The sequence below is a fragment of the Mycobacterium sp. 852014-52450_SCH5900713 genome, assembly GCF_001667075.1.
Classification (GTDB): Bacteria; Actinomycetota; Actinomycetes; order Mycobacteriales; family Mycobacteriaceae; genus Mycobacterium.
This window is the reverse complement of record NZ_LZIL01000042.1, coordinates 1-179,071: the sequence shown is the minus strand read 5'-3', so window position 1 is coordinate 179,071 and position 179,071 is coordinate 1. Positions and strand designations below refer to the sequence as shown.

The window sequence follows — 179,071 nt, the reverse complement described above, 5'->3', positions numbered from 1 at the left end:
TGGCGAGCGGAGGGCGGCGGTGGGGGCGGGGGCGCCGGGACGCCGGCATAGCCACCGATCTCCGTCGGCTTGGGGAACGATTCACTGGAGGTGCCCTTCAAGGCGCCGTCCATGGTGGACTTCCAGATGTCCGATGGCAGCCCCGAGCCGTAAACCGGTGCGCCCGAGGCGGTTACGAGTGGTACGTCGCCTTTCGCGGTGCCCACCCACACGGCCGTAGACAGCGACGGCGTGTATCCGACCATCCAGGCGTCCTTGTCGGCGGTGGTGTCACCCAGCTGCGTGGTGCCCGTCTTGGCCGCTGACGGCCTGCCGCCGGACAAGGAGTGGCCGCGCGAATAGCTCGCGATCGGCTCCATGGCCGCGGTGACGTTGTCGGCCACGGCCTTGGGGATGCGCTGCTCGCCATTGTTGTCGGACTTGCTCGCGTCGAAGAGCACCTGGCCCTCGGAGTTGACGACCTTCTGCACGAAATGCGGCCGGTGGTAGATGCCCGAGGCGGCCAGCGTGGCGTATGCCGAGGCCATGTCGATCACCCGGGTCTGGTACTGCCCCAGCACAATTCCGTTGTTGGGCGGCCCGCCTTTGCCGTCCTCGGACAGCGTGTGGTCCACGCCGGGGAAGCTGGTAGCGATGCCGGCCTGGTGCGCGGCGTCCGCGACGGCCTGCGGGCCGCCCTTGAGCTTGAGCATCAGCCGGTAGTAAGAGGTGTTCAGCGATTGCTTGAGCGCCTGAGCGATATTGCACGTTCCGCAGCCCTCGCCCTCGACGTTCGTGATCTTGATGCCGTCGACGGTCAGCGGCGAACTGTCGACCTGGTAACCCAGACCGATCCCCTGCTCGAGCGCGGCCACGAGTGCGAACACCTTGAACGACGAACCGGTCTGCAGCCCGGCCTGCGCGAAGTCGAAACCGTTGGCGTCCGTACCGCCGTAGTACGCGCGTATCGCGCCGTCGTGCGGGTCGATCGACACCACGGCCGACCGCATGTCGGGGTCTTGCCCGTCAAGGTATTTCGATACCGCCTTCTCGGCGGCCTGCTGGGCTTTCGGGTCGATGGTAGTGGTGACCTGGAGGCCCTGGGTGTTCAGAGTCCGCTCGTCGATGTTGAAGAGCTCCATCAACTCTTTGGTCACCTGGCGCTCGATCAGCCCGTCGGGTCCCGTCGTCTGGTTCTCCGCGCGGGCTTGGTCGGGCGGCACCGTCTGCGGGAACTCCTGCGCGGCACGGTCACCGGGCGACAGCGCCTTGGTCTCCACCATGCCGTCGAGCACCCAGCTCCAGCGAGCCCGGGCGCCCTGCGGATCGACGGCCGGGTCCAGCGACGACGGCCGCCGGATCAGCGCCGCCAGCAACGCTCCCTCCGAGACGGTCAACTGGTCGACGGGCTTGTTGAAGTAAGCCTTGGCGGCGGCGGAGATGCCGTAGGCACCCCGGCCGAAGTAGATGATGTTCAGGTAGGCCTGCAGCACATCGTCTTTCGACCACTCCCCCGACATCTTGGTGGCGATCACCAGTTCCTTGGCCTTGCGCATCAGGCCGCTGACGCCGTGTTGAGCCGAGCCGACCAGCGCGTTCTTCACGTATTGCTGGGTGATGGTCGACCCGCCCTGCAGGTCACCGTTGCCGAAGAGGTTGTTGTTCACCGCCCGGGCGAAGCCGCTGAAGTCGAACCCCGGGTTCGAGTAGAAATTGCGGTCTTCGGCGGCGATCACCGCCTGGCGCACGTGAACCGGCACCTGGTTGATGTTGACGTCAACCCGATTGCCTTCGGGCGGAATGATTTTGGCGATCTCTGACCCGTCGCTGGCCAGGATGGTGGAGACCTGGTTGGTGCGCAAATCGCCCGGCTTCGGGATATCGACGATGAAATACGCCATGGTGAACGTGACGATCGGCAACAGCACGAGCACCGCCGCCGACAGGTAGGCCGCTCGCCGCACCCACAACCAGTTGATCTGCTGGGTCCAGTGGACGTCACGCGGCGGCCGGGGCCCGAAGCCGTCCGGGCCACCGCGGCGACCCCCCGGCCCGGGCGGCGGTGGCGGCCCTTCCGGCGGACGGCCTCCCGCCTTCGGCCGGTCCCGGCGCGGCGACGTTCGGCTGTCCAGCGCCGCCTTGACCTCCTCGAGCGCATCACGCTGCATGGGAGTAGACGAAGGGCTGTCCAGCGCGGCTTTGACTTCCTCGATGCGGGGATCGGGCCGCCGGGGCGACCGGTCATCGACAACCGGCGGAAGAATCGTGGTCAGCCGGTCATCGGGCGGAACGCCACGGCGTTGGCCGGCCGCCGACGGCGCGCCACGCGGGCGCTCGCCGCTTCCATGTTTTCCCACCCGCTCAGTCGCCGACCCATCCGCGTCGCCGGACGACTGGTTGTGGGGTCCGTCGTTATTCAATGGCCGTGCGCGCGCCGTTTCGCGCCGTCCGCGTACCGCGGGTGCCCTTGGGTGGGCGCGCCGCTCCGAGCACGTACGACTTGACCAGATGATTCCACTCGCAGGTCCGGCATACCTCCACCACGTGGACAGCGAACTCCTCGAAGCGACTCGCCAGCAAAACCAACTCTTCGGCCGTACGTGCCGAGCCCGATACCGGGCCGAGGTGTTCGCCGAACACCCACGACACCAGTGTCAGCTGCTCCTTACGGCAGATCGGGCACATGACCTGACTCGGTTTCCCGTGAAACTTGGCGGCGCGCAGCAGATAAGGGTTCGCGTCACACACTTCGGACACGCCCGTGCGGCCCGAGTACACCTCGGCCAGCAGTGCTCGCCGCCGGAGCGCGTAGTCCACCACTTGTCGCTGCAGTCGCACGCCCACCAGAGTACGTCGCCATCCGGACCACCGATACGCAACCAAAGCTGTGGCGGCCCGAGCCGAGTAAAGGCGGGCGCATTCTGTGCCGGACCAGGCCCGGACTCTACGATCATCCCCGTGGCGAGATGGCTCGGGACGTCGCTGGGCGGCGGGGTGGCGGCAAGCACCCGCGCCAAAGACATCAATCGGCAGGACGCCTGCAGGATTCTCGACAACGCCCTGACCGACGGCGAGCTCTCCATGGAGGAGCATCGGGAACGGGTCAGCGCGGCCACCAACGCGGTCACGCTCGGCGATCTGCAGGCCCTGGTGACCGACCTGCAAACCGACAGCAGCGCGCTTCCGACGCCTGTCGCCAAGGCCCGGCCGGTGCCGCCGAAGCTCCGCGGTTGGGGGACGCTCGCCGCCGCATTGGTCGTCTCGGTGCTATTTGGCGTCGGCATCGGGTGGGGCATCTACGGCAACACCAAATCGCCGCTGGACTTCACCACCGACCCCGGAGCCAAGCCCGACGGCGTCGGCCCCGTGGTGCTGACACCGCCCACCCAACTGCATTCGGTGGGCGGGCTGACCGGCCTGATCGAGCAAACACGCAAACGGTTCGGCGACGCCGTGGGATATCGACTCGTGATCTACCCGACCTACGCGGTCCTCGACCGGCCGGACCCCTCAGACGATCGCCGGGTGCTGGCCTACACCTACCGCGGGGGCTGGGGCGACCCGAGCAGCTCGGCCAAAAGCTCCGCGGATGCTCCCCTTGCGGTTGACCTGAGCAAGTTCGACGTCACGGCGACCGTGGGCATCATGCGCGGCGCCCCGCAGACCCTCCACATGAAGCCGTCGGACGTCAAAACCGAGTACCTGAACATCGAACCGGCGACGGACCCGACGACCCCGGGCGCGCTCTCGCTATCGCTGTATGTCTCCAGCGACTACGGTGGTGGCTACATCGTCTTCGCAGGTGACGGCACCGTCAAGCAGCTCAGCTTGCCGTCGTAGCCGGGCGCGATTCGATTCGGCGCACCCGAACAAATAGCGGACGAACATTCGGTGGTGTTGTGGCGAATATATCGAGACGATACGATTACGCGAGGCGTCGAACCGTCGTAACCAACCATGCAAAGGGGGTGATTCGATGCTCGAGCTCGCCATCCTGGGTCTTCTCATCGAATCGCCGATGCATGGTTACGAGTTGCGCAAACGGCTGACCGGCCTCCTCGGCGCGTTTCGTGCGTTCTCGTACGGTTCGCTGTACCCCGCCCTCCGGCGGATGCAGGCCGAAGGGTTGATCGCCGAGGACGCCGCCCCGACCGGAACGCCGGTTCGGCGTGCCCGGCGCGTCTACCAGCTAACTGACGAGGGCCGTCGGCGCTTCGGTGAGCTGGTGGCCGACACCGGCCCGCACAACTACACCGACGACGGCTTCGGGGTGCATTTGGCGTTCTTCAACCGGACTCCGGCGGAGGCGCGCATGCGCATCCTGGAAGGTCGCCGCCGTCAGGTCGAGGAGCGGCGGGAAGGCCTGCGCGAAGCCGTGGCGCGGGCCAGTAACTCGTTCGACCGCTACACCCGCCAACTTCACCAACTGGGGCTCGAGTCCAGTGAGCGGGAAGTGAAGTGGCTCAACGAGCTCATTGCTGCGGAGCGGGCGATGCCCGGCCTCTCCGAGCAGACGTAAAACCCCTGCACGAATTCGATCAGCTGCGACACAAGTTATGGAGTTAGGAGAACGCCCAATGAGTGACCAGAACGCGCCACAGGCGTCGACCGAGGTACGAGTCGCCATTGTCGGCGTCGGTAACTGCGCGTCTTCCCTGGTACAGGGCGTCGAGTACTACCAGAACGCCGACGAGAACAGCACCGTGCCCGGCCTGATGCACGTGAAGTTCGGCCAGTACCACGTGCGCGACGTCAAGTTCGTCGCGGCCTTCGACGTGGACGCCAAGAAGGTCGGCTTCGACCTGTCCGACGCGATCTTCGCCTCGGAGAACAACACGATCAAGATCGCCGACGTGCCGCCGACCAACGTGACGGTGCAGCGGGGCCCGACACTCGACGGCATCGGCAAGTACTACGCCGACACCATCGAGGTGTCCGACGCCGAGCCGGTCGACGTGGTCAAGGCGCTCAAGGAGAACAACGTCGACGTGCTGGTGTCCTACCTGCCGGTGGGCTCCGAGGAGGCCGACAAGTTCTACGCCCAGTGCGCCATCGACGCCGGCGTGGCGTTCGTCAACGCGCTGCCGGTGTTCATCGCCTCGGACCCGGTGTGGGCCAAGAAGTTCGCCGACGCGGGTGTGCCGATCGTGGGCGACGACATCAAGAGCCAGGTCGGCGCCACCATCACCCACCGGGTGATGGCCAAGCTGTTCGAGGACCGCGGTGTGCAACTGGACCGCACCATGCAGCTCAACGTCGGCGGCAACATGGACTTCCTCAACATGCTCGAGCGCGAGCGGCTGGAGTCCAAGAAGATCTCCAAGACGCAGGCCGTCACCTCCAACCTGCAACGCGAGTTCAAGACCAAAGACGTGCACATCGGCCCCTCCGACCACGTCGGCTGGCTCGACGACCGCAAGTGGGCGTACGTGCGACTGGAGGGCCGCGCCTTCGGCGACGTGCCGCTGAACCTGGAGTACAAGCTCGAGGTGTGGGACTCGCCGAACTCGGCGGGTGTCATCATCGACGCGGTGCGGGCGGCCAAGATCGCCAAGGACCGCGGCATTGGCGGTCCGGTGATCCCGGCGTCGGCCTACCTGATGAAGAGCCCGCCGCAACAGCTGCCCGACGACGTAGCGCGTACGCAGCTCGAAGAGTTCATCGAGGGCTGACCCCCTTCCACAGATCGTGCGGTGAGGTCGCTCCGGTGACCTCACCGCACATTCGTGCCTGCGGGTCTCGTTGTCACCCCAGCGTGACGCTCGGCGACCGCAGCCACGCTGGCGTGACGGTCGGTGCCGTGGCCGCTAGAGCGAATTCATCCCCGCGGCGCTGTGCGAGTGCTTAGCATCATCTCTCGATGACCGTGCAACCCGCCGCGTTCCTACGCACCACCCTCCCCCTGGACCTGTCCCGGCTGAAGGAGTTGGACAGCGGCCGGTACCACTCGATCTGGCTGCCCGACCACATGGTCAGCTTCTGGCCCGATTCCATCTGGACCCCCGAGTTCACCGACCTGGCCACCGCCTCCCCGTCGCCGCACCGCCACCTGGACGGCCTGGCGGTAGCCGCCGCGGCCGCCGTCCTGACGGAGAAGGTCCCGCTCGTCAGCGCAGTCGTCGACACCGTGCGCCGCCACCCCAGCATGCTGGCCCAGACGGCGCTCACGATCGACCACCTCGCCAAGGGGCGTTTCATCCTCGGCCTTGGCAGCGGCGAGAGCGAGAACACCCTGCCCTACGGCTTCGATTTCTCCCGGCCGGTCAGCCGCTTCGAGGAAGCCCTTAGGGTGATCCGGCTGCTCTGGGAGAGCGACGGCCCGGTCGATTTCGACGGACAGTTCTACTCGCTGCGCCATGCCCGGCTGGACACCGAACCCTACGCAGGCCGGCCACCGCAGATCTGGATCGGCGCAAGCGGCCCACGGATGCTGGATATCGCTGGCCGGCACGCGGACGGGTGGTGGCCGGCCGGCGCCTGGACACCGGAGCAATACGCCGAAATGCTCGCCGCGGTAAGGGAATCCGCCGAACGCGCCAGCCGCGATCCACAGTCGATCACACCATGCTTCATCCAGGTGTGTCTGATCGGCGCGGACGAGGACGCCCTCGCCGAGATCCTGCAAGCACCGCTGGTGAAGGCGTTCCTGCTGCAGGTATCGGCGGATACGTTGCGCGGCTTCGGATTCGAACACCCGATGGGTGATCGGTGGCGCGGATTCCAAGACATCGACCCCGCGGTGCTCACCCGCGAAAGGATTCTGGACTTCCTCGACAAGGCGCGGCCGGAGATGGTGCTCGCCGCCGTCCCGCACGGGACGCCGACGCAGGTTGCCAAGATCGTGAAGACATACGTCGACGCGGGACTGCGCGTCCCCAAGATCCTGGACTACGGCGCGATGGCCGGCCTGAGCCACGCCGCGGCTTCGGCCGCCAACGTGCGCGCCGCCGAAGACGAGCTGATGCGGCTGTGCGGGGAGCGGTCGTGACGGCGCCCCTGGACGCCGCCAGGCTGCTCGCCGACGCGGAGGCCGAAACCGGACTGTGCGACTACGGCGATCCCACCTTGCCGCAACGCTTCACCGTCGCGGTCGACCATCTCAACGGCCTCGGCATGAACACCGAGGGCCACCGCCAGGCGGCGCAGGTGTGTCGATGGTTGCTGACGTCGCGGCTGGAGTTCATCGAAGACCGCAACCGCTACCCGATCGCCGACGAGGTGATCGTCGGTCCGATGTTCGTCACAGGCGAACCCCGGTCGGGCACAACGCTCATGCACGCGCTGATGTCCGTTGATCCGCGTGCTCGGGCGCTGCGCTTCTGGGAGGTGATGTATCCGTCACCGCCGCCGGGTCTGGCAGATCCCGATGACGACCGCAGAGAGTGGGCCGACGCGGACTGGCGCGAGATCAACGCGAAGATGCCCAAGTGGCTGCACAGCCACCCGTACAACGACATGCTGGGCGACGGTCTGCCTGAGGACGAGCGCACCTGGGCGTTCGACTTCCGGGTGATGACGCCCACCGCCTGGTGGCGCGTGCCGATGCAGTCTCTGGTCGGCGGCCTGGCCACCGATCCCGCGGCGCAATACCGGCTGCACAAGGCCATGCTGCAGCAGCTGCAATATTGCCGTCCCCGAAAGTACTGGGTGCTTAAGGGATTTCACGGTTTCCGCCTCAAGGAACTCTTCGACACCTATCCCGACGCGCACCTGGTGTGGCTGCACCGCGACCCCGTCCAAGTCGCCGCGTCGCGCACCATGATGATGGCCGACATCGCCGAAGGCATCGTCGGTCCGGTCGACCTGCACGCCGAAGCGAAGAAGCACCTCGAGATGACCCGCGCCAGCATCGCCAACACGATGAGCAATCCGTTGGTCGACGATCCCCGTATCCTGCACGTGCGCTACGCCGACTTCGTCGCCGACCACATCGGCACCGTCCGGCGCTACTACGAGTTCTGCGGTCGCGAACTGTCGGACGACGCCGCATCGGCGATGCGCGCGTACCTGGCCAACAATCGTGGCGACCGCTACGGCAAATTCACCTACTCCACCCAACTGCTGACCGACATCGGCGAGGACCTGGATGCGCTGCACGCGGAATTCCGGCCATTCCGAGAACGATTCGGTGTCGCCATCGAGAACCGCGCCTGACATGACCGGCCCACACCAGCGTCTGTCGGTGCACAACGTCACCTTCCAAGGTGAGTCGCTGGCCGAACTGGAAGCTCATTGGGCAGCGCTCGGGGTCTCCCGGCTGAGCATCCTGGACAGCCAACTTCTCGAGCCGTGCTTCCCAATGCTGTTGCACGGCAACGCTTATTCTGTGGAGGCCGTCTACCACCTGTTCGCCGGCGGCAGGCTGTCCAGCGACCCGCACGCCGCCCGCGAAGCGCTGTCCACCGTGATCGACGCCTCCGCCGCCGTCGGAGCCCGCACCGTTTACTTGTTGACCGGCGGGCGCGGTGACCTCGCCTGGGCGCAGGCCGCGGACCGATTCTGCACGATGATCGCTCCCTGCGCGGCGCAGGCCAAGGCGGCCGGGGTGGCGCTGGCCGTCGAGAACGCATCCAGCCTGTACGCCGACATCCACCTGGCCCACACCCTGCGCGACGCGGTCGTGCTGGCCGAGATGGGCGACCTCAGTCTGTGCATCGACGTGTTTCACTGTTGGGCGGAGGGGGATTTGGAGGCGATGGTGCAGCGGGCGCTACCGAGGACCGCGCTGATCCAGCTCAGCGACTATGTGCTCGGCGACCGGGCGCTGCCGGCCAGGGCGGTGCCCGGCGACGGCACGATCCCGCTCGAAAGCTTCGTCGCCCAAGCGCTCGCCGGCGGCTACCGCCACGGTTTCGACCTGGAACTGATCGGTCTCCGCATCGACCGGGAGGGACACCTGGAAGCCGCCCAGCGCGCATGTGACGTCGTCAGCGCGATGCTCGACAGGCTCGGTGCGTGAGCATGGCCTTCGGCGACGGGCCCGACGACGCGGCGCTGCAGCAGGCCTGGACGGACTTCTGTGAGCGACTGCAGCAAGCGGGCGAACAGGCCTTCAAGCAGGCCAACCCGGCGTCGGGCGTCCATCGGGTCGACGCCTACCGGTTCCTGACCCAAAACCTCGGCCAGGCCTTCGATCTCGCGCTCGAGACTCGCAACACCCGCTACCCGGCGCTGCACACCTTCTGTGGTCCGACCCGCAAGCTGGGCGGCGACTGTGCCGACTTCACCTACCAGCAGGCCTGGATCGACGGACAGTCGACGTATCGGCTCACCGGGACACGCGGCACCGCAAGGTTTTTCAACGTCACGGTGCAGGGTCCACGTACGCCGGGCCCGGGCGTGCTGCACGAACCGTTCGGGGACACACCGGAGACCAACCTGCTCGGTCATCAGCTCCAGGTCGGCGATGACGGGGAATTCGAGCTCTACATCGGCGGGCCCGAGCGCGGGCCCAATTGGCTGCCCACCACCACGGGGTCACGGAAGCTGTTCATCCGCCAGGGTTTCGACCGCTGGGAGGAGCTGCCCGCGCAGCTTCGCATCGAACGAATCGACATGGAATCCCCGAAACCGTTGCCCTCGCCTCCCGAGATGGTCGAGGCGATGCGCTGGGCCGGTGAGTTCGTCACGGGCCTGATGGCCGACTGGCCCGAGTTCCCCTTCACCTACGGCGGCGTCGACGCCAACCACCCCAACGCGTTCCCCCAAGTCGACGCGACCGACGCCGACGCCAGGCGCGGCCGGGCCGCCGCCAACATGTACTGGGAACTCGCGGACGACGAGGCGCTGATCGTCGAATTCGGCGCCCACGACGGGTTGTGGATGCTGACCAATATGGGCGTCTTTTTCAACAGCATGGATTACCTGTACCGGCCGGTGAGCTACACGCCGAGCCGCACCAAGACCGACGCCGACGGCCGCGTTCGTCTCGTCATGGCTCATCGTGATCCGGGCGTGCACAACTGGCTCGACACCCAGGGCTTTGCCTGCGGCAACCTGACCTATCGGCACATGCTCGAGGGCGAACCCGCCGCGCTGAGCACCCAGGTCGTCAAGCATGGCGAACTGCTCGCCGCCCTACCGGAGGACACAGCCATTGTGAGCCCCGCCGAGCGCACCGCCGCGATGTGGGAACGATTCCACGGCATTCGCCGTCGCTACGTCCTCTAGTCATGGCGACGACGCTGGTTCTAGGGCGGCGCCGCTAGTGTCTAGACCGTGGCCGATATCTCCGAAGACGCATTCGACGGGCTGAACGAGTTCTCGCTGCTATCCGAGAATGCCGAGCAAGCCGGCGTCACTGGCCCGCTGCCGGACGTGCGACGCGTGGAGGCGGGCGCCGGCGAGGCCAAGATCAGCGCCCTGCGCTGGGGCGGCACTCCCCCGCGGATCGTTTTTCTGCACGGCGGCGGGCAGAACGCGCACACCTGGGACACCGTCATCGTCGGCCTCGGCGAGCCCGCGCTGGCGGTGGACCTCCCCGGGCACGGCCATTCGGCATGGCGCGAGGACGGCGACTATTCGCCGCAGATCAACGCCGACGCCCTGTTGCCGGCGGTACGTGAGCACGCAGCGAGCGCCGATCTCGTCGTGGGCATGTCGCTGGGCGGGCTGACCGCGTTACGGCTGGCCGCCGTGGCGCCCGAACTCGTCAACGAACTCGTCTTGATCGACGTCACCCCGTCGGCGCTGCAGCGGCACTCGGAGATGACCAAGGAACAGCAGGGCACGGTCGCGTTGATGCACGGGGAACGCGAATTCCCCAGCTTCCAGGCCATGCTGGACCTGACGATCGCGGCGGCGCCACACCGCGAGGTAAAGGCGCTCCGCCGCGGCGTGTTTCACAACTCGCGCAGGCTGGACAACGGCAACTGGACGTGGCGCTACGACGCCATCCGCAAGTTCCCCGACTTCGACGTCCTGTGGGAGGACGTGGACCGGCTGTCCGCGCCGATCACCCTTATCCGCGGCGGCAAGTCGGGTTTCGTCAGCGACGACGACGCGGCCGAACTCAGCCGTCGCACAAAGCATTTCCGCGCGGCGCACGTCGTCGAGGATTCCGGCCATTCCGTGCAAAGCGACCAGCCCCTCGCCCTGATCGATCTGCTGCGCGGGGTGCTCGACGCGGGCTGAGCCTACGGTGGTCTCATGACCCCTGATCTCCCCATCCGCATCGGCGTGCAACTGCAGCCTCAGCACGCGCCGCAGTATCGCCAAATCCGGGACGCCGTGCGTCGCTGCGAGGACGTCGGCGTCGACATCGCCTTCAACTGGGACCACTTCTTCCCCCTCTACGGTGATCCCGACGGTGCGCATTTCGAATGCTGGACAATGCTCGGGGCGTGGGCCGAGCAGACATCGCGCATCCAGATCGGCGCGCTGGTCACGTGTAACTCGTACCGGAATCCCGAGCTGCTGGCCGACATGGCCCGCACGGTCGATCACATTTCCGGCGGCCGGCTCGTGCTCGGGATCGGCTCGGGGTGGAAGCAGAAGGACTACGACGAGTACGGCTACGAGTTCGGCACCGCAGGCAGCCGCCTCGACGACCTCGCGGGCGCGCTCCCCCGGATCAAGGCGCGACTGGCGAAACTGAACCCCTCGCCGACCCGCGACATCCCGGTCCTGATCGGCGGGGGCGGTGAGCGCAAGACGCTGCGGCTGGTTGCCGAATACGCCGACCTATGGCACAGCTTCACCTCCGCCGACGAGTTCCCGGCCAAGGCGGACGTCCTGGCCCGGCATTGCGCCGACGTCGGCCGCGACCCGGCGAGCATCGAACGCTCGGCCGCCGTGCAGGACCGCGGCGGCCTGATCGACAATGCCGAAAAACTCTTCGGCCTCGGAGTCACGCTGCTGACCGTCGCGTGCGACGGACCGGAGTACAACCTGGGCGCCGCGGAAGCGCTGTGCCGGTGGCGGGATAGTCGTTAAACCCGTCCCCGACCATTTATTGGTGAAACACCGGAAAATACGAGCCCACTCGTGAGAAACTTCTCGCGCTGATGGCCGCACCGGGTTTGAAAGAGACTCAAGGACGAAATGCCGAAGAAATACGGGGTCAAAGAAAAGGACCTGGTTGTTTCGCACATCCTTCACCTCTTGCTCACGGGGAAGTTGCGCACCGGCGACCGCGTCGATCGCAATGAGATCGCGCTGGGACTGGGTGTAAGCCGCGTCCCAATTCAAGAGGCGCTGGTGCAACTCGAACACGACGGCATCGTCTCCACCCGCTATCACCGCGGCGCGTTCGTGGAGCGGTTCGACGAAGCTACCGTCCTCGAGCATCATGAGCTCGAGGGTCTGCTCAACGGCATCGCGTCCGCGCGCGCGGCCACCAGTCCGACGCCGCGGATCCTGGGGCAACTCGACGCCTTCATGCGATCGCTACGCACCGCGAAGGATTCGCGGGCCTTCTGCGACATCGCCGCCGAGTACCGGCGCACCATCAACGACGAATACGCCGGGCCGCGCCTGCACGCGACGATCCGCGCCTCGCAAAACCTGGTTCCCCGGGTGTTCTGGCTGATTTATCAGGGCAGCCGCGAAGAGATGCTTCCGTTCTACGAAGACGAGACTTCCGCGATCAACCGGCGCGACCCCGAGGCCGCACGGGCCGCGTGCGTGGGCCGCTCCTACCTGATGGCCCAGACCATGCTGGCCGAACTTTCCCGGCGCAGGGTGTTCACCGCTCCCGACGACGTGAGCCCGGTCGTGCCCGCACCGCTCGAGGTGCTCGTCGACGCCGAAGCCGTGGGCGTCGAGCCGTCGCTGGCGCTGTAGGGCACGCTCACCCCACGAAGCCGCCGCCCTGTCGATACGGTGGCAGGGATGAATGCGCGCGTGGACCGGCGCACCCAGCGCCGCGCAAGGCTGTTCGGACTGGCCGCGACGACGGTGCTGGTGTGCGGCATGGCATTAGGCGGGCCGGCCGCGCCCGCGGCCGCCGACTGGAATCAATGCGCGCCGGCCGGCTTGGAGAGCGCAAGGGCCCTGCCTAAGGATCTGACCGAGAGCCAGCCCACCCCCCAGGAAGATCGGGACACGACACCATCGGTCGAACCGCTCACCGCGGTTGACGTCGGAGCGCTCGGGCTCGGCACGCCGGGTGTGCTGACGGTGGGCACGCTGTCGGACGCCCCGCCCAACATCTGCATCAATCCCACCGGCGAATTCAGCGGCTTCGACAACCTCCTGCTGCGCGCCATCGCCGACAAGCTGCACCTGCAGTTGCGCTTCGTCAGCACCGACTTCTCCGCGTTGCTGGCCCAGGTGGCGTCCCGGCGCTTCGACGTCGGATCGGCGTCGGTGAAAGCCACCGACCAACGCCGTCACACCGTCGCTTTCACCAACGGCTACGACTTCGGCTTCTACTCTTTGGTGGTGCCGCCCGGCTCGCCGATCCACAAGTTCGGCGACCTGGCCGCCGGTCAGCGCATCGGCGTAGTCCAGGGCACTGTCGAGGAGTCGTACGTCGTCGACACCCTGCATCTGCAGCCGGTGAAGTATCCCGGCTTCGCCACCCTGTACGCCAGCCTCAAGACCCGCCAGATTGATGCGTGGGTGGCGCCCGGAACGCTTGCCTCGACCGTCGTTCGGCCGGGTGATCCCGCGGTGACCGTCGCGAACACTTTCAGCCCAGGCAATTTCGTGGCTTACGCCGTCGCCAAGGAGAACAAGCCGCTAATCGATGCGCTGAATTCCGGGCTGGACGCGGTGATCGCCGACGGCACGTGGGCCAAGCTGTACTGCGACTGGGTACCGCGCACGCTCCCACCCGGATGGAAGCCTGGATCGAAAGCGGCGCCGGCCCCGAGCCTGCCGGATTTCGCCGCGATGGTCGCAAGCCAGCACCGCGCGCCGACAGGCCCGGCCGCGCCCAAATCGGCGCTGGCCCAGTTGCGCGATTCGTTCTTTGACTGGGACATGTACCGCCGAGCCATCCCCGTTCTGTTCACGACGGGGCTGCCGAACACCTTGATCCTGACCAACTGCGCCATCGTGATCGGGTTGGCGTTGGGGATGGTGCTGGCAATGGCGGGCATCTCACATCGGCGCTGGCTGCGCTGGCCGGCACGGGTATACACCGATATCTTCCGCGGCCTGCCCGAAGTGGTGATCATCCTGCTGATCGGAATGGGCGTCGGTCCATTGGTCGGCGGACTGACGAACAAGAACCCTTACCCCTTGGGAATTGCAGCGCTTGGGTTGATGGCCGCCGCCTACATCGGCGAAATCCTGCGCTCCGGAATACAAAGCGTGGACCCCGGCCAGTTGGAGGCCTCCCGCGCGCTGGGCTTCAGCTACACGACCGCGATGCGACTGGTGGTGGTGCCGCAGGGAATACGGCGGGTATTGCCGGCACTGGTCAACCAGTTCATCGGGTTGTTGAAGGCATCCGCGTTGGTGTACTTCCTCGGCCTGATCGCCGATCAACGGGAGCTCTTTCAGGTGGGCCGGGATTTGAATGCCCAGACCGGAAGCCTCTCACCGTTGGTGGCCGCCGGCCTCTTCTATCTGATACTGACCATCCCGTTAACGCATTTGGTGAATTACATCGACGCGCGCCTGCGCCGCGGCCGGGGCGCCCCCGACCTCGACGACAATGCGGAGATGCTGGCCACGAAGTTCGGCCAGGAGATCACGTGAGTGTCCCGAGCCGTCGGTCGGTTTCTTTGGCCGCCAAGGATCTTCACCAGACCCTGGGCGGGAACAAGGTGCTGCGTGGCGTCGATTTCGAGGCTCCGGCGGGCACCACCATCGCCGTCATCGGACCGTCCGGCTCGGGCAAGTCGACGCTGCTGCGCACCTTGAACCGGTTGTACGAACCCGATAGCGGCGACATCCTGCTGGACGGTCGATCGGTGTTACGCGACGATCCCAACGAGCTACGACAGCGCATCGGCATGGTGTTTCAGCATTTCAACCTCTTCCCCCATCTGAGCGTGCTGAAGAACGTTGCGATGGCCCCGCGCAAGTTGCGCCACCTGCCGCCCGGCGAGGCCCGCGACCTGGCGCTGAACCAATTGGAGCGAGTTGGCCTGAAGCACAAGGCCGATGCCCGGCCCGGCATGCTGTCCGGAGGGCAACAACAACGGGTCGCCATCGCCCGCGCGCTGGCCATGGCTCCCCAGGTGATGTTCTTCGACGAGGCGACTTCGGCGCTGGATCCGGAAACGGTCAAAGGGATTCTGCAACTCATCGCCGACCTCGGCGCCGACGGCATGACGATGATCGTCGTCACCCATGAAATGGGCTTCGCCCGCTCGGCATCCAACGCCGTTGTGTTCATGGATCGCGGCAAGGTGGTGGAATCCGGGCCTCCGGAGCAGATTTTCGAAGCCGCGCAGACCGAACGGCTACAGCGATTCCTGTCCCAAGTACTTTGACTACCCCACTGCTACTAATTACTCGGCTTAGCTAGCTTGTACGTGCCTGATATAGCGTTAGACTCCCCGTTTATGGCGGACAGCGAATCCCCCGCGGCCGACGTCACCGAGCTTGCGGAAGGTTTGCACCGTGCGCTGTCCAAATTGTTTTCGATTCTGCGGCGCGGGGACCCGAGCGGCACCGCGGCCGCGGGCGAATTAACGTTGGCGCAACTGTCGATTCTGGTCACCTTGCTGGATCAGGGGCCGATTCGGATGACCGACCTGGCTGCCCATGAGCGGGTCCGCACTCCCACCACCACCGTGGCGATCCGCCGGCTGGAAAAGCTGGGGCTGGTGAAACGCTCGCGCGACCCGTCCGACCTGCGTGCCGTGCTGGTCGACATCACCCCGCGCGGGCGTGCCGTCCACGGCGAGTCCCTGGCCAACCGGCGCGCCTCGCTGGCCGCGATGCTCAGTCAGCTGCCCGCGTCCGACCTCGGCACCCTGATGCAGGCGCTGGCTCCGCTCGAGCGGCTGGCCTGCGGCGAACCGGCGCCCGCGCCCGCGGGTGCGCCGCCCGCCCGTAAAGAGGCTTGAAAATAACTGCCTTTCAACGAGTTTGGCGGTGCCCGTAGACTACGGTGCATGCCAACTGCACTCATCACCGGCGCCGGCGGCGGCATCGGTTCCGCGATCGCCACCGCGCTGGCCCCCACCCACACTCTGCTGCTGGCCGGTCGGCCCTCCGACCGGCTCGACGCCGTTGCCCGGAGGCTGGACGCGACGACGTTCCCAGTGGACCTCACCGACACCGCGGAGATCGAGGCCGCCTGCGAGATCGTGGACGAACTCGATGTGCTGGTGCACAACGCCGGGGTGTCGATCCCCGGTCATGTCGCGGATTCCGACGTCGATGAGTGGCGCGCCACCTTCGCCGTCAATGTGCTTGGACCGGTGGGACTTACACTGGCGCTGCTACCGGCGCTGCGGCGTGCCCGAGGGCAGGTGGTCTTCATCAACTCCGGTGCGGGGCGCAACGTTTCGCCCGGCATGGCCTCCTACTCGGCCAGTAAGTTCGCGTTGCGCGCCTTCGCGGACTCGCTCCGCGCCGACGAACCGCAGCTGCGGGTGACGACGGTCTACCCGGGCCGCACCGACACTGAAATGCAGCGCGAACTCGTCGCATTCGAGGGCGGGACGTACGACGCGGCGAAGTTTCTCAAGCCGGAAACCGTCGCGGCAGCGGTCGCCAACGTGCTGGCGACGCCGCCCGACGGCCACGTCCACGAGGTGGTGCTGCGGCCCGCGGGCCGGTGACTCGCGACCCGCTAGACGACCAGGTTCACCAGCCGGCCGGGGACCACGATCACCTTGCGGGGATTGGCGCCCGCCAAGAATGCCTGGACCTTCTCGTCCGACAATGCCGCGGCCTTCAGGGTGTCCTGATCAGCGTCGGCGGCCACCACCACCCGTCCACGCACCTTGCCGTTGACCTGGACCGGGTATTCGACGCTGTCGTCAACCAGGTAGGCCGGATCGGCCTGCGGGAACGGGCCGTGCGCCAGCGACGTGGAGTGGCCCAGCCGCAGCCATAGCTCCTCAGCCATATGGGGAGCCAGCGGCGCCAACATCAGCACCAGCGGCTCGACCGCGGCCCGGGGAACGGCGTCGCGGTGCTCCTTGGTGAGGTGGTTGGTGTACTCGATCAGCTTGGCCGCTGCGGTGTTATTCCTCAGTGCGGCATAGTCTTCCGATACCCCCGCGACGGTGCGGTGCAGCGCTCGCAGGGTGTCGGAGTCGAGCTCCTGTTGTCCGGCCACGTCGAGCACCCGGGTCCGGCCGGTCTGTTCGTCGACCACCAGCCGCCACACACGCTGCAAAAAGCGGTGCGCCCCGACGACATCCTTGGTGGCCCACGGGCGGGAGGCCTCCAGCGGGCCCATCGACATCTCGTACACCCGCAGAGTGTCCGCACCGTACTCGTCGCAGATCTCGTCGGGTGAAATCGAATTCTTCAGGCTCTTACCGATTTTGCCGAATTCCTGGAAGACCTCGATCTCACCGCCCGGGCCCGGATAGAAGAATCCGCCACCGCGCTCCACCACCTCGTCGGCCGGGACATACGACCCGCGCGAGTCGGTGTAGGCGAAAGCCTGGATGTAGCCCTGGTTGACCAAGCGGCGGTACGGCTCCCGGGAACTCACGTGGCCCAGGTCGTACAACACCTTGTGCCAGAACCGGGCATACAACAGGTGCAGCACCGCGTGTTCGGCGCCGCCGACATACAGGTCGACACCGCCGGGGTCCTGCGGGCCGTGCTCGGCCGGCCGCGGCCCCATCCAATAGGCCTCGTTCTCCTTGGCGCACAACCTTTCCGAATTGTGCGGATCGGTGTATCGCAGTTCATACCAGGAGCTACCGGCCCACTGCGGCATCACGTTGGTGTCGCGGGTGTAGGGCTGCAGACCGTCGCCCAAGTCAAGTTCGACGTGCACCCACTCGGTCGCCTTCGCCAATGGTGGCGAAGGCTCGCTGTCGGCATCGTCGGGGTCGAACAGCACCGGTGAATAGTCGGGCACATCGGGCAGCTCGACAGGCAGCGCGGCCTCGTCGAGAGCATGGGCGCGCCCGTCGCTGTCGTAGACGATCGGGAACGGCTCGCCCCAGTAGCGCTGCCGGGCGAAAAGCCAGTCCCGCAGCTTGAATTCGATCCGCGCCCAGCCGCGGCCGTCCGCCTCCAAGCGGGCAGTGATCGCTTCCTTGGCGGCCGGCACATTCATTCCGTCCAGGTAGCCGGAGTTCACCAGCACGCCGTCGCCGGGGTAAGCGGCCTCCGAAATATCGCCCCCGGCAATGACTTCCACGATGGGAAGGCCGAACTCATGGGCGAAATCCCAGTCGCGCTGGTCGTGGCCGGGAACCGCCATGATGGCGCCTGTGCCGTATCCGGCCAGTACGTAGTCGGCGATGAAGATCGGCACCGGCTTGCCGTTGGCGGGATTGGTCGCGTAGCTGCCCAGGAAGACGCCCGTCTTCTCCCTGCTCTCCTGGCGCTCGAGGTCCGACTTCGCCGCGATCGTCTGCCGGTACGCGGCGACGGCCTCCCCCGGCGTTGCGGCGCCGTAAGTCCAACGGGCGTCGGTCCCCTCGGGCCAGCTCGTTGCGACCAGCCCGTCGACCAGGTCGTGCTCCGGGGCGAGCACCAGGTAGGTGGCACCGAACATGGTGTCCGGCCGGGTGGTGAACACCTCGATGTCGACCGTCTCGCCGCCGGCGTTGTTCGCCGAGAACAGCGCCCGGGTGCCGGTGGAACGGCCAATCCAGTTGCGCTGCATGGTTTTGACCGGCTCCGGCCAATCCAGCAACTCCAGGTCGTCGAGAAGCCGGTCGGCGTAGGCGGTGATCCGCATCATCCACTGCCGCAAGCGTTTCCGGAATACCGGGAAGTTGCCGCGATCACTGCGACCGTCGGCGGTCACCTCTTCGTTGGCCAGCACCGTGCCCAGACCCGGACACCAGTTGACCATCGAGTCGGCGCGGTAGACCAATCGATGGCCGTCGATCACGTCGGCCCGCTCCCCCGCCGACAGCGCAGACCAATCACGGCCGTCTTCGAGCTGCCTTGCGCCGGAATCGAATTCCGCGATCAGCTCGGCGATCGGGCGGGCCTTGCGGGCCGCGGTGTCGAACCAGGCGTTATAGATCTGCAGGAAGATCCACTGCGTCCACTTGTAGAACTCGACGTCGGTGGTGGAAAAGCTGCGCCGGCTGTCATGGCCGAGACCCAACCGGCCAAGCTGACGGCGGAAGTTCACGACGTTGGCCTCGGTGCGGGTGCGCGGGTGAGTGCCGGTTTGCACGGCGTATTGCTCGGCGGGCAGCCCGAAGGAATCGAACCCCAACGCGTGCAGGACGTTATGTCCGGTCATCCGGAAGTAGCGGGCGTAGACGTCGGTGGCGATGTAGCCCAGCGGATGACCGACGTGCAGCCCCTCGCCCGACGGGTAGGGAAACATGTCCTGCACGAACAACTTGTCAGCGGGGACCGGGCTGCCATCCGTCGGGGCCAACGAGCCGACCGGGTTGGGCACGTTGAACGTCCCGAGCTTCGCCCAGTTCTCCTGCCAGGTGCTCTCGATACGGCCCGCCAGCGCCGCGGTGTAGCGATACGTCGGCGCATCGGGGTCCGTCTGAACGGCACCGGAGTTGCTCTCGGCGGTGGTCGGGGATTCGGTCACCTGAACAGGGTATAAGGGTCACGTCGGGCCTAGCGCCGGCCACAGGATGATCTCGGTTCCGTTGCGCACGGATCAGGGGTTCATCCCAGCTGTATTTCGAGCCTATCCATGGCCTTTGACCTGTAGTTACAGTCGGCCTCTGATGACCTGGCAGTGCGCCATTGGAAGGACCGAGGCAGATGATTGAGATCGTCCCCGCCCGCCGTGCGCTCCTCGGGGGTATGGTCGCCGGCCTGATCGGCATGGCGGTTGTCTCGAGCGCCCAGGCATTGGCGGACCCCTTACTTCCCGCGCCAGCACCCGCTCCTGCCATCCCGGGGCCGCAGAACGTCGCGGCCGCGCCCGGACAGGCGCCCGCCAACCGGTTCCTCGCCGCCCCCCCGGCGGCGAATCCGGTCGCATCGCCGACGACCCCGGGTGCAACGGTGCCGGCGGCGGCCGCCCCCCCCCCGCCGGTCGCCCCGGCGGTCACTCCAGCCCCGGCCACTTCCGGGACGATCCGTGAGTACCTCCAGTCGAAGGGCGTCAAGCTTGAGGCGCAAAAACCCCAGGGCCTCAAGGCACTTGACATCACTTTGCCGGTGCCGGCCCGCTGGACTCAGGTGCCCGATCCCAACGTTCCCGACGCGTTCGCGGTGATCGCCGACCGGCAGGGCAGCAGCATCTACTCCTCGAATGCACAGGTGGTGGTGTACAAGCTCGTCGGTGATTTCGACCCCCGCGAGGCCATCAGCCACGGCTACGTCGACAGCCAGAAGCTGCTGGCCTGGCAGCCCACCAACGCCTCGATGGCCGATTTCGGCGGCTTCCCGTCGTCGATCGTCGAAGGCACGTACCGCGACGGCGACATGACGCTGAACACCTCGCGGCGCCACGTCATCGCCACCTCGGGGCGCGACAAGTACCTGGTGTCGCTCGCGGTGACCACCGATCGTGCGGTGGCCGTCGCCGACGCACCCGCCACCGACGCCATCGTCAACGGCTTCCGCGTTACCGTTCCCGGGTCCCCGGCGCCCGCGCCGGTCCAGACCCCGGCCGCCTCGCCGGTCGGGCTGACCCCGGCCCAGGCTCCCGCCCCGCAGGTTCCTGCCGCGGCTCCCGTGCCGCAGGTTCCTGCCGCTGCTCCGGTCCCCCAAGTGCCTGCCGCGGCTCCCGTCGGGCAGATACCGGCCACCGCTCCGGTCGGGCAGGCGCCCGCCACAGCTCCGGTCGCCCAGGCTCCCGCCGTGGCTCCGCTCCGGCAAACCTCGGCCACCGCTCCCCCGGTGGGCTTGCCCCCGGCGCCGATGCCCAGCCGTCAGCCCACGCCGAACCTGTTAGCCCTGGTCCCCGGCCTCCCGCCGCTGCCCAATTTCTCGTTCCTGCAGCACTGAGCGGTGCCGCGGCTCCTCCGGAGCCCGCTGAGCGGACCGGTGTCCGGGCTCGTATTGTGAGGCCATGCTTATTGCCGGTGTGCTGTGCATGTGTGCGGCGGTGGCCTCCGCCGGGTTCGGAACTTGGTCGTTGGCGCGCACCCAGACCGTCGACCCCACCGCGCTCGCGCTGCGGTCCATGGCTCCGGCGCAACTGGCGGCGGCAATCATGCTGGCCGCCGGCGGTGTGGTGGCGCTGGCAGCCTCCCCGCACACCGCGCTGGTGGTATTGATCGTCTGTGTGGCCGGCGCCTTCGGAACGGTGGCCGCCGGGTCATGGCAGAGTGCGCGCTTCGCGCTACAGCAAGAAGCGGCGGCGCCCGGCTGCGGGGGGACCTGCGCCGGCTGCACGCAGTCTTGCCACTGAAGCCCGAGCGGACCCGGGGGAGTGCCCCTAGTTGCGGCTCAAATCTATCGGGTGGGTAGCAAGCAACGACAAGGGCAACGGCTGGCGGCGCAGCACGTGCGCCCACAGGTCGGACCTCGACCCCGCCAAGACGTCAGATGGCAACGCGGACAAGACGATCCAGTCGTCGCGTTCGATTTCACCTTCCAGCTGGCCAATGGTCCAGCCTGAGTAGCCCGCGAAAATGCGCACTCCCTCCACCAGGGGAGCGATCGTGTCGGGGTCGGCGTCGAGATCGACCATCACCACCCGGCCATCCACATGCCGCAGCCCGGCCACCCCCTGCGGATCGGCGCCAACGCGCAATGCCGCCAGGCATAGCGCCGCGTCCCGCTTCACCGGGCCGCCGATGAACATCGTCTTCGGCTTGGCCGCCAACTTGGTCCACTGCGGCAGCACGTTGTAAACCGCGGTCTCGCTGGCCCGGTTCAGCACGACCCCCAACGTGCCGCCGTCGTTGTGCTCGACGATGTAGATCACGCTGCGCCGAAACGTCGGTTCGAAAAGATCGGTGTTGGCAAGCAGCAACGTCCCCGCGCGCACCCGCTGCGCGGCCGGCGCGACATAGTCCTCTGGGTCCTCGGGCGGCGGCACCCAACCATCATCGCATCCGGTGCCTGGGACCCGGGGGAATCAAGCGCGGGGCGTGAAGATTTGTACTGTTGGTAAGTCGGCTCGGACGGTGACGAGCTTGCTAGCCCCAACTTTGGAAGTCGGTTTAGTGATCCAATCCCGGATGCACTCAAGCGCACCCGTCGAAATATGGCGGTCGGTGCGCAGTTTGCCAGACTTCTGGCGCCTGCTGCAGGTGCGCATGGCAAGTCAATTCGGTGACGGGCTGTTCCAGGCCGGTCTGGCCGGAGCGTTGCTGTTCAATCCGGACCGGGCCGCCGATCCGATGGCAATCGCCCGGGCGTTCACCGTGCTGTTCCTGCCGTACTCGCTGCTGGGGCCGTTCGCCGGCGCGCTGATGGACCGCTGGGACCGGCGGCTGGTGCTCGTCGGCGCCAACGTCGGCCGCCTCATCCTGATCGCCGCGATCGGCACGATCCTCGCCGTCAGAGCCGGCGACCTGCCGCTGTTGTTGGGCGCGCTCTTCGCCAACGGCTTAGCCCGGTTCGTCGCGTCCGGGCTGTCGGCGTCGCTGCCGCACGTCGTGCCCCGCGAACAGGTCGTGACCATGAACGCGTTGGCCAATGCGTCCGGGGCCATCGCCGCCTTCATCGGTGCCAACTTCATGCTCGTTCCGCGGTTCCTGGTCGGCGCGGGCGACAAGGGCGCCTCGGCGATCATCTTCCTCACCGCGGCACCCGTGTCGATCGCATTGCTGCTGTCGCTACGGTTCGGGTCCCGCGTGCTGGGCCCCGACGACACCAAGCGGGCGATCCACGGACCGGTCCTCTACGCCGTGGTCACCGGCTGGCTGCACGGTGCACGTACCGTGGCGCAACGGCCGACGGTCGCCGCCACGCTGTCGGGCCTGGCCGCGCACCGGATGGTGATCGGCATCAACTCCCTGCTGGTCTTGTTGCTGGTGCACCACCTGACCGACCCCGCAGTCGGGGGACTGGGCACAGCTCTGGTGTTTTTCGGCGCCGCCGGCCTGGGCGCGTTTCTGGCCAACGTGCTGACGCCGCCGGCGGTTCGTCGCTGGGGGCGCTACGCGACGGTCAACGGTGCGCTCGCGGCCTCGGCGATCATCGAGGTCGCCGGAGCGGGGTTGCTGCTACCGGTCATGGTGGGGTGCGGCTTTTTCCTCGGTGTGACCGGGCAGATGGTCAAGCTGTGCGCCGACTCGGCAATGCAGATGGACGTCGACGACGCCCTTCGCGGACACGTGTTCGCCGTCCAAGACGCGCTGTTCTGGGTGGCGTTCATCGCCGCGATCACGGCGGCCGCGGCGTTGATTCCCGCGGATGGGCATGCGCCCGCAGTCGTCCTGGTCGCTTCCGGGCTCTACCTGGCCGGCCTGGCCATGCACGGCATCCTGGGCCGGCGCGGCGACCAGGCGAATAATCGCTACCCGGCGGGCGCAACCGACGATCGGAGGCAATGATGGCGGGTCTGGAACCGATTGTGGCCGACCTACGCGCCGAAAGCGACGAGCTTGACGCCCTGGTAGCGCCGCTGCCAGCCGAACGCTGGGCCGAACCGACGCCCGCGCCGGGTTGGACCATCGCGCATCAGATCGGGCACCTGCTGTGGACCGACCGTGTCGCGCTGACCTCGGTCACCGACGAGGCCGGCTTCGCCGAACAGCTCAAGGCCGCCGCCGCGAACCCGACGGGCTTCGTCGACGCGGGCGCCGAAGAATTGGCGGCTATAGCGCCGGCCGAGCTGCTCGCCGACTGGCGCTCGACCCGTTCCCGGTTGCACGAAGAGCTGCTGATGGTTCCCGCCGGGCGCAAGCTCCCGTGGTTCGGGCCGCCGATGAGTGCGGCGTCGATGGCCACCGCGCGGTTGATGGAGACCTGGGCGCATGGCTTGGACGTCGCCGATGCGCTGGGCGTGAAACGGGTGGCCACCGACCGGCTGCGCTCGATCGCCCACTTGGGGGTGCGTACGCGCGACTACGCCTTTTTCGTCAACAATCTCCCGGCTCCGGCCGAGCCGTTCCTGGTCGAGCTGCGCGGACCCGGTGGTGACACCTGGAGCTGGGGATCGCCGGACGCGGCGCAACGGGTCACCGGTTCCGCCGAAGACTTCTGCTTTCTGGTCACCCAGCGGCGGCCGCTCAGCGCCCTCGACATCACCGCCGATGGGCCCGACGCGCAGCGCTGGCTGGAGATTGCGCAAGCCTTCGCCGGCCCTCCCGGCGCCGGTCGATGAGCGCGCGAGCGCGCGAAGAGAGCCGGCGCCCATCCGACGCACGCGCCGGTCGATGAGCGCGCGGTTACTGCAGCGGGCCGCCGTAACTTGCCCGGTTCTCGGCTTCCGCCTCCTCGCGCAGCGCTGAGATCGCGAGGTTCAGCCTGTCGGCAAGCTCGCCGTGGGCGTATCCGGTCATCACGCCGGGGTGCAGAGTCAGCTTGAGCAATCGGCCATCGGAATTCGCCACGGCATAGATGTCACCGAGGTCGACGCTGTAGGTGACGGCCTCGGCCTGGGCCACCAGGGCTTCCCACTTGTCGGCCGCCTCGCTCAGTTCGCGGAGAACTGATTCGACGAGATTCTTGTCGCTGAGATCCGCGCGACCGCCCGAATCCGACACGATCACAGTATCGTCGCCCCCTCCAACCAGCGTCAATTCAAACTCGCGGGTGACCGGTGCACCCCATGGCGGCTACGGGGCGGGCGCCTCGGTGGCGAGTTTCTGGTACCAGGCGAGGTGATAGTTCGCCGATACCGTGTCTCCGCTCGCGATGCCTTCGGTGGCGGCCATCAACAGACACTTGAGCAGGAGAGCCGGGTTCACGGTCGGGTACTGGACCAAAAGTTGGTAGCGCGCCGTATCGAGGTGCACGCGCAGCACGTCGACCTCTTGGTCGATGACAACCGCTTCCGCGGCGGCCGCGTCCGCCAGCCTCTGCACGATGCGGGGGAGTCCGTCAAACCGGCGCGTGGTCTCACTCAGCACCCTGGCCAGATCGCTTATGGGCGGCAGCTCGCGCGGTTCCAGCGACGATTTCGTGGCGGTGAAGTCGGGCGAGCGGCGCAGCGAATCACCAGGAGCGTAGGTCACGACGCGCGCCGCGTCGCCGATCAAGGCGGACACCCGGCCGGTACGTCGCTCGGGTTCCAGCAACCGAACGCCAGCTGGGAGATTGATCCCTGCCGGTATCCAGCCGTGCGCGAGGTCGGTGACCAGGACGGTCGTGCCGTCCAAAAGGTCGCCGACCGCCCAGTTGAGCCGCGACTCTTGGCGGACCACGAATTCGAGGAGCCGATTCAGCCGGTCCGTGTCGAAACTCGTTGCGGCGATGTCCTTTTGCCGGAGGGGCCGAGCGGCGGGCTCCTGCGGTGCATCCGGCTCGTCCTGGCTCGCCGGGCCCTCGGCCGGCTCGTCAACCACGGGGGCGGGCTCCGTGATGACGGGGATGACCTGTGTCTCCTCCATCGAAGCCACCGAGTCCTCGGCGGGTTCTGGCTGCTGTGCCGGCTGTTGCGCCTCGTCCTGGGCCGGTGCCGGCTCTTCGGGCACGGCGTGGTGACGACCGTTGGCGACGGCTTCGTCGACGACGGGTTCCGCCTCGGTGATGGCGGGAATGACCTGCGTCGCCTCCATCGAGGTCGCCGGGATGTCGTCCTCGGCGATCTGGTGGCTGTCCGGCTCGTCAACCACCGCCTCGGGCTCGGTGATCGCGGGGATGACCTGCGTCTCCTCCATCGGCGCCCCCGCGACACCGTCCGCGGCATCGATGTCGGACCCCCATTCGGGCTGGTCCTGCTCGGTTGCCGGCTCCTCCACCTCCAGGTGGTGACGGCCGTTGGCGACGGGCCCCCAATCGGGCTCGGCATTCGCGGTTGGCTCGACGACGGGCTCCAGCTCCGTGACAAAGGGAATGACCTGCGTCTCCTCCATATCCGGCGCCGCGGCCTTCTTTTCGACGGCGGTGTCATGGACAGGTGCCTCGGCCTCGTCCCCGCCTTGCGGCATGGAAGGGGCCGGCTTGTCCGCAACCCGCCAGCGCGGCCGGCGCACGTCCCTGGTGGGCGCTTCGGAAGGTCGCGAGTTCGGGACAGCAGGGATGACCTGGGTCTGGTCCATGTCCGATGACTGCGGCTCGGTGGCCTCCGGGCGGAGATATCCAGCAATCACCCCGGCCTTCGCCGCGTGCAGCTGGCGAATCGTCGATTCGACTCGGCGGACGGCGCGGCCCCGCGCCTCGTCGATGACCCGGGCCTCCTGCGCCTGACGCGCAAGATCGGCCAGACCCGCCCGCTTGACCATTTTCAGCTGCTCGTTGGCGCTGTCGGCGATCCGCTGCAGGTCCGTCTTTAGATAGTCTGCGAGCGTGGCATTTTCGGCGGTGATCGTTGACAGCTCGGCAGGCCAAAGCCCACCGACCACCCACGGGGTGCAATCGATGGGAGAGCTGAAGGCCGGCATCGCCAGTGATTCCCGGGTAGCTCTCCGGAGGCGCTGACGCGCCGTCATCCGACCGAAGATCGCCACCGGCTCAGCGTACCGGCATCTGCCGGATGGCTTATTCGATCAGTGAATTGTGCAGCTTTGACGGCCTGAGTACCGTGCAGATATGGCTGAATCTGCCCTGCAGCAGCAACTCGATGAGGTGCGTGCCTTACTCGCCCGCGCACGAGAGTTGTTCGGCCCCAACCCCGTAGAGCCGCCCACCGACATCGCTCCAGATCCCGAGGCGGCCAAGACCTGGCTGTTGTAGGCCGCTAGATGGCGCTGTGACGGCGGCGCAGTTTGTGCGCGAGTAACTTCTCGATCGCCGCATCGAGGTCTCGCGGGGTTGGAACCTCGGCCGAGGGGGTGTGACCGGCCGCCACGATCTCGTCGCGAATCTCGAGCAATGCCTTCAGGCAAGACACGTCGGCGGTCAGCAAAATGCCTCGTGCCAGCGTCTGGGCGTCGGTCTCCATCGCCTCTTCGCTCAGCGCAACGCTGTGCATATACCCGCCGCGGCAGGAGCGTACCAGGATGTGCCCACTCGGGTGAACGGTGTCAAAAGCGGGATTCGCGTCCGTCATCGACCGCGGTCAGCGATGCCGCCGAGGCTGCGCGCCGCATCCTGCTCGTGCTGTTCCCACATCGTCGCCGACGCCGCCAATTTGTCTGCCAGGTCGGCGTGGTCCGCCGCTTGCTGCTCGTAGCACTGTCGTCTGAGCTCAAGCAGTTCCCGCCCGGCGTCGCGAAGTTCACCGAAGATCGGGCCCAGCGAATCCAGGCTTTCCTGGATCGCCTCGTGCGACGACGGGACCGTGCGCAAGTAATCGGAGGTTTCCTGGTGGCGCGCAGCGGCTTGACGCAAGTGCGCGGGGACCACATGGATCGAATCTGCCATCCGCTGTCTCCTGTTCACGGCCGCCGGCCAGACCGGCGAGATAACTATTGTCAGGTGGTCGACGAGGTCGCCGGCCGCGTGGGTGTCGGTGTGTCGGGCGTCGCCGGCGCGGTCGCGGCTGCGGCCGGCGGATGTTCCCAGCCTAGAAAGCTTGGGCCGCTCACGGTGGCGATGTCTTGAATTTGGCCATCGAGTAGGGCTTTTCCTGCGCCGAGGGCAAGCGCGTGCCGGTCGATGAACATTCCGATATCGGCCGGAGCGACGTGCGAGGCGTCGATCGGGTTGGTCACCGCGGTGCCCGGCGGTGGGATCGTTATTCCCTGCTGTTGGAAGGCATCTGGTATCGCCACTCCGCCGACCGCGGCTTTGATTGCCGCCGCCAGCTGGGGGCTGGCCGCCGTAAACGTTTCCCCGTCGGGCAAAGTCACCGTGGTCGGGCCCGCCGGTGGTGATTCGCCCTCGAGCGTCGCAGCGTCCCCGTCGGTGTCGCCGGGTTGATCGGATGAAGCCTCGGTCTTCGGATCCGAATCGTCCTCGGAGTCCGGCACTCCTTCGTCGTCGAGGCCCTGCAGCGCCGGATCCGCTGTGTCGTCGCCCTGCAGGTTGGGAAGTGGCAGCCCGGCCGGCGTCGCGCCGAAGCTCGGCAGTCCCGAACCAAAGTTGGGCATGGGCGGCAGCACAGGAGCCATGGGCGCCGCCGGAGCGCTCGCTACCTCCGGCACAGCACCTCCCGACAGATCATCGGTTGCGGCGCCCGGATCGTCGGCGAACAACGAATCGAGCAACGGATCCCACTCGGAATCCTCTGTCGTAGCCGCGTCGGCGCCGACCGTCTGTGCCGACGGCCGTTCATCGGGACTGCTCGGTTCTCCCTTGGATGCGTCATATAGCGATGTCCAGGCGGCCATCAGCGCCGACTTCGACGTGTCGTCGAGGCTCGCGTTGAGGACCACCGCACGAATGTCTCTGAGCTTGCCGATCAGAAATCGCTGGAAGTCGCGCGCTCCGGCCGGAGTGTCCAGGTCCGATCGTGTTCGCACCGCGGCTTCGGTGTCTTGCTGCAACTTGCTCAGCGCTTGACTGCCTTCGACGGCGTTGAGGTGGGCGTTCAAGATAGCCGTGATCACCTGCATGTCTAGCTGAGAACTCGCCGAATTCTGGTGTGACAGAGCAACTTCGGCGTGCGCAATCGCTTCCGCCGCCTCGCCCTGCTCACGATCCGGTGCGGCCGCATCTCGTTGGCGGATCTTGCCCGCGATCGCCTGCAGCTGTTCGGGGCGCGTCGTCGGGGTGATCACTGCGGCCAGCTCACCGGGCGACAGACCCGCCACCCACGCGTTTGGGTCACCGGTGCGGTCTCGGACATATTTCACCGCGGCAAGCAGCTCCTCGTGCGCCGACATCAGCTACGCACGTCCTTGCGGGATGCGTTGCGACCCCTCCATGCCCGGCGACAGTACCCAGGCCGGTCCCCGCCATCAATTCACCGTGCCGGGCCGGTGTGGATGACACCGAAATCGCCGCCTTGCTAGGCATTGCCGGCGGCGTACCGGTCCCGGAGGCCTTCCAGCACAGCCTTTTTCGCTCGGCTGAGTTCGCGGGCGCCCTCGACGACCGCGGTGATCTCGCGCTGTTTGGCCAGCAGGAATCGCTGAAACTCGCGGGCCCCCATGGGCGTATCGACCGCGAGGTTCGCTTGGTGCACGGTGGCGTGGTCGATCTGCTCGGCGATGGCATCCAGACGCCTGGCGCCCTCTCGCATCGCGGCATGCGCGCTGGTGAGCACCTCTGCCAGCACGCGGTCGGCGTCGGCCGCCGTGCCGTGCTGGCCGGCCAGAGCCGACTGCCGCGCCTGCATGGCGGCTACCGAAGGTCCTGCTTGTTCCGTCATCGGCTCACCCTGTTTGTCATAGCGGTCGGCGGATCGCAACGTTGGGGCCTAGTGGGCTGATCCGCACCGAAGCGCCCGAGTAGGGCGCCTCGACTACCAGATTGTTCCCGATGGCCAGCTGGACATGCCCGGCGTGCGGGAAGACGAGGTCGCCCGGCCGGACTTGCGAACGGGGCACCGGGATCCCGTCGTTGATCTGCTGATAAGTGGTGCGGTCCAAGCGAATTCCCGCTTGCGCATAACTCCACTGGACGAGCCCCGAACAATCGAACTGGTCGGGCCCCGTCGCGCCCCACACGTAGGGTCGGCCCAGACGCGACAGTGCGGCGCGCACCGCGATTGCGGCGCGCCCGTTCAATCCGGCGGGACGGTGGCGCAGGAGTTGGTAGCGCAGCGCCCGCAGTTCGGCGAGGCGTCGACGCGCCCGGAAACGGGCTGACAGGACGTGCGCGCGCTGGGCCCGCAGTCGCGCCGCCCGACGACGCATCGCCTCGCGCTGCGCCATCGGTGTCGCCGGAACCTCCGCGGCGTCGGCACGGGCTTCATCAAGAACGCCGCCAGTCAGGTCGCGAGCCTCGGCCCGATCGCGATGGGCACGGGCGATGACGCCCGCCGCGGCGGCGTCCGTGGCGGCGGCGGCCGCAAGCCGTTGCCGGCTGTGGTCCACCGCGAGCCGATAGCCGCCGCGTGCCACTCCATCGTTCAGCCCGGCCGTCCTCTGCAGCAGATTGCGGTAATGCCCGGTGCCCGCGTCCACCGAAGACGGGCGGATGCCACCGGCGAACATGTCATGAGCACGGCTGAGCACCTCGATCTCGCTCTGGGTCACGGCGCCCCCTCGCCCAGCTGGCTTCCCGACTCCACGGCGTCGGTGAAGGCGCGCACGCGGGGGAGTGCCCCCGGGGGGATCACCCCCCGGTTGCGGATGTCCCAGAGTTCCTCGACGTCGACACCCACCAATGCAGCGATCACGGTCTCGGGCAGCGACGACTGCGCACATGCCCCGTCGAAGCGGGCGCTCAAGCTGGTTGGCAGTCGTTTCAGCAGGGCCGTGCGCGTCGCCTCGAGGGCTTGGAGGTGCGTCATCAGCCGGTCCGTCGAGTCCGCGCCAGCGTTCACGGCGACCCGCCAGGAGCCGGCGGCCAGCATCTCTGCCTTCACGCACTGAGCGATCACAGACAGAATATACGTCTCATATTCGTTTGATGTTGTCGCAGGCAAGCGATCGATGACGGATTTGAGGGCTTCCAGTTGGGCTTCGGCATATCCTTCCAGCACTTCTGTGTCGCTGTGACGGTCCACGACGACGGGCCCGGTGCGCCGGGCGGGGACGGCGGCAGGCGGTTGCGCGGCCATCAGCCGGGCCAGTTCCGCGTCCGGATCGGCCGCCACCAACAACCGAGAATAGGTGCCCGGCGGGAGGCCTAGGCCATTCTCGACCTTCTGAACTGTGCTTTTGTGCGGCTTACGGGCCCCGCGTTCCAGAAAGCTCAGGCCCATGATGCTGACACCGGTCGCGGCCGCGAGGTCGGCTAGCGACCAGTCGCGCGACTCTCGCAGAGCGCGGATTGCCGCACCTGCCGATTCACGGCTCACCGCAGGCTCCGGCCATAGGCCGGATAGTACACAGGCCGCAGCGTATCCCTATGTATATACGTTTTCGTCTCGTTTCTCTTGCGCTCGGGCGCCATGTCTGTATACGCTTTTGCCTACGTTTCAAGCTCGACAAGGAGACCGACATGGGACACCCCTGCGCTACCAACCCGGAACTGTGGTTCGGCTACCCCGACGACGACGGTGGCGACGGCGCGGCGAAGGCCCGTGCGTACGAGCGGTCGGCCGTCGAGGCGCGCATTCAGTGCCTGCGGCGCTGCCCGCTCGCGCAGCAGCGTCGGTGCGCCCAACATGCCATCGCGCACCGCGAGGAGTACGGCGTGTGGGCCGGCGTCAAACTTCCCGGGGGTCAATACCGCAAGCGCGAGCAGCTTGCCCAGGCCCACGACGTCCTGCGGCGCATCGCGTCCGGCGAGATCAACTCACGCCAGCTACCGGAGAATGCGGCCCTGCTCGCCAACCACGAGCATGAGGCCGTTCCGGTGACCGCGGTGGTTTTGCACCTGCCCCTGGCGCAAGTGGGGCCTCGTTCCGCGGCCTGACGCTCCGTCCTGGGTATGGCCGTTTGCTAACTCACCCAACGGGGTAGAGCTTCGGCACGAACGAGTCAGTCGACCCAGAGGCGGGATCCATGACGTTCGACCTGACCCCGACGGCGGCGCAGCACGACCTCGCCCGGCGGACGCACGAGTTCGCCGAAGAAGTGATCCGCCCGGTGGCGCTCCACTACGACCAACGGCAGGAGTTTCCGTGGCCGGTCCTGGAGGAGGCGGCCGAGCGCGGCTTTTACAGCCCCTTGTTCTACCGCGACCTGATCGGCGATCCCACCGGCCTCTCGTTGCCGATGTTCATGGAGGAGCTGTTTTGGGGCTGCGCGGGGATCGGGTTGGCGATCGTGATGCCAGCGCTGGCCCTTTCGGCGATCGGGCAGGCAGCATCTCCGGAGCAGATGTTGGAATGGGCGCCCGAATGCTTCGGCACCCCGGGCGATCTCAAGCTTGCCGCCCTGGCGATCTCGGAACCCGAGGGCGGCAGCGACGTACGAAATCTGCGCACTCACGCGCGCCGCGACGGTGACGACTGGATCATCGACGGCCACAAGATGTGGATCGGCAACGGCGGGATCGCCAACGTGCACGTGGTCAACGCGGTGGTCGACGAGGAACTAGGCCATCGTGGTCAGGCATTGTTTGTGGTGCCCGGTGGCACGCCCGGGCTCAAGCTCGTGCGCAAGCTGGACAAGCTCGGCTGCCGTGCGTCACACACCGCGGAGTTGTTGTTCGAAGGCGTCCGCGTACCGGGCGCCAATTTGCTTGGGGGACAGGACAAACTAGAGCACAAACTCGCCAAAGCCCGCGAGGTGGTTGCGGGCGCCCAGCGATCGGGCTCAGCGACGTTGGGCACGTTCGAGCAGACGCGGCCGATGGTCGCCGCGCAGGCCATCGGGATCGCGCGCGCGGCGCTCGAGTACGCGACGGCGTACGCCACGGAGCGCGAGGCGTTCGGCGGACCGATCATCGACAACCAGGGCATCGCCTTCCCGCTGGCGGAGTTGGCCACCCAGATCGACGCGGCGCGGCTCTTGACCTGGCGGGCGTCGTGGATGGCAGCCAACAACGTTCCCTTCGAGCGCGGGGAAGGCTCGATGTCGAAGATGGCCGCCAGCGAGGTCGCCGTCAAAGCCACCGAGCGCGCCATTCAAACCATGGGCGGCTGGGGCTACATCACCGATCACCCCGTGGAGAAGTGGTATCGGGATGCCAAGCTATACACTATTTTTGAGGGCACGAGCGAGATTCAGCGGATGGTGATCGCGAACGCGCTGGGTGCCGCCGTCGGCACGCCGCCACTGCATGTGGTGCTCGAGCCGTCCGGCGGCCCGCTGAACCGGGTTTTCGGTCGCGGCACCCCGCTACGCTCCCGTGTCGCCGATACAGCGCTTTCCATGCAGGACCGGGTGCCCGAACCCGTCATGCGGCTGGCCATGAAGGTGCTCCGACCGCCAAGCAAGTAACGGGGTCTGGGTACGGTCGAGTGGACCATGAGCAACCTTGAGTCGACACCCGTCGAACTCGCCGGCGCTACCTCGCCAGGCGTGGGCACCGAGGTGCTGGCGCCCAGGGAGGTCCCACTGGGCGGCCCGCGGGCCATGCGGGTGCAGCGCACGCTTCCGCAACGGAACCGTTCGCTGATCGGGGCATGGTGTTTCATCGACCATTACGGCCCGACGTCGGCGCGCATGGACGTTCCACCTCATCCGCACACCGGATTACAAACGGTCAGTTGGTTGTTCAGTGGGGAAGTGGAGCACAACGACAGCGCCGGGGTGCATGCGGCAGTGCGGCCAGGCGAGCTCAACCTCATGACTGCGGGTGCCGGTATCGGTCATTCCGAGGTGTCGGTGACGTCGCCGTCAGCCTTGCACGGTGTCCAGCTCTGGGTGGCGCTTCCCGATTCCGATCGCGACACCGGCCGCGATTTCGCCCACTACGTGCCCGAGCCGGTGTCGTTGGCCGGCGCGACGGCGCGGGTGTTCCTCGGCGGACTGGCCGGCAGCCGGTCGCCGGTGCATACCTTCACACCGGTACTGGGCGCGCAGATCGATCTCGACGCCGGCGCTCGCCTCGACATCGGTGTCGACCCGGCATACGAGCACGGTGTGCTCTGCGATCTGGGCGCCGTGCGTGTGGAGGAGACCCCGCTGGCGGTTGCCGAGCTCGCCTACCTGAGCCCCGGCGCTTCGTCGCTGCACCTGCGCAACGTGGGGGATCGGCCCGCCCGGGTACTCCTGCTCGGCGGCACACCGTTCACTGAAGACATAGTGATGTGGTGGAACTTCGTCGGGCGAAGCCACGACGACATCGTGGGTTACCGCGAACTATGGGAGGACGGCGACGAACGATTCGGCGCCGTCCACGGCTATCGGGGTTCGCTCACCCGATTGCCCGCCCCGCCGCTGCCGACCACTCGGCTGCGGCCTCGACAAGGACCGCAACGAAAGGAAAGCAACCATGACCGCCGATAAGACCGGAGCAGAAGCGACCGTCAGCCTCGAGGAGGGCCGGTACACCATTGCCGTGGAAGGCAAGCAGGTCGGCCTCGCCGACTTCGCCGACCGCGGCGACCAGCGCGTCTTCTACCACACCGAAATCGACCCAGCGTATGGCGGACGCGGCCTGGCGACCATCCTCGTCGAGGAGGCGCTCAACGAGGCTCGCGGCGAAGGCAAGCGGATCGTCCCCGTGTGCTCGATGATCGGCACGGTCCTCAAGAAGCATCCCGAATTCGACGACATCACCGACGCCGTTACGCCGGAGATTCAGCGGTGGGTGCGGTCGTCGTAGCCGAGGTTTTGTCAGTTTTGGCTCGGGGGACCGAACAACCTGGTTGCGCGTAGCTGTGCAAGCGCGTTGAGCTCCTCGCAAGCGCGAGCGGCTTGTTCGTCTACGAATAGGTTTTCGACCCGGCCTATGTTGTCGCGCACCCATGCCACTGTCGCCTCCAGGGGGACAAGCTTCGTTGAGTCGTAGTGATCGAGGTGCTGGCGAATGAGCGCTGCGTCGAACCACTTATCGGGCGACTCTGCTCCCTGAGTTGGTGCGACAGCTATCGTAATTGTGCCTCGGTCATTGGCTACATCCCAGCTAAGGATGGGGCCCCGGAGCGTAAGGCTTGCATTGATCGTTGAAACGCCTGACGTCGCTGAGTCTGTGATGCGGTAGCGAGAATCCGCATATAAGAACTCAAAGTGCATTATAAAGATCTCTAATAAGGTCTTCATTCGGCTTCCTTGGGTCTGCCAACCTTGTATCTGGGCCGAGCTCAGTTAAGTCCTTGTTGTTTCCGCCACGTTGACCAGTAGGTGTTCGCATTGCTGCGGCGCAGCACCTTTATGTCATCACAGATAGCTTCCAGATTAGAAGCATCCGAAAAGAGTTGTTCGACGCGGTCGCCATTCTCGCGCATCCAGTGCGATTCGTCCGGAGCCGGCAGATATCGAATTTCCGCTTCCTTGTCAAGATATTGCTTGATAAGCGACACCCAGAACCAATTTCGAGGCGTCAAGAGATGTGTCGGTGCAACCGCAATTTGCATTTGCCCGCGCTCATTGGTCAACGCCCATGTGAGCGTGGGTCCAGTCAGGGTCAATGAAGCATTGGCTCCGTCCGCCGCGGTCTCAGAATCGGTGATTCGGTAGCGTGGGTCGAGATACAGGAAGTCGAAGTACACCAAGAAAAATTCCAGCAGGGCCCTCATCAGCGACCTCCTGATCGTGGTGGAACAAACGTAAAGTCGTCGATCTGCTGATAGCCGTGAGATTCGAGATATCGGAGCTCAGCACCAGTAAACGTAGTTGGTCTGATCTCGTCGAAGGGAACCGATAACCTGATCGTGTCCCGATTAGCGATAGCCACGTCGAGTACATGCTGATTTGCTGCCAGTTGCTCGGTTGGCGTCAAGGAGTTCCACACTGGGCCCAGGTCGAAGTAGCTGGCTCCACGTTGCTGCGCGACATCAATGTAGGAGAGGCCTCCGTCCGGTGGTCTAAATGGGCCGAGGACGGTTTCGCCGCTTCCGGTCAAGTGTTGCTCCGACAACGTTCGCAGCTCTGGCGTCATGTAGCTCAGCGGGTTGTCCAGGATGAACTCTGGATGCGCTGGGTCGATCACAACAGGCGGCGGGGGGATGTCCGGCGCCACAGGTACATGCGGACCCGCGGGGGCATGTTCGGCGGGAACCTCACCACCACCCGGGTGCGGCGCATGCTCGACGACAGGTGGCGGACCGGGGTGGGCGGCGCCCGGCACGGGCTGCCCGCCGACGTCCGGGATTGGCGACCCATGCGGGGGAAGGTCCGCTTCGGCAATTGCCGCGCGGATCTCGGCCGCGCTTAGTGCCCGGGGGAGGACGTTGTCGGCGGAAAGGCCCTGCAGCGCTTCACGACTGAAGAGTGTCTTCAGGCCCTGCCAGGCCACCTCTCCGCCGGCCTTGAGTTCAGGCCCGCCGACGGCCAGCGTGATGGCGCTCCACAGCGGCTCGGGGGTGGCTTCCACCTTCCCGGGATCCGGTGTGCGCATGCCGGTCAACTTGCCGCCGCTGAACGCATAGGACGTGCCGGTCGCTTGATCGAAGAATTCGCCCGTGCCGTCCTTGAGCTGGCCGAAAACCTGCACAGGCTGGCCGTCGACTTTGTAGGTGAACATGAAATGGCCGTCGGGAGTGGTGCTCACCGACGCCGGATCGATGCTGTTGTAGTTGGGGATCTTTCCCAGGTCGTCGAGGGCTTTGGCCAGATCGGCCTTGAGCTTGGGAAGTCGGGCACTGGCTGCTTCTCCTTCCGGAGAGCCGGGCCCGTGCGTGTAGAGGTCAGCCATAGCCTTGTCCAGGGCAGTCTGCGCGGCACGCACCTTGCCCATCTGATCCACCACCGCCTGGTCGGTGATCTGCCGAATGTTGGCGAGCGCATTGCGCTGTTCCTCCGACGGCGGGGCTACGCCGTCACTATCGAGGCCATGCAGCGGGGCCCCGTCGTAGCCATCGGTGTGCAATCCATCCAGAGATTTCTGCAGAGAATTGGAGTAGCCGTTGCGGATCGACAACATCTGAGCGAGAGCGGCTTTCGTGTCCCGCAAGGCATCTTCTTCACAGGTTCTGATGAAGGCGTGCAGGGCATCCACGTCCGCAGCGCTGAGGTGTTTGTCTTGCAACATCGCGGCGGCTTGGCACAGCAAGTTGGAGATCCCCTGCAGCTCGGAGTCCAACTTGGCGATCTGTGCGGCGCCGGCTTGTTGCGCTTCGGCCAGGGCGGCGGCGATGTTCTCCAGGTCGGCACCGATCTTGGGTAATTGAAGGGACTGCGCTCCCAAGGTTTTCGTCACCCGCTGCACTTCGGCGGTGTCGTTGATCGGGTGGTCGCCGGTCTGATGGTTCCAGGCGGCGTCGAAACGGTTGCGGGCTTGCTCGAACGCGTGGTCTGCCTCTGCAGTGCAACGACCGGCCTCGCGAAAGGCCGCGGCCAGATTGGAGATCTGCAATGGATCGCCGGCCTGCAGGCTGCGGTTGATCGCCCATGGGTCACCGCCGGCCTCAGCGATCAGCGCATCAATGTCTATGTACGGCAGGCCCATAGCACCGCCCGTGGCAGCGCGGCGTTATGCCGATCTCGCCTCGTGGGCCGCGAAGCCTGAGAGTGCGCCGAACCCGAGCGTATAGCCGCGACAACCATTGCCACCCCTCCTGAGCTGGCAATTACGCTACTAACGGGAACGGGGCCGTCAATTCACTACGCCGGCGCGGGTTTAGGGGGCCAAAGAGATATGGCGCTGTTGTTGCTCGTCCTCAAGTTGCGTTGATCGCCTTCATCGTCGTAGGAACCGGAGCTCTGATCGCCCGCGCGATTAGGCGTTCCCGGGAGAACAGATCGGATCCGCGGTGGAAGGGGGGCGGCGCCCAACCCGGCTACGAGGCCTCGGCGCACGGCGCTATGCCGAATACACCGCTTCCCGAGTGGGCCTACCGGGACGATGAGGGCGACGACGAACACGGCGACGGCCGGCTGCGCTGAGGACGTGGTTGCGCCCTGAAGAACACGGTCCGGAAAGCACAAAGGCCACGAGCCCCTTGCGGAGCCCGTGACCTCAACGCATGCGGCTCGGGGGAGCCGCTCAAATGTGGGCGAAGGGGGACTTGAACCCCCACGTCCCGAAGGACACTGGCACCTGAAGCCAGCGCGTCTGCCATTCCGCCACTCGCCCGGAAAACAACCGGTGGACCATACCACTCTAATAGCCGCATTCCCCAACCCGCCTGGTCGGGCCTGGGCGCCGTGGGGCGCTGGGGGACAACGCGTCTGAACAGGGCCGACGCAGTTCTCAGAGTTTCGACGGTGCCGCTGTATCGCGCTGTCCCGATACCATGCTGGAGTGGGAACGCACCGCGTGAATCGTTTGCCGCGCGCCAGCGACATGCCGTGGCAAGTGCGGGCGAACGCCAGCGCATGAGTAGCCAACGGGGGCTGGCGGCGCGGATCGAGCGCAAGCTCGAGGCGACCGTCGACAACGCGTTCGCCCGGGTTTTCGGCGGCTCGATCGTTCCGCAGGAGGTCGAGGCCCTGCTGCGCCGCGAAGCCCGCGACGGTGTTCAGACGCTGCAGGGCAATCGCCTTTTGGCCCCCAACGAATACATCATTACCCTCGGTAGGCACGACTTCGAGAAGGTGGGCGCCGACCCCGATCTCACGTCGGGCGCTTTCGCTAGGTACTTGGCCGACTACATCCATGAACAGGGGTGGCAAACGTATGGTGAGGTGGTCGTCCGGTTCGAGCAGTCGTCGAACCTGCGAACCGGCCAGTACCGCGCCCGTGGTGCTGTCAACCCCGATGTGCAGCCCCGCCCGACGGTCAACGATCCCGTCCGGCCACAATCAAATAGTGCGTTCGGCGCAGAACGAGGAGTAGCACCAATGACTGACGATTCGAGCTACCGCGGGGCTCAGGGGCCGGGGCGGCCCAGCGATGAGTATTACGACGACCGCTACGGGCGTCCGCAAGAGGGTGGCCCGGAACCGCAGGGGGGACCTGATCCGCGTGGTGGGTATCCGCCCGAGCAGGGCGGCTATCCGCCGCAGCAGGGCTATCCGCCACCCCGCCACCCCGAGCAGGGCGGCTACCCCGAGCAGCAGGGCGGCTACCCCGAGCAAGGTGGTTACCCAGGCCCTGGCGGCGGCGGCTACCCCGAGCAACGCGGCTACCAGGGCGGCCAAGGCGGCTACCCCGAACAGCGCGGCTATCAAGGCGGTCAAGGCGGCTACCCCGAGCAGGGCCAGGGCGGTTACCCGCCCCAGTACGAGCAGCGTCCTCCTGCGCCCGGCGGGTACGGCGGCCAAGGGTACGACCAGGGCTACCGCCAGGGCGGTGGGTACCCACCTCCTGCCGGCGGTCAGCCTGGCGGCGGCCAGCAGGGCTACGGCGGGTACGGCGAATACGGGCGCGGACCGGCCCGCCCCGAGGAGGGTGGTTACGCTCCGCCCGAGCAGCGGCCGGCCTACCCCGAGCAGGGGGCCGGGTATGAGCAGGGCGGCGGCTACGAGCAGGGTGGCGGCTACGAGCAGGGCGCCGGTTACGAGCAGGGCTACCAGCAGGGCGGCGGATACGGCCGGCAGGACTACGGCCCCGGGGATTACACGCAGTACGCCGAGAACGTGCCGGGCGGGGGATACCCCGGTCAAGGTGGATACGCCGAGCCCGCCCAACGCGACTACGAATATGGCCCGCAGGCCGAGTACGCCCAGCCGAGTGAGTATGGCCAGCCGGCCGACTACGGGCAGCCGGCCGGTGGCTACGGCGGTTACGGCGGCGGCTATGGCGCGGCCGGAACGACGGTCACCCTCCAGCTCGACGACGGCAGCGGCCGGACCTATCAGCTGCGTGAGGGCTCCAACATCGTCGGCCGTGGACAAGACGCGCAATTCCGGTTGCCCGACACCGGGGTGTCACGGCGTCACCTCGAGGTCCGCTGGGACGGGCAGGTCGCCCTCCTTTCGGACCTGAACTCGACCAACGGCACCACGGTGAACAACGCCCCGGTGCAGGAGTGGCAGTTGGCGGACGGCGACGTCATCCGTCTGGGCCACTCGGAGATCATCGTCCGGATCCACTAAACGCGCTGGGCTCAACGCTGCCGTGCTTCGCCCCGCGTCGACCGCCGTCCAAGTATCGTGACGTTGCCGATGTACTCGGGGTCACGGGCGCCAGGGGGACGACGCAGGACGGAAAGGACGCCAGATGCAGGGACTCGTACTGCAGCTGACGCGTGCCGGATTTTTAATGTTGTTGTGGGTATTCATCTGGTCCGTGCTGCGGATCTTGCGGACCGATATCTACGCGCCCACCGGTGCCGTCATGGTGCGCCGCGGGTTGGCGCTGCGCAGCACCCTGCTGCCTTCGCGGCAGCGGCGCCATGCCGCGCGCTACCTGGTGGTGACCGAGGGGGCGTTGGCGGGCGCGCGCATCACACTCAGCGGGCAGCCGGTGTTGATCGGAAGAGCCGACGACTCAACCCTGGTGCTCACCGACGACTACGCCTCGACGCGGCACGCCCGGCTATCTCAGCGCGGTTCGGAATGGTATGTCGAGGATCTAGGATCGACCAACGGCACTTACCTTGACAGGGCAAAGGTGACCACTGCGGTACGAGTTCCAATAGGAACGCCGATTCGAATCGGCAAAACGGCGATCGAGTTGCGCCCGTGACCCTGGTTCTGCGATATGCCGCGCGCAGCGATCGCGGCCTGGTGCGCGCGAATAACGAAGACTCCGTCTACGCCGGCGCGCGGCTGCTCGCCCTGGCTGACGGCATGGGCGGTCACGCCGCCGGCGAAGTGGCCTCTCAGCTGGTGATCGCCGCGCTGGCCCATCTCGACGACGACGAACCCGGCGGCGACCTGCTCGCCAAGCTCGACACCGCGGTGCGCTCGGGTAACGCGGCCATCGCCGCGCAGGTGGAGGCCGAGCCCGAGCTCGAGGGGATGGGCACGACGCTCACCGCAATCCTGTTCGCGGGCGACCGAATTGGCTTGGTACACATCGGCGACTCGCGCGGGTATCTGCTGCGCGACGGTGAACTCACCCAGATCACCAAGGACGACACGTTCGTCCAGACCCTCGTTGACGAGGGCCGAATCACCCGCGAAGAGGCACACAGCCACCCGCAGCGGTCGCTGATCATGCGCGCGCTGACCGGACATGAGGTCGAGCCGACCCTGACCATGCGCGAGGCGCGCGCCGGTGATCGCTACCTACTCTGCTCCGATGGGCTCAGCGATCCGGTGAGTGACGAAACCATCCTCGAGGCGCTGCAGATCCCCGACGTGGCCGAAGCCGCCTACCGCCTCATCGAGCTGGCGTTGCGCGGCGGCGGCCCGGACAACGTGACGGTGGTGGTCGCCGACGTCGTCGACTACGACTACGGCCAAACCCAACCGATTCTGGCAGGCGCGGTTTCTGGCGACGACGACCAGATGACGTTGCCCAACACCTCCGCGGGCCGCGCCTCCGCCATCAGGCCCCGTGAAGAGGCCGCCAAACGTGTTGCGCCACAACCGGAAACACCCGCCCGACCGCGATGGCCCAGGCGGCGGATGTTCTTCGTCGTGACACTGGCGTTGTTGGTTGTTCTCTCGGGCATGGCCATCGGATGGTGGGTCATCCAGCGCAATTATTACGTCGCCGAATACGACGGCAAGGTATCGGTCGTCCGCGGCATTCAGGGGTCGCTGTTGGGCGTGCCCCTGCAGCAGCCGTACCTGGTGGCCTGCCTGAGCGCGCGCAACGAACTCTCCCTGATCGGTTACGGCGAATCCGGTCATCCGAACTGTCAGCCGATGACGCTGCGCGACCTTCGCCGGCCCGGACAGGTTCAGGTTCAGACCGGGCTGCCCGGTGGAAGCCTGGACCAGGCCGAGTCCCAGTTACGACAGTTGCTGGCCGAATACCTGCTTCCTACTTGTCCATCGCCGCGCGCGACTTCGCCGCCGGGCGCCCCGCCCACCGGGAGCGGCACCCCCGAATCAAGTGTCGCGGCATCGCCAGCACCCACCACCGCACCGACCACCGCTTCTTCCGGCCCCACCAGCACCACAGCCGGCCCCGCGACCACGTCGCCGGTGGGCCCCACGACCACTTCCCAAACGGTCACCGCGCTTCCAGCGCCTCCACCGCAACCGGGCATTGACTGCCGGACGGTGGCATGACGACCCAACTCCAACCGCCCGTCGCGGTCACACCTCCGCTGCCCACCCGTCGCAACGCCGAGCTGCTGCTGCTGTGCTTCGCCGCAGCGATCACCGTCGCCGCGTTGCTGATCGTGGAGGCGAACCAGGACCGCGAATTGCGTTGGAACGTAATCAGCTACGGGCTGGTGTTCATGCTCGTGTTCGGGTCGGCGCACCTGGCCATCAGGCGATTCGCCCCCTATACCGATCCGCTGCTGTTGCCAATTGTGGCGTTGCTCAACGGACTTGGCCTGGTGATGATCCATCGGCTCGACCTGGTCGACAACCAGCTCAGCGGCCGCCACCACCCCAGCGCCACCCAGCAGATGCTGTGGACCCTGGTCGGGGTCGTCACGTTCGCACTTGTGGTCACGTTTCTCAAAGACCATCGGCAGCTGGCGCGGTACGGCTACATCTGCGGAATCACCGGCCTGGTGCTGTTGGTGATTCCCGCGCTGCTGCCGGCATCGCTGTCCGAACAGAACGGCGCGAAAATCTGGATTCGCTTCCCGGGGTTCTCGATTCAGCCCGCAGAATTCTCCAAGATCTTGTTGCTCATCTTCTTCTCCGCCGTGCTGATCGCCAAGCGGGGCCTGTTCACCAGCGTCGGCAAGCATTTCATGGGCCTGACCCTGCCGCGCCCGCGCGACCTCGCACCCCTGCTGGCCGCCTGGGTGACCTCGATCGGCGTGATGGTCTTCGAAAAGGACCTCGGTACCTCGCTGCTGCTGTATGCGTCCTTTCTGGTGGTGGTTTACCTTGCGACACAACGCTTTAGCTGGGTGGTGATCGGCCTGGTGCTGTTCGCGGTGGGCAGCGTCATCGCGTATTTCGTCTTCGCGCATGTGCGGGTCCGGGTGCAGATGTGGTGGGACCCGTTCTCCGACCCCGACGGCAGCGGCTACCAGATCGTCCAGTCCCTGTTCAGTTTCGCCACCGGCGGCATCTTCGGCACCGGGCTGGGAAACGGGCAACCCGACACCGTGCCTGCCGCGTCGACGGACTTCATCATCGCCGCGTTCGGTGAAGAACTCGGGCTCGTCGGGCTCGCCAGCATCTTGATGCTCTACACCATCGTCATCGTGCGCGGCATGCGGACCGCGATCGCGACGCGGGACAGCTTCGGCAAGCTGCTGGCCGCGGGCCTGGCCTCCACCCTGGCGATCCAGCTGTTCATCGTCGTGGGCGGCGTCACGCAACTCATCCCGCTGACCGGTCTGACCACCCCGTGGATGTCCTACGGCGGATCGTCGTTGCTGGCGAATTATGTGTTGCTGGCCATCCTCGCGCGCATCTCCAACAGCGCCCGGCATCCCTTACGCGGCCGTGAGCGCAAGGACTCGCCGATCGCGGCGGCCAAGACCGAGGTAATCGAGAAGGTATGAACACCTCTCTGCGCCGCATCTCGATCACCGTCATGGCGCTGATCGTGCTCTTGCTGCTCAACGCCACGATGACGCAGGTGTTCGCCGCCGACTCGCTGCGCGCCGACCCGCGCAATCAGCGTGTCCTGCTCGACGAGTACTCGCGTCAACGCGGCCAGATCGTTGCCGGCGGCCAGTTGCTGGCTTATTCGGTGGCCACCGACAGCCGCTTCCGCTTTCTGCGGGTTTACCCGAACCCGGCCGTCTACGCGCCGCTCACCGGCTTCTACTCGCTGCGCTATTCCAGCACGGGCCTGGAGCGCGCCGAGGACCCATTGTTGAACGGTTCCGACGAGCGGCTGTTCGGGCGCCGGCTGGCCGATTTCTTCACCGGTCGCGATCCGCGCGGCGGCAACGTCGACACCACCATCAGACCGCGGGTCCAGCAGGCCGGCTGGGACGCGATGCAGCAGGGGTGCGGTGGACCCTGCAAGGGCGCCGTCGTCGCTCTCGAGCCCTCCACCGGCAAGATCTTGGCCATGGTGTCATCGCCGTCCTATGACCCCAATCTGCTGGCGTCGCACGATCCCCAGGTGCAGGCGCAAGCATGGCAGCGGCTTCGCGACGACCCCGACAATCCGCTGACCAACCGCGCCATCTCGGAGACCTACCCGCCCGGGTCCACGTTCAAGGTGATCACCACCGCGGCCGCACTCCAGGCCGGGGCGACCGACGCCGAGCAGTTGACCGCGGCGTCCTCCATCGTGCTGCCCGACAGCACCGCGACGTTGGAGAACTACGGCGGCCAGCCCTGTGGCAACGAGCCCACGGTGTCGCTCAAGCAAGCGTTCGCCCTGTCGTGCAACACCGCGTTCGTCCAGCTCGGCATGCACACCGGATCGGACGCGCTGCGCAGCATGGCGCGCGCGTTCGGCCTGGACACCACCCCCAACGTCATCCCGCTACAGGTGGCCGAGTCAACCGTCGGGATCATTCCCGACGCCGCGGCGCTGGGCATGACCAGCATCGGCCAGAAGGACGTCGCGCTGACACCGCTGGAGAACGCCCAGGTCGCGGCGACCATCGCGAACGACGGCGTCACGATGCAGCCCTACCTGATCGACAGCCTCAAGGGCCCGGACCTGGCCAACATCAGCACCACGGTCCCCTATCAGCAGCGCCGCGCGGTGTCACCCCAGGTCGCCGCTAAGCTGACAGAGCTGATGGTCGGCGCCGAGAAGGTCGCACAGCAGAAAGGGGCCATTCCCGGCGTGCAGATCGCATCCAAGACGGGTACCGCAGAGCATGGCACCGATCCGCGTAATACGCCGCCGCACGCGTGGTACATCGCCTTCGCGCCCGCGCAGACGCCAAGAGTCGCCGTGGCAGTGTTGGTAGAGAATGGCGGCGACCGCCTGTCCGCGACGGGAGGTGCACTCGCCGCGCCGATCGGACGGGCTGTGATCCAAGCCGCGCTACAGGGAGGACCATGAGCCCGCGAGTTGGTGTGACGCTGTCTGGCAGATACCGCCTGCAGCGCCTGATCGCCACCGGCGGCATGGGCCAGGTCTGGGAGGCGGTGGACAGCCGGCTTGGCCGGCGCGTCGCGGTCAAGGTGCTCAAACAGGAGTTCTCCCAGGACCCGGAGTTCATCGAGCGGTTCCGCGCCGAGGCCCGCACCACCGCGATGCTCAATCACCCCGGCATCGCCCAGGTCCACGACTACGGCGAGAGCCAGCTGGACGGGGAGGGCCGCACCGCCTACCTGGTGATGGAGTTGGTGAACGGCGAGCCGCTGAACTCGGTGCTCAAGCGCACGGGCCGGCTGTCGCTGCGGCATGCCCTGGACATGCTCGAGCAGACCGGCCGGGCCCTGCAGGTCGCGCACGCCGCCGGCTTGGTGCACCGCGACGTCAAGCCGGGCAACATCCTGATCACCCCGACCGGCCAGGTGAAGATCACCGACTTCGGTATCGCCAAGGCGGTCGACGCCGCGCCCGTCACCCAGACGGGGATGGTGATGGGCACCGCCCAGTACATCGCCCCCGAACAGGCCCTCGGCCACGACGCGACCCCCTCCAGCGACGTGTACTCCCTCGGCGTCGTCGGCTACGAGGTGGTGTCGGGCAAGCGGCCGTTCACCGGTGACGGCGCCTTGACCGTGGCGATGAAGCACATCAAGGAGCCCCCGCCGCCGCTGCCCGCGGAGCTGCCGCCCAACGTGCGGGAACTCATCGAGATCACGCTGGTCAAGAATCCCGCGATGCGCTACCGCAGCGGCGGCCCGTTCGCCGACGCCGTGGCGGCGGTGCGCGCCGGCCGCCGTCCGCCGCGACCCAGCCAGTCACCGCCCCCCGGTAGGGCATCGCCGGCGGCGATTCCGTCCAGCCCGACGACCCGGGCGGCCGCCGTGCCGAGCACCCGGAGCGCGGCGCCGCGCCGATCCCGGCCGGCCACCGGCGGTCATCGGCCGCCCCCGGCGCGGCGCACCTTCTCGTCGGGTCAGCGGGCATTGCTGTGGGCCGCCGGGGTGCTCGGAACGCTGGCCATCATCATCGCGGTGCTCATCGTCATCAACTCCCGCGCGGACACCCAGCAGCAACCCCCGCCGCCGACGGTCACCGACACCGGCAGTCCGCCCCCGCCGCCGGCGAGCAATACCCCGAGCGGCTCCGCACCACGGCTCAATTGGACGGATCGCGGGACGATAAGTAATTCTGGACTGCAACGAGGGCCGGCCGAGTACGGGCGGGGTGAACCACCGACGCTCAGCGCATCACCGGCCCGACACGAGATGCCACGATGACCACCCCTCAACACCTGTCTGACCGCTATGAACTGGGCGAAATCCTCGGATTCGGGGGTATGTCCGAGGTTCACCTGGCCCGCGACGTCCGGTTGCACCGCGATGTCGCGGTCAAAGTGCTGCGCGCCGACCTGGCCCGCGATCCGAGCTTCTATCTGCGGTTCCGCCGCGAGGCGCAAAACGCCGCCGCCCTCAATCACCCCTCGATCGTCGCGGTCTACGACACCGGCGAGGCGGAGACAGCGACGGGCCCCCTGCCGTACATCGTCATGGAGTACGTCGACGGTGTCACGCTGCGCGACATCGTCCATACCGACGGGCCGCTACCCCCGCGACGGGCCATCGAGATCATTGCCGACGCGTGCCAGGCGCTGAACTTCAGTCACCAGAACGGCATCATCCACCGCGACGTCAAGCCGGCGAACATCATGATCAGCAACACCAATGCGGTCAAGGTGATGGACTTCGGCATCGCGCGCGCGATCGCCGACAGCGGCAACAGCGTCACCCAAACCGCGGCGGTGATCGGGACGGCCCAGTATCTGTCGCCCGAGCAGGCCCGCGGCGATACCGTGGACGCCCGGTCCGACGTCTACTCGCTGGGTTGCGTACTCTACGAAATCCTTACGGGCGAACCGCCTTTCACCGGCGACTCGCCGGTCGCCGTCGCCTACCAGCACGTGCGGGAAGACCCGATTCCGCCGTCGCACCGGCACGAGGGCATCTCCGCCGACCTCGACGCCGTCGTGCTCAAGGCGCTGGCCAAGAACCCGGACAACCGCTATCAGACCGCCGCGGAGATGCGCGCCGATCTGGTGCGGGTGCACAACGGCGAACCGCCCGAGGCGCCCAAGGTCCTCACCGACGCCGACCGGAGCTCGCTACTGGCGACGGGCGGAAACCTGCCCGGCCCGCGCACCGACGCGCTGCCCCGGCAACCCCTGCGTCGCATCGACGACCGCAACGGCGGTTCGGTCGGGCGCTGGATCGTCGCGGTCGCCGCGCTGGCGGTGTTGACGATCGTCGTCGTCATCGCCTTCAACACCCTCGGCGGCACCACCCGCGATGTGCAGGTGCCCGACGTGCGGGGCCAGGTCTCCGCCGATGCCATTGCCGCGCTGCAGAACCGCGGCTTCAAGACGCGCACCCTGCAAAAGCCCGATTCGACGATCCCGCCCGACCACGTCATCAGCACCGACCCCGGGGCCAACGCCTCGGTGAGCGCGGGCGACGAGGTCACCATCAACGTCTCGACCGGTCCCGAGCAACGCGAAGTGCCCGACGTGTCCTCGTTGGGTTACTCCGACGCGGTCAGCAAGCTCAAGGCCGCCGGCTTCAGCAAGTTCAAGCAGGCCAATTCACCGTCGAGCCCGGAGCTGCTTGGCAAGGTCATCGGCACCAACCCGCCGGCCAACCAGACGTCGGCGATCACCAACGTCATCACCGTCATCGTCGGCTCGGGGCCGGAGACCAAGCAGGTGCCCGACGTAGCGGGTCAGACCGTCGACGTCGCGCAGAAGAATCTCACCGTCTACGGCTTCACCAAGGTCACCCAGGCACAGGTGGACAGCAACCGGCCGGCCGGTGAGGTGATCGGCACCAATCCGCCTAAGGGCCAGGTGGTTCCGGTGGATTCGGTGATCGAGCTACAGGTGTCCAAAGGCAACCAGTTCGTGATGCCCGACCTGAGCGGCATGTTCTGGGCGGACGCCGAGCCGCGGTTACGGGCGCTGGGTTGGACGGGGGTGCTGGACAAGGGGCCCGACGTGGACGCGGGTGGCTCGCAGTCCCACCGGGTGGTGTATCAGAACCCGCCGGCCGGCACCGGGTGCAACCGCGACGGGATCATCACGCTGAAGTTCGGCCAGTAGCCGCCGGTTCGGCCGGGAAATAGGGCTGCACCGCGGCCCGCACCTCGTTCTCGAGCCGGCGGACCAGTGTGTCGTTGCGGGCCCACCCGCAGTAGGCGAGCCAGTTCGCCAGCATCCGGTGGCCGCCCTCGGTCAGGATCGACTCCGGATGGAACTGGACACCGTGAATTGGCAACTCGCTGTGCCGCACCCCCATGATGACGCCGCCGCGGGTGCGCGCCGTCACCTCCAGCACCGGGGGCAGCGACTCCGGCAGGATGGTCAGCGAGTGGTAGCGCGTTGCCGTGAACGGATCCGGAAGCCCTTCCAGCACACCGGTATTGGTGTGGAAGACGTTGCTGGTCTTGCCGTGCAGCAGCTCGGGCGCGCGGTCCACGGTGGCGCCGAAGGCGACGCCGATGGCTTGGTGTCCGAGGCAGACCCCAAGCAGCGGGGTGCGCTCGGCGGCACACGCGCCCACCAGGCCGATCGAAGCGCCCGCACGTTCCGGGGTGCCCGGACCGGGGCTGAGCAGCACACCATCGAACCGCTTGGCGACGGCTGCCTCGTCGGTAAGCCGGGGGTCGTCGTTGCGCCACACCTCGGCCTCGACGCCCAGCTGGCCGAGGTACTGCACCAGGTTGAACACGAAGCTGTCGTAGTTGTCGACGACCAGGATCCGCACCGTGCCAGGTTACCGTCCGCTGGAAATCAGTAGCCGATGGTTCCCATGGGCTGCGCGAAATGCAGCCGGTCCGGCTCGGTGTGGCCGACGACCTGCACGTCGGGCTTGACCTCTTCGCGGTAGCCGAGCCCGAATCGGACCACGTACTGGCGGTACAGGGTGACCAGGGGAGCGGCGGCCAGGGCGGCTTGCATGGCGGCCGCGTTGCCGATCGCGGTGATCGTGTAGGGCGGGCTGTAGGTGCGCCCGTTGAGCAGCAGCGTGTTGCCGACGCAGCGGGGCACGGACGTGGCGATGATGCGCTGGTCCTGCATCTGGATCGCCTCCGCGCCGGCGCTCCACAACGCGTTGAGGACGGCCTCGATGTCTTGCTGGTGCACCACCAGGTCGTCGGGCGACGCATCCCGCGGGAAGCGGCCGTTGGCGTCCCGTGGCGCGTCGTCCAACGTGACAGCGAGGCCTGGGCCGTGGACCGGGTTCATGTCCGCCTCGGCGGCCAGCTCGGCGGAGCGGCGCAGCATCGCCGCCAACGCCAGATCCGAGGACCGTCCGTGCGCGGCATCGATCTTGCCGGCCAGCGAGTCGCGTTGGGCGTTGAGATGGTTCACCGAAGCTTGGGCCTCGCGAACCAGATCGACCAGCCGGGGGGCGTCACTGCGACGGATCTCGGCGCCGCCGGACACCCCGTGGGTGGCCGCAAGGAGCAATCCCGCCGACAGGCACACCACCGGGACGCCGAAGCGCCATGGTGACCGGCGTCCGTCGCTCATTCGGCTCTCCAATTTCCTGGTCGGCGTGCCGGGTGAGTTAGTCTCGTAGCCAAGCTGTGCGTGCAGCTGCGGTCTTTATCGTTGCACCCGTCCCACTCACCGTCTTGTTGAGGTAATCATGCCCAAGTCCAAGGTCCGCAAGAAGAACGACTTCGCCGTCGGCGCGGTCAGCCGCACGCCGGTGAAGGTGAAGGTGGGACCGTCCAGCGTCTGGTTCGTTGCCTTGTTCGTCGGCCTGATGCTGATCGGGCTCGTCTGGTTGATGGTGTTTCAGCTGGCCGCCGTGGGCAGCCAGGCGCCGACCGCCCTCAACTGGATGGCGCAACTCGGTCCATGGAACTACGCCATCGCGTTCGCTTTCATGATCACGGGTTTGTTGCTGACGATGCGCTGGCACTGAGCGACATCAGCCGCGGAATGAATTCATTTTCGGGTTGCTCCGTTACCGCGCCAGCAACATTCCCACCCCCCAATCACACGCGTGTGATTTATCCCCACTGTTGATAGCGTCTGTGGATAACTCCATAGGCCGTGGTGGGAGGGGCTGAACGGCGCATGCAGCAAACACAGTGGGAGCCGCGCACGCCTGGAATCGCTGGTTGTGGGGCCGCCGGTGTTCTGATGGCTATCGCCAGTGTGACCGTGGTCACAGACGCGCCGGGGCGGATTCTCACGGGGATTGCCGCGGTGGGTCTGATCTTGTTTGCGGGCGCGACGTGGCGCGCGCGGCCGAAGCTGGCAATTACCGCCGACGGCTTGTTGCTCCGGGGATGGTTCCGGACGCAGGTATTACGACCCGACGACATCAAGATCATCCGAATCACCGAGTTCCGGCGCTACGGACGCAAAAACCGGCTACTTGAGGTCGAGACCGCCGACGGCGGGCTGGTTCTGTTCTCTCGCTGGGACCTCGGGACGGACCCGCTCGAGGTGCTCGACGCGCTGACCGCCGCCGGTTACGCGGGCCGTCACCCGCACTGATCGAAAGCGGCCGGTGGCCCGGCTTACGTGATGGTGATCGACTCGATGACCACCGGCTCGGTCGGGCGGTCGTTGGCGTCGGTGGACGTCGTCGCGATCGCCTCGACCACTCGCTGCGATTCCGGGTCCGTCACTTCGCCGAAGATGGTGTGCCGCCGGTTCAGGTGGGGTGTCTTGCCGACCGTGATGAAGAATTGCGAGCCGTTGGTGCCCGGGCCCGCATTCGCCATCGCCAGCAGGTACGGCTTGTCGAATTGAAGTTCGGGGTGGAACTCGTCGGCGAACTTGTAGCCGGGGCCGCCGCGACCGGTGCCGGTCGGGTCGCCGCCCTGGATCATGAAGCCCTGGATCACCCGGTGGAAGACCGCGCCATCGTAGAACGGACCGGAGGACCCGCCCGATGCGTTCTGGGTCGAGTACTCCTTGGTGCCCTGCGCCAGGCCAACGAAGTTGGCGACGGTCTTGGGCGCGTGGTTGCCGAACAGGGCGACTTTGATGTCGCCGCGGTTGGTGTGGAGCGTGGCGGTAGCGGTCTGATGGGGGCTGTTGGTCACGGCATGAGAGTCTGCCATTACGCGCGGGGCATGCCCACACCCGGTGTCGCTCAAGCCGAGCCGCCGCCGAAACTGCGTCGCGCGCACAACGGTTCCGCCGACGTCCCTATGCTGGCAGTCTGTTCAGCACGCACAGAAAGGCGGCAGATGAGCGCAAAGGCGGAATCCCGGCTGAGCCCGCGTGAGCGACTGGCTCGCGGGCTGACTTACTCGACAGTGGGACCAGTGGACGTCACCAGGGGAGTCGTCGGCCTGAGCGTCCAGTCTGCTCAGTCGACCGCAGCGCAGCTCCGTCGCAAATACCAAGAGGGGCGCCTGGCCAAGGAACTCGCCGCGGCCCAAGAGACGCTCGCCCAAGAGTTGGCCGCCGCGCAGGAGGTGGTTTCGAACCTGCCTCAGGCGCTGCAGGACGCGCGGCGGGCGCAGCGCCGGAGCAGGCGTCCGTTGGTGTTCGCGGGCGCGGCCGTCGTGATCCTCGCCGGCGGCGCGGTCGCGTTCAGCCTGGTGCGGCGATCGGTTCGTGCGAAACCCCAGGAGCCGCAGTCACGGCCGCCGAGTGTCGAGGTGCAGCCGCGCCCCTGACGACGGCCGGCCCTATGGCATCGCCTCGGCCCAGTCGGTGTGTCCTTCGAAGCCAAGCGTTCTCGCCATGTCGCGGTAGCGATCTCTGAGCCGCGAGTAGGCCTCCATATCGCCCCGCGCCCGCGCCAGAAGGGCGCGCAGCCGCTGCAGCCAAATTTCACGTATCGCCAGGCCCTCATCGGCCGGTGCGTCCGCCAACCGCTCGATTGCGGCCCCGGCTTCGGCAACGTCACATTCGGTCCCGCGGTCTAGCAAGGTCTCCACCAGAACCGACGTCGCCGGAATTCCCCAAGACAGGAGTTGGCCGCCACGGGCGAGATGGTCGACCGCGGCGCGCATCTGCGGTATCGCTTGATCGCGATCCCCTCGGCGGGCCGTCTCACGGGCCACATACGCGTCGAGCAGCTGTAGATCGCACAGGAAGTGGCCCCCGCGCAGGAAAACCTCGTGGACCTCCGCCAGCAACTTCTGCCCGCGATCACGCTCGGCATCCGTGTGGCGGTGCACCAGCGCAAGGCCCAGGGTCAACCAGGCGAAACCCAACTGGAGGTTGTCGCCGGATCGTTCGGCGATGGTTAACGCATCCTCGATCTCCCGCACCGTGGATTCGTCGGGCCGCAGCGCGCCGGCCGGTATCCCCGCGGAGTACACATAGCTCACGAGGGTGACGTAGGACAGGGAGTCGGCGCCCTGCGCCACGGTCAGCCCGCGCCGCAGGTCCTCTCGCCATCCCGGGCGACCCAGTGCGTAACGGGCGATGGCCCGTTGCGCGTAGGCGAGGGCCAGGGGAGACCCGAAAAGCAGGTTGCCCTTGGCGGGGTCACCGGCGGCCAGGTCGATGACCCGCTGGGACAGCCGGAGCATCTCCGACCACTCGCCGCTTGCCATCTTGGCGCGGATCGGCGTGAAGGACAGCGCTACCGTCAGCGTGGGATCGCCGATGGACTCGACCAGGGTCACGGCCTCCGAAGCTAGCTGCGAAGCCTCGACAACGCGGTCCTGGTGCGTGTGATCAGCCACCAGCGCTGCCATAGCGATCGCCAGTGACGCCTTGTCCCCAGCGGCGGTGCACAACCTCCGCAGTTCATCAAAACGCTCACCGGCCACGCTCATCCGGACGCGCCAGGCGGTCGCGCACAGCATGGTGCGCGGGGCGATCCGCATGGCTGCTCGGTGCGGGTCCTCGGCGGGCAATGCGTCGGCGATCCTTCTTGCAGATTCCCAACCCAGACGTGCCGCGGCGATATCGCGGTAAGTCGCCCACGTTGCGGCGCGCATATGCCACCCGTAAGCATCCTGAAGGTCACCTGCGGCTTCGAGATGTTCGGCGATCAGCGCCGCGTTCTGGTCGGCGGATTCCGGCCCGCGGGCCTCGATAGCAGCTGCCAGGCGCCGGTGCATCTGGGCGCGGTCGGATTTCAGTTGCGATTCATAGGCGACCGCCCGGATCAGCGGGTGGCGGAACGCGAACTCGGCCCCCGGTGTGAAACGGACCTGATCGATCAGCGCGGCGCTGAGGAGCCCGTCCAGGGCAGGGGCGTTGCCCACCGCGGCGAGCAACTCGGGCGTGAAGCGCGAGCCAATTACCGCGGCGGCGTTCAACGTCTGCTTGGCATCGGGATCCAGGCGGTCGATGCGCGCGGAGATGGTGGCCTGCAGGCTCGCCGGAACGGTGACGTCGGCCAGGTCTGTCGTGCAGGTGAAACCGCCACGGTCGCCCTCGAGCACACCGCGCTCGGCGAGCTCACGCGCCATCTCCTGTGCGAAAAACGGGTTACCGCCCGCCCGTTCGGCAACAAGCGACTTGATCCCGGCGACCGACGGATCGGTGCCCAACAACTCGTCAAGCAGCGTCGCGGTTTCCGACTCACTCAGCGGCGTCAACGAGATCGCCTGTGCACCAAGGACATTAGACAGTACGCCGCGGTATTCGGGCCGGTATGTGATCAGCACCATCGACGGCGTTCGGGGGATGATGGTGAGTAATTCGGCCAGCAGCGACTCACTGACCTCGTCGATCCAATGCACGTCCTCGACGACGTAGAGAACCGGTTGGGTGCGCGTCAACGAGATTGAGTTGATCAGTGCGGTCAACCGCCGGCGCCGCGCATCGGGACGGATCGTGGGGGGTAGGGTCTCGGGTTCTCTAATGCCCATCAAGTCATACAGCAGCAGCAAATCCTCATCGGACGCATCGGGGACGCTGGCGCGCACCTGTGTGCGCGCCGCCTCGTCGTCGAGCTCGGTTATTCGGGCGGCTTCGCGAAGTAGCCGTGCCGCCACGACAAAGGGGACGTCGCTGGTGTGCGACTCACAGAAGACTGCTGACACCTCGAAACCGCGCCCCCGCGCCATCGCGATGGCCTCATCAGCGAGGCGCGTCTTGCCGATGCCCGGTGGTCCAGCAACGCAGATAACGCAACCCCGCCCGCTCAAGGACCGATCCAGGAGGCCCGCGACCGTCGCAACTTCGAGTTCTCGTCCTACCAGGGCGCCCTGCAGGGACCGGCTTCGTTGCCAACCACCGGTCATGCCGAGCAGGCGACGGGACAGCACCGGGGCATCGCTGCCCTTGATGTGCACCTCCTCGGCGGCGCCCAACACGGCGGCTTCCTGAACGAGACGTGCGGTGGATTCGCTCAACATCACCTCACCCGGGGGCGCCACAGATTCCATCCGTTGGGCCATCCCGACTTGCTCACCGATCGCGGTGTAGCGGAACGGCCCGGAACCGATTTCGCCCGCTATTACCTGGCCGGAGTTCAGGCCTACCCGCAACTGCAGGTCCACACGGTCGCGCTGTCGGACGTCGCTCGCGAGCCGCTTGATCTCCTCCTGAACTCCCAAGGCCGTCAGGCAGGCGCGAACCGCGTGGTCCTCCATTGCTACGGGCGCGCCGAACACCGCCATGATCCCGTCGCCGGTGAACTTGTCCACCGTGCCCCCGTAGCGGTGCACCACGTCGGTGCAGCGGTCGACCAGTTCGGCCATGATTTCGCGCAGCCGCTCCGCGCCGACGGCCGCGGCTATGTCCATGGAATGCACAACGTCGGCGAACAGCACCGACACCTGCTTGTACTCCGCGTGGGCCGTGGGTTGGGCAACTGGTGAGCCGCATCCGTGACAGAACCGCGCATTCTCGAAAAGCTCGGTGCCGCATGCCTGGCACGTTGCTACGGCCGCCATCCGACCTCCGCCAATCCCGGCCCCCGCGTTTGCTGTTCAAAGAATAGGCCGTTGTGCACCGGGCGAGGGAGTATTGGCTTCACACGGCGTGACGCCGGCATGAAGTCTCGAGACGAGGCGGATCAATTCTTGGCGAAGCTGAACAACCGGTAGGAAGCCTCGCCGTTTTCCAGGCGCCGGTAGATCAACGAACCGCGCCCCCCTGCATAGTCCTCGGCGATGCCACGTAGGAATCCGATGTTGGGCAGACGCCGAGTGATTTGGTCGAACAGGCGATTTTGCTCCAACCCGCGCATGACCTGTGCGTTGATCGCCGTCTCTGAGATCCGGCGCAGGGAGATGCCGGCCAGGTCCGCTTCCCAGGTGGCGATTTCGTCGGCATAGCGGATATCCGCGTACAGGAAATGCCCGCCCGGCCGCAGCACGCGTTCCACTTCAGCGAAGAACCGGCGGACGTTGCGGTAATTAATCGCGGCTTCGACGTTGATCACCGCGTCGAAGGACGCGTCGGGGAAGGGCAGGCTTTCCGCGTTACCCTGCACGAACTGCAGGCCGGGCAGATCGTGCCTCTTTCGGCAGAAGTCTATTCCGACCGTATTGAGATCCAACCCCGTGTAAGAGGCGGGGTGCAGCGTTCGCACCAGATACGAGGCACCACCGCCGTGGCCGCAACTGACTTCCAGCACATCCTTGCCGGCGAGATCCACCTGGGTCGCCGTGCGGTGATAGAGCTGGATGGGAAACCGATCGCGCTCGTCGTCCGCCGCCAGCGACAGGGCCAGCGGCGGATCCTCCTCATATCCGTAATTGAGGAATAAGACGTCGTCCCTCGTGAGGAGGCGGCTGAGAAACCGATAGCCGTATTTGAAGCGCAAATCCAATAGCGCCACCAAGATTGGCGCGGAGTTCAGCCGGCTGATCACGTTCTCTATCGGCGTACGTTGCAGCCGCCCATCGTGTCCGGCGCAAAACCGACGCGGTGATAATGGCCGGGGTAGCCTGACGCCCATGCTTAAGTGTCCCATTCCGACACTGCTGCGCGAACGCGCCAGCCTGCAGCCCAACCGGACGGCGTTCACGTTCATGGATTACGAGCTGGATCGCAACGGAATCGCCGAAAGCGTGACATGGTCGCAGCTGTACCGGCGAGTGCTTAACCTCGCACCGCAGTTGGGGATTCACGGGCGGCCGGGGGAGCGCGCAGTGATACTGGCGCCGCACGGGCTGGACTACATCGCCGCCTTCCTTGCCGCATTACAGGCTGGGCTGATTGCGGTTCCACTCGGTGGGGCCAGCGACGAACGTGTCGGTGCGGTACTGAAAGACACCTCGCCCTCCGTCCTCCTCACGACATCGTCGATCGCGGACGACGTCGCCCGGTATGTCGAGGCGGGGGCCGGGGACTCCGTTCCGTCGATCGTCGCGGTTGATTCGCCGGCCCCGGGCTCGACGAACGCGCCGCGCGCGCGGGTCGACAGCTCAATCGACACCATCTATTTGCAATACACGTCCGGGTCGACGCGCACCCCCGCCGGAGTGATGGTCTCCGACAGGAACATCATGGCCAATTTCGGGCAGATCAATGCCGCCTTCTTCGGCGACCACGGCGGCGTGGCCCCACCGGACACCACTGTGGTGTCGTGGCTGCCCTTCTACCACGACATGGGGTTGCATCTCGGAATCATCTTTCCGGTGCTGACGGGGTTCCACACCGTGCTCACGACTCCGGTGGCGTTCCTGCAGCGGCCGGCCCGGTGGATGCAGTTGCTGGCCTGCAACAGTCACGCACTATCGGCGGGGCCTAATTTCGCCTTCGAATTGGCCGCAAGAAAGACCTCGGACGACGACCTGGCCGGCCTCGATCTGGGAAACGTGCTCAGCATCCTCAACGGCAGCGAGCGAGTCCAGCCCGCGACGCTGCGACGCTTCACCGAGCGCTTCGCCTCCTTCAACCTCCCGGAGCGGGTGTTGCGGCCCTCGTATGGAATGGCGGAGGCAACGCTGTACGTCGCGACCCGCGAAGCGGGTCAACCACCACAAGTCGTGCACTTCGACTCCGAAGAATTGACCGCTGGCCTCGCGAAGCGGTGTGCGAGCGGGGGCGGTACCGCACTGGTCAGTTACGGCGCGCCACGCTCACCGATGGTGCGCATCGTCAATCCGGAGACACGTATCGAATGTCCGGCGGGAACGACCGGTGAAATCTGGGTGCATGGGCACAACGTCGCGTCCGGCTACTGGCAGAAACGACCAGAGTCTGAAGAGAAATTCGGCGCAACGCTTGTCGATGCGACGGCCGGCACTCCCGAGGGGCCCTGGCTGCGGACCGGAGATATGGGGTTCATCGCCGACGGCGAACTGTTCATCATCGGCCGTATCAAGGATCTATTGATCGTCTACGGCCGCAACCACTCTCCCGACGACCTCGAGGCAACGATCCAGAGCATCGCGCCGGGGCGGTGCGCAGCAATCTCGGTTCCGGCCGAGGGCACCGAAAAAGTCGTCGCGATCATCGAGTTCAAGAATCGCGCCGACGCCAGCGAAGCGGGTTTCGATGCCGTCAAGCGCAAAGTCACTTCCGCGATATCCACCGTGCACGGACTGAGCATTGCCGATCTCGTTGTGGTAGCGCCCGGTTCGATCCCCATCACCACCAGCGGCAAGGTCCGAAGAGCGGCCTGCGTCGAGCGCTATCAACAGAATCAGTTCGCGCGGTTGGATGCCTAGCGCTGGCGGCTGGCCGCTTCACGTCGACTGAGCACTCACCGGAGGCCACGGGGTCGCGATGAAGATTTCGGATTCGCTTCGCACCGAAGCAGAGCGCGCGTCAGCCGCGGCGCGTTATCGGCTGGGCGGCAACGCCTTCCGATTCCTGTGCGAAACCCACCTAGAGCTTCCGCCGCATCCGCCGCCCGGCCGCCGTACGCTTGCGTTGTTTGCCCACTTCGATCCCCAGGGCGTCGTCGACCCGTACGTCGCCTATTACCTGAAGGCGTTGCGGGAGCAGGGCGCGACCATTGTCTTCGTCTCCGGCTCGCCCACTCTCACACCGGAGTCCGTGGCTTCCATCCGCTCTCTGTGTGCCGGCATCTACACCCGCCGCACACTCTCTTACGATTTCGGATCGTGGCACCTCGCGTGGTGCGTTCTCACGCACCGCGGGTGGTCGCTCGATCAGTTCGACCGGTTTCTGGTCGCCAATGACAGCGTGTTCGGTCCGCTCTTTTCCCTCGAAAACATGTTGAGCTCGTTTCACGGTGCCGACATGTACGGCGCGGTCGAGAACACCCAGTTGGTTCCCCATCTCCAATCTTTCTTTCTGGCTTGGGATCTCAATCCGCGCACACGTCCGTTTCTCGAGGATTTCTGGAACGGCTTCCAGTACGTGGTCCACAAACAGACGGTCATCTGGCGCTACGAGATCGGCATATCTGCGCGGGCTCGCAAGGCGGGCCTCAGCCTCAACCCGTTCGTCTCCGCCGCCGCCATCGAACTCGCCTATGGCCGCTCATCAGCCCATCCGTGGGCGAATAAACGCTCCGGCCGCAATAACGGGACCCTGCACTTTTGGGACGGACTCATCAAGGACTTCCGGTTCCCTTTCCTCAAGACCAACCTGGCGCGATACGACATGCCGTGGCACGCGTCCATGGCGAACGTGCGCGATGTCATCGAGCGACACACCGACTACCCGTTCGAGCTCATCCAGGCGCACGTGGACCGGCTGGGCCGGAGAGCGCCCTCCTTGGTTAGCGGCTACGCCCGGCCGACGGCTGGGTGGACCTACGCTGGGCGCACCGAAGCTCCCCGCCGGAGGCTGCCCCGTTCGAAATGAACGACGCTGGCGGTTCAGAGGCTGCTGACACCCGCGGCCAACAGCATGATCCCAGCGAGAGCGGGTGCCGCGATCAGAAGCCGTCGACGGTGAGTGGCGAACCACCTTTGCAGCTGGACCATCGCCTGCTGCGTCTGCGCCGGTGCGACAAGATAACTGACGAGGGGGACCTCGACGAGAGCGAGCACCACGACGATGAATATCACGACTGCGCCGAGTTGAGCGCCGATGGCTGCTCTCGAGGAGGCGATGATGATGAGGACCACGAGATAATCGGCGAGTGGCACGGTCGTCATCAGTCCGATCCCGAACGCCACCCACGGATTTCCGCCCTGCAACGCGCGCCGGATGCGCGCCGTGAGCCGGGCGGCCGCGGTCGGTCGGGGCAATTGCTGGCCTGAGGACGACGGGGCGCCGCGGTACGCCCACACTCCTGTCGCGATCGCCAGCGCAAGCACGCCGACCGCGATCTGGAAGTAGGCGCCCGTGAAGCGCATGACCGTAGTCTTCGCATCTTCCATAACCGTCGGTGGGGAATTCCGCAGAAGTACGAAGGCGCCGACGGCCGGGCCCAGGCCCGCTGTCATGCCGCCCCACCAGTAGGCAAGGAGGTTGTGTCGGGGCCGGGGGCGTGACATCAAGATTCCGCCGACGACCAGACGCGTCGGGTCGAGCGACAGCCAAAGAGCGATCGGCAGCACCGTTCCCCACATCATCGAACACGCTCCCCGCGGGCGACCGCCTCCACGAGATCGGCTGCCGCGCTGATGCTTTCGGCAGGCTTGGTCATGCGACCGGCGAAATCGCGAGCCCGGGCCGTGTATTGCGGCGCAAGGATTTCACGGAGGTGTCTCACGAGCGATTCCACGGTGGTGCTCACCAGGCGCTGGGATCGGCCAACTCGCATCCGGGTGACCTGCGCGGCCCACAGCGGCTGCTCGGCCACGTCCCAGAGGATCAGCATGGGAATTCCGGCTCGCAGACCGGCGGCCGTGGTGCCCCCGCCACCGTGGTGAACAATCGCGCGGCAGAGCGGAAGGGTGACGGTGTAATTCAGCGGGCCCACCAGTCGTATTCGGTCGGAATGCGGCGTGCAGTGTGGGCTGGTCGCGCCCGAATACACCAAGGCCCGTTCGCCGAGGTCCGCGCAGGCCGCGGCGATCATGGCGATCGCGTCGGCGGGCGACCGGACCGGTGTGCTGCCAAACCCGAAGTAGATGGGGGGCGTTCCCGCGGTAGCCCACGAAGCCACCTCACCGTCGTCATGCGTCGGTAATTCCATCGTGAGCGCGCCGACGAACGGCCGGCGGCCGTTCCATTCCTTCGACAGGCCCGGAAAACACGCTCCGTCGTAGGCCTGGATTTCGAGCGATCCGCGTTGCGCCATCCGTTTCGCCGCGGGGGCCGTTGCCCGCGGTAGGCCCAGTTGACGGCGTTGCGCGTCATCGACCTCCTGGGTGATAAGCCAGTACAGCCACCACGCCGTCCTCAACGTAGCGCGGACCAGGGGAGCCGGCGATGGTATCGACGGAAGAGCCAGCTGGCCATTGACGCAGATCGGCATGTGGTGAAGCGCAGCCACTGGAATGTCGTAGTACTCCGCCACATTGGCGACGACCCCGTGGTACGTCTGGCCGGTTACCAGTACGTCGGCCCCGTCCGCCACCGAAGTCAGCGTCGAACTCATCTGCGCCCAACCCTCGATGAAAAGCTCCTTGCCCGCGCGGACCAAGTTGATCGGGTTTTGCGGCTTGAAGGCGTGGTGGTGGAAATCCGCGAGCGCCTTGACCTGCTCCTGCGAATCCGGCCCGTACCCGACCGCAACAAGCCCGGCCGACTCCACAAAGCCAATCAGGTCGGGCGGCGCCGCCACGCGTACTTCGTGCCCTCGCCGCATCAGCTCAAGGCCGACAGCGGCGCAGGGCTCGACATCGCCGCGCGTTCCGTGGGCCGCCAAGACAACTTTCATCGACGCAACCGGCCCCGTCAATCGTCGTCCGCGTAGGCAAGATCCGTGACCTCGGTCCTTGCCGCACTCGAACCGTCGTCCGCCAAGACGCGCTTGAATACCGCTGTCAGCGCGTTCAGAAATCGGGTCACGGAGTCCCTCGCCACCGGATTGTTCGGGAAATTCACCCAAATCGACACCTCGTCGAAGAGCCGGATCACCGAAATATACAAGTGAGCCGGATCCCTTGGGTCGCAATAGATTTTGACGTTCGCGTTCTTCATCTGGGAAGCGACGGTGGCGGAAAAGGGCGGCAGGCCGGCATCCATGTAATTGACCATGGTGCAATTCGGTCCCCACTCCCTGAGCCAGGGCGCCAACTTCAGCACGTCGTTGAACGACACATTCGCGAGATCCAGATTCGAGTCGAAGGACGCCTGCGCGGCGCGCGCGGTCTCTGCAAAAGATGCCGGGTCGACGGGGACGGTGAACGGAACCACGCCGGTGAACCATCCCATGGTCGAGAATTCCGCGAGGGTCCTGCGTTTGTCGATCGGCGCGAGCCCGTAATACGTCGTCGCGCCGGTCAACTCGTACTGCGCGAGAGCCACACAGGCGAACAGGCCCCCGCTGATGCGCGCGGCCGCTCGGATGCAGAGTGATTCGAATGCGGCGGTCTGTTCCTGACCCATCAGGCGCTGGACGACGAGGTCGCCACCGGAAGGCACGGACAAGTCGCCGAGCGGCAGGGGGAAGTCCGGTAGCGTTCCGCCGTTCCGTTCGGCGAATTCGATCCACCTCCGCACCTCGGGGGAAGACGCCGCCAGGCTGGCCAGGTGTTGCTTCTCTCGCATGCAGAAATCGTCGTGACTGGCGGGCGATGGTGACGAACCGAGCGCGCCCCCGGTGATCAGGCTGCGGTAGTTCATCAAGATTTCCGTGTACAACCCCGAGATGATCGTCGGGTCACAGTGCACGTGATCGACGATCGCGAAGAAGGTGAAGTGGTCCGCGCGCTGGATGATGCCGAACCTGAAGCAGTCCCATTGCACCGGGTCGGGGGTGGACAGCACGAACTGACGCCACTCGGTCGGTGTCATCGTGTCACGCCGGGTCGGAACGAACTCGATATCGGCGGGATCATCGATGGTATGCCGCACAATGCATTCCGCGTCTTGGTATGCGAACCAACTGTGATACGTCTTGTGTCGGCGCAGGTGTGCATTGATGACGTAGCTCATGGCACGGACGTCGCACCGGCCGGGTTCGTCGCCGCACCCGATGACCAGCCGGGCATAGTCGAGCCCGCGGGCCGCGTAGCGGGAAAAGCCGCGCAGGTGGGCTTCCTGCATGGCGCTCAGCGGCACATCGCTTATCGGCGCCTGCCGGGCCTTCTCGAGGGAGGACGGTGAGGCTTCCCAGGACACGATCCTGCCCGACTCGGGCACCCAGTCATGAACCGTTCCCACGAACAACCCGCGCGCCGGCCCCGCACCTACGAACACTCTTCCTCCTTCTGTCCGCTTGCGCCGGAACCGCGGTCGGCAGTTGCAGAAAGGGTTTCACACAGTAGCCCGGCCAGACCCCGAATGGTGGTGATGTCGTTGGTGGTGACGCGCACCCCTGTTTCCGCCTCGATACGGGTGCGCAGCTCAAGGTTGCCCATCGAGTCGAGGCCATACTCGGAGAGCGGGTGATCCGGGTCGATGGTGCGCCGCAGAATCAGGCTCACGGCGTCGGAGACCATGCGGCGGAGCCGAACGGGCCGGTCTTCCGGCGACAGGGCCTTCAACTCGCCCAGCAATTCGCTTGCGTCCGTCGAGCTTTGGCCCCTGGAGCGGAACAATTCAGCGAACCTGCTGCGTTGCGCGTAGGCGGCGAACCACGGGGTGCCCGTCAGCTTTGCATACCCGGCGTACGCGCGGTCGTGGCGCAGGAGTGCTTGAAACGCGTAGGCGCCCTCGTCGGCGGTGAAAGCCGTGTCGCGCCAGTGCGCGATCGCGGTGCCTTCGCCGTCCTGCCCGGGGGCCACGTCTTCGCCGGTCGCGGACCTGAGCTCGGCGGCGCGGCCGACCTCGGCCCATAGCGCCCACCCGATCGCGGTGGCGGGAAGGCCGCGGGCTCGGCGCCACCGCGCGAACGCGTCCAGCCAGCTGTTCGCGGCGGCGTACGCCGATTGTCCGGGCGAGCCCACCAGACCTACCGCCGAGGAGAACAAGCAGAACCAGTCCAGGGCGAGAGCGGCCGTCGCCCGGTGTAAGTTCCACGCCCCGAATACCTTCGGAGCCCAGTTGCGGTCGATCAGCTCGTCGCTCGTGGTGGCGAGCATCGCGTTCTCGAATACCGCGGCGGCGTGCAACACCCCCCGCAACGGCAGGCCGGTGGCAGTCGCCGTCGCCACCAAGCGCGTCGCCGTGCCGGCTTCGGCGATGTCGCCGCAGTCCACCTCGATGTCGGTGCCCATCGCGCGGATGAGTTCGATCGTCTCCAACGCCCTGGCATTCGGTTGCGATCGCGAGCTCAACACGATGCGGCCACAGCCGGCCGCGGCCATCTTTTCGGCAAGGAAGAGCCCGATCCCGCCCAGGCCGCCGGTGATGATGTATGAGCCGTCGTTGCGGAAAGTCGGGCTCTGACCGGGCGGTACCACGACGTTGGTGTGACCGGTCTTGGGCATATCGAGTAGAACCCTGCCCGTGTGCTCCGCCTCGCTTTTCACGCGTAGAGCCGCGGTGGCATCTCCGAGCGCGTAGTGAGTGATGTCCGGCAACGGCAGCTCATGCTCTGCGACAAGGCGATACACCGTGCTAAGCAATCCGCCCACCCGCTCCGGGTGGCTCTGCGACATCAACGTCAGATCGACGTAGTGGAAGGTGAGGTTGCGATGGAATGGGAAAAGCTCCAGTCGGGTGTTCGCACAAACGTCCTGCTTGCCGATTTCCACAAATCGGCCACCGGCGGCCAACGCCTCGAGGCCCGCGCGTTGCGCGGCCCCCGACAGCGAGTTGAGCACGATGTCGACACCATATCCGCCGGTGTCGCGGCGGATCTGCTCCGTGAACTCGATGCGACGGGAGTCATAGACATGCTGGATCCCCATGTTGCGCAACAGCTCACGCCGCTGCTCACTGCCGGCCGTGGCGAAGACTTCGGCTCCCGCGGCGTGGGCGATCGCGATCGCCGCGCGTCCCACGCTGCCGGCTGCGGAATGGATCAACACCCGGTCACCGGTGGCGATCCTGGCCTGATCGTGTAACGCGTGCCAGGCCACGGCGTGCGGAGTGGTCACCGCAGCCGCCTGGTCAGCGGTGAGACCCGGTGGCAGCGTCGCGGCCAGCCGGGCGTCACAGGTGACAAACGTTGCCCAGCAACCGGTTGCAGAGAAACCGCCGACAAGATCACCCACCCGATGGGTGGAGACTTCGGGACCAACCGCGGTGACGACTCCGGCGAAGTCCCTGCCCAACTGTCGTGCATCCCCATCGTCACCAGGGTGCTGGCCGGCGGCGATCAGGATGTCGGAGAAGTTGACGCTCGATGCGGTGACCGCAACCTCGATCTCCCCCCGACCCGGCGGAACTCGTTGAAAAGCGGCCAGTTCCAGCGTTTCCAGATCGCCAGGCGTCCGGATCTGCATGCGCATCCCGTCGTGGGGGTGATCCGCCACGGCGGTTCTCCGGTCCTCAGGCCGCAGCGGCCCAGGAGTCACGCGCGCGGTGTGCCACTGGCCGTTCCGCCAAGCCGTCTCGTCCTCGTCCGAAGGCCCCAACAGTTGTCTGGCCAGTTGCTCGGCGTCCGTGTCTTCGTCCATGTCGATCTGGCTCGCGCGCAGGTGTGGATATTCAGTGTTGATGGCTCGCACCAGGCCACGGAGCCCGGCCTGCTCCAGGTTGTTCACGTCCCCAGGCACGACGGCCTGGGCGTTGCGCGTTACGACGTACAGACGCGGCGGCTCGCGGTCGATCTCCGTGATCTGCCGGGCAATTCGCACCAGATGCCGCACATAGTCCCCGCCACGGCCAGCGCACTCCTCCTCGGGGTTGCCGTTTTTCGGGCCGGTGAGGATGACCACCCCGCCGACCCCGCGGGCACCAAGATGCGCACCCAGCGATTCCGAGTTGGCCCGGTGATCGCAGTGCTGCGGCCAGGTCATGGTGATGCAGTCGGTTCCCCCGGATTTCAACGCATCGGCCAGGCTGGTCGCCGTCACGTCCGCGGTGGCGGAAGTGCTGATCAGCAAGCATGATTCCCGGCTGACGTGCTCCACGTCGGGCAGCGCTCGCGGTGTCCACTCGATGGTCAGGAGTCGCTCGTTCAGCACGCGATCGCGATGGGCGCCCTCGGCGGCCCCTGTGCTGACTTGCAGTCCGCTCACGGCCAGCAGCACTGTCCCGTGTTCGTCAAGCACGTCGAGGTCGGCCTCGAGGCCGGCCCCGTCGGCCGTGGAGACCTTCGTGTAGCAGTAGCGCGCGCCGCGGGTAGGGGCGTAGAGCCGAACACCGCGTACGCCAAGCGGCAGCAGCAGACCGGCGCTACCCGCAACCCGGGCCGCGGGGTGCGCCGCAACCGATTGAAAGCAGGCATCAAGTAAGGCGGGGTGGATGCCGTAGGCGCTGTGTTGCGAGCGGATGGCGCCGGGCAGCGCGACCTCCGCCAGCACCGTCCCGCCGCCCTCGCCCGCGGTGTAGGCCGTGGCCAGTCCGGCGAAGGCCGCGCCATACTGCAAACCATGGTCGTCGAACTGCTGCCGTAATACGGCGCCATCCAGCCGGCACGAGTGGGTCGCGAGCAGGGCCGCAATGTCGTAGGCGGCTGGACGGTCCTCCCGTCCTCGCGCCCGCAGCACCCCCGTCGCCCGCCGGACCGGCTTGCGCTCCTGAAAGCTCTGCACCACGAAATCGGCGATGCCGGGCGCGTTCACCGACGCGTCCGCGGAGACCGGAGTCTCGGCGTCCAAGAGCAGCGTCGCCTCGAAAGTGATATCGCGGACCTCCGACTTTTCGCCGAAGATCGTGCGCGCCGCGGCCAATGCCATCTCGCAGTACGCCGCCCCCGGGAGAACCGCGACGTTGTGTATGCGGTGGTCGCCCAGCCACGGCTGCGTCGCGGTTCCGACCTCGCCTTGCCAGACGTGGCGCTCGGGTTCCTCGGGTAATCGCACGTGCGGCCCCATTAGTGGATGCACCGGAACGGTCCAGGCGCCTCGTGCCCGCGAATCCTGACCGCCGCGATTCAGCAGCAGTGGGCGGCGGCTCCAGGACGGGAGCGGAACGTCCACCAGCCGCCCCTCGGGGTAGAGGACCGAGAAGTCGACGGCCGCGCCCGCACTGTGCAGATCCGCCAGCAAGCCGCGCAGCCCGTGCCGAGGCTCCTGCTCGCGGCGCATGGCAGCGAGGGCGGCCAGCGGCATACCGAGGCTGCCCGCAGTCTGTTCGACCGCATGGGTGAGTAGCGGATGTGGGGCCAACTCCGCGAATACCCGGTAGCCGTCCTCCAACGCCGCCTGCACAGCGGCGGCGAAACGCACCATGTGGCGCAGATTGTCCGACCAGTACCAGGCGTCACACACTGGCTGCTCGCGCGGGTCGAAGGCGGTCGAGGAGTAGAAGGGCACGTCGGGTGTCCTGGGGTCGAGCCCTGCCAGGACGTCGGACAGTTCGTCGAGGATCGGATCAACCTGGGGGGAGTGCGAGGCCACGTCGACGGCGATTTCGCGCGCCGCCACGTCGCGCTGCTCCCACCCGGCGACCAGATCTCGCACGGCCTGCGCGGCGCCGCCGACCACCGTGGACTGCGGCGAGGCCACCACTGCCAGCACGACGTCGTCGACGCCGCGAGCCATGAGTTCCAGGAGCACCTGCTCGGCCGGCAGTTCCACCGACGCCATCGCACCGGAGCCGGCGATCGTCGCCATCAGCCGCGAGCGGCGGCAGATCACGCGTACGCCGTCCTCCAGCACCAACGCCCCCGCCACAACCGCGGCCGCGACCTCACCCATCGAGTGGCCGATCACGGCCCCCGGCCGCACGCCGTAGGCCCTCATCGTGGCCGCCAGCGCGACCTGCATCGTGAACAGCGCGGGCTGGATGCGATCGATCCCGGTAACCGTTGCGGGCACCGAAATCGCTTGGGTGACGGAGAATCCCGATTCCCGGGCGATCAGCGGCTCCACCGTGGCGACCGTCGCCGCGAACACCGGCTCGGTCGCGAGCAGCTCGGCGCCCATCGACGCCCACTGCGAGCCCTGGCCGGAGAACAGCCAGACCGGACCCCGGTCGTCCTGCCCGACCGCCGGCTGATACGGGAACTCGCCGGCGGCGACCCCGCGCAGACCTTCGGTCAGCTCGCCGAGGGTGCCGGCGATGACCGCCGTGCGCACCGTCCGATGCGCCCTCCGCCGCGCGAGCGTGTACGCCACGTCCGATGCCGCAAGCTCCGGCGCGTGTTTGTCGACCCAGTCCGCGAGCCTCCTCGCGGTTTGCCGCAGCCCGTCGGGCGATGTGGCGGACAGCGGGAAAAGCAGCGCGCCGTCGATCACGGGGATGGGCGGGGCATCGCCCGGTGCGGGCGTCAGGGGCGCCTGCTCGACGATGGCGTGCACATTGGTTCCCGAGAACCCGTACGACGAGACCGCCGCTCGACGTGGTCCGCGCTGACCGTTGCTGGGCCACGGTGTATTAGCCTGCGGCACAAAAAGGTTGGTCTTGATCTCGGCCATCTGGTCGGGCAGGCGCGTGAAGTGCAGGTTGCGCGGGATCACGCCGTGCTGCAGCGCCAGCACGGCCTTCATCAGCCCGAGCGCTCCGGCCGCCGATTGGGTGTGCCCGAAGTTCGTCTTGACCGACGCGAGGGCGCACGGCCCGTCGACGCCGTACACCTCCGCCAAGCTGGCGTATTCGACGGGATCCCCCACGGGGGTGCCGGGACCGTGTGCTTCCACCAGTCCGACGGTGCGGGCGTCCACATCCGCCGCCGACAACGCCGCCCGATAGGCCTCGACCTGCGCGGCCCGTGACGGCGTCACGATGTTCACCGTGTGGCCGTCCTGGTTGGCGGCGGTGCCGCGGAGTACCGCCAAGATTCGGTCACCGGCGCGCAAGGCGTCCGGCAGCCGCTTGAGCAACAGCACGACGCAGCCCTCGCCGGCCACGAACCCGTCGGCGGCGATATCGAACGGCCGGCAGTGCCCCGTCGCAGAAAGCATTCCGATGGCAGAACCCGAGCATGATTTGCGCGGCTCGAACGACACCGAGGCGCCGCCCGCGAGTGCCATGTCGCTTTCGCCGTCGTGCAAGCTGCGACACGCGATATGCACCGCTGCAAGGCCGGACGAGCAGGCGGTATCCACTGTCATCGCGGGACCGCGCAGCCCCATCGTGTACGCAACGCGCCCGGAACCCATGGCGAAGCTATTGCCCATGTAGCCGTACGGGCCCTCCAGGGCGTCGGCCTCGGCGTGCACGAATTGGTAGTCGTCGTGCATCAGTCCCATGAAGACGCCGGTGCGCGAGCCGGCCAGCGTCTTGCGGGTCAGACCGCCGTGCTCCATGGCCTCCCACGAGGTTTCCAGCAGCAGTCGGTGCTGCGGGTCCATCGCGGTCGCCTCGTTGTCGGTGATGCCGAAGAACTCCGGGTCGAAGCCGGCCACGTCATCGAGGAACGCGCCCCATTTGCAGACGGACCGACCGGGCACACCGGGTTGGGGATCGTAGAACTCGTCGGCGTCCCACCGGTCCGGTGGGATTTCGGTGACAAGGTCGTCGCCGCGCAGCAACGCCTCCCAAAACTGTTCTGGAGATTCGATGCCTCCGGGCAGGCGGCACGCCATCCCGATGACCGCGACAGGCGTGGCTATCGGGTGGGAAGACACAGCCCGCCCCGCGCACGCACCCTTGATATTGACCCGAACAAAGCCGTTTCCTCCTCACAGCAAAGGCGGAGTCGCGCTGTCGGCTGCCTTATCGCTGGATAGCGACCTGTTGGGTTGTCGGGCTGCCTACTGCGGCGTCGATATTCAGGGTGTGGGGTTTGACGGGGTTTCCTCGCAGGTCAACCGCCTTTCGGCGGATGCGACTTTATTAGGCACACGATCAGTGCTTACACATTAGCGGGATCGCTATCGATCCGGGACGCAAAACCCCGCCTGAATTGAACTGGCCCGCGAGTTACGTCAACGGTTTCCGTTGGCCTTTCCTGGCGGCGGACGCATGTCGGTCCGCCCACGATCTGTGGAGCCTAGGGGAATCGAACCCCTGACACCCGCCTTGCAAAGGCGAATCCAGCGGCAGGTCATGGACTCTCAGCCTGGCTCAAGTGCGAAAGCGCACAACTGTGGTTAACAGTAGTTATCTGTAACTGTGGTCAGATTGTGGTCACGGCGTGGCCACAGCAAGTCGCACCAGGGGGTTGCGGCTCGGTTAGTACTGTCTCGGGTCTTTGCAGGCGGTGAATTCGGCGCCGCTAAGGGAAGTGGACCAGAGCTGCTTACCCGGAATACGCAAGCGGCTGGTGTTGCTCCATCCCGCGACTTCGATGTGAGCCTTCCCGAGGTCGAGCGCCATCTCCAGGGCCGGCACTAAATCCGTATCTCGTGAAGCCAAGATCAGTGTGTCGGTGTTAGTAGTGAGGGCGCACCGCGCGAAGTCGATCGCCAGCTTTACGTCAACACCTTTCTCTTTGGCCTTATCGGTAGGCCAGTTTTGGGGATACCGGAGCGCGCGCGTAGCCACTTTGACCCGTCGGTCACGTTCCCATTCGGCTTTCTGGGCTTTGTTGCGGGCCGCCTGGCGGGGCTCTTTCGCCGAGCTGGGTTGCCCGCGATACACATAGATGTTCTGGACCGTTCCACCGCGGCCATATATCTGGCGGCGCTTCATGAGAACATCGGCGAACTTCGCGGGGTGAATCAAGTAGGTATGGGGCGGCATACCGGGAACGACAAAGGCCTCGCCGGCGGACAGGTGGAGATTCTGGTAGTCGATGAAGACGTCCACCGTTGGATTTGTCATCGGTCATTACCTTATGCAGATATAAAAAGCCCCGCCAGGCCCGGAGGACGGCGGGGAGCTACACATGCGAAGGTAAGAACCGTTCGCGTCTCTGTCAACAACGCGACACGCCCGGGCATTCCCGCTGCTGACCTGCATAAACAGCCCTCAATGCCGACGTAGGAGGCACTGAGGCGCCGGGCACCGTCTACCCCCTCCGCGCATAAATTAGTCGCTCAGCGAGGCTTCTGGGCCAACGAGACGGTGTCCTATATGCGGCTGGATGCCTTGCGCTAGTAATTACAGGGCTGAAAGTCAATAATGTGATGTAGATCACAGTGCTCGAACAGGCAGAACAGTCAATTTACGAGCAAGCGGTGACATCCAATCGTACCTAGTTCTCGTCGTCGAGCTTGCTCTCGATGAACCCTTCCAGCGCACCGTGGATGCTCACCGCTTGCGAGTCCGGCACCGACGTCCACGACGTGAGCACCCAACCACCGGGTATGGGGCATCTCGTCGACACCAGCACACCCACGATCGCTGAGTCCACGGGATAGCGTTGGACCGCCTGCTTCAGCAGCGTCTGTTGCTCCTCGGTGAGCCGGCCCCACCACTCCTCGAGCTGATCCTCATCAGCAGCCATGAAACCCCCTAGAACGTCAGCTAGTTGAAGATGCGGTCCCGAAGCTCCCGGTAGAAGGCGTCAGACCGGACCCGCTGATCACCATGCAAACCCTGCTGACTGGGCAGGTCGAACAATTCCGTATGCCCTCGAAAACGCAGCCGCGCCAGCGATACGAACCAACCGTCCAGCAGAACCTGGCTGACCGCTTCGATCTCCAAGCCGGAAACATCAGACATCGGCCGCACCCACGCTGCCACCACCTTCAACTGCGGCGGCTTCTCGCGGTATTGCCCCTGAAGGCTTTCCGCCTCCGATGTGTACAACTCGGCATCGAAGAGGACCTCCACGTAAGCGATTGACGTGTGAGTCAGGATCCAAGTCCGCCACGTCGTAGTCGATTGAGCTGGAACGTAATCGGAATGACCGGTCACGATCTCGTCAGGCGAGACCAGCGACGAAACCAGTGCGAAAACAACCTTCGGTGCCTGCTCGACCCCTGGGCCCTGCCGGAAGTCGGCGCTCAGGTAAGACCTCAGCCTTTCCCAGTCTTGCTCCCCAATGAACATTCCACCGAGCTTATCGAAGCGCACCGCCTTGTCTCAGCGTCCAACGGATGCCCGGCCCGGGGGCCCCGGCACCGGGCACCCGGACACCGACAAGGTACTGGCGCTCGGAGTTTCTACGAGTCTGGGACTTTTTAGGTCTCCAGACCGTACAAGTCAGAATCATCAGTGCCTATCCGGCGTCCGGCCTGGGGCGGAGGGGGCTTTGATGGCCCCGTATCAGCCGATCAGTGCCGGCTGGTCGTGTGGCGGTTGGTCGATTGCGTGTCCGCGGTAGGTGTGTCGGTCGATGGTCACGGTTGAGGTCTGCGCCCATGATTGGAGCCTCTGTTTTTCTCGTGACCATTCGGCGGCGAGGCGCCGCAGGTCGTCGGGAGCGTCGGTCCAGTACAGGCGTGGCGTGGCGGTGAATTTGGTTGCGGTGTCGTCGGTTACGGCTTGCTCGTAGAGGTCCGCGAGATGTGCCTGATTTGTGAGTGGGATTGTTTCGGTGGCTGTCCAGTAGCCGAAGACCATGAACGCAATTGGGCTGGGTGGGAAGAAGACACCAAAGCGGTTGAAGCCCTTTATGGTTGCTGTTCCTCGCGGGCTGTGGGCGGTGATGCGGCGGCGTGACTTTCGGTAGCGTAGGAAAGGGCACGCGGCTGCTGAGTAGAGCACACATGAGTGATGTGCCGGCCCGAAGGCTTGCGAGAACAGGTGGCCATAGAGGTCATTCCGGTCTGTTTCGGTGCTGACCACGTAACCCGGAGATGCGAGTGGATAGCCGCACAGCCAGCAGCGGCCCCGGATAGCGAGTATTCGCACCTTGCGCGCGTCGACGCTGAAGATGGGCTTGCCGTCCACCCAATGGGATGCGGCGTGGGAGGGCAGCCCGTGGAATGCCTTGGCGCGCTGGTGATGCAAGGCGGGTAGGTCGGCCATCCAGGGTGGCGCAGGTGGCAAGTGCACGGTGGTCTCCTGGTGGTGTGGCGGCGGCAGGGCGCAGGACTTCGCTGGGCCGATGGCAGATATCGGTCGTCTTGGCGAAACCTTGCGGGGAAAGGAGCACGCGATGTCTGGTGCGCTTGAAAGCCCGTTTGACGCCCGTGCCGCCGCCGGTCTTGTTATTCGACGACGGTTGCCCAACCGTGGCGTTGCCAGTGCTCGGCGACACCCGTAGGGACACCGGTCAGTGTGCCGCCGCGTTGCTCGCCGTCGTGGAAGACGAGGTGCGGCTCGTTGACGTTGACGGTGACGGTGGTGCCGTCGTTGTCTGGTGTGCGTCGCTGGCGCTTCGTTGTCATGGTCATCAGGTGGTCGCAATCTTGACGATCGCGGCGGGGTTGGGGAAGCCGAAGCCGGCCCTTAGGATCGCCCGCACGGCAACGCGATCCGAAGTGAAGAACACGGAGCGGTCCGATTCGACCACGGCGTCCTGGCGGAGGATGAAGTACCCGAAGGTCTTCGGTATGCCCCACACCACGTTGTTAGTGGTGGTGACGTACGGCGATGTGAGCAGCGGGATTCCGAGAATCTGGCGTTGACCCGGCATCGTTGGATCTGCACCCAGCAGCGGGACGTTGGAGTCGGCCGAGGTGTATTGCTTGACCTTCGCCAGGGCTTGCGCGGTCGCGGGATTGGTGACCCACGCGGTGATCTCGCCGTTGTGTTGCGCTGAGGTGTAGATCGCGTCGCTGAACGGGTCCACGTTGGTGTAGGCGCTGGCCGGGCCGCTGACGGAGGTGACCCCCGAGACGCCGGGCAGGCCGCCTGGTCCGTTTGTCGTCGTGGCGGTGAACAACGCTTGGTCGACCTTGCGGGTGAGGTCGCGGACGATGCCGTCGCCGACGGCTTGTGCTGCGGCCGGTGTGCTGTCGTTGGCGAGCTCGGTTGAGATCACCGACAGGGCGGCGAGTTTCGACGGGGTGATTTCCAGCTCGTCGAGCGTCGCATCGCTAGCGGTGATTTCGGCGCCTTCGGCCGTCCAGCTCGCGGCCGGGTCGGCGGTCACCAGCGGCACCCGATACGAGTGCGTCGTGATGGGAATGGTGGTGAGCACCTGGCCGGCGACGGATTGCTGGATCAGGGGTTGGATGACGAGTTCGCCGACCTGCGATGGGGTGAGGATCGGAGCGAACGTCGATGTCGTTGAAGCCATGCGTAAGCCTCCAAGGCGATAAATGCGCGGTTGCGCAACGGATTCGATGTGATCCGGTCACTCGCCTGGAGTTCTCCGGCTGGGCGCCTGGCCCTCGCGGTGACGTTTCGGCCCGGTCCTGCCGACGCTCCGAACGTCACCTGCGATTCTAGCTGCCCAGGACGTCAGACCAGGCGGCGCCACGCTGCGGTGGCGGCGGCGCGAACTGGCCGAAGTTCTGCCAACGTTGCCCCGCTGGGCGCGGCTTGCCCAGTCGGGGGCGCTCCTCGAGGAGTGCACCGGCGGCGGCACGCAGTTCGCCTTCGTTGAGGGTGCCGTCGTCGTTGTAGAAGTCGCTCGCCTGCACTTGGCCGATGTCGAACAGGTCGGCAGGGACGTCGAGGAGGTCGGCGACCATGGCCTCCACTTCGCGGCGCTGGTGACCCTGCAGGCGCTCGGCGAGCCCGTCGCGTTCGGCCTCGACTTCGCGGAGCTGGCGGCGGTACCGCGCGGCCTCCGCATTCGGCGAGCTGTCGTGGGGTTCGGAGTCTATGCCTTCGGCGTCGTCGGTTGGTCCGGTCTCTGGCTGGTCGGCGTGCTGGTCGTCGCCCCCTGGGTTAGGTGGGGCGGTTGGGCTGTTCTCACTCATGTTTCACTCCTCGGTGTAGTTCCACTGTTGACGGTTGTGGTCGAACGCGGCGCGTAGCACTGTGCCTGCCGCATATTCGGTGGCTACGTCCGCGGTGGCGGTGGCCATCTGACCAGCCACTGCCTCGGCGTTACCCGCCCCGAATTCATCTGCCCAACCCGCGGCTTGCAGGTAGCCCGAGCACGCGGTAACTAAGTCGTCGAAATCGATGTCGATTTCTCGGACCATGAGCGTGGTTGATGCTCGATGGGAGTTGAGTCCGATATGGGAGCGGTCGCAGCCACAGTCGGGCCGGTCGCAGACAAGCGTTGTGGGGACTGCGATCTCTCCGTCGATGCCCCAGCAGAAATCGTGAGGGCGGCCGGGCGGGGCTGCGTGAATCGTCAGCATCTTCACGGCGTTACGGTCTCCAACTGGGGCCAGCGGCGACGGCGCACCAGCCCCGAGGGGAACGACACCTTGGTGATGAGGTCGTCAGGCACGGTGTAGCCCAACATGGTCAGCAAGGTCTTTTCGGTGTCGGTGGCCGGTCGCTCGAAGTAATCGCACTGATAGCCGGTCGCTTCGTCCCACTCGTACCGCCATGTGACGCCTTCGGCGCAGAAATCGGCCAGCTGGGTGCTGTCCTCGGCTCGCTGCAGCTCGTCGGGCAGCGGCGCGGAGAACGCGAGCCAGCCGCGCGGATCAGGCTGCGGCACTTGGGCAGGGAGGTCAGCCATCTGCCTCTCCCGTCTGACGTCGGGTCGACTCAAGCCAGATCGCTAGGCGGTCTTCGACGTCGACATCGAAGTGTTTGAGGGTCGTGAAGAGGAACCCGCACAGCTGCAGCGCGACGCTGTAGGGGTCGCAGTTGCCGAGAAGGACCGCGGTGGCTGCTGTGTCATCGCGGTAGAACGACTGGGCGAGGAGCACCGCGTCGAGCGGGGCGCGGCGGGTGAGTGGATTGTCGGGGTGTCCAAGTGGATTATTCATGCTTCTGTCCTCTCTGGGGGGTGGATCGGCTGGCTGAAATCGCGGGGGGCGTATGGCCGGCCGTCACCGCTGCCGATGCTGGCTGCAGTCCGGGCTACGCACGGCACCCTCCGGACGCGGCCATCTGTTCGCGTACACCAGTGGCCCTTCTGCGCACCACAGTTGGTGCAAGTCGTGGACAGCGCGTCGGTGTCGGAGTATGCCGCCCAAATCGCTCCGCGCATCAGCTCGCCCCTTCCCCTACAGCGGAGTTTGCTGAGCAGGTTGGGTTATGGCCCATGGTCGGGATGTGCCAGCCGCATTCGCGGCAGCGGCTGGCGCCGGGGGGCGGCTGGAAGTTGGTGCGGTGGTGGTGGCTGTGGACGGCCGTCAAGTGTCGGTGCCGCGGCATGGACGCAGGGGTGGGCACAAGCCCGTTTGGAGGGCTCGAATCGGTGGGTTCCGAAGGTGGCAAATGTCCCGAAGGTGGCGAAGGTGGCAGGCTAAGTGGCATGCCTCCTTGGGTGCCACCTTCGCCACCTTCGGCGGTTTTTGTGCCACCTTCGGGCGGTGTGCCACCTTCATGGTTGATGGCCCAGACCCACCCCTCGCTGAGTCCGCGGGCCTTGCGGCTTTCGATGCGAGGGTGCCGATGGCGCCGGCGTGCGTCCTTGAGCTCCTGGTCGCTGAACCCTGCGGAGCGCCCGGCTTTGAGGACATCGGCGGCTTTGGCTTCGCCGCCTTCGCGGGTGAGGTAATCGAGCAGGAATATCTTTGCTGGGTTGCCGCCGGGTTCTTCGCCGAACTCGGCGTTGGCAGCCAGGTGCTCGCGGGCGGTGCGGTCAGACGTGCCGGCGTAGACGAGAAGTGGAACGGTGCCGTCGTGCTCCTCAGACGGTGGGAAGTATTGCACCGGCTTGATGGTGAATCTGGACGCCGGAATCGGAGCTGCGCTGTTGGCCTTCTCCGGGCCGACGAGCAGCTGGCCGTCGTCGTCGGTCTGGGCGTAGAGCGTCATGCGGGCTTTCTTGCGGAGTTCGCCCGTGGCGCCGTAGCGGTCGCGGGGGTTGCCGGAGACGATGCGGTTGGTGTGGGTCACCAGCATCACGGCCGAGTCGGTGAAGGTCGCCAAGTCTTTCCACGGGTGCAGCGCCTGGCGGGCCTGCTGGGGATCGCGGACAGACAACATCGCGGGCACGGTGTCGAGCCAGGCGTCGACGACGACTAGGGCAGGAGAGGGCACGGCTTCGGCGATGAGGTGAATATCCCGCGGGAAGATGGGCGCGCCGCTGCCGTCGTGGTCGGTGCAGATGACGCTGATGCGGTCCAGGTCTGCGCCGGCCACCGTCAGGCGTGGGAGGACGGTGTCGGACCAGCCGTCTTCGGTGCAGATGATCATCACGTCGGCTGGGTCGCGGGCTGGGATGCCGAACTCGGGCAGGGCTTCCCCGGTGGTGATCGGTGCGGCGAACCATACCCAGGTGAGACTTTTGCCGATGCCTTCGTCTCCGACGAGCAGGCTGACGGCGGCCGTAGGGATCCGATTTCTTGCCAGCCAGCGGGGTTGGACGGCGGGTTTGAGCTCGCTGGCCCGCCAGACCCGCGGCATCTCGATCGGCGGCGTCGTTTCCGAATCCATTAGGCCACCTCGCGAGGGATGTAGATCCCGTTGCGCTGACGGCTGCTTGACGCGAAACCTGACCAGTCGACCGCGGCCGAAATGTCCTGTCCCGCTCCGACAAGCGCAGCCTGCGCGGCGTCAACACGCAAGGCGTGATGCTGCGCCGCGTCGTAGATGGCGGCGATTTTCGCCGGGTGGTCTTCAGCGAGGTTCTGCCAAGTGAGGGTGCCGGCCATTGGCCAGCACCCCACCTCCGTCAGAAGTGGCTGTACGAACTGGTGAACGAGCCACCAATCCACTTGGCGCGAGTCGATCACCGATCCTCCCCGCTGTAGATGCTGGCGATGCGCCGAGGGGAGAGGTTTGTGCCGTTGCATGCGGTTCGGATTGCGTTTCCAAGCTCGTTGTAGAGCATGGTCGCTTCGTCGATCCGCAGTTCATAGTCGGCGTCAGTCTGATCGACGCCACCGTGAATATGAACGACCACCTTGGGGGCCGGGTCAAGATCCTCGTTGTACCGGACGCCGATACCCAAAACGGTCACAAACTCAGAGGTGAGCATCCGGTCGTAACCCTTCAAGCACCTCAGCGAATCGGCCGTAGCCGGGACATAACTCGGCGTGTTGAAGTGTTCCCATCGCTGGGCCTCGTGGGCGTCCATGTCGTTTTCACACCAGCTGAACTGGCAGCCATGGTTGGCTTCGCGCGCGGCCTCCCTGGTGTCGTGAGTCTGTGGCATGATGAGGTTCTCCTGTTCTTGTGTGAATGGGTTGGAGCGGTCCCCGCTCGGTGCGCGAACACCGAGGATCCCGGGGGCCGCTTCGCTGTAAGTGGCGGACATCAAGCTGCGTCCCCACCGATTCGGTTGTCCGCCAAGAACTTCAAGACGTCCGCTCTCAGATACCGGACGCGACCGCCGATCTTCACATGGGGAATGCCGCGCCGGCGGTAGCGATCTTGAGCGAGGGCGTCGACCGTCGTTTGTACGACCTCGGCGACCTGTGCGGCCGTCGCAATCGGCGGTAAATCATCGGGAGTGAGCACCGCCGCTCTGTCCGCTAGATCCGACATTGTCATCTCCTGTCACTGTGCTGCCATACTTTGACAACAGTCAGAGTAGACCACCTCCGGTTATCCGCTGTCAAGGTTGGCTCGCAGATTGACAAAGTGTGTCAATATGGACGAGTGGCGGGAAGAGAACCCGAAATCGGGCCGACAGCTAAGACGGTGGCCGCGAACGTACAGCGGCTGCGAACGAACCAGAACATGAATTACACGCAGCTCTCCGAGCGTTTGCAGGACCTAGCAGGTTGGTCCATAAATGCCGTCGGGATTCGGCGCATAGAGTCCGGGGAGCGACGAGTGACCCCGGATGACCTGATGGCTCTAGCGCGCGCGCTCGGAGTTTGGCCGATAACCCTGTTGATGCCCGATGCAGAAAGTGGCCAAGATGCCGTCACTGCTACCGGCTTACCGAAATCCGTCACGGCAGAGGAGCTTTGGAGCTGGCTGACCGCATCCGACGGCCTCTATGACCACGGGGGCAACGAGTGGGTCGAAACGATGCACGCGGGGCATCCGGGCTGGAAGGTTCGAGGGTATTACCAATCCGCCTACCAGCAGGCAGTTGAGGATGCCCGCAAGGAGGGCATAGACCTCGACGCGTTGGCAGACAAGTTGGAGGCACGCGAACGTGGCGACGATTGAGAAGTACGAAACGTCGATTGGCACGACGCGTTACCGCGTGCGGTACCGCACTCCCGACCATCGTCAGACGACGAAACGGGGGTTTCCGACGAAACGGGATGCCCAGGCGTGGGCGGAGCAGCTCGAGGTCGACAAGCGCCGCGGCGCGTACGTCGCGCCGGCCGCGGGTCGGGTGAAGCTGGGTGAGTATGCGCAGGCGTGGCTGGACTCGAAACACAAGCTGACGCCATCGACGCGCGCTCGCTATCAAGCGGTGCTGGACACTGCCCTGGCCAAGTATTCGGATGTGGCGCTGGCGGATATCAGCCGCCGCTTCGTGCGCAAATGGGTCGCCGATCTCAGCGTGGATCTGGCACCGGCATCCGTCCACAAGACAATCGGCGTCCTGCGCCAGGTGCTCGCGATGGCGGTCGACGACAACCGGCTTGTGCTGAACCCGGTCGACGGGATCGAACTGCCCCATGTGCGCGCGATAGAGCAGCGTTTCCTGACGCTTGAACAACTGCATGCCCTAGCCGACGGATCCGGCGCCAATCGCCCGCTGGTGTACGTGCTGGGGACGTGCGGACTGCGCTTCGGGGAGGCCGCCGAACTCCGTTGGCGGGATCTCGACTTGGAGAACCTGCGGGTACGGATCGCGCGGTCGGTGACGCTGGTCGATGGCACATTTGTAGTCGGGTCACCAAAGAACGGGAAGGGACGCTCCGTCAGCTTGCCAGCGTTCGTTGCCCGTCTTCTTGAACCCGGCGACTCAGACGGCCTGGTGTTTCCAGACTCAGCCGGCGGCTACATGAGAGGCAGCAATGTACGACGCCGATGGTGGTCGCAGGCGGTGACAACGGCAAAGTTGTTCCCGCAGACGGTGACGGATGCGGACGGGAAGCAGACCGTGGTGTATGACTTCAAGCTTCACGAGTTGCGGCACACCGCGGCGTCGCTTGCGATCCAGGCGGGCGCGAACATCAAGGCGCTGCAGAACATGCTCGGACACGAGTCCGCGGGCCTGACATTGGACCGCTATGGCCACCTGTATGGGTCGGACGTCGAGGCTGTGGGGGTGGCCATCAACGCGCTATTAACTCGCAATTGTGGTCAAAATGTGGTCAGCGCGACCGATTCGGCATCGAGCCTGCTACAGAGAAACACGGCCTGAGATGCAGTTTCATTCTGTGGAGCCTAGGGGAATCGAACCCCTGACACCCGCCTTGCAAAGGCGGTGCTCTACCAACTGAGCTAAGGCCCCTCGACGGGATCGGGTGGCTGACCTGTTGCGTCGTCCACCGCCACGTGCCAGACCTCGACCCCGCGTCGGGAGCGCACCACCACCGCCGCCACCACAGCGATCAGTGTGATTGGCAGGGCGAGTCTTACGCAACGTCTTGACGGGCACATGGTTGTGGGCCTAGGAGGACTCGAACCTCCGACCTCTTCGTTATCAGCGAAGCGCTCTAACCGCCTGAGCTATAGGCCCGTACACGGGTACGGCCGAGCGACGAGATTACCGCAATCGTCGCCCCACCCCCAAAACGCTAGTCGCGGTCCGCCAGCGTCACTTCGATACCGCCGATCAGATCGGTGGTCAGGTTGTAGACGAAGGCGGCGATGGTGGCCATCGCGGTCAACAACACGATGTTCACCAAGCCGATCAACACGGCGCCGCCGAAGATGGTGCCGCTGGAGACGAGCTCGCCGGTGCTGCCGCTGGTGTTGTTCAGCAGGTCGCCGACGTTGCTGTTCAGCTTCGACCACACCCCCATGCCGCCGAGCACCAGGTAGAGGAACGCGACGGCGATCATCCAGACGAAGAAGAGTGCAACCGAGAGCAGCAGGGAGACCTTGAGCGTGCTCCACGGATCGATCCGGCGGATCTGCATGCTGGCCCGTACCGGGCCGCGCGGTCGCCGGGTCACCTGGGTGTGGCTTTCACGGCCTTCGCGGCCCTCCCGGCTTTCGGCGGCCGACGAACGGCCCGACCCGGAGGGGCTCGCCGCCTCCGGCGTGCGGTCGGGCGGCGTCTTGCGCTGCGGGCCGCGCGGCGTCGGGCCGGACAGGTCCGGCAATTCGCTGGCGTATGCCTCCGCCGGCGGCCCGTCGCCGCGGCCCGACGGGGCGTCGGCCTCGTGCGGCGGGTTCTTCGGCGGCGGGGGCGCGCCGGCGCCCGGCGCCGCGGTGCCGGAGATGAACCGGTTCAGTCGGGCCTCGACGCCGGTGGGCGGGCCCGACGGCCGCGCCTCGGTCGGGGGCTCACCTTGGCGCTGCGGCGCTTGCGGGGGCCTGGGCCCACCACGCTGCCACGGTGGCGACTCCCCGGCGTCCGGAGCGCGGCCGGGCTGGGCGGGCGGCGTCGCGCGGTGTACGCCGGCGCGCTCGGCCGAGCCGTCCCCATTGAGGCCATCGCCCTTTTTGGGGGCGCCCGGCTCGTTCGGTGAGCTCACCCCGACTCCTTTGATCTCCTGCCACGCCCCCGGGGGCGATGGCAGTCACATTTTGTCTGGTCGGGCCGAGTCTAATTGCCCGGCCGTTCCTCGGACCCCCGGGATTGGCACCGACTAGCCGTCGGACTCCGCGGCGCCTTCCGCTTCCTCGACGACTTCGTCCGCGTTTTCCTCGGCGTTGCGCGCGATCGCCAGCAGCGTGTTGTCCTCGCCCAGGTTCATCAGGCGCACGCCCTTGGTCTGTCGTCCCGCCTTGCGGACCTGGCGTGCGTCGGTGCGGATCACGCCGCCCCCGGAGGTGATCGCGTACAGCTCGCTGTCGTCGTCGACGATCAGCGCACCCACCAGCTTGCCGCGCCGCCGGTCGAACATCACCGTAAGCACGCCCTTGCCGCCGCGGCCCTGCACCGGATACTCCTCGATCGCGGTGCGCTTGGCGTAGCCGCCGGACGTCGCCACCAGCAGGTAAGTGCCCTCGCGAACCACGTTGAGCGACAACAGGTAATCGTCCGTATTGAACCGCATGCCCTGCACGCCGGAGGTGGCGCGTCCCATCGGCCGCAGCGCCTCGTCGGTCGCCGAGAACCGGATGGACTGGCCGTTGGCCGAAACCAGCAGCAGGTCGTCCTCCGACGAGCACAGCACCGCGCCGACCAACTCGTCGTTGTCGCGCAGGTTGATCGCCACGATTCCACCGGACCGGTTGGAGTCGAAGTCGGTCAGCTTGGTCTTCTTCACCAGGCCGTTGCGGGTGGCCAGCACCAGGTATGGGGCGTCCTCGTAGCCACGGATCTGAATGACCTGGGCGATGCGCTCCTCGGGCTGGAAGGCCAGCAGGTTGGCGACGTGCTGGCCGCGGGCAATTCGGGACGCCTCGGGCAGTTCGTAGGCCTTGGCGCGATAGACCCGGCCCTGCGTGGTGAAGAACAGGATCCAGTCGTGCGTCGAGCTGACGAAGAAGTGCTTGACGATGTCGTCTTGCTTGAGGCCGGCGCCCTGGACGCCCTTGCCGCCGCGTTTCTGGCTGCGGTACAGGTCGGTCTTGGTGCGTTTGGCGTAACCGGTCTCGGTGATGGTGACGACGACGTCCTCGCGGGCGATCAGGTCCTCGTCGCTGACCTCGCCGTCGGCCGCGACGATCCGGGTGCGGCGGTCGTCGCCGTGCTTCTCGACGATCTCGGCGAGCTCGTCGCGCACGATGCCGCGCTGGCGCTCCGGCTTGGCCAAAATGTCTTCCAGGTCGGCGATCTCGGCCTCGATCTTGGCCAGGTCGTCGACGATGCGCTGGCGCTCCAGGGCGGCCAGGCGACGCAGCTGCATGTCCAGGATCGCCTGGGCCTGGATCTCGTCGATGTCCAGCAACTCGATCAGCCCGGCCCGGGCGATGTCGACCGTCTCCGACGCCCGGATTAGGGCGATGACCTCGTCCAGCGCGTCGAGTGCCTTGACCAGACCGCGCAGGATGTGGGCGCGTTCGTTGGCTTTGCGCAGCCGATAGGTGGTGCGGCGGACGATGACGTCGAGCTGGTGCGCGACGTAATGGCGGATCATCTGGTCGAGCCGCAGGGTGCGCGGAACCCCGTCGACGATGGACAACATGTTGGCGCCGAAGCTGGTCTGCAGCTGGGTGTGCTTGTAGAGGTTGTTCAGCACCACCTTGGCCACCGCGTCGCGCTTGATCTCGACGACGATGCGCAGCCCCACCCGATCGCTGCTCTGGTCTTCGATGTTGGCGATGCCCGCGAGTCGGCCGTCGCGCACCTGCTCGGCGATCGAGGTGATGAAGTTGTCGTGGTTGACCTGATACGGCAACTCGGTGATCACCAGCGAAGTTCGGCCGCGCGAATCTTCTTCCACTTCCACGACTCCGCGCATCCTGATGGAGCCGCGGCCGGTCTTGTAGGCGTCGGAGATCCCCTGGTTGCCCACGATCAATCCGTAGGTGGGGAAGTCGGGGCCCTTGACCCGCTCCATCACCGCGGCCAGCGTGGCTTCCTCGTCGGCCTCGTGATTCTCCAGGCACCAGAACACGGCCTCGGCGAGTTCGCGCAGGTTGTGCGGTGGGATGTTGGTCGCCATGCCGACCGCGATGCCGCCGGAGCCGTTGGCCAGCAGGTTGGGGAACCGGCTGGGCAGCACCGTCGGTTCCTGCACCCGGCCGTCATAGTTTGGGATGAAATCGACTGTCTCCTCGTCGATTTCGCGCAGCATCTCCATGGCCAGCGGGGTCAACCGCGCCTCGGTGTACCGCATCGCCGCCGGCGGGTCGTTGCCCGGTGAGCCGAAGTTGCCCTGGCCGTCGACGAGTGGGTACCGCAGCGACCATGGCTGCGCCATCCGGACCAGAGTGTCGTAGATCGACGCGTCGCCGTGGGGGTGGTAGTTCCCCATCGTCTCGGCGACCGACCGGGCCGACTTGGCGTGGCTGCGGTCCGGGCGGAATCCGGAGTCGTACATCGCGTACAGCACGCGGCGGTGAACCGGCTTGAGACCGTCGCGTACCTCCGGCAGGGCGCGCCCCACGATCACGCTCATCGCGTAATCGATGTAGCTGCGCTGCATCTCCTGCTGAATGTCGACCGGTTCGATGCGGTCGCCCGCCTCGTCGCCGGGTGGCAGCGTGGTGTCAGTCATCTATTCCCCTTTGTGGGTTGGCGTGCCTGACTCGGCAGCTAGGAAGGTCAGACATCCAGGAAGCGAACGTCTTTGGCGTTGCGGGTGATAAAGCTGCGGCGCGCGTCGACGTCTTCGCCCATCAGGATCGAGAACAGCTCGTCGGCCGCCGCGGCGTCGTCGAGGGTGACTTGGCGCAACACCCGCACCGACGGGTCCATTGTGGTTTCCCACAACTCCTTCGCGTCCATTTCACCGAGACCCTTGTACCGCTGGATGCCGTCCTCTTTGTTGATCTTCTTGCCGGACTTCAGTCCCGCCTCCAGCAGGCCATCGCGCTCACGGTCGGAGTAGGCGAACTCGGGATCGGTGCGCTGCCACTTCAACTTGTAGAGCGGCGGCTGCGCCAGGAACACGTGCCCGTTCTCGATGAGCGGCCGCATGAACCGGAACAGCAGCGTCAGCAGCAGGGTCGAGATGTGCTGGCCGTCCACGTCGGCGTCGGCCATCAGCACGATCTTGTGGTAGCGCAGCTTGGTGAGGTCGAACTCGTCGTGAATCCCGGTACCCAGCGCGGTGATGATCGCCTGGACTTCGGTGTTCTTCAGCACCCGGTCGATGCGTGCCTTTTCGACGTTGATGATCTTGCCGCGCAACGGAAGGATCGCCTGGAACATCGAGTCGCGACCGCTCTTCGCCGAGCCGCCGGCCGAATCACCCTCCACCACATAAAGTTCCGACTTGCGCGGATCGGTGGAGCGGCAGTCGGCGAGCTTGCCGGGCAGTCCGCCGAGGTCGGTGGCGCTCTTGCGGCGCACCAGCTCTCGTGCCTTACGTGCCGCGATACGCGCCTGCGCCGACGACACCGCCTTGTTCACAACGGTTTTGGCCTCCGAGGGGTTGGCCTCGAACCAGTGCGTCAGCTGCTCGTTGCACACCCTCTGCACGAACGACTTGACCTCGGTGTTGCCCAGTTTCGTCTTGGTCTGGCCCTCGAACTGGGGCTCGGCCACCTTGACCGAGATGACCGCCGCTAAGCCTTCCCGGATGTCGTCGCCGGTGAGGTTGGGGTCCTTTTCCTTGAGCAGCTTCTTGTCTTTCGCGTATTTGTTCACCACCGAGGTCAAGGCGCTCCGGAATCCTTCTTCGTGGGTTCCGCCCTCGTGGGTGTTGATGGTGTTGGCGAAGGTGTGCACCGACTCCGAGTAGCCGCCGTTCCACTGCATGGCGATTTCGACTTCGTGGCCGGGGCCTTTTCCGTCGAAGTCGATCACGCTCTGCTGGATCGGGCTTTTGGTGCGGTTGATGTGCTTGACGAAGTCGACCAGCCCACCCGGGTAGTGGAACGTGCGGTGCTTGACCTTGTGCGGCGCAGTCGATTCCGCCGCCTTCTCCTCCGCGGACTTGGGCGCCTCGGCGGTGTCGCTGACCACTTCGTCGACGACCTCGTCCTGCTCTACTCGTTCGTCGGTGAGATTGATCGTGAGACCCTTGTTGAGGAAGGCCATCTCCTGGAGGCGCCGCGCCACGGTCTCGAAGTCGTACTGCGTGGTCTCGAAGATCTCGGGATCGGCCCAGAACCTGATGGTGGTGCCGGTCTTCTTGGTGGCCTCGCCTTGCTTGAGGGTGCCTGGCACGGCCCGGTCGTAGTACTGGAACCACTCGTGCCCGTCGCGTTTGATGCTGACTTCCAGGCGGGTGGACAGCGCGTTGACCACCGAGACGCCGACGCCGTGCAGCCCACCGCTGACGGTGTAGCCACTGTTCTCGCCACCGAACTTGCCGCCGGCGTGCAGCTGGGTCATCACCACGTCAACAGTGGGGGCCCCGGTGGCGTGCATGGCCACCGGAATGCCGCGCCCGTCGTCGACCACCTCCACGCTGCCGTCGTCGAGCAGCCGCACGTCGACCTTGCTCGCGTAACCGGCCATCGCCTCGTCGACCGAGTTGTCGACCACCTCCCAGATGAGGTGGTGCAGCCCGCGCTCACCGGTGGACCCGATGTACATGCCGGGGCGTTTGCGGACGGCCTCCAGCCCTTCGAGCACGGTGATCGCTGAAGCGCCGTATTCGTCTTGCGCCTTCTTCTTCTGGGCAGCCACGGTCGGAATGCTCTCCTTGGGGTTTCATGCGGGCGGTTCCAGTCACCGCATCAGTCGCATGCCGCCAGTCTACCGTGATGGGCCGTCCGCACCGATTCTCTGGGCGCGTTTCTACCCAGCTAACCGCGCCGTGCGGACGATTTCTCTATTCCCGCCGCGTCCCGACGTGCGTCAAGGCAGTTAACGTCGTCCTAGCGGCTTTGAGCGCCCTGTTGATAAAGCGGTGTGTGGGGATCGTCGGCGCCGGTCGAGGCGCTACCCGTAGGTGTCGCGCGGACCTCTCCCGGCGATGTGGCGGGGCCCCTTGCGCCACGACGGCGCGGCGGGGCCGGTGATCTTCAGTGACGTCACGACCCCGTTGCCGACCGCCGCGGCGATCTTGGCCAACAGCTGCGACTGAATCATCCGCAGCTGGGTGGCCCACGCCGTGGATTCGGCGGTCACGCTGAGCACGCCGTCATTCAACGCCGTCGGCGTGGCATGGTCGGCGATCTGGTGGCCCACCACCGACGACCAGTTGCCCAGCACAGTGCCCTCGGCGACCTGCGTCGACCAACCGCGCTTCTTAGCCAAGTCGCGCGCCACCCTGCCCAGCGGTTGGGGATCCCGAACATCGGGTCCGGGGCCAGACCAGCTTCGTCGCTGCCCCGCGACCCGTCGGTTCACCGGCGGTGTCGACCGTCCCCGCCCGGCGTCCTTGCCTTGCGCGCGCGCCGCGGCGCGGGCTTCTTCGAGGGTGCGCCTGACCAAGTCGATACCCCGCAGCGGGCCGGGTGGTGCGTCGCCGGAATTTGGTTCGTCGCTGTCGGTCATGACCGCACCGCCGAAACCCGACCGAGGTCGTCGTCGCGCAAGTCGATGTACACCTGCGTGGCGTCCCAGTCCGCCGGAATGTCTTCCAGCACCGCGGCGGTCACCAGTACCTGCTCCGCCGATTCCGCCACCGTCGCCAATGCTCGGCGGCGGGCCGCGTCGAGTTCGGCGAACACGTCGTCGAGCAGCAACACCGGTTCACTCCCGTCGGCTCGCAGCAATTCGTATGACGCCAACCGCAGCGCCACCGCGAAAGACCACGATTCCCCATGACTGGCAAAGCCTTTCGCCGGTTGATCACCCAGCCAGAGCTCCAGATCGTCGCGATGCGGCCCCACCAGACACATCCCGCGATCCAACTCCGCATCACGGCGTTCGGCCAACGCGGCCAACAGGGCCGCCTCCAGAAACTCGCGGTCGCTACCGCCGCCGCCCGCCGCCGCGTGTGCGCCGAGGCTGGTGCGATACGCGATCGCCGCCGGCCGCGACGCCGGGGCCAGCAACTGATAAGCCTTCTCCACCTCCGGCGCCAACTGGTTGACCAGGTCGATGCGCGCTGCCATCAACTCCGCGCCGTGCTCCGCCAACCGGCTGTCCCACACGTCGAGGGTGTCCAGGGCGCCGCGGTCACCCCGGTGCCGGATTCCGCCAGCGGACTTCAGCAATGCGGTGCGCTGGCGCAGCGCCTTCTCGTAATCCGCGCGCACCGCCGCCACCGCCGGCCGTCGCACCGTCGCCAGGTCATCCAGGTAGCGGCGCCGCTCCGCGGGATCCCCACGCACCAAAGCCAAGTCTTCGGGAGCAAAAAGCACAGCGCGCAAAACTCCGATCACCTCGCGCGTGCTGCGCACCGGTGACCGATTCAACCGCGCCTTGTTGGCCCGCCCTGCCGCGATCTCCAGGTCGATCGCGCATTCCCTGCCCTCGTTGACCACGATTGTCGACACCACCGCTCGGTCGGCACCCGCCCGGATCAGCGGTGTATCGGTGCCCACGCGATGTGAACCCAATGTTGTCGAAAACCAAAGTGCCTCAATGAGATTCGTCTTACCGAAGCCATTGGACCCGATGAACACCGTCCGGCCCGGCTCCAGTTCGAGGTCGGCGTGCGCCCAGGACCGGAAATCACGCAGTCCCAAATGCCGGACGTACACCTATCCGGGCAACCGAACTGGCATCAACAGGTAGACATAATCCGTCGGGAACGCCCCGAAGGGCCCGTTGCCGGCGGGCGGACTGTCGTCGGCCGAAGCCGGCCGCAGCAACGCCGGCTTACCCGGCGTCGTGAAACCGAACGAGACCCGCTCCGAATGAACGGCCGCGAGACCATCGGTGAGATACGTCGGGTTGAACGCAATCGTCAACGGCTCGCCGACGAAATCGACCGCAAGATCCTCCTCGGCCCGGCCGACATCGTCGGCGCCCGCGGACAGCCGCAGCGAGCCTTCCGAGAATTCCATCCGCACCTGGGCGCCCCGATCGGCCACCAACGCAACCAGCTTGATCGCCTCGGTCAACTCGGCCACGTTGATGGTGGCCACCGCCGTGTGCTCGGCCGGCAACAGCTGGCGGAACTTCGGGAACTCCGCATCGAGCAGCCGCGTAGTACTGCGCTTGCCGTTCCCGCTGATGCCCAGCAGACCGTCTTTGCCGACCCCGCTGCCTGCGCCCAGCGACAAACGCACCTCGGAACCGTCCGCGCCGGCCCTTGCCGCCTCGGCCAACGTTTTCGCCGGTACCAGGACGGCGGCTTCGATGTCGGGCGACGACGCGGACCAGGTCAGCTCGCGCACCGCCAGCCGGAACCGATCGGTGGCCGCCAAAACCACCGTGTTACCTGAAATCTCGACCCGGATCCCGGTCAGCATCGGCAGCGTGTCGTCGCGGCCGGCCGCAATGGCCACCTGACTGATCGCCTCCGCGAAGAGCTCAGCGGGCAGCGTCCCGGTCTCTTCCGGCAAGCCCGGCAGCGTCGGGTAATCCTCGACCGCCATGGTCGGCAGCGAGAATCGCGCGCTGCCGCAGTTCAGCGCGACGCGATTACCGTCGACGTAAAAGTCGACAGGCTTGTTCGGCAACGCCCGAGTGATGTCTGACAACAATCGGCCGGACACCAAAACGCTTCCGGGAGAAGCGATTTCCGCTGCAACCTGCGCTTCTGCGGAAACTTCGTAGTCGAATCCGGAGATGGTCAAGCCCTCATCGGAGCCCGATAACAACACTCCCGACAGCACCGGCACCGCCGGCCGGGTCGGCAGGTTCTTCGCCACCCACGACACCGCGTCGGCGAAGGACTCCCGCACCAAACGAAACTTCAAGTCGCTGAGGCCAGCTCTTGTCGTCGCCGCGTCCATAGCGTCCCTTCACCTGCCGAGCGTTTAAAAGTCAGTGGCTAGCCTCTCCCCGCTAGCTTGGGGCTCCGCGACGGACGCCACCGACATGTCATGCCACCGGCGACCGCAACGGCAGTCGAAGAACAACCGTAGATCGTCCGCGGCCATCTTGAAAGCTAATCGCGAAGCCCGACAAGCCGGGTTACCGACGGATCCTCGACAGGGATTCGATCGCTCGTCCCCAACGCTGTATTTCAAAGAAGAAACGACGAAGAGATCTCAGTACTAGTAATAAGGCCTGTGCAGATTGGGGACAGCGGCGGCTTGATGCAGCTAGGGCGGCGGATCGGGCTGTGGATCACCGCGTGGACGACTGTGTGTCGAGTGTTGGGCCGCTGGGGAGGAAGGACGCCTGTGCACGCGGCGCCTCTTAGTACACGGGTGTTTGATTGCGTTGTGCACAGTCCTGCGCACAACTTCCGCGTGTGGCGGGTGTGACAGACGTGCGAGAAGTTTTTTGGAATTAATTCCGCGGTCTCAGGGCGCAGAGCGGCCCGGCGTCAGCGCTTGGAGCGTTGCCGGATGCGAGTGGTGAGCTCTTTGACGTGATCGAAGACCTCACGCCGCTCGGCCATCTCGGACAAGATCTTGCGCTGCGCGTACATCACCGTGGTGTGGTCACGACCGAATGCCTGGCCGATCTTGGGCAGCGACAGGTCGGTCAGCTCGCGGCACAGGTACATCGCGATCTGGCGTGACTGCGCCAGCGCGCGGGTCTTGCCTGGGCCGCGTAGTTCTTCCACGGTGGTGTCGAAGTATTCGGCCGTGGCCGCCATGATCGTCGCCGCGCTGATCTGCATCGTGCTGGCATCGGCGATGAGGTCGCGCAGCACGATCTCGGCCAGTGCCTTATCGATCGGCGTCTTGTTCAACGACGCGAACGCGGTAACGCGGATGAGGGCGCCCTCGAGTTCGCGGATGTTGCGTTCGATGCTGCTGGCGATGAGCTCAAGGACGTCGTCGGGGACCGCGAGCCGCTCCATCTGTGCCTTCTTACGCAAGATCGCGATGCGGGTCTCGAGTTCGGGCGGCTGGACGTCGGTGATCAAGCCCCACTCGAACCGGGTGCGTAAGCGGTCTTCGAGGGTGGCGAGTTGTTTGGGTGGGCGGTCCGAGGAGATGACGATCTGCTTGTTGGCGTTGTGCAGGGTGTTGAAGGTATGGAAGAACTCTTCCTGGATACCTTCCTTGCCCTCGATGAACTGGATGTCATCGACGAGCAGCACGTCGACGTCGCGGTAGCTGCGCTTGAATGCCACCTTGCGGTCGTCGCGCAGCGAGTTGATGAAGTCGTTGGTGAATTCCTCGGTGGACACGTACTTGACCCGCATCCCGGGAAACAGCCGTTGGGCGTAGTTGCCGGCGGCGTGCAGCAGGTGCGTCTTACCCAGACCGGATTCGCCCCAAATGAAGAGCGGGTTGTAAGCGCGCGCCGGTGCCTCGGCGATCGCCAGAGCCGCGGCGTGCGCGAAGCGATTGGAGGCTCCGATGACGAAGGTGTCGAAGGTGTAGCGGCGGTTCAGGCTCGTACCGCCGGCTACCGCCGGATCGGCGTGGTGCGGACGCTCGGTGAAGTAGTTCGGCCAACTCTGCGGCGCACCCTCGGCCCCGTCGCCGTTCTCGTCTGCCTCGTCGGCGTCGATCGCGTCCTCTTCCGCGAACGGCGCTTCGGTTTGGGGAAATGATTCACCCTGCGGAATCACAACATCGTCGGCGTCGTCATCGGGCGGCGCGATGCGCACCCCGAGCTGGATCTGCTGTCCGAGCCGGCGGCTGAGGGCGTCGGTGATGGGGGCGCGCAGATGACGTTCGATCTCGTTCTGGACGAAACTGCTCGGCACCGACAGCAGCGCGAATCCCTCGACGATGGTCAACGGCTGCACCAGGTTCAGCCAGGCCCGTTGCTGTGGTGTCAGGGGAGTGATGAGCGTGGTGCGGTTAGCGACTACCCCGTCGGGGGTGGATTCGCCGTTGAGTTCGGAAACAACCGCGTTCCACACGGTCGTGAACCCTGAACCGGGGTCATCGGTCAACGACGCATCCCCCTGGTTCTCGAGCATCCCGGGTCAAGCTACAACCACGCTTGGTGAACAAAGCGACTGTCCACATAGTTATACACAGGTGTGGACAGGATGAGCGTATGCGAACCCGCACCTACCGGCGACGGCTCGCGATCTCCGTGCTGGAAGAAAACCGTTGACGGCTGTCTAGGCAGCTAGTCGACCCACCATCCTCGCTTCGTTGTGGAGCGCCGTTGCAGTCTAAAACGACACTGGCAGAAGCTAACAGTTTTCCGTGCGGCTGCCAACCGTTCTGCTGCATTCCAATCGGGTTGTTTAGGGTTCCTTGGGCCCGGTGCGACTCGCGACCGGGGGCTGCGTTGGGGCAGGCCAGGTTTGACCAGGCGAAGCGTGGTCAGTACCCTCAAACAGTCGCCCGAAAGTCGGCGATGCGGCTGCGACCCAGGTCTGCCTGGGGACCGCGCCGGCCAGCAGCAAGATTACCTCCGACCGACCCGCAGACGAACCTGAGCGAGACGTCTGGCCGGCCGGCTGGAAATGCGAGACACAACGAGGAGAACGTCGTGGCCAAGGGCAAGCGGACCTTCCAGCCGAACAACCGGCGCCGAGCCCGCGTGCATGGCTTCCGGTTGCGCATGCGAACCCGCGCCGGACGCTCGATTGTGTCGAGCCGGCGCCGTAAGGGGCGCCGCGCGCTATCTGCCTGATCGCAACGTCGGGTTTTTCGGCGGTGCTTTCCGCACGCAACCGCATGAGGCGGTCAACGGAGTTTGACGCGACGGTGAAGCAGGGCGTCCGCGCCTGGCAACCCGACATCGTGGTCCACATCCGGCGGGCGAGCGATCACGATGTCGCGACGGCTCCGCGGGTCGGATTGATTGTCGGCAAGTCGGTGGGCTCGGCCGTGGAACGCCATCGGGTGTCGCGGCGGCTGCGACATGTGGCGCGATCCATCTTGGGGCAGCTCGAAGATTCCGATCAGTTGGTGATCCGGGCGTTGCCCGGCAGTCGGACCGCGTCGTCGGAGCGATTGGCACAGGAGTTGCGCCGAGGTTTGCGGCGGGCGCTCGAGTCGGCGGGACGGCAAGAGTGACCGCGCCGGCACGCGGCGCCATCCATCCGTTGGGCGCGGCGACCGTGCGGGGCCTGATTTCTCTGATCCAGCTGTACCGGCACATGGTTTCGCCGCTGCGGCCGGCGACATGTCGCTTCGTGCCGACGTGCAGCCAGTATGCGGTCGACGCGCTGACCGAGTACGGCTTGATGCGGGGGAGTTGGTTGGCTGTGGTCAGGCTTGCCAAGTGCGGACCATGGCATCGGGGCGGATGGGATCCGATCCCGGAGCGCTCGGGATGTCACGTGAACTTCGAAGATGCCAGCGACGCTTGGGCCCGCCCGGCGGCGCGAGGGGAGAGTGGAACTCTTGTTTGATTTCTTTAGCCTCGACTTCGTCTACTACCCGGTGTCGTGGATCATGTGGGCTTGGTACAAGCTGTTCGCCTCGATGCTGGGACCGTCGAACTTCTTCGCGTGGGCGCTGTCGGTGATGTTCCTGGTGTTCACCCTGAGAGCGCTGCTGTACAAGCCCTTCGTGCGGCAGATCCGCACCACCCGTCAGATGCAGGAACTGCAACCGCAGATCAAGGCGCTGCAGAAGAAGTACGGGAAAGACCGCCAGCGGATGGCGCTGGAGATGCAGAAGCTGCAACGCGAGCACGGGTTCAACCCCATCCTCGGGTGCTTGCCGATGCTCGCGCAGATCCCGGTGTTCATTGGCCTGTATCACGTGTTGCGGTCGTTCAACCGGACCACCGGGGGCTTCGGTCAGCCGCACCTGTCGGTGGTGCAGAACCGCCTCACCGGAAACTATGTCTTCACTCCGACGGATGTCGGGCACTTCCTGGATGCCAACTTGTTCGGCGCACCGATCGGCGCGTTCATGACGCAGCGGACGGGGCTGGACGCGTTCACCTTCTTCAGCCGGCCGGCGGTCATCGCGGTCGGCGCCCCGGTGATGATCCTGGCCGGCATCGCGACCTACTTCAACAGCCGGGCATCGGTGGCGCGGCAGAGCGCAGAAGCCGCAGCCAATCCGCAGACGGCGATGATGAACAAGCTTGCGCTGTATGTGTTTCCGCTCGGCGTGGTCGTCGGCGGTCCGTTCCTGCCGCTCGCGATCATCCTGTACTGGTTCGCGAACAACATCTGGACATTCGGTCAGCAGCACTACGTGTTCAGCATGATCGAAAAAGAGGACGAGGCCAAGAAGCAAGAAGCGCTGGAGCGCCGGGCGGCCAACGCGCCGGCGCCCGGGGTGAAACCGAAGCGCAACCCGAAGCCGGGACAGCCGGTGGGCAACGGGTCGTCGACGGCCGCCGAGGGGGAGGCGGACTCCGAGGCCGCCGCCGGCGAAGTCCCATCGGCGAAGCCCGAGGCGGACAATCCGAATCCGAGTGGACAAAACGGTGGCACGCCCAACCGCACTCCGCGACCGGGCGCACGACCCAAGAAACGCAAACGCTGACAAGGGAGACATCGCCATACCGGGCTGCCCTGGCAGGGCGACCCATTGGCAGGGACCCGTGGATGAGGGAGAGAAAGACATGACCGACGCAGACACCACCACCGACGAACGGGACGTGGATACCGAACTCGAAGCCGAGCGGCCGGCCGAGGAGGGCGCCGAGGACTTCGACGACCAGGAGGAGCGATTGGTCGCCGAGGGCGAGATAGCCGGCGACTACTTGGAAGAGTTGTTGGACCTGTTGGACTTCGACGGGGACATCGATCTGGACGTCGAAGGCAACCGGGCGATCGTGAGCATCGACGGTAGTGACGACTTGAACAAGTTGGTGGGCCGCGGCGGCGAGGTGCTCGACGCGCTGCAGGAGCTCACCCGGCTGGCCGTGCACCAGAAGACGGGCGTCCGTAGCCGGTTGATGCTCGACATCGCCAGTTGGCGCCGGCGGCGCCGCGAGGAGTTGGCGGCCCTGGGCGACAAGGTGGCGCGGCGCGTGCTGGAATCCGGCGAACGTGAAGAGCTCGCGCCCATGACGCCGTTCGAGCGCAAGATCGTCCACGATGCCGTCGCGGCGGTGCCGGGCGTGCACAGCGAGAGCGAGGGCGTGGAGCCCGCACGGAGAGTTGTCGTCCTGCACGACTAGCCGAGTTACAGCCGTGTAGTTCCGGCGGTGCGCCCCGATTCCGCGCCAGGCAAAGCAGAGGATGTTTCACGTGAAACATGTCGGCCCGGTCGAACCCGACGGGGACCAACTCGCCCCGCCGGAGCCGGACGTCGCGGCGTCGATCTTCGGTGCGCGGCTCGATTTGGCGCGGCGGTACGCGGAGGTGCTGGCCGGCGCCGGAGTGGAACGGGGGCTGCTCGGCCCGCGCGAAGTGGAGCGCATCTGGGAACGCCATGTCCTCAACAGCGCCGCGGTCGCGGAGTTGCTCGAGCCGGGGGAGCGGGTCATCGACATCGGCAGCGGCGCGGGATTGCCCGGAATCCCGCTGGCGCTCGCACGTCCGGATCTGGACGTGGTGCTGCTCGAGCCGCTGTTGCGCCGTAGCGAATTTCTCAGCGAGGTCGTCGACCAACTAGGGTTAGCCGTCGAAGTGGTCCGCGGCCGTGCCGAGGAACTGTGGGTACGCCACCAGTTCGGGGAAAGGGATGCGGCGGTGTCACGAGCGGTTGCGTCGTTGGACAAGCTGGCGAAGTGGAGCATGCCGTTGCTGCGGCCGGGCGGTCGGATGCTCGCGATCAAGGGCGAGCGCGGACGCGACGAAGTTGAACAGTACCGGCGTGTGATGGCAGCATCGGGCGCTCTTGATGCCAGGGTGGTGACATGTGGCGCGACCTATTTGCGTCCCCCCGCAACCGTAGTGATAGCCCGACGCGGAACGCAGCCGCGCCATCAGCCGGCACGGACGGGGAAGGCCGGAAACCGATGAATAATCCGGGAGAATCGCCAAGCGCCGCGCACGTCCAGGCACCCGAGGCGGCCGTAGCGCCGGAGGCTGTCGGGGATCCCGCGGCGAATGTTTCACGTGAAACAGCGGACGAATTCGATACGCCGATAGGCGCCGCCGCCGAGCGGGCGATGCGGGTCCTGCACACAACGTATCCGCCGCTGCGCCGGCCGGGTCACCGCCGCGTCCTGACCGTTGCCAACCAGAAAGGTGGTGTCGGCAAGACCACCACGGCGGTGAACCTCGCTGCGGCGCTCGCGCTGCAGGGGCTCAAGACGTTGGTCATCGACCTCGACCCACAGGGCAACGCAAGCACCGCGCTCGGTATCACCGACCGGCAATCGGGCACGCCCTCGTCGTACGAGGTGCTCATCGGTGAGGTCGACGTCAAGGACGCGCTGCGACGCAGCCCGCATAACGATCGACTCTTCTGCGTCCCCGCCACCATCGACTTGGCGGGCGCCGAGATCGAATTGGTCAGCATGGTGGCGCGCGAGAACCGGCTGCGGACTGCCCTGGCGCAACTGGACGACCTCGACTTCGACTACGTCTTCATCGACTGCCCGCCATCATTGGGACTGCTGACCATCAACGCGCTCGTCGCAGCGCCGGAGGTGATGATCCCGATCCAGTGCGAGTACTACGCGCTCGAGGGTGTGTCGCAGCTGATGCGCAACATCGAGATGGTGAAGGCCCACCTCAACCCGCGGCTCGACGTGAGCACCGTGGTGCTCACCATGTACGACGGGCGCACCAAGCTCGCCGACCAGGTCGCCGAAGAGGTGCGCCGGTACTTCGGCACCAAGGTGCTGCGCACGGTGATCCCGCGCAGCGTCAAAGTCTCGGAGGCGCCCGGTTACAGCATGACCATCATCGACTACGACCCCGGTTCGCGCGGGGCGATGAGCTATCTCGACGCGAGCCGTGAACTCGCCGAACGCGATTGACCACCATCCGTGAAGGGACGACCATGACGCAGCCGTTACGCAAGAAGGGCGGCCTCGGCCGCGGCCTGGCTTCGCTGATCCCGACCGGTCCCGCCGAAGGTGACTCCGGCCCCGCGACCCTCGGTCCGCGGATGGGGGACGCGGCGGCGGACGTGCTGATCGGCGGTCCGGGCCCGGAGCTGGCGCCAGCGGGCGCGGTGTATCGCGAAATCGCACCCGCCGACATCGAACCCAATCCACGTCAGCCGCGGCAGGTGTTCGACGACGAGGCGCTCTCCGAGCTGGTGCACTCCATCCGCGAGTTCGGTCTGCTGCAGCCCATCGTGGTGCGGGCGGTGCCCGGAGCCAAGACGGGCCCGCGGTATCAGATCGTGATGGGGGAGCGGCGCTGGCGGGCCGCGCAAGAGGCCGGGCTCGCCACCATCCCCACCATCGTGCGCGAGACGGGCGATGACAATCTGCTCCGCGACGCCCTTCTGGAGAACATCCACCGGGTGCAGCTAAACCCCTTGGAAGAGGCGGCGGCATACCAGCAGCTGCTCGACGAATTCGGCGTCACCCACGATGAACTCGCCTCGCGCATCGGCCGTTCGCGGCCACTGATCACCAACATGATCCGGTTGCTCAAGCTGCCGATTCCGGTGCAACGGCGGGTGGCCGCGGGCGTGCTGTCGGCCGGCCACGCCCGCGCTCTGCTATCGCTGGAGGCCGGGCCCGAGGCGCAGGAGGAACTGGCCAGCCGGATCGTCGCGGAGGGGTTGTCGGTGCGGGCGACCGAGGAGGCGGTGACGCTCGCAAATCGGAGCGGCGCGAGCGCGCCGTCTCCCCAGCGGCGGAAGCCGATCCAGATGCCGGGCCTCCAGGAAGTCGCCGATCGGCTGTCGAACGCCTTCGATACCCGGGTGACGGTCAGCCTGGGCAAACGCAAAGGGAAGATCGTCGTGGAATTCGGCTCCGTGGACGATCTGCAACGAATCATCGACATGATGACCACCGCCAAGGCCTGACCCGCCATACCCTGTAATTACGTCACTGTGACACCGGAGCGGTTACGGATAGGCAACAGCCCCCGCCGTGTTACGAAACCGCATGAGTTTCAACGATTTTCGATAACGAACCGGTCTGGACGGTAACGCATCGAGCGTTCCGGCGCCGTGATCGGCGCCTCGACGACAAAGCTGGCCGGATTGCGACCTCCTCTCTTATCCTGGAGGGGTTGCCGGTGCCATTGGCTGCAGTACCGCACAGGAGCCAGGAGGCTAGTGTCCGCTCGAATCACCCCGCTGCGCCTCGAGGCCTTCGAACAGCTTCCCAAGCATGCGCGTCGCTGCGTGTATTGGGAGGTCGACCCGGCGACCCTCGGTAATCAGGACCACCTCGCCGATCCGGAATTCGAGAAGGAAGCCTGGCTGTCGATGGTCATGCTGGAGTGGGGGTCGTGCGGTCAGGTCGCGACGGCCGCCGTCGACGACCGGAGCCAAAGCGAACCGCCGTGCCTGGGCTACGTGTTCTACGCGCCGCCGCGGGCGGTGCCGCGGGCACAGCGGTTTCCCACCGCGCCGGTCTCAGCGGACGCGGTGCTGCTGACTTCGATGGGTACCGAGCCCGGGCAGGCCGCCGACGATGTGCTGCACGGGCTGCTTGCCCGGGTGATCGACGAACTGGTTCGACGCGGAGTGCGGGCGCTGGAAGCCTTCGGCCGCACGCCGGCGGCGTCGGAGCTGCAGGACCCGCTGGCGGTGGGGCCTGATGTGCGGCCGGTGCTGGAGGCCGTCGGTGACTGCTCGGTGGACCACTGCGTCATCGATGCGGAGTTTCTGCAGGACGCGGGTTTCGTCGTGGTGGCGCCACACCCGTACTTTCCGCGGCTGCGCCTCGAGCTGGACAAGGGTCTCGGGTGGAAGGCCGAAGTCGAGGCGGCACTGGAGCGCCTGCTGGAAGCCGCACAACTGCAAGAGCCGGTGGGGGCCGGGTCTGCGTCAGGAAATGCGTTGCAGGGCGCCGAAATCGGCTAGGAGCCGCCGAGCCGGCTGGTGCGTTCCACGGACAGTTCGTGGGCCAGCAGTTCGGCGAAGGTGAATGTGCCGGTGGGCCGGTCATTCTTGCCCAGGAGGTAGAGCCGCTTGACCGCGGCGAGGATACCTTCGGCGATGGCGTCGCGGGTCTGCGTCGAGATCAGCATTGCGCGATCCTGTGGATTGGTGATGTAGCCGACGTCCACCTGCACCGTGGGCATCCGGGTCAGGCGCAGCAGATCCCATGTGCGGCCATGGGTTCGGCAATCCCGTAACCCGGTGCGGGCCACAACTTCTCGTTGAATGAAGTCGGCGAGATTGCGCCCGATCGTGGACACCGAGCCGTGCGAGTTTCCGAAATGAAAGGAAGCCACACCGTTGGCCGCGGGGCTGGGCTGGCTTTCACAGCGCAGGCTGATCATCAGGTCCGCCCCGACGTTGTTGGCCGTGGCAGCGCGTTCGGCGTCGGACGGACTGCGGTTGACCGGCCGTGACAAGAAGGTTTCCATGCCGATGGCGGTCATCCGCCCCTCGAGGCGGCTTGCCAAGTCCCACAACACATCCGCTTCGCTGACCGGTCCCGACGGACCCTGCATGAGCTCGCCGTGATCCGTGCCGCCGCGGCCCGGATCGATGATGATCCGCTTGCCCGACAGCTTGGGTCCGGATCGGCGGACCAGCTCCTCCTCGCGAATTGCGTGCGGTGAGCCGCCCGTGACGCGGGAGCTCAGAAAGTACAAGGAGCGCAATGTCTCTGGACCACAGATGCCGTCGGCGGCGAGCCCGTACTCACGCTGGTAAGACATCAACGCGTTGTGCGTCTGCAACCCGAAGTGGCCATCGACCAGGCCGGTGTAGAAACCGAGGTCCTGGAGGCGAGCCTGCAGGGTGGCGACGTCGTCACCGTAGAGCGGGGCACCGAATTGGTGGTACAGCGTGCGCGCGCCGAGCCGGTAGGACGCCTCTTTCAGCGCCCTATAGGTGGCCTCGCCGACGATGCCGTCCACCAGCAGGCCGCGGTGCTGCTGGAAAGCGCGTACCGCCTGGTCGAGTTCGATATCGAACAGCTCGGGGGGCACATGCCCGCCGGTGGTGAGATCATCTTCGGCGCCGTCCAGCAGCCCTAGCGCTGCCAACGTAGCCCGGATCTCGGTCACAGCTGCGCTGCGGTCACCACAGCGCAGCGCATCGCCGTATTCACGGCGCGGACTCGACATACCAAAGGCCCTCCGGGACACACTGACAGGCTCGCATCTGAGCAACAGCTAACAGCAATTGTCGCAGATGCTTCGCATATTCGGGAAAACCCCAGGCTGAACGCCGGGGCGTGGTGCGGCGAACTTAAATCGCGATCAGCTGAGGTTGGGAACCGCGTCCGAGAGCTCCCGCAGCAGCGCTGCCTTGCCTTTGGCGCCCACGATCCGCTTCACCGGCTGGCCGTCTTTGAACAGAATCATGGTGGGGATGGAGACGACTTGGAAGTCGCGCGCGGTCTCCGGATTGGCATCCACATCGAGCTTGGCGATGGTGAGCTGCTCGGCGCGCTCGCTCGCGATTTCCTCGAGCACCGGCGCGACCATCTTGCACGGCCCGCACCACGTCGCCCAAAAATCAACCAGCACAGGCTTATTGCTGGACAACACCTCCGTGGAGAACGATGCGTCAGAGACTTCGATTGTGGCCCCGGCTTTTTCGGCGGTCATTGAGGTGCTCCAATCATCTCGGTACTGCCCGGAAATTCGGTGGCGTCGCTTTGAGCGGCAGAGCTTGATTCGACATGGTCGGCCAGCCAGCGCTCGGCGTCGATGGCCGCTGAGCAGCCGCTGCCGGCGGCGGTAATCGCCTGGCGGTACGTGCGATCCACCAGGTCCCCGGCGGCGAACACCCCCTCGATCGAGGTGGCCGTGGTGCGGCCCTGAACCAGCACGTAGCCCTCGGGGTCGGTGTCGAGAACATCGCGCACCAACTCCGAGCGCGGGTCGTGACCGATCGCCACGAACACACCCGTCACGGGCAGAGTGGATTCCTCCCCGGTGAGGGTGTCGCGCACCCGCAAACCCGTGACCGTCTGATCGCCTTCGACGCCCAGCACGGCCTTGTTGGTCGCGAAGGTGATCTTGTCGTTGGCCCGGGCGCGTTCGAGCATGATGCGCGAGGCGCGGAATTCGTCGCGGCGGTGCACCAGGGTGACGCTGCGCGCGAACCGGGTCAAGAACGTGGCCTCCTCCATCGCCGAGTCCCCGCCACCGATGACCGCGATGTCTTGGTCTCTGAAGAAGAACCCGTCACAGGTCGCGCACGAACTCACCCCGCGGCCCAGCAGCTCCTGCTCACCGGGCACCCCCAGATACCGCGCCGCCGCGCCCATGGCCAAGATGACCGCCCGGGCGCGGACGGTCTCGCCCTCGGCGGTCGTCACCGACTTGACCGGGCCGTCCAGCGAAACCGATTCGACGTCTTCCATCCGCAGGTCGGCTCCGAAACGCAGGGCCTGTTCACGCATCTGGTCCATCAACTCGGGACCTGTGATGCCGTCACGAAAACCCGGGAAATTCTCCACCTCGGTGGTGGTCATCAACGCGCCACCAAACGACGTCCCTTCGAACACCACCGGCGCCAGCTGCGCCCGCGCCGTGTACAACGCCGCCGTGTACCCAGCAGGACCCGAACCAACGATGATGACGTCGTGCACAGTGTCGGCGGTCATAGAACCCTTTCAAACGATCGTCCCTGGATTCGTACAAACGCCAGCGTAGGCACGGCTGTTCCCGGGTGTCGGACCACCCATGTCACCACACTAGGGGCGGGGGATTTCGGTGTTGGCCAACAAGCCGGTGTCGGCGGCGCTGCAGTTCAGCGCGACGGCGTAGACCGCCAGGCTGTGAGGAGTGTCGCCCGCCACCACCAGGACGACCCCGGGGCGGGCGTTGATCTCGACGCGGCGCGCCCCCAGCACCTGCGTGGACGCCGGATAGCCGAGGCCGGTGAGGCAGGAAGCGCGCCGCGCCGGGTCACCGAGGGGGCCGTAATCCGGGCTCTGGTTGAGCAGGCCGAGTAGTTCGTCCTGCGACAGCGGCACCACCATCGGCGGGGTCGACACGGTGATGTGCTCGGCGGTGACCGGGGTGCTGGGGGCAGGCTCCGGAGCGGTGACCAGAGCCGCGGTGCCCACGCCGACCGCCGCGAGCAGCGCGCCCACCCCCACTACTACGGCGACCACCCGCGCGGGCCGGATCCGGGGCCGGGCCGAGTGCGCGACCGGCTGGTCTGTCTCAGCCGAGGCCAGCGCCGCCGAGATCCGGGTGGTGACCTCGGGCGGGACGTCGGGTGCCGGGCCGGCTCCCAGCGTGGCGACGTCACAGCGTGCCCGGTTGAGGGCGCGCAGAACCTGCTCGGCCTGCGGGTCATCCCGGACCCGTCGCCGCACGCGGGCCGCGGCTTCGTCGTCCAGCAGGCCGGCTTGCAGGTCGGCGAGAAGCTCGACCGTCAGGGGCGGCTCGTCGGCTTCGTCGTCGGCTTCACTCATCCGCCCCAGTGTCCGTCATGCGCCGCCTGACGGCCATGGGTGGGCCCAGGTCGGGCGCGGCTTTGAGATAGCCGAGAAGCTCGGCGAGGCGAATCCGCGCCCGGGCGCACCGGCTCTTGACGGTGCCCTCGGCGATGCCCAGTAACGCCGCGGTGTCGGCCACCGAGTACCCCTGCATGTCGACGGCGACCACCGCGGCCCGTTGCTCGACGGGAAGCCGCATCAGCGCGCGCTGCACCAGCATCGCGGTCTCGACCTGGGCCGTGCGATCGGGCACCGGGTAGACGTCTTCGAGCGGGATCGTCGGGTGGGACTTGGTGCGCCGCAGCCGGTCCAGGCAGGCGTTGACGACGATGCGGTGCAGCCAACTGCCGACCGCGGCGTCATGCCGAAACGCGCCGGCGCCGCGGTGCGCCGAGAGCATGGCGTCCTGCAACGCGTCCTCGGCGTCCTCGGCTGTGCGCGTGGTGAGGCGGGCCAGCCGATGCAGCTGTCGCTGGTGGCGCAGGAACAACTCGCCGAAGGCGTGCCGGTCGCCGGCGACGTGGGCTGCCAGCAGCTCGGCATCACTGCGTTCGCGCTGGATGTCTCCCCGGGAACCCACGGCCGGACACTAACCAATCGGCTGCGGGGCGGCACTTCACCACGGCGGGGGCGCTGTGAGCGCGGTCAGGAAGCGGCCTGGACCGTGATCTCGAAGAAGCCGGCCTGGCTCTTGCCGTTGGTGGTTCCCAGCGTCGAGATCCACACCAGCAGATTCGACGTCGCCGAACCCGCCCGGACCGGGATGACGTTGTGACCCGGCTTGAGCGTGAAGGCGGGCGCCAGCACGGTGGTGTCGTTCAGCGACGCTGGGGAGGCCGTGGCCGACGACCGAATCTCGACCTTGGTCCCGCTGCTCGGCGTGTCGATGGTGACCTGCCCGATGACGGTGGCGCTGGGCAGCTGCAGCATCAGGCCTTCACCCTGCTTGAAGCTGGGGAACGGAACCGCGTCGGTGTAGACCTCGGTCGCCCAGGCGGTCGAGGGATCACCGTCGATCGCCTGCCCGGCCGTGCCCGCGTTGTCGGCATCGCCGTCGGGGGAGTAGACCGTCGCTTTGGTCGGCTTGACGACGCTGCCGGCGGCCGCGGAGCTGGGGGCCGACGACGAGGTGGAGGAGGAGGGGCCGTTCAGCCCGAGTTCGTCCTTGTTGAGGCCGCCGCCGACGTTGCCGAAGATCTTGCTCACCACCGACGCCAGGACCAACAGCGCCACCACGATGACGACAAGGCCCGCGCCCACGCCGATCAAGACGTTGCGGCGGCGGCGCGCCAGCGCCGCGTCGTCCTGCCCCGCGGCCGCACGCGCGGTGGCGGGCGCCGGCGAATCGTCGATCGGACCCAGCACCTCGGTCCGGTCGGCCACCGCAGTCGCTTGTTGCAGCAGGTTCAAAAGCGTTGACGCGCTGCGTATCCCGCCATCTTCCTGAACCGCGCGGACCGCGACGGCCGAAATCTGGAAGGGGATGCCACGGTCGACAACCATCGGCTCCACCGGCTGGCCCGTCGAATCGCGTTCGGCCGGGGCGAGCCCACTGCGCACGGTGGACTCCGCGAGTGGCCACCGATTGACCAGCAGGGCATACAGCGCTGCGCCGATGCCGCGGATGTCGCCCTGCGGGTTGGCCTCGGGCATGGTCGCCGGGTACGCCAGCACGACGTCGCCCTCGATGCTGACGCGCACCCGGCTCGGGTGGTCGATCGATAACGCGACACCGGCGCGGTGGGCCGCGTCCGCGGCCGCCGCCAACGATTGCATGGCTCGGACGGCACCGACGGGCGACGGCGCGGTGTCGGCCACCTCCTGCAGCGAACCGCCCCGCACCCACTCCGAGACGACCAGGCCGCCGTGGCCGGTATGGACCACATCGAGCACCCGGGCGATGCCGGGCTTGTCGATGCGGCTGAGCCGCAGGGTGCGGGACAGGATTTCCTGCAGCACCTCGTCGGGCAACGCCCCGTCAGGGTCGACGAAGGTCAGCGCCACCTGGCGGTCCAGCGCGGTGTCGAGCGCCTGCCAGAACTGCAGGGGTGGCGCGCCGCCGTGGAAGACCAGCAGGCGATACCGGCCGCCGGCGATGCGCGCGCCGGGAACCAAATGGACGTCGTCACCTGCCGGGTCCCCGCCGCGGTCGCGGGGCGCATCAAACGGGGCCGGACCGCCGCGCGACTCGGGCGCAACGTCGCCGTTGCGCTGGTCGGACGGGCGCGGCGCCGCCGGCTCGGACGGGCGGTCGGCGGGGTCGGCGGGGATGTCGGGTTGGAAGTCGTCGGCAACCGGTCGTGGCAGCTCGGCACCCGACGCGGCACTCTCGACAGGGCGGTCGGTCACCTCCGGTCCTTTCGCTAGCCGGGCTGGGATTGCCCGCTCCGGAGGTCTGCGCCGGATCGGCTCCTGGACCACATTTACCCCAGGCGGGGACGAATTCCTCTGCTCAGGGTACGTGACCGGGGACCGGCCGGACGATCCATCCGGGGTCATCGATTTGCGGGACAGCACAGCATGGCCCCCGAAGCGGCGTCTGACGGCGTCCAGTGCGGCCTGCGCCTCCGGGACACGCGCGCGGAGCATCACCGTCGCCATGATCGGCAGCATGATGACGGCCAGGATGAGCAGGCGCAGCAAGGAACCCGCGCCGCCGCCGTGCGCGGTCAGCCGGTCCAGTCCCGCCAACCGGTCGGCCACATGGGCCACCAGACCGGCCAGCATCGAGGCGGTGAGCGTGACCAGGATGGTGCGCAGCTCACCTCTGCCGATCAGGTGGCCGCCCGCCGGCAGCAGGGTGCGCCGCAGCAGGAGGTAACCGATGACCGCGCCGGCAAGAAAACCGATCCCGTTCGCCAGCCCCAGATAACCGGCTACTAGCTTGGGGTCGCCGGTGAGGTGCGGCGCCAGCACGGATCCGACGATCTTGACCGCCGTGATGACAAGAATGATGACGATCGGCGTCCAGGGCTGTTCGCGCGCGTAGAAGACGCGCAGCTGCAGCAGCACCAGCCCGTAGGGGATCAGCGTGAACGCCGACAGGGCGATCGCGGCGCCCAGATATCCGGCGTCGACTCCGCCGAAGTGGCCGTAGGCGAACAGCGCGCTGCCGATCGCTGGACCGCCGACCGTCATGAACGCGACGATCGGGATCAGCGTGATCAACGTCAGGCGGGTGGCCAGCGACAGGTCGGCGAGCACGGCCTTGGTGTCGTCGGCGGCGGCGTTGCGGCTCAGCCGCGGCATCACCACGGTCAGCACGGTCACGCCGATCATGCCGAACGGCAGCATCAGGACCAGCCAGGTGTAGTTGTAAATCGCGGGCCCCGAGGCGGCCGCCGTGCTGGCGATCTGGTTGCCGACCACCAGGCCGAGCTGGCTGATCAGCACGTAGAGCACCATCGCGGCGGCCATCGTGCCGAATCGCTTGAGGCGCTCGTCGACTCCCCATAGGGGGCGCAGGTCGACCCGCTGGCGCCGCAGCGCCGCCAGCAGCACCGCGGTCTGCGCGAAGACGCCCAGCGTGGTACCGATGCCGAGGACCAACAGCTTGGTGTTGCCCATCCGCACGGGGTCGACCGACAGTTCGCCCGGCATCGCCGCGTACACCGCCAAGGTCGCGAGCGCGACGACGTTGTTGACCACCGGCGCCCACGCCGTCGGCCCGAACACGTTGCGGGTGTTGAGGATCGCCATGAACACCGACGTCAGGCCGTAGGCGAGCACCTGGGGGAGCAAGAGGTAGGCGAACGCGGTGGTCAGCGGCTCGTTGACCTGCGGGGTGCGGCCGAGCATCAGCCGCACCAGCAGCGGAGCGGCAAGCACCGACAGCACGGTCGCCAGGACCAGCAGCGCGGTTGTCAATGTGACCAGGCGCCGCACGAACGCGGCTCCGCCGTCGGGGTCGCTCTGCTCGGCGCGAGCCAGCACCGGCACGAAAATGGCGGTGAAGGTCGCCTCGAGCACCAGCGCCGCCACCAGGTTCGGCAGCTGATTGGCCACCGAGAACGCGCTGGATAGCGCGGCGCCCAAGATGGCCGCCAGGAGCACGACCCGGGCGAAGCCGGTCAGCCGGCTGACCAGCGTGGCGAACGCCATCGCCCATGACCGCGATACCAGCGCGGCGTCGGAAAGTTCGGGTCGCCGGCGATCGATCCCCGCTGGGACGGGCGGCAGCGGACCCGTCGGTGGCGAGCCCGTGCTTCGGGGGCGCCGCGGCGGCTGTGCCGGGCGGGGATGTTGCGGTGCGGCCTGCCGGTGGGCGGGTTTCATACTCGATGCTCTTGCTCGACCCGATCGTCGGTGTGGTCGTCCGCGTGCGCGGATCTGGCTCCGGGCGGGTCCGGCCGGTCCAGGTCGGCGCGGTCGGGTTGGCCGCGGAAGCGGTGCCACAGGCGCCGGCCGGCCAGCAACATCAGCACGGCGGCAGCGGTCATGGTGATGGCGAACAGCACCTTGCCGTAGGCGTTGGAATGCACCGACAGGCGAACCGGCTCACCCAGCCGCAAGCCCTCCGGGGTTCGCAGCGTCACGTCGATGGCGACCCGCTGGGTGAAGTTCACTTCGATCGGCACCCGCAGCGGCAGGTATCCGGGCGGCAATTCGATCTGGCCAACGTCGGTGACTGTCATCCCCGGTGGGGCGTCGACCTGCAGCCGCACCCGGATGGGGACGGCCAGGCCGTTGTGCAGCGCGAGCGGTAGGGGGCTGTGCTCGGTGGCCAGGGTGTAGGAACCGCCAGGGTTGACGATCGTGACCGCGCCGAACAGGTCGTTGATCGTCTTGCCGACGACGGCCAAACGCTGCTGGGCCATTCCGTTGCGGGTGTCGGGCGGTTCGGACTGGCTGAGCGCGCGCAGCATGTCTTCGCGCAGCGGCGCGGTGTACTGGATGCCGGTCAGCCCGGTGCGCTCGTCGGTGCTCAGCGCCGACGTCAGACCCCACAGCCGGCCGACCTGGCCGGCCACGGCGGCGGTCACGTCGTCGCCGAATCGGCCGCGCACGGAGGTGTATGCCCCGGCCGGCTCGGACTGCTCCGTACCGGCTTGTCCAGCCTGGTTGGCCTCGGCAACCACCGCCGGCAGCGGCCGCGGTACCGCGAGACCGGACCGGATGGTGGTGGTGAGCGCGGTCAAGATCACGTGGGCGTCGTCGGCCTGCAAATTCCACGTCGCCGGCGGGACCAGGATCTGGGTGCGGGGCGCGTCATCGTGGCGCAAGGCGTGCCAGAACATGGAGCCCAATGCGTCCTGGCGGCGTGCGGTCGCCGAGTCATGCGCGAGCCGGACCGTCAGCGACGAGTCCAGGTAGGTTGGGGCGGCGGGAGAGTTTCCCGCCCCGGCCAGCGCGGCCCCAACCGCCGGGTCGAACGGCGCGACCACCACTTGCGGGGACAGCCGCCGCGGTGCGGTGTCGACGGTGGCATCGGAGGATCCCTGCGCATCGGAGGCGGACAGGTCGGCGGCGGCAACGGCGACGGTGGCTTCGTTGGCGCCGAGCAGGTTGACCGCGCGGTTGGTCAGCGGGCCATCGGGCAGCAGAGTGGCGCCGCGCACGGACGGCACGTCCAGGATGCGGTCGACGATGCTGTTGACGTCAGTGGTCGCCGCGGCGCTCAGCCCGCGGTCGTTGACGCGTTGCAGGGCGTCCAGGTCGGCCTGCGCGTAGGGGAACGGCGCGACACAGGTGCGGCGGGCCAGGGCACGCAGCCGGTTGAGCCATTCGGTCGCTGCGGCCTGTCCGGCACCCGGGTGGGTCAGAGTGCCCGGAAGCTGACCGGGGCCCTCGGGCGGATCGGTCACCACATAGCCGGCGGTCATCGCGTTGACGGTGACGAGCAGGTCGGGGTCGACGGCCAAACACAACGCCCGGCCGACCGCGCCGTCCGGGTCGACGTCGTGGCTGGTGGCTACTTCGGCCGCGGACAGCAAGATGTCGAGCCGGCCGCCGCTGGCCAGAGAGGTGGCCAGGTCGTCGTCGACCAGGCGCACGGGAATGGTGCCGCCGGGCACGCCGGGGGCCAGCCGGGGCCGGTCGGCCAATGGCCACAACATGGTGATCCACACGGGTTTGGAGGTGTCGGGCGCGACGGCGGAGCCCAGATCACCGCCCTGGTCAGGGGGTACACCGACCACCGGCAACAGGAAGCGCGCGTTGTCGAGCCTGGCGGGGGCGCCGTAATCGGGTGTGCCATTGACGTTGACCAGGACCGGGTAGATGCCGGGCTTCTCGACACCCAGGGACTGTTTAGTCAACGAGCGCAGCGGCGCCGACAGCGTGAAGCCGGCTTCTTGGCCGCGTTGCAGTTCTGGAGCGACCGTCAGGAAATCGGCGGCCGGCTGATACCCGTCGGTCTCGCCGTCCAAGGTGGTCCGCAATCCCGTGGACGCGGTGACCGCCCCGGCGTGTTCGAGGCGGACCATGACGTCGCGGACGGGGCGGTCGCCGATGTTGGTCACCATGCCGCTGACGGTGACGATGGGTTGGCTGGACGTGGTGACCACATCCGGGGTGACTTGGTCGATGCGGACGCGGACGAACGGTGTCACGCCCGGCTCGCCTGCGCCCGCGCGCGGCATGACGGGCGCGGTGAGCATCGCGAACCCGGCCACGATGCCGATCACCGCCGCGAGGCGTAACAAGCAGAGTCGGGGCGCCGTCACGGCCCTGGCCCGTGGCCGTTCTTCCGGCTGGTCGCCGGCTTGTCGGCATGCCGGGTGCGCGAGTGCGTCTGGGGGCGGCGTCGGGGAGAGGTGGGTGGCAGCGGTGGCAGGGCGGCGGGGCCGTGGTTTTGGAGCTTGTCGATCAGCTCGTGGGCCACTCGGGCAAGTCGACGTTCGTCGGCGTAGGCCAGCTTCGACGGCAGCTCGTGCATCGGCACCCAGGCCACCTCAGCCACTTCGAGGTCCTCGTCGGACAGCTCGCCGCCGGAGAAGCGCATCAAATAGTGGTGCACGGTCTTGTGGACCCGGCGGCCGTCGGTGACGAACCAGTAGTCGATGCGTCCGAGCGCGGCCAGCACGCTGCCGCGGATGCCGGTCTCTTCGGCGACTTCCCTTATAGCGGTCTGCTCTGCGGTCTCACCGAGTTCGATGTGGCCCTTGGGCAACGACCAAAGCATTCGTCCCCTGCGATCGATGCGGCCGATGAGTGCCGCGACCTGAGAGTCGCGGGGCCCGTCGAGCCCGTCGATGACCAGTCCTCCGGCGGAGGTTTCGTGCACGGTCCGCAGCCGGTCCGGTCCGCGGCGAGGCGAACGGGATCGGCGCGATTTCGTCGGCGTCGAGTCGGCGGGGGCTTGGCCGTTCGTCTGGTTCTCGGTAGAACTCGCAGCGCCACGACCGCGCCGCCGCCCCCGGCGCCTGCGTGGCTTGCCTTGTTCGCCGTCCGACACCCAAGCGATAGTAGCTGGCACGCCATCCGCTCCCAGGACATACTCGCCGCTAGCGGGGCGCGCGATGCCTCAGGTCCGAGTGTGTCTGGTCAGATCGGGCCGATTGCCGCGGCGATAACAAAAGCGGGAATGAAGATCACCAGCGAGAGTGGCCCCGACAGGCTGCCGATCATCATTCCGCGGCCGATCTGACCGCATCTGCCCGATGTCCGCGCGATGAGGGCGCTGACGCCGATGTATGCCAGCGTCACCGGCAGAACGACAATCACCAAGGGCCACATGGGCAAAACAAAGAGCCAGGTGACGAAATCCACCACGAAGACGTGGGCTATCGCTACTGCGAAAGTCAGGGCCCCATAGCGATTGACTAGAGGTCGGTCGGTCATCGGTGGCCTTTCAGCGCAGGACAAGATAAGCGAAAGCCGTTCCGCCCGCGAGCACGACGGCCGAACAGCTCAAGATGCTGATGCCAAGACCACGATTACGTGGTGACGTCGACCTCAGGAACGCGGCGCCGATAAGTAGCGACACCAACGTCGTCAGGACGGTGGAAGTCAGCATCCATGCGCGCTCACCGGCATACGCACCACGTGTGTCGAACGGCCACTTACCCAGCAGCCACATCGCGACGAGCAACATTGCCAGTATCAGTTGAACGACAAAGGGTGCCGACCATGTCGCCGTGCGCCAAGCGCGGGCGTCGAAGAAATTCATTGGCTCAGAACTCGGCATATTTGCTGCTTTCGGATCCTTCCCGTGGCGCGTGACGCTACTACCGCACGTCGGCCGGTCAATTCACCTTGGGCGCGTGCCGGTGATGGCGCGAGCCCGTGCGAGCCTCCTCACACGGGCTTTTCGGCCCCGGCCGACTACGCTGATCGAACGTGTCCGAAGCCGATGTCGAGCTGCTTGCCGCCGCCGCGGTCGCCCTGAATCAACAGGCGCCCATGTTGCGCGAGCTGGGCTCGGCGTTCGACGCGGCGGGGCACGAGTTGTACCTCGTCGGCGGCTCGGTGCGAGATGCCGTGCTGGGCAGGCTCAGTCCCGACTTGGACTTCACCACCGACGCCCGCCCGGAGCAGATCCAAGAGATCTTGCGGCGGTGGGCCGATAACTTGTGGGACACCGGCATCGATTTCGGCACCGTGGGTGTGGGCAAGGGCGAGCATCGCTTGGAAATCACCACGTTCCGCGCCGACGCCTACGACCAGGTCTCGCGGAAACCTGCGGTGCAGTATGGCGAACGCCTCGAAGACGATTTGGTGCGCCGCGATTTCACGACAAACGCGATGGCCGTGCGCATCACGCCCGACGGGCCGGGTGAATTCCTCGATCCCCTCGGCGGTTTGGCGGCGCTGCGCGAGCGGGTGCTGGACACCCCGGCGGCTCCGTCGGTGTCGTTCGGCGACGATCCGCTGCGGATGCTGCGCGCGGCGCGGTTCGTCTCGCAGCTCGGCTTCGCCGTCGCCCCGCGGGTGCGCGAGGCGATCGAGGAGATGGCTCCTGAGCTGGCCCGGATCAGCGCCGAGCGGGTGGCCGCCGAGCTGGACAAGTTGCTTCTCGGCGACGACCCCGTCTCCGGCATCGACCTGCTGGTGCAGTCCGGCATGGGTGGGGTGGTGCTGCCCGAGGTCGGCGGGATGCAGATGGCCATCGACGAACACCATCAGCACAAGGACGTCTACCAGCATTCGCTGACGGTGCTGCGGCAGGCGATCGCCCTCGAGGATGACGGGCCGGATCTGGTGCTGCGCTGGGCCGCGCTGCTCCACGACATCGGCAAGCCGGCCACCAGGCGGCACGAAGCCAACGGCGGCGTGAGTTTCCACCACCACGAGGTCGTCGGCGCCAAGATGGCCCGAAAGCGATTGCGGGCGTTGAAGTATTCCAAACAGATGGTCGACGACGTCTCCCAGCTGGTGTATCTGCACCTGCGGTTCCACGGCTACGGCGAGGGGAAGTGGACCGATTCCGCGGTGCGCCGCTACGTCACCGATGCCGGGCCGCTGCTGCCGCGACTGCACAAGCTGGTGCGCGCCGACTGCACGACGCGTAACAAGCGCCGGGCCGCGCGGCTGCAGGCCAGCTATGACCGGCTGGAGGCGCGGATCGCCGAGCTGGCCGCCCAAGAGGATCTGGCCCGCGTCCGCCCGGACCTGGACGGCAACCAGATCATGAAGCTGCTCGACATTCCCGCCGGCCCGCAGGTCGGCGAGGCATGGCGCTTCCTCAAAGAGCTGCGCCTGGAGCGCGGGCCGTTGACGACCGAAGAGGCGACCGCGGAACTGCTGAGCTGGTGGCAATCGCGCGGGAACCCGTAACGGTGATCTCGCGTCCCATGTTTCGTGGACTACTGCTTAAGTGGCGACGACGGCACGGCGGATATCTGGCACCGCGACCTCGACCTTGACCTCGACGGCGACGGCCGGCTCGACGCTTTCGGGCTGGACTTCGACGGCGATGGATTGCACGACGACGCGCTCGCGGACCTCGATGGCGATGGCATCGCCGATCACGCGGCGCTCGACCTCGACAACGACGGCACTCCCGAGGCGTACTTCACCGACGACGGGTCCGGGACGTGGGGGATACCCACGGACCACGGACGCCAGCTTCGGTGGTTCGGGCTTGACGGCGTCGAGCACACCGGCGGACCGCTAGTGGACTTCGACGGCCAGGGCCGCGCCGACGATCAGCTCTTCGATATCGACGGCGACGGACTGGCCGACCGGGTGCTGTGCGCCGATGCGGACGGTGTCACCGGCTACGTCGATACCGATGGCGATGGTAAGTGGAATGTGCGGCTGAGCGATTCGGACGGTGACGGCCTCGCCGACGGCGCTAGCACGCTGTGAGGGCGGCAGCGGCAAGGGTGAATTGACCACTGCCGCTGGGCTATTTAGCCTGGTCAATAGCGGCGCGGGTATCCGCGGCGATCGATTGAAAGGGGTGGCAATGTTCGTCGACCCAGCGCTATTGCACTCCGGAGGCAACGATTCGCATCGTGCGGGCGGGCACGCGCAAGAGGGAGCGGATCAGCTCGCGCGGGGACCGCTGGGGTCGGGGATGTTCGGCGACTTCGCCGCGGCCGATTCGTTCCATTCGGCGATCACCGCCGCGCATACGCAGCACGTGCAGACCCTGCAGGGCCACCAGCGGACGCTGACCGATGTGGGTTCGAAGGCTCATCACGCGGCCAAGGGGTTCACCAGCATGGACGAGAACAACGCCAGCGAAATGCAGGCATTGCGGCCGGGGGCCAACGGCTCATCGTCGCGGGTCTGATCACCAGACTGGATCGGCTCCCGGTGCGGAAGAGCAGTGTTCCAACACCGGGATCGTTTTGAAGCGGTCCTTCCGGTGTGGTGTCGACCAATGCCCGTGGATGATTCAACAGAATGGTGCTACGGGCTGAGGCGATTTTGAGGAGGGCTGCATGGGGGATCTGCCTCCAAACTTTGGTGGGGAACCGCCAAATGCCCCGCCGCCGAGTCAGTGGCAGCCGCCCTATCCACCTGCGCCCTCGAAGCGTCCACGGACATGGCCGGCGATTGCACTGGCATCGATCGCCGTTCTGCTGGGCGCTGTTGCCCTAGTTGTGGCGGCTACACGGTCTACCAATGACTCGGCCCCTGGCTCACCGACCACGTCTGCGGCACCGACGTATACAGCGGCGGAGTCGGCTGCCGCGCACCGGAAGCTATGCGACATCTACAACGTGGCCGCGCGTGCCGTCCAAATCGATACCAATGGCGATAATCCGGCTTTGGCAGGAGTGGCCACTGCTAATGCAGCACTGATGCTCGAACAGGCGGTCAACGCAGCTCCGGCGTTAGCTTCTGGCGACCGTGTAGCCGCTCTGACACTCGCTAGTGCATACACAAATGCCACGGCCATGGGAAGCCAACTGCAGCGCACGGACCCCGCGTGGCAGTCAGTAGTCGACGATGTGAACGCCAAGGACACTGCGATGAAAAAGGTTTGCGGCGGCGGATAACTACCTCCCAGACGCACGGATAGCTAGACCGGCAGTAAATGGGACGAACGACCACCGCGATGTTCGCGTCGAATCGTAGCTGGATCAAGAGCCGTCCGAGAGCCCTATGTCAGGGGGGTCGCCGGTAGGAGCAGCGTCCTGGCGGCTCCCGTTCATCGGACGGGACGCGGGGTAAAGGCTGCGCGCTTTGAAGGGGCGACCGCCCTAGCGGGCGATCACAACGCATACCCGCTATCCGAGCCACGGCTCTTCGCACGCAACGGCAGGCGTACTGGATGAATTGCTCGCCCCCCCGTTTGCCTGTTCCACTATGGAGTGAAGGGGCACGCATAATCGGGGAATCGCGTCCGGTCGGCTTCGAGGAGGGGTGCATGGTCGGGAACCAGCATTGGGGGTCTGGCGTGGGGCCGCCTGCCGAGCCGCCTGCTGGAAATCTGTCACCGAACTATTTCGGACCGCCAGCGCCCCGCTCGCGTCCATGGCTGATGATCGCCGTAGCCTTCACCGCCGCCGTAGCCATCGCCGCTCTCATCTTGACACTCACACGGTCGACGGTTCCGAGTGCGGCAACAGTTGCGACAACTGCGCCGACCCACGCTCCTGCGGATGTAATTGCGGCACAACAACAACTGTGTGACATGTACCAACTCGCAGCAAAAGCCGTCCAGGTCGACACCGCTGGCACTGACAAAGCGCTGGCTCGCATCGCCACTACCAATGGAGCCTTGATGCTCGACATGGCAGCGAACAATCCGGCTCTCGACTCCAACCACCGCGACGCCGCGCGCGCGCTGGAAGCTGCTTACTTGACCGTGACTGCAAAGAGTAGCTACGGGGTTGCGCCGGAGGCCGAGTTTCAGGCCGCCCTAGATAACGTCATCGCAAAGGATGCCGCGATGAAAAAGGTATGCAGTGGGGGTTGACCTTCCGCCTGGAAAGTGGACCGCGGCGCTGATTGGACCGTGGTGGCCGATGCCGTCAACAACCCTGCGCGCCGCCGTCCAGCATTGGAACCAGGCATGCGTGGAACAGCAATTGTTTTCGCAGAACCTGCGCGGTCAGTGGATGACGGTAGCGGCACATAATCGAGGCCGTACGGCGGACGATCTCATATCTAGATACCAGGAGGGCGAGAAGTTTCACCTGGATCTCGCCGAGAAGTACCAAGCCAAGGCGGGAGCCTTCAATTCAGCCGCCGATACAATCGACTATCTACGAAGCCGATTGGCAACCATAGCGAATGCAGGCAACAAAGAGATCGATGAGATCCTCGCTTCGAAGAAGCCGTTGCCAGAACAAATAGCGGAGGTGCAGGCCGTTCAGTTGCGGTGCAACGGGGATGCGGCGAACGCGAGCCTGAACGCAGTCGACAAGCTCACGACTGCAACCCAGAAGATACTCGATGCTGAAGGTATTGGTGCCGACGCCAGAACATGGGCGCGTGATCAAGGTTTTAATGTCGACAATGTTTCACGACCTCCCCCGATCGGCGAACAGGATTTAAATCCGTCGGCAATCGGTGTAGGCGGTCATGGCGGTAATGGCAACCCTCTGTCTGGCAATGCGGGTCAAGCACCGGGATCGCCAGGGGCGTTCAACCCTGGGGGACGTGGCGGCGCTGGCGGTGTCCAAGCCGTGGTTGGAAATGGATCGCCGTCTCCGGTAATTAGTCCGGGTGCATTCGATAGCCACGGATCCGTGCCCGCCGGACCTCCGGTCACGCCATCGCCTGGTCTACACGTGCCCGGCGGCGGGGGATCGGTGTCGCCCGGGATGCCCGGCGTGGGCGCTAGCCCAGTGCCGGCCTCACCCGCCGGCCTCGGTCAAGCCGGGTCCCCAAACTTGGCCCAATCGTTCGCTTCCGGCATGGCGACGGGGCAACCGGCCGGTGCCGGCGCTCAAGGGCTGTCGTCGGGTGCAATCAACGCGATGGAATCTGGAGCGGGTAACCCGCAGGCGGGGCCACCGGCAGGGACACCGCCGGTGGCCCCGACCGCACCCAGCGCCGGGGCTTTCATTCCGGCGGGCACTCCTGTCGACGCGCCTCCGCCAGCCGCTCCCGCACCGCCGACCACCGGGGGAGCCACCCCGGTAGCTCCAGTAATGACGGGCGGATCTTGGTCGGGATCGGCAGCGCCGGTAGCTGGCGGCCCCAGCGTCCCGGCTGGACCACTGCCTGCCTATGGCTCCGACCTGCGTCCAACAGTCGCGGCGCCGCCGGCTATGCCTGCAGCCCCGACCGGGCCCGTCTCGGGCGCACCGGTCGCACCGTCGCCGGGCTCGTCCCCGTCCGCGGGCGGACCGGTGGTTTCACCGGTGGAACGCTCCGCTTCGGGAGCCGCCGCCGGACAGGGGGGCGCGAACTCGTCGGGCATGGTCGGCGCGTCAGCAATGTCGGCGGCAACCGGCGCGACCGCCGGTGCGGTATCCAGCAGAGCGGCCGAACAGCAGCGACTACAGCGGATCGTCGATGCGGTGGCCCGCCAGGAGCCGCGACTTTCGTGGGCGGCCGGACTGCGCGACGACGGCACCACCAGCCTGTTGGTCACCGACCTCGCCGGCGGGTGGATCCCACCGCACGTCCGGCTGCCTGCCCACGTAACCCTGCTCGAGCCGGCCGCGCGTCGCCGCGATGCGAGCGTGGTGGACTTGCTGGGGGCCGTCGTTGTCGCCGCCGCTCACGAGCACAACACCTACGTGGCTGAATCGGACCCGGAGGCTCCCACGCTGAGCGGTGATCGACCGGCCCGATCAGCCGCCCCGCGGGTAGACGAACTCGGACCAGCCCTGGTGGAAGCCGTGCGTCGTCGTGATGGCCTGCCGCGAATTGCGCAGGCTATTGCCGCGCCGGCCGTACGGAAGACCGGCGTACTTGAAAAGGAAACCGAACTCCTGCGCAACTGCTTGGTCGAGATTCAGAATTCGGTGCTTACGGCGTACCCGGATTATGCCGCGGCCGCCGTCGGGGATTGGATGCTGCTTGCGGCAATTGAGGCTCTGATCGACGGGCACGAATACCTCGCGAATTACCACATGGCGTGGTTCGAGGTAATCAGCCATCAGGCTGGCGCATAGGGCGTGAGGGGCATGCGGCGCGCGACGTGAATACCGATCCGAGCGCAATGTGCCAAAATGGTGCGATAGCCAATCAGGTGCGGCAGTTGGCACCAGGCGGTTCTAAACGGGGCGGAGGTGAGAGGCATGACCGGGGGCGATGGCACCGTCAAAAATGCTCCAGCCGTAGTGGGAGGGTTAGTCGGCATGCCTGAAGCGCCAACGCCGATGCCGTTTCCCCTGTCATCCGGTGGAACCAGCCCGACCGACGGGTGGCGGGGAATCGTTGAAACCGCCGGCAACGCCGGGGTGCCGAAAGACGCAGCTGACGCCGCGGCCGCGGACGCGGACCGCCGAGCCCACGCCGCCGACGCGGCGGCGAAATTCCCTGCGAACGAAGCTGAATCACAGCAGCAGATGCAGAACATCGGTCAGCAAGCCCCGCAGATGATGCAGCAGATGCTGCAAAGCATCACGGGTGCGCTCGGCGGCGCGGTCGGCGGCATCATGCAGCCGCTCACGCAGCTACCGCAGCAAGCGATGCAGGCCGGCCAGAGCGCCATCCAGCCGCTGATGAGCGCGGTTCAAGGTGCCCACGGAGCCGGGCTCGCGAGCGACGCTCATCTTGTCGACAGCGTCGGCCCAGGCGCGGGAGCCGGAGCCGGCGGCGGCTTGGGCGGCGGCGGCGGGGGCCTCGGCGGCGGCGGTGGCACCACCCCGGCCAGCTCGCTGGGTCCGCCACCCGTGCCGACATCGTCCCCGCCGACGACTCCCGCCGGGGCGGCCAAGGCCGCCATGGCCCCGCCGGTTAGCGGCGCGCCGACCGTGGGGGGCCAGACCGGTATGGGCGGTATGGGAATGATGCCGCCTGGCGCGATGGGCGCCCACGGTGAGGGCAGCAAAGAGAAGCCGCCGGAGAAGCGCATCTCGGCGCCGGGCGTCCCCAACGGCCAGCCCGTCAAGGGCCGCCTCACGATGCCGCCGAGCCCGCCCGGGCCCAAACCCGGCGAGGACAAACCCACGGTCGTGACCAACCGGCCGAACCGACGGATCGTGATCATGCCGACCGAGGACGAGGCAAAGGAATAAGGGCACCGCAAGCCATCCCCGCTCCAGCTCAAGGTGAGTGGTCCGGCCATACGCACGGCAGTAGGGTCACTCGATATTGACAGCGGATCTGCTTATTCGTGCATGCTATTGAGTACGGATTTTTCGCGGCCAGAGGGTGTGGGAAAAAGGGGATCAGGGTGGGGCAGTCGTTGACTGATCCGCTGATGCAGGCGGTGACGGCATTGTCTCGCGGGCATGCGCTGTTCGACGCCCACACCATCGCCGCCCCCAGCGTCAGCACCCCCGAACATCCCGAGGTCATAACCGCTGGCCTGCCCAGCGCGGCGGCCACACGCTCGAGGCGCTCGCTGGACGAAGCCCGCCGCTCCGCGGACACCGACCGTGAGCTGGCACAGATCCTCGCGACCGCGCGGGACGACCACACGCAGGCAAGGACGGCGACCCGGGCGGTCTTGGAAGACGCGAAGGCCGACGCCACGCCGGCCGACACCCCGATGGCGCGTCGCGAGGCGATGGCCCGGATGGCGGCGAGGCTGCGCACCCAGCACCGGCACATCCTGAACTCGCGCCGGCGCGCACGGCTCCTGGCGCATCGAATAAGGCGGTTGCGCTACCGGCAAAGGCGGGCGGCGATGCGAGGCGACCAGGGCAGCGGGCGGGCGGCGGTCCTGGCGGCGATTCGCAAAGCCCTGGATAGCAAGGGCATTCACGACCCGGCCGCGCGTGCCCGCTGGGAGCGCGGCATGGATCTGGTGGCACGCCGCGAATCCAACTACAACGCCAACGCCGTCAACGACTGGGACTCCAACGCGGCGCGCGGCACCCCGAGCAAAGGCGCCTGGCAATTCATCGGGCCCACCTTCGCGGCCTACCACCAGCCGGGCACGTCACGCGACATCCACAATCTGGTGGCGCAGGCGTGCGCGTTCATTAACTACGCGATGGGCCGCTATCACGTCGCCGCGGACGCGTCGAATTTGGCCGATCGGATTCAGCAGGCCGATCCGCGCCGATCACCTAAGGGGTATTGAGCATGCCGCTGAGTTTGTCGAACCGCGACCAGAATTCGGGTCACCTGTTCTACAACCGACGGCTGCGCGCGGCGACCACCCGGTTCTCGGTGCGGATGAAGCATGACGACCGCAAGCAGACCGCCGCGCTGGTGTTGTCGATCTTGTTGGTGGCGATCGGCGCCGGTTGGATGATGCTGCTGAACGTCCTGAAACCGACTGGCGCAGTGGGTGAATCGGCAATCATCGGCGACCGCGACTCCGGTGCGCTCTACGCTCGCATCGACGGCCGGCTTTATCCCGCCCTGAACCTGACGTCCGCCCGCCTGGCCACCGGAACGGCGAACCCACCGACATGGGTGAAGCGCAGCGAGATCGCGAAGTATCCGACCGGGCCGCTCATCGGTATCCCGGGCGCGCCGGCGGCGATGCCGGTGAATCGCGGCGCGATTTCGGCCTGGGCCGTGTGCGATACGGCCGGGCGCCCGCGCAGCGGGGAGAAGCCGGTCGTCACGTCAATCGCGGGCACGCTCGACGGCGGCGGCCGCGCGACCCCGCTGGCCGACGATGCGGGAGTCCTCGTGACGTTCGAGGGCAATACGTATGTGATCTGGGGCGGCAAACGCTCGCAGGTCGATCCGGCCAGTAGGGCAATCACCCTCAGCCTGGGCCTGGACCCCGGAGTGACGTCGCCGGTAGAGATTTCGCGCGCACTCTACGACGGACTCCCCGCAACCGAGCCGCTGCGCGTCCCGGACGTGCCGCAGGCAGGCGCGCCGTCGACATGGGTCTCGGGCTCGCAGGTGGGCGCGGTGTTACAGGCCCAAACCGCCGGTGGTGGCAAGCAGTTCTACGTGCTCCTGCCCGACGGGGTGCAAAAGATCACGAGCTTCGTCGCCGATCTGCTCCGCAGCGCGAACTCGTACGGGTCGACGGCGCCCCGCGTGGTGACCCCCGACGTGTTGGTGAACATCCCCCAGGTGAACTCGCTGGCGGTGGACTACTACCCGACGAAGCGGCTGAATTTCGTTGACACGGCGGCGAATCCGACCACCTGCGTCGGCTGGGAGAAGGCCTCCACGGATCCGCAGGCCCGCGTCGTCATCTATAACGGGCGGGGCCTTCCGGTGTACTCGTACCTGGACGATCGGATCGTGCATCTGGTGCGCGACGACCGCGACCCTGCATCGGTGGTCGCCAACCAGGTGCTGGTGCTGCCGGGCGCGGCCAACTTCGTCACCTCGACCAGCGGGGTCATCACGTCGGATTCCCGCGAGTCGTTGTTCTGGGTGTCGGACAACGGCGTGCGGTTCGGCATCGCCGCCAACGACGACACGATGCGCGCGCTCGGGCTCGATCCGGCCTCGGCGGTGCAGGCGCCGTGGCCGTTGCTGCGCACTTTCGCTGCGGGCCCGGCGTTGTCGCGGGAAGCGGCGCTCGTGGCGCGTGACACGGTGCCGGCGCTGGGCAAGGCGGCCGTGGTGACGACATCAGCGAAGGCGGGAGGCTAGGGGATGTCCAAGAAAGCGTTTCCCATCAACCGGGAAAAGATCGAGCCGCCGAAACCCGTTCGGGTAGCACCGAATGCGCCGATCGCCTTGCCGGAGCGCGAGCCACGCAACATCTGGGTGATGATCGGGGTGCCGGCGCTGATCGTGGCGCTCATCGGCACCATTGTCATGCTCTATGTGTCGGGCGTCCGCAGTCTCTCCACCGGGTTCTTCCCTCTAATGGGTATCGGCGCGTTCAGCATGCTGGCGTTTTCCGGCCGCTTCGGACGCGCGCGCAAGATCACCTGGGGCGAAATGGAAAAGGGCCGCCGCCGCTACTTGCGCGACCTCGACACGAACCGCGACGAGATCCAGACCGCGGTGTGCGCGCAGCGGGAATGGCAGAACGCGTTGCACTCCGATCCGCGCGGGCTCGGGGCCATCATCGGCGGGCCGCGGATGTGGGAACGCGGCCGCGGCGACGTGGATTTCCTGGAGGTGCGGTTGGGCACCGGGGTGCAGCACGCGCCCGACTCGGTGTTGTCGGTGACGTGGCCCGACATCGCCTCCGATGAGGAGCTCGAACCCGTCACCGGACAGGCACTGCGCGATTTCATCTTGGAGCAGCGCAAGATTCGCGACATCGCCAAGGTGGTCAACCTGAGGTCGGCGCCGGGCTTCAGCTTTGTCGGCGACGACCTGGACCGGCTGCGCTCGCTGATGCGTTCGGTGTTGTGCTCGCTGGCGGTGTTCCACAACCCGCGCGACCTGAAATTGATGGTGGTCACCCGCAGTCCCGAGGTGTGGTCGTGGATGGTGTGGCTTCCGCACAATCTGCACGACGAGCTGTTCGATGCGTGCGGCTGGCGGCGCCTGGTGTTCACCACGCCCGAGGAGCTGGAGGAGACCCTCGGCGCCGAACTCCATATGAAGGGAAAGCGTGGCGCCTGGACGCCCCCCGCGGCGGCCAGCCCGAGCGCGATGGGATCGGCGCTTGAAACCGGCGGCGACACGGTGGATCTGGGACCACACCTGGTGATCGTCGACGACAACACCGGTAGCCCCGACGCGTGGGAGAGCGTGGTCGGGCAGGTCGGCAAGGCCGGAATCACCCTGCTGCGCATCGCATCCCGAGTCGGCACCGGCGTGGGCTTCGCGCAGGACCAGGTCTTCGAGATGGGCGAGCGGCACGCCGCACCCGTCAACGGCGAAGTCAAATTCGGCCGGAACGGCTACGACGCGGACGGCGAAGACGGCCGCCCGGCACCCCTGCTTCGGGTGCGCGACAAGTTCTTCGCCCACGCCGACCAGTTGTCGATCCACCGCGCCTACCGGTATGCGCGGGCGATGGCGCGCTGGTCGCCGACCACGCGTAGCGAGATCGCCGATTCGACCGGCGGTGCCACCGAGTTGCTGCGGGCGCTGGGCATCGTCGATCCCCGCCAATTGGACGTCGACCGGTTGTGGGCCGAGCGGCGTGGCCGCGGTGACGAGAGGTGGTGTGAGATCCCCGTCGGTGCGAAACCCACCGGCGAGCTGCAGAACATCATCATCCGCGCGAAAGACTTCGGCGGCTTCGGATTTCACTCGGTCGTCATCGGCACCAGCGGGTCGGGAAAGTCGGAGTTCTTCCTGTCGTTGGTCTACGGCATCGCGCTGACGCACTCGCCGGAGACGTTCAACGTCATCTTCGTCGACATGAAGTTCGAGTCGGCGGCCCAGGACATCCTGGGCCTCCCGCATGTGGTGGCCGCCCTGTCGAACCTCGGCAAGGACGAGCGGCACCTGGCCGAACGGATGCGCCGGGTCATCGACGGCGAGATCAAGCAACGCTACGAACTGTTCACCTCGGTGGGCGCCCGCGACGCCAACGACTACGAAGAGATCCGGCTGGCCGGACGGGACCTGCCGCCGGTGCCGGTCCTGCTCGTCATCGTCGACGAATACCTGGAACTCTTTGCCAATCACGAGAAGTGGATCAACCTGATCATCCATATCGGCCAGGAAGGCCGTGGCGCCAACGTCTTCTTCATGTTGGGCGGGCAGCGGCTGGACCTGTCGTCGCTGCAGAAGGTCAAGTCCAACATCGCGTTCCGGATCGCGTTGCGCGCTGAGTCCGGCGACGACAGCCGCGAGGTGATCGGATCGGATGCCGCCTACCACCTGCCGTCGAAAGAGAACGGCTTCGCCCTGCTGAAGGTGGGGCCGCGAGATCTCGAACCGTTCCGCTGCTTTTATCTGTCGGCTCCCTTCGTAGTGCCCAAGGGCAAGGAGGTCGCGACTACCGTCGACATGACCCTGACGAAGCCGCGGCTGTACAACTGGCAGTTCCAACCGCTCGAGGAATCCGACGCCGCGGCCCTGGAAGCGGCTGCCGCCGCAGACACCGAACCCGACGAATTCCTCTACCACGATGACGGATTCAAGCGGAAGAAGATCGTCGACGTCCTGCGCGAGTCGATGCACGACGTCCCGCACCGGTCACCGCGCCGGCCGTGGCTGGAGCCGCTGGAGGACCCCGAGCCCGTCGACATTCTCGTGTCGGCCTACCGCGGCAAGCCGTGGCATGTCGACTACGGCCAGAACGCGGGCCTGATGTTCCCCGTGGGCGTCATGGACATCCCCGAGGAGTCCAAGCAGATCGTGCACGCCGTCGATGCGCTGCGCAGCAATGTCATCGTGGTGGGCGCCAAGCAGCGCGGCAAGACCACCACCCTTATGACGTTGATGTGCTCTGCCGCAACGATGTACAACCCGGCGCGCGTGACATTCTTCTGCATCGGCGGTGCGACCCTGGCCCAGGTGGCGTCACTGCCGCACGTCACCGACATCGTGTCGCCGAAGGACGCCGAGGGCATCGAGCGGATCTTGAGCAGCATGGACTCGTTGATCGACGCGCGCGAGGACTCGTTCCGGCGGCTGAAGATCGACCTCGACGGCTTCCGCGAGCGCCGGTTCGCGCCGGGCAGTGACGGACTGGGCGGTACCGACCCCAACGATCCCTTCGGCGATGTGTTCGTGGTGGTGGACGACTACGACGACGTGTATTCGAAGGACACTGTCCTGGGTGATCGCATCATCTCGTTGAGCAGCCGCGGTCCCGAGTACGGGGTGCACGTGATGTGCAGCGCCGGCGGCTGGATCCACGGGCAGCGGCAGAGTCTGTTGCAAAACGCCACGGCGCGAATCCAATTGCGCCTGGCCGACCCGAGCGAAAGCCAGATGGGGCACTCGTCGCTCGAGTCGCGCGACGCCGCCCGGCGGACGCTGAACCGTCCGGGCTTCGGTCTGACCGACAGCCTGCACGAGCTGCGAGTCGGGATCCCGGCGCTTGCCGATCCAGCCACCGGCGCGCTGGTGAGCATCGTGGATGTCGGCGCGCGGATCGCCGACGTCGCGGGTGTGACCAAACATGCGACCTTGCAACGGCTTCCGCAGCGCGTGGAGTTGCGGGCGATCCTGGAGTACGACGCCGCGCACCGCAGCGGTGACGACTTGTCGATCGCGTTCGCCATCGGTGAGCGCCACGAACTCCGCCCGGTCCCGCTCAAGCTCCAGGAGAGCCCAGGCTTGATGATTCTGGGCCGCCAGGGCTGCGGCAAGACGCTGTCCCTCGTGTCCATCGGTGAGGCGATCATGAACCGATTCGGCCCCGAGGAAGCGCAGCTGACGCTCATCGACCCCAAAACGGCCCCGCACGGTCTGCGGGATCTGAGCGGGCCCGGCTATGTGCGCGCGTACGCCTATGACCAAGACGAGATCGACGAGGTGATCACCCAACTCGCACAACAGATCCTGCTGCCGCGGCTGCCCCCGAAGGGCTTGAGCCAGGAGGAGCTGCGAGCGCTCAAGCCGTGGGAGGGCGCCCGGCATTTCGTGCTCATCGACGATGTCCAGGACCTGCGCCCGGACCAGAGCTACCCGCCCAAACCCCCGGTGGGGGCGGCGTTGTGGAAGCTGATGGAACGGGCCCGCCAGATCGGGCTGCATGTGTTCACCACCCGCAACAGCGCGAATTTTGCCACGCTGCAGATGGATCCGTGGATGCGGTTCCAGAACTCGGCGAAGGTCGCGCAGCTCTACATGGACAACGACCCGCAAAACCGGATCAACCGCTTGGTCCGCGCCCAGGCGCTCCCGCCCGGAAGAGGCCTGCTGGTGAGCGCCGACGGCGACGTCGAAGGCGTGCTGGTCGGGCTTCCGTCGACGGTCATCCAACAGCCGTAGCCACCGGAACCGGCGCCGGCTCAAGCCTTTCCACGGCGCCGGGCCGACGGAGGAGCGTGCGTGGCCACCAGAACCAGCGGCCCAGCAGCGCCACGATGGACGGCACGATGAAAGCCCGCACGACCAGGGTGTCGAGCAACAGCCCGACGGCGATCGTCGTGCCGATCTGAGCGATGCTGAGTACGCTGCTGCTCAGCAACGCCAGCATGGTGAGTCCGAAGACGATGCCGGCAACGGTGACCACACCGCCGGTGCCTCCGAAGGCGCGAACGATGCCGGTCTTCAGGCCCGCTGCCGCTTCCTGTTTGATGCGCAACGCCAGCAACAGGTTGTAGTCCGCGCCGACGGCGATCAGGGCGATGAACGCGATCGGGGCGACGGCCCAGTGCAGATCCTGGTGCAGCAGGTGTTGCCAAATCAGCACGCTGGCACCGATAGCCGACGCGTACGAGGTGACGACGGTCCCTACCACGACCAGGCCCGCGACGGGGCTGCGCAGCATCGCCGTGACGATCAGAAAGATGAGCACCAACGCGGCGCCCACGAGCAGCTTGGTGTCACCGGCGACGAAGCGCTGCAGATCGGCGGTCACCGGGCCGACGCCGGCAAGGTCGACCTCCACCGGCGTCAGGGTGCCTTCCTTGGTGGCCTCCTTGATGGCGGCGCGCACCTGGTCCGCGCGCTTGGCTCCGTCGCCGCCCCACTCCGAGCCGTCCCCGTAGACCAGCAGGTAAGCGGCGCGGCCATTCTCGGAGATCAGGTGACTCAACGCGGTGGTGTACCGCGGATCGGTCAACGCCCGCTGCGACATATAGAAGTCCGCCGCGCCACTGCCCTGAAATTGCGTCGCTATCTCGTTCAGGTAGTCGGTCAGCTGACGCATCTGGGGTCCGAGCGTGTCGGTGAGGCCCAGTAGGTCATGGGTAGCCGAGCGGGCTTGCCCCAAGGCGTCTTTCATCGAGCTGACGCTCTGCGGCAGACTCGCCATCGCGGTGGCGGCCGTGTTCGAGCCGCTGGTCAGTTTCGCGGCGCCGTCGTCGAGGCGCGACGACGTCTGGACCAGGCTGTCGACCGGCGCGAGCACTCGGTCCACCGTGGAGCAGATCGGATTGGCGGCGCAGTCGGCCGTCCGCCCGACGAAGTCCCGCAGCGGGTCGAGGTAACCCGACACGGTCGTGACGTTGCGTTGCAACCCGTCCATGCCGGCCCGCATGTCGTCGGCGGCACCGGACACCTCCGCCAATCCCGCACCGCCACCGCGCAATCCGTTGCCTAGGCCATCCACCGCAACCTGGGTCTGCGCCAGCGCGCTGTCCAGCTCGTAGACCCGCTTGAGGCGCTGGGTCAGCGCACCCATGGAGTCGCCGAACTGGCGGCCGAGCACGCCGGCCTGATAGCTCAACGTCGCCTGTTCGGGCACCCTGCCGTCGGGGCGGCTGGCGGACTGCACCGCGCGCACCCCCGGTACGGCCATGATGTGTCGGGTGATTCGCTCGATGGCGATCACGCCGGCCGGGTTACGCAGGTCGTGGTCGGCCTGGATCGCGACGACGTCGGGCAACAGGGAGTTGGCCGCGAAATGCCGGTCTGCGCTCAGATAGCCGCGGTTGGAGTCGGTGGCAGACGGCGTGGCGGCGGGTTCGTTGAAGCCGACCCGCATGCCGGTCAGCGGTAACGCGATCAGCAGAGTCATCCCGCCGGCGGCGACCAGGATCGGTCCGGGCCAGCGCGCCACCGCCGTCCCCACGCGGCGCCAGCGCCGCGCCGTCGTCGACGGACGCGGTTCGAGATACCCCCGGCGGATGGCCAGGCTCATGAGCGCGGGCGTCAAGGTAAGCGCCGCGACCATGGTGGCCAGAATGCCCATGGCGCAAGGCAACCCGGCGCTCCGGAACGAGCCCACCTGGGCGAACACCAGGCAGGCCAGTGCCACCGACACGGTCAATGCCGACCCGATCACCACGGGCGCGATGGAGCGGTAGGCCTCGGTCAACGCCCGGGCCGGCGCGACGCCGCGGCGGCGGCCTTCGTGGTAGCGGCCGACCAGGAAGATCGCGTAGTCGGTGCCCGCACCCAGGGTCATGGCCGCCATCAGCGCCACCGAAAACAGCGACACCTCGACCACATTGGACTGCCCGAGCGCGGCGACGACGGCGCGGGCCAGCGCCAAGGCGAGCCCGACCGAGACCAGCGGAATCGCGGCCGCGATCGGCGATCGGTACACCGCGAGTAGCAACAGCAAAATGAGACCGATGGTCGCGGCGGTTATTCCGAGCATCTGTCGATCGATCGCGGAGAACTCGTCGACGATCGTGGCGCCCGGCCCGGTGACATGGACTTCCAGGCCGGCCGGCGGTGAGAGCTTCTGGACGGTGGCGCGGACAGCGTTCACCGAATCGCGCGCCTGGGCGGTGCCGAGCATCCCGGCCAGCCGCACCATGACGCTGACGGCCCGCCCGTCCGAACTCTGCGCACCGGCGGCCGTGGCGGGCTGCGACCATAGGTCGGTCACCGCGTACACGTGACGGTGATCGGAGCCCAGCGTCGTGGTCACCGCGTCGTAGAACTGACGGTCATCTGGCGTCAGCTTCTGATTGCGTTCCAGCACAACGTAAACGAAGTTGTTGCTGGGTGTCTGATCGAACAGCTGGGCGGCCCGCGAGGCGGCGACCGCGCTCGGTGCGTCCGTCGGCATGAATGACCTGGCGTGCGAGTCGACGACTCGCTCCAGTTGCGGGAACGCCAGGTTGGCGGCGCCGGCCGCCAGGACCCACAGGCCGACGACGAGAACGGCGTAGCGGCCGGTGAGCCGGCTCAGTAATCCCCGTCCGTCATGCAACGGTCTGCCGATGGCCCGTCGGTCCGCCGAAGAGGCCCACGGCGACGTGCTCGCCGCGGCACTGGGAGCGCATTCGCAGCGATCGCCGGGAGCCGATCCTGACCAAGGCGTGCAGGCCGGGCTCGGCGATCTCGAGATCAGCCCGCACCTGTTCGGCCGACAAGCCCTCGTGCGCCGCCTGATCCAGCTTGGCCACCAGCATGGTGATCCAGCGCTGTCCCAACGAAAGCAGTAGCCCCTCCTCGTCGCCGAACAGCCGAGGCACCTCGGATGAGTTGGCGACCAACGCAAGTGCCGCCTCGGGATCGGTGTCGGCGGCTTTGATCACTTCGGCCATGAAGGCCATCCGGTCGTGCAGCAGTGTCCATGTCATGACTGAAACGCTAGGAAATCGGCCGCCCGCCGCGCGTCGTGCCGGGGTGCAGTCTTCACCTCCTACCACGGGCGGAGGCACGTCCCGCCCACGGCATGATGTGAGCAGGTGGCGAGCTCTTTTAGGATTGGACGATGTTGCGTGCCGCAGCGACTTACTTGCGCGAACAGCTTCGCCGCCGAGGCGAGTTGATTCCCGTAGGTCTGACCTGGGCGTCGTTCATCGCCGTCGATGTGAGCCATGTCGGTGGCGCGGTGATCGCGGTCCTGCAGCGTCCCACCGCGGACCTGCCCGTCGGACTGGCCGCGTTCGCGGTGTCCATCGCACCGACACTGGTGTTCTTCTTTCTGAACACAAAGCTCAGCCCGGGGCTGATGTGGGCGACATGGATGACAGCCACCGCCATGATGCTGTTCGGTACGTCGACACCGATTCATGCCGATTTCGCCCCGGCTCTGCTGGTGCTGTTGGTGTTGTCTATCGCCACATTGAGCTCTATCGCGGTCGGCTTGTTGTCCGCCGCGTCGGCGGCCGCGTTGTTGCTCGCCGCCTCTGGACTGCACCGCCTGGACACGGTGGGGCTGTACCTCGCTTTCGTCGGGGCGGGTTGGCTCCTCGGTTACGTGATGCGCACTCAACGGCTACTGCTGGCCGAACAGATCGAGGCGCAGAAGATGCTGGCCGAGCACGCCGCCGCCGACGAGCGGCGGCGCATCGCCCGCGAAGTGCACGACGTCATCGCCCACTCGCTCAGCATCACCTTGCTGCACGTGACGGGCGCCCGCCGCGGACTGCAGCAGGACCGCGACGTCGACGACGCGGTCGAGGCGCTCGAACAGGCCGAACGCCTGGGCCGGCAGGCGATGGCCGACATCCGGCGCACCGTCGGGCTGCTGGACAGCTCGCCGACGAAATCGGCGCAGACCACTCCCGAACCCGGCATCGACGACGTCGGCGTCCTCGTCGCGGATTTTCAGCGCGCCGGCCTGGACGTCGTGCTGCGCATCGACGGTGCCACCGAACGCGTCTCGGCGGCGGTCGGCCTCGCGCTGTACCGCATCACCCAGGAATCCCTGACCAACATCGCCAAGCACGCCCCGGATTCGAAATCCACAGTGGCGCTGACTGTCTCGGTAACGTCGGCGAGTCTCACAGTCGACAACCGGTTGCCCGTGGCGATCGCCGCCCCGCATTCCGCCGAGGGGCGCGGGTTGCGCGGCATGCGCCAGCGTGTCGAGCTGCTGGGCGGGGCCATCGACGCCGGCCCGACCCACGACGGATGGTCGGTGCGCGCCGACATACCGCTGCACGAAGGCGACACCGGCTGGCGCCCGTGGTGGTGCAAGGCGTGATCCCACATGCCCCGGAGACCCCCGAGATCACCGTCCTGCTTGTCGACGATCAGGAACTGGTGCGGTCGGGGCTGCGCCGGATCCTGCGGCGCAAGGACGGTTTCGTCATCGTCGCGGAATGCTCCGACGGTGACGAGGTGCCTGCGGCGGTGGCCGAGCACCGGCCCGACGTGGTGGTGATGGATCTGCGCATGCGCCGGGTCGACGGCATCGAGGCGACTCGCAGGCTCGGGGGAGCGCCGCCGGTGCTGGCGCTGACCACCTTCAACGAGGACGAGCTGCTGTCCGAGGCGCTGCGCTCGGGGGCGGCCGGCTTTGTGCTGAAGGACTCGTCCGCCGAGGAGTTGATCCGCGCCGTGCGCGCGGTCGCCAGGGGCGACAGCTACCTGGATCCCGCGGTCACCGCTCGCGTGCTCACCACGTACCGCAAAGCCGCGCCGGGGCCGCGTGGCATCGGGATCGGGGAGTTGACCACTCGCGAGCTCGACGTACTGACCTTGATAGGCCGGGGCCTTTCCAACGCCGAGATCGCCGACCAACTCTGCATCTCCGGCGTCACGGTCAAAAGCCATATCGGCCGGATCTTCGGAAAACTCGACCTGCGCGACCGCGCCGCGGCGATCGTCTACGCGTACGACAACGGCATCGTCGTCCCGCGCTGAGGGGCCTAGAGAGCCGCGCCCTGATCGGCCAGGTTCAGCAGGCCGTAGGCCATGCACATCAGGAAGTTCAACACCACCAGGACCAAGCCGGCGAACATCAGCGAGCGGGTGCCCTGCCGCTTCAGCCGCTTGTACCGCGCGGCGCGTGTTTCCCGCTCGAACCGCAGGGCGATCAGCGCGAAATGGATGTCCATCGCTTCGTGAGCCGCAAGGGGCGCACCCGCCAGCATCTCCCGCACGCGGTCAGGCGCGGCTCGGACGCCGACCCGCTCGAAGTTCTGGCACATGCGCCGCGCGCGTCTTCGCGCGAGTGGTTGATATCGCATCTGTAGCTGATGCGCGAGTTGCCCTCGGTCGTCCCCCCACGGGTTTGACGGGGTCATCACGAAACGGATTCTAAATCGCATCGGACCGATTACGGCGTGTCTACACGAATTTATGTTTGCGACGGTTGATTCGGCGGGCCGTCGATCATTCGCTCAGATTGGGGTAGGTCCAGATAACGCTCCAGGTTGCGATGCATGTTGATCACGCGCCGTTCCTCGCTGGACAGCACGAGATGGGTGAAACCCGGCTGATGCATGCCGCGCTGCAGGCCCGCGAGCACCCGGATGTCCTGGGTGAGCACTACGCCGGGCTCGGCCTCACCGGCGGTCACCCGGACATCGGTCGGCTTGGCGCGTGCGGCGCCCGGCGGCATCCGCGTCATCAGGAACATGACCAGCTCGCCCCGGTCGGGATCCGGGCCGGGGCGCGAGCACATGACCGTCAGGTGATCGGCGTTGGCCAGCAGCGTCATGTTGGGGAAGACGTTGTACTGATGCAGGCGGGTGATCCGGTCCGTGTCGGCCCAGTCGAGGTCCACGCCGCGCGTCGCGGCGAACGCCCGGGTGTGTGCGGCGATCAGGTCCCGCGCCGTCTCACCCGGTTGGTGTTCGGGGAACGGTGTGCCTTCGGCGGCTCCCATGAGTGCGCCCTGCGTGTAAACGTAAGCGTCCCAAACCTCTTCGTCGCTCAGCGCGCCCTCGAAGCGTGGGCTCTGCACCCCGTAGGGCTGGTCGGATTTTCCCGTGTGACCCCAGATCTGTTGCGGTGCATGGATGTCGTCGACGCAGCGCAGCAATTCCGGGTGCAGCGTCTGTATGTGGTAGGTCTCGCTGTAGCCGTCGGCGATCGTCTTCCAGTTCGCGTCGACCTCCACGGTCAGCGTGGCATAGCAGCGGAAGTCGGTCAACCGGCACCACGCGATGTCCTCGGGCACTGCCTCCAGGTACTCGAGCAGCGGCATCGCGTCGAGGTCGAAATTGACGAAGACGAGTCCCTCCCAAATGTCCACCCGCACCGGCACCAGCGGGAAGTCAGACATCTTCAGCGACCCGAAGCCCTTGCGGTTGGGCACCCGCTTGAGCGTGCCGGCCAGGTCCCAGGTCCAGCCGTGATAGCCGCACTTGAGCTCTCGCAGCCCCGAGCCCGAACCCACGCACACGGAGTTGCCGCGGTGGCGGCAGGCGTTCTGGAAGGCGCGCAGCACCCCGTCGTCACCGCGCACGATCAGCACACCGTATGGGCCGCAGCGGTATTCGAAATAATCGCCCGGTTCGGCGACGTGGTCGACCATGCATGCCAGCTGCCAGACCTCCGGCCACATCCGCTCGACCTCGAGGGCGGCGAACGCGGGGGAGTAATACCGCTGTGCCGGTACCAGGGTCGGGCTTTCCGGCGGGGTGCCGATCGCGTCCTCGTCGCGGGTGCGGGTCGGGTTGCCGGCGGGCGCGTTCATGCGGGGAGCCTTAACGCGCTCCGCGTACCAAGCGTCCGGGACGGGCCCCGGTGTCGACATCGTCGCGCCGGGTGACGGTCCCGCTGACGATGGTGGCCGCGTATCCGCTGGCTCCCTGCAGGATCCGGTTTCCGCCGGCGGGCAGATCGAAGGCCATCGCGGCGGGATGCAGCGTCAGGGCGTCCATGTCGATGACGTTGATGTCGGCCTTCTTGCCCGGCTCGATGGTGCCACGATCGGTGAGGCCGAAGAGGTGGGCGGTGTCGCGGGCCTGCTTGCGGATCACGTACTCCAGCGACAGCTTCTCGCCGCGGCGCCGGTCCCGCGCCCAGTGCGTGAGCAGGAACGTGGGATACGAAGCGTCGCAGATCATCCCGCAGTGGGCGCCGCCGTCGGAGAGCCCGAGCACGCCGGCCGGGTGCAGCAGCATCTCCCGGATCGCGTCGCAGTTGCCGTCGGCGTAGTTGAACAAGGGGAGCATCAACATGGCGGTCGCGTCCGACTCGAGCATGAGGTCGTAGAGGGTGGACAGCGGATCCTCGCCGCGGGCCTTCGCAATGGCCGCGACGGTGCGGTCCGGGGTGGGCTCGTAGTCCGGCGGGTTACCGAGTGAGTAAAGGCGATGCAGGGAGTGCTGCACCAAAGCGAACATCCCGTCGAACAACATGGTCGGGTCGGCGGGCAGGTCTTCCTCGGACAGGATCGCGGCCTTCACCGCGGGATCGGCGAGGCGCCGCGCGAGTTCCTCGCGGCCGCATTCGGCCTGCAGTCGGCGGTACGTGGGCCGGTGGCTGAAGCCGTGGTGGCCCTGGAATCCGATCATCATGCCGAACGGGCGCGCCGCGACTTGCGGGTACAACCTGCTGCCCGCGGTGTGCGCTTCGGCGGAGAGGTCGAGCATCTCGCGCCACAGGTTCGGGTCGGCGTCCACCTGGATGAGGGCGAACGACACCGACCGGTCGATCTCGCCGCTCAACCGCCGCATCCAGTCCAGTTCCTTCTTGGGAGCGACGATGTCCTCGCCCGCCGATCCCTGCGGGGCCAGCTCGAACACCGCCTGGCCGCCGGCGGCCATGGCCCGCCCGAGGCCGAACAGTTCATCCTCGGCGGCGTAGGTGCCAGGGACCGGTTCGCCGTCCATCGCACGGTGCCCCATCGTGCGGGAGGTGGAAAATCCGAGCGCGCCGGCCTCGATCGCTTCCCTAACCAGCCGGCCCATGGCCTCGATGTCCTCGGGGGTGGCCGGCTCGTTGCGCGCACCCCGCTCGCCCATCGCGTAGGCGCGCACGGCGCCATGGGCGACCTGGCTGCCGACGTCGACCGCGAACTTGTGCTTGCCGATCGCGTCCAGATACTCGGGATAGGTTTCCCATCCCCAGGTGATGCCCTCGGTGAGCGCGGTGCCGGGGATGTCCTCGACGCCTTCCATCAGCTCGATGAGCCACTTCTCGGTGCCGGGCCGCACCGGCGCGAAGCCGACGCCGCAGTTTCCGGTCACGATCGTGGTGACGCCATGGCCGCTCGACGGCTCGAGCAAGCTGTCCCAACTCACCTGTCCGTCGTAGTGGGTGTGGATGTCGACGAAGCCCGGGGCCACCACCCGGCCGGTGGCATCGATGGTTTCGGCGGCCTCACCGCCCATCTCAGGGGAATCGGCCCCGCGGCGGACGACGTCGACGATCTTGCCGTCCTTGATCCCGACGTCGGCGCGATAGCGTTCCGCGCCGGTGCCGTCGACGACGGTGCCACCAACGATTTTCAGGTCGAACATGAGACTCTCCTTGCCGCCATGGGCTGAAGGCGCAAAAGACCCGCAGCATTACGCTACGGGAAGTAGCGTAACTCTTGCGGCGGCCATCGCAATAGGTTCGGCGAAAGTTGCTTGCCTCAAAGCGAACTCATCAGCGCCGCGACCGTTTCCAGATCGTCGAGCGCCTCGACACCGCGCCGCAGCCCTTCCATGGCGATGTCCTCGACCTGCATGCCGCCCATGCCCGCGGTGATCAGCGGCGCCACGTACGCGTACAGCGCAGCCTGGCGGAAGCGCAGCCAGAGTTCGTCGCGGTCCAGTTCGGGCCCACCGGCCGCGGCGAGCGAGCGCCGGTAGTCGTCGAGCAGTTCGCGCTGCGTCGTCCGGCGGTCTTCGGGCGTCAGGCTGGTGATCAGCGTGTAGGCCAGTTCCCGCGACGGGTGCCCGCGCCGCACCGCCTGCCAGTCCAGCAGGCCGGCCTTGCCGCCGTGGAAGTACATGTTGCCCGGGTGCGCGTCGCCGTGCATGACGGTGTGTGGGGGAGTGTCGATGAGGGCGGCGACGGCCCGGTAGTTGTCGGCGATGAAGCGGCCGCTTTCGACGGGGATCTCGGTGCGCTCGGCGAGGCGCTTGATCGAGGCGTGCATGAGCGTGCCCGTCAGCAGGGAAGTGACGTCGCCGGACGCCGTGTAGAGCCAGCCCAGCGGGCCGCGCCCGTCGCGGGGGAGTCGGTTCCAGAAGGTGGCGTGCAGGTCGGCGAGCAGCTCGACGATCAGGCTGGCCTGCTCGGGCGAAAGCGGGTGCAGGGTGTCGGGGAACTCGCACGACTCGGCGGGAAGGTCCTCCAGCACCAGCAGGTAGCGCCCCGTCCACGGGTCGAACGCCGCGCCGTACGCGTACGGGGCGCCGACGATCTGCGGTGCGAGCTGGCGGTAGAACCGCACCTCGGTGGGCCCGAGCCGGCCCAACTCGCCCATCAACCGGGTGGCCGCCGTCTTCGCCGCGAGCTTGACGAACACCGAGTCGGGGACATTCTTTCCGGTCAGCACCAGCCGGGCCCGCGACGACGTCCCCGCGTCGGCGCTCAGGACGCGGACCGTTCGGACGGCGGTGCCCATCACCTTGGAGAGCACGGCCGCGTCGATGTCCTGCACCCGCCGGGGCAACCCCAATCGGCCGCCGACCACCGCGTCGGTGGCTACCCGGCCCACGCCGCGGCCCAGGTGAGCGGCCAAGCCGGCGGCCGAAATCGCCCGCGTCACAGGGTTATTCATACTTTTCGTTTCTTGGTGCGGACGTGTCACCCGCACCGCGAGCCGTTCGGACGTCGCGGCACGGGGTCAATCAAAAATACTTCAAAGACCGGATATCAGACAATACGTCGTTATTGTCTGATCTCGGGTACCAGGGCCCGCACCACGAATTGGTCGACGAACTCGCGTTTGTCGGCGGCAGGGCGGTACCGCCAGGAGGGCGCCAGGAGAAACAACGTCGTCGCGTGCAGCCATTGGACGACCGACCGCGGGTCGAGATCGGCGTGCAGACGACCGGCCGACTTCCACCGATCCAGCAGCGGTTGGTAGTGCCGCAACAGCGTCTCCACGATGGGCTCCGAACCCTTCTCGAGGGCCGTCGCGACGGCGGTGCTCTCGGCGGCGAACAGTGCCTCGTTCAGTGGATCGCCGTCCACCGACTCGACGCGGGCCAGCACCATCTCGGGCACCGACCGCACCGGATCGTCGGGGGCGGCCAGCGACCGGACCAATTCGCCGAGCGCGTGGTCGACCCGCTTCAGGATCAGGCCCAGCAGAACGTCGTCGCGGCCGGGGAAGTACCGGTAGACCGTGGACCGTGACACCCCCGCCTCGTCGGCAACCTCACCCATCCGGAACTGAGTGTTGCCGCGCTGCGCGATGCAGCGGCCCGCGGCGTCCAAAATGCGCCTGCGGGCCTCCTCGTCGTCGAGGATCGCGCGGTCGTCGCCCCATCGGCGGCTCGGTTCCATGGCGCAGATGTTACGGGGTCAGTTCCCCACAACAATGAATTCCGTTGCGGACCAAGCACATCGGACGCACGCCGGATAGCGCGGGTTCAAGCGCCCGGGCGTTGGGTCAGATCGGTCCAGGTCAAGGTGACGCGGGTGCCGCGCGGGGTGCGGTCGATGGTCACCTCGTCGGCCAGTGTCTCCATCAACGGGATGCCGCGTCCGCGGAGTTGCTGCCGGTAGCGGGCCGGAACTTGCTGACGCCAACGGCCGCGATCGTCGACGGTGACGGACAAGGTGTCGGCCGGCCGGTCATAGGCCGCGCTCACGTCCAGCGTCCCGCGCTGGGAGGTCTGGCAATAGGCGAATTCGGCGGCGTTGGCGATGGCTTCGTTTACCGCCAGCAGGACGTCGCTGAACCGGTCGGAACTGAGACTGAAATGCGTTTCGAGCCAGACCCGGAATTCGGCTCGGGCCCGAGCAGCGCTGCGCCGGTCGGCGGCGACCCGATTCCGCGCGAAGCGGAAGCGGTCATCGATGTTCGACACGTCATGCGGTTGAGGATCAGAGCGGCCCATCGTTCCCAGTTGTGCCCCCATCTCGAGGTTCACCCACCAGCAATGCCGCTCAGTGCGTCGTCTAGCGAGCTGTAGAGCGCGAGCACGCTGTCGATTCCCATCAGTTTGATCGGTCTGCTCGTCGCCGAGCCGTTGGCGACGACAGCGAATTTTGTCGGCGGCTCGGTGTCCGCCTGCGCCGTCACCAGGACGGTCATCCCGGCTGAGGCCAAGAAATCCACTTTCGACAGGTCCACGATCAGCGCGGCGGGTTTGGTCGCCATCGCGGTCTGGATGGCCTCGGCCAGATGCGGCGAGCTGAGCATGTCCACTTCACCCGAGACGGTCAGCACGACCGCATCATCTACCTGCTGTTTTCCTACTGAGAAAGCGGTCGGATCGATTGGATCGCCAGTTAATTCGCCCATGGTCTATCACTCACATTCGGTCCCTGGGGACACCGTTAGCTCTTAGAACAGCCACTGCCAACACCGGGGGCTGCTTGTTCAACCCCACGGAAAGCGCTTGCCTTCGGAGGAGAGACACTCCGTCGATCTGCGCTCTAGCTACAGATGCAGCCGCAAGTTGTTTATTCGATGGTATGACACGCGGCGAACCACACCCAAAACGAGTGAACGAATCGCCCCGGCGCGCCGTCCTGTGAATGTGTGCGACGCCCCCCGCAGAAGTTGCGCATGGCATTGGCTCATGCGTGAATTGCCTGTACCGGACTCGTGTCCAGCCCGGCCCCCGTGGCCTGCACAAATGTGGAAGGACGGTCGGCGTGGAGCCCGGTGAGCGCGGTAGCGAGCAAGACGACCCGCGGGCCGATGTCGAGCCCACCGGCGCCCGTCCCGACGCGGTGACACGACGGCGCGCATTGCTGGGCATGGGAGCCGTGGCCGGCATCGCCGCGGTCGACGTCGGTGGCTTCGCCTACGCGGGCGGCTGGCTGCGACCCGGTGCGTTGACACCACCCCGGTTCGCCGACCGCTTCGAAAACGTCTACGGACGCCACGACGGCTTTCGCCGGAATCACGCCAAGGGGCTCAGCGCGGTCGGAACATTTACGAGCACCGGGGCGGGGGCGGCGATCTGCCGGGCCGCAGTCTTCCGGGCGGGGAACGTGCCGGTGATCGGCCGGTTCTCGCTGTCGGGAGGCCTGCCGGATCAGGCGGACGCGCCGACCACGGTGCGCGGACTGGGCTTGCTCTTCCAGGGCCCCGACGGCCAGCAATGGCGCACCGCGATGGTCAACATCCCCGTCTTTCCGGACAGCACGCCGCAGGGCTTCTACGACCGGTTGCTCGCGTCCAAACAGGTGGCCGGGACGGGCAAGGCCGACCCGGAGAAGATGGCCGCGTTCCTCGACCGTCACCCCGAGACGGTCGCGGCGATGAAGGTCATCAAGCAGACCCCGCCCAGCGTGGGGTTCGCCGACAGCGCGTTCTACGGCCTGAACGCGTTTCGGTTCACCAACGGCGCGGGGGCAACCGTTCCGGTGCGCTGGGCCGCCGTTCCGCAGGAAGTGGCGGGCGCGCCGGCGTCACCGGCCGGCAAGGACTACCTTTTCGACGACCTCATCCGGGCGCTCGCGCAGCGACCGCTCACTTGGCGGCTGGTGCTCACGGTGGGGGAGCCGGATGATCCGACCCACGACGCGACGAAACCCTGGCCGCGATCGCGCCGAACCATTGACGCCGGCACCATCACCGTCACGGCGGTGCAGACCGAGGCGCCCGGCAACGCTCGCGATATCAACTTCGACCCGCTGGTGCTGCCGGACGGCATCACCGCCTCCGACGACCCGCTACTCGCAGCGAGATCGGCCGTCTACGCCCGCTCGTTCACCCGCCGCGCGGAGGAACCCAAGACACCCAGCGCAGTCGACGTTTCCCGGGTGCTCCGGTGAGCGACGCCAACGCCACGGCCCGGTTCGCGCTCCCGTCCCGCGTGCTGCACTGGCTGATGGCGCCGATGGTGATAGCCCAACTGCTCATCGGCGTCACCATGGTCGCGGCGCTGAGCTACTACCCGCTGCTGCTGGCCATCCATCGCCCGCTCGGTGTGCTGATCCTGGTGTTCGCGGTGGTGCGGCTGGCGAATCGGCTCAGACATCGGCCCCCGCCGTTTCTGTCCACGATGAGTCGCGCCGAACGGCGCATCGCGACGTGGTCGGAATATCTGCTCTACGCCCTGCTGCTGGTGCAGCCCCTCACCGGGTGGGCCATGCTCTCGGCGGCGCGGTTTCCGGTCACGCTGGTGGGGCCGCTGCGACTGCCCGGCATCGCGCCGCACAGCATCGACGTGTTCGCGGTGCTGCGCGAGTGCCACGGCGCCTTCGCGTTGCTGCTGTTTCTGACGTTCACCGCCCACATGTGCGCGGTGCTCTTTCACACGCTCGTGCTGCGCGACGGGCTTCTCGATCGGATGGCGCTGTGGCGGGTCAGGCCCGCCTCCGCGCGGGCAGACCAAGCCGAGCTGTAACGACCTGCCTCCCCGGGCGCTGATCGGCCGAATATGATCGGCACGATTAGCGCAGGGTGCTTGGCACCGCAGGCGCGGTGACCATACGCCGACCACGAAGGAGTGGAGAACTTCCATGCCGAACGAGAAGCAAGCGGAGCGGATGACGTCGGGGAAGGGGTTCATCGCGGCGCTCGACCAGAGCGGCGGCTCGACGCCCAAGGCGCTGCGCCTCTACGGCATCCAGGACGACGCGTATTCCTCCGAAGAGGAGATGTTCGACCTCATCCACCAGATGCGTTCGCGAATCATCACCTCCCCGGCGTTCACCGGTGACCGCGTCCTGGCCGCGATCCTGTTCGAGCAGACCATGGACCGCGAGATCGAGGGCACCCCGTCCACCACCTATCTGTGGGAGACCAAGGGCGTGGTACCCATCCTCAAGATCGACAAGGGCCTGGCCGAGGCGTCCGACGACGTGCAGCTGATGAAGCCGATCCCGGGACTGGACGAGCTCCTGGAGCGCGCCGTGAGCAAGGGCGTCTTCGGTACCAAGGAACGGTCGGTGATCGGCGGCGCCAACGCCAAGGGCATCGCCGCCGTGGTCGCCCAGCAGTTCGAGCTCGGCCACCAGGTGCTCTCGCACGGCCTGGTGCCCATCATCGAGCCCGAGGTCACCATCTCGATCGCGGACAAGGCCGAGGCCGAGGGCATCCTGCGCGACGAGATCACCAAGCAACTCGAGAACGTGCCCGACGGGCAGCGCGTCATGCTCAAGCTGAGCTTGCCCACCGAGGCCAACTTCTACCTCTCCCTGATCGAGCACCCGAAGGTGATGCGAGTGGTTGCCCTCTCCGGCGGTTACTCGCGCGAGGAGGCCAACGAGCTGCTGGCGAAGAACCACGGGCTGATCGCCAGCTTCAGCCGCGCGCTGACCGAGGGGCTCACCGCCGACCAAACCGACGAGCAGTTCAACGCCACGCTGGACAAGGCGATCCAGTCGATCTACGACGCGTCGGTCGCCGGCTGACCTAGTAGCGTGGCGGCGACCCGCATTCGCCCGGTCCCCCGCAAGCGGGAGGTGCCCCCACCGCCGCGCTCGCGATCGCCGCTAGTAGCGGTGGTCGGCCATCCGGGGCGGGCCGTCCCCGGCGTCACGTTCGTCCGACACCACTGCGGGCACCATCTCGCTGGTCACCAGCCCGTCGTCGCGGGTCAATTCGTCGATCACGTCGAAGGATTCGGCGATGTTGGCCGGAGTGTCGACGACGATGGTCACCACGGGGACGCGCCGGCGCAGCGACAGGAACTTGTCACCGTGCGGTTGATGGTCGCCGTGGTAGCCCCAGATGCCCCGCACCACCGTCGCGCCGTCGGGCGCTTCGCGTTGACGAAGCCGCTGCACGATCGCGCGGTGAATCGGCACCCCGCCGCGTAAAGCCGACTCGGACGTGTAGATCGTCAGCTTCTGGAACAGTGGCAGACCCCGCTCGTCGACCCCGGGGAGGGCGTGCGGCCGTTCCAGGAGTTCGCCGTCGCGTTTGCACACGCGGACCCGCTCCAGGGTGACCATGGGTTGCCGGAGCAGCCCCATCAGCTCCGGCAGCACCGCTGCGATGCGCTCGCCGGATCCGACGGCGACGATCATCATCGGGACGTTGGCGTTACGGCCGAAGAAGCGCGCACGGTGCCGCTGTCCGTGGGTGACGCCGTCGACGCCCAGCAGCACCGATGCGCCCGCTATCCGTCGCCGATGCAGCACATCGCAGACGGCGACGTAGGCGGGGGCGCCGTTGACACGTTCCTTGCGGCCGACGTAGACGGTCAGCTTGACGGCTTCCCGCAATTCGTCGGGAAGTTGCAGCGGCTCTAGGAGTTCCCCGCCGTCGCGTAGCAGCCGCGCCCGCTCCAAAGTGACCAGGCCCCGCTGCTTGATGGCGAGCACCGGGTCGAGCAGGGCCTCGATCCTCGCCCTGGTGTCGACGGCGATGATGGCGACGGGCGGGTCCTCGGACAACGTCAGCGACTCGTCTGTCCTCAGGTGGCGCCCGGAACCGAAGCCGCCGATGCCACGGAGCACCACGCCACAGGCGATGCGATGCCGGGCATAGAGGTCGAGCAGCACATCGGACACGAAGCCTTGGTCGGTCCGGCGACGCTCGGCCAGGTAGGTGGTGAGCTTCAGACAGTCTTCGTCCATGGCCGCTCCCGTCGCTTTGCGGCGATCCTACTCGGTTGGAGACCTCAAGCGTCGCAACGGTGTTCGACGCTGTGCGGCTCACCGTAGGTTTTCGGTCGGCACCGCGTAGCGGTCCTGGTAGGCGCGCACCCGCTGGCGGACCTCGCCGGCGTCGAGACCGGTATCCGACCAGGTGTAGCGGCCGCGCCCACCGTCACCGGGGTGGGCGGCGAGGAAGTCACGCATCTTCTGCTCGGCGTCGGGTCGCAGCTCGCGGTCGAGCCGCTGGTAGATGTCCTTGATCGTGGTCCACGGGTCATTGATGAAGTCGGTGTACTGCACGTCGATCACGCGGTCCGCCGGCACCGCCCCGCTGTCGCGCAGGGTCATCTCGCGTTCCAGCCCGACGACGATCTCCTCGTAGGACTGCGCCGCGCACTCGGCGATGCTGGACTCGTCGCTGCACATCCGGCGCAGGTGATGGGTCAGCGCGGCGATCGACGAGATGACGTTGAGCGGGTCGCGATGGGTCTGCACGATCAACGCGTCGGGGTACTCGGCCAGCAGCGTGTCGAGTTGCCACAAATGCGCCGGCGACTTCAGCAACCACTGCCCGGGAACGCCGGACTGCAAGTGCTGCAGGAAGATTCGGTGAAAGCGGTAGGCACCCGCGTGGTCCGCCTCGTAGAGCAGCCAGCGGTAGTAACTCGGCAGGCGGTACTGCACCGAAAAGATCATGCTGACGAACTCTGCGGCCGTGATGCGCACGCACTCCTGGCCGACGAGGGCGCCCATCGGATGAAACGCCAGAAATCCCGGCATGATCTGCTCGGACATCTCGATGGTGGCCTGCGCCTGCGCGATGCGCGGATCGTCGTGATAGGTCTCCGGCTGCGGAACCGGGCAAGGCTCGTCGACCTCCCAGGTCAATGGGGCGCGCAGCGCAGGGTCCTGGGCGAGCAGGTCGTAAAGGATCGTGGTCCCCGTACGGGGCTGACCGACGATGAAGATCGGCGCCGCAACCGGTTTCGTCGCGATCTCGGGATGCTGCTTGCGCCAGGCGATCACGCCCAGGCGATTCTTCAGGGCCCGCATGATGTCGAGGTGGGCGATCTCCACGCCGATGTCCGACAGGCGCGCGTCGTTGATCAGCCCGTCGGTGAGGCGGTGCAAGCCCGGCCGCCACCCCTCGGCGCCGAAGTCGTCGCTGCCGACTTCCTCGCAGGCGGTGGCTATCAGCCGTTCGGGGGCGAATCGGTCCTTCAGTGTCATACCGGCTCCTCACATCGGCGCACCGCCACTGCTACGTCGGGAGGGCTGGGGTTGTCCAGCCAGCGCAGGACGACGAAGCCGCGATGCCGGCCACCGGTGTCGAGCCAATGGCCGACTCCGAAGTCCTTCGCGGAGATCGCAATTCGCACCCGGCCGTCCGAGTCGGGCAAGACGCCGCGGTTGGTCACCGAGCTGTGCCGGGCGCGCGGTTCCAGGCACTCGTGCCAGATGCTCTCCAGCGTGACGTTCCAGTACCGGGTATCGGGGGGAGCGATGTCGAGAACCAGGGCCTCGTTCGGTTCGAGCCGGTAGGTCCCGATCATGTACAGGTTGTCCGGGGTGGTATCGGCGGCGCCGAGGTTGGCGGCCTCGGCGGTCAGCAAGATGTTGGGCATGTCGAGCAGTTCCGGCTTGACGGTGCGGTGCAACGTCGCGAGCTTCATCAGTGACCACGCCATCGCGGTGAACTGGTCGGCGAGTTCGCCGTCCTTCAGCGGCGCCAGCGGGCCGGGGTCCAAGGCCTCGATCCGCAGCGTGGCCAACTCTTCGAGCGCCCGGTCACCGATGTACTCCCGGACCACCACCGACGAGGCGTCCTCGGGAATCTTCACCCATTGCGCACCGGCGAGATCGGCCGGTTGGTCCGTCGACAGCACGAGCGCGAATTCGCCTGAGTCCAAGGCCAAGTCACTGTCGCTGACGTATGCCGCCATGCGGCGCGGCGTGAGTCCCGTCCCGGCCAGGATCTGCAGCCCGAGGTAGGCGCTGGTGCCCCGGGATCCGGTGATCCGGTAGCTCCGGTCCCCACGAATCATCGCCAGGTAGTAGTTGCCGTCGGGATTGGGTCCACCGACCATGCGGTTGTCCGAACACATATCGAAGAAGGAGGGCCGCCCGGGGTCCGCCTCGACGGACATCTGTGCGCACAGGGACGAGACGCGGGCGATCAGCCGCAGGCCTTCGAGCAGTTCCCGCTCGGATTCGGCGTCTTCGCTCACGACCTTGGTGATGTCCGCAAGCATCTGCTGGACGAACTGCCACGCGGCGCGCGCCTTCGGGGCCGTTTGATCGGACGAATCGGTATCGTGAGACATCGTCTCATGCTAAGACTATGTCTTACGACTTAGGCGTCGATTCGCGGAAAAGGCGGGGGAATGGCTGCCACGACATCGTTGGCCGAACGCAAGCGAACGGCCATGCGTCAGCGCATCGCCGCCGCCGCCGCTCAGCTGGTCGCCGATCGCGGCCTGGCCGGCGCGACGGTGGACCGCATCGCTGACGAGGCCGACATCGGACGGGCGACCTTCTTCCGCTACTTCAACTCCAAGGAGGACGCCGTCGCCGAGGGCATGACGGTCCATTGGCTCAACCGGATCACCGCCGCCCTGGCCGCCCAGCCCGAAGGCCTGAGCGCCACCGCCGCCGTTATCGGCGCCTTCTCCGAGCTCGCCGCCGGGTTCGGCGACATCGAGGACCAGGTTCGCGATTTGGCGGTTCTGACAAGGTCTTCCGAGACGTTGGACGCGTGGACATTGCACATCTATGTGCGTTACGAGCTGGCGATCGCCGAGCTGATCGCGCCGCGGCTGCCGCGATTGGCGGACCACGATCCCCGGCCCCGCCTGATCGGCGCCCTGGCGATGGCGACCGTGCGGATCGCCCTCGACGACTGGCTCAGCCACGGGGGCTCCCTACCGGACCGCGTGAGTCGGGGCCTGGCAGCGATCACGATCGGGTGATCAGCCTTTGAGCGCCTCGACGATGAGCCGCGTCGTGCGCTCGGCCCGTCGTCGTGAGTAGGGCTGTGCGCCGGAGAGGATCGGATACACCACACCGCCGACGATCGCGTCCGCGGCCGATTCGGCCGTGGCGGCGGCGATGCCGTCGGCGAGCAGCCGGGCCCGCACGCTTTCGTGCAGCGGCGCGCTGAATCCGGCGCGCAGTCTGACGGCGGTGTCCTCGTGTTCCATGCAGGCGACGGTCAGGGTTCGCAACATCGCGGCGCCGCGGGCGGTCGTCAGGCTGGTCGCCAGCTTGCCCACCCAGCGAACCAGGTCCGCCGTCAGGTCGCCGGTATGGGATACCGACGCCAGCAGCCGATCGGCGTCCTCGAGCATGACGTCGGCGACCAGCGCCGGGCGACTCGGCCACCACCGGTAGATGGTCTGCTTGCCCACGCCGGCCCGGGCGGCGACCGCCTCGATGGTCAGGCCGTCGAAGCCGCGCTCGAGAAGCAGCTCGCGCGTGGCGGTGACGATCGCCGTGCGCGACTTCTCGCTGCGCCGCCTCGGCGTGCTCACCTGAGTGAGATCGCTTGGCATATGGTGATCCTCACTGCCGCGGCGGCCCGCTTTACATAGCCTGACTACCCCCGGTAGTCTGCCACAAGACGAGACGGTCCGTCTTGTAAGTCTCGGAAGGATATCAGTCCGTGCGGCCAACCATAGTCACCTCCCGGCCGTCATCGTGACCCTGGGACTGAGCCCGGAGCAGCAGGAGCTCAGCGACGCCGTTGGGCAGTTCGCCGGCCGGCACGCCCCCGTCGCCGCCACCCGTGACAGCTTCGAGGACCTCGCGGCGGGGCGGCGCCCCGGATGGTGGGATGCCCTCGTCGGCAACGGCTTTCACGCCGTGCATTTGCCGGAGAGCCTGGGCGGCCAGGGCGGCCGGCTGATCGACGCGGCCTGCGTTCTGGAGGCGGCGGGCAAGGCGTTGTTGCCCGGCCCGCTGCTGCCGACGGTCGCCGCGGGGGCCGTCGCCTTGCTCGCCGATCCGACACCGGCCGCCGAAGCGCTGCTGCGCGACCTGTCGGCCGGCGTCACCGCGGCCATCGTGCTCCCCGACGACGGCGACTTCAGGGCGCACGCCGACGGCGGGGGATGGCGGATCACCGGGGCGTCGGAGGTCACCGCGGGCGTGTGCGCGGCGCGAACGGTCCTCGTCGGCGCCCGCGCGGAAGGCGACGGCGTGGTCTGGGTGGCCGTCGACAGCGAAAACCCCACGGCGACAGCGGAGTCCGTCAACGGTACGGACCTGGTCGCGGACGCCGGCATTTTGCGGCTCGACGACTATCGCGCTGCCGGCGCGCAGGTTCTCACCGGGATCGATCCCGAGCGTGCGCGGTGCGTCACGCTGGGCCTGCTGGCCAGCGCGATGGCCGGCATCGTGCAGTGGTGCGTCGAAGCGGTGACCGCGCACCTGCGCATCCGCGAACAGTTCGGCAAGGTGATCGGTACCTTCCAGGCGTTGCAGCACAACGCCGCGATGCTGTTGGTCAGCAGCGAGCTGACCACCGCGGCGGCCTGGGACGCGGTGCGCGCCGCCGACGAAGCGATCGACCAGCACCGCATGGCCGCCGCCGGTGCGGCGGTGATCGCGATCTCACCGGTACCCGACCTCGTCCTCGACGCGTTGACCATGTTCGGGGCCATCGGGTTCACCTGGGAGCACGATCTGCACCTGTACTGGCGGCGGGCGATCAGCCTCGCGGCCTCGATCGGCCCGGCGAATCGCTGGGCCCGCCGCCTGGGCCAGCTGACCTGCACCCAGCAACGCGACATGTCGGTCGACCTCGGCGACGCGGAATCGCAGTTCCGGGCGTGGGTGGCCGAGACCCTCGATGCCGCAATGCAATTGCGCAATGACCAGCCGGCACCGCACGGCGACTACCCGGACCAGGCCTCCGGGCCCCAGCGCACTTTGATGGCCGACGCCGGCCTGATGGCTCCGCACTGGCCGGCGCCGTGGGGCGTCGACGCGGGTCCCCTCAAACAGCTCATCATCGACGAAGAGTTCGCCAAGCGACCCGGGCTGGTCCGGCCGTCGCTGAACATCGCCGAGTGGATCCTGCCCTCGGTGCTGGCCGCTGCACCAAAAGATCTGCAAGAAAAGCTGATTCCGCCGACCCAACGCGGCGAGATTCATTGGTGCCAGCTGTTCAGTGAGCCGGGTGCCGGCTCCGACCTTGCGTCGCTGGCCACTCGGGCGACCAAGGTCGACGGCGGTTGGCGGATCAACGGCCACAAGATCTGGACGTCGTTGGCGCAGTACGCCGACCTTGGCGCCCTGCTGGCGCGCACCGACCCCGAAGCCAGCAAGCATCGCGGCATCGGCTACTTCATCCTCGATATGCGGTCGCCCGGCATCGAAATCCAGCCGATCAAAACGGCCACCGGGCAGGCGCACTTCAACGAGGTGTTCCTCAACGACGTCTTCGTGCCCGACGAGATGTTGCTGGGTGCTCCCACCGACGGATGGAACCTCGCGATCGCCACCATGGCCGAAGAGCGTTCGGCCATCAGCGGTTACGTGAAGTTCGACAGGGCTGCAGCGCTGCGCCGGCTCGCGGCCGAGCCGGGGCCCGACCGCGATGACGCGCTGCGCGCGCTCGGCGAACTCGACGCGTACACCAATGCCATCAAGGCACTGGGGGTGCGGGAGACCATCCGGCTGCTCGACGGTCAGGCGTCGGGGCCGGCGTCCAGCATCGCGAAGGTGGCGATGAACGTGCTGCTGCGCAGGACGTTCGAGGCCACGCTGCGGTTGACTGGACGCACGGCGATGGTTGCCGACGCCGACCCCGACATCGTGGAGGGCTACCTGCACCTGCCCGCCGAGCTGATCGGCGGCGGAACCCGGGAGATCCAGCTGAACATCATCGCGCAGATGATCCTCGGACTTCCCAGAAAGTAGGATGGCCCATGGGATTACGCGGAGAAGCGGCAATCGTCGGCTACGTCGAGTTGCCGCCCGAGCGGCTCAACAAGGCCTCGCTCGCGCCGTTCGCGATCGAACAATGGGCGGAACTCTCCGCGGCCGCACTCGAGGACGCCGGACTCCCCGGTGATGTCGTCGACGGGATCGTGGCATCGCACCTGGCGGAGTCGGAGATCTTCGTACCCTCCACCATCGCCGAATACCTCGGCGTCGGAGCGCGATTCGCCGAGCACGTCGACCTCGGCGGAGCCAGCGCAGCGGCCATGGTCTGGCGTGCGGCAGCGGCGATCGAACTGGGCATCTGCGACGCGGTCCTGTGTGCGCTGCCCGCGCGGTACATCACCCCCTCGTCAAAGAAAAAGCCCAGGCCGCTGGTGGACGCGATGTTCTTCGGCTCGTCGAGCAACCAATACGGCTCTCCCCAGGCCGAATTCGAGATCCCCTACGGCAATCTCGGCCAGAACGGGCCCTACGGGCAGGTGGCCCAGCGCTATGCGGCCGTCTACGGGTATGACGAGCGGGCGATGGCCAAGATCGTCGTCGACCAGCGGTTCAATGCCAACCACACCGAGGGCGCGATCTGGAAGGACAAGCCGCTCACGGTCGACGACGTCCTGGCCAGCCCGGTGATCGCCGACCCGCTGCACATGCTGGAGATCGTCATGCCCTGCGTCGGGGGCGCCGCGGTGGTCGTCGCCAACGCGGATCTCGCCAAACGCGCGCGCCATCGGCCGGTGTGGATCAAGGGATTCGGCGAACACGTGCCGTTCAAGACCCCGACCTACGCCAAGGACCTGCTGCACACCCCGATCGCGGAGGCCGCCGACACCGCGTTCGCCATGACCGACCTGAGCCGCGAGCAGATGGACGTGGTGTCGATCTACGACTGCTACACCATCACCGTGCTGCTGTCGCTGGAAGACGCGGGCTTCTGCGAGAAGGGCAAGGGCATGGAGTTCGTCGCCAACCATGACCTCACCTTCCGCGGCGATTTCCCGCTCAACACCGCGGGCGGGCAACTGGGCTTCGGTCAGGCCGGTCTCGCCGGCGGCATGCACCACGTCTGCGACGCCACGCGCCAGATCATGGGCCGCGCCGGCGCGGCGCAGGTGGCCGACTGTAACCGCGCCTTCGTGTCCGGCAACGGCGGAATCCTGTCGGAACAGACCACGCTGATTCTCGAGGGGGACTGATCGCAGATGGCCACCTTCGAGCGCCCGATGCCCGTCAAAACCCCCACCAGCACGCCGTTTTGGGACGCGCTGGCGCAGCACCGGATCGTCATCCAGTACTCGCCCTCGCTGGGAAGCTACGTGTTCTACCCGCGGGTGCGGGCGCCGCGCACACTCGCCGACGATCTGGAGTGGCGAGAGATCTCCGGCATGGGAACGTTGTATTCCTTCACCGTGGCGCGCCGGCCGGTCAGCCCGCACTTCGCCGACGCCGTGCCGCAGCTGCTGGCCATCGTCGAATGGGACGAGGGGCCAAGGTTTTCCACCGAGATGGTCAACGTCGACCCCGCCGACCTGCGGGTGGGGATGCGGGTGAAGCCGGTGTTCTTCGACTACCCCGAACACGACGTCACGATGCTGCGGTACGCACCCGCCGACTGACCTTGCCGAGTGTGCGGCGAGCCGCACAGTCGAGCCCGAACGTGCGGCCAGCCGCACAATCGGGCGGGAGGGACTAATAGTCACCATGTCGTCCGCGGCCGAGACCCGAGGCTGGCGGGACGCCGGCCGCAATTCGTCATTGTGATGCAACCGTTTAACCGCGGCCGCGATCTGGCGGACACGGTTGACACTGTGATCGGCGCCATTATCTACTAGTCACTACGGCGGCGAGGAGTGCGGCATGAACAAGGACGACTTGATCCTGATCAGCGTGGACGATCACATCGCCGAGCCGGCTGACATGTTCGACGCGCACGTCCCTGCGAAATACAAGGACCGCGCCCCGCGCGTGGTCGTCGAACCCGACGGCATCCAGCAGTGGTACTACGGCGAGGTCCGCGGGCGGAACATGGGCCTGAACGCCGTGGCGGGAAAGCCGCGGGAGATGTACAACATCGACGCCTCGCGCTACGACGAGATGCGGCCCGGGTGCTTCAACGTCGACGAGCGGGTCCGCGACATGAACGCCGGAGGCCAGCTGGCCGGCCTGAACTTCCCCAACTTCACCGGCTTCTCCGGCCAGGTCCTCAACCAGGGCCCCGACCGTGACGTCAACCTGGTGATGATCAAGGCCTACAACGATTGGCACATCGACGAGTGGTGCGCGGCCTATCCGGGCCGCTTCATTCCCTGCGGCATCCTGCCGCTGTTCGACGTGGCCGAGGCGGCGAAGGAAGTCGACCGCCTCGCCAAGGAGGGCTGCCACGCGGTGACGTTCTCGGAGAATCCAGAGGCGTTGGAAATGCCCAGCATTCACACCAAATACTGGTATCCGCTGTTCGAGGCGGTCTGTGAGAACAAGACGGTGCTGTGCACGCATGTCGGCTCCGCGTCGCGGTCTCCGCAGGTGTCGACGGATGCCCCGCCCAGTGTGCAGATGACGGCGTCGTCCATGATGAGCATGTTCACGTTCACCGAGCTGATCTGGGCCGAGTTCTGGGCCGACTTCCCGCAGCTGAAGTTCTCCCTCACCGAGGGTGACGTCGGCTGGATACCGTACTTCCTGTGGCGGGCCGAGCACGTCTACAACCGCCACTCGGGGTGGACGCTGGCCAAGTTCCCGCCTGGCTACAGCGGCCCGGCCGACGTCTTCAAGCGGCACTTCTACACGTGCTTCATCAGCGACAAGGTCGGCGTGCGCAACATGGACTGGTTCAACGAGGACATGCTGTGCTGGGAGTCCGACTTTCCCCATTCCGACAGCAACTGGCCGTTCGCGCCCGAGGATGTCATCGCGACCATGGGGCATCTCGACGACTCGGTGATCGACAAGATCACCCACGAAAACGCCATGGCCGCCTACTCGTTCGACCCGTTCCGGCACATCCCCAAGGAACACGCCCGCGCCGGGTATCTGCGCTCCCAGGCCACCGACGTCGATGTCGTGACGCATGTGGGGCGCCAGGCGAGCCAGCGTGACCGCGACGCGTGGACCCGGATGACCCAGTTCGCGCTGCAGGCGCAGGTGACGGCGGAAGCCGGCGGCATTGCGGGCCGGGCCACCACCCTGGGCAACTGAACGTGTCGCCCCAAGCGCCGTTCGCGGGCTGGCGCGTCCTGGAGTTGTCCAACGGAATCGCGGTGTCCTATTGCGGAAAGATGTTCGCTGACGCCGGCGCCGAGGTGGTGAAAATCGAATCGCCGGACGGCGATTCCCTGCGCGCGCGGTCGGCCGGCGGCCCACCCGGCGCGCTGTTCGGCTATCTGGCCGCGGGCAAGAAGTCGGTGACCAACAGGGGCCAGGCAGAGATCTCCGCGCTGCTGGCCGGCGCTGACATCGTCCTCACCGACCTGACCGACGGGTGGGCCCTCGACAAGATCGGTTCCCATACCGGCCCTTCGGCCGTGGTGGTCGCCGTGACGCCGTTCGGCACGGCCGGCCCGTACGTCGACGATCGGTTGGCCGCCAACGAGTTCATCCTGCAGGCCCTGTGCGGCTCGACCGCCGGTCGCGGCTGGCCAGAGGACGAGCCGGTGCAGGCCGGCGGCCAACTCGGTGAGTGGTTGGCGGGCACATTCGCCGCCGCCGTCGGCGCGGCGACCGCCCGGCATGCGGCGCATAGCGGCCGCGGGGAAATCATCGACGTCTCGACGTACGAGGCGATGGTGATCGCGATGGGTGGCCTGTCCGCCATGTCCGCCAGCGTGCTGGGCGCGGATTCCCTGCTGGGACAGCGCAGTTTGGAACTGCCGTCGATCGTCCCCACGGCCGACGGCATGGTCGGCTTCTGCACCATCACCGCGCAGCAGTTCCAGGACTTCCTGGTGCTGATCGATCGCGCCGATCTGCTCGACGACGCCGAGCTGGCGTCTTTCGACGGCCGCGTCGCCCGCCGCGACGAATTCGTCGGCATGGTCACGCAGTGGACGCAATCCCGGACCACGCAGGAGATCGTCGACCTCGCGGTCGCTTTCCGAATCCCGGTCGCCCCCATCGCCACACCCGAGATGTTGCCCACCATCGACCATTTCGTGCAGCGCGGCGTTTTCGTCGCGTCCGATGCGGGCGTGTTGCAGCCCAGGGTGCCGTATCGCAGCGACGCGATGGAAGCCGGACCGCCCGGGCGGGCGCCGCTGCTCGGTGCGGACAACGGCCGCGTTCACTGGCCGCCACGGCCGGCCCCGCCGCCGGGTGCCGACAACGACGCACTCCCGCTGGCCGACACGCGGATCGCCGATTTCACCGCCTTTTGGGCGGGGCCGGTCGCCACCCAACTGCTGGGCGCCCTGGGCGCCGACGTGATCAAAGTCGAGGGCGTCCGCCGGCCCGACGGGATGCGGTTCTCCGCCGGCCGCCCACCCACCTGGGACCAATGGTGGGAGTGGGGCCCGGTCTTTCTGTGCAGCAACAGCAACAAGCGCGGCGTCAGCGTCGAGCTCAACACCGACGCGGGACGGGCCGTCGCGCTGGAGCTCATCGCCGCAAGCGATCTCGTCATCGAGAACTTCTCGCCCCGGGTGATGACGAACTTCGGTCTGGACTGGGATGCCGTGCGCGCGGCCAACCCCCGCGCCATCATGGTGCGGATGCCCGCGTTCGGTCTCGACGGGCCGTGGCGCGACCGGGTGGGCTTCGCCCAGACGATGGAGCAGGCCACCGGCATGGCGTGGATGACCGGACACGCCGACGGCCCTCCGGTGATTCCCCGCGGTGTGTGCGACCCGATCGCAGGCCTGCACGCGGCCTTCGCCGCCGTGGCGGGGCTGGTGGTGCGTGACCGCGACGGGACCGGGATGCTCGTCGAATCGACGATGGTGGAGGCGGCTCTGAACGTGGCCGCCGAAATGCTGGTGGAGTACTCCCGTAACGGAATCGAGATGCGCCGCAACGGGAATCGTGGCCCCGGCGCAAGCCCGCAGGGGGTTTACCGCTGTCTGGGTGAGGACGACTGGGTGGCGCTCGCCGCGACGGACGACGCCGCCCGCACCTCCCTGGCCAGGCTGCTGGTCCAACCGGATCTTCGCGCCGGTGACTGGCTGGAGCACCCGGACGAAATCGACAAGCTCATCTCGGACTGGACGGGGCGCCGGTCGGTGGCCGATGCGGTCGAAGCGCTGCGCGGCGCCGGCGTGGCCGCGGCGCGCGTCACGCCGGCCCCGGAACTCCTGCGCGACCCACACCTGCACGCGCGGGGCTTCTGGGAAACCGTCGACCACCCGGTCGCCGGTTCCTTCCTGTGCACGGGAATGCCGTTCGCGTTCCTCGGCCGACCGCGGCGCTGGATCCGCCGGGCGCCGCCCCTGTACAGCCAGCACACCGACGAGGTCCTGACGGACGTGCTGGGGCGCAGCGCAGCGCAGTTGTCCGCGCTGCGGCAGTCGGGGACCACCAGCGCCCGGCCGGCGGGCCTGTGACGTGGCGGTCACCCTGTGCGTGCCACCCCGGGCCGGCGAATTGTGCGCACCGGTGCGCTTTTTGGTGCGCGAGGACTCGGTGGTGATGGAGTTGACCGCCCGGCACCGCATCACCAGCGTCGAATGGGACGAGCGCGAGCGCGCGGTGGCGATGGTCGTCGAGATCACCGACCCGCAGACGGCCCGGCCCGTGGACGTGCGGATCGATGTGGTCGACGCCGGCGCGGCGCCCGCCGACGCCCGAACCACGACGATCGGGACCATCACCCGCGACGGGCGACCGTACGACGTCGTCGGCACCTACCTCGGTGTCGTGGCGGACGAAAACTAAACGCGAAGGATCACAGAAGTGGCAGGCACACAACGCACCGCGGCGATTGTCGGCGTGCACAACACCCGCCAGGGCCGCCGCCTGGACGGCGAGACCTCGCGCAGCCTGGCGCTGGCGGCCATCCGGGGCGCACTCGACGACGCGGGCCTGCGCCTCGAAGACGTCGACGGTATCAGCGCGGGGCCGCTGTCCACGGCGCTCATCTACGACCTGCGCCTCGGCCCGGCCTGGCAGGGCCTCGCCTTCGGCGTCGGCATGATCACCGAGGCGGTCACCGCCATCGAACACGGCATGGCGGACGTGGTGGTGCTGGTGGCCGCCCAGGCCGGCGAGTACCGCGACCACGAGGCCACCGCGCCGTGGACCCGGCCCGAGAACGAATTCGTCGCGCCGTGGGGCATGTTCACCACCGCCGAGTTCGCGCTCATCGCGCGCCGGCACATGCACACCTACGGCACGACGCGCGAACAACTTTCGATCGTGGCCGCGACCATCCGCAACAACGGATCGCGCAACCCCGAAGCCGTCTACTACCAACGCGGACCCTTCGCGCCCCACGACATCACCGCATCCCGGCCCATCGCCGACCCCTTTCACCTCCTCGACTGCGCCACCACCTCCGAAGGCGGATGCGCACTGGTCGTGGCCAACGTCGAAAAGACCGACCGCGCAAGCGAACCGATCTACGTGCTGGGCAGCGGCGCCGACTTCCACGGCCCGTCCTACCAGCACCCCCCGGCGTGGGACCTCAGCGGGCGGCGGGACCGACATGTCAATGGCGTGGTCGGCAGGCGCGCGGCCGAGCGCGCGTTCGACCACGCCGGGCTGCGACCCGCCGATGTCGACGTGTTGGAACTGTACGACCCCTTCTCCTTCGAAATCATCCGCCAGCTCGAGGCTTTCGGGTTCTGCGGCGAAGGCGAGGGCGGACCGTTCGTCGCCGACGGCCACATCGCCATCGACGGCAGCCACCCCATCACGACCGACGGAGGAACCATGTCGTTCAGCCACGCGGGCTCCAATCCGCAGATGATGCAGCGGGCCGTCCGCGCCGTCCAGCAGCTACGCGGCCAGGCGGGCGAGCTTCAGGTTCCCGACGCGCACATCGCGTTGTGCAGCAACGGGGGAGCGGGGGCCTTGTTCACCACACTGCTGATTCTGGGAGACGAACCGCTGTGACTTCCGATGCCCTGCGCCCGCAAGCCGGCCCCGTGCCCCACGCGAGTAGCCACCTCAGCGTTCCGTTCTGGGAGGGCTGCCGGTCCGGCGAATTGCGGTACCAGCGCTGCGAGGCCTGCGGCCTGGCGAACTTCCCGCCGACCGAGCATTGCCGCCAATGCCTTTCGGCGCGGGTGCCTTGGGAGCGCAGCGCCGGACTGGGCGACATCTACAGCTGGACGGTGGTGCACCGTCCGGTGACCGCGGAATTCGAACCGCCCTACGCGCCCGCGATCGTCACGCTGGACGAGGGGTACCAGATGTTGACCAACGTCGTCGGCGTGGCGCCGGAGGAGTTGCGGATCGGCATGCGCGTGCGGGTGCAGTTCCACGCCGTCGGCCCCGATGTCACGCTGCCGTACTTCACCGGCCAGAAGTAGACCAATCGTGAGCCCCCGGCGCACCAGCAACGGCCTCCCGGTAACCGCCTACCTCGTGCTGGGTGTGCTGGCCGCCAACGACGAGCAGCTCACCGCCGGCGAGATCAAAATGCGCGCCGAGTTGTCGGTGGGCCACTTCTACTGGTCGCCGTCGGTCAGTCACGTGCGGCGCGAGCTGAACCGCTTGTTGGCGCGCGGCATGGTGAGCGAAATCGGCGCCCAATCCGGCAAGCGGGCGATCACGCTCTACGAGACCACCGATGCCGGGCTCGACGCCCTGCGCCGGTGGGTGCAGCACTTCCCGGGCGAGGACCAGGTCGTCATCAAGCACCCCGTCATCCTCAGGACCTGGCTCGCCCGTGGCGAGGACCCCGAACACATCGTCGACACGTTGGACCGGCACCTCGAGGCGACCCGGGCGCGGCTGGACGAGGCGTTGTGGTCGCGGCAGCGGTCGCGCGAACTCGGCATCAGCGACGACCCGGACCAGCGCTTCTCGTTGGCGGTGCTGGACTACGCGATCCGCGGCTTGTATGCGGAGATCTCCAACATCGCGCAGTTGCGTGACGAGATCGCCGCCGGCACAACGCGGGATCCGGTCAGGCGGGTGCGACGGTCGAAGGGCCAGATCCGCCGGCGGGTGTCCGGGAGTCAGAGCTAGGCGTCGCGACGGCATAGGCGGTCCCGCGTGGTTGGCGTTCCCACAGCACTTCCCCCGCGGCGATATCCGTTCCTTCGGCGATCAGTTGACGCTTGAGCACTTTGTGGGTGGCGGTGCTGGGCAGGTCGGCGGCGATGCGGACATAGCGCGGGCGGGCCTTGGGGGACAGGTCCGGCTGCGCGTCGAGGAACGCTTCAAAGGAATCGGCGGCGAGGGCGTGCCCTTCGTTGAGTACGACCGCGGCCATCACCTGGTCGCCGACGCGCTCGTCGGGAACGGCGTACACCGCGACGCGGTTGATTGAACTGTGCCGCAACAGGATCCGCTCGATCGGCGCGGCCGCGAGGTTCTCCCCGTCCACCCGCATCCAGTCGGCGGTGCGGCCGGCCAGGTATATCCAGCCCTCGGAGTCGCGGTAAGCGAGGTCGCCGGACCAGTACATGCCGTGGCGCATGCGCTCGGCGTTGGCGTCCGGGTCGTTGTAGTAGCCGGTGAAGAAACCCGAGCCGGCCGTGTTGACCAACTCACCCACGGCGTCGTCGGCGTTGGCCAGGGCGCCGTCGGCGTCGAAGCGGGCGACCGCACACTCGGTGACGGTGTCGCTGTTGTAGATCGCCACCCCGTCGATCCCCTTGCCGATCGAGCCTTTCGGCGTGCCGGGTTCGCGGATCACGATGACCGCGTTCTCGGTGGAGCCGAAGCCATCCTCGACCTGGACGCCGAAGCGCCGCGCGAACTCCTCGATATCCTTGTCGTTGGCCTCGTTGCCGAACGCGACCCGCAGGGGATTGTCGGCGTCGTCGTCGCGCTCGGGCGTGGCCAGGATGTAGGCGAGCGGCTTGCCCACGTAGTTCATATACGTCGCGCCGTAGTGGCGGACGTCGTCGAGGAAGCTGCTCGCCGAGAACTTCGCCGGCACGATCGCGGCGCCGGAGACCACCGCGGGTGCCCACCCCGCGACGACGGCGTTGGAGTGGAACAGTGGCATCGACACGTAGCAGGTGTCCTGCTCGGAGAGTGCGAAGCGCTGGACCAGGTTGACGCCGGCGAACGTCGCCATTAGGTGTGATACCTGCACCGCCTTGGGGTTTCCGCTCGTTCCCGACGTGAAGATCATCATGAACGGGTCCATCGCGGTCACCTGTCGGTGCGGCACGAGTTCGCCGGCGTCCTTGACGAATTCGGTCCACTGCGGCGTCGAGGTGTCGAGGATCTGCGTTCCCTCGAGGTCCAGGCCGTCGAGCAGCGGGCGGTGTTCGGCGTCGGTGATGAGGAACTGGCAGTGGGCGCGCCGCACGTCGGCCGCGAGCGCCTCGCCGCGCCGGGTGGTGTTCAGGCCGCAGAGGACGTAGCCGCCGAGGCCGGCCGCCGCCATCTGGCTCAGCATCTCCGGGTTGTTTCCCAGCAGGGCGCCAACGTGCATCGGGCGGTCTCGGTCGGCGGCCGATATCAGGGCTGCTGCGCGCGACGCCGATGCCGCCAGGTACTGACTCCAACTCCACTGCAGGGCGCGGTGTTTGACCGCGACCCCCGGATCGGACAAGCGCTTCTGCAGCAGCGCCTGAATCGTGTCCTCAGTCATCGGTCGGAATCACCTCTACTATGCCTGGTCTTCTGCGAGACGAGACGGTCCGTCTTATGGTAGCGACGGCCGGGCGCCGGCTCGTTATCCGCCCACCATCATCAGGCCGCCGTCGACCGCCAGCAGCTGCCCGGTGATGAATCCCGAACCGGGCCCGGCCAGAAAGACCAGCATCGGGCCGAGATCCCGCGCGGGGTCCCCCAGCGTCCCGCCCAGGGGAATCATCATCTGCATCTGCTGATCGATGAACGCGCTCGCGTCGGGGCCGAGGAATTCGCGCAACCGATCGGCGCCGGCCGTCTGCACCGCCGGCGCCAGCGCGTTGACGGTGACCTTGTCCACCGCCCACGCTTTGGCGGCCGACCGCGTCCATGCCTGGACCGCACCCTTGGTGGCGGCGTAGACGGCCGAGATCGGGCTGCCCATCACGGCTTCCGACGAGCCGAAGTTGATGATCCTGCCGCCCTTGGGGTCTTGGTCCTTCATGACGGCGTAGGCGGCCTGATTGGTGAGGATGGTCGCCTTGACGTTGGTGTCCAACAGAAACGCGATCTCGTCGACGCCGATGTAACCGGGAATCCCGGCCTGCCACAGCCCCGCGGCGTTCACCAAAACGTCGAGTCCGCCCATGCCCTCGGCGGCTTGTCGCACCATAGCCGAGACGGCGTCGGCGTCGCGCACGTCGCACTGCAGCCAGCTGGCAGCGAGGCCGTCCGGCGGCGGCGTCTGGTGATAGGTCGCAGTGACCTCGGCCCCGGCGTCGCCGAGGGCCCCCACGGCGGCCGCACCGATGCCGGTCGCTCCGCCGGTGACCAGGATCCGCCGGCCCCGCAGCGGTGGCGTCGTGTCTGACATGCGCAAGACGCTACCGCCGGCGGGGCGGGCGGCTACGCGCGCACCGCGATCGTCGACAAGAGGTCGGCGAGCCGGTCCGGCTGGTCGATCATCGAGAAGGTTCTGGCGCCGCCGATGACCTCGAGGCGGGCGTTCGGGATGGTGGCGGCCAGGCGGGCCCCGTCCTCCTGCTCGAAGAACACGTCGTCGGCCGACCAGGCGATGAGGGTGGGCTTGTCGAACTCGGGCAGGCGGGCGGCCACGGCCGTCGTCACTTCCGTGCGCATCGACAGCGTGAACTGGCGCAAGTCTTCAGCGATGCGGGGGTCGGACAGCCCCGGTCGCACCCACGCCTCGGTGAGGTCGTCGATGTTGCGGTGCGCCAATCCGTCGAACGCGCGCTTGCGCGCCACCGGCACTCGCATGGCCTGGGAAACCGCCCGGAACGTCGTCTTCGACTTGGCCGCCAGGATCACCGGCTTGAGGATGGGTGGCGGAAAGTGTTCGAACGCATCGCAACTCGTGAGCACCAGGGCGCCGAGCCGCTCGGGGTGGTGCACGGCCACGAGTTGCGTGACGACCCCGCCCGTGTCGTTGCCCACCAACACCACGTCCTCGAGGTCGAGCGCGGTCAGCACCTCGGCGACCATCCCCGCGACACCGGTGATGGTCCGATCGGCGCCGCGGCGCAACGGCTCGGGATGCGCGCCCAGCGGCCACGTCGGGGCGATGCACCGCAGCCCGCGGTCGGCCAGGCGTTCGCTGACCTGGCGCCACAGCTGGCCGCCCATCATGTACCCGTGCACGAAAACGACCGGCCGGCCGCTTTCGGGTCCGATTGCTTCGTAATGGATGGTTCCGGCACTAATGTCGATCGTCGACATAGAGAACTCCTACCTCGGGATACATTTACAAACAGGCTGTCTGTTCGTAAGTTACCAACAGGTTGTATGGAAAGCAAGAGACGGACTCAGGAAGAGCGCTCCGCGGCGACCCGCGACGCGCTGATCGCCGCCGCCCGCAAGTTGTGGGGGCTACGGGGTTACGCGGAGGTCGGAACGCCCGAGATCGCGGCCGTCGCGGGGGTTACGCGCGGCGCGATGTACCACCAATTCGCCGACAAAGCAGCGCTTTTCCGCGAGGTCGTCGAGGCGGTCGAGCAGGACGTGATGGCGCGGATGGGCACCCTGGTGGCCGAGTCGGGTGCGACGACACCGGCGGACGCGATCCGTGCGGCGGTCGACGCGTGGCTGGAGGTTGCCGGGGATCCGGAGGTGCGTCAGCTGATGTTGCTGGATGCCCCGAGTGTGTTGGGGTGGGCCGGTTTTCGCGACGTCGCGCAGCGTTACAGCCTGGGCATGACCGAACAGTTGATCACCGAGGCGATCCGGGCCGGCCAGTTGGCCAAGCAACCGGTGCGGCCGCTGGCGCACGTGCTGATCGGTGCGCTCGACGAGGCGGCCATGCTGATCGCGACCGCCGAGGATCCGAAACGCACGCGCCGCGAGACGCGGCAGGTGCTGCACCGACTGATCGACGGCATGCTTACGGGGTCATGAGGCACTGAACCGATGGGGCCACCAGCTCCGCTCCCGTAAGAGGGTCGCGAGAGCGGGAACGGTGAGTGTGCGGACGACGAACGTGTCCAGCAGCAGCCCGCAGCCGATCACGAATCCGGCCTGGACCATCATGTCGAGCGATCCGATCATGAGTCCAAACATGCTGGCGGCGAAGATCAGGCCCGCCGACGTGATCACGGAGCCGGTACTGGTGACGGTGCGGAGCACGCCGACACGCAAGTTGCCGGTGGACTCCTCGCGTAAGCGGGAGATCACCAGCATGTTGTAGTCGGCGCCGACCGCGATCAACAGGATGAAGGCCAGGAGCGGGACCGGCCAGGCGATGGCGTGGCCGAAACCGTACTGGAACAACAGCACTCCCAGGCCCAAAGCGGCGAAATAGTTCAGCACGACGGTGCCCAGCAGGTAGAGCGGGGCGACCACGGAACGCAGCAGCAGGATCAGGACGACGCCGACGATCAGCAGGGTGGCGGTGGCCAGCCGGGTGAAGTCCGCGGACAGCATGTGTTGGAGGTCGGAATTGACGGCGGTGAAGCCGGCCATGGAGATGGAGGTGCCTTCCAGCGAGGTGTTGGGCCGGGCGGCGTTCGCCACTTCGGTGATCTTGCGGTCCAGGGCCATCGCGTCAGCGGAGTAAGGGTCGTACGAGGATGCGACGGCGAATCGGGCGGTGCGCCCGTCGGAGGAAATGAAATGCCTTGCCAGGTCGCTGAATTGCCGATTCTCAAATGTCGACGGAGGTAGGTAGAACCCGGAGGCGGCGTCCGATCCCGAGGTGGCGCGAGCGGCGTTCTGCAGCTGGGCGGCGACCTGGCCCATGCCCCCGAGTAGCCGAATGTTGCTGTCGGCGAGGGTATGTACCCCGTCGGCCAGCGCCTGCGCGCCCGCGGCGAGTCGGCTGACGCCGCCTTGCAGACGGTGGATGTTGCCGATCAGGTCCGCGGGGTCGCCGGTCGCGCCGACCGTCCGCTGCATGGTGGTGGCGGCGTTTTGGATATCGGTGAGTGTGCCGGCAAGGGTGGCCGTTTGGCTGAACTGATCGCTGAGTCCGGCCACCTGGTCGAAGAATCCACCGTTGCGCAGCGTGACGAGTACGCGGGTTTCGTCGCGCAGTTGCGCGCACTGTGGCGTGGTGGCGCACCAGGGTGAGGCATTGAGGCCTTCGACGAGTGGTTCGATCGCCGCAATGGCGGCGGCGGCTTGTTGGGCCAGGGGCCGCAATCCCGCGCCGGTGTGCACGGCTTGATCGACGGCGGGTGCGGTTGCTTTGAGTTGTTGCAGCAGGGGCCGCGCGCCCTGCAGCTGTTGACCTCTGCTTCCGGCTTGGTCCAAGAGATCGGTCAGGGGTGTGAGCGCGCGCCGCAGCGTGGTGTCGAGTTGGCCCAAGCCGGCCGCGAGTTGGTCGGCACCGTTGGTGAGCTTGGCAAGGTCGTCCTTGTGGGCTTCGCCATCGGCGACGGCATCGGCCATCTTTTCGCCGATTTGCCCGTTCTGCCATGACAATTGCGCTTGATCGAGCCGGTTCCCGGTGGGGCGGGTGACACCCGAGACGCGAGTGACCCCGGGTAGCTGGGCGACCCGCGAGGCCAGCGCATCGAGGTCGGCGAGGCCTTTGGCGGTCCGCATGTCGGTGCGGGATTGCACGAGCAGAAATTCGTTGATGGCGGTGTCTTTGGGGAAATGCCGATCCAACAGCTGATAGCCCTGATTGCTGGGGGTGCTCGCGGGTTGTCCCTTGCGGTCGTCGTAGCTGATCGTCATGGTGGCCACGACGCCGGCCAGGGCCAGCAAGACCACCAGGCTCGCGGCCAGCACCGGCGTTGGTCGTCGTACCACCACGACGGCGATCCGGTTCCAGTACTGGCGAGATAAGTCGGCGCGCGGCTCGGCGATGCCGCGTTTTGCCGCCAGCGCCAATAACGGCGGGAGCAGCGTAACGGTGGCCAGGAATCCGATCAGCACGGCAATGGCACATGCGGGGCCAACACCCTGGAAGACGCTCAGGCGAGCGAACACCATGGAGGCCAGCGCCAAAGCGACCGTCGCCGCTGAAGCCAGGATGACGCGCCCGATGCTGCCGCAGGCATGAATGATGGCCTGTTCGGGGGCATTTCCACGCCGTCGTTGTTCGTGATAGCGACTGATCAGGAACACGCTGTAGTCGGTGCCGGCGCCCAGCAGAACCGCGGTCATGAACGCGATGGTGAATTGCGAGACCGGAACGCCGAATTCACCGAGTGCCGACAAAACGCCTCGGCCGACGGCCACGCTCGCGCCGATCACCAATAGCGGCAACAGGGCGGTGGCGACCGATCGGTATACCAGCAGCAGGATGAGTCCGATCAGGGCGGCGGTCGCGATCGAGATGAGCAGCAGCTCGTGTTCGCCTGAGCCGATCTGATCACGGAACGTCGCGGCCGGGCCGGTGACGCGGGCGGTGGTCGATGACCCGGTGACGACGGAGGACACGTGCGCGCGCACGGCGTCGACCGACTCGGCTGCCTTTGGGTCACCCAGTGTGCCGGCGATCCCGATCGGCAGGAACCACGCCTTTCCGTCTTTGCTCACCGCGCGGCTTCTGGTGGTGGGCTCGGCAAGTAGATCCTGCACCAGCAGAACGTGAGTTTTGTCGGCGCGCAGCGCGACCACGAGGGCGTCGTAGCGTTGCCGCGCGGGTGGGGTCAGCCCGGCGGGGTCTTCCATCGCGATGACGATCGAGGTCTTCGCACCCCGCTCGTCGAACGCCGCCGCCATACGATCGAGCGCTTGAAACGACGGCACGTCACCGGGCAAGAGCTGGACCGACTGCTGGCGCACGACCGTCTCCAGCTGGGGGAAGGCGATCGCGAGGATCGCAGCCACGCCGATCCATGTGCCGATCACCCATGCCTTGCGCCGGACGGCAAGTCCGCCCAACGCGGCAAGACGCGCACTGTATTCACCGGTTCGCTCAAGCTGGGGCTCGGCCCGGCGGGGCGCGCCAACCAAACCCGTTCCCGAAAAGATCCCCCGTTGCACCGCTCCCCCTATGATTGGTTGGTGAAACAGTTCACCAAACCATGTTGGTGAGATCCTTCACCAAAGTGGGGTGCGGGCGCAAGTCCGTGAGCCAAACGAAAAAGGAGCCGGTTCTCGAATGGCAGTGCATCGTGGCCTAACCGCTGATCAGCGACGTGAACAGCGCCGCGGGCAGCTCATCGAGGCTGCCTTCGACACGATTGCCGAGCAGGGGGTGAACAATCTCCGGGTGCGGGCCGTCAGCGCGAGCGCGGGGCTCAACGACCGTTACTTCTACGAGAGCTTCCGCGACTGCCACGAATTGCTGATCGCGACTTTCGAAGACCAATTCAGCCGCGCGTTGACGGGGATCATGGCGACGGTCGCGGAGTCACCGCACGAACTCGAGGCCCGCGCCCGCGCCGTCATCGAGTTCGCGTTCGGCTTCATCGACGAAGATCCGCGGCGCCCGCGGCTGCTGATCGAGCTGCAAACGGCCGAAGCGCTCGCCGGGCGTCGGGACGAGGTGATCGACGTCCTCACTCAAGTGATGGTCGGGCAGGTACGGGCACTGCTCGGTGCGGCCGCCGGTACCGACGACAACGTCATGCTGACCGCGCTGACGGTGGTCGGCGGCCTTCTCGAGTTGATCACCCAGTGGTACCGGCGCGAAATCAAGGTCAGTCGACCTCAGCTCATCGAGTTCATGACGGCGCTGGTCGTGACAACGACGGATATCGCCGGCGCGCTCGAACGCCGACTCACCGCGGAGGATCTTTAGGCACCGCGAACGGCGGCGACACCCGCGATGACGCCCTGAATGAGCCGGTCGAGATGGTCGGCGCTGTCGACGGCCGGTTGCCCCGCGACGAACGTCATCATGATCCCGTTGATGAAAGCCAGCGTGGCGATCGCCTGGTCCTCGATCAACGCGGGCGCGGGCGCGCTCTCCGCGGGATGCCATTGGGTGACGACGTCGCGGGCCAGGGTGTAGAGCAGTTTCGCGGATTCGCCGAGGGCAGTGGCCAGTTCCCCGTCCCGGCCGGCGAGCAACGCGAGCTCGTATCGGGCCTTGGCGCGGGTCAGCCAGGGCTCGCTGTTGACGTACATGACGATGCGGGCCAGCCCCGCGGTGCCGGTGAATTGCGCCGCCGGATCGTCGGCGAGTTCGGCCATTCGGGAGAAGTCGGCCACATCGAGTTCGGCCAGCCGGGCCGCGATCGCGTGCAGCAGCGCCTTGCGGGTCCTGAAGTAGAACGACGCGGTGCCGGCGGGTACGCCGGCGTGATCGTCGACCCTGGGATGGCTGACCCCGTGGACGCCGTTAGTCCCCAGCAGTTCGATCGCGGCGTCGGCGAGTTGGCGGCGCCGTTCGGGCGCGTTGTGCTTTCGACGTGCAGCGATGCGTCCAGTCTAAAACTGACCGCAGTTGGGCGCGGGCGGTTCTCCGTTGAATCGGGCGGCGATCCACTGCATGGCCGGCTCGCCGTCGACGAGCATGGGCAACGCGTGGTTGATGACGAGCTTGTCGAGGAACGGTGGCTCCTCGTTGGTCCGGAACTCGACGTCGGCGTCCTGGGCGCACCAGTCGCGACCGAGTTGGTTGGCCGCGGTCCACGGCACCAGCGGGTCGTAGCGGTTGCTGTCGATCAGCACCGGCGCGTTGGGCTTGTAGCGCCCGATCCGCTGGTCCTCGAAGAGGGTGTTGAACGGCTCCTCGTTGACCAGTTGTTTGATGTCTTCGGTGAAATAGGGCTGGATATGGCGAAACATGAAGTCCAGCAGGGTTTGTCCGACGCACTGGCGCGAGACCGACTCGAGCATCGCGAGTCCGCGGGGAGTCATCTTGGAACGGATGACGTCGGCGAACTCGGGATAGGCGGCCATGACGCTGTTGAGCGCGTACCCGACGACACCGACCAGCGCGCTGCCATCCGCGTACGGCAACAGCTCCTTCAGGTTGGCCGGCGGGGCCCCGGCGTAGGTGCCGACGATGTGGAGTTCGGGGGCATAGCTCGACGCCAGCTCGGCCGCCGACGCGGTGGCACCGCCGCCCTGCGAGTAGCCCCAAAAGGCCACGGGACCAAGGGGATCCAGCGAAGTGTCGGGGAGCTTCATGGCCGCACGGGCGGCGTCGAGCACCGCCTGCCCCTCGGCGACGCGGCCCACATAGGTGTGCATGGAGTTGGTGCCGAGGCCTTCATAGTCGGTCATCACGATGGCGAAACCGCGCGCCACCATCGTGGCGACGAACAGCTCCTCGTAGTTGAACATGATGTCCCAGCCGCCCGAATAATGGATGCCCTGGTTGAACATTCGCGACGGCGCGCACTGGTTGCCTTGGCCCTGGGTGCCGGGTGCGTAGCTGATCAACGGCCGTGGTCCGCTGCCCGGCGACGCGTTGTAAGGCTCGAAGTATGTTCCGGTGACCGCGATCGGGTTGCCACGAGTATCGGTGCTGCGGTACATGATTCGGGTGCCGGTGGCCATGATCGCGCCCAGCTGGCCGGACGGCTCGAGGACCAGTCGCGACGGTTCGGTGCGTATCAGGTCGCCCGGCCGGCCGGGCGGCAACGGGTCGGGTGGGGTGTAGAACTCCGCGTACCGCGGTTCGTCCCCGCCGTCGGCGTGCGCGGTGCCGGCACGACCGAGACCGACCAACGCTGAGGCGAATATCAGCAGGACGGCGAAAGTTCCCCCAACCCGGCGCATCACGGAACGGTAACAACCGGGCGGCGGCCAGGGAAGGCAAATCTCTAAATTTTTAGAGATTCGGCGACGCCTAGCGGTGGTTCTGGGCGAAGAACTGCCAAATGGTATCGGTGGCGTCCAGCGCCGTCGAGGGTGGCGGGATGCCCGCGAGCTTCGCGGCGAGGGGGCTGGGTTCACTGCCCGGCCATTGATGGCCTGCGCCGGCCACCGAGATCAACTCCACGGTGCGTCCGTCCGCGCAGGCGGCGATTTGCGTCGTCACGTCACCGGTGGTGCTCGAGTTCGGCGCTCCGCAGGCGTCAATCGCGCGCCAGGTGGCATTCACGGACTGCGCCGACGGCCCGTCGACGCGAGCAGTTCCGTTGAGCGCGAACGCCTTTCCAGGCCCGCCGTCGTAGGGCACTCTGTCGTCGGCGGTGCCGTGGATTTGCAGCACCGACGCGCGCCGCGCCCGGGAGCAGTCGGTCAGCATCGTGCCCGCCACCGGGGCGATCGCGGCGAACACGTCCGACTGGCAGCCGAGCCGGAGCGCCATCATGGCTCCGTTCGACATGCCGGTGACATACACGCGCGCCCGGTCGATGGGCATCCCTTGCTCGATGGCGCCAACCATGGTCGTGATGAAGCCGACGTCGTCCGCGCCGACGCGCTGCGGTTCGCCGCAGCACGTTCCGGCGTTCCAGGCGCGGTTGATGCCGTCGGGGTAGGCGACCAGGAAATGCCCGGCGTCGGCCTCGGTGTCCCAGTGGTAGGCGCGCTCGGCCTGCTGGCCCGTGCCGAAGCCTCCGTGCAGCATCACCACCAGAGGGGCCGCATCGGTCAGTCCCTGCGGCCGGTACAGGTGATAGGTGCGGCTCACGCCGCCCGACTCGACGCTCTGGGTGGATTGCCCGACCGGGATCGATTGCGAGCCGGGCGTTCCCAGCGCATGGCCGCCGCCCAGGCAGCCGCCGGGCACGACGGCCAGAACGGCGACGAGGCAAACGCTGAGAGCCCCGGCGCGGCGCGATCGCATGACGCCATCGTGGCAGCCGCTGGGGATTTTGACAAGTCACTTGTCAATTGTGCTGCGGGTGGCACACTCTTCGCATGCGACGCCCTCTGCATCCGGACTGGCAGCCCACCGTTCCCGCGCTGGTGAACCTGGTGGCGGCGTCCGGTGCGCCACGGTTGCGGGCGGCGTTTGCCGCGGCGGGACTCGACGGGATCCGACCGGCCCAGGCGGTCGCGCTCGTACCGTTGGCGGCCGGTGGCCTGCACGCGTCGGATCTGGCCGATCGGCTCCAAGTGAGCCGGCAGGCGGTCGCCCAGGCGATCACCGGACTGGAGCGACACGGCTACGTCACCCGAGTCCCCAACCCGCTGGACGCGCGAGCCCGAATCATCGAGGTGACGCCACGCGGCCGGCAAGCGTTGCGGGTAATGCGCTCTAGCGCAGTCGAATTGGAGCGGCAGTGGGAGCAGGTCCTAGGGCATCAGCGATTGACCACGCTGCGTGAGTCCTTGCAGATGTTGCTCGCGGCTCAGACCGAATCGGCGGAAGAATAGCCGCCGCCGAAATTCCCATGTCTTGATCGTCGCCGACGGCCTAGGCTCGACCCAAGACAGTGAACAGGAGTCGCCGTGCCCATCTTCATGGTCGAGCGCAACTTTGCCGAGGAACTGGAGCCCGGTCTCGAGGTTGCCGACGGTATCAATCGGATCAACGACCTCGAGGGCGTTCGCTGGATGTACTCGTTCCTGTCGGCGGACAAGCGGAAGACCTACTGCCTGTATGAGGCGCCGTCGCCGGAGGCCATCAGGTCCGCGGCGGCGCGCGCCGGCCTGCCGGCCGACTCCGTCGTCGAAGTGAAAGAGCGCATGATGCCGGACGGGGCGCTGTCCGACATCTGAGGGCGCTAGCCGAGAAGCTCGTGGTCGGCCGCATACATCGCCGCCTGCGTGCGGTTGGCGGCGCCGGTTTTGATCAGGATGTTGCGCACGTGGTTCGCGGCGGTGTTGGTGCTGATGAAGAGGCGCTCGCCGATCGCGCGATTGCTCAACCCCTCGGCGAGCAGCCGCAGCACCTCCACCTCCCGTTCGGTCAGGCCGTCGGGACCCACCGAACCCGCGGCCAGGACCGAATCCGCCAGGTCGACGACGCGGGTCTGCCCGATCGCAGCGGCGATGGCGCGCGCCTCGTCGGCCAGACGCCGGGCATCCTCGGTGCGACCACATGACGAGGCGAACAACGCGTGCCGGGCCAGTGTCTCGCTGACATGCACCACCGAGCCCATCCGGCGGTCCATCTCGATCGCGGCGACGAAGTGCCGCTCGGCAGAGGCACCGTCTCCGCAGAGCGCCGCCATCCGGGCCAGATATCGGTCGGCGCTGCCGAACAGCGCGACGAACTGGCCGGCCACCAAATTCTTTCCGGCATAACGCGAGACGAATGGGCGCAGCGCGTGGACCGCTTCGCGGTGGGAAAGCCCTAACGCCGCCTCGACCATGAACACCAGTTCCATCGGCCACTGCGCATCCTCGAGGCGGTCGCCGAGGTTGCGGTTGAGCAACTGATTGAGCGCACGGTTCATGCCGCGTTCGCACCGCAATTCGGTGTAGAGGGCAAGCAGCCCGGGCACCCAGCGGCCGGTGAACGTCTCACTGCCGTCGATGAAGCCCCCGAATCTTTTCAGGTCGCCGGTTTCGCGGCGGATCATGAACATTTGGACCCCGTTCGAGCCCTCGGTGTCGTCGGCGCCGAACAGATCGCCTGTGCGCAAGGCGATGTCGGCCCATCGTTCGGCACCGGCGAAGTCACCGCGCAGGTAGGCCAACGCTTGTTCGATGCACGCGCCGACAAAGCCGAAGGCGGCTTGACCGCAGCTTTGGGCCGCGCGCCGCATGTCGGCGGTCGCGACGGCCAGGCCGTCGGGCCGGCCGGCCAGGTAGCTGACCATGGCGTGGAAGTGTGACGCCGCACCCAACGACTCGTAGTCGCGGCGTGCTAGCGCCATGTGCGATACCTCGGCGGCACGCTCCGCCTGGATTTCGCTCATCTCCGGGGTGAGGCCTTGCCACAGGCTCGTCTTCAACGTGTGCAGCAGCACCCCCTCGTCGCCGACGGCCCGCGCGCGCTCGATCGCGTCGGCGCCGACCTCGCGGGCCCGCTCCGCCTCGCCGGCGAAGGCCAGCGCGCGCCCGAAGCTGCCGAGCGCCTGCACGTAGCGGGGGTCATCGGCTTGCAGCCCGCACGATTCCAGCGCCGACGCCAGCAGGTCGGCCGCCTTCGAAGTCGACTGTCCGGGGCGCCAATTCGCCTCCTCGTAGCCGACGGCAGCCTCCAGCCGCATCAGCGGGTCGTCCATCGCGCCGATGCGTTCGTAGATGCCCCGCGCCCGCACGAAGAAGCCGGCGCGCACATGGTTGGCCGCCGCGTCGAGGTGCAGCCTGGCCCGCTCCGCGAGGCTGAGCTCGGGAAGCGAGGCGGCCCGTTCGAACCACTTGGCCGCATCCTCATAAGCCAGGCTGTGCTCGGCCATCCGGGCCGCCCGGCGCGCATACCGCAACGCCTGCTCGTGGTAGCCGAGCACGTGCGCCATCAGGAAGTGGTTGGCCAAACGCGGAACGAGCGATGGGTCGGCACGTCCCTCCAGCGCCTCGGCGGCGCGCGCGTGCATGATCCGCAGCCGCGATGCCGCCATCCCGCCGAGCACCGATTCCCGGGTCAGCGCGTGCACGAACGCGAATTCGCCGTCGGAGTCGTGCACCGCGCGGACCAGCCCGACCGCCTCGGCCGAATCGATCGCCGCCAGCGTCGCGCCGACCTCCGTCTCGCAGGTCGAGATGAGCGCCGGGAGGTCGAACGTCTGGCCCAGCACCGCCGCCTGCTCGATGACCGCGCGCACGCCGGTCCCCAGCCCGGCGAGGCGGCGGGCGATCGCGTCTCCGATGGACCCGGGGACCGTGTGCTGCGTGCCCAAAGTGGCCAGCCCGCCGCGGATTTCGAGGTCGTTGACCAGTTCGGTCAGGAAGAACGGGTTGCCGCCGGTCCGCTCGCGCAGCAGCGCGGCGGCCGTGCGCACCGAGGCCGGGGCCAGCTGCTGGGTTCGTGCGACGAACTCGGCGATCGCCTCGGTGTCCAGGCCCGCCAGGTCCAGGCGCCGCACCCCGTCGAATCGGTGCAGCTCGGCCAGCCGGGTGGCCAGGTCGTCGGACCGGTCGGGCTCGGTCGTGCGGAACGTGACCACCACCAGAACGCGCACATCGGCGCAGCCGATCAGCACGTGCTCGAGCAGCGCAAGGGTGGGGAGCTGCGCCCAGTGCAGGTCGTCGAGGATCAGGGCGATCGGGCGATCGACGGCCAGACGGCGCAGGAAGCCGGTCAACGCGTCGAAGAGGGCCTGCCGCGCCGACCCGACGTCCGGGGCCGGGCCGTCGTCGGGCAAATGCCGAATCACTTCCGGCGAGAGCCGTCGCAGCTGCGGCCCCGCGTCGCTCAACGGTTCCGCCATCGAACCCGGCGGACCGGCGATCAGCAGCCGGTCGAGCGCTTCGGCGAACGGCGCGTAGGGCACGTCTTCGTCGGCGGTCGAACTTCCCACCAGCACCGCGACGCCGTGGTCGAATAGCTTGCCGGCCACCTCCGCGGCCAGCCGCGTCTTGCCGGCCCCGGGCTCGCCGCCGATGAAAACCGCCTGGCGATTACCCCGCTCGACCCGCCCCCAGGCCTGCTCGAACACCGCCAGTTCCGCATCGCGACCCACGAGCGGGCCCCGGCGGCGAGCGATCAGTTCGGCCGGGAGCGGGGGCGGCACCCACTGCGCCATGCAAACAAGGTAGCCGCGTCGGTATTGGTCGGTCGATAGTCAGATGTGACTATCGTGGAATGCCTCGGAAATGCTCGGTTGTGGTCATGACGAGCGGTTCGCCGGCCTCGTAACGTCGCCGCATCAAGACCGGCGAGCAAACAAGGAGGTGTGGCCATGAGCCTCACAACCGCAACCGATGAATTACGCGCCAGGCTCGGCTCGCAGGTGATCCTGCCCGACGACCCGCGGTACGAGGAGGCGCGGGCGGTCCACAACGGCATGATCGACAAGCGGCCGGCGGTGATCGCGCGCTGCGGCTCGCCCGCGGATATCGCGACCGCGCTGGAATTCGCGCGCGACCGCAACCTCGTTGTCGCCGTGCGCGGGGGCGGTCACAACGGCCCCGGCTTCGGCACCGTGGACGGCGGACTGGTCATCGACCTGTCGCCGATGAACCGGATCGACGTGGACGCCGACAGCCGCACCGCCCGGGTCGAAGGCGGGGCGACGTGGGCGCAAGTGGACGGCGCGACGCACGCATACGGGTTGGCGGCGCCGTCGGGCATCATCTCTTCCACCGGGGTCGGGGGCCTGACCGTGGGCGGCGGCCACGGCTACCTGTCCCGCAAGTACGGCCTGACCATCGACAACCTGGTCGAGGCGGAGCTGGTGCTGGCCGACGGCCGCGTGGTGCGGGCGTCCGAATCCGAGCATCCCGACCTGTTCTGGGCGCTGCGCGGCGGCGGCGGAAACTTCGGCGTGGTCACGTCATTCACGTTCCGGCTGCACCCCGTGCACACCGTGATCTGCGGTCCCACGGCATGGCCCGCGTCGGCCACCGCCGACATCCTCTCGTGGTACCGGGACTTCATGCCTGCGCAGGACGGGGATCTCTACGGATTCTTCGCGGCCATGACGGTCCCGCCGGCGGCACCGTTCCCCGAGGCGTTCCACCTGCAGAAGGCGTGCGCCGTGGTCTGGTGCTACACGGGCGACCCCGCCGGCGCCGAGGAAGCGTTCGCGCCGGTCCGGCAGATGGAACCGGCCTTCGACGGGCTGGGCGCCGCTCCCTTCCCGGCGCTGCAGTCCACCTTCGACGGCCTGTATCCCAAAGGGCTGCAATGGTATTGGCGCGGAGACTTCTTCCGCACGGTGCCCGACGGCGCCGTTGCGGCCCACGCCCGCTTCGCCCAGGAGCTGCCGACCAGGCATTCCACGATGCACCTGTACCCGATCGACGGTGCGGTCCATCAGGTCGGCCAATCCGACACGGCGTGGGCTTACCGGGACGTCAACTTCTCCCAAGTGATCGCGGGGGTGGACCCGGACCCGGCGAACGCGGAGTTGTTGAAACGCTGGGCTATTGACTACTGGGACGCCACCCATCCGTACTCGGCCGGCGGTGCCTACGTGAACTTCATGATGGACGAGGGGCAGGAGCGGGTCCGGGCGACCTACGGCCCGAACTACCAGCGGCTCACCGAGGTCAAGGCTCAATTCGATCCCGGCAACGTGTTCCGGATCAACCAGAACATCCGGCCCGCGGGCTGAAGGGGCTAAGGCGTTTTGAGGAACACGTCGTTGAGTGTGACGGTGCGCAGGTTGCGCTCGCGGATGGTGTCGACGAGCTGCGGGTAGACGTGCGTCACGGGCAGGTGATTGAGGTGCCCGATGACGATGGCCTGCGGCGTGAAGTACTGATCGGCCATCTGCACGATGTACTCCTCGGTGATCAACGTCGAATCCGACAGCGACCCCGACCACAACGTCGGCACGGTATAGCCCAGGTCGGCGGCCACGGCGTCGACCACGGCGTTGCGCTTCGCGTACGGCGGCCGCCAGTACGGCTTCGCACCGATGCCGTACGTCTTCTTTAGGAATTCGTCGTTGCGGCTGAGCTGTTGCGCGACTTGATCTTTGGGCAGCGTCGTGAGGTCCGGGTGTGACCAGGTGTGGTTGCCGAGTTGGATCTGTCCGCTGTCGACCAGGGGCCGCAGCATCTCCTTGTTCTCGGTCCAGGAGTCGTAGGTGCCGTTCACGAAGTAGGTCAGACGCACGCCGGTGTCTTTGGCGAACTGGGTGTACGCGCGCACCACCTCGCTGTTGACGCCGTCGTCGACGGTCAGCGCGAGCAGATCACCCTCGCCGGGGATCTTCATCAGCGCGCCCCCGCCGGGCAGCGGGATGCGGGCGCTCAGCGGTGGCGGCGGCAACAGAGCCGACGGGGCGGTCGGGCCCGAGGTCGCCGCGCCGGAAGCGGCCGGCGTCTGGGCGAACGTTCGCGGCTGCGGGTCGACGACGAGCCGGGCCGCGCCCACTCCGGCGACGACTGAGGCGGCGAGCGAACCGAGGAACTGACGGCGATTCATCGCGGGCAGGCGAAGGCCGGGCGCAAATGTCGGACGGGGTGATCCGGACTGGGCCCGGTGTTGGCTGCGCCGCTGCGCGCTTCGAGCCGACCCCCGGAGGGGTCGCTCGCCGTACACGAAATCGCCAGCCATCAGCAGCGAACCGTACCACTACCAGGAACAATATGTCGGATGCGTTACGGGAGGGTCAGCTGTGAATTTCGCGATCAGTGTGATTCCGTGCCGCCGCGCTGGGGCAGCTGCACCGGCTCGGCGGCGGGTGTGCCCAGCGTCGAGGCCAGCCAGGGCAGCGCCGCCTCGAACGCCCCGGCGGCAAACGGCCAGTCATGCTTGCCCGGCTGGCTGACCACGGCGCAGGTGATGCCGTTGGCGCTGGCCGCCGCGCACAACGCGTTGGCGGCGGCGTCCTGGCCCTCCGGATTGGCCGCCGGGTCCGTGCTGGGCGCGCTCCCGGTGGGGTTGGCCTCTGCCGCCACGTCGCGCGGCTCCGAGGATCCCGGGACGTCGAACCAGCCCGACAAACCGGTGTAGCGACCATGCCGCGCGATCACGGTCGGGGGGTCGAACGCGGCCCAGGCGGTGCGGTCGCCGCCGAACAGCTTGGCGATCGTCTGATCCCTGGGGCCGACGTTCGGGCTGCGGTCGCCGGCGATGTCCACGAACGCGCTGAACAGTTCCGGATGCATGACGGCCAGGTCAACCGCGCAGGTGCCGCCCATCGACCATCCCGCGACGCCCCAGTTCGCCCGGTCGGCGCTGACGCCGAAGTTCGACACCATGAACGGCACGATGTCCTTGGATAGGTGATCGGCGGCGTTGCCCCGGCTGCCGTTGACGCACTCGGTGTCGTTGTCGAACGACCCGGTGGGATCGACGAACACCAGCACCGGGGAGAAGCCGTGATGCGCGGCAGCGAAGTTGTCGATGGCGGTGAAGGCGCCGCCCGGGCCCAGCCAGTCGGCCGGGGTGTTGAACGCGGAGCTGATCATCATGACCGCCGGCAGTCGGGGTGGCGGATTGCTGTTGAACCATGCGGGCGGCAGATAGACCAGTTCTCGGCGGTGCCGGAAGTGGGAGGCGTTGTCGTCGATGTCCACCGGCACCACCACGCCCTTGGTCGGCCTGGTCCCGGCGACCTGCATCTCGGTGACCCGGAGCCGGTCGATCTGGTCGGGCAACGGCACCGAGGTCAGTTGGTTCCACGCGGCAAGCGCCGTCGGGAAGTAACCCACCCAGCCGTTCAATGCCAGTCCCGCGCACAAGGCGCTCAGCGGTATGGACAGCACGGCGACCCCGCGACGCCACCAGCGGGCGCCCCGCCAGCCCACCAGGAAGACCGCGGCGGCCAGGCCGCTCATCGCGATCCACAGCCACAGCGTCGTCGGCGCCGGGTCCCCGGCCACGCCGAGCGACGTGATGTACCAGTACGCGAGCGCGGTCACCGCGGCGGCCGCGACCAGGGCCGCGGGCAGCACCCGCTTGAGCCAGCGCGGCGCACGCCACTGGATCGCGATGATCAACAGCAGCAGCGTCAACCCCTGCACGGTCGGCGGAAACCAGCCGTGCAGCAGGGACAGTCGTCCGAAGAATTGGTCCAACGGTCGTTGCCTTTGCTGGGTCGATCGCTGCGCGGGGCGGACCCGTGGTCTTTTCGAACGCGGGGGGTCGGGAACAACTATCCCACACCAGCCCCACCCGTCCGCCTGCCAGCGTGGCGTGTGGGCGCGGTGGTCTAGGTGGCCGCGACGCTGCTGAACGAGCGCAGCCGCAGGCTGTTGGCGACCACGAAAACGCTGGAAAAGGCCATCGCGGCGCCCGCCAGCATCGGGTTGAGCATGCCGAGCGCGGCGAGCGGTATTGCGGCGATGTTGTAGCCGAACGCCCAGAACAGGTTGGTTTTGATGGTGCTCAGCGTGCGCCGGGACAGCCGAATCGCATCGACCGCGGCGCGTAGGTCACCGCGCGTGACGGTGAGGTCGGCGGCTTCGATCGCGACGTCGGTGCCGGTGCCTATCGCCACCCCGAGATCGGCGGTCGCCAGAGCGGCGGCGTCGTTGACGCCGTCACCGACCATCGCGACGACCTTCCCTTCGGACTGCAGCCGCCGGATGGCGGCGAGCTTGTCGGCCGGCATCGTCTCGGAGATGACCTGCGTGATGCCGACCTCGCCGGCGATCCGGTCCGCGACGCTCCCGTTGTCGCCGGTCAGCAGGATCGGCGTCAGGCCCAGCCGCTTGAACTGCCGGACCGCTTCGGCGCTGGTCGGTTTGACGGTGTCGGCGACCACCAGGATCCCGCGGGCGCGGCCGTCCCAGCCGACGGCGACCGCGGTCTTGCCTTCGCCCTCGGCGCGGGCCTTGCCCGCCGACAGCGCGGCGTCCAGCGGCTGGCCGCTGTCGGCCAGCAGGTTCGCCCGCCCGATGACGACGGTGCGGCCGTCGACGTCTCCTCGCACGCCGTTCCCTTCGAGGCTGGCGAAGCGCTCGGCGGCGGGCAGCAGTGCACCGAGCTCGGCTTTCGCGGCCTGCGCGATGGCCCGCGCGATGGGATGTTCGGACGCATCCTCGAGCGCGCCGGCGTAGCGCAGCAGCGTTTGGCGGTCGGTCCCGGGCCCGCTGATCACGTCGACGAGGGTCATCTTTCCGGTGGTGACGGTGCCGGTTTTGTCGAGCACGATCGTGTCCACGTTGCGCGTCGACTCCAGGACTTCGGGCCCCTTGATCAGCACGCCGAGCTGAGCCGCGCGGCCGGTGCCGACCAGGAGGGCGGTCGGGGTTGCCAGCCCCAGCGCGCACGGGCAGGCGATGATCAGCACCGCGACGGCCGCGGTCAGGGCCGCGGTGAGCGGGAAGCCCAGCGCGACCCACGCGCCGAGCGTCGCCAGGGCGATGCCGATCACCACGGGGACGAACACGCCGGAGATGCGGTCGGCGAGCCGCTGCACCTCGGCCTTGCCCGATTGGGCCTCCTCGACCAGCTTGGCCATGTGCGCGAGCTGGGTGTCGTCACCGACCCGGGTGGCGCGCACGACGAGGCGCCCGCCGACGTTGACGGTGGCGCCGGTGACGGTGTCGCCCTCGCCGACCTCGACGGGGACGGATTCGCCGGTGAGCATCGAGGCGTCCACGGCCGAAGAACCCGAGACCACGATGCCGTCGGTGGCGACCTTCTCCCCGGGCCGGACCACGAAGTCGTCCCCGACCGCGAGGCGGTCCACGGGGATGCGGGTTTCGCCGGTGTCCCGCAGCACCGCGACCTCCTTGGCGCCGAGCTCCAGCAGGGCGCGCAGCGCGGCGCCCGCCGTCCGCTTCGAACGCTTCTCGAAGTACCGCCCGGCCAGCACGAACAGGGTCACACCCGCGGCGACTTCCAGGTAGATGTTGCCGGCGCCGTCGGAGGGGTGGACGGTCAGCTCGAAAGCGTCGCGCATGCCCGGTTCGCCGGCCGTACCGAAGAACAGCGCATACAACGACCACAGGAACGCCGCCAGCGTGCCGATCGAGACGAGCGTGTCCATGGTGGCGGCGCCGCGTTTGAGGTTGGCCCAGGCGGCGGTGTGGAAGGGACGGCCTCCCCATACGACGACCGGTGCGGCCAGGACCAGCGATGCCCACTGCCAATAGCGGAACTGCAAGGCCGGAACCATCGCCATGGCGATCACCGGGCCGGCGAGCACGGCCGCGGTGATCAGCCGGGTGCGCAGCGCGCTCAGCTCGGGGTCGTCGGCCGTAACGGAGGTTTCCCGCCGGGGCGGCAGCGCGGCGGTGTAACCGGCCTGTTCGACGGCCGCGATCAGCAATCGCGGGTCGTATCCCGAGGGGATCGTGAGCGCGGCCTTTTCCGTGGCGTAGTTGACGGTGGCTACCACGCCGTCGAGCCGGTTGAGCTTCTTCTCGATCCGGGCGGCGCAGGACGCGCACGTCATCCCCGCGATCTTCAGCTCGATCTGGCTCATCGGCGCCGCGCTCATGCCACCAGGACGGCCCGGTAGCCGGCCTCGTCCACCGCGCCGAGGACCGCGGCCGCGTCGATGGGAACAGAACTCGTGACCACCAGCCTGCCCGTGTCGGCGCTGACGTCCACGCGCTCCACGCCCGGGAGGCGGCCGACCTCATCCTTGACGGCCGCCTCGCAGTGGCCACAGCTCATCCCGTCGACCCGGTATTCGCTCGTGGTCATGACATTCCTTTCCTGATACCCCGCCGGGGTATCTCCACGCGCAACATCCGCGTGCGGCCGAGGTATTCCCACGCCGAGCCGTTGGCGCAAGGGGGCGCCGGCGGAGCAACCCGGGAGGCAACGAGGACTCTTCCATTCTGCCTGGTGGAAGCCCCAAGCCAGCGTTCGGGATCGGCCCACGCCGGGCATCAGACGTAGCCGACGCCGATATCGACCGAAAGCTGGGTCGCCGTGACCAACCGGGACTGGTCGGAAACAAGCCAGGCGACGGCGTCGGCGATGTCCTCCGGCTGGGCGATCCCCTCGGGCAGCAGCGGCTTGTGCAGGCCCCGCAAGTGCGGGTAGGTGTCGGCGGCGGCCTGCAGCGCTTCACGCATGCGGCCGGTACCCATCGGTGTCGAGACCGCTCCGGGGTTGAGGCTGTTGACGCGGATGTTGTGCCGGCCGAGCTCGGCGGCGAACGCGCGAGCCATCCCGACGACCGCGTGCTTGCTCGCCGTGTAGTGGATCATGAACGACTGCATGTTGATGCCGGCGGCCGACCCGATGAGGATGATCGACCCACCGCGCCCGCCGTCGATGATGTGCTGAGCGCCGGCCATCACCGTGTTCCAGGTGCCGGTCACGTTCGTGTCGATGGTGTCGCGGAACGCTTCCGCGGTGATCTGATCCCACGGAGCGGGACTGCAGATCCCGGCGTTGGCGACGATGATGTCGAGGCGGCCGAGTTCGGCCACCGCCGCGTCGACTGCACCCTTGAGCGCCTCGAGGTCCCGGATGTCGACGGCCGCGGTGACGACCCGTTTGTCGTTGGCGCTCACCAGTCGTGCCGTCTCGGCCAGATCCACGGGTGTCGGCGAGTCATACGGAACGCTTGGCGGCAGCGGCCCGGCGATGTCAACCGCGATGATGTCGGCACCCTCGGCGGCCAGGCGCACGGCGTGCGCCCGGCCCTGCCCCCGCGCGGCGCCGGTGATCAGGGCCACCTTTCCCGAAATGGATTGACTCATTGCTACTTTCGGCTCCTCCCGACGCTGGCTTCCTGTCGCGGCCACCCGCGGCGGGATGTCTGCTGTTCTGAGTTCGACTCGGCGAGCGTAGCGTCGACCTGACGCTGCCGGACAGCCGAAAGGAAAGATCATGACCGTCACCGTTGTAGACGCGGGCCCGCGGCAGGTAAGCCGGTCGGTCGAAGTGGCCGCGCCGGCCGCCGAACTTTACGCGATGGCCGCCGATCCCCGACGACACAGCGAACTGGATGGGTCGGGCACCGTGCGTGACAACATCAGCGTGCCCGCGGAATTGACTGTGGGGTCGAAGTTTTCGACCAAGATGAAGATGTATGGCCTGCCGTACCGCATCACCAGCACGGTGACGGCCCTGAAACCGAACGAACTGGTCGAATGGCGTCACCCGGTGGGGCACCGCTGGCGGTGGCAATTCGAGACGCTCTCGCCGACCCGAACCCGGGTCACGGAGACGTTCGATTATCGGGACGCCGGTGCGGTCAAGAACGCGTTGAAGTACTACGAGCGGATCGGGGCGTGCAAAGGCAACGCCGCAGGAATCGAAGCGACGCTGGCCCAGTTGCGCGATCGTTACGCCACGCGCTAACCGGGTCTCCGGCGCGTCACCCCATGCCTAGGCGTCGCAGGTGTTCGATCATGGTGTCGACCGCGGCCTCCAACGGCGCGGTGTCGCGACGGACCTGGCTGAGCAGTAACCCGCCCTGGATGCCGGCGAGCATCGCCAGCGCGACGCGCTCGATGTCCGTCCCGTCGGCCAACTCGCCGCGCGCGGCAATCGCTACCAGGCTGTCGTGGATCATGTTCTCCCACTGGGCAAATGACCGTGCAAGCTGGGCCCGCGCGATAGGGTCCGACTCGGACAGCTCGTTGGCCATTGAGCCGATCGGGCAACCGCCCGCACAGCCCATGCTGCGCACCAGGTCCACCATGATGCCGCGCCAGCGGTACAAGTCCTCGATGCTGTCGATGCGGTCGAGACCCAGGTGCTGCACGCCGAGCACATGATCGGTCTGAAAGTCGATGACGGCGGCCACGAGATCGCTCTTGTCGGCGAAGTAGTGATACATCTGCGAGGTGCTGACGACCGCGGCCTCCTGAATGTCCTCGATGGTTGTCCGCGCGACGCCGCGCTGCAGCATCAATTCGGAAGCGGCGGCCACGATGCGCTCGCGGGTTGCGCGGCCCTTCGCGGTCAGCTTCTCGTAGGGGACCGGAGCCATAAGCCTCCTTCCGTGGAGTAACCCCCACAAACTACTCTTTTTGGAGTTGACACTCCATTTTCGGTCGAGCAGGCTGAACGCCATCGTCTACTAATCGATGCCGGAAGCCGTTGTGCGCCAAGCCGGCACGCATGTGAAGGGCAATGAACTCATGACCAGCACCGCCGACACCAACGAGACCACGATTGCCAACCGGGTCGCGCAATTTCAGCAGGGAATGGCAAGCCAGTTGCCTGAGGATGTTCTCAGCACCTTCAGCGCCGAGCAGGCGCAGCTACGGGCCGGCGGTACACCGGTCGGCGTCGCCGCTCCTGGCGACCCGATGCCGGATGGCCGGCTATTGGATGTGCGCGGCGTGCCCACCACCCTTGCCCAGAGTGTCGGGGGACGCAGTGCAGTGGTCGTGCTATACCGCGGTGCGTGGTGCCCGTACTGCAACCTGACGCTGCGTGCGTATCAGGAGCAACTGGTCCCGCAGCTGGCGCGGGGTAACGTCGCGCTGGTGGCGATCAGCCCGCAAAAGCCTGACGGTTCACTGTCGACGCAGGAGATCAACGAGTTGAGTTTCACCGTGTTGTCCGACCCCGGCAATCAGGTCGCGACCGGGTTGGGTGTACTCACCGCTCCCAGCGAGGGCACCAGGGCGGCGCAACGCAATCTCGGTCTCGAGCTGGCCGAAGTCAACGCCGATGGCACGATAGGACTGCCAATGCCGACCGTGGCGATCGTCGACCACGCCGGGACCATTCGCTGGATCGACGTCCACCCCGACTACACCACCCGCACTGAGGTCGCCGACATCGTCGCTGCCCTGAGCAGCCTCAAGTGAACCCAGGGCGTCGCGAATTCGTGCTCATTTCGTGGACGAAAGCCCCGTCGTAATCCGCTCCGGCTCAAACCCGTTGGCGCAAACGCTTACCCGGTCGGGACAGCTCATCAGCCGTTACGGACTGGTCATCGTGCTGGCCTGGATCGGGTTCGGGAAGTACGTGAAGATGGAATCCCGCGTGCTCATCGAGCACAGCCCGCTGATGAGCTGGATCTACGAGGTTTTCAGTGTTGCCACCGTCGCGCGCGGGCTGGGAACGATGGAAATCGTTGCCGCCCTTCTCATCGCGCTTCGGCCGGTGTGGCCGCGGGTATCGGCGGCCGGTAGCGCGCTGGCGGTGGTGCTGTTCATGGGAACGCTGAGCTTCCTCTTCACCACGCCGGGCGTGGTCTCGACGCATGCCGGTGGTCTTCCCGTGCTGTCGGCGCTGCCGGGCCAGTTCCTGCTGAAGGATCTGGTGCTGATCGGCGTCGCGGTGTGGAGCCTGGGTGACGCGCTGTCGCGGGGCAGGTCACACATGGGGCAGAACCTCGTCGGCCATTAGGTGCAGGCTGGACCAGCCCGCGTCGATAGGAAGGCCGCCGATGAGCGGGTTAATCACGACTTCTCTTCGGCCACCGTGGATCTGATCGATCAACTGTGTCGGGGTCAGGATCTCGACATGGTTGAGGCGGCGCAGGTCCCGGATCGAGGCCGGCTCGGTTTCGTTGGGCCGCGGGACGCCGGCCCGCTTCCAAGCGCTGTATTCGACCGCTTCCGACAGGATGAAGTCGCCGTAACGCGACCACGCTTCGTCGGGATCGGCGTGCAGCAGGGTGACGGTGCTGCCGTTCTCGGGGCGGTAGACGAAACCCTCGTTTCCGCGGTTGCGCAACTCCTGCAGATACACCGCCTCGACCTCGGGCATGGCCATCGGCGGTGAAAACGGAAGCCCGAAACGGGCCGCGCGCCGGGCCGCCGCGGCCGTCATACCACCAACGAAAAGGATCGGATGCGGGCGGGTAAACGGCTTCGGCGTGACGTTGATGAGCGCGCCTTCGTGTTCGAAGGGTTGATCGCTCCACGCCCTGAGCAGCACCGTCAGGCAGTGGTCCATCAGGGTCGCCCGCTTGGGCCAGCCCTTGCCGACGGCGCGATACTCCTCGGGCCGGTAACCCATGCCGGCCACGAAACTGAAGCGGCCCTGGGTGAGGTTGTCCAGCACGGCGATGTCCTCGGCCAGCCGAATCGGATCGTAGAGCGGGACGATCAACGCGTTGACGCTGATGCGTACGCTGCGTGTGCGACCCGCTACCGCGGCGGCCAAAATCAACGGCGACGGAAGCCAACTCGTGGCCGCCAGGTGATGTTCTTCTGCGCTCACGGCCGTGAAGCCGCGGCGATCGGCGAACTCCGCCATGTCCAGCGCAGTCCGGTAGCGATCCGCCTGGCGCGCTGTGGGATCGGCGACATTGGTCATGTTGAGCCGCAGCGCGGTGAGTAACTTCATCGTCGTGCGTCGTCCGGGCGCGCGAAGAGCGTTCCGCCGATCAAGTCCTTGGCCGATTCCAGTGCAGCCGCGTACGCGTCCGGAGCCAGAGTGGCGGCCCGCTCCATGAGACCCCGCGCCAGTGCGTGAATCGCATCGGCAGCCGCGTCCGGGCGGGTGTCGGGAGGCAGCGCGCCCTGTGCCCGGGCGTCGCTGATGATCTCAGTTATCGTGTCGCGCAACGCTTTCAGCCCGGCGTACCGTGGCCGGCCGCTGGCCGGATGCTCGCTGCTTTCACTGCGAATGGCCCGATCGAAGGCGGCCAGATGGGGGTACTCGCGCATCAACCTGCTCGACTCGTCCAACACCGCTGCCAGGCGATCGACCGCGCCGTCGGCCCGCGCGGCGACGGCCCGCAGCCGAGGTGACGCGATGCCCTCCATTTCGGTGACGGTCGCCTCCAGCAGTTCGGACTTGTTCGGAAAGTAGTGGTACAGGCTGCCGCTGGTCATGCCGGCGGCCCGGGCAATCTCGCGAATCGTGGTGCGGGAGTAGCCCATCTCGGCCACACACCGCATCGCCGCGGCGATGATCCGCCGGCGGGTCTCCTCGCCGCTGGCGCCGACCGGGCGCCCACGCTGCGCCCGCGTCACCGTGCTCTCCCCACTCGCGCGTCCTGTCCGCCGGCTCTGGGTGCCCGACACGGTCGAATATAATCGAGTGATCGATTAGTTTGGGCTTCCGCGCGGAGGTGCGCAGTGTGTGATGGACGAACCTGCGGCGGGTTCCGCGCGGCATGAGCGTCGCGCAGTCGCAATTGGGCCGCCCGGTGGGCGCCGAGGGGGAGCAGACGCGTGCGCGGATCATCGCCGCGGCGATGCGGTGTGTGGCC

161 protein-coding genes, 4 tRNA genes and 1 pseudogene are annotated in these 179,071 nt (G+C 67.0%); 79 read left to right on the top strand and 87 right to left on the bottom strand.

Features of this window, described 5'->3' with window-relative positions:
• A partial coding sequence (locus A5773_RS12060) for a transglycosylase domain-containing protein (RefSeq protein WP_369817355.1) occupies positions 1 to 2,399 on the bottom strand: 2,399 nt, incomplete at its 3' end.
• Positions 2,392 to 2,817: a DUF5318 family protein gene (locus tag A5773_RS12055; RefSeq protein WP_066951343.1), complete on the bottom strand. Its 426-nt coding sequence runs from the start codon at positions 2,815 to 2,817 to the stop codon at positions 2,392 to 2,394. The genes A5773_RS12055 and A5773_RS12060, both read right to left, overlap by 8 nt.
• A 120-nt stretch (positions 2,818 to 2,937) precedes the next feature.
• On the opposite strand from A5773_RS12055, the gene A5773_RS12050 reads away from it, so the two are divergent.
• The 14 genes from A5773_RS12050 to A5773_RS11985 all read left to right on the top strand — a co-directional run bounded on the left by A5773_RS12050 (position 2,938) and on the right by A5773_RS11985 (position 16,667).
• On the top strand, positions 2,938 to 3,819 hold the full coding sequence (locus A5773_RS12050) for a DUF1707 domain-containing protein (protein WP_066950865.1): 882 nt from the start codon (positions 2,938 to 2,940) through the stop codon (positions 3,817 to 3,819).
• Positions 3,820 to 3,955: 136 nt separating this feature from the next.
• Positions 3,956 to 4,498 (top strand): PadR family transcriptional regulator, encoded by a 543-nt coding sequence (locus A5773_RS12045; RefSeq protein ID WP_066950869.1) that lies wholly within the window; start codon positions 3,956 to 3,958, stop codon positions 4,496 to 4,498.
• 58 nt (positions 4,499 to 4,556) lie between these two features.
• On the top strand, positions 4,557 to 5,651 hold the full coding sequence (locus A5773_RS12040) for an inositol-3-phosphate synthase (protein WP_066950872.1): 1,095 nt from the start codon (positions 4,557 to 4,559) through the stop codon (positions 5,649 to 5,651).
• 188 nt (positions 5,652 to 5,839) lie between these two features.
• Complete coding sequence (locus A5773_RS12035; RefSeq protein WP_066950875.1) at positions 5,840 to 6,967, top strand: LLM class flavin-dependent oxidoreductase; 1,128 nt, start codon at positions 5,840 to 5,842, stop codon at positions 6,965 to 6,967.
• Positions 6,964 to 8,133 carry a sulfotransferase gene (locus A5773_RS12030; protein WP_066951353.1) on the top strand — a complete coding sequence of 390 codons (1,170 nt, stop codon included), beginning with the start codon at positions 6,964 to 6,966 and terminating at the stop codon, positions 8,131 to 8,133. The genes A5773_RS12035 and A5773_RS12030 overlap by 4 nt, the downstream gene beginning before the upstream one ends.
• Before the next feature lies 1 nt (position 8,134).
• Positions 8,135 to 8,938, top strand: coding sequence for a sugar phosphate isomerase/epimerase (locus A5773_RS12025; RefSeq protein WP_066950878.1), 804 nt, complete (start codon positions 8,135 to 8,137; stop codon positions 8,936 to 8,938).
• 2 nt (positions 8,939 to 8,940) lie between these two features.
• On the top strand, positions 8,941 to 10,149 hold the full coding sequence (locus A5773_RS12020) for a DUF1214 domain-containing protein (RefSeq protein ID WP_066950881.1): 1,209 nt from the start codon (positions 8,941 to 8,943) through the stop codon (positions 10,147 to 10,149).
• A gap of 48 nt (positions 10,150 to 10,197) precedes the next feature.
• On the top strand, positions 10,198 to 11,112 hold the full coding sequence (locus A5773_RS12015) for an alpha/beta fold hydrolase (RefSeq protein WP_066950884.1): 915 nt from the start codon (positions 10,198 to 10,200) through the stop codon (positions 11,110 to 11,112).
• Positions 11,113 to 11,127: 15 nt separating this feature from the next.
• Positions 11,128 to 11,913, top strand: a complete 786-nt coding sequence (locus A5773_RS12010; RefSeq protein WP_066950887.1) for an LLM class F420-dependent oxidoreductase — start codon at positions 11,128 to 11,130, stop codon at positions 11,911 to 11,913.
• Positions 11,914 to 12,021: 108 nt separating this feature from the next.
• On the top strand, positions 12,022 to 12,762 hold the full coding sequence (locus tag A5773_RS12005; RefSeq protein ID WP_066950891.1) for a GntR family transcriptional regulator: 741 nt from the start codon (positions 12,022 to 12,024) through the stop codon (positions 12,760 to 12,762).
• Positions 12,763 to 12,810: 48 nt separating this feature from the next.
• Positions 12,811 to 14,628 (top strand): ABC transporter substrate-binding protein/permease, encoded by a 1,818-nt coding sequence (locus A5773_RS12000; RefSeq protein WP_066950894.1) that lies wholly within the window; start codon positions 12,811 to 12,813, stop codon positions 14,626 to 14,628.
• On the top strand, positions 14,625 to 15,368 hold the full coding sequence (locus A5773_RS11995) for an amino acid ABC transporter ATP-binding protein (RefSeq protein WP_066950898.1): 744 nt from the start codon (positions 14,625 to 14,627) through the stop codon (positions 15,366 to 15,368). The genes A5773_RS12000 and A5773_RS11995 overlap by 4 nt, the downstream gene beginning before the upstream one ends.
• A gap of 72 nt (positions 15,369 to 15,440) precedes the next feature.
• Positions 15,441 to 15,947 (top strand): MarR family winged helix-turn-helix transcriptional regulator, encoded by a 507-nt coding sequence (locus A5773_RS11990; RefSeq protein WP_066950902.1) that lies wholly within the window; start codon positions 15,441 to 15,443, stop codon positions 15,945 to 15,947.
• Positions 15,948 to 15,995: 48 nt separating this feature from the next.
• On the top strand, positions 15,996 to 16,667 hold the full coding sequence (locus tag A5773_RS11985; RefSeq protein WP_066950906.1) for an SDR family oxidoreductase: 672 nt from the start codon (positions 15,996 to 15,998) through the stop codon (positions 16,665 to 16,667).
• Positions 16,668 to 16,678: 11 nt separating this feature from the next.
• Here the strand turns inward: A5773_RS11985 and leuS are convergent, their stop codons facing one another.
• Entirely contained in the window at positions 16,679 to 19,588 is a 2,910-nt protein-coding gene (leuS, locus tag A5773_RS11980; protein ID WP_067791035.1) for a leucine--tRNA ligase, read from the bottom strand.
• Between the two features lie 179 nt (positions 19,589 to 19,767).
• Here leuS and A5773_RS11975 point away from each other — a divergent pair, with 179 nt between their 5' ends.
• Positions 19,768 to 20,961, top strand: a complete 1,194-nt coding sequence (locus A5773_RS11975) for an LpqN/LpqT family lipoprotein (protein WP_067791033.1) — start codon at positions 19,768 to 19,770, stop codon at positions 20,959 to 20,961.
• A gap of 64 nt (positions 20,962 to 21,025) precedes the next feature.
• Positions 21,026 to 21,367, top strand: a complete 342-nt coding sequence (locus A5773_RS11970) for a hypothetical protein (RefSeq protein ID WP_067266473.1) — start codon at positions 21,026 to 21,028, stop codon at positions 21,365 to 21,367.
• A gap of 27 nt (positions 21,368 to 21,394) precedes the next feature.
• Here A5773_RS11970 and A5773_RS11965 read toward each other — a convergent pair whose 3' ends face one another.
• Positions 21,395 to 22,000, bottom strand: a complete 606-nt coding sequence (locus A5773_RS11965; protein WP_066950921.1) for a YqgE/AlgH family protein — start codon at positions 21,998 to 22,000, stop codon at positions 21,395 to 21,397.
• A gap of 142 nt (positions 22,001 to 22,142) precedes the next feature.
• Here A5773_RS11965 and A5773_RS11960 point away from each other — a divergent pair, with 142 nt between their 5' ends.
• A complete protein-coding gene (locus tag A5773_RS11960; protein ID WP_067266470.1) occupies positions 22,143 to 23,462 on the top strand; it encodes an MFS transporter in 1,320 nt (439 codons plus the stop codon).
• Positions 23,462 to 24,235, top strand: coding sequence for a TIGR03084 family metal-binding protein (locus A5773_RS11955; RefSeq protein ID WP_067791058.1), 774 nt, complete (start codon positions 23,462 to 23,464; stop codon positions 24,233 to 24,235). The genes A5773_RS11960 and A5773_RS11955 overlap by 1 nt, the downstream gene beginning before the upstream one ends.
• A gap of 64 nt (positions 24,236 to 24,299) precedes the next feature.
• Here the strand turns inward: A5773_RS11955 and A5773_RS11950 are convergent, their stop codons facing one another.
• Positions 24,300 to 24,623 carry a DUF2710 family protein gene (locus A5773_RS11950; RefSeq protein WP_369817354.1) on the bottom strand — a complete coding sequence of 108 codons (324 nt, stop codon included), beginning with the start codon at positions 24,621 to 24,623 and terminating at the stop codon, positions 24,300 to 24,302.
• A 66-nt stretch (positions 24,624 to 24,689) separates the two neighbouring features.
• Positions 24,690 to 26,522, bottom strand: coding sequence for a DUF5631 domain-containing protein (locus tag A5773_RS11945; protein ID WP_066950927.1), 1,833 nt, complete (start codon positions 26,520 to 26,522; stop codon positions 24,690 to 24,692).
• A gap of 82 nt (positions 26,523 to 26,604) precedes the next feature.
• On the opposite strand from A5773_RS11945, the gene A5773_RS26280 reads away from it, so the two are divergent.
• Positions 26,605 to 26,748: a hypothetical protein gene (locus tag A5773_RS26280; protein WP_167374087.1), complete on the top strand. Its 144-nt coding sequence runs from the start codon at positions 26,605 to 26,607 to the stop codon at positions 26,746 to 26,748.
• 4 nt (positions 26,749 to 26,752) lie between these two features.
• On the opposite strand, the gene A5773_RS11940 is transcribed toward A5773_RS26280, so the two are convergent.
• The 6 genes from A5773_RS11940 to A5773_RS11915 all read right to left on the bottom strand — a co-directional run bounded on the left by A5773_RS11940 (position 26,753) and on the right by A5773_RS11915 (position 30,865).
• On the bottom strand, positions 26,753 to 27,064 hold the full coding sequence (locus tag A5773_RS11940) for a DUF2694 family protein (protein WP_066950931.1): 312 nt from the start codon (positions 27,062 to 27,064) through the stop codon (positions 26,753 to 26,755).
• Complete coding sequence (locus A5773_RS11935) at positions 27,061 to 27,378, bottom strand: ESX-1 secretion-associated protein (RefSeq protein ID WP_066950935.1); 318 nt, start codon at positions 27,376 to 27,378, stop codon at positions 27,061 to 27,063. The genes A5773_RS11940 and A5773_RS11935 overlap by 4 nt, the downstream gene beginning before the upstream one ends.
• Before the next feature lie 50 nt (positions 27,379 to 27,428).
• Positions 27,429 to 28,781: a DUF4226 domain-containing protein gene (locus A5773_RS11930; RefSeq protein ID WP_067791031.1), complete on the bottom strand. Its 1,353-nt coding sequence runs from the start codon at positions 28,779 to 28,781 to the stop codon at positions 27,429 to 27,431.
• 125 nt (positions 28,782 to 28,906) lie between these two features.
• The gene (locus A5773_RS11925) at positions 28,907 to 29,269 is read right to left on the bottom strand and encodes a DUF4226 domain-containing protein (protein ID WP_066951365.1); all 363 of its coding nucleotides are present in this window, start codon (positions 29,267 to 29,269) and stop codon (positions 28,907 to 28,909) included.
• 16 nt (positions 29,270 to 29,285) lie between these two features.
• Entirely contained in the window at positions 29,286 to 30,098 is an 813-nt protein-coding gene (locus A5773_RS11920) for a C40 family peptidase (RefSeq protein WP_067791030.1), read from the bottom strand.
• Positions 30,095 to 30,865: a helix-turn-helix domain-containing protein gene (locus A5773_RS11915; RefSeq protein WP_067791029.1), complete on the bottom strand. Its 771-nt coding sequence runs from the start codon at positions 30,863 to 30,865 to the stop codon at positions 30,095 to 30,097. The genes A5773_RS11920 and A5773_RS11915 overlap by 4 nt, the downstream gene beginning before the upstream one ends.
• 143 nt (positions 30,866 to 31,008) lie before the next feature.
• Between A5773_RS11915 and A5773_RS11910 the strand changes: the two genes are divergently transcribed.
• The 4 genes from A5773_RS11910 to A5773_RS11895 all read left to right on the top strand — a co-directional run bounded on the left by A5773_RS11910 (position 31,009) and on the right by A5773_RS11895 (position 34,227).
• Positions 31,009 to 31,425 (top strand): WhiB family transcriptional regulator, encoded by a 417-nt coding sequence (locus tag A5773_RS11910; RefSeq protein WP_066950950.1) that lies wholly within the window; start codon positions 31,009 to 31,011, stop codon positions 31,423 to 31,425.
• Between the two features lie 89 nt (positions 31,426 to 31,514).
• Positions 31,515 to 32,897: an acyl-CoA dehydrogenase family protein gene (locus tag A5773_RS11905; RefSeq protein ID WP_067791028.1), complete on the top strand. Its 1,383-nt coding sequence runs from the start codon at positions 31,515 to 31,517 to the stop codon at positions 32,895 to 32,897.
• A 27-nt stretch (positions 32,898 to 32,924) separates the two neighbouring features.
• Positions 32,925 to 33,908, top strand: coding sequence for a pirin family protein (locus A5773_RS11900; RefSeq protein WP_067791027.1), 984 nt, complete (start codon positions 32,925 to 32,927; stop codon positions 33,906 to 33,908).
• Positions 33,895 to 34,227, top strand: a complete 333-nt coding sequence (locus A5773_RS11895) for a GNAT family N-acetyltransferase (RefSeq protein WP_067208598.1) — start codon at positions 33,895 to 33,897, stop codon at positions 34,225 to 34,227. Before A5773_RS11900 ends, A5773_RS11895 begins: the two co-directional genes overlap by 14 nt.
• A gap of 478 nt (positions 34,228 to 34,705) precedes the next feature.
• Here the strand turns inward: A5773_RS11895 and A5773_RS11890 are convergent, their stop codons facing one another.
• From A5773_RS11890 to A5773_RS11880, 3 genes are all read right to left on the bottom strand, one after another.
• Positions 34,706 to 35,140 carry a hypothetical protein gene (locus A5773_RS11890; RefSeq protein ID WP_066950967.1) on the bottom strand — a complete coding sequence of 145 codons (435 nt, stop codon included), beginning with the start codon at positions 35,138 to 35,140 and terminating at the stop codon, positions 34,706 to 34,708.
• Complete coding sequence (locus A5773_RS11885; protein ID WP_067791026.1) at positions 35,140 to 37,011, bottom strand: hypothetical protein; 1,872 nt, start codon at positions 37,009 to 37,011, stop codon at positions 35,140 to 35,142. The genes A5773_RS11890 and A5773_RS11885 overlap by 1 nt, the downstream gene beginning before the upstream one ends.
• A gap of 544 nt (positions 37,012 to 37,555) precedes the next feature.
• Positions 37,556 to 37,638, bottom strand: a tRNA-Leu gene (locus A5773_RS11880).
• A gap of 242 nt (positions 37,639 to 37,880) precedes the next feature.
• Here A5773_RS11880 and A5773_RS11875 point away from each other — a divergent pair.
• From A5773_RS11875 to pknB, 7 genes are all read left to right on the top strand, one after another.
• On the top strand, positions 37,881 to 39,542 hold the full coding sequence (locus A5773_RS11875) for a DUF3662 and FHA domain-containing protein (protein WP_067791024.1): 1,662 nt from the start codon (positions 37,881 to 37,883) through the stop codon (positions 39,540 to 39,542).
• Between the two features lie 124 nt (positions 39,543 to 39,666).
• On the top strand, positions 39,667 to 40,134 hold the full coding sequence (locus tag A5773_RS11870) for an FHA domain-containing protein (RefSeq protein WP_046183038.1): 468 nt from the start codon (positions 39,667 to 39,669) through the stop codon (positions 40,132 to 40,134).
• On the top strand, positions 40,131 to 41,633 hold the full coding sequence (locus A5773_RS11865) for a PP2C family serine/threonine-protein phosphatase (RefSeq protein WP_067791018.1): 1,503 nt from the start codon (positions 40,131 to 40,133) through the stop codon (positions 41,631 to 41,633). Before A5773_RS11870 ends, A5773_RS11865 begins: the two co-directional genes overlap by 4 nt.
• On the top strand, positions 41,630 to 43,039 hold the full coding sequence (locus A5773_RS11860; protein WP_067266421.1) for an FtsW/RodA/SpoVE family cell cycle protein: 1,410 nt from the start codon (positions 41,630 to 41,632) through the stop codon (positions 43,037 to 43,039). The genes A5773_RS11865 and A5773_RS11860 overlap by 4 nt, the downstream gene beginning before the upstream one ends.
• Positions 43,036 to 44,511 (top strand): D,D-transpeptidase PbpA, encoded by a 1,476-nt coding sequence (gene pbpA, locus A5773_RS11855; RefSeq protein WP_067266417.1) that lies wholly within the window; start codon positions 43,036 to 43,038, stop codon positions 44,509 to 44,511. Before A5773_RS11860 ends, pbpA begins: the two co-directional genes overlap by 4 nt.
• Entirely contained in the window at positions 44,508 to 45,824 is a 1,317-nt protein-coding gene (locus A5773_RS11850; protein WP_066950995.1) for a serine/threonine-protein kinase, read from the top strand. The genes pbpA and A5773_RS11850 overlap by 4 nt, the downstream gene beginning before the upstream one ends.
• On the top strand, positions 45,821 to 47,695 hold the full coding sequence (gene pknB / locus A5773_RS11845; protein ID WP_066950999.1) for a Stk1 family PASTA domain-containing Ser/Thr kinase: 1,875 nt from the start codon (positions 45,821 to 45,823) through the stop codon (positions 47,693 to 47,695). The genes A5773_RS11850 and pknB overlap by 4 nt, the downstream gene beginning before the upstream one ends.
• Here pknB and A5773_RS11840 read toward each other — a convergent pair.
• Both A5773_RS11840 and A5773_RS11835 read right to left on the bottom strand, forming a co-directional pair.
• Positions 47,673 to 48,359 carry an aminodeoxychorismate/anthranilate synthase component II gene (locus tag A5773_RS11840; RefSeq protein ID WP_066951003.1) on the bottom strand — a complete coding sequence of 229 codons (687 nt, stop codon included), beginning with the start codon at positions 48,357 to 48,359 and terminating at the stop codon, positions 47,673 to 47,675. The two genes, pknB and A5773_RS11840, sit on opposite strands and share 23 nt — an antisense overlap.
• A gap of 26 nt (positions 48,360 to 48,385) precedes the next feature.
• A complete protein-coding gene (locus A5773_RS11835) occupies positions 48,386 to 49,129 on the bottom strand; it encodes a DUF881 domain-containing protein (RefSeq protein ID WP_066951008.1) in 744 nt (247 codons plus the stop codon).
• A 118-nt stretch (positions 49,130 to 49,247) separates the two neighbouring features.
• On the opposite strand from A5773_RS11835, the gene crgA reads away from it, so the two are divergent.
• Both crgA and A5773_RS11825 read left to right on the top strand, forming a co-directional pair.
• The gene (crgA, locus tag A5773_RS11830) at positions 49,248 to 49,529 is read left to right on the top strand and encodes a cell division protein CrgA (RefSeq protein ID WP_066951011.1); all 282 of its coding nucleotides are present in this window, start codon (positions 49,248 to 49,250) and stop codon (positions 49,527 to 49,529) included.
• A gap of 155 nt (positions 49,530 to 49,684) precedes the next feature.
• Positions 49,685 to 50,110, top strand: a complete 426-nt coding sequence (locus A5773_RS11825) for a PH domain-containing protein (RefSeq protein ID WP_066951015.1) — start codon at positions 49,685 to 49,687, stop codon at positions 50,108 to 50,110.
• 23 nt (positions 50,111 to 50,133) lie between these two features.
• Here the strand turns inward: A5773_RS11825 and A5773_RS11820 are convergent, their stop codons facing one another.
• On the bottom strand, positions 50,134 to 50,682 hold the full coding sequence (locus A5773_RS11820) for a peptidylprolyl isomerase (protein ID WP_066951018.1): 549 nt from the start codon (positions 50,680 to 50,682) through the stop codon (positions 50,134 to 50,136).
• A 129-nt stretch (positions 50,683 to 50,811) separates the two neighbouring features.
• On the opposite strand from A5773_RS11820, the gene cwsA reads away from it, so the two are divergent.
• A complete protein-coding gene (gene cwsA / locus A5773_RS11815; RefSeq protein ID WP_066951022.1) occupies positions 50,812 to 51,246 on the top strand; it encodes a cell wall synthesis protein CwsA in 435 nt (144 codons plus the stop codon).
• Positions 51,247 to 51,258: 12 nt separating this feature from the next.
• Here the strand turns inward: cwsA and A5773_RS11810 are convergent, their stop codons facing one another.
• Complete coding sequence (locus A5773_RS11810) at positions 51,259 to 54,432, bottom strand: adenylate/guanylate cyclase domain-containing protein (protein WP_066951025.1); 3,174 nt, start codon at positions 54,430 to 54,432, stop codon at positions 51,259 to 51,261.
• A 122-nt stretch (positions 54,433 to 54,554) separates the two neighbouring features.
• Positions 54,555 to 55,355, bottom strand: a complete 801-nt coding sequence (locus A5773_RS11805; RefSeq protein WP_231989299.1) for a phthiotriol/phenolphthiotriol dimycocerosates methyltransferase — start codon at positions 55,353 to 55,355, stop codon at positions 54,555 to 54,557.
• A gap of 85 nt (positions 55,356 to 55,440) precedes the next feature.
• On the opposite strand from A5773_RS11805, the gene A5773_RS11800 reads away from it, so the two are divergent.
• Positions 55,441 to 57,159, top strand: coding sequence for an AMP-binding protein (locus tag A5773_RS11800; protein WP_066951028.1), 1,719 nt, complete (start codon positions 55,441 to 55,443; stop codon positions 57,157 to 57,159).
• Between the two features lie 58 nt (positions 57,160 to 57,217).
• Entirely contained in the window at positions 57,218 to 58,267 is a 1,050-nt protein-coding gene (locus A5773_RS11795) for a rhamnan synthesis F family protein (RefSeq protein WP_066951032.1), read from the top strand.
• A gap of 14 nt (positions 58,268 to 58,281) precedes the next feature.
• On the opposite strand, the gene A5773_RS11790 is transcribed toward A5773_RS11795, so the two are convergent.
• The 19 genes from A5773_RS11790 to A5773_RS11705 form a co-directional block, all read right to left on the bottom strand.
• On the bottom strand, positions 58,282 to 58,980 hold the full coding sequence (locus A5773_RS11790) for a GAP family protein (RefSeq protein ID WP_066951036.1): 699 nt from the start codon (positions 58,978 to 58,980) through the stop codon (positions 58,282 to 58,284).
• Positions 58,980 to 60,236 (bottom strand): glycosyltransferase, encoded by a 1,257-nt coding sequence (locus tag A5773_RS11785; RefSeq protein ID WP_066951040.1) that lies wholly within the window; start codon positions 60,234 to 60,236, stop codon positions 58,980 to 58,982. The genes A5773_RS11790 and A5773_RS11785 overlap by 1 nt, the downstream gene beginning before the upstream one ends.
• Before the next feature lie 17 nt (positions 60,237 to 60,253).
• Entirely contained in the window at positions 60,254 to 61,720 is a 1,467-nt protein-coding gene (locus A5773_RS11780; protein WP_066951044.1) for an acyltransferase, read from the bottom strand.
• Complete coding sequence (gene pks2 / locus A5773_RS11775) at positions 61,711 to 68,085, bottom strand: sulfolipid-1 biosynthesis phthioceranic/hydroxyphthioceranic acid synthase (RefSeq protein WP_304441405.1); 6,375 nt, start codon at positions 68,083 to 68,085, stop codon at positions 61,711 to 61,713. Before pks2 ends, A5773_RS11780 begins: the two co-directional genes overlap by 10 nt.
• A gap of 359 nt (positions 68,086 to 68,444) precedes the next feature.
• Positions 68,445 to 68,528, bottom strand: a tRNA-OTHER gene (locus A5773_RS26020).
• Between the two features lie 104 nt (positions 68,529 to 68,632).
• Positions 68,633 to 69,223, bottom strand: a complete 591-nt coding sequence (locus A5773_RS25580) for an NYN domain-containing protein (RefSeq protein WP_082948196.1) — start codon at positions 69,221 to 69,223, stop codon at positions 68,633 to 68,635.
• A gap of 373 nt (positions 69,224 to 69,596) precedes the next feature.
• On the bottom strand, positions 69,597 to 69,848 hold the full coding sequence (locus A5773_RS11765; protein ID WP_067791016.1) for a hypothetical protein: 252 nt from the start codon (positions 69,846 to 69,848) through the stop codon (positions 69,597 to 69,599).
• Positions 69,849 to 69,868: 20 nt separating this feature from the next.
• Positions 69,869 to 70,396: a hypothetical protein gene (locus A5773_RS11760; protein ID WP_067791015.1), complete on the bottom strand. Its 528-nt coding sequence runs from the start codon at positions 70,394 to 70,396 to the stop codon at positions 69,869 to 69,871.
• 216 nt (positions 70,397 to 70,612) lie between these two features.
• The gene (locus A5773_RS26015) at positions 70,613 to 71,317 is read right to left on the bottom strand and encodes a hypothetical protein (RefSeq protein WP_156744822.1); all 705 of its coding nucleotides are present in this window, start codon (positions 71,315 to 71,317) and stop codon (positions 70,613 to 70,615) included.
• Positions 71,318 to 71,499: 182 nt separating this feature from the next.
• Entirely contained in the window at positions 71,500 to 71,685 is a 186-nt protein-coding gene (locus A5773_RS11750) for a hypothetical protein (RefSeq protein WP_067791006.1), read from the bottom strand.
• Positions 71,685 to 72,533: a phage major capsid protein gene (locus A5773_RS11745; RefSeq protein WP_067791004.1), complete on the bottom strand. Its 849-nt coding sequence runs from the start codon at positions 72,531 to 72,533 to the stop codon at positions 71,685 to 71,687. The genes A5773_RS11750 and A5773_RS11745 overlap by 1 nt, the downstream gene beginning before the upstream one ends.
• A 148-nt stretch (positions 72,534 to 72,681) precedes the next feature.
• Positions 72,682 to 73,161 carry a hypothetical protein gene (locus A5773_RS11740; protein WP_067791003.1) on the bottom strand — a complete coding sequence of 160 codons (480 nt, stop codon included), beginning with the start codon at positions 73,159 to 73,161 and terminating at the stop codon, positions 72,682 to 72,684.
• 3 nt (positions 73,162 to 73,164) lie between these two features.
• Complete coding sequence (locus tag A5773_RS26010; protein ID WP_156744820.1) at positions 73,165 to 73,557, bottom strand: hypothetical protein; 393 nt, start codon at positions 73,555 to 73,557, stop codon at positions 73,165 to 73,167.
• Positions 73,554 to 73,880 carry a hypothetical protein gene (locus A5773_RS11730; protein ID WP_156744818.1) on the bottom strand — a complete coding sequence of 109 codons (327 nt, stop codon included), beginning with the start codon at positions 73,878 to 73,880 and terminating at the stop codon, positions 73,554 to 73,556. Before A5773_RS11730 ends, A5773_RS26010 begins: the two co-directional genes overlap by 4 nt.
• Entirely contained in the window at positions 73,873 to 74,133 is a 261-nt protein-coding gene (locus tag A5773_RS11725; RefSeq protein WP_156744817.1) for a hypothetical protein, read from the bottom strand. The genes A5773_RS11730 and A5773_RS11725 overlap by 8 nt, the downstream gene beginning before the upstream one ends.
• Before the next feature lie 223 nt (positions 74,134 to 74,356).
• Positions 74,357 to 75,751 carry an AAA family ATPase gene (locus A5773_RS11720; protein WP_067790995.1) on the bottom strand — a complete coding sequence of 465 codons (1,395 nt, stop codon included), beginning with the start codon at positions 75,749 to 75,751 and terminating at the stop codon, positions 74,357 to 74,359.
• Entirely contained in the window at positions 75,751 to 76,110 is a 360-nt protein-coding gene (locus A5773_RS11715) for a DUF2742 domain-containing protein (RefSeq protein ID WP_082948195.1), read from the bottom strand. Before A5773_RS11715 ends, A5773_RS11720 begins: the two co-directional genes overlap by 1 nt.
• Entirely contained in the window at positions 76,047 to 76,574 is a 528-nt protein-coding gene (locus tag A5773_RS11710) for a hypothetical protein (protein ID WP_067790993.1), read from the bottom strand. Before A5773_RS11710 ends, A5773_RS11715 begins: the two co-directional genes overlap by 64 nt.
• A complete protein-coding gene (locus A5773_RS11705; RefSeq protein ID WP_067791052.1) occupies positions 76,574 to 76,804 on the bottom strand; it encodes a helix-turn-helix domain-containing protein in 231 nt (76 codons plus the stop codon). The genes A5773_RS11710 and A5773_RS11705 overlap by 1 nt, the downstream gene beginning before the upstream one ends.
• 96 nt (positions 76,805 to 76,900) lie before the next feature.
• On the opposite strand from A5773_RS11705, the gene A5773_RS11700 reads away from it, so the two are divergent.
• Entirely contained in the window at positions 76,901 to 77,440 is a 540-nt protein-coding gene (locus tag A5773_RS11700) for a helix-turn-helix domain-containing protein (RefSeq protein ID WP_369817353.1), read from the top strand.
• Complete coding sequence (locus A5773_RS11695; protein WP_067790989.1) at positions 77,427 to 78,593, top strand: tyrosine-type recombinase/integrase; 1,167 nt, start codon at positions 77,427 to 77,429, stop codon at positions 78,591 to 78,593. The genes A5773_RS11700 and A5773_RS11695 overlap by 14 nt, the downstream gene beginning before the upstream one ends.
• A 17-nt stretch (positions 78,594 to 78,610) precedes the next feature.
• Here the strand turns inward: A5773_RS11695 and A5773_RS11690 are convergent.
• From A5773_RS11690 to dnaA, 9 genes are all read right to left on the bottom strand, one after another.
• Positions 78,611 to 78,683 (bottom strand) — tRNA-Ala (locus tag A5773_RS11690).
• A gap of 154 nt (positions 78,684 to 78,837) precedes the next feature.
• A tRNA-Ile gene (locus tag A5773_RS11685) sits at positions 78,838 to 78,911 on the bottom strand.
• A 58-nt stretch (positions 78,912 to 78,969) separates the two neighbouring features.
• The gene (locus A5773_RS11680) at positions 78,970 to 79,875 is read right to left on the bottom strand and encodes a DUF3566 domain-containing protein (protein WP_066951053.1); all 906 of its coding nucleotides are present in this window, start codon (positions 79,873 to 79,875) and stop codon (positions 78,970 to 78,972) included.
• Between the two features lie 114 nt (positions 79,876 to 79,989).
• Complete coding sequence (gyrA, locus tag A5773_RS11675) at positions 79,990 to 82,509, bottom strand: DNA gyrase subunit A (protein WP_066951057.1); 2,520 nt, start codon at positions 82,507 to 82,509, stop codon at positions 79,990 to 79,992.
• 47 nt (positions 82,510 to 82,556) lie between these two features.
• The gene (gene gyrB / locus A5773_RS11670) at positions 82,557 to 84,590 is read right to left on the bottom strand and encodes a DNA topoisomerase (ATP-hydrolyzing) subunit B (RefSeq protein ID WP_066951060.1); all 2,034 of its coding nucleotides are present in this window, start codon (positions 84,588 to 84,590) and stop codon (positions 82,557 to 82,559) included.
• A 255-nt stretch (positions 84,591 to 84,845) separates the two neighbouring features.
• Entirely contained in the window at positions 84,846 to 85,403 is a 558-nt protein-coding gene (locus A5773_RS11665) for a DUF721 family protein (RefSeq protein WP_066951065.1), read from the bottom strand.
• Positions 85,400 to 86,557 (bottom strand): DNA replication/repair protein RecF, encoded by a 1,158-nt coding sequence (gene recF, locus A5773_RS11660; protein WP_066951069.1) that lies wholly within the window; start codon positions 86,555 to 86,557, stop codon positions 85,400 to 85,402. The genes A5773_RS11665 and recF overlap by 4 nt, the downstream gene beginning before the upstream one ends.
• Complete coding sequence (gene dnaN, locus A5773_RS11655) at positions 86,558 to 87,757, bottom strand: DNA polymerase III subunit beta (RefSeq protein WP_066951072.1); 1,200 nt, start codon at positions 87,755 to 87,757, stop codon at positions 86,558 to 86,560.
• 539 nt (positions 87,758 to 88,296) lie between these two features.
• The gene (gene dnaA, locus A5773_RS11650; protein ID WP_066951372.1) at positions 88,297 to 89,829 is read right to left on the bottom strand and encodes a chromosomal replication initiator protein DnaA; all 1,533 of its coding nucleotides are present in this window, start codon (positions 89,827 to 89,829) and stop codon (positions 88,297 to 88,299) included.
• Positions 89,830 to 90,380: 551 nt separating this feature from the next.
• Here dnaA and rpmH point away from each other — a divergent pair.
• The 9 genes from rpmH (at position 90,381) to A5773_RS11615 (ending at position 96,748) form a co-directional block, all read left to right on the top strand.
• Complete coding sequence (gene rpmH / locus A5773_RS25575) at positions 90,381 to 90,524, top strand: 50S ribosomal protein L34 (protein ID WP_073880743.1); 144 nt, start codon at positions 90,381 to 90,383, stop codon at positions 90,522 to 90,524.
• Positions 90,525 to 90,547: 23 nt separating this feature from the next.
• Positions 90,548 to 90,910 (top strand): ribonuclease P protein component, encoded by a 363-nt coding sequence (gene rnpA, locus A5773_RS11645; protein WP_066951077.1) that lies wholly within the window; start codon positions 90,548 to 90,550, stop codon positions 90,908 to 90,910.
• Positions 90,907 to 91,248, top strand: coding sequence for a membrane protein insertion efficiency factor YidD (yidD, locus tag A5773_RS25570; protein ID WP_082948194.1), 342 nt, complete (start codon positions 90,907 to 90,909; stop codon positions 91,246 to 91,248). Before rnpA ends, yidD begins: the two co-directional genes overlap by 4 nt.
• Positions 91,232 to 92,341 (top strand): membrane protein insertase YidC, encoded by a 1,110-nt coding sequence (gene yidC, locus A5773_RS11640; RefSeq protein WP_156659367.1) that lies wholly within the window; start codon positions 91,232 to 91,234, stop codon positions 92,339 to 92,341. Before yidD ends, yidC begins: the two co-directional genes overlap by 17 nt.
• Before the next feature lie 79 nt (positions 92,342 to 92,420).
• Positions 92,421 to 92,981 carry a R3H domain-containing nucleic acid-binding protein gene (locus A5773_RS11635; protein WP_066951085.1) on the top strand — a complete coding sequence of 187 codons (561 nt, stop codon included), beginning with the start codon at positions 92,421 to 92,423 and terminating at the stop codon, positions 92,979 to 92,981.
• A gap of 61 nt (positions 92,982 to 93,042) precedes the next feature.
• Entirely contained in the window at positions 93,043 to 93,768 is a 726-nt protein-coding gene (rsmG, locus tag A5773_RS11630) for a 16S rRNA (guanine(527)-N(7))-methyltransferase RsmG (protein ID WP_067266371.1), read from the top strand.
• The gene (locus A5773_RS11625) at positions 93,765 to 94,733 is read left to right on the top strand and encodes a ParA family protein (protein WP_082948193.1); all 969 of its coding nucleotides are present in this window, start codon (positions 93,765 to 93,767) and stop codon (positions 94,731 to 94,733) included. Before rsmG ends, A5773_RS11625 begins: the two co-directional genes overlap by 4 nt.
• Before the next feature lie 23 nt (positions 94,734 to 94,756).
• Positions 94,757 to 95,740 carry a ParB/RepB/Spo0J family partition protein gene (locus A5773_RS11620; protein ID WP_066951100.1) on the top strand — a complete coding sequence of 328 codons (984 nt, stop codon included), beginning with the start codon at positions 94,757 to 94,759 and terminating at the stop codon, positions 95,738 to 95,740.
• A gap of 255 nt (positions 95,741 to 95,995) precedes the next feature.
• Entirely contained in the window at positions 95,996 to 96,748 is a 753-nt protein-coding gene (locus tag A5773_RS11615) for an acetyltransferase (RefSeq protein WP_066951104.1), read from the top strand.
• Here the strand turns inward: A5773_RS11615 and A5773_RS11610 are convergent.
• The 10 genes from A5773_RS11610 to A5773_RS11565 form a co-directional block, all read right to left on the bottom strand.
• Positions 96,745 to 97,965 carry an N-acetylmuramoyl-L-alanine amidase gene (locus tag A5773_RS11610; RefSeq protein ID WP_067790987.1) on the bottom strand — a complete coding sequence of 407 codons (1,221 nt, stop codon included), beginning with the start codon at positions 97,963 to 97,965 and terminating at the stop codon, positions 96,745 to 96,747. The two genes, A5773_RS11615 and A5773_RS11610, sit on opposite strands and share 4 nt — an antisense overlap.
• Positions 97,966 to 98,100: 135 nt before the next feature.
• Entirely contained in the window at positions 98,101 to 98,451 is a 351-nt protein-coding gene (trxA, locus tag A5773_RS11605; protein WP_066951113.1) for a thioredoxin, read from the bottom strand.
• Positions 98,448 to 99,455: a thioredoxin-disulfide reductase gene (gene trxB, locus A5773_RS11600; RefSeq protein WP_067790985.1), complete on the bottom strand. Its 1,008-nt coding sequence runs from the start codon at positions 99,453 to 99,455 to the stop codon at positions 98,448 to 98,450. The genes trxA and trxB overlap by 4 nt, the downstream gene beginning before the upstream one ends.
• Positions 99,456 to 99,545: 90 nt before the next feature.
• Positions 99,546 to 100,274 (bottom strand): hypothetical protein, encoded by a 729-nt coding sequence (locus A5773_RS11595; protein ID WP_066951123.1) that lies wholly within the window; start codon positions 100,272 to 100,274, stop codon positions 99,546 to 99,548.
• Positions 100,267 to 100,878, bottom strand: a complete 612-nt coding sequence (sigM, locus tag A5773_RS11590; RefSeq protein ID WP_067790983.1) for an RNA polymerase sigma factor SigM — start codon at positions 100,876 to 100,878, stop codon at positions 100,267 to 100,269. Before sigM ends, A5773_RS11595 begins: the two co-directional genes overlap by 8 nt.
• A gap of 65 nt (positions 100,879 to 100,943) precedes the next feature.
• Complete coding sequence (locus tag A5773_RS11585) at positions 100,944 to 104,573, bottom strand: murein biosynthesis integral membrane protein MurJ (protein WP_067790981.1); 3,630 nt, start codon at positions 104,571 to 104,573, stop codon at positions 100,944 to 100,946.
• Positions 104,570 to 106,963, bottom strand: coding sequence for a hypothetical protein (locus A5773_RS11580; RefSeq protein ID WP_067790979.1), 2,394 nt, complete (start codon positions 106,961 to 106,963; stop codon positions 104,570 to 104,572). Before A5773_RS11580 ends, A5773_RS11585 begins: the two co-directional genes overlap by 4 nt.
• Entirely contained in the window at positions 106,960 to 107,694 is a 735-nt protein-coding gene (locus A5773_RS11575; protein WP_066951137.1) for an NUDIX hydrolase, read from the bottom strand. The genes A5773_RS11580 and A5773_RS11575 overlap by 4 nt, the downstream gene beginning before the upstream one ends.
• 89 nt (positions 107,695 to 107,783) lie before the next feature.
• Positions 107,784 to 108,011, bottom strand: coding sequence for a hypothetical protein (locus A5773_RS11570; protein ID WP_067790978.1), 228 nt, complete (start codon positions 108,009 to 108,011; stop codon positions 107,784 to 107,786).
• A gap of 79 nt (positions 108,012 to 108,090) precedes the next feature.
• A complete protein-coding gene (locus tag A5773_RS11565) occupies positions 108,091 to 108,333 on the bottom strand; it encodes a hypothetical protein (RefSeq protein WP_067791050.1) in 243 nt (80 codons plus the stop codon).
• Positions 108,334 to 108,578: 245 nt separating this feature from the next.
• Here A5773_RS11565 and A5773_RS11560 point away from each other — a divergent pair, with 245 nt between their 5' ends.
• The 9 genes from A5773_RS11560 to eccCa all read left to right on the top strand — a co-directional run bounded on the left by A5773_RS11560 (position 108,579) and on the right by eccCa (position 122,543).
• Entirely contained in the window at positions 108,579 to 110,015 is a 1,437-nt protein-coding gene (locus A5773_RS11560; protein WP_067790975.1) for a CCA tRNA nucleotidyltransferase, read from the top strand.
• Between the two features lie 24 nt (positions 110,016 to 110,039).
• On the top strand, positions 110,040 to 110,549 hold the full coding sequence (locus tag A5773_RS11555) for a pullulanase (protein WP_066951150.1): 510 nt from the start codon (positions 110,040 to 110,042) through the stop codon (positions 110,547 to 110,549).
• A gap of 100 nt (positions 110,550 to 110,649) precedes the next feature.
• On the top strand, positions 110,650 to 110,979 hold the full coding sequence (locus A5773_RS11550) for a DUF2563 family protein (RefSeq protein ID WP_066951153.1): 330 nt from the start codon (positions 110,650 to 110,652) through the stop codon (positions 110,977 to 110,979).
• A gap of 1,083 nt (positions 110,980 to 112,062) precedes the next feature.
• Positions 112,063 to 112,614, top strand: coding sequence for a hypothetical protein (locus tag A5773_RS11545; protein WP_067790973.1), 552 nt, complete (start codon positions 112,063 to 112,065; stop codon positions 112,612 to 112,614).
• Between the two features lie 1,393 nt (positions 112,615 to 114,007).
• On the top strand, positions 114,008 to 114,766 hold the full coding sequence (locus tag A5773_RS26765) for a DUF5631 domain-containing protein (protein WP_369817352.1): 759 nt from the start codon (positions 114,008 to 114,010) through the stop codon (positions 114,764 to 114,766).
• Between the two features lie 261 nt (positions 114,767 to 115,027).
• Positions 115,028 to 115,834: a hypothetical protein gene (locus A5773_RS11535; RefSeq protein WP_066951381.1), complete on the top strand. Its 807-nt coding sequence runs from the start codon at positions 115,028 to 115,030 to the stop codon at positions 115,832 to 115,834.
• A 185-nt stretch (positions 115,835 to 116,019) separates the two neighbouring features.
• The gene (locus A5773_RS11530; RefSeq protein ID WP_067790971.1) at positions 116,020 to 116,847 is read left to right on the top strand and encodes a transglycosylase; all 828 of its coding nucleotides are present in this window, start codon (positions 116,020 to 116,022) and stop codon (positions 116,845 to 116,847) included.
• A gap of 2 nt (positions 116,848 to 116,849) precedes the next feature.
• Entirely contained in the window at positions 116,850 to 118,337 is a 1,488-nt protein-coding gene (eccB, locus tag A5773_RS11525) for a type VII secretion protein EccB (RefSeq protein ID WP_067790968.1), read from the top strand.
• A 3-nt stretch (positions 118,338 to 118,340) separates the two neighbouring features.
• Positions 118,341 to 122,543: a type VII secretion protein EccCa gene (eccCa, locus tag A5773_RS11520; RefSeq protein ID WP_067790966.1), complete on the top strand. Its 4,203-nt coding sequence runs from the start codon at positions 118,341 to 118,343 to the stop codon at positions 122,541 to 122,543.
• Here eccCa and A5773_RS11515 read toward each other — a convergent pair.
• Both A5773_RS11515 and A5773_RS11510 read right to left on the bottom strand, forming a co-directional pair.
• Positions 122,527 to 125,382, bottom strand: coding sequence for an RND family transporter (locus tag A5773_RS11515; protein ID WP_067790965.1), 2,856 nt, complete (start codon positions 125,380 to 125,382; stop codon positions 122,527 to 122,529). The genes eccCa and A5773_RS11515 overlap by 17 nt on opposite strands.
• Entirely contained in the window at positions 125,375 to 125,755 is a 381-nt protein-coding gene (locus A5773_RS11510; protein ID WP_067266350.1) for a hypothetical protein, read from the bottom strand. The genes A5773_RS11515 and A5773_RS11510 overlap by 8 nt, the downstream gene beginning before the upstream one ends.
• A gap of 134 nt (positions 125,756 to 125,889) precedes the next feature.
• On the opposite strand from A5773_RS11510, the gene A5773_RS11505 reads away from it, so the two are divergent.
• Entirely contained in the window at positions 125,890 to 127,107 is a 1,218-nt protein-coding gene (locus A5773_RS11505; RefSeq protein WP_066951183.1) for a sensor histidine kinase, read from the top strand.
• Entirely contained in the window at positions 127,089 to 127,769 is a 681-nt protein-coding gene (locus A5773_RS11500) for a response regulator transcription factor (RefSeq protein ID WP_197505524.1), read from the top strand. Before A5773_RS11505 ends, A5773_RS11500 begins: the two co-directional genes overlap by 19 nt.
• A gap of 5 nt (positions 127,770 to 127,774) precedes the next feature.
• On the opposite strand, the gene A5773_RS11495 is transcribed toward A5773_RS11500, so the two are convergent.
• The 7 genes from A5773_RS11495 to A5773_RS11465 form a co-directional block, all read right to left on the bottom strand.
• The gene (locus A5773_RS11495; protein WP_156659372.1) at positions 127,775 to 128,056 is read right to left on the bottom strand and encodes a hypothetical protein; all 282 of its coding nucleotides are present in this window, start codon (positions 128,054 to 128,056) and stop codon (positions 127,775 to 127,777) included.
• A gap of 149 nt (positions 128,057 to 128,205) precedes the next feature.
• Complete coding sequence (locus tag A5773_RS11490) at positions 128,206 to 129,549, bottom strand: SRPBCC family protein (RefSeq protein ID WP_067266345.1); 1,344 nt, start codon at positions 129,547 to 129,549, stop codon at positions 128,206 to 128,208.
• A gap of 10 nt (positions 129,550 to 129,559) precedes the next feature.
• The gene (locus tag A5773_RS11485; protein ID WP_066951191.1) at positions 129,560 to 131,320 is read right to left on the bottom strand and encodes an amidohydrolase family protein; all 1,761 of its coding nucleotides are present in this window, start codon (positions 131,318 to 131,320) and stop codon (positions 129,560 to 129,562) included.
• Between the two features lie 116 nt (positions 131,321 to 131,436).
• The gene (locus A5773_RS11480) at positions 131,437 to 132,573 is read right to left on the bottom strand and encodes a phosphotransferase (RefSeq protein ID WP_067790963.1); all 1,137 of its coding nucleotides are present in this window, start codon (positions 132,571 to 132,573) and stop codon (positions 131,437 to 131,439) included.
• Between the two features lie 110 nt (positions 132,574 to 132,683).
• On the bottom strand, positions 132,684 to 133,304 hold the full coding sequence (locus A5773_RS11475; protein WP_066951199.1) for a TetR/AcrR family transcriptional regulator: 621 nt from the start codon (positions 133,302 to 133,304) through the stop codon (positions 132,684 to 132,686).
• A gap of 86 nt (positions 133,305 to 133,390) precedes the next feature.
• The gene (locus tag A5773_RS11470) at positions 133,391 to 133,831 is read right to left on the bottom strand and encodes an ATP-binding protein (RefSeq protein WP_082948202.1); all 441 of its coding nucleotides are present in this window, start codon (positions 133,829 to 133,831) and stop codon (positions 133,391 to 133,393) included.
• 59 nt (positions 133,832 to 133,890) lie between these two features.
• Positions 133,891 to 134,268 carry an STAS domain-containing protein gene (locus A5773_RS11465; RefSeq protein WP_066951202.1) on the bottom strand — a complete coding sequence of 126 codons (378 nt, stop codon included), beginning with the start codon at positions 134,266 to 134,268 and terminating at the stop codon, positions 133,891 to 133,893.
• Between the two features lie 356 nt (positions 134,269 to 134,624).
• On the opposite strand from A5773_RS11465, the gene A5773_RS11460 reads away from it, so the two are divergent.
• The 3 genes from A5773_RS11460 (at position 134,625) to A5773_RS11450 (ending at position 137,336) form a co-directional block, all read left to right on the top strand.
• On the top strand, positions 134,625 to 135,752 hold the full coding sequence (locus tag A5773_RS11460; RefSeq protein WP_369817351.1) for a catalase family peroxidase: 1,128 nt from the start codon (positions 134,625 to 134,627) through the stop codon (positions 135,750 to 135,752).
• Complete coding sequence (locus A5773_RS11455) at positions 135,749 to 136,327, top strand: cytochrome b (protein WP_082948190.1); 579 nt, start codon at positions 135,749 to 135,751, stop codon at positions 136,325 to 136,327. Before A5773_RS11460 ends, A5773_RS11455 begins: the two co-directional genes overlap by 4 nt.
• A gap of 115 nt (positions 136,328 to 136,442) precedes the next feature.
• Positions 136,443 to 137,336, top strand: a complete 894-nt coding sequence (locus A5773_RS11450; protein WP_067790961.1) for a fructose bisphosphate aldolase — start codon at positions 136,443 to 136,445, stop codon at positions 137,334 to 137,336.
• An 81-nt stretch (positions 137,337 to 137,417) separates the two neighbouring features.
• Here the strand turns inward: A5773_RS11450 and A5773_RS11445 are convergent, their stop codons facing one another.
• The 3 genes from A5773_RS11445 to A5773_RS11435 form a co-directional block, all read right to left on the bottom strand.
• Positions 137,418 to 138,506, bottom strand: coding sequence for a DUF190 domain-containing protein (locus tag A5773_RS11445; RefSeq protein ID WP_066951208.1), 1,089 nt, complete (start codon positions 138,504 to 138,506; stop codon positions 137,418 to 137,420).
• A gap of 78 nt (positions 138,507 to 138,584) precedes the next feature.
• Positions 138,585 to 139,757 (bottom strand): sulfotransferase, encoded by a 1,173-nt coding sequence (locus tag A5773_RS11440; protein ID WP_067266339.1) that lies wholly within the window; start codon positions 139,755 to 139,757, stop codon positions 138,585 to 138,587.
• Positions 139,754 to 140,851, bottom strand: coding sequence for a DUF1214 domain-containing protein (locus tag A5773_RS11435; RefSeq protein ID WP_067790960.1), 1,098 nt, complete (start codon positions 140,849 to 140,851; stop codon positions 139,754 to 139,756). The genes A5773_RS11440 and A5773_RS11435 overlap by 4 nt, the downstream gene beginning before the upstream one ends.
• Positions 140,852 to 140,911: 60 nt before the next feature.
• On the opposite strand from A5773_RS11435, the gene A5773_RS11430 reads away from it, so the two are divergent.
• Positions 140,912 to 141,496, top strand: a complete 585-nt coding sequence (locus A5773_RS11430) for a TetR family transcriptional regulator (RefSeq protein WP_066951222.1) — start codon at positions 140,912 to 140,914, stop codon at positions 141,494 to 141,496.
• Here the strand turns inward: A5773_RS11430 and A5773_RS11425 are convergent, their stop codons facing one another.
• Complete coding sequence (locus A5773_RS11425) at positions 141,497 to 142,078, bottom strand: TetR/AcrR family transcriptional regulator (protein ID WP_066951225.1); 582 nt, start codon at positions 142,076 to 142,078, stop codon at positions 141,497 to 141,499.
• Between the two features lie 145 nt (positions 142,079 to 142,223).
• Here A5773_RS11425 and A5773_RS11420 point away from each other — a divergent pair, with 145 nt between their 5' ends.
• The 9 genes from A5773_RS11420 to A5773_RS11380 all read left to right on the top strand — a co-directional run bounded on the left by A5773_RS11420 (position 142,224) and on the right by A5773_RS11380 (position 152,591).
• The gene (locus A5773_RS11420) at positions 142,224 to 144,449 is read left to right on the top strand and encodes an acyl-CoA dehydrogenase (protein ID WP_067266330.1); all 2,226 of its coding nucleotides are present in this window, start codon (positions 142,224 to 142,226) and stop codon (positions 144,447 to 144,449) included.
• Between the two features lie 8 nt (positions 144,450 to 144,457).
• A complete protein-coding gene (locus A5773_RS11415) occupies positions 144,458 to 145,666 on the top strand; it encodes a thiolase family protein (protein WP_066951233.1) in 1,209 nt (402 codons plus the stop codon).
• A gap of 6 nt (positions 145,667 to 145,672) precedes the next feature.
• The gene (locus tag A5773_RS11410; RefSeq protein ID WP_066951239.1) at positions 145,673 to 146,086 is read left to right on the top strand and encodes a Zn-ribbon domain-containing OB-fold protein; all 414 of its coding nucleotides are present in this window, start codon (positions 145,673 to 145,675) and stop codon (positions 146,084 to 146,086) included.
• Positions 146,087 to 146,327: 241 nt separating this feature from the next.
• Positions 146,328 to 147,665: an amidohydrolase family protein gene (locus tag A5773_RS11405; protein WP_066951242.1), complete on the top strand. Its 1,338-nt coding sequence runs from the start codon at positions 146,328 to 146,330 to the stop codon at positions 147,663 to 147,665.
• 2 nt (positions 147,666 to 147,667) lie between these two features.
• Positions 147,668 to 150,001, top strand: coding sequence for a CoA transferase (locus tag A5773_RS11400; RefSeq protein WP_066951247.1), 2,334 nt, complete (start codon positions 147,668 to 147,670; stop codon positions 149,999 to 150,001).
• Between the two features lies 1 nt (position 150,002).
• Positions 150,003 to 150,332 carry a hypothetical protein gene (locus A5773_RS11395; protein WP_066951250.1) on the top strand — a complete coding sequence of 110 codons (330 nt, stop codon included), beginning with the start codon at positions 150,003 to 150,005 and terminating at the stop codon, positions 150,330 to 150,332.
• 18 nt (positions 150,333 to 150,350) lie between these two features.
• Positions 150,351 to 151,511, top strand: coding sequence for a thiolase family protein (locus tag A5773_RS11390; RefSeq protein ID WP_066951255.1), 1,161 nt, complete (start codon positions 150,351 to 150,353; stop codon positions 151,509 to 151,511).
• The gene (locus A5773_RS11385; RefSeq protein ID WP_066951259.1) at positions 151,508 to 151,930 is read left to right on the top strand and encodes a Zn-ribbon domain-containing OB-fold protein; all 423 of its coding nucleotides are present in this window, start codon (positions 151,508 to 151,510) and stop codon (positions 151,928 to 151,930) included. Before A5773_RS11390 ends, A5773_RS11385 begins: the two co-directional genes overlap by 4 nt.
• Positions 151,931 to 151,937: 7 nt before the next feature.
• Positions 151,938 to 152,591, top strand: a complete 654-nt coding sequence (locus tag A5773_RS11380) for a PadR family transcriptional regulator (protein ID WP_066951263.1) — start codon at positions 151,938 to 151,940, stop codon at positions 152,589 to 152,591.
• On the opposite strand, the gene fadD1 is transcribed toward A5773_RS11380, so the two are convergent.
• From fadD1 to A5773_RS11365, 3 genes are all read right to left on the bottom strand, one after another.
• Complete coding sequence (gene fadD1 / locus A5773_RS11375) at positions 152,530 to 154,173, bottom strand: fatty-acid--CoA ligase FadD1 (protein ID WP_067266325.1); 1,644 nt, start codon at positions 154,171 to 154,173, stop codon at positions 152,530 to 152,532. The two genes, A5773_RS11380 and fadD1, sit on opposite strands and share 62 nt — an antisense overlap.
• Before the next feature lie 84 nt (positions 154,174 to 154,257).
• Entirely contained in the window at positions 154,258 to 155,028 is a 771-nt protein-coding gene (locus A5773_RS11370) for an SDR family NAD(P)-dependent oxidoreductase (protein WP_066951272.1), read from the bottom strand.
• 32 nt (positions 155,029 to 155,060) lie between these two features.
• Positions 155,061 to 155,891: an alpha/beta fold hydrolase gene (locus A5773_RS11365; protein ID WP_067266322.1), complete on the bottom strand. Its 831-nt coding sequence runs from the start codon at positions 155,889 to 155,891 to the stop codon at positions 155,061 to 155,063.
• A 66-nt stretch (positions 155,892 to 155,957) separates the two neighbouring features.
• Between A5773_RS11365 and A5773_RS11360 the strand changes: the two genes are divergently transcribed.
• Positions 155,958 to 156,566 (top strand): TetR/AcrR family transcriptional regulator, encoded by a 609-nt coding sequence (locus A5773_RS11360; protein ID WP_067790958.1) that lies wholly within the window; start codon positions 155,958 to 155,960, stop codon positions 156,564 to 156,566.
• Here A5773_RS11360 and A5773_RS11355 read toward each other — a convergent pair.
• Positions 156,561 to 159,575, bottom strand: coding sequence for an RND family transporter (locus A5773_RS11355; RefSeq protein WP_082948201.1), 3,015 nt, complete (start codon positions 159,573 to 159,575; stop codon positions 156,561 to 156,563). The genes A5773_RS11360 and A5773_RS11355 overlap by 6 nt on opposite strands.
• Positions 159,576 to 159,723: 148 nt before the next feature.
• Between A5773_RS11355 and A5773_RS11350 the strand changes: the two genes are divergently transcribed.
• The gene (locus A5773_RS11350; RefSeq protein ID WP_066951283.1) at positions 159,724 to 160,365 is read left to right on the top strand and encodes a TetR/AcrR family transcriptional regulator; all 642 of its coding nucleotides are present in this window, start codon (positions 159,724 to 159,726) and stop codon (positions 160,363 to 160,365) included.
• On the opposite strand, the gene A5773_RS11345 is transcribed toward A5773_RS11350, so the two are convergent.
• The 3 genes from A5773_RS11345 to A5773_RS11335 all read right to left on the bottom strand — a co-directional run bounded on the left by A5773_RS11345 (position 160,362) and on the right by A5773_RS11335 (position 163,311).
• A complete protein-coding gene (locus A5773_RS11345) occupies positions 160,362 to 160,922 on the bottom strand; it encodes a TetR/AcrR family transcriptional regulator (RefSeq protein WP_067790954.1) in 561 nt (186 codons plus the stop codon). The two genes, A5773_RS11350 and A5773_RS11345, sit on opposite strands and share 4 nt — an antisense overlap.
• A gap of 75 nt (positions 160,923 to 160,997) precedes the next feature.
• Entirely contained in the window at positions 160,998 to 162,296 is a 1,299-nt protein-coding gene (locus A5773_RS11340; protein WP_067790951.1) for a lipase family protein, read from the bottom strand.
• 70 nt (positions 162,297 to 162,366) lie between these two features.
• Complete coding sequence (locus A5773_RS11335) at positions 162,367 to 163,311, bottom strand: PHB depolymerase family esterase (RefSeq protein ID WP_066951290.1); 945 nt, start codon at positions 163,309 to 163,311, stop codon at positions 162,367 to 162,369.
• 74 nt (positions 163,312 to 163,385) lie between these two features.
• On the opposite strand from A5773_RS11335, the gene A5773_RS11330 reads away from it, so the two are divergent.
• Both A5773_RS11330 and A5773_RS11325 read left to right on the top strand, forming a co-directional pair.
• A complete protein-coding gene (locus A5773_RS11330; RefSeq protein ID WP_066951294.1) occupies positions 163,386 to 163,844 on the top strand; it encodes a MarR family winged helix-turn-helix transcriptional regulator in 459 nt (152 codons plus the stop codon).
• Between the two features lie 75 nt (positions 163,845 to 163,919).
• Positions 163,920 to 164,189, top strand: a complete 270-nt coding sequence (locus tag A5773_RS11325; RefSeq protein WP_066951298.1) for a DUF4242 domain-containing protein — start codon at positions 163,920 to 163,922, stop codon at positions 164,187 to 164,189.
• Positions 164,190 to 164,194: 5 nt separating this feature from the next.
• On the opposite strand, the gene A5773_RS26700 is transcribed toward A5773_RS11325, so the two are convergent.
• Positions 164,195 to 167,104, bottom strand: coding sequence for a helix-turn-helix transcriptional regulator (locus A5773_RS26700; RefSeq protein WP_066951301.1), 2,910 nt, complete (start codon positions 167,102 to 167,104; stop codon positions 164,195 to 164,197).
• Positions 167,105 to 167,260: 156 nt separating this feature from the next.
• Here A5773_RS26700 and A5773_RS11315 point away from each other — a divergent pair, with 156 nt between their 5' ends.
• Entirely contained in the window at positions 167,261 to 168,637 is a 1,377-nt protein-coding gene (locus A5773_RS11315) for an FAD-binding oxidoreductase (protein WP_067790949.1), read from the top strand.
• Between the two features lie 5 nt (positions 168,638 to 168,642).
• Here the strand turns inward: A5773_RS11315 and A5773_RS11310 are convergent, their stop codons facing one another.
• The 5 genes from A5773_RS11310 to A5773_RS11290 form a co-directional block, all read right to left on the bottom strand.
• Positions 168,643 to 169,455 carry a polysaccharide deacetylase family protein gene (locus A5773_RS11310; protein WP_067790947.1) on the bottom strand — a complete coding sequence of 271 codons (813 nt, stop codon included), beginning with the start codon at positions 169,453 to 169,455 and terminating at the stop codon, positions 168,643 to 168,645.
• Positions 169,456 to 169,661: 206 nt separating this feature from the next.
• Positions 169,662 to 171,053, bottom strand: a complete 1,392-nt coding sequence (locus A5773_RS11305; RefSeq protein WP_067790945.1) for an alpha/beta hydrolase family protein — start codon at positions 171,051 to 171,053, stop codon at positions 169,662 to 169,664.
• Between the two features lie 134 nt (positions 171,054 to 171,187).
• Complete coding sequence (locus tag A5773_RS11300; protein ID WP_067790943.1) at positions 171,188 to 173,425, bottom strand: cation-translocating P-type ATPase; 2,238 nt, start codon at positions 173,423 to 173,425, stop codon at positions 171,188 to 171,190.
• The gene (locus A5773_RS11295) at positions 173,422 to 173,634 is read right to left on the bottom strand and encodes a heavy-metal-associated domain-containing protein (RefSeq protein ID WP_066951320.1); all 213 of its coding nucleotides are present in this window, start codon (positions 173,632 to 173,634) and stop codon (positions 173,422 to 173,424) included. Before A5773_RS11295 ends, A5773_RS11300 begins: the two co-directional genes overlap by 4 nt.
• A gap of 188 nt (positions 173,635 to 173,822) precedes the next feature.
• A complete protein-coding gene (locus A5773_RS11290) occupies positions 173,823 to 174,644 on the bottom strand; it encodes a mycofactocin-coupled SDR family oxidoreductase (RefSeq protein WP_067266296.1) in 822 nt (273 codons plus the stop codon).
• Positions 174,645 to 174,774: 130 nt separating this feature from the next.
• Between A5773_RS11290 and A5773_RS11285 the strand changes: the two genes are divergently transcribed.
• Complete coding sequence (locus tag A5773_RS11285) at positions 174,775 to 175,248, top strand: SRPBCC family protein (RefSeq protein ID WP_066951332.1); 474 nt, start codon at positions 174,775 to 174,777, stop codon at positions 175,246 to 175,248.
• A 16-nt stretch (positions 175,249 to 175,264) separates the two neighbouring features.
• Here A5773_RS11285 and A5773_RS11280 read toward each other — a convergent pair whose 3' ends face one another.
• Complete coding sequence (locus A5773_RS11280; RefSeq protein ID WP_067790941.1) at positions 175,265 to 175,882, bottom strand: TetR/AcrR family transcriptional regulator; 618 nt, start codon at positions 175,880 to 175,882, stop codon at positions 175,265 to 175,267.
• A 151-nt stretch (positions 175,883 to 176,033) separates the two neighbouring features.
• Between A5773_RS11280 and A5773_RS11275 the strand changes: the two genes are divergently transcribed.
• Together A5773_RS11275 and A5773_RS11270 are read left to right on the top strand one after the other, a co-directional pair.
• Complete coding sequence (locus A5773_RS11275; RefSeq protein WP_067791041.1) at positions 176,034 to 176,711, top strand: peroxiredoxin-like family protein; 678 nt, start codon at positions 176,034 to 176,036, stop codon at positions 176,709 to 176,711.
• 31 nt (positions 176,712 to 176,742) lie between these two features.
• A complete protein-coding gene (locus tag A5773_RS11270) occupies positions 176,743 to 177,255 on the top strand; it encodes a YkgB family protein (RefSeq protein ID WP_232001837.1) in 513 nt (170 codons plus the stop codon).
• Here A5773_RS11270 and A5773_RS11265 read toward each other — a convergent pair.
• Together A5773_RS11265 and A5773_RS11260 are read right to left on the bottom strand one after the other, a co-directional pair.
• The gene (locus A5773_RS11265; RefSeq protein ID WP_067790939.1) at positions 177,223 to 178,200 is read right to left on the bottom strand and encodes an LLM class flavin-dependent oxidoreductase; all 978 of its coding nucleotides are present in this window, start codon (positions 178,198 to 178,200) and stop codon (positions 177,223 to 177,225) included. The two genes, A5773_RS11270 and A5773_RS11265, sit on opposite strands and share 33 nt — an antisense overlap.
• Positions 178,197 to 178,832 carry a TetR/AcrR family transcriptional regulator gene (locus A5773_RS11260; protein WP_067790938.1) on the bottom strand — a complete coding sequence of 212 codons (636 nt, stop codon included), beginning with the start codon at positions 178,830 to 178,832 and terminating at the stop codon, positions 178,197 to 178,199. Before A5773_RS11260 ends, A5773_RS11265 begins: the two co-directional genes overlap by 4 nt.
• Before the next feature lie 143 nt (positions 178,833 to 178,975).
• Here A5773_RS11260 and A5773_RS26505 point away from each other — a divergent pair.
• Positions 178,976 to 179,071: pseudogene (locus tag A5773_RS26505) on the top strand (TetR/AcrR family transcriptional regulator); the annotation flags it as partial.

Excerpts from the sequence above, each read along its gene's own strand:
- A5773_RS11725 (WP_156744817.1), bottom strand. The coding sequence starts at position 74,133 with ATGAATAATCCACTTGGACACCCCGACAATCCACTCACCCGCCGCGCC.
- A5773_RS11435 (WP_067790960.1), bottom strand. The coding sequence starts at position 140,851 with ATGTCTCACGATACCGATTCGTCCGATCAAACGGCCCCGAAGGCGCGC.
- eccCa (WP_067790966.1), top strand. The coding sequence starts at position 118,341 with ATGTCCAAGAAAGCGTTTCCCATCAACCGGGAAAAGATCGAGCCGCCG.
- A5773_RS11715 (WP_082948195.1), bottom strand. The coding sequence starts at position 76,110 with ATGCAACGGCACAAACCTCTCCCCTCGGCGCATCGCCAGCATCTACAG.
- A5773_RS11450 (WP_067790961.1), top strand. The coding sequence starts at position 136,443 with ATGCCGAACGAGAAGCAAGCGGAGCGGATGACGTCGGGGAAGGGGTTC.
- A5773_RS11405 (WP_066951242.1), top strand. The coding sequence starts at position 146,328 with ATGAACAAGGACGACTTGATCCTGATCAGCGTGGACGATCACATCGCC.
- A5773_RS11875 (WP_067791024.1), top strand. The coding sequence starts at position 37,881 with ATGAGTAGCCAACGGGGGCTGGCGGCGCGGATCGAGCGCAAGCTCGAG.
- A5773_RS11370 (WP_066951272.1), bottom strand. The coding sequence starts at position 155,028 with ATGTCAGACACGACGCCACCGCTGCGGGGCCGGCGGATCCTGGTCACC.
- rsmG (WP_067266371.1), top strand. The coding sequence starts at position 93,043 with ATGTTTCACGTGAAACATGTCGGCCCGGTCGAACCCGACGGGGACCAA.
- A5773_RS11475 (WP_066951199.1), bottom strand. The coding sequence starts at position 133,304 with ATGGAACCGAGCCGCCGATGGGGCGACGACCGCGCGATCCTCGACGAC.
- A5773_RS11465 (WP_066951202.1), bottom strand. The coding sequence starts at position 134,268 with ATGGGCGAATTAACTGGCGATCCAATCGATCCGACCGCTTTCTCAGTA.
- A5773_RS11290 (WP_067266296.1), bottom strand. The coding sequence starts at position 174,644 with ATGAGTCAATCCATTTCGGGAAAGGTGGCCCTGATCACCGGCGCCGCG.
- A5773_RS11295 (WP_066951320.1), bottom strand. The coding sequence starts at position 173,634 with ATGACCACGAGCGAATACCGGGTCGACGGGATGAGCTGTGGCCACTGC.
- A5773_RS11530 (WP_067790971.1), top strand. The coding sequence starts at position 116,020 with ATGCAGGCGGTGACGGCATTGTCTCGCGGGCATGCGCTGTTCGACGCC.
- A5773_RS12025 (WP_066950878.1), top strand. The coding sequence starts at position 8,135 with ATGACCGGCCCACACCAGCGTCTGTCGGTGCACAACGTCACCTTCCAA.
- A5773_RS11595 (WP_066951123.1), bottom strand. The coding sequence starts at position 100,274 with ATGAGTGAAGCCGACGACGAAGCCGACGAGCCGCCCCTGACGGTCGAG.
- A5773_RS11790 (WP_066951036.1), bottom strand. The coding sequence starts at position 58,980 with ATGTGGGGAACGGTGCTGCCGATCGCTCTTTGGCTGTCGCTCGACCCG.
- A5773_RS11410 (WP_066951239.1), top strand. The coding sequence starts at position 145,673 with ATGGCCACCTTCGAGCGCCCGATGCCCGTCAAAACCCCCACCAGCACG.
- A5773_RS11765 (WP_067791016.1), bottom strand. The coding sequence starts at position 69,848 with ATGGCTGCTGATGAGGATCAGCTCGAGGAGTGGTGGGGCCGGCTCACC.
- A5773_RS11665 (WP_066951065.1), bottom strand. The coding sequence starts at position 85,403 with ATGACCGACAGCGACGAACCAAATTCCGGCGACGCACCACCCGGCCCG.
- A5773_RS11625 (WP_082948193.1), top strand. The coding sequence starts at position 93,765 with ATGAATAATCCGGGAGAATCGCCAAGCGCCGCGCACGTCCAGGCACCC.
- A5773_RS11415 (WP_066951233.1), top strand. The coding sequence starts at position 144,458 with ATGGGATTACGCGGAGAAGCGGCAATCGTCGGCTACGTCGAGTTGCCG.
- A5773_RS11970 (WP_067266473.1), top strand. The coding sequence starts at position 21,026 with ATGCTTATTGCCGGTGTGCTGTGCATGTGTGCGGCGGTGGCCTCCGCC.
- A5773_RS11835 (WP_066951008.1), bottom strand. The coding sequence starts at position 49,129 with ATGAGCGACGGACGCCGGTCACCATGGCGCTTCGGCGTCCCGGTGGTG.
- gyrA (WP_066951057.1), bottom strand. The coding sequence starts at position 82,509 with ATGACTGACACCACGCTGCCACCCGGCGACGAGGCGGGCGACCGCATC.
- A5773_RS11280 (WP_067790941.1), bottom strand. The coding sequence starts at position 175,882 with ATGGCTCCGGTCCCCTACGAGAAGCTGACCGCGAAGGGCCGCGCAACC.
- A5773_RS11545 (WP_067790973.1), top strand. The coding sequence starts at position 112,063 with ATGGTCGGGAACCAGCATTGGGGGTCTGGCGTGGGGCCGCCTGCCGAG.
- A5773_RS11885 (WP_067791026.1), bottom strand. The coding sequence starts at position 37,011 with ATGGGCCTGCCGTACATAGACATTGATGCGCTGATCGCTGAGGCCGGC.
- A5773_RS11955 (WP_067791058.1), top strand. The coding sequence starts at position 23,462 with ATGGCGGGTCTGGAACCGATTGTGGCCGACCTACGCGCCGAAAGCGAC.
- A5773_RS26700 (WP_066951301.1), bottom strand. The coding sequence starts at position 167,104 with ATGGCGCAGTGGGTGCCGCCCCCGCTCCCGGCCGAACTGATCGCTCGC.
- A5773_RS11930 (WP_067791031.1), bottom strand. The coding sequence starts at position 28,781 with ATGTCGGCGCACGAGGAGCTGCTTGCCGCGGTGAAATATGTCCGAGAC.
- A5773_RS26280 (WP_167374087.1), top strand. The coding sequence starts at position 26,605 with ATGGCTGAATCTGCCCTGCAGCAGCAACTCGATGAGGTGCGTGCCTTA.
- A5773_RS12040 (WP_066950872.1), top strand. The coding sequence starts at position 4,557 with ATGAGTGACCAGAACGCGCCACAGGCGTCGACCGAGGTACGAGTCGCC.
- A5773_RS11495 (WP_156659372.1), bottom strand. The coding sequence starts at position 128,056 with ATGTGCCAGAACTTCGAGCGGGTCGGCGTCCGAGCCGCGCCTGACCGC.
- A5773_RS11940 (WP_066950931.1), bottom strand. The coding sequence starts at position 27,064 with ATGACGGACGCGAATCCCGCTTTTGACACCGTTCACCCGAGTGGGCAC.
- A5773_RS12010 (WP_066950887.1), top strand. The coding sequence starts at position 11,128 with ATGACCCCTGATCTCCCCATCCGCATCGGCGTGCAACTGCAGCCTCAG.
- A5773_RS11860 (WP_067266421.1), top strand. The coding sequence starts at position 41,630 with ATGACGACCCAACTCCAACCGCCCGTCGCGGTCACACCTCCGCTGCCC.
- A5773_RS11975 (WP_067791033.1), top strand. The coding sequence starts at position 19,768 with ATGATTGAGATCGTCCCCGCCCGCCGTGCGCTCCTCGGGGGTATGGTC.
- A5773_RS11750 (WP_067791006.1), bottom strand. The coding sequence starts at position 71,685 with ATGACCATGACAACGAAGCGCCAGCGACGCACACCAGACAACGACGGC.
- trxA (WP_066951113.1), bottom strand. The coding sequence starts at position 98,451 with ATGACCGCCGAAAAAGCCGGGGCCACAATCGAAGTCTCTGACGCATCG.
- A5773_RS11785 (WP_066951040.1), bottom strand. The coding sequence starts at position 60,236 with ATGAAAGTTGTCTTGGCGGCCCACGGAACGCGCGGCGATGTCGAGCCC.
- A5773_RS11365 (WP_067266322.1), bottom strand. The coding sequence starts at position 155,891 with ATGTCGACGATCGACATTAGTGCCGGAACCATCCATTACGAAGCAATC.
- A5773_RS11635 (WP_066951085.1), top strand. The coding sequence starts at position 92,421 with ATGACCGACGCAGACACCACCACCGACGAACGGGACGTGGATACCGAA.
- A5773_RS11710 (WP_067790993.1), bottom strand. The coding sequence starts at position 76,574 with ATGTCCGCCACTTACAGCGAAGCGGCCCCCGGGATCCTCGGTGTTCGC.
- crgA (WP_066951011.1), top strand. The coding sequence starts at position 49,248 with ATGCCCAAGTCCAAGGTCCGCAAGAAGAACGACTTCGCCGTCGGCGCG.
- cwsA (WP_066951022.1), top strand. The coding sequence starts at position 50,812 with ATGAGCGCAAAGGCGGAATCCCGGCTGAGCCCGCGTGAGCGACTGGCT.
- A5773_RS11285 (WP_066951332.1), top strand. The coding sequence starts at position 174,775 with ATGACCGTCACCGTTGTAGACGCGGGCCCGCGGCAGGTAAGCCGGTCG.
- A5773_RS11335 (WP_066951290.1), bottom strand. The coding sequence starts at position 163,311 with ATGCGATCGCGCCGCGCCGGGGCTCTCAGCGTTTGCCTCGTCGCCGTT.
- A5773_RS11360 (WP_067790958.1), top strand. The coding sequence starts at position 155,958 with ATGGAAAGCAAGAGACGGACTCAGGAAGAGCGCTCCGCGGCGACCCGC.
- A5773_RS11935 (WP_066950935.1), bottom strand. The coding sequence starts at position 27,378 with ATGGCAGATTCGATCCATGTGGTCCCCGCGCACTTGCGTCAAGCCGCT.
- A5773_RS11740 (WP_067791003.1), bottom strand. The coding sequence starts at position 73,161 with ATGAGTGAGAACAGCCCAACCGCCCCACCTAACCCAGGGGGCGACGAC.
- A5773_RS11900 (WP_067791027.1), top strand. The coding sequence starts at position 32,925 with ATGAGCAACCTTGAGTCGACACCCGTCGAACTCGCCGGCGCTACCTCG.
- A5773_RS11430 (WP_066951222.1), top strand. The coding sequence starts at position 140,912 with ATGGCTGCCACGACATCGTTGGCCGAACGCAAGCGAACGGCCATGCGT.
- A5773_RS11445 (WP_066951208.1), bottom strand. The coding sequence starts at position 138,506 with ATGGACGAAGACTGTCTGAAGCTCACCACCTACCTGGCCGAGCGTCGC.
- A5773_RS11310 (WP_067790947.1), bottom strand. The coding sequence starts at position 169,455 with ATGAATCGCCGTCAGTTCCTCGGTTCGCTCGCCGCCTCAGTCGTCGCC.
- A5773_RS11480 (WP_067790963.1), bottom strand. The coding sequence starts at position 132,573 with ATGAATAACCCTGTGACGCGGGCGATTTCGGCCGCCGGCTTGGCCGCT.
- A5773_RS12000 (WP_066950894.1), top strand. The coding sequence starts at position 12,811 with ATGAATGCGCGCGTGGACCGGCGCACCCAGCGCCGCGCAAGGCTGTTC.
- A5773_RS11315 (WP_067790949.1), top strand. The coding sequence starts at position 167,261 with ATGAGCCTCACAACCGCAACCGATGAATTACGCGCCAGGCTCGGCTCG.
- A5773_RS11440 (WP_067266339.1), bottom strand. The coding sequence starts at position 139,757 with ATGACACTGAAGGACCGATTCGCCCCCGAACGGCTGATAGCCACCGCC.
- A5773_RS12005 (WP_066950891.1), top strand. The coding sequence starts at position 12,022 with ATGCCGAAGAAATACGGGGTCAAAGAAAAGGACCTGGTTGTTTCGCAC.
- pbpA (WP_067266417.1), top strand. The coding sequence starts at position 43,036 with ATGAACACCTCTCTGCGCCGCATCTCGATCACCGTCATGGCGCTGATC.
- A5773_RS11960 (WP_067266470.1), top strand. The coding sequence starts at position 22,143 with ATGCACTCAAGCGCACCCGTCGAAATATGGCGGTCGGTGCGCAGTTTG.
- A5773_RS11800 (WP_066951028.1), top strand. The coding sequence starts at position 55,441 with ATGCTTAAGTGTCCCATTCCGACACTGCTGCGCGAACGCGCCAGCCTG.
- A5773_RS11550 (WP_066951153.1), top strand. The coding sequence starts at position 110,650 with ATGTTCGTCGACCCAGCGCTATTGCACTCCGGAGGCAACGATTCGCAT.
- A5773_RS11350 (WP_066951283.1), top strand. The coding sequence starts at position 159,724 with ATGGCAGTGCATCGTGGCCTAACCGCTGATCAGCGACGTGAACAGCGC.
- eccB (WP_067790968.1), top strand. The coding sequence starts at position 116,850 with ATGCCGCTGAGTTTGTCGAACCGCGACCAGAATTCGGGTCACCTGTTC.
- A5773_RS11720 (WP_067790995.1), bottom strand. The coding sequence starts at position 75,751 with ATGGATTCGGAAACGACGCCGCCGATCGAGATGCCGCGGGTCTGGCGG.
- A5773_RS11760 (WP_067791015.1), bottom strand. The coding sequence starts at position 70,396 with ATGTTCATTGGGGAGCAAGACTGGGAAAGGCTGAGGTCTTACCTGAGC.
- A5773_RS11340 (WP_067790951.1), bottom strand. The coding sequence starts at position 162,296 with ATGCGCCGGGTTGGGGGAACTTTCGCCGTCCTGCTGATATTCGCCTCA.
- A5773_RS11505 (WP_066951183.1), top strand. The coding sequence starts at position 125,890 with ATGTTGCGTGCCGCAGCGACTTACTTGCGCGAACAGCTTCGCCGCCGA.
- A5773_RS11990 (WP_066950902.1), top strand. The coding sequence starts at position 15,441 with ATGGCGGACAGCGAATCCCCCGCGGCCGACGTCACCGAGCTTGCGGAA.
- A5773_RS11425 (WP_066951225.1), bottom strand. The coding sequence starts at position 142,078 with ATGCCAAGCGATCTCACTCAGGTGAGCACGCCGAGGCGGCGCAGCGAG.
- A5773_RS11730 (WP_156744818.1), bottom strand. The coding sequence starts at position 73,880 with ATGGCTGACCTCCCTGCCCAAGTGCCGCAGCCTGATCCGCGCGGCTGG.
- A5773_RS11820 (WP_066951018.1), bottom strand. The coding sequence starts at position 50,682 with ATGGCAGACTCTCATGCCGTGACCAACAGCCCCCATCAGACCGCTACC.
- A5773_RS11610 (WP_067790987.1), bottom strand. The coding sequence starts at position 97,965 with ATGTCGAGTCCGCGCCGTGAATACGGCGATGCGCTGCGCTGTGGTGAC.
- A5773_RS11910 (WP_066950950.1), top strand. The coding sequence starts at position 31,009 with ATGGGACACCCCTGCGCTACCAACCCGGAACTGTGGTTCGGCTACCCC.
- pknB (WP_066950999.1), top strand. The coding sequence starts at position 45,821 with ATGACCACCCCTCAACACCTGTCTGACCGCTATGAACTGGGCGAAATC.
- A5773_RS11275 (WP_067791041.1), top strand. The coding sequence starts at position 176,034 with ATGACCAGCACCGCCGACACCAACGAGACCACGATTGCCAACCGGGTC.
- A5773_RS11565 (WP_067791050.1), bottom strand. The coding sequence starts at position 108,333 with ATGTTGCTCGTCGCGATGTGGCTGCTGGGTAAGTGGCCGTTCGACACA.
- A5773_RS26015 (WP_156744822.1), bottom strand. The coding sequence starts at position 71,317 with ATGGCCGACCTACCCGCCTTGCATCACCAGCGCGCCAAGGCATTCCAC.
- A5773_RS12045 (WP_066950869.1), top strand. The coding sequence starts at position 3,956 with ATGCTCGAGCTCGCCATCCTGGGTCTTCTCATCGAATCGCCGATGCAT.
- A5773_RS11850 (WP_066950995.1), top strand. The coding sequence starts at position 44,508 with ATGAGCCCGCGAGTTGGTGTGACGCTGTCTGGCAGATACCGCCTGCAG.
- A5773_RS11825 (WP_066951015.1), top strand. The coding sequence starts at position 49,685 with ATGCAGCAAACACAGTGGGAGCCGCGCACGCCTGGAATCGCTGGTTGT.
- A5773_RS11895 (WP_067208598.1), top strand. The coding sequence starts at position 33,895 with ATGACCGCCGATAAGACCGGAGCAGAAGCGACCGTCAGCCTCGAGGAG.
- A5773_RS11705 (WP_067791052.1), bottom strand. The coding sequence starts at position 76,804 with ATGTCGGATCTAGCGGACAGAGCGGCGGTGCTCACTCCCGATGATTTA.
- A5773_RS12020 (WP_066950881.1), top strand. The coding sequence starts at position 8,941 with ATGGCCTTCGGCGACGGGCCCGACGACGCGGCGCTGCAGCAGGCCTGG.
- A5773_RS11810 (WP_066951025.1), bottom strand. The coding sequence starts at position 54,432 with ATGGCGGCCGTAGCAACGTGCCAGGCATGCGGCACCGAGCTTTTCGAG.
- A5773_RS11510 (WP_067266350.1), bottom strand. The coding sequence starts at position 125,755 with ATGACATGGACACTGCTGCACGACCGGATGGCCTTCATGGCCGAAGTG.
- dnaN (WP_066951072.1), bottom strand. The coding sequence starts at position 87,757 with ATGGACGCGGCGACGACAAGAGCTGGCCTCAGCGACTTGAAGTTTCGT.
- A5773_RS11905 (WP_067791028.1), top strand. The coding sequence starts at position 31,515 with ATGACGTTCGACCTGACCCCGACGGCGGCGCAGCACGACCTCGCCCGG.
- A5773_RS11925 (WP_066951365.1), bottom strand. The coding sequence starts at position 29,269 with ATGACGGAACAAGCAGGACCTTCGGTAGCCGCCATGCAGGCGCGGCAG.
- A5773_RS25580 (WP_082948196.1), bottom strand. The coding sequence starts at position 69,223 with ATGACAAATCCAACGGTGGACGTCTTCATCGACTACCAGAATCTCCAC.
- A5773_RS12035 (WP_066950875.1), top strand. The coding sequence starts at position 5,840 with ATGACCGTGCAACCCGCCGCGTTCCTACGCACCACCCTCCCCCTGGAC.
- A5773_RS11265 (WP_067790939.1), bottom strand. The coding sequence starts at position 178,200 with ATGAAGTTACTCACCGCGCTGCGGCTCAACATGACCAATGTCGCCGAT.
- A5773_RS11795 (WP_066951032.1), top strand. The coding sequence starts at position 57,218 with ATGAAGATTTCGGATTCGCTTCGCACCGAAGCAGAGCGCGCGTCAGCC.
- A5773_RS11300 (WP_067790943.1), bottom strand. The coding sequence starts at position 173,425 with ATGAGCGCGGCGCCGATGAGCCAGATCGAGCTGAAGATCGCGGGGATG.
- A5773_RS11870 (WP_046183038.1), top strand. The coding sequence starts at position 39,667 with ATGCAGGGACTCGTACTGCAGCTGACGCGTGCCGGATTTTTAATGTTG.
- fadD1 (WP_067266325.1), bottom strand. The coding sequence starts at position 154,173 with ATGACTGAGGACACGATTCAGGCGCTGCTGCAGAAGCGCTTGTCCGAT.
- trxB (WP_067790985.1), bottom strand. The coding sequence starts at position 99,455 with ATGACCGCCGACACTGTGCACGACGTCATCATCGTTGGTTCGGGTCCT.
- A5773_RS11890 (WP_066950967.1), bottom strand. The coding sequence starts at position 35,140 with ATGAGGGCCCTGCTGGAATTTTTCTTGGTGTACTTCGACTTCCTGTAT.
- A5773_RS11585 (WP_067790981.1), bottom strand. The coding sequence starts at position 104,573 with ATGAAACCCGCCCACCGGCAGGCCGCACCGCAACATCCCCGCCCGGCA.
- A5773_RS11490 (WP_067266345.1), bottom strand. The coding sequence starts at position 129,549 with ATGAACGCGCCCGCCGGCAACCCGACCCGCACCCGCGACGAGGACGCG.
- A5773_RS11985 (WP_066950906.1), top strand. The coding sequence starts at position 15,996 with ATGCCAACTGCACTCATCACCGGCGCCGGCGGCGGCATCGGTTCCGCG.
- A5773_RS11330 (WP_066951294.1), top strand. The coding sequence starts at position 163,386 with ATGCGACGCCCTCTGCATCCGGACTGGCAGCCCACCGTTCCCGCGCTG.
- A5773_RS11485 (WP_066951191.1), bottom strand. The coding sequence starts at position 131,320 with ATGTTCGACCTGAAAATCGTTGGTGGCACCGTCGTCGACGGCACCGGC.
- A5773_RS11745 (WP_067791004.1), bottom strand. The coding sequence starts at position 72,533 with ATGGCTTCAACGACATCGACGTTCGCTCCGATCCTCACCCCATCGCAG.
- A5773_RS11620 (WP_066951100.1), top strand. The coding sequence starts at position 94,757 with ATGACGCAGCCGTTACGCAAGAAGGGCGGCCTCGGCCGCGGCCTGGCT.